Here is a 230,686-nt window from a genome sequence, read left to right as displayed (position 1 = left end):
TAAGTCTTTTGTCTGGAGAGGATAATTTCTTTGGACAATTTATAATACAAGCTAAGAGGAAAATTGATTTTAAAATAACATGGCCGATTTCTACTGTTCCGACTTCAGAAGGATATTTAATGTATTATAATCCTTTTCTGATACTTCCTTTAACATCAAAGGAGGTTGGGGCATTAATAAAGCATGAGATATATCATATAATATTTAATCATTATGAAAGAGAGAGAAGTTTAAAAAACAAGGTATCTTCTTTGGCTATTAACATTGCTATGGACATATCAATTAATCAGTATATAAAAAATCTTCCGCTTTTCGCAAAAAAACTTGATGCAGTTAACTTAGAATATAATCTACAGTTAAATGAAGATATGACAATAGAGCAATATGCTACAGAAATACAAAAGGTAATAAATATAAGAAAAAACAATGTTGTTAAAAACAATAATAATGTATTTGATAAAGAGGTTGACTTAGAGAAAGCTCATGATTCATGGGAGCAAAGTACACTAAGCTTAGATAATTTAAAAGATATAAATAAAAGAACTTCCATTAGTGCATATAAGGGGAAGGCTCCTAAAGATATAGAAAAAATGATTCTAGCGTATAGTGAAAAAGAAGAAATAGTATGGCAGAAGTTATTAAGAAATGTAATAAACAGTAGTAGAGTCGGATATAAAAAGACTATAACCAGAAAAGATAGAAGACAACCTGATAGACTGGATATAAGAGGCAAACTTCCTAATTCTATTCCAAAGATAATAGTAGCAATAGATATCTCTGCATCAATGAGTGATAGCGAAGTTAAAAGCATCATGAAAGAGATATTATCATTATGTAAGAATAAACTAGGGATTATACAAGTAATTGAATGTGATAAAGAAATCCGAAGGATATATCAGTTAAATACTGTAAAAGATATAAAGCCTAGATTGGATAAGCATGGTGCTACTTGTTTTTCACCAGTATTTGAGTACATTAAAGAGAACAATTTAAGAAATGAAGTTGTAATCTATTTTACTGATGGAGTAGGTGAAAAAAAACTTAGAGTAAAACCTATTAATTATAGAACTATTTGGGTATTAACTTCGGATGAACAGTTATCGTTAGAAACCTCCTATGGAGCTGTAACTAGGTTAGAAAGAGTTCAAAAGGAGAAATATGATAATACTTATGGGTTACAAGCCTTAAGAGAAGCTATTCATGATTGGGCAAGATAGTAAGATAAATTCTATAAATAAAAAGTAGAGGGTTCCCCTCTACTTTTTATTTATAGTAACTCAATTTTTGAGTTAAAACTCTGTATTTTAGTGAGTTTAATGACATCCAGAACAAGTTCCACAACCAGAAGCTTCTGGTTCTATAACAGGTCTTAGACTTAAGCCTCTACCATCATTTTCATCTGTTGATAGAATGATAAATCCACCGAATTCATCAACTAGTGCATTATCAGCAAAAAATGTAATATCGTTAACTTTTTCAACAGTATCTGATTCCTTTGGTTCTTCTATTGAAATATTGAATGCAGGACCACTGCAACCATATCCTGCAAGATTAATTCTTACATTAAAGTCAGCAATATCATTTTCACCTAAAAAGCCTTTAAATTCAGTATAGGCTTCTTCACTTAATATAAATTTACTCATACAATTCACCTACTTCTCATTAATGATAATAATTATTGTTTACATTATAGTGTATTTTACTAAAAACTTCAAGAGGGGAAATATAATAATTATTTCTAGTATATGTAAGTTGTGTTATTATAATATTAAGTGTATTTATATTTAGTATTTGATTTATACTATTAATTGAAATAAAATAGAACAAAGGTAAAGCTATAGTTAGGATGTGATTAGATGCCCTTTGATAGAGCATATTATATAGATAAAATTGAAGAGTATAATGCGGTTATTAATGAAAATCAATTAGGAGACTTTAAAATAATAAAAAAAGAAGGAATAGATAAGCCGGTTGAACACTATCTTTTTGAGGTTGATGAAGAGTTTAATAACACTATTTTAGAACTAAGTTCAAGTGATGGAATAATTATGAGTTTATCCCCACTAGAGATAGAAGGGTGCTTTGAAAGTATAAAGAGAGCAAAAGGAAAAGTTGGAGTAGTAGGCTTAGGACTAGGTTATTATGTGCAAGAAATAATTAAAAAACCTCAAGTAAAAGAAGTAATAGTATATGAGAAATCAAAAGAGATTATCGAACTCTATTATAAAAGTTTTAATGAAAATCCAAAGATTAGAATTATAAATGAGGATGCTTTTAGTGCAAAAGAAGAAGAATTTGATTTTTTCTTTGTTGATATATATAGCTATGAATTGAGCTTAGATATTGTAAGTGATTATATTAAGTTTAATAAGTTACATAATATTAATGAGTATTCATTTTGGGGATTAGAAAGGTTCTTGTTAAGCTGCCAAATGGAAGACTTAGCTTGGGTATACATCCCAGAAGAATGGTTAAGTATGGTTAGAGATTTATATAATAAATTTGAAGAAACTAAGTATTTCAAAGATTTTAAACCTATGAATGAGTATATAGTTAAAGAAGTTTTGCACGCATTTAGTGAGGTATTATAAATGAAAATGAGCTGTTTCAGTTACGAAACAGCTCATTTTTTTACTCTTTAGGAATTTATAACATTTAAAGATTGTGGATAAAATTATAAGTTTGAATTATAATCTGAGGATTCACTAGACTCCCTAAAGAGTAAAAAATAGAATTAGTCGCCTGCCAAATTTTCCTCACATGCGTTTGGAAAGGCAGATGCGAGGAAAAAATCGACGGCTCATAATCGCCTTGACGATTTTTTATTTCACAACAATATTTACAAGTCTACCTTTTATAACTATAACCTTAACTACAGTTTTTCCATCGATAGCTGCTGTAACTAAGTCATTACCTAAAGAAGCTTCTTTTATTCCATCTTCACTTAAATCAGAAGGAACATTTATTTTTGCTTTAATTTTTCCATTTACTTGTATAGCTATTTCAACTTCATCTTTAACAAGTGCTTTCGGGTCAAATTTTGGCCAAGCTTCGTTAAATATAGAGTATGAATTTCCAAGTAAGTTCCATTGTTCCTCAGAGAAATGAGGTGCAAATGGTGCAAGAAGTCTTAAATAATCATCAAGAACTGATTTTAAGAAATCTAAATTTAGTGTAGATTCTTGAACATATTTGGAAAGAGCATTTATAAATTCCATCATTCTAGCTATAGCTGTGTTAAATTGAAGCTTATCTGTATCATCAGTAACAGCTTTTATTGTATTATGTCTCCAGAAATTAAGCTCTTTTTCAGCTTTGTCTATGGCAATTTTAGAATTATCTCCTTTAGAAATTAACTCTCTTGAAGTTTCTAGGATTCTTTCAATTCTTTCAACAAACCTATTAACAGATTTAATTCCGTCATCACTCCAAGCTCCACCTTCAGTATAAGCAAATCCAAACATTAGATACATTCTAAATACGTCTGCACCATATTGTTTAATATAGTCGTCAGGGGATATTGTATTCCCTTTAGATTTACTCATCTTTAATCCATCAGGCCCAAGTATTAGACCTTGGTGAGTTAAGCTTAAGAATGGTTCATCAAAGTTTAGATATCCCATATCTCTTAATGCTTTTGTAATAAATCTAGCATATAGTAAGTGCATACATGCATGTTCTGGACCACCAACATATTTATCAACTGGTAGCATCTTATTTATTGTTTCAGGGTCAAAAGCTTTATCATTGTTATGAGCATCAGCGTATCTTAAATAATAGAAAGAAGAACATACAAAGGTATCTAATGTATCTGCTTCTCTTTTTGCAGGACCTCCGCAACAAGGACAAGTTGTATTTATAAAGTCTTCATTTTTTGCTAGAGGTGACTTCCCATCAGGTGTAAACTCTACATCATAAGGTAATTGAACTGGAAGGTCCTTTTCAGGAACAGGAACAGTTCCACATTTTTCACAATGAATTATTGGAATTGGTGAACCCCAATATCTTTGTCTTGAAACCAACCAGTCTCTTAATCTGTAATTAACCTTTTGTTCACCTAAGTTATTTTTAGCTAGTTTTTCAACAAGTTTAACCTTACCTTCTTCTGTTGTTAATCCATCAAATTCTTCAGAATTTGTTAATACGCCATATTCACAATATGGAAGTTCAGGAGAAGAACCGTCTTTTGCATTAATAACTCTTTCAATTGGTAAGTTAAACTTTTGAGCAAAAGAAAAATCTCTTTCATCATGGGCAGGAACAGCCATTACAGCACCAGTACCATAAGTAGCTAAAACATAGTCTCCAACCCATACAGGAACCTCTCTTCCGTTTATAGGGTTAATAGCATAGGAACCAGTAAATACTCCAGTTTTTTCTCTAGAGATTGATTGTCTTTCTATATCAGATTGTTTTTTAGCCTCATCTTTATAAGCATCAACTACTGCTTTTTGTTCAGGAGTTGTGATCTCATCCACTAATGGATTCTCAGGAGCTAAAACTACATATGTTACACCATATAGAGTATCAACTCTTGTAGTAAATACATCAAAACTTAAATCGGAATCTTTTAAATTAAAGGTAACTTGAGCACCAGTTGATCTTCCTATCCAATGCTTTTGCATTGCTACAGTCTTTTCAGGCCAATCTAGTGTATCAAGCTTTTCTAATAATTCATCAGCGTAATCAGTTATTTTTAAGAACCATTGAGTTAGGTCTTTTTTTGTAACCTCAGTAGAACATCTTTCACATGCACCATCTATAACCTGCTCATTTGCAAGAACGGTATTACATGATGGACACCAATTTACTGGAGCTTTCTTTCTATATGCTAATCCTTTTTCATATAGTTTTAAAAATACCCATTGAGTCCATTTGTAGTAGTCAGGAAGGCAAGTAACGACTTCACTTTCCCAGTTAAACATAGCGCCCATAGCTTTAAGCTGCTTTTCCATAGTATCTATGTTCTTTAATGTTGAATCATGTGGATGAATTCCTGTTTTAATTGCATAGTTTTCAGCTGGAAGTCCAAATGCATCGAAGCCCATAGGCTGGAATACATTGTAGCCATTCATTCTTTTAAATCTTGCCCATGAGTCTACTGGACCATAGTTAAACCAGTGTCCTGCATGAAGCTGACTTCCTGATGGATAAGAAAACATTTCTAATACATATAGTTTCTTATCTAAATTTTCTTTATCAAACTCATAAAGTTTTGTTTCTTCCCATTTATCTTGCCACTTTTTATCAATGGAAGTTCCGTAGTTTCCCATAATTTTTCCTCCTTAAAATATAAAAATAAAAACCTCTCATCTCATAATTAAGAGACGAAAGGTTACATTCCGCGGTACCACTCTTGTTAGAATAAATATATTATTCTCACTTAAAACCTTAACGTGGTTAACGTCTTTGCTTTAACAAAGAAGCTCATAGACAAGTTCATATTGTTTCAATGCTATTTTACACCAACCAATAGCTCTCTATAAATGAAGTTCAATACTACTACTTCTAATCAATGCATTGAATTATTACATTATATGTTATTATATGATATTTCTATGGGTAAATCAAGAATGAAATTAGGAGTATATATTATAGAATAAAAACAAAATCTTAAGATTTTATAATTTTTAATTATAAGGTACTCAAAAATAAAAATAATTATATATAATATATCAAAAGGAGAGTGTTGAAATGAGCTTTTTTGGTAATATTATATGGATTATTTTTGGAGGGTTAATACACAGTATAGCATGGTTATTTTTTGGAGCACTTTGGTGTTTGACTATTGTGGGTATACCAATAGGAGTACAATGCTTTAAAATGGCATCACTGCAGTTTGCACCTTTTGGAAAAGAGGTAGTTACAGTTGATAATGGAGGAGTAGCTTTCTTGGCTAATATACTTTGGATCATTTTTGGAGGAATCGAGCTTGCATTAGGTAACTTAATATCAGGTGTGATTTTATGTTTAACTATTGTAGGAATTCCCTTTGGCTTGCAGTTTTTTAAATTAGCACAGCTTAGTTTAATGCCGTTTGGAAAAGAAATTAGATAAGTTAATAGGTTTTGTAAGGGAATTGTAAGAATTACAGAGGTTACTTTGTAATTCTTTTATTTTACCATTTATCTTAAGGTGGTTCTTTAGGAGGTGGTATAATATATGGGAGAAGAGATGAGGGGGAGAATATATGACTAAAGAGAACATATTGGTAGTAGATGATGAAATAGAAATAACAGATGCGATAGAAATATATTTAAAAAACGAAGGGTATAACGTTTTTAAAGCTTATGATGGACTAGAAGCCTTAGATATTTTAAGTTCAGAAGAGATACATCTTATTATTATGGATATTATGATGCCTAAAATGGATGGAATGAGAGTTACATTAAAGATACGAGAGAGCAAAAATATACCTATAATAATGCTATCAGCAAAATCACAAGATACTGACAAGGTATTGGGACTTAACTTAGGAGCAGATGACTATATTACAAAGCCTTTTAATCCAATAGAATTAATCGCTAGGGTAAAATCACATTTAAGAAGATATATTAAGTTTGGCAATTATGTTGGAGAACCTGAAGGAGCTCTAGTAGTTGGAGGATTATATTTAAATAAATTAACTAAGGAATTTAAAGTAGATGGACAAGATGTAAAGGTTACTCCGTTAGAATTAAAAATTCTTACCTTACTTATGGAGAATAAGGGAAGAGTATTTTCAATTGAAGAAATATATGAAAGAGTCTGGAATGAACCATCTTTTAATGCAGATACGGTAACAGTTCACATAAGAAGAATAAGAGAAAAAATAGAAATAAATCCAAAAGAACCGAGATATTTAAAGGTGGTGTGGGGAATTGGCTATAAAATTGAAAAACAATAAATTTATATATTTTTTAAGTCTTATAATATTGATTTCTTCATTATTCGCTCAAACAATAATTGTACCAGAACTTATAAGAGGATATGGATATAGAAACTTAAATTTTATGGATTCAGATAATTTTAAGTCTAATCTTTTTGATTTTTACAATACATTAATGGGCTCATACTCTAAGTATGGAGCTGGAGAAGATAGTGATAGATTTAAGGAAATTTCTAAGACTGATATACAAAATAGGTTAAAGGTACATGAAGATGAGTATAATTCTATAAAGGTTCAGTTAGATCAGATAAAGGAAAATGAAAAAAATGACTCAAGTAACACTGTGAATAATGGTGTAACAAATGAAGTAATAACTGGAGGAGTAACTACCTATGGCGTACCAGAGTTGGGAAATTTTAATACTTATGCTGAGGGGCTTGCATTATTTAATAATCTCCATAAAGCAACAGAGGAAGATGTAAAAAAGGAAATATTATCAGAGAAAAAATCAGAATATCAGAGTATAGAAAAGACACTGGATATCTTTAAAAATTTTCAATACGTAATTTATAATGGTGAAAATAATGAAATATTAAAAACAAATTTGGAAAATGAGTTTAGTAATAGTGAGGCAATTAAAAACTTAGAAAAAGAGGCTAGATTTTATGCATTATTTGATGGGGGAAAGGCAGGAAATATTTTAGAGAATGTAACAGGAACTATAAATGGTAATTACTTTAATAACTATGATTCTAGATCCTTTGATGCTGTAAAAAATGAAAAAGTAAAGCTACTAATAATGCTACCTCAAAAGCTATATTATCAAGATAATATAAAACAAGCTGAGAATCAATTTCTATATGGACAAAATAACTTTATGAAATTTGCTATTTCAGAAGGCGTAGCAGTTGTGTTACTTTTATTATCTTTAATATATGTAATAAAGCATAGAAGAAATTTAATTGATAATTTCGTGGTTAGAGCATATGAAAAGTTATGGCTAGAGATGAAACTAGTATTAAACATTTTTATTGCTTATGTGGTAAATTTTTTTACTAGCATATTATTTAATTTTTATGGTACGGAAGAGATTATAGTTTTATCTAGTTATTTCATAATATGCACCTATATCCTACTGAGAAAAAGAGTTAAGCTAGTTGGAATAAAAGGAGTCATAAAAGAAAGCAGTGTTTTATATAGATTATTTAACCAAGTAAAGAAAGTATTTTTAGTGAAATCAATAGGAATAAAAGTGAGTATATTTGTTCTATTAACATTATTATTCATCTTTGCACTATTCTTAATTCCAATATCAAGAAGCTTAACACTTAGTATTATTATAATTTTAGTTTATATAATTCCTTATTTAGCTTTGGTGGGCTATTACGGAATGAAGTTTACAGTGGGCTTCAGTAAGATTGTAAAAGGTTCAGAGATGATTTGCAGTGGAGATTTAAATTATCAAATAGATGAAAAGCAAATTGGAACTTTGGGTACATTAGCTAAAAATATAAATAGCATAAAAAGTGGTTTAGAAAAATCAATTAAGAATGAAACAAAGAGTGAAAGAATGAAAACGGAGTTAATCACAAATGTTTCCCATGACTTGAAAACACCACTAACTTCTATAATTAATTATGTTGATTTGATAAAAAAGGGGAACTTATCTAGCGAAGACATCCAAGATTATATAAAGATTATAGATAGAAAATCCCAAAGATTAAAAACACTAATTGAGGATTTATTTGAAGCTTCTAGAGCGGCTAGTGGAGAAATAGATTTAAATATGGAAAGACTTGATATTGTCGCCTTACTAAAGCAATCCTTGGCAGAATTTGAGGAAAAAATAAAAGAAGGTTCTCTAGATTTTAGGGTAAATACACCAAGTGAAAAAATATATGTTATGGTAGATGGTAAAAGAACTTGGAGGGTATTTGAGAATCAAATTATTAACATTTTAAAGTATTCTTTGGATAATACAAGAGTATATATTAATGTTGAAAGACATGAAAATGAAGTTGTAATTATAATGAAAAATATTTCAGCCTACGAAATAGATTTTAATAATGATGAAATAACAGAACGATTTAAGAGAGGAGACAAATCAAGAAATACAGAAGGGTCAGGATTGGGGTTAGCCATTTCAAAAGGACTTACAGAGCTTCAAAGGGGAGAATTTAATGTAGAAGTTGATGGAGATTTATTCAAAACAATAATGAAATTTCCCATTGTAGGATAAAAAGCAAAAAAAATATAAATAAATTTTGGAAAAACTCTTTACAACTAATAATTATTATTATATAATAAAACATGTCGAGAGAATTTAAAATAATAAAATAAATATAATAAAATTAATTTCTTAGGAGGAGTTTAATATGAAAAAATTTGTTTGTACAGTATGTGGATATGTTTACGAAGGAGAAGTTGCTCCAGAAAAATGCCCAATTTGTGGAGCTGGTGCAGAAAAGTTTGTTGAACAATCAGGAGAATTAAATTTTGCTGATGAACATAGAATCGGAGTAGCAAATGGAGTAGATGAAAGAATAATCCAAGGTTTAAGAGAAAACTTTACTGGAGAATGTACAGAAGTAGGAATGTACTTAGCAATGTCTAGACAAGCAGATAGAGAAGGATATCCAGAAGTTGCAGAAGCTTATAAGAGAATAGCTTTTGAAGAAGCAGAACATGCTTCAAAGTTTGCAGAATTACTTGGAGAAGTTGTTGTAGCTGATACTAAGAAGAACCTTCAAGCGAGAGTAGATGCAGAGCATGGTGCTTGCCAAGGTAAAAAAGATTTAGCAACTTTAGCAAAACAATTAAACTTAGATGCAATTCATGATACAGTACATGAAATGTGTAAAGATGAAGCTAGACATGGAAAAGCATTTAAAGGATTATTAGATAGATATTTCAATAACTAATAATTAATATAAAGAAGAAGATACTTAGGGTATCTTCTTCTTATTTTATGTTGGTTTCTCTTCTAAGTAGTGAATATATAGCTACATCATAAAATTTATCTTTACTTTGGTGATGCTCTCTTAAAATTCCTTCTTTTATAAAATTCATGCTTTCCAATACTTTAATTGAGGCAGTGTTTTCAGGCTTTACATAAGCCTCAATTCTATTTAGTCTATAATCGTTAAAACCGTAGTAAATTAATGCAGTTAAGGCTTCCTTCATATAACCTTTTCCCCAGTAATTTCTGCCCAGTTCATAACCAATTTCTCCAATATGACCTTGATTTAATATCCCCTTAATAAAACCACAAGTTCCAATTAAAATATTGCCTTCCTTAGAAAAAATACCCCATCGGAACCCTCTATTTTTTAGGTGTAATTCATTAAAATAGCCTATGATTTCTTTTGCTTCATCATTAGTTTTCAGTGAATCAATATTAAGATATTTAGTTACCTCATCATCAGACCAATAATTAAATAAAACTGAGGCATCCTTTTCTTGCAGATTAGTGAGTAACAATCGAGGAGTTTCTAAAACTACTATGTCATTTCTCATTTGTTCTATCACCTCATGTGAAAGAGTAGTAATATTAATACTAATATATGATACACATAAATGATTGACATTATAATAAATTTTCAGTAAAGGATTTCTTAATATTGACAGAGAATAATCTTTAGTATACAATGGAAAAAAGAATTTTACAGAATTTCTCACAGGAGGTTATCATGCTTACTAGAATTAACAAAATAGCAGGACAATTTTTTGGATACTTTTACTTTAGCTGGGGCTTTTATTTTAGCGCTGGTCAATTGTTCTGTAATAAAATAGTTGTTAATTCCTAATGAGTAAGGATAATCTTAACTAAACTTTTAATTATAAAAAATTACCTTGGATAAATAAGGCTCATTAGATGGGCCTTATTTTTTTTACTCTTTAGGACTGTATAATATTTTAAAGTTGTGATTTGCTTTATAAGTTTCAATTACAATTTAAGAATTAGTTAGGTTTCTCTAAAGAGTAAAAAATAAAATTAGTCGCCTGCCAGATTTTCCTCACATACGTTTGGAAAGGCAGATGCGAGAAAAAAATCGACGGCTTTTAATAGCCTTGACGATTTTTTATATAAAAAATCTATAATTTAAGGGGGCATTTATTAATGATTGTAATTTTAAAACCAAAAACACCAAAGGCTGAGGTGGATAATTTAACCAAAGCAATAAAAAATCTTGGGGTAGAAGTACATCCTGTAATAGGGAAAGAATTAATGATATTGGGGTTAATTGGGGACACTAGTAAGATTGATCCTAATAAAATTGAAGCAAATAGGAATGTTGAAAGGGTTATGCACGTTCAAGAGCCATTCAAGAAAGCCAATAGAATGTTTCACCCAGAGAATTCTAAGGTAGACGTAAATGGCATTACTATTGGGGGAAAAAAGATTGCACTTATAGCAGGTCCTTGCTCAGTAGAAAGCGAAGAACAAATAATATCAATTGCTAAAAGTGTAAAAGCATCTGGGGCGCAGTTATTAAGAGGAGGAGCTTTTAAGCCAAGAACTTCACCATATAGTTTCCAAGGACTAGAAACTGAGGGGTTAGACCTTCTTAAGGTGGCAAGAAAAGAAACAGGAATGCCAATTGTAACAGAAATTATGTCTACACAATATTTAGATAGATTTGTTGAAGATGTTGATATTATTCAAGTTGGAGCGAGAAATATGCAAAACTTTGACTTGCTTAAGGAATTAGGAAAAACAAATAAAACCATTCTTCTAAAAAGAGGGTTATCAGCAACAATAGAAGAGTTATTGATGTCTGCTGAATATATTATGGCTGGTGGAAATAATAACGTAATTCTTTGCGAAAGAGGTATAAGAACATTCGAAACTTACACAAGAAACACATTAGACTTAAGTGCAATACCTGCAATTAAAAAATTAAGCCATTTACCAGTAGTAGTAGATCCTAGTCACGCGGCAGGGAAGAATTGGATGGTAGATCCTCTTTCAAAAGCAGCAATAGCAGTTGGAGCAGACGGACTTATAATTGAAGTACACAATGACCCAGTTAATGCACTTTGTGACGGACCGCAATCTATAAGACCAGAAGAATATGACAAGTTAGTAAAGGAATTATCACTAATTGCAGCTGCTGTAGGAAGAGAAATATAATTTTTAGGGGGGATTGCATTGAATTTAAAAGTAAATCTAGGAGAAAATTCATATCCCATATATATTGAAAAAGGAGCATTAAATAGGCTATCAAGTTTAATAAAAACTGATTTAAAAGCTGAGAAAATAGCGATTATTTCAGATGAAAATGTATATGGGATATATGGAGAAAATATAAAAACTTCACTAGAAGAAGCTGGATACAAAGTAGAATCAATAGTACTTCCACCGGGGGAAAAGACAAAATCTTTTAGTACTCTACCACGTATTTATAATGATCTTCTAGAATTTAAATTAACAAGAAGCGATTTAATCATAGCATTAGGTGGCGGAGTTATTGGAGATCTAGCAGGATTTGTTGCTTCAACTTTTTTAAGAGGGGTTCCTTTTATACAAGTTCCAACATCACTTCTAGCACAAGTGGATTCTAGCGTAGGAGGTAAAGTAGGAGTTGACTTAGAGAAAGGCAAAAATCTTGTAGGGAGTTTCTATCATCCTAGAATGGTAGTAATAGACCCAGATGTTTTAAATACTCTTTCAGATAGATTTCTTAGAGATGGATTAGCAGAAGTAATAAAGTATGGTTGTATAAAAGATAAGGAGCTTTTTGAGAAATTAAAGAATCTTAAAGATGAAGAAGATCTCATGAAAAATATTGAATCTATTATATTTACTTGTTGTGATATTAAGAGAAGAGTAGTTGAAGAGGATGAAAAAGATACAGGAGAAAGAATGCTTTTAAATTTTGGGCATACACTAGGGCATGCTATAGAGCAATATTATAATTATGAAAAATATTCTCATGGTGAAGGTGTAGCCATTGGAATGTATGAAATAATGAAAGTGGCAGCTAAAAAATCTTTAGTTAACTTCAACGTTTCAGAAGAAATTAAAGAAATGTTAATAAAGTACAGATTACCGTATTCATTAGAAAGTGAAAATAAGAACCAATTAATTGAAGCAATAAAGCTTGATAAAAAATTTTTGAATAATGCCCTAAACTTAATATTACTAAAGGGTATAGGAGAAAGTTATATTTACAAAACAAAAGATGACTTCTTCGCAAGTCTATAATTTTAGGAGGATATTATGGATAAGTTAACTATTACTCCAGGAAAGTTAAAAGGGGAAGTTAAAATACCTCCTTCAAAAAGTATGGCTCATAGAGCAGTTATCTGTGCCTCCTTAAGTAAGGGGAAGAGTAAAATAACTAATATAGAATTCTCAGAAGATATTATAGCTACTATTGAGGCAATGAAGTCATTAGGAACAGAAATAAAAGTTTTCGAAGATTACTTAGAAATTGATGGAAAAAATACATTTACCAAAAGTGTAAGATTAATTGATTGTAACGAATCAGGTTCAACCCTTAGATTTATGGTTCCTATAGCTTTAGCAAAAAATGCAAAGACCAACTTTATTGGCAAAGGCAATTTAGGAAAAAGACCATTAAATACCTACTATGAAATATTTGATAGACAGGGAATTAAATATGATTATGAAAATGGTGTTCTTGACTTGAATGTTGAAGGAAAGTTAAAGGGTGAAGAATTTAAAGTAAGAGGAGATATTAGTTCTCAATTTATTAGTGGATTATTATTTGCACTTCCTTTATTAGAAGAAGATTCAAAAATAACAATTACAACTAAGCTTGAATCAAAAGGATACATTGATTTAACTCTAAGCATGCTTGAGCTTTATGGAATAGAAATTATAAATAATGATTATAAAGAATTCATTATAAAAGGTAACCAAAGCTATAATGCTAAGGATTATAGAGTAGAAGGGGATTTTTCTCAAGCTGCATTTTTCCTTGTAGCAGATGCAATTGGCAGTGATGTTTTAATTAAAGATTTAAATGTAAATTCTCTACAAGGAGACAAAGAAATATTAGATATTATCGAAAGAATGGGCGGAGAAATAGAAGATAATTCTGCAGGCATAAAAGTAGTAACAAAAGATAAGAAAAATACAGTAATTGATGCGTCTCAATGCCCGGATATAATACCAGTGTTAACAGTTTTAGCCGCAGTTACTGAAGGAACAACAAATATAATTAATGCCGAAAGATTAAGAATCAAAGAATGTGATAGATTAAAGGCTATATCTACCGAATTGAATAAACTAGGTGCAAATGTGAAAGAACTAGAAGATTCCCTATTTGTAGAGGGCGTAGCTAGCTTAAATGGTGGAGTAGTACATTCATGGGATGATCATAGAATTGCTATGAGTTTAGCGATTGCAGCTACCTATTGTACAGAAAAAGTAATAATTGAAAATCCAAGTTGTGTAAAGAAATCCTACCCAAGTTTTTGGAGAGATTATAAGTGTTTAGGAGGAAAGATCAATGAGTGGAGTTTGGGGCAATAAAATTCAAATATCAATATTTGGAGAATCTCATGGAAATGCCATAGGTATTAATATAAGTGGACTTCCATCTGGTGTGCTTTTAGATATGGAAGCAATAAATGAAAAGATGGAAAGAAGAGCACCTGGAAGAAGCAAAATTTCTACAGCAAGAAGTGAGGCTGATAAGGTAGAAATTTTAAGTGGCGTTTTTGAAGGAAGAACTACTGGGGCACCGCTTTGTGGGATAATAAGAAATAGTGATACTAGAAGTCAAGATTATTCAAAGCTTAAGGATTTAATGAGGCCAGGACATTCAGACTATCCAGCTAAGATAAGATATCAAGGGTTTAATGATTATAGGGGTGGAGGTCACTTTTCAGGAAGAATAACAGCTCCATTAGTTTTTGCAGGAGCTATAGCAGAGCAAATATTGAAGGAAAAAGGGGTTTATATTGGAGCTCATGTGAAGTCTATAAATAATATTGAAGATGATAGTTTTAATCCGCTAAAAATTACAAAAGAGCAATTAGCTTCATTAAAGGGTTCAGACTTATCAGTATTAAATAATGAGCAAGGTGAAAAAATGAGAGAATTGATTCTTCAAGCAAAGAAAGAAGGGGATTCCTTAGGCGGAGTTGTAGAATGTGCAATAGCAGGCATTCCTGCTGGTGTTGGAGATCCATTTTTCGATTCAATAGAGAGTACATTAGCACACCTAGTATTTTCTGTACCTGCAGTAAAAGGTATCGAATTTGGGGCTGGATTTGATATTACAAAGATGAAGGGATCAAAAGCAAATGACAGTTATTATTATGATGGTGAAGAAATAAAAACCAAAACAAATAACAACGGTGGAATATTAGGAGGAATTTCAAATGGAATGCCTATAATATTTAGAGCTGCAGTAAAACCTACATCTTCAATTATAAAAATTCAAGATACTATAGATGTAAATAAAAAACAAGAAGATAAATTACAAGTAGTAGGAAGACATGATACTTGCATTGTTTCAAGAGCAGTAGTTGTAATTGAAGCTGTGAGTGCTCTTGGAATTTTAGACTTAATGTTGAGGTGAAAAAATGGATGGGTTAGAAGGTTGGAGAAGAAAGATAGATGAAATTGATAGGGAGTTAATGGATTTATTTGAAAGAAGAATGGCTTTAGTTGCAAATGTAGCAAAATATAAAGAAGAAAATAATCTTCCTATTTTTCAAGAAGATAGAGAAAAACTTGTAATAGAGAAAAATTTAAACCACATAAAGCAAGAAGAGCTTAAAAAGTACGTAGAAGAATTCCTTCAATCATTAATGGATGTAAGTAAGGAATACCAACGTGAAAAAGTCCTTTCTCAAAATAACAATAAAATTGAGATCACGGAAGTAAGTAAGTCATCAGAAAAACTTAATAAATTAAAGATTGGTTATGGTGGAACTGAAGGATCCTTTTCTGAGGAGGCATTATTAAAATATTTTGGTGAAAATCATAATAGAAAAAGTTATGAAGAATTTGAAGGGGTATTTATTGGGTTAAAAAATGGTGAAATAGACTATGGTGTATTACCTATAGAGAATTCCTCAACTGGTGCTGTTAATGATGTTTATGATCTACTTAGAAAATATGGGTTTTATATTGTAGGTGAAGAATCAATCTCTATTACTCAACATTTATTAGGCTGCAGGGGAGCTAGAATAGATTTAATAAAAGAGGTTTACTCTCACCCTCAAGGACTTCAGCAGAGTAGTAATTTTTTAAAGCAATACTCTGAGTGGAAGAAGATTCCTAACAATAACACAGCGATTGCAGCAAAGCTAATAAGTGAAACAAATGATTGTACCAAAGCAGCTATTGCATCTAAAAGGGCAGCATCAATATATGGATTAGATATACTAAAAGAAAATATAAATAATGAAGAAAGTAATCACACTAGATTTATAATAATCGGGAAAAATATAGAAAACTCAAAAGAAAAAGACAGAATTTCAGTAGTATTTACCCTTGAAAACAAGGTGGGAACACTATTTAATATGTTAAGTTATATTAATAGAAATGGGCTTAATATGGTTAAAATAGAATCAAGACCTGTTGGGAAAGAACCTTGGAAATACTATTTCTATATAGATTTCCAAGGAAATATAGAAGAGAATTCTGTAAATAATACCTTAGCCTTGATACAAAAAAATAGTTCATATTATAGATTGCTAGGTACATTTAAGGGGGTAAGCTTATGAAATTATATGGATTATTAGGCGAAAAGCTTGGTCATTCTTTATCCCCTGAAATACATGAACAAATATTTAATAATTTAAATATAAATGGAAGTTATGCATTATTTCAAATAAAAAAAGAAGATTTGTCTAAAGTTATAGAAGCAATAAATGTATTAGGAATATCAGGAGTAAATGTTACAATACCATATAAGCAAGAAATAATGAAATATTTAGATTTTATATCAGAAGAGGCTAGAAATATTGATGCAGTAAATACAATAGTATTTAAAGATGGAAAATCTTACGGATATAATACTGATTACTTTGGCTTTCAAAATATGCTAAAGAGAGAAGGCGTAATATTAAAAGATAAGATTGCTGTGGTTTTAGGCACAGGAGGGGCTTCTAAGTCAGTAATTCAATGCCTTAAGGATAATAAAGTTAAGAAGATTTACATGGTTTCTAGAAACAAGGAAAGCATTAAGGATTATGATAATACAGATACTATTGTGGTTTCATATGAAGAGCTTAGTAATATAAGTGGAGATATGTTAATAAATACTACACCTGTAGGTATGTATCCTAATGTAAATGAAACCCCTGTAAATAAAGAAATAATAAGTAAATTTGAAGTTATTGTAGATATTATATATAATCCTCAGGAAACAAAGTTATTAAAATTAGGTAAAGAACTTGAACTTAAGACTATAAATGGTATGTATATGCTAATAGATCAAGCCGTTAAGGCTGAGGAGATATGGCAAGAAAGAGTTATTGATGAAAATATAAGTAATGAGATATACAATAAGCTTTCAAAAGTGTTTTAAATTAGAGGAGTATTTATGGGGAAGAATATAGTTTTAATAGGAATGCCGGGATGTGGTAAGACAACCATAGGAAAGCTAGTATCAGAAAAACTTCAATATGGATTTGTTGATATGGACCAGTACATTGAAGAAATCCAAGGACAAACAATAAGAGATATGTTTCAAGAAGGTGAGACTTTCTTTAGAGATAAGGAAACTACTGCGTGTAAGGAATTATCTAAATGCTCTAGTAAAGTAATCTCAACTGGCGGAGGAGTAATAAAGCGTAGTGAAAATATAGGGTACCTTAAAGAAAATAGTATCATAATATTTATTGATAGAAACATAGAGGATATAATTGGTGATGTTAATATTTATTCAAGACCTCTATTAAAAGAGGGAACAGGAAAATTATATGAGCTTTATGAAGAGCGATATGATTTATATAAAAAATATTCCGAATTAACTATTATAAATAAAGGCTCATTAGAAGAAGTAGCAGAAAAGATAGTTTCTAAAATAGCAATAAGTGATATAATTTGAGTAACCAATAATATGAAATATGCAGGGTTTTAAGTTCAGCTAATAATTTATTTAAACAAGAATAAATTAAGTGTCCTATAAAAAACCTATATTAGGAGGGAACTATGAAAGTAATGGTTCTAAATGGTCCCAATATCAACTTTGTTGGGATAAGAGAAAAAGATGTATATGGAATAAAATCATATGAAGATATATGTTCATATGTGGTAGAAGAAGGTAAAAAAATAGGATTTGAAGTTGATATTTTTCAAGATAATGTTGAGGGAGAATTAATTAACCTCATTCAGAAAGCATATTTAGAAAAGTATCACGGAATTGTTATAAATCCGGGGGCTTACACACATACATCTATAGCTTTATTTGATGCATTAAAAAGTGTATCAATACCAGCAGTAGAGGTGCATTTGTCAAATATCCATAAAAGAGAAGAATTTAGGCATAAATCTTTCACTGCTCCAGCATGTGTTGGACAGATTTCAGGATTTGGTGAGTATGGATATGTATTAGCTTTAAGTGCTTTAAAAGAGCATTTAAATAAATAATTTTGTAGTATGGTAGGAAGTTTAAAAATTGTAAACTATGGAAGTTTAATTTTTAAGCTAAAGTAAAGCAGGACATAGGGTTTTAAGTTCAACTAATAACTTATACATGTCTGATATCAAACAAGGATAAGTTAAGTTTCCTATAAAAAACCCTATAGTAGAAAAAATTAAAAATTTAGGAGGATGGTAGAAATGATAGTTATCATGAATAACAAGGCAAAAGATGATGAGATTAAAAAGGTAATGGGAATAGTAGAGGGACTAGGGTTAGAAGCCAATCTTTCAAGAGGTGGATCATTCTGCGTAATAGGATTAGTAGGAGATACCTCTATAATAGATGGAGATAAGCTTATGGCGATAGACGGAGTAGAAAAAGTGTTAAAAGTACAAGAGCCTTACAAAAAGGCCAATAGATTATTTAAACCTGAAAATAGTATCATAGATGTAAATGGTAATAAGATAGGGGGCAAGAATTTTGCTGTAATGGCTGGTCCTTGTTCAGTTGAATCTGAAGAGCAAATAATTGAAGTTGCTAAAAAAGTTAAGGAATCAGGAGCTAACTTTCTTAGAGGGGGAGCTTTTAAACCAAGAACTTCTCCATATAGTTTCCAAGGCTTAGAGCTTGAAGGTCTTAATTTATTATTAAAAGCTAAGGAAGCTACTGGATTATCAATAGTTACTGAAATAATGTCTACAGACTATATAGATGTTTTTGAGGAAAAAGTTGATGTAATCCAAGTTGGTGCAAGAAATATGCAAAACTTTGATTTATTAAAACAATTAGGAAAAACTAAAAAAACAATTCTTTTAAAACGTGGTCTCTCAGCTACTTTTGAAGAATGGATTATGTCGGCTGAGTACATTATGGCAGGTGGTAATGAAAATGTTATTTTATGTGAAAGAGGAATTAGAACCTTTGAAACATATACAAGAAATACATTAGACTTAAGCGCGATTCCAGTAATTAAAAAGTTGACTCACTTACCAATAATAATTGACCCTTCTCACGCAGGAGGAAAATGGTGGTTAGTAGAACCTATGGCTAAAGCAGCAGTAGTAGCAAGTGCAGATGGACTTATGATAGAAGTTCATAATGATCCAGTAAATGCATTAAGTGATGGTGCTCAATCATTAAAGCCTGAAGCATTTGATGATCTAATGAAAAAAGTTAAAGTTCTTATTGAATTAGAAGAAAGGGAGCTTTAAAAAATTGCTATAGGTAAAAAATATGATAATAACTATAGTTGGATTAGGAGTTATAGGTGGCTCCTTTGCCATGGCTTTAAATGAACTTCAGGAACATGAGATTTATGGAGTTGATGTAAATAAAGAAACCATAGATAAGGCGAAGAAGTTAGGGATAATAAAAGATGGATGTACATCTGGCAGTGACTTCATAAGAAGAAGTGATCTTGTAATTATAGGATTATATCCATCCGCTATATTAAATTTTCTTAAAGAAAACCAAGGTAACTTTAAAAGAGGAACAATTATTACCGATGTTACAGGTATTAAGGAAACCTTTATTAATGAAGCTTTAGGGATAATACCAAAAGAAGTAGACTTTATTTTTGGACATCCTATGGCTGGAAGAGAAAAAAAGGGAATAGACTTTGCTTCAAAAGAGGTATTTAAAGGGGCTAATTATCTTTTAACTCCGCATAATAAAAATAAGGAAGAAAACCTTAGTAAAATTGAGAGCTTAGTTTTGAAGATTGGATTTAGTAGAGTTAGAAGAATAACTCCAAGAGAACATGATAAAATTATATCATTTACTTCACAACTTCCTCATGCTATAGCAGTAGCATTAATTAATAGTGATAAAGAAGAGTTTGATACAGGAGCTTTCATAGGAGATTCTTATAGAGATTTAACTAGAATAGCCAACATTAATGAAGGGTTATGGAGTGAACTTTTTTTAGGAAATAAGGATAATTTACTTCAAAGTATACAAAGTTTTCAGGATCAACTGAATAGTATTAAGGATGCTATAATAAATGAGGATAGAGAATCCTTAACTAAGCTATTTAAAGAATCAGGGATAAGAAGAGAAAAACTATAGTAAAAATATAATTAATATAACTTAAGGTATCCATACATTTATTCTTGTAGGATACCTTATTTTTAATAAGAAAATAATTTTATAACCCTTTTTCAGTTTGTATATTTCTTTCACTTAAAATTTCATATATTGTTTTAGAGGTGGTGTCATCTAAGGAGTAGCCTAAAAGCTCAAGAACCTCATCTAATTCTTGTTCGGAACTAGTTTCAAACTCAACATAAGGAAATGGACAGAAACTTTTATCATTAATATCTATCTCTATTAAAGTATTTTTGTATTTGTAACTTTCTCTATATTTTTTTATACTTTGAACTAATTCTAAACCCAGAGAATAAAAAATCTTTTTACCAACTTCTCCATCCTCAATAATACATTCATTTTCTTCCATAACTTTAAATCTTTCTTGAGATAGCATTTTTTTTGTTGTCATATAACTAACAATTTTATTGTTTATTAAATCATTTACTATTCTTATTCTTGCATATCCTTTTTCATTTAAAAGTCTTCTGTCTGGATAATCAAAAATATTATTTACTTGATTTTCTTCTTTAACTTTTTCTGCATTAATTTTAATAAGGTTATTTCTTAAGATATCTAAATCAATATCAAGTATCCTAGTTTCAAGTTCTTTCATAAAATCAGTCCTTCCATAAAACTACTAAAAGTTTATATTTATTATAAATCATCAAAATACAAAGGTAAATATGATATAATATGTGAAGTAAAAGGTGGTATGTAATTTAAATTATAAATCATTCTAAGTAGGAGGTCTTTTATGGAGTATATTAATGATATAAATATTTTAGATGCAGTAATTCATATTTTAGATAATAATTCAGATGAGCCGATTCTGAATCAATATAAATTAGATTTAGGGGATGAAGTATATAAATTTATATATAGACATGTGGAGAGAGCTTTAAATGATGAAGAGTTAAAGTATGCAGTATTCAATCCAGAGAGAAACATAGTTAAAGAACTTTCACAGGAATACTTGAAGGGTGCAAACAATGATTTAGTTGGGATATCTCAAGAAATAGCAAGGCAACTATTCTCGATAATGAAGGGTAATGGTAATATACCATCTTGTGACTTGATGGTAGTGACACTTTCCACTGATCAAGGGCCAATATTAGGAATTTTGAAACTGGATTATGTGAAAAACTTTACACATAAGATCGATTTTGTGGATGATAAAATAGGAATAGGAATAGTACAGCAATTTGGAGGATTGCCAGCTTCATCTCAAAGAATACAAAAGTGTGCATTTATAAAGCCTATAATGGAAGATCAAGAATTTAATTTAATGGTAATTGATAAGCAAAAGAAAAATAAAGATGAAGAAGAGTATGGGACAAACTACTTTATAAATAGTTTATTAGGATGTACAGTTATAACTAATGAAAGAGATATGACTAAAGCATTTATCAAGGCAACTGAAGCTTGGACTAGAAATAATGTAGTGCAAGATGCAGATAAGGCAGAAAAAATTAGAACAAGTATAAAGGCTAAGCTTAAAGAGGAAGAGAGTATTAATGTACAAGAGCTATCAAGTGAACTTTTTAGAGAAGAACCAGAAGCAAAAAGAGCATTTGACGATTATATAGCATCCCAAGGTTTAAATGAAGAAGTTCAAGTTGATAAGCAATATGTTGAGAAAAAACTTAAGAGAGTAAGACTTAAGATAGATAAAGAAATAGATTTATATATAGATGAAGAAGCATATCATGATACATCCAAATTTGAAATTATAAGAAATGGTGATGGAAGCATTAATTTAGTAATAAAACATGTTATGAATTATATAGAAAAGTAATACAATAAAAAAGAGAGTAAATCATATTTAAGGTATAATTCTTAATGATCTTGCTCTCTTTTAATTTGTTAGAATATTATGTGTATAAAATTCTTTCAATGTATAGTAGCTGTGGATAATATAAGTGTAGTCTTAATAATATTCCGTTTATAAAACAAAGAATAGAAAGGAGTGGCTCAAAAGTTATTTATAATTAACATACTTTTGAGCCAATGGAGAAATACTAGGATAATTTAATAACAGTAATATAAGCTGTTACTCCTTGTCTAGCTAATGCAAACCTTCTTACACAAGGAATAATTCGTAATCTTAGAACAGAATTTGCTGGAACAGTAACTATTGCATTGCCTACTAATTGACCTTCGTTATCTGGCCAGTATAATCTAGTTCCAGGAACTGATACTCCATTAAGTGTTAGTTCAATAGCAGAATCATTAGCATTTACGGCATTTGCAGAATAAACTATTTCATAATCTCCAGGATCAGCTATAGTTATTCTTGTAGAATCTAAAGTTAGGTTATCAGTAGAAGGGCCTTGATTTTCAAATACCTTATAAATTCTGCTATTTGTTGTTGAGGCTTGATTGGTTGTAGAGGCTTGATTTGCTGTAGAGGCTTGATTGGTTGAAGTAGCTTGATTTGTTGTAGCAGCTTGATTTGTTGTACTGTAAAAGTAGCCATATGCACCAATATCTCCAGTAGCTCCAGTGGCCCCAGTAGCACCAGTAGGACCTGTAGCTCCAGTAGGACCAATATCACCTGTAGGGCCAGTAGCTCCAGTAGGACCAATATCTCCAGTAGGACCAGTAGCACCAGTAGCGCCAGTAGGACCAGTTGGCCCAGTAGGGCAATTAACTATAATAGGACATTGTGGACCATAGCAACCTGCAACTGGATTTATATTTGCATTAATTGATTGATTATATATATCTTTATTGGCCTCACCATAGTTAAAGGTGTCATTTGTTGGATTAACCCCATTAGCATGATAATCAAATTGAGTATTATAATTATCTACGTTATCATTATTCAATTATAAACACCTCTTGTTTAAAAAATAATATACTACTAATTATAGTAGTATAGAAGTTTCAAATATGTACCTTAAGATATAATAATTGTAAATAAAAAATCGTTAAGGCGATTATGAGCCGTCGATTTTTTTCTCGCATCTGCCTTTCCAAACGCATGTGAGGAAAATTTGGCAGGCGACTAATTCTATTTTTTATTCTTTAGGGGAGTCTAGTAAATATTTAGATTATAATTCAAACTTACGATATTATCCACAAACTTAAATATTGTAAGTCCCTAAAGAATAAAATAATAAAAGAGATGGGTAGTGTCCATCTCTTTTATAAATGTTAATCAAATTTATTAGTATTCTTAAGTAGCTTTACAAGTACGGCCTTTTGAGCATGAAGCCTATTTTCTGCCTCTTCAAATATCTCAGAAGAGTGGGATTCTAGAATTTCAGAAGTTATTTCTTCATCCCTATGAGCTGGAAGACAATGAAGAACAATAGCATCATCTTTTGCATAAGACATTAAATCTTTGTTTATTTGATACCCTTTAAAAGCTTTGATTCTTTTTTCAGTTTCAGCTTCCTGCCCCATACTTGCCCAAACATCAGTAATAATTACGTCTGCGTCCTTAGCTGCCTCTTTTGGGTCATTAGTTAAGACAAATTCTGCATTATTTAATTCAGATAGTTCATTTCCTTTAGTTACATAAGCTTCATTAATAGTATATTCATTAGGAGAGGCTATTGAGACCTTAATTCCGAGCTTTAATGCACCAACTAGTAAAGAATTGGCCATATTATTTCCATCACCTATGAAGCAAAGTTTTAAGCCATCAAAAGATGTTTTAAATTCTCTTATAGTCATAAGATCTGCTAATACTTGACACGGATGTTCATCATCTGTAAGACCGTTTATAATAGGAATGGATGAATGTTTTGCAAGTACCTCAACTTCAGCTTGGTCATAGGTTCTAATCATTATTCCATCTAAATATCTAGATAACACTCTTGCAGTGTCTTCTACAGGCTCACCACGACCTATTTGTAAATCCCTTGAACTTAAAAATAATGCATTTCCTCCAAGTTGATACATTCCAACTTCAAAGCTAACTCTAGTTCTAGTAGAGGATTTTTGAAATATCATTCCAAGAGTCTTGCCCTTTAAATGAGGATGTTCTATATTATGCTTATGCTCATATTTTAATTGATCTGCTAAGTTAAGAATGTCTAAAATTTCTTCTTTTGTAAGATCATCCATCTTTAATAAATCTTTATTCATAATAAACCCCCAAAGTCATATTATTATACATTTTCTATTGCTTGTAATAAGATACTTAAACCTTTTTCTAGTTCTTCATTTGAGATTATAAGTGGAGGTAACATTCTTAGTACGTTAGGTCCAGCGGTTAAAACTAATAAACCATTATCTAAGGCTGCTTTTTGAATCTTTGAAGCTTCTTCAGTAACTTCTATACCTATCATTAGGCCCATACCTCTTACTTCTTTAACTTTTGAGGAAGAAGCATTCTTAAAGAATGTTTTAATTAATTTACATTTTTTAGAAACCTCATTTAAAAAACTATCATTAGAAACTATATTTAGAACTTCTAAAGCACCAGAAATGACTACAGGATTTCCTCCAAAGGTTGAACCATGATCTCCTGGTTTAAAAGTTTCTTGGAGTTTTTCATTACATAAAACAGCTCCTATAGGAAGGCCCGCCCCTAAGCCTTTTGCTAAAGTTATTATATCTGGCTCAACATTAAAATTATTAAAACCGTATAATTTCCCTGTTCTTCCTATACCACATTGAACTTCATCAAATATAACTAATAAGTCCTTTTTAGTAGCTATTTTAAAGATTTCATCAACAAAATCTTTTTTTAGTGGATTAACTCCGCCTTCCCCTTGTATAGCTTCTATCATAATTGCACAGGTAGAATCATCTACACATGATATTAATGAATCTATATCATTAGCATCTGCATATTTAAAGCCTTCAGTAAAAGGGTAGAAGTATTTATGAAACTTTTCTTGTCCAGTAGCCTTTAAAGTTGTTATAGTTCTACCATGGAAGCTTTTATTTAAGGTGATAATTGTATTTCTACCTTCTCCATATTTATCATAACTATATTTTCTTGCAAGCTTTATGGCACCTTCGTTTGCTTCAGCTCCGGAATTAGCAAAAAAAACTTTCTTCATATTAGATATTTCAGTTATCTTCTTTGCAAGGTTTAAGACTGGTTCATTTAAAAAAATGTTAGAGGTATGAGCAAGTTTTTTAACTTGTTCAGTAACCGCATTTACCCAACCTTCGTGACCATATCCAAGAGAAGATACACCTATTCCAGATGTAAAATCTATATATTCTTTTCCGTTTATATCATATAACTTACTTTCTTTGCCATGATCTAATACAATAGAAAGATTAGCATAAGTATTCATTAAGTATTCATTTGCCCCAAGTAAATTATCCATTACAATTTCCCCCTTAATAAATCATAGTTCCAATACCCTCATCTGAGAATAATTCTAGAATTAAAGAATGTTCAACTCTACCATCTATAATGTGAGCCTTTTTAACACCCATTCTTACTGATTCCATACAACAACCTATTTTAGGAATCATTCCTCCTTGTATAACATTTTCTAGATGAAGTTTTGGAATTTCATGTAATCTCAATTCAGATATAAGAGTTGAAGGATCTTTAGGATCTCTCATGACTCCAGGAACATCTGTAAGAAGCATAAGACTTTCAGCTTTTAGGGCTGAAGCAATCTTAGCTGCGCAGGTATCGGCATTTATGTTATATACTTTTCCATCCTCACCTAATGCAATACTACCTATAATAGGGATGTATCCATCTGCAAGAGTTCTTTCAATTATTTCAGTATTAACCTTAGTAATTTCCCCTACGTTCCCTAGATCAATTTCACTTGATAGTTTTTTTGCTTTTATCATAGAACCATCAATGCCACATAGACCTATAGCTTTTCCTCCATAACCTTCAATTAACTTTACTAAGTCTTTATTAACCTTGCCACCAAGAACCATTTGTACAATATCTATTGTTTCTTCATCGGTGTATCTTAATCCATTAATAAATGTACTTTCTTTATTAATCTTCTTCAAAAAGGAGGAGATGTCAGGACCACCACCATGAACTACAACAACATTTATGCCAACACATTTCATCAATATAAGATCATTAATAACTCCTTGTTTCAAGTCTTCATTAATCATAGCATTTCCGCCATATTTAACTACTATTGTTTTACCAGAGTATTGTTGGATGTATGGTAGTGCCTGAACTAATATATTTGCCCTTTCAATATGGTTCAATTTCATTTTCCTCCTTTAAGATCTATAATCTCCGTTTATTTTTACATAATCGTAAGTTAAGTCGCAGCCCCAACATGTTACAGTATTACTCCCTGCTTTCATATCTACTAGTATTTGAATTTCTTTTTCTAAAAGTATATTCTTAGCTATTTCTTCGGAGAAATTCAAGGGACTTCCATTTTCACAAACTTTAATAGTACCAACAGAACTTCCAAAAGTTAAATCAACTTTTAATGGATCAAAATCAATGCCTGAATATCCTAAAGCGCATAGAATTCTACCCCAATTAGCATCGCTTCCAAATATTGCAGCCTTTACTAAGCTTGAAGAAATAACTGACTTACTAAGTAGCTCACCTTCCTCTTCAGACTTGGCATTAAGCACAGTACATTCAATTAGTTTGGTGGCACCTTCACCATCTTTAGCTATCATTTTTGCTAGAGAAATTGTTATTGTCTTTAAAGCCTCTAAAAATAAAAGATAATCCTCATTTTCTTCATCTATTAGGTTATTTTCTGCAAGACCATTTGCTAAGATGGTTACCATATCGTTGGTTGAAGTATCTCCATCTACTGAGATACGATTATAACTGATGTTAACGCTAGCTTTAAGAGCCTTATCTAGTAGAGTAGGAGATATGTTTATATCTGTAGTTATAAAAGAAAGCATTGTTGCCATATTAGGGTGTATCATACCAGAGCCTTTTGCCATAGCACCAATAGTAACTTTTTTGCCAGATAGTTCAAATTCTAATGCAAGAGTTTTTTCGAAGGTGTCTGTTGTCATGATGGCTTCGGTAGAAGCTAGATATCCATTTTCACTTAAAGAACCAACTAAAGTTGGAATAGAATCCTTTATTTTATCTATATCTAATTGAACCCCTATAACACCAGTTGAAGCAACGATAACATCCTCAGTATTATAATTTAATGCATTAGCTACAAATTCACACATTTTTCTTGCATTAGCTAGCCCAGTATCTCCTGTGCAAGTATTTGCATTACCGCTATTTATAATAATTGCTTTAGCTGTATTATTTTTTAAGTGATCTTTTGTTACAAGTAAAGGAGCACCTTTTACTTGGTTTTTAGTATATACAGCGGCAGCATTACATTCTTTTTCAGATATTATTAGAGCTAAATCTTTTTTATCTTTATTTTTTTTAATTCCACAATGGATTCCAGACGAAGTAAATCCTTTTGGTGAGGTTACTCCGCCTTGAATATATTTTATAGTCATAAAAAAGCCCCCTTATTTATTTAGAGTTAAATATAATTTATTACATGAATAGATTAAAATGCAGGTGGAACAAAATCCAAGCCTTCTGTTTCATCAAAACCTAAAACTATATTCATATTTTGTATACCCTGACCAGCAGCTCCTTTAACCATGTTATCTAAACAGGAAATTAATATTAATTTATTATTTTCTTCATCATAATGAAGTGAAATATGACAATAGTTTGAAAGCTTAATATTATTTATTTTTGATGCCTCTCCTAAAGGTAGAATTTTTACAAAGGGCTTATTATCATAATAAGTGGAGTATTCTTTATGAAGCTCTTCTAAATCTATTTTGTCTTTTGGAGTAACATATATTGTTGATAAAATTCCTCTGTTTATAGGAAGAAGATGTGGTGTGAAAATTAATTTTACCTTTTCAGAGGAGATTGATGATAGCACTTCTTCAATTTCAGGTGTATGTCTATGGCTGGCTATTTTATATGCACTTAAACTCTCATTACAATCAGTAAAGTGGCTGCTTTGAGATAAGTTTCTTCCGGCTCCAGTAGTACCAGATTTTGAATCAGCAATTATTCCAGTTGGTTCTATGAGATTCATAGAAAGCAATGGAAGTAATGCTAGTTCGATAGAAGTTGCATAACAGCCAGGATTAGCAATTAATTTACTTTCTTTAATTTTTTCTTTATTGAGCTCTGGTAACCCATAAACTTCTTTTCCATGTAACTCAGGTATATCAAAGCTTTTCCCGTACCACTTTTTATATATAGATTCATCAGAAAGTCTAAAATCAGCCCCCATATCAATGCAGATTTTGCCTTTTGATAGTATTTTTTTTGCTATATGCTCACTTAATCCATGAGGAAGTGCTGCGAAAATAACATCACTTTTATCTATTACATCATCCTCTTCTGAACATATTAAGTTAGTAAGTTTATAGAAACTTGGATATATTTCTGATAGATTTTGCCCCTTAAAACTAACAGATGAAATAGCAGCAATTTCAACTTTTTTATGACTCATTAGAAGTCTTATAAGTTCAGCTCCAACGTATCCTGTTCCACCAATTATTCCGACCTTTATCAAATTAGTAGCCCCCTTTTTCTTTTAAAGTAAATACTTATAAATTCCTGTGATCCTGAATAAAGGATTTTAGAATATCTAACTGCATTTTAACTGATTGAGAACTTGGCCCCCCAATAACCTTTCGTTCTTCAACACAAGTCTCCAGTGATATAGCGTTATAAATATCTTCTTCAAATTCTGGTGAAAATTCTTTTAATTCTTTTAAAGATAATTCTTCAATATTCTTATTTTCATTTATACATTGTAAAACGATAGCCCCAACAACTTCATGTGCGTTTCTAAAAGCAACACCTTTTTTTACTAAATAGTCAGCAACATCTGTAGCATTAGTAAAGCCGCCAAGTGCCCCTTTTCGCATATTATCTTTTTTTACTTTTAGGGTTTTTAACATACCATTAAAAGTTCTAATTGAAAGGAAAGTAGTGTCTAATGCATCAAATAAAGCTTCTTTGTCCTCTTGCATATCCTTGTTATAAGCTAAAGGAATTCCTTTCATAAAGGTTAGAAGAGTGATTAAGCCCCCATAAACTCTTCCTGTTTTCCCTCTAACTAATTCTGCAACATCAGGATTTTTCTTTTGAGGCATTATTGAACTACCTGTAGAATAAGCATCATCAAGTTCTATAAAGTTAAATTCTCCAGTACACCATAAGATTATCTCTTCTGAAAATCTTGAAAGGTGCATCATTATCATGGAAAGTGTAGAAAGAGTTTCGATGACATAATCTCTATCTGATACAGCATCCAAGCTATTTAAGCAAATACCAGAAAAACCAAGCTCTTTAGCAACCATTTCTCTGTCAATTGGGTAGGTAGAGGTTGCTAATGCACCACTACCTAATGGCATTTGATCCACTCTTTTATAACCATCTAATATTCTTCCTATATCTCGCTTGAACATTTCACCATAAGCTAATAAGTGATGAGCAAAAGTAATAGGTTGAGCTTTTTGAAGATGCGTATAACCTGGCATAATAGTTTGGATGTTTTCTTGTGATTTTAATAATATTGTCTCTTGTAAGTCTAAAAGAGTATTAACAAGAGAAGACAAACTCTTCTTTAAATACAACCTTGTATCCAAAGTAACTTGATCATTTCTACTTCTACCAGTATGAAGTTTTTTTCCTTCATCCCCAATATAATAGGTAAGAGTAGCTTCAATAAAGGAATGTATATCTTCAGAAGATTGATCTATCTCAATAACCCCATTTTCAATTCGTTTATTTATTTCCAATAAGCCATAAATAATTTTTTCACCGTCTTCTTTTGGGATAATATTTTGATGAATAAGCATTTTGACATGAGCTAGGCTTCCTTCAATATCTTCTTTAAACATCCTTCCGTCTGTTCTTATAGAAGAATTGAAATCATTAACTAGTGTGTCTACGGCTTTTTCAAATCTTCCGCCCCATAACTTCATAATTATTTCACTCCATCCATTTTTGCGTCCATTTTTGCTTTTACTGTAATTGGCAACCCAAATAGGTTAATGAATCCTTCAGAATCTTTTTGGTCATATACTGCATCCTCACCAAAAGTTGCATATTCTTCTGAATATAATGAGTAAGGTGAAGAAGTTCCAGCAGTTACTATATTACCTTTATAAAGTTTAAGTTTTACTTCTCCAGTTACTGTTTCTTGAGTTTTATCAACAAAAGATGAAAGAGCTTCTCTTAAAGGAGTAAACCATTGTCCATAATAAACTAATTCAGCAAATTTTAAGGCTACCTGGTCCTTGTAGTGTAGTGTGTCTCTATCTAAACATAAATATTCTAATTCCTTGTGAGCATAGTAAAGTATTGATCCACCTGGTGTTTCATAAACACCTCTTGATTTCATACCAACCAAACGGTTTTCTACTATATCAATAATTCCAACGCCATTTTCTCCACCAACTTTATTCAATGCTTTGATTAATGAAACCCCATCAAGCTTTTCACCATTTAAAGCAACTGGAATTCCTTTTTCAAATGAAAGAGTTATATAAGTTGGAGAATCAGGTGCTTTTTCTGGGGAAACCCCCATTTCTAATATCTCATCATATTTTGGCTCATTATTTGGATCTTCTAAATCTAATCCCTCGTGACTTAAGTGCCATAGATTTTTATCCTTTGAATAATTTGTTTCATAAGTTATTTTAATTGGAACATTCTTTTTAATTGCATATTCAATTTCTTCTTCTCTTGATTTCAGTTCCCATATTCTCCAAGGAGCAACTATTGGCATATCAGGTGCAAAGGCTTTTATAGTTAACTCAAAACGAACTTGGTCATTGCCTTTTCCTGTGCAACCATGAGCAATTGCATCAACTCCTTCAGCCTTTGCAATTTCAACCATTCTCTTTGCAATAACTGGTCTAGCAAAGGAAGTTCCAAGTAAGTACTTTCCTTCATAAACTGCTCCAGCTTTTAAAGTTGGGAATATATAATCATAAACAAATTCTTTTTGTAGATTTTCAATATATATCTTAGATGCTCCCGTTTTAATAGCTTTCTCTTCTAAACCTTCTAGTTCATCATCACCTTGACCAACGTCACCTACTACGGCTATAACTTCTTCAGAGCCATAGGTTTCCTTAAGCCATGGAATTATTATTGATGTATCTAAACCACCAGAATATGCTAATAAGATTTTGTTAAATTTTTTCATTAATAGTACCCCCTTAGAATTACCAATTTGTGATATTATTCATTATAAGTCCTAATGAATAATTATGCAATAAATACTTATAAAATTCTTTTTTATTTATAAAATCATTAAAAGTAAAGGTTTAACACGAAATGATATGCAAATATGTGCATAAAAAATACATATTTATTTATCATGCGGCTGAATAAAGTTTAGCATTTATGGTAATAATTTGATGGAATTAAGATAATCTTAAGATATAGATTATGATAAATTAAGGTTATTTATTTATAATAATCTTTAAAAATGAGTATAAAGGAAGGCAAGTTATGATTGAGATATCAAATGTTACCAAAAAGTATAGAATGGGAAAAGAAACGGTTGAAGCTTTAAGAGGAATTAACCTAAAGATTGAAAATGGTGAATTCATAGCTATACTAGGTCCTTCAGGATCAGGTAAGTCAACTCTTATGCATATAATTGGAGGACTTGATAAACCAACTAGTGGGACAATATCTGTGGAAGGAAAGGATATTTCTAAATTAAAAGATAAGGAGATGTCAAAGTATAGAAATTCTACAATAGGATTCGTTTTTCAAGCTTTTAATTTGGAAAATACACAAACTGCATTAGAAAATGTAATGATGCCATTAATTTTTTCAGGTGCATCTAAAAAGGAAAGAAAGATTAAAGCCTTAAAAGCATTAGAATTAGTAGGATTAACTGATTTGTCAAAACATAAGCCTACAGAAATGTCAGGTGGACAAAGACAAAGGGTTTCTATTGCGAGAGCACTTGTAAATGATCCAGCTATAATATTTGCTGATGAACCTACAGGAAATTTAGATTCTAAAACTGGAAGTAAGATAATGAATGTATTTAAAGAATTAAATGAAAAAGGATATACGATAATTATGGTAACACATAATGAAAAAGAGGCTCTCAGAGCTAATAGAATTGTAAGAATTCAAGATGGTGAAATAGTTGCAGATAGCAGCAGTGACTCTCAAGTAAGGGAGGGATAATAGATGAAGTTTAAAGATTCCATTGGTATGGCGTTTAGGGATTTAAAAAGAAGAAAAGGAAGAACCTTTTTAACTACTTTAGGAATTACTATTGGAACTATGTTATTAATATCAATGGTTGGCCTTGGTATTAACTTCAAAAGAGTTTTACTAGAAAATTTAAATAGTGATGCAAGTAGTAAGCTAATAAGTGTTAGTAATATTAAGAGTAATGTGGACACAGATGAGACAATGGATCTAAATTCTGAAAATGATTATAATGCATGGATGGAAGAAAACTCTTTGAAGATAGATAAAACTACATTAGGTGAAATTAGAAAAATTGAAGGTGTAGATAGTATAAGAGCATATATTAGTGATTCGACAAACTATAGATATAATATTGCAGACAAGGATTATGAAGGAACTATTAGTTTAATAGGTGCTAATTTAGATGATCAACTAATAACTAATAGTGCAATAAGTGATAAAAGAGAAAGTAAAAAGGATAAGTCTATAAATTTTATTAAATATGGTTCTACACTAACTAAAGGGGAAAAAGGACAGGTATTACTTGGAGAAAATGTAATACTTGATAATAAGATAGATAATCCAGAAGCATTAATAGGAAAAACTTTTAAGGTTACAGTTGATACAATTGGTCTAGTAAAAGTAAACCCCTTTGTTAAGGAATTTAAAATAGCAGGAATTATAGATAAAAATTTTACTGAGGCTTCATCAATAGTAGTTAGTGATGAAGATTTGAGTGAAGTATTATCATTTAAGGAATCGTCAAAGAATTACTTACAAGAGAAAGGATATTCTAATATATCTGTTGCAGCAAAGGATATAAAGAATGTAGATGGCATAGTAACTAAAATTGAAGATTTAGGTTATATGACAACATCAGCACAAGAAATGGCTAAATCAATTAATAAAATGTTAAATGGTATAAGCTTGATATTATCGTCCTTAGGTGTAATAGTTTTAGTGGTTGCTGCTATTGGAATTATTAATACTATGATTATGGCAATATATGAAAAGTTCAGAAGTATTGGTGTAATGAAAGCAGTCGGTGCAAGTTCAAGGGATATAAAAAATATATTTCTAGTACAATCTTCTTCCATTGGATTAATTGGAGGTGTTACAGGAGTTATATTAGGCTTTTCCTTAATTAAATTAGGACAAATTTTTATAAATATATATTTGAAGAGTAAAGGGTATTCAATGACATTAGAGTTCGGATTGCCAATATGGCTTGTAGTTGCTTCAGTTGGTTTTTCAATATTATTAGCTTTAATTGCAGGGATTTATCCAGCAAGCAGAGCATCAAAATTGAATCCAGTAGATGCATTACAAAGTTAGGAGGTGTAACTAAATGAAGTTTACTGATGGAATTAAAATGGCATTTTCAGACATAAGAAGAAGAAAGCTAAGGAGTTTTCTAACTATTGTAGCGATATCAGTAGGAAGCCTTTTGCTCATGGCTATGCTTGGACTAGGAGATACCTTAGCAAAACAGGTTGAGAATATGTTTTCTACATTCTCAGATACACAAGAAATAACAGTTTTTAATATTAAACCTTCTGCAGCAGGTTCAGTTAGTATTAATGTAGGCGTGCAAGATAAAAATGCAGCTGGTCAAAAAAGAGAAACTAAAAATATTACTACAGAAGATTTAGATAAGATAAGTAAAATTTCTGGAGTAGAATATGTCAAGGCAATATTAGAAACAAAGCTAACTGGTGTTACTATAGAAGGAAGCAGTGTACAAAATAAAGGTGTTACATTAAGAGGATATAATTTCAACTACTACAAATCATTCAAAAGTGATTTAGCCTATGGAAATGATTTTTCCAATGATAAAAATGAGATTATTGTTGGTGAGAAGTACTTAAAAGCTATTGGGATAGATAATGGAGAAGATGTTTTAGGTAAGGAAATTACTTTAAAAGTTGATGCACCAGTTATAAATGGAGTAGCAGTAAGACAATCATTCTCTACTAAAGGAAAGATAGTGGGGGTATTAAAAGAAAGCAGTGATGAAAAGAGAAATATAATTTGTTCCCAGCAAGTAGCAGAGGAAGTTTTAAATTATTACTCAGAGAAAACAGATTATTTCAAAGAAACTGGTTATCCAAGCCTTGTTGTAAGAGCAAAAACTCTCGATGATGTTAAAACTATTAATGATGAAGTAAGGAATAAAGTAGGTTTTGAGACATTTACAATGGCAGAATTATCTCAAAAGATGGCAGCAGCTACAAAAAGCTTTAAATTAATCTTTTCTGTTGCTGGAGTAATAGTTATTCTGGTTGCTAGTATTGGATTAATTAATACTATGAATATGAGTATACAAGAAAAGAAAAAAACTATAGGAATTATGAAGGCAGTAGGAGCATCAAGAAGAGCAATAAAAAACATATTTTTAGTTCAAGCAGCTTTACTTGGAATTTTAGGTGCAATTTTAGGCTGTGCTGTAGCAGCTATAATCACAGTTGTACTTAATACTTATGTTTTAAAAGAAACTCAAGTAGTATTGAGTCTGGTAAACCTAGGAATATGTTTTGGAATAACTTTTGTCATATCAACCATTTCAGGCTTGATGCCAGCATCTAAGGCATCTAAGATGAATGTTGTTGAAATAATTAGTTATGAATAATTAGATATGGTTTTCTAGTAAAACTCAGCTACTGCTGGGTTTTGCTTTGCTTTTTTGTAAGTAGAATATTATATAATATTTTTAAGTAATGTAATATAATGGTTTTATCAAGGGGGAGATAAAATGCGAAATATCTTAATTGTAGACGATGAAGTAGAGATAATTGAGTTGATAGAATTATACTTAGAAAAGGATGGCTATAGGGTTTATAAAGCAGAAGATGGAATTGAAGCATGGAGAATCATAACTAGTGAGAAAATAGATCTAGTTTTATTAGATATAATGATTCCAGGGATAGATGGATATCAATTAGTAAAGAAAATTAGAGAGAGATATAATATACCGGTTATTTTTATATCGGCTAAGAGTGATGCAAATGATCTAATACTTGGATTAGGTTTGGGAGCAGATGATTACATAATTAAGCCATTTAATCCTCTTGAATTAAGTGCAAGAGTTGGAGCACATATAAGAAGATTTACTGAGCTTAAAGGAGAAGAAGCAGAAATTGTTAATGATATAAAGAGTGGAAAGATAATATTAGGGACCCTTGTTCTTGATGAAAATCAATGTATGCTTTTAAAAGATAATAGAGAAATTATAATGACAGTAACTGAATATAAAATCATGAGATTTTTGATGAAAAATCCTAATAAGGTATTTACAAAAAAACAGATATTTGAACAAGTATGGGAAGATGAGTATTACGGAGATGACAATACAATTATGGTTCATATAAGTAATATTAGGGACAAGATAGAAGAATGTCCAAGGTCACCTAAATACCTTAAAACTGTTAGAGGGTTAGGCTATAAATTTCAATGGGACTAAGTGGTGAAAAGATGTTCAAAAAACTTAAGTTAAATAAAATTAAACCATCAGGTATTTTTTTTAAGATTACACTAGGAAATATAGTTATAATTTCTATGACTGTTTTTTTGTTTTTAGTGTTATCTATTGTTTTTGCATTATTTATGGTCAAAGTTTCATCTGATACAATGAAGGATAATAATATAAAAAATTATATAGATTCATTAGTTAAAGAAGACTATGAAAATATAGATATTTCAGTTTTATCAAAATATGATGGATGGCTTGAAGTAATTAAAGATAACAAAATAGTATATATCAAAGGAAATAAGCTAGATAAAGTAACTGAATATTCTACAGGAGAACTAGTAGATATTTTGCAAGAAACATATAATTCACCTTCAGCTGATGTTAATCTAAAAGAATATGTATTTGGTAAAAGCTTTAAAGATAAGGCTGGAAATGAAATGATTTTATTAGTCAAGTTTCCTGCAGATGAAAATAAGGATACAAAATTAAGGTCAATGATGAATAGTACTACACCGAGCTTTTATTATGATGAAAAAAATTTAGATGAAAAAATAAAAAAGATAATGTTATTGATTTACGGCGGTTTCTTTATAACTAGTTTAATATTCTTATTATTAATAAGTAAGTTGATTTCAAAGAATATAGCTAATCCTATAAAGCATATTATTAAGGGTATTGAGGAAATAAGTAGTGGGAATTACTCAAATAGAATTAATTGCAGAGCAGATAGTGAATTAGCAACTATTAGAGACGCTTTAAATTCAATGTCTGAAAAGATTCAAAAGACAGAAGAAGAAAAAAATAAGATAGAAGAAAATAAAAAGATAATGATTGCAGATATTTCTCATGATTTAAAGACTCCTATTACCTCAATTGAAGGATATGCAATAGCACTTAGAGACGATATGGTTGCAGATCCCATTAAAAGAAAAAAATATTTAGATTATATTTTAAAGAAAAGTGAAAGAATGAATTATTTAATTGACGAATTATTTTCATTTTCCAAAATGGATGCATCTACGTTTAAATTAAATTTAGAGAAGATTGATATATGTGAATTTTATAGAAGAACTATAATTGAACATCTACCTGAGCTAGAGAAAAGTAAGTTTAGTTACGAAATAAATATATATGATAAACCGATATTTATAAATATTGATAAACAGGAGATGTATAGAGCAATATCAAATTTGATATCAAATTCACTTAAATATAATCCAGTAAGGACAAAAATTATATTTAATTTGACAAAAGTGAAGGAAGAAGTTTTTATTGAAGTAGTTGATAATGGGATAGGAATGGATAAAGATTTTCAAGAAGTAGTATTCAATGAATTTACAAGAGGTGATAAAACGAGAGTAAGTTCAGGAGGAGCAGGACTCGGACTAGCTATTTCAAAAAAAATTATTGAATTGCATGGAGGAAAAATTGAATTATATAGTACATTAGGGATTGGAACATCATTTAAGATAAGTTTAATGCTTAATCATAATTTATAAAATTAATAGTATTTTTAAATAGATAAGAAAGAAATTGTAGCATAGAGAACAGAGAAATTCCTCAGTTTTCTATGCTATGGTTTAGAAAATATTTTTTATACTAACTTCCTGCAAGTCTAGTATATAATTAGTTGAAAATTTTATAGCATGTAATGAAGCTAAAGCTTCTTCAGGATTATGATATTTGATGTATTGACTTAGCTTTGAAGCTTCTATATTTAAGTTATCAAAGTCAGTATGATTTACATATAAAGCTACTGCAGAGGAATTATCTTTTATGTAATCTATTAATTCTACAGTTTTATCATAACTTTTTTCCCAATTCTCTTCAGTTATTAGTGTTTCAGTTTCTTCAGAGTTTTTCAATATATGTTCACAAATACCAGTGAGTTTCCCATTTGCATAAAAGAGAAACCCTAAAAGAGTAGCAAATAAAGCTATAGAAATTATTGAATTTCTCATTTCTTTTCACTCTCCATTTTTTCAAAGTCACCTTTTAGCTGATGTATTAGCTTTCCAGTACTATCTAGCAATACAATAAAGGTATCTTCAATATTTACGCCCTTGTTTTGTAGTTTTTGTTCTAGCCATTTAGTATCTTTGTTCATTTGTGATAAGGTTTCTTTATTATATTGACCATCAACATATAAAATTGCTGGTAAGTTCATCGTGGTATTATCCATAGGAATTATAGAAAGCTGACCATTGTTTTCTAGCAAAGCATATTTAATTTTAGATATATCTAGGTTTCCACTAATTCTTAATTCTTCCATGAGATCATCAAGATTTATTCTTTGACTCTTAAGTTCTTTTTCGTTTAGCTTTCCATTCTTAATTATTATTGAAGGATTACCATCAATAATTTTTCGCATAAAGTTACTTTTTAGCTGAAGTTCTGTTAAAATAAGTTCTAGAATCAAAAGTGACATTATAGGAATAATACCCAAAATTAATGGAAGTCTGACGTCTTGCATAGGAACAGTAGCAAGATCTGAAATAATTATAGTAATAACTAATTCATATGGTTGAAGTTCACCAATTTGACGTTTTCCCATAAGTCTAATTACTAAAACCACGAGAAGATATAAAATACATGTACGAAATATAACAATAAACATAAAAACACCTCAAAAATAATATTAACTATTAATGAGAAATATATGTATGGTTATGAATTTTCAAAGCTATGTTATATAATATAATAAGGTATAATTTGTCAATATGTTTAATTCTTTTAGGAGGTATTGGGAAATGAAAAGCTTAAGTTTAACATTATGTAATGGTAAAAGTATTGAAGTGAAACAGGGAACTATATTAAAAGATATAATAGAGAAATATTATGAAAAAGATGAAATGTCAATAATGCTCGCAAAGGTGAATGGAAGATTTCGTGAACTAAATAGCTCATTAGAAGAAAGTGGAACCTTTGAAGCAATAAAAAATAATACAGTAGAAGGCATGCAGGTTTATGGAAGAACAATGACTTTCATATTTATAAAGGCTACTTTAGATTTATTTCCTGATTCTAAAATAACTATGGAACATTCAATTAGTAAAGGAATCTATGGAGAAATTCATAAAGAAAAGGTATTAACTGAAGAAGATGTCAAGAATATAAAATCAAAAATGAAAGAATTGATTGATAAGAATCTGCCCATAAATAAGTTCAAAATATCTAAGCAGAAGGCCATAAATATCTTTGAAGGATATGGTATGGTTGATAAGGTAAAACTTTTATCGCATATGGAATTTGATAAGGTAAATGTTTATGAATTAGATGGAAGATATGATTATTTTTATGGTTATATGGCACCTAATACTGGAAGTGTTAGATTGTTTGATGTTATTTTTTATGATCAAGGATTTATATTAAGATACCCAGATGATAAAGCTCCTACGAAAATAATTGAGTTTAAGGAACATAAAAAATTATCCAGTATATTTAGAGAAACTGAGCAATGGCTCAATATTCTAGGAGTCGGAGAAGTGGGATCTTTGAATGATAAAATGATTTCTACAGATGCTCAAGATTTGATAAGAGTGTCAGAAGCACTTCATGAAAAGAAAATTGCATATATAGCAGATAAAATAAGTGACGAAAAAGAAGTTAGAGTAGTATTAATTGCTGGTCCTAGTTCATCAGGCAAGACTACATTCTCAAAGCGTCTATCTATTCAATTAAGAGTAAATGGTCTTCTTCCTATCCCCATTTCATTAGATGATTATTTTATAGATAGAGATAGGAGTCCCCTTGATGAAGAAGGGAAACCAGACTATGAAAATATTAATGCACTTGATTTAGATCTATTTAATAAGCACTTAGAATTACTTCTAAAAGGGGAAGAAGTTGAAATACCCATTTATAACTTTATTACAGGTACAAGAGAACCTGAAGGTAGACGATTTAGACTGCCTCAAAATGGAGTTTTAGTTATTGAAGGTATTCATGGGCTAAACAATCAATTAACTGAGTCAATTGCAGATAAAAATAAATTTAAAATTTATATTAGTGCATTAACACAACTAAATTTAGATAATCATAATAGGATAGCAACAACTGATATAAGAAAAATAAGAAGAATTGTTAGAGACTATCTTACTCGTGGATATGGAGGAGAACAAACTTTAGAAATGTGGCCATCAATTAAGAGAGGAGAGGAACGTAATATTTTTGTTTATCAGGAAGAAGCAGATGTTATGTTCAATTCAACTTTAGTATATGAGCTATGTGTCCTCAAAAGTTTTGCATTAAAAGAATTAAATAAGATAAATGAGGATAGTTCCGTATTTTATGAAGCTGAAAGACTGAAATCTTTTTTAAGTTTCTTTAAGGAAGTACCAGTAGATTTAGTACCCGAAAACTCCATATTAAGAGAATTTATTGGTGGAAGCTGTTTTTATAAATATTAATAAAGGGTTTTAAGTTCAACTAATAATTTATTCATGCCTGAAAATGTCCAGAAACCTATAGTATCAAACAAGAATAAGTTAAGTTTCCTATAAAAAGCCCTATAAATAATCAAAAGAAAAAGTGAGGAGCATTATGAAAAAGTATGATGTATTTGATATTATTGGTCCTATAATGATAGGACCCTCATCTTCACACACAGCAGGAGCAACAAGAATAGCTAGAATGGCTAGAATTGTTGCAGGAGAAGATATTAAAGAAGTTAGTTTCCTGCTACATGGTTCATTCTCAAAAACGTATAAAGGACATGGTACAGATAGAGCATTAGCTGCAGGCATTTTGGGAATGAATCCAAGTGATATTAGACTTAGAAATTCCCTTGATATAGCTAAAGAGGTTGGAATAAAAGTAGAATTCATTGAAGCAAATTTAGGAGAAGTACACCCCAATACTGTTAAGTGTATAATTACTGGAAAAACAGGAGTAGTATATTCATTAGTGGGATCCTCTATTGGAGGAGGAAATATTCAAGTAATTGAGATAAATAATCAAAAAGTTGATTTTACAGGAAATTATCCTACTTTAATAATTTCTCATAAGGATGTTCCAGGAAGTGTATCAAAAGTTACGGCTTTATTATATAAGGAAAATATTAATATAGCGTTTATGAAGGTATTTAGAAGTGAAAAGGGTAAAGATGCAACCATGTTATTTGAAGTAGATAATCCAATTCCAGATTTTATTATGGATGAGATTAAATCTATTAATGATATTTCAAAAGTTATAAGAATAAATCCAATAAAAGAAGGAGAATAACAATCATGTTTGCAAAAGATGGGTTAGAATTATTAGAGATATGTGAAAGTAAAGGTATATCTTTAAGTGAATATGCTATATTATACGAAATGGATTCTAAGGAAGCAACAAGAGAAGAAGTAATAGAATTAATGAGAAAGCATTATGAAGTAATGAAAAAGTCTTGCAGTGAAGGAATGGAGAAAGAAGTATATTCTGTAAGTGGGTTAATTGGTGGAGATGGATATAAAATAAAAAAATATTTAAATAGTGGAAAATCAATTACTGGAAATGTTATGATAAAAGCAATGGGAAGAGCAATATCCTGTGCTGAAGTAAATGCATCAATGGGGCAAATAGTAGCATGTCCAACTGCTGGGTCTTGCGGGATATTACCAGCAGTTATATTGACAGCTGGAGAAAAGTTAGAGTTATCTGAAGATGAACAAATAAGAGGATTATTTTCAGCCGCAGCATTAGGATTAATTATTGCACAAAACGCTACATTAGCAGGAGCAGAAGGTGGATGTCAGGCTGAGTGTGGCTCGGCAGCAGCCATGAGTGCAGCAGCAGTTGTAGAAATGATGGGTGGAAGTCCTAAAATGAGCTTGGATGCAGCGGCTATTGTATTTAAAAATATAATTGGATTAGTTTGTGATCCAATAGCTGGGTTAGTTGAAGTGCCTTGCGCTAAAAGAAACTTTGCAGGAGCAATTAGTGCACTTACAACAGCAGATTTAGTTATGGCAGGAGTCGAAAGCAAAATTCCTTTTGATGATGCTCTTTCTGCCGTATATACAGTAGGAAAAAACATGCCAAGTGAGCTAAGAGAAACCGCCTTAGGAGGGTTAGCAATAACTAAAACTGGGATGGAGTTAAAAGAAAAAGTATTTAATAATCTTGAAAAGTAACTTGTATAGGGGGAAAATTTATGAATTTTGTAGAAGAGGTTGAAAAATTTCAGCTTATTAAAGGCAGTGACGCATATGAAATGGCTAAGTTAGAAGTGCTTTTGAGACTTGAGAAAGTATACATAGCAACTAGAGGAGGGAATATAGCAGTTTTTCCATCAAATATGAATAGAACTAAATCCGTATATGTTTATACTAATAGAGAATTTATAAATGATGATGATAATAATTATGATGAGATTTCCTTAGAAAAGTTTAATATTATTTTAAAAAACAAAGGTAATAATTTTAATAATTGCTTTATTAATAATAATACTGAGTTTAGTATTATTTTAGCAGGAAATATACCTTATTTTATAAGAAGATATGATGATATATATTCTAAATCAATTAATTTTGATGTTAACTTCTCAAATACTGTGAGCGTTCAACCAAATGCAAATCCACAGACTAGTGTAGGTACTCAGACTTACAACATGGATAATAATATGCAAAATAGTAAAAATATTTTACCAGATAGAATATATTTAGTAGCTAGAGATGCTGCAGACCTAAATAATATTGATTACTATATAAGAACATCATCAAATGACAATTATGCATATTTGTATTACAGTTCAGCTCAAGGGAATAATAATGTTTTTAAAGAACAGTTATATTGGGCCAAATTAGTTGGAATAAGTAAAAATCATTTTATAGAAACAATAATGCCAGATTTAAAGCAAAAAGGTATAAATAAGATAATATTAAACTTTGGAACAAAAGATGGCACAATAGTAGAGATAAATGATATTATATAAGCTATTTATAGAAAACTCGGTTTATGCCGGGTTTTTATAGAATATGATTATTAAAATGCTTTTATGGATTAAAGGTGAGTAAATGTATTTAAGAAAAGAAGCAGAAAAAATATTACAAGATATATATGGATACACAGAATTTAAAGAAGGTCAATGGGAGATAATAAATAGCATACTTCATGGAAAAGACACATTTGGAATTTTATCTACTGGGGCAGGTAAATCAGTATGTTATCAGATTCCTGCATTGCTACTTCCGGGGATTACTTTGGTTATTTCTCCACTTATATCTCTTATGAAAGACCAAGTAGATAGTTTAAATCAATTGGGGATAGATGCAGTTTATATTAATTCTTCTATTACTTTAGAGAAGGTTAAGCTAATAGAAAAAGAGATACTTAGTGGTAAGTATAAAATTGTATATATGGCGCCAGAACGCTTAAATTCTAAGTTTACGTTAAAGTTATGCAATAGTATATTAATCTCACAAATTGCAATTGATGAAGCCCACTGCGTTTCACAATGGGGACATGATTTTAGAACTAGTTATAGAGAAATATCTCCATTTATATCGAAATTAAATTCTTCGCCTGTAATTTCAGCATTTACTGCCACTGCTACTGAAGAGGTAAGAAAAGATACTATAAAACTTTTAAACCTAAGAGATCCATATATATATATAGGAAGTTTTAATAGAGAAAATCTAATTATTTATATAAATAAGGAAGAAGATAAGCTGGAGTTTGTAAAAGATTATCTTCGAGATAATACAAGTAGCGGAATTGTGTATTGCCTTACTAAAAAAGAAGTAGATGGTTTATATGATTATTTAAATGATATAGGATTTTCTGTTGCAAAATATCATGGTGGAATGAAGGAAGAAGAGAGAAATTTTAATCAAGAAGAATTTCTTTTAGATAATAGAAATACAATGATAGCAACAAATGCATTTGGAATGGGAATAGATAAATCAAACATAAGATATATTATACATTTTTCTATACCTAAAAATCTTGAAAGTTATTACCAAGAGATAGGAAGAGGCGGAAGAGATGGTGAAAGCTGCAAGTGTCATTTGTTATATTCAAGAGAAGATATAGCATCAGTAGAATATTTAATTAATACTACAAGCTTGATTAATAGACGAGAAATAGAACTACGTAAACTTAATGAATTCCTAGCTTTTTGTGAAAGTGAAACGTGTTATAAAGAATATATATTAAATTACTTTGGAGAAAAAACCACTAATGGTTACTGTAATAACTGTTCTAATTGCTTTGAAAATGAGGATATACTAGATTTCACCATTGAAGCTCAAAAGATTTTATCTTGTGTATATAGAACTCAACAAAGTTATGGTATATCAGTTCTTATTGATATTCTAAGAGGGGTAAAGGGACCTAAAATAATTCAAAATACATTAAATAATCTTTCTACCTTTGGGATAATGAGGGAATATTCTTCTAGTTATATAAGAACTATAATTAAAGGGCTTATAGATAATGGATATGTGCAATTAAAAGAAGGCACTTATTCTATGCTTAAATTAAATGATAAGTCTATAAGAATCTTAAAAGGAGATTCAAAGGTATTTTTGAAGTTGGATAAGAGTGCAACAATGGTTTGTGAAGATGAAGAATTATTTAAAAAACTTAGAATTTATAGGAAAGACAAATCAGTTGAGGAAAAAGTTAAACCATATATATTGTTTAGTGATAGAACACTAATTGAATTAGCAAATAAAAAGCCAAAAAATGAAGAGGAGTTAATTTCAATTCAAGGGATAGGTGAGAGAAAACTTAAGAATTATGGTAGTGATTTATTAAAGATTATAAATAAATAGAGATATAGTAGAATTAAGATATTCTTAAGGGGATATTAATGTAGGCTAAAAGATGGCATGGTATAATATAGTAAAAAATGAAATGAGGGTTTAAAATGGATAAAAAGTTAGTTACTACAGCTTTTGATTTACATGGATATACAATTGTCGAGAATTTAGGCCTTGTTAGAGGGATAATAGTACGTTCAAGAAGCATAGTTGGTAATATTGGAGCAGGGTTACAAAGTATAGTAGGTGGGAATATAAGTATATATACAGATTTATGTGAAACTGCAAGAGAGGACTCTTTTGGACTTATGCTTGAACATGCAGATGAACTTGGAGCTAATGCAATAATAGGTGTTAGGTATGATGCAAATGAGGTATCTCAGGGAATAACAGAGGTACTATGTTATGGCACTGCTGTAAGAGTTGAGAAAAATTAAGTTATTAAGTTATTAAGTAAATAATAAGGTGAAAAAAGTAGAGGAAGGTTCTCTACTTTTTTTTGTTTATAAAATAAAACTGATAAAGTATTAATTTTTAATAGTAACTATTTAGTAGATATTATTACTTTGATAAATTTTTTTTGTAATAAGATGTTTATCTATATGAATATATTTAAACAAAGGAGGGATGTGCTTATGAACTTCAAGGAATTTATTCAAAGTGATAGAGAGAAGCATAACAAGTATAAATTTCAAGGTACATTTTTAGACTATTTAGAAATAGTTAAGGAAAATCCTGATGTAGCGAAGCTAGCTCACGAGAGAATATATGATATAATCCTAAGCCAAGGATTTAGTAATTTAAGGTCTGAGGATAATCCTAAAATTAAAAAGCTTTATGGTAGTGAAGGTGTTAAAAGGTATAATTTTTTCACAGAAGATTTTTTTGGAATTGATAAAGTTATTATGAAGCTTGTAAACTATTTTAAAGCTGCATCAATGAAAGGTGAAGAAGCAAGACAAGTTTTGTATCTTGTAGGACCGGTAGGAGCAGGCAAGTCTTCGTTAGTAGAATCACTTAAACAAGCATTAGAAACTGCTGACCCAATTTACTCATTAAAAGGATGTCCAATGCATGAAGAACCATTACACTTAATACCAAAGCATTTAAGAAAGAATTTTGAAGAATCTCTAGGTGTACAAATAGAAGGAGATTTGTGTCCAGTATGTAAATATAGACTTATCAATGAGTTTAATGGTAAATATGAAGATTTTCCTGTAGAAACAAAGAACTTTTCTATAAGAAGTAGAAAAGGGATAGGGGTAGTACCTCCTGTAGACCCAAATAATCAAGACACATCTATTTTAACAGGCTCAGTAGATATATCCAAAATGGATATGTACCCAGAAGATGATCCAAGAATTTTTTCTTTAAATGGAGCATTTAATGTTGGAAATAGGGGACTAGTTGAATTTATAGAAGTATTTAAAAATGATGTTGAATATCTACACACAATTATCACTGCGACTCAAGAAAAATCAATACCCTCACCAGGTAAAGGTTCCATGATATATTTTGATGGATTGATAATAGCACATTCTAATGAGGCTGAATGGAATAAATTTAAATCAGATCATACAAATGAAGCTATATTAGATAGAATAGTGAAGATAGAAGTACCATATTGTTTAGAATTAAACGAAGAAATAAAAATATATGAAAAGATTATAAATAAGAGTAATTTTAAGGCACATATAGCGCCACATACTCTAGAGATTGCAGCTATGTTTGCAATTTTATCAAGATTAGTACCATCAGCCAAAGTAGATCCTATTACAAAGCTCAAAATTTACAATGGCGAGGATATTGTAGAAAAAGGAACTACAAAGAGAATTGATATTGGTGAACTTAGAGAAGAAGCTGGACCGATGGAGGGAATGAAAGGGATATCAACTAGATTTATTATAAAGGCTATAGATAATGCTCTATCTAATTCGGAATTTAATTGTATTAATCCACTTTCAATAATGGAGACCATGATTAAGTCAGTTAAGGAGATGGACATATCTCAAGAGGAAAAGAAAAAGTATTTAGGCCTAATACAAGATAATATTAGAAAAGAATATAATAAGGTTCTCGAAAAAGAAATAACTAAGGCATTTATACATTCATTTAGAGAACAAGCTGAAAGTTTATTTAATAACTATATTGATAATGCAGAGGCGTATGTTAATAAAAGTAAGTTGAAAGATGTTGCTACAGGAGAAGAGTTAAATCCAGATGAAGTATTTATGAGGAGCATAGAAGAACATATAGGTATATCAGAAGCCTCTTCAAAGGGCTTTAGATCAGATGTAACTTCATATATGTTCTACGTAGTTAGAAATGGAGGAAAATTAGATTATACCTCTTATGAGCCACTTAAAGACGCAATAGAAAAGAAATTAATTGCATCAGTAAGAGATCTATCAAGAATTGTAACCAAATCTAGAGTTAGAGATAAAGAACAAGATGAAAAATATAATGCTATGGTAGAAGAAATGAAATTGAGTGGATACTGTTCACATTGTTGTGATGTAATTCTTAAGTATGCAGCCAATAATCTATGGAAGGATTGATAAAATGGCTGCAATATTTAGAGATAACTCAGAAACGCCAGTGGAGCATGATAGATCAATAGAGGATAGACGTAGGCATAGACAGTTAGTAGAGAAATCTATTAAAGAGAATCTAGGAGATATATTATCTGAAGAAAGTATAATTGGGGAAAGTAAGAATAAGAAATTTAAGATTCCCATTAGAGGAATAAAAGAATATCAATTTATATTCGGTAAAAATGCTAATGGAGTAGCAACTGGAACAGGAGAAGAAAAAAGAGGAGATAAGATAGGATCTTCAGAAGGAAATGGAAAAGGTAGTAATAAAGCAGGAAATAGTGAAGGTGAAGATATATACGAAACTGAAATCACTTTAGAAGAGTTGATGGACTATATTATTGAGGATCTAGATTTACCTAATCTAGATAGAAAAAAATATTCTGAAATAGTTACTGAAAGTAGCGGTAGAAAAAGAGGGTTTCAAAAGTATGGAATTAATCCAAGATTAGCAAAAAAGAAAACAGTTATGGCCAAAATAGCAAGAAAGCAAGGAAAGAAAAGAGCACTACTTGAGGCTAATAAAGAAGAGACATTGGAGAGATTTCCATTTAGGGAAGAAGATTTAAGATATCATAGAGTAAAGATGAAACCTAAAAAAGAGAGTAATGCTGTGCTTATGTTTATAATGGATGTATCTGGTTCAATGGACGTAAGTAAGAAGTATATGGCTAGAAGTTTCTTCTTTGTTCTATCAAAATTTATTAGGAGAAAATATAATAATATAGCTTTTGAATTTATATCACATACTACCTCAGCTAAACTAGTTAATGAATATGAATTTTTTCATAAGGCTGAATCAGGGGGAACGTACATTTCTTCAGGATTAAATTTAGCCTTAGACCTAATAAAGAAAAAATATCCGCCGGATTATTGGAATATTTATCCTTTCTATGCATCTGACGGAGATAATTGGAGTGAGGATAACGAAAGAGCATTAGAAGCAGTTAATAAGCTATGTGATGTTTGTAATATGATGGGATATGCAGAATTATTACCTTCAACATACTCTACAACAATGTATTATAGATTTCAAAAAGAGATAAATAGGAAGAATTTTTTATCTGTAGTGGTTAAGGAAAAGAAAGATTTGTGGCAAGGAATAAAATTCATGCTAAGTAAAGAGTTGAAGGAGGATTCCTATGGATTATAGCTTAAATGATCTTAAAAAGTGGAATGAAGTAATTGAGGACAAGGCAAGAGAATTAGGATTGAATTTCTATCCTCAAGAATTTGAAATAATAGGCTATAACGATATGATTTCTTATGAAGCATATGTAGGAATGCCATCTAGGTATCCACATTGGAGTTTCGGAAAGTCCTATGAAAAAACAAAAACATTGTATTCATTGGATTTGACTGGATTGGCATATGAAATGGTTATTAACTCTGACCCCTGCTTAGCATACTTAATGAGAGAAAATACTCAATTACTGCAAATATTAACTATGGCACATGTTTATGGGCATAATGATTTCTTTAAAAACAACAGGCTGTTTAAGGAAGGCACAAGAGCTAAAAATACTTTAGAGATGTTTAAGCTTGATGGAGATACAATTAGAAGATTTATTAATCATCCATCAATAGGATATGAAAAAGTGGAAAGAGTTCTGGATGCTGCACACGCTATTAAGTTTCAGATTCCAAGAGTGATAGGAGAAAAGAGAATAACCAATGAAGAAAGAAGAGAAAGAATGATGAGTGATTATAACAAGAGCATACAAGATAAAAATATACTGGATGAAGATAATTTAATAGAAGTTCCAGATATAAATAAAATTCCATTAGAGCCTGAAGAGGATGTGGTAGGATTTTTAATAGAGTATGGAGATCTAGAAGAGTGGGAGAAGACCATATTAAAAATAGTTAAGAGAGAAACTGAATATTTTTTACCACAGGTTGAAACCAAAATTATGAATGAAGGATGGGCTAGTTTTTGGCATTACAACATTTTAAATTCTTTAGATTTACCACAATCACTACAATTAGAGTTCTTAAAAAGGCATAATGATGTAATTGCTCCGATGGTTGGGGGCTTGAATCCATATTATATCGGATTTAGACTATTTCAATATATCGATGAGACCTATGGAAGAAAGAAAATATTTGAAGTAAGAGATATTGATAGAGATGCATCATTTTTAAGAAGATATCTCACAAAAGATTTATGTGAGGAATTGAATTTATTCCAGTATGGGAAAAAAGGCTTTGATTTTTTAGTTGAAGAAGTTTCAGATGAACAAGGATGGGAAAGTATAAGAGATTTGATTTCTTTCAATGCAGGATTAGGTTCAATACCAAGTATAAGGGTAATAGATTATAATGCAAAGGAAAATTCAATTGTACTTGAACACGTATTTGATGGAAGAGAATTAGAGCTTAATTATGCTAAAGAAACACTAAAATACGTGCAGGAGCTTTGGGGAAGAAAAGTGGTTTTAATAACTAAAGGTAAAAATGGAGATGGATTTAAAATAATATGCGATGAGAATAAAAAAATAATAACTCAATGATTTAGTTATAAAGTAATTAGGACAGAGACGTTTATGTCTCTGTCTTTTAGTTAATAAGATTAGAGAGGTGTTAAAGCTTGACAAGGTTTTTCGTAGATGATAGTATAATTAGGTAAATGCAAATCATTTGCATAAAGAAGAATCTTAGAGGTGTGTAATGAGGAAAAAAAGTTTAATATTTGTAATGCTGATTTTTAGCATAGTAGCCCTTTTTAGTGGTTGTAGTAATAAAAAAGAAGTTAGTGATGGAAAAATAAATGTTATGGTGAGTTTTAATCCACTAAAAGATTTTACTGAAGCCATCGGAGGAGAAAAAGTAAACGTAGAAAGTTTAGTTCCAGGAACTTCAGAACCTCATGATTTTGAACCAAAAACCAAAGATTTTGCAAAACTTACCGAGGCAGATATTTTTATATATAGTGGATTAGGATTAGAAGATTGGATTGAGGATGTTAAGAATAACATTGGTGATAGTAAAGTTAAATTGGTTGAAGCTACAGAAGGAATTAATGTGTTAAAAACTGATGGAGCTACAGATCCACATGCTTGGCTTTCTCTTGTAGATGCTCAAAAGATATGTGAGAATATAAAGAATAGTCTACAAGATAAAGATCCTAAAAATAAAGAGTATTATGAAACTAGATATAAAGAGTATAAGAATTCACTTCAAAAACTTTATGATGATAACACAAAAAGATTTAAGGATCTTAAGAATAGAGATTTTATAACGTCTCATGAAGCTTTTGGATACTTGTGTAGAGATTTTAATCTTCAGCAGAGATCTTTAGAAAATTTGTTTGGTGAGGGAGAAAATACTCCTCAAAAGCTTGCTGAAATAGTTACTTATGCAAAAGCAAATAAGATTAATACAATATTCATGGAGAATTCAGGTAGTGAAAAAGATGCTGAAACAATATCGAGAGAATCAGGTTCAAAAATACAAAAAATTTATACATTAGAAACTAGAGAAGATAATTTGAACTATTTAGATGCAATGAAAGAAAATTTGGATAGAATATATAATAGTTTAAGTTCAATAAATTAGGAAAAAGAAGGGATATATGTCTCTTCTTTTACTTATTTTTGGGGTATAATGTATTAATAGAGATAAACTTAAGTAAGATTAGAAACGGTGGGATTTTATGAGTAGTCAAAAGATTTATGAGGGAAATATTGAAAAAATAAGTGAAAAAATAGATGAGGTAAATTCAAGTATAAATAGAATTGCACTAATAAGAGGGATAATATTTATTTTATTTGGAATTTCTGTTTATTATATAATAAAACAAAAAGGATTTGCCTTTATTGTAGCCTCAATATTATTGATATTGGTATTTGTATTTATTGCGTATATTCACACAAAAGAAAAAGAAAAGCTTAAAGAATTTAATTTATTAATTGAGATAAACAATGAACATATAAAAAGAGCAAAAGGCGAATGGAAAGAGTTTAAAGATAAGGGAGAAGAATATTTAAGTTCAGAACACCCTTTTATAAATGATTTGGACATATTTGGAGATAATTCGCTTTTTCAGTGGATAAATACTACTAAAACCTTTTATGGGAGAGAAAAGCTTGCAAAAATACTTTCAAGCACAGAAACTAGAACCGCTGAAGAAATTACTAAAAAACAAAAAGCTCTAAAAGAGTTAGCAGAAAAGATTGATTTTAGACAGACACTTGAATTTATACCGTTACTTAGAAAAAGTCCTATTGAAAAGACAAAAAGTTTTATTAGCTGGGTCAAAGAAGAAAATTCGTGGTTTTTGTCTCCACAAGCTAGTCTAATTAGATTTATAATGCCTGTAATTTCAATTGCAATATTAATATCTGTTATTGTTTTTAAAAAGCCTTTTTCATTATTTTTACTAGCGCTAATTGTAAATGGAGGAATACTAGCATTAAAGAAAAAGGAAATTGCAAGAGCATTAGAAGAGATTTATTCCTTTAAGACCAATTTATCTTCGTATTATAGGACAATAGAAGTCATCGAAAAGGAAGACTTTAAAGAAGAAGTTAATTTAAATGCAGTAGGAATCTTAAAAGATAATACAAGAGCTTCTAATGAGATGAAAGAAATAACAGCTATTGGAGATATGTTATTTGATAGAGGGAATATGATTTATTGGATTTTTAATTCCTTACTAATGTGGGATTTAGTTCTTATGACTAAATTAGAAAAGTGGAAGCTTAAGAATAAAAATAACGTTGAACTTTGGCTTGATGCATTAGGTGAAATAGAAGCCTTATCAGCATTAAGTAACATTTACTTTGATAATGAAAACTGGAAGATTCCTGAGATAATTGAAGAAGATGAAATAGTTGCAGAAGATTTAGCACATCCATTAATTGTGCCTCAGGGAATAAAGAATTCCTTTAATTTAACTAAACCAATTCAAACAGCGCTTATTACTGGATCAAATATGTCAGGAAAGAGTACATTCTTAAGGACAATAGGTATTAATATGGTGTTTTCTTACTTAGGATTGCCTGTAAATGGCAGAGCTCTAAAGCTTGGTGTTATGATTCCTTATACTTGTATGAGAACCAAGGATAATCTAGAAGAAGGAATCTCATCCTTTTATGCTGAGATATTAAGAGTAAAAAATATAATAAGAGCAACAGAAAATGAAAATAAAGTTTTCTTCTTACTTGATGAAATTTTTAAAGGAACAAATTCAGTAGATAGACATACTGGCGCCGAAATGCTTATAAAGCAGCTTATGGGTAAGGGAGCTAAAGGATTAGTTTCAACTCATGATTTAGAATTGTGCGAGCTTGAACAAGAAGATAGAAGAATTAAAAATTTACATTTTAGAGAGTATTATGTAGATAATGAAATTAGATTTGACTATAAACTTAGAGAAGGAAAAAGTACAACTAGAAATGCAGAATATTTAATGAAGATGGCTGGAATTAGACTAGATATTTGAAGTTGAGTAACGAAAAATTAGTATAAATTTCATATCTTTTTAAGCTTTGTTCTCAGAACTTTAGGTCATATAGTGTGTTATAATGGTATAAGAAGTTACTGTACTAAAGATTAGGAGGACAAAATGAATTTAAATAAGAGTCAGAGTAGATTTGTGAATTCTAAAAGTTTAGGATATCAATTTCTAAAAGGCAAAAAATTAACAGGAAAAACAACAGCTGCAATATATAGAGTAGTTAATATAGAGAATAATTATAGACTTTTTCCAGATGAAAAGATAATATATATTATTTCAGAGAAAAATTTAAAAGATAAGGTTCAGGAACTATACCAAGATGTAAAATCAGAGATTGAAAATAAATATTTCTCATTATTTTCTTATTTTAACAAAGGAGTAGAGGTAGCAGCATTAGAGGATATAATTACTTCGTTTGCTCAAGGTTTTTTAAGAGATAAAATGCTTTCACTTAAGTATGCCTCCTTTGAAGAAGAGGAAAACTTAATAAAATCTATATATGAAGATAAAAAAAGTGAATATAAAAAATCTAAATTTATTCAAAATGTAGATTATAAATTTTTAAAAGATGAATTTACATGGATTAAGTCAAATGGATTTTCTAAGGTCGAATATCTAGAGGCTAGACGAAAAGGTAGAGAAGGGCGTATAGGCAAAGGTTCTAAAACAAGAGAAGCCATATATGATTTACTTTCTTCTTATAACGAAAATTTAGCACAGAGTGGCTTGATGGATAGATATGATGAAGTGAATTATGCTCATGAGTATTCAAAAAAAACCAAAGGGATATACACTCATATAGTTTTAGATAACTGTAAGGGTCTAAGTTTAAAAGAGATTAACTTTATAGATTCATTACTAACACCACAGGAATATAGTTCTATAGTTTATATTTTGGGTGAAGAAAAAATGGTTATAAATCCATTTAAGAATATAAAATCAAAAACTTTTAGATTCAATGAACAGTTCAAAAACTTTTATAATGAGTGGAATCCGATTGAACATTATGAATTTATTGATATAAACAAAGGTGTGAAAAGGAAGTTTTTTAAAGATACATCAATAAATACACATGAAATTGTTGAAAAAAATGAAAAGAGTGAATATACTTACAAGGAAAATGATATAAAGGAGTTTCCGTTATTTTCAAACATAGCAGCTGGAGAACCTATTCTTATGAATGAAGAGGTAGAAGAAATGATTTATCTACCTAAGGAATGGATAAAGAATAGTAATGAAGTATTTTTCCTTAGAGTAAAAGGGGACTCAATGGAAAATGCAAACATATTTCATGGTGATATAGTTGCTATTAATAAAAGATCTATGGCGGATCATAATGAAATAGTAGCAATAGATATAGAGGGTAGTGCAACGCTAAAGAGATTAAAACTTAATGGTGAAGTACCTGTATTAATGCCAGAGAATGATAAGTATGATCCAATATACCTAGCGGGGAAAGAAACTAATATCTTAGGCGTGGCAATTGGAATAATTAAAAAGAATGGATAGATCCTTTAAAGTAGAGTAGTATAAAAAGGAGATAAAATGGGGTTTGTTATAATAGATTTAGAATTCAATAACTTAGGAGAGATAAGCAAATATTTTCCGAATTTTTATGAAGAAAATAAAGATATAAGAAGTCTAGAAATAGATAATGAGATAATAGAGATTGGAGCAGTTAAGCTTGATAAGTTTATGCAGAAAACTGAAGAATTAAAGCTCTATATTAAGCCAACAGCTTTTAAAATATTAAATCCAAAAATTACTGAAATTACAGGCATACAAGAAGAGGATATTAGTGATGGATTAGGGTATTTCGAAGCAATGGATAGGCTGAGAGCTTTTATAGGAAAGGACGATATAATATGCTCTTGGGCAAAAAATGATATAGCAGAAATTATAATAAATTCAAGTTTTCATGGCTATAAAGAAATAAGTTGGCTTAAAGAATATATAGACATTCAGGAATATTGTACAAAGGTTCTAGCTCATAAAAAATCTATAAGTTTAAAAAATGCACTTTTAGAATTAAAGATACAGGTAAGTGACGATAATAAGTTACATGATGCATTAAATGATGCGGATTATACATCAAAAGTATTTAAAAGAATTTATAATCCTAGAATTATAAAAAATTATATAGTATATGACATTTTTAATATGCCCGCATTAGTTATTAAAAATTTAGAGGCTTTTAAAATTGATTATAGTAGAGTGAACATGACTTGCCCAAGATGTAAAAATCCAATGGAACTAGAACAACCTTTCAAGTTATTTTATTGGAGGTTTATGGGTATAGATTCTTGTAAAAAGTGTAGGTGTAAAATTCTACATGAGGTTATTATTAAAAAAACTCTTACAGGAAAAGAAGTTTATAATGAAATTAAAACTCCTTTAAATCAAATGGAATATATGGATGTTTCTTATAAGTTTCAAAAGGTAAATTGATAAATTCGAAAAAACAAATTACATTTTATTTACATTATAGATATATTATCAAAAGTATAACATTTACATTTAAGATGTGTTAAAATATAAGAGCAGATTATTTTAAATTTTGAGGGGAAAGAGTATGAATATAGCATTTTTTCTAACACCTAAGAATGAAGTTATTTACGAGAATGTTGACGCTACTATGAGGCAGGTAATGGAGAGAATGGAGCATCATGGTTATACAGCAATTCCACTTATAGATAAAAGTGGAAGATATGTAGGGACCCTTACTGAAGGAGATTTGTTATGGGAGCTTAAAAATAGCCCAGACTTAAATTTTAAAAATACTCATACAGTAAAAGTTAAAGATATACCTAGAAGAATAAAGCATAAAAGTGTCTCAATTAATTCTTCGATTGAAAGTATAATATCTCTTGCGGTAAGTCAAAACTTTGTACCAGTAGTAGATGATAACGGAACATTTATTGGGATAATAAAGAGAAGTGATATAATTAATTATTGCTATAATAGTATGAAGCAATCTCAGCTTTAGTTTATCATTGAATATAACTAAGGTTCAGGAGGAAAAAAAGAATGAACGAAGAAAAGAAACAAGCTTTGCAAAGTCTTAAAACTGGAAAAGGGCAAATAGAAGGAATAATAAAAATGATAGAAGATGATAGATACTGTGTTGATGTTTCAAATCAAATTATTGCAGTTCAAGCACTTCTAAGAAAAGCTAATAAATTAATATTAAAACAACATATGACACACTGCGTTAAGGCAGCTATAAAAAGGGAATATGATGCTGAAGAAAAAATAGATGAGATATTATCTATTTTAGATAAGGTTATGAAGTAGAGTATAATAAATTTGAATATATAGTTTTAAAGAGGGGAAATATCCCTTCTTTATTTTTATATAGGGTTTTTTATAGGAAACTAGTTGAAATTAAAACCCTATAGAAAATAATTAGCTTTGTGTATTATAATATCAGTAATAAAATATCCTAAGAAAATAAAGGAGCATATAATGAATTTAATAAATCTTGAAAATATAAACAAAAGTTATAGTGAAAAAATTCTATTAGATAATATTTCATTAGGTATAAATGAAGGAGATAAAATAGGATTAATAGGTATAAATGGTGCTGGAAAGTCAACACTTTTAAAAATAATTGGAGGAAAAGAAGAGTTCTTTGATGGAGATATTTCTAAAATTAAAAACATTAGAATTGAATACTTATCACAAAGTCAAAACTTTACTCCAGAGGCCACTGTGTTAGAGCAGATTTTTAAGGGAGATTCTAAAGAAATGAAATTACTGAGAGAATATGAGGATATTCTTAATTCTTTAGAAGCAGGAGAAGAATATAATCAGGAAAAGTTTATAAGACTTCAAGGGGAAATTGAAGATTTAAATCTTTGGGGGCTAGAAAGTGACGCAAAGATAATACTAAACAAGTTAGGAATAAGAAATTACCATCAAAAGGTAGGCACTTTATCTGGAGGGCAAAAGAAAAGAGTTGCACTTGCTTCAGCATTAATAACTCCTTGCGACCTGCTTCTTTTAGATGAGCCTACAAACCATTTGGATAGTGATAGTATAGAATGGTTGGAGGAATATCTTAATCTTAGAAAAGGCGCACTTATAATGATTACTCATGATAGATATTTTCTTGATAGAGTTGTAAATAGAATTATAGAATTAGATAGGGGAAAGATATATAGTTACCAAGGTAATTACTCAGATTTTCTTATAAAAAAGAGTGAGAGACTTGATATAGAGAAGAGCCAAGAAGAGAAAAGGGCCAGCCTTATTCAGAAGGAATTAAAGTGGGTTAAAAGAGGTGCTAAGGCAAGAACAACAAAACAAAAAGCAAGGCTTCAAAGGTTTGATGAATTGGTAAACTATGAATATATTGAACCTAGGGGAGATGTAGAGTTAAGCTTAATAGGAACTAGACTAGGCAATAAATCTATAGAAATAAATAATATTAGTAAATCCTTTGGGGATAAACTACTAATAAACAATTTCTCATATATATTTAAAAAAGGTGATAGGGTTGGAATAGTTGGAAGTAATGGAATGGGAAAAACCACTTTGATAAACCTTATTGCAAATAAGATTGAACTTGATAGTGGAAATATCGAAATTGGAGAAACAGTAAAGTTAGGTTGCTTCTCCCAAGATAGCTCTGAGATGGACGAAAGTATTAGAGTGATCGACTATGTAAGAGAAGGAGGAGAAGTAATTCCAGTTTCTAATGGGGTTAATATAACAGCTTCACAAATGTGTGAAAGATTTATGTTTGATGGAACCATGCAATATACTCCAATAGGTAAATTGTCAGGAGGAGAAAAAAGAAGATTACAGCTATTAAGAGTTCTTATGGAAGCACCTAATGTGCTGATATTAGATGAGCCTACAAATGATTTAGATATAGAAACCTTGCAGATACTTGAGGACTTTCTTGATGACTTTGGAGGTATACTTATAATTGTATCCCATGACAGGTATTTCCTTGATAGATTATGTCATAAGATTTTTGCATATGAAGGAGAAGGAATAATTAGTGAATATACAGGTAATTTTAGCGATTATCTTATAAAAAGAGAGTTAAAATCTGTTGAAATTCCTAAAGAACAAAAGGTTCAAAAGGAAAGAAAGAAAAATAAAGATGAAAGACCAAAGTTTTCATATAATGAGCAGAAAGAATATGAAGAAATTGATGGAGTAATTGAAAAAATAGAAAAGAAGCTAGAAGAAATAGAGCTGGAAATATCAAAGACTGTAACAGATTACGGAAAGCTACAAGTGCTATTAAAGGAAAAAGAAGAGATTGAGGAAGAATTAGCTTTAAAGTACGAGAGATGGGAATACCTAAATGAGATTGCAGAGAAGATATCAGAATATAATAAATAAAAAAAAGAGGCTAATGCCTCTTTTTTTCTATAGAAATTTCATTAAGCTTCTATACTCTCAAAACTTTCTGCGATTAAATCAAACTCTTCTTCGTCAGTAATTTCTCCGTAGGTGTCTTCTTTGATACCAGGATATAAATATAGAATATATCTATCGTTGCTATCCATTATGTTTTGGATTATTATATATTCTTGTTCCTTCTCACAATTTTCTAAGGTTGCGAGAACTTTAAACCTATTTTCTTTACCAGTATCGTTATTTGTAAGGTCCAAAGTAAACCCACTATGAAGTCTGACATTAATTTTAGAATGATCACAAGTCCTTATATAAGAATTCCTTCTACATCCAGAACAAGTCTTGAATGAACATTCTACAACACAATTTAGGCAAGCACATTTTGAACAGTTCTCTAATTGTGTTAATGTATCTTTATTTTGTGCTTTGAAATTATTAATTGAGCTAAGGTTTGGAGAAGAAAATTTATTGAAAAAACCTTTCTTATTTCCCTTTTGCTCCTCTTCTTCTAAAAGATTAATAAAATCTTTTAGAACTTTACCCTTAACATAAAACTTTTTCTTTTTTAAAAAGTCTTCAGGAAGGAAGGGAGAAATATTATCTATTGCATAAAATATGTCTGTATATATTTTCCCCCATGTTTCTTTTTCTCTAGTAATTATTTCGAAATCGCTATTCATTAATACTCACCAAACCTAAAGTAAAATTATTAGACAGTACCATTTTTATATTTTTCTAGCTCTAAATCTAAATCTGACTCTTCAAGTTTTTCAAATTGTGAATCAAAATCATCAATTTCTCTTAGTTCTGCTAGGCCATTAGCCTTAGCTTCTGTTCTTTGAATTTTTCTTTCTATAGAATCTATTTGGATAGAATTACTTTTTGTTTGAACATTAGCTAAGATTTCATTTACTTTTTCAGAAGCTTGAGCTGTAGAGTATCTTGCAGCAGCTTCATCTCTATATTGTCTTGTTTTTTGTATTTCATCTTCTAAAGCAACTAAGTTTTTCTTGATTGCTTCAGCTTGAACTTTAGCAGTTTCATAGCTGGTTTTTAAGCCTTCATATTTCTTATCTGCATCTAATTTCTTTTGTAAAGCTCTTTTAGCAAGATCTTCATTTCCTTTTGAAAGGGCAAGTTTTACTTTTTCATCAAAATCAGCAGCTTCTCTTTGAGCTGTATCCATATTCTTTTTAATTGCTTGAACATTGCCTATTATTTGTGCTGAATTTAGTTTTGCTTTAGATAGTTGTTCTTCCATATCCTTTAATTTTTGATCAAGTAATTCTATTGGATTCTCCATCTCATCCAATGTACTATTAACCTTTGCTTTAAACATATTTGACATCCTATTAAATATTCCCATTTGTAAGTTACCTCCTAAAATTTAATCATTTTAATTACGTAGATTACCAATACTACTACAACTATAGCAATTATTGTTTTGAAGATCATAGATATTGGACTTGAGTGATATCCTAAAAAACTTGTAGAGTAATTTGAATGATATCCACTTCCTATGAATGGTATCCAAGCCCAAAAGCTACTTCTGCCTCCAGAACCGCTATAATTCTTGTTATTATTTGAACTACTACTCTCAGTACTTTGAGTACTATTATCTTTTGGTTTGCTATTAGTAAATCCTCCTGTCTTATATCCACCTGAAGATGAACTAGAACTACTAGAAGAACTTGATTTGTATTTTGATGGAGAACTTCCACCACTTGAAAATGAACCTGATTTATATCCACTTGAAGAGGATTTTGATGAACTGGATTTAAATGAACCGCTTTTTCCTTTAGCATAGACAACAGAACCTTTAATTCCACTGTTTAAAATATTTCCAACATCAAGTGATATTGAAGTAAAAATAAAAATGAAAGTCAAAATAGTTGTTATAATCAGATTACGTTTTTTATTCTTAATAAGCTCACCCCCGAAATAGCATTTACTGAAAGAATTAGTCTATGTAAGTATTATATAGTATATAATACCACTTAACAAGTTAATAAATAAATCATTTTAGGTTATCTAACAATGAATAAAATCAAAATTTTAAAATAACTTTTATATACTCTATCGATCTAAGTATTTCTTGAAATTTCTAACTAATTCAAAAAGTTATAAATATTTATTTTATATATAATGCATTAAAGAATTTACATGTCACTTCACCTAAGGGTTACTCCATGAGATGTAGCATAATTTTTGCATTATATTTATATCTAAAATTATAGCATAAGAAATTAGTATAATCCAAGGGAACAAAAGTATTATATTATTAAATAATAGGGTGATAAATATTATTAATTGTAATAAAATAAAAGGTGATTTAAAATATTAGTGTGACTTTATTTATTATTGAAAAGTTTGGAGTGGTATTATGAATAATGAAGAAAATAACTCAATGTCAATGGGTGAATTACTTAAGGATTATGATGTAAAGCGCCTTAATAAAGGAGATATAATATCAGGTGAAGTTATATCTGTAAGCCAAGATGAGGTAATGGTTAATATAAACTATTATAAGGATGGAATTATAAAAAAAGAAGAGGTATCTTATGAGGACTTTTCTATAAGCGAATTGTTAAAAGCTCAAGATAAAATAAAAGTAATGATTTTAAGTTTAGATGATGGAGAAGGAAATGTAGTGTTATCTAAGAAAAGAGCCGATGAAATATTGGTTTGGGATGAGATTAGTGATTCCTTTGAAACTAAAAAATCATTAAATGTAACAGTAAAAGAAGAAGTTAAGGGTGGACTTGTAGCAAGCTACAAAGGAATAAGAATATTCTTGCCGGCTTCACAAGTTTCAAGAAAGAGAGAAAACAATATTGCAACTTTAATAGGTAAGCAATTAGAAGTTAGAATAATAGAGTTTAATAAAAGAGAAAAAAATATAGTTGCGTCTAGAAGAGTTATAGAAGAAGAAGCTTATAATGAAAATAAAAAAGCTATTTGGAATTCACTCAAGAAGGGTGAGAAAAGAGAAGGAAAAGTCACAAGAATTGTTAAATTTGGAGCATTTGTTGATATCGGAGGAATTGAAGGCTTAATTCATTTGTCTGATCTGTCATGGGGAAGAGTCAATAGAGCTGAAGAAGTAGTTTCAGAAGGAGAAAAAGTTGAGGTTTTTGTTGGTGATTTTGATGTAGAGAAAGAAAGACTTTCACTAATATTAAAAGATGTCAAAAAAGATCCTTGGCAAGATACAGCTACAACATTAAAGATAAATGATGTAGTTAGTGGAAAAGTTGTTAAGTTTACTAGCTTCGGTGCATTTGTAGAATTATTCCCAGGAGTTGAAGGATTAGTTCATATATCAGAAATATCTGAGGAGAACATTGCAAAAGCTTCTGATGTGTTAACAATTGGTCAAGAAATTAAGGTTAAGATTCTTGATGTAAACTTAAATGATAAAAAGATAAGTTTAAGCATAAAAGATGCAGCTGAAAAATCAAGAGAATATGAAAAATTCAATGATACTTTTGAAGGGGAAAGTTTAGCAAATCTTTTCAAAGATTTTAAGTTTTAAATAAAATAAAAAAGAGGCTTAGCCTCTTTTTTATTTTTAAAATTATTATAGCTTTTCAATCTTAAGCATATTAGTTCCACCAACGTGGGTTGTAGGCATTCCTGCTGCTACTAATATGTTATCACCTTTTTCAGCTAAATTAAGTCTAAGAGCACTCTCTCTAGCTTCATTGATTATGTCATCAGTTGTATTAAACATTTCACATAACTCAGGTATTATTCCAAAGTTAAGTGATAAACTCCTTCTAACATTTTCATATGGAGTTATTGCAACAATTGGACATCTAGGTTTATATTTAGAAATTAATCGTGCAGTAGCCCCGCTTTTGGTTGCAGCAACTATAGCCTTAGTAGGTAATATATTTGCTGTTCTTGAAGCTGTATAACTTATAGCATCCTCAAATGCTGATAAAGATGGTTCCCTTAGGTCTGAAGTAAAGCCCACATAGTCAAAATTTGCTTCAGCTTCTAATGCTATTCTACTCATTGTTCTAGCAGCTTCAAGAGGATAAGCACCAGCTGCACTTTCTCCAGAAAGCATAATAGCATCTGTACCATCAAAAATAGCATTACAGATATCACAGGCTTCAGCTCTTGTAGGTCTAGAGTTTTTAATCATTGAGTCTAACATTTGAGTAGCTGTAATTACAACCTTGCCAGCTGCATTACATTTTTTTATTATTTGCTTTTGTAATATAGGAACTCTTTCTATAGGAATCTCAACACCCATATCACCTCTTGCAACCATAACGCCATCAGTCACTTGAATAATATCATCAATATTATCCACACCTTCTTGGCTTTCTATTTTAGCAATTAGTTTGATTTTTTCACCATTGTTTTCATTAAGTAATTTTCTAGCTTCTACTATATCTTCAGCCTTTCTTACAAAAGATATTGCAAAGAAGTCAACCTCTTCTTTACATCCAAAGACAATATCAGCCTTATCTTTATCTGTAAGAGCTGGAAGTTTAATTTTTACATAAGGAACATTAACTCCTTTATGGCTCTTTATTTCCCCACCAATAATTACTTCAGTTATTATTTCTTTGTCACGAACTTCTAAAACCTTAAACTCAAGAAGCCCATCATCTACAAGAATTGTACCTCCAACTTGTATATCCTTATATAATTCTTCATAAGAGATAGAACATTTTGTATTATCTCCTAAAATTTCATCTGAGCAAAAAAATGAAAATTTATCTCCTTTTTTTAATTTTGCTACATCATTAACAAAATTATGAGTTCTTATTTTAGGGCCTTTAATATCAAGAAGAATACCTGTAGGAGTAGATAATTCATCTCTTAAATTTTTTAGGATATTGATATTCTTTCTGTGATCATCTTGTGTTCCGTGAGAACAGTTGAGTCTTGCTACGCTCATTCCAATTTTAATAAATTCCCTTAATATTTCTTCGTTATTAGATGCCGGTCCAATTGTAAAAATCATTTTTGTTTTTTGCATAAAAACACCTCTCAGATTAATTATAATATTCACAGGATTATTTATCTAAGACTACTAAAAGTTATAAAAATGAACATAATATGTATTTAAGCAGCCTTTTTATCTGACGTAAATTATGGTATGCTTTTTACAAAGAATATATTTATATTCTAGCATATTTTCATTGAAAGGAAGTATAAAAATGAGAGTTTTAGACGCAATTGAACCAAAAAATGTTTTTTATTATTTTGAGGAGATTTCAAAAATACCTAGAGGGTCAGGAAATGAGAAGGCAATAAGTGACTACTTATTGAATTTTGGTAAATCCTTAGGACTTGAAAGTATTCAAGATTCTGCTTTAAATGTAATTATAAAAAAGCCAGCTACTAAGGGGTATGAAAATGCACCTACAGTAATAATTCAAGGACATATGGATATGGTATGCGAAAAAAATAAGGATACAATACATGACTTTGAAAAAGATCCAATTAAGCTAAGAATTGAAGGAGACTATGTTTATGCAACAGGAACTACTCTTGGAGCAGATGATGGAATAGCAGTTGCATATGCTTTAGCTATATTAGCATCAAAAGACATTGCTCATCCAGCATTAGAGGTATTAATTACAACTGATGAGGAAAGAGGTATGGGTGGTGCTATGGCTGTAGATAGCAAGAATCTTAGTGGTAAAATACTTCTTAATATTGACTCAGAAGAAGAAGGAAAATTATTAGTATCTTGTGCAGGCGGAGCTAAAGCAAACGTTACCTCAAAAATTGAATGGACTGAAGCTAAAAAAGATGGAAGTCTTTTAGAAATATCAGTTAGAGGGTTAAAGGGCGGACACTCTGGTCAAGAAATAGACAAAGGAAGAGGAAATGCAAATAAATTGGCTGGAAGAATACTTATAGATCTTCTAGGTAAGGTTGATTTTAATATTGTTTCCTTAAATGGAGGAGCAAAGGATAACGCAATCCCAAGAGAAATAGATGCAGAAATATATGTTTCTAATGCTGATATTTCTTTAGTTAAGGAAAGAGTTGTAGAATTTAATAAGATATTTAAAAATGAATTAAGTGCTCAAGATCCTGATGTAAATGTTTCTGTTGTTGAGTCTAATAAAGAGATAAAAAATGTGTTTGATGCAGAATCTACAAATAGAGCAGTAAAACTTCTATATTTAATGCCTAATGGTATTCAAACTATGAGCATGAATATAAAAGATTTAGTAGAAAGCTCGCTAAACTTAGGAGTTGTAGTTACTGATGATAAAGCAGTAAGTTATAGCTTAGCACTTAGAAGTTCAGTAGCATCTCTTAAGGATGAAATAATAAATCAGGTAAAAGTTTTAGCTGATAGTTTAGGAGCAGAAACAGAAATATCTGGTTATTACCCTGAATGGCAATACAGAGAAGAATCAAAAATTAGAAATCTTAGTGAAAAGATTTATGTTGAAATGACAGGAGAAAAACCAGAAATAATTGCTATACACGCAGGTTTAGAATGTGGATTATTTATGGAGAAACTTGGAGATGATATGGATATGATTAGTTTTGGACCAAATTTATATGACATTCATACTCCAGATGAACATATGAGTATTTCATCTGTAAAAAGATTCTGGGAATATTTAATCAGAGTATTAGGAGAAATAAAATAATAATATTTATTAATAGATAAATATTATTGACTGACTAGAAAACTAAGTTATAATATAAATTAAGTAAACTTAGGAGGGATAAATATGGATATTAATGAAAAAGTATTAGAGACTTTAAGAAATTCAGGTGAAGCTTTAAAAGGTGGAGAAATTGCTGAAAAATCAGGATTAGACAAAAAAGATGTCGACAAAGCACTTAAGACATTAAAAGCAGAAGGAAAAATAAATTCACCAAAAAGATGTTATTATGGAATAGCAGAATAAGAAGAATTATAGAAAATAAGTTTGGATTTTCCAAACTTATTTTTTATTTGGAATTCATAAATATTATGGATTTATTAGAATTTTCTAAGACTAAAAAGAAGAATAAGTCGATTGTCAATATTTCTATCAAATGTCCCTAAAATAATTAATTTAGGAATTTTGTAGAGTTTTTAGGGAAAAGATATAATAATTGTGTAGTTAATACTTAGAAATTTTTAGAGTTTTTAAGCTTGACCTAAGTTACATAATTTCATATAATAATAAAGTGAGTTGTTTTCATGAAAACTTTGGAAGATTTGTTTATGAAAATGTTTACTTAGGGAGATTATAAATTATAGGGTATTTACCAATTAAGAGAGGGGAAAGTGTATGAATCAGAAGCGTAAAACTATTACTAAAGCATTGCTTTTAACAGTAGCTTTGCTTACGGCAACAAGTTTTAAGGCCATGAAACCAAAAGCTGACACCACAGGAAATTCAACTCAAGGGGTAGTTTTAAAAACTAGTCAGTTAAAAGTTAAAAAAACTATCGTTTCACCAAAGAAGGAAGAGGGAACAAGTTCAACAAGTTCTAGTTATGTAGCATCAAGAGGGGATAGTGGAAGCGGTGCAGGAAGCGGTGTTGTTTCTTATGCGTACAATTTTATCGGAAGACCATATGTTTTTGGAGCAGCAGGTCCAAGAAGTTTTGACTGCTCAGGATTAACAATGTATGTGTTTGCGAAATTTGGGTACTCATTACCACACTACACTGGATCACAATTTTCAATGGGAGTTCCAGTATCTAGGTCAAGTTTAAGACCAGGGGATTTAGTATTCTTTAACACTTATGGTTCAATAAGTCATGTGGGTATTTACGTTGGAGGAGGAGATTTTCTTCATGCGCCTTCATCGGGAAAAACTGTTACTGTAAGTTCGTTGAATGAAGCTTATTACTCAAGTAGATATGCTGGAGCAAGAAGAATAATAAGATAATTATAACTAAAGTCATTTTCTAGTTATATAAATTAATGTGATTAAAAAAGGGTTTCCTTTTAAATAGTTAAGCTTGAATATTTGAAAAATATTCAAGCTTATTTTTTTTACTATATATATATCATATTTTACTAATTAACATAATAATATTTAAGGAAGATTGATTTTGGAGGTGGTGTTATGAGATATACACGGTACAATTATAAAAAGAAGAGTAATAAAGGAGCAAGATCATTTGGCTATGTTATTACAATAGTTATAATTGCCTTAGTTATAGGGACTGCAATTGCTAATGCTATTTTTGGTGGAGGGTTCTCTTTTCCTAAAGGTTTTAACCTGATTAAAAAAAGTAGTTCAGCAAATGCAAGTAATGGGGATGCTAAAAGCTATAAGAATTTCGAAATAGTACAGTGTGGTTATTATAGCAAAGAAGAAAATGCGATAGATATCCAAAATAAAATAAAAGATCAAGTTCCAGTATATGTTGTTAAGGATGATAGTAAATTCAGAGTAATTGCAGGTATTTACCAAGTAGGAAAAGGTGATGAAGTAAAAAACAAATTAGATGGTTTAGGAGTAAATGCAATTAAGTTAAAAATAAATATAAATGGATCAGATTATTATGATTCGCTAATTGGTGGTATAGTTGATGGATATCTAAAGATGATAAATAGTATAAATGATTCATCAGTTAAAAGTGTTAATACTGATGAATTTAAGAAATGGGCATCTGCTTTTGAAGAAAAGGGAGATAAAGCAAAAGAAATCAAGGATATAAAGACACATATAGCAAGTCTTCCTAATGATTTTACTAAGGATAAAATCCAAGGTGAAATGGGATTTTTAGATAAGTTAATAGAACCATACAAAAGCAACTAATATAATATTTTTAGAATAGATGAGGCACCTCTAGAATAAGATTAATTTCTAGAGGTGTCTTTATTGATAAAATATACTTAAAAAATCAACTTTATAGCCCTAAATGGTATAAAAAGGAATATCATTCATAGGCAAGATGTAAAAAGGTTTCAATACGGTTAAAAATTCCTTAAAATAGAGAAACTCACTTGTATAAAATATTTATAAATGTTAAACTATATTAGGTAAATTACTGTAAAAATGCTTATACATAAAGGGATTTTGACCTTGAATTGTTATAAAAGTTATATTTTTGTCAATAATATTTACCATAGGTATAGTATAGACTTCTTTAAATTATATATTTGGTTGGATAATTTAAAAAAGTGTAGACCGTATTAAAACCAATATCTGTTTAGGAGGTGATGAAGATGAAGGTTATTCTTGCATCTGCCTCAGAGAGAAGAAAAGAGCTTCTTTTTAGACTTTTTGAAGAGTTTGAAGTTGTTGTAAGTAACTTTGATGAGGATAGTGTAGTTTTTTCAGGAAATTTAGAGGAATATGTAAAAACACTATCTTATGGGAAAGCTAAGGAAATCTCGAAAAGTTCAATAAAGGATTCCTTAATTATTGCAGCAGATACTATCGTTAGCATAGATGGAAAAATTTTAGGAAAACCTAAAGATAAACAAGAAGCAGTAAATATGTTAAAAATGTTAAGTGGAAGAGAGCATAAAGTTTATTCTGGTATCACAGTTATAAACTCGAGCAGTTCTAAAATCATTCAAGATGCTGTATGCACAACAGTTTATTTCTCAGCATTAAGTGATGAAGAAATACTATCGTATGTTGAAACCAATGAACCTATGGATAAAGCAGGAGCTTATGGTATTCAAGGTCATGGCGGGATTTTTGTTGAGAAAATAGATGGGTGTTTTTACAATGTTGTAGGTTTGCCACTTAATAGATTAAGTAAGATTATTAAGGAAATAATGTAGGGGGATAGGGAATCTGTTAGTGAAGGAGCACTTAGATGAAAAACAATCTAAGAATTACAGATTTGCCTGTAAATGAAAGACCAGAAGAAAAATTATTTTTATATGGTGCAGAGACCTTATCAAATGTTGAACTATTAGCATTAATATTGAGATGTGGTACAAAAAATGAAAGTGTCATGGATTTAAGCTCCAATGTGCTTAAAAGAGTAGATGGCTTAAATGGAATTATTTCAGCTGGAGTAGATGATTTTCTGAAAATTAATGGCATAAAAAAAGCAAAGGCTTCAAGACTTATGGCACTATGTGAATTATCTAAAAGAATTAATTCTCATAAAGGAATTAAGGATGAAATAAGGATCAAAGAACCTAAAATTGTAGCAGATTTATTTATGAATGAGATGAGTAAACTTTCACAAGAAGTTTTAAAGCTAGTAATGTTAAATACTAAGAATAATATAATTTCTATTAAAGAGGTATTTAAAGGAACTTTAAATTCATCAATAGTTCATCCAAGAGAAGTGTTTTCTGAAGCGTTAAAGAATAATGCAGCTTCAATTATTATATGTCATAATCATCCTTCAGGGGATCCAACTCCAAGTAAGGAAGATATAAACATTACTTTAAGGTTAAAAGAATGTAGTAAGATAATGGGAATTGATCTACTAGATCACATTATCATAGGGAATAATACTTATGTAAGCTTAAAAGAAAAATCCATTATATAAATTGAAAGGGGAATAACAATGGGATTATTTGGAATGACGAAAGACATGGGAATAGATTTAGGAACAGCAAACACTTTAGTATTTGTTAAAGGAAAAGGAGTGGTTTTAAGAGAACCATCCGTTGTAGCTATAAATAATAACACTAAGAAACCATTAGCAGTTGGAGCAGAAGCGAAACAAATGATTGGTAGAACTCCAGGAAATATTGTAGCTATAAGACCATTAAAAGATGGAGTTATTGCTGATTTTGATATTACTCAAACAATGATCAAAAAATTTATTGAAAAAATCACTAGCAAAAGTGCTTTTGCAAGTCCAAGAATAATAATTTGTTATCCATCAGGAGTAACAGAAGTTGAAAAGAGAGCTATAGAAGAAGCTACTAAAGCTGCAGGAGCAAGAGATGTAATTTTGATGGAAGAACCTATGGCTGCTGCAATTGGTGCAGGCCTTCCTGTTTCAGAACCAACTGGTAGTATGATTGTTGATATCGGAGGAGGAACTACTGAAGTTGCAGTTATATCTTTAGGAGGTATAGTTACTGCAAAATCTCTTAGAGTTGCTGGAGATGAATTAGATCAAGCAATTATTAGTTATATTAAAAGAGAATATAATTTAATGATTGGTGAGAGAACAGCTGAAACAATAAAAATGGAATTAGGTTCAGCATTTAAAACAGAAGAAGTTGAAAAGTCTATGGAAATCAAAGGAAGAGACTTAATTACAGGTCTTCCTAAAATTATAGAAGTAAGTGAAGTTCAAGTAAGAGAAGCGATAAAAGAACCAGTAGCTGCAATAATTGAATCAATTAAAACAACTTTAGAAAAAACACCACCAGAATTAGCATCAGATATAATGGAAAAAGGTATCATGCTAGCTGGAGGGGGAGCATTATTAAAGGGATTAGACGCCTTAATTAACCATGAAACTCATATGCCTGTACATATTGCAGAATCACCACTTGATTGCGTAGCTCTTGGAGCTGGAAAAGCTCTAGAAGATTTTGATTATTTAGCTAAGCAACAAAGAGGTTAATTAATCAATGAAATTTTTAAAAAACAAACTGGCAGTAACTATTATAGTGCTGTCAGTTGGCTTTTTAGCAATAATTGTATATACCTTCAAAAGTCAAAATAAGAGTATATTTGAAAGTGGTGCAGGGTCGGCGTTAAATCCAATACAAAAGATAGCATATACGGTAACAGAAAAATTTAAGGGATTTGCAGATTTCTTTTATAATTTTTCTGAAGTAAAGGAAGAAAATAAAAAGTTAGCAAAAGAAAATGCGGAACTTAATAATAAACTTGTAGAGTATAATAGTTTAAAAAGTGAAAATGAAAGATTAAGAGATGTAGTTAATTTTGCAAATCAAATTGAAGGATATAGTGTAGTAGGAACTAATATAATCGGATACAGTGGAGATAGTTTTCTATCAGGATATGTAATTGATAAAGGAAGTAAAGATGGATTGGAAAAAGGAATGCCAGTAATGGCTTCGAAAGGAATAGTTGGCCAAGTTACATCAATAGGAAGTAATTGGGCTATTGTACAATCATTAGTTAATGAAAATATTGCAATAGCTGCTAAAATAGAAAGTACCGAGGATACTATAGGAATAGTAAAAGGATATAAGGATTCACAAAACAAATTATTAGCAAAGGTTTATAATATACCAGTAGATTCTCAGATTAAAAAGGGTGATGTTATCTTGACCTCTGGTCTTGGAAGCATTTATCCTAAAAATATTAGAATCGGTACGGTATTAAGTGTTGAAGAAGATAAGGTTAAAGTAAGTAAAAGTGCTACAATTGAACCATTTGTAGATTTTAATAAGCTTGAGGAATTATTTATAATGATTCCAAAAGAAAAAAGAAAAATAGAGAGTGATGGACAATAAAATATGAAGAGAGTAGTACTTATTTTAATAGGACTTTTGCTTTTTATCTTTGACAATACTATTCTTCCCTCCTTCGCTATTAAAGGAGCTTATGGAAGTTTGCTATTTACATTTGCAATTTGTTATTCTCTTATTACAGGCCCTTGGGAAGCTGTTTTTATGGGAGTATATTCTGGAATATTGCAAGATGTTTTCTTTGGAAATGTTTTTGGGGTAAATTCGCTTATAAATCTAATAGTATGTTTACTAGCAGCATTAGTAGGAAAAAATATATTTAAAAATAGAAAAACTATACCAATACTGACAGTGCTAGGAGCAACTGTAATTAAGTTTCTAGTAGTATATATTGTTCTTTTCTTTATGAAAATGAACATTTACTTTCAAAATATGATAGTGATGACAGCTATGAATACTGTGCTTGCTTTTATCTTTTATAGAAAAATATATAATTTTACAGAGAAGAGTTTTATGAAAAATCCTTGGAAATTTAATTAAAAGGTGATTATATGAATAAGAAAAAAAATAAGTTTTTTAATAGATATACAGCGCTGATTTCTATAATGTTCATTATTTTTGGAGTAATATTGGGAAAATTGATATATCTTCAAGTATATAAATATGCTGACTATAAAGATATGTCTAACAATAGGTCAAGAAGATTTGTAGCTGAAAATGCACCAAGAGGAATCATATATGATGAAAATGGAAATATACTTGCAACTAATGTACAAAGTTATACAATTACATTTACATCTACAGATGAATCAAATGCAAGCTTCTATGATACAATGAACAAAACTTTTAAAATTCTAAATGATAATGGTGAAAAAATCGAAGATGATATGCAACTAAAAATAGATGCAAATAAAAATTATTACTTTGATTTTAATGTTAGTGATGCTGAATCTATAAAAGCTTTAAATATAAGATTTAAAAAAGATAGAGGATTAGATGATAAGTTAAAGAAGAAACTTTTTCCTAAGAAGACTTCGGATCTAACTTCATCAGAGCAGAACCAATTGGATGAAGCTATATATAAGTATTCTCCAGAGGATACTTTTTATTATATGATAGAAAGCTATAATATGTATGAAATGCTTAAGCCAGCTTCAAAGGATGAAACTAAAAAGTATCAAGCAATGAGTGGAAAAGAAATTTTAGCGTTGCTTCTTAAAAGTTACTCTTTAGAAGATGTCAGAAAATATATGGTAGTAAAAGATGCAATAAAGATGCAGAGTTTTAAAGGTTATAAGCCAGTAACTTTAGCAACCATTAAAAAAGAGACATCATTTATTTTCTACCAAAGGCTAAATGATTTACCTGGTATTGATGTATCTACTGAACCTGTTAGATCTTATCCATATGGGAGCGTTGCTTCCGCCGTATTAGGATATATAGGTTCTATAGATGGTGGAACGCAGGCAAGATATGAAGAAAAAGGATATGATGTAAGTACTGATAAGATTGGAAAAGCAGGAATTGAATCTGCTTTTGAGAGTATCTTAAAAGGAACAAAAGGTGGAACAACAGTTAAGGTAAATTCAAAGGGAAGAAAAACTGAAGAATTATTTAAGCTTGAACCATCTCCAGGTATGAATGTACACTTAACAATAGATAAGAATATTCAATATTCTGCAGAAAAAAGTTTGCAAAGCACACTGCAAAATTTACGAGATGCGAAAGTAACTAATGATGTAAACGGGTCTGTAGATCTTACGAATGCAACAAGAGGGGCAGTAGTAGTTCAAGAAGTTAAAACAGGAAGAATATTGGCCTTAGCTAGTTATCCTAGTTTTGATCCTAATATATTTTCTACCCCTGGTGCATTAACTCAAGAAATATCAAAACAATATTTCCCTAGAAATGAGCAATATGAGGCTTTTGCTAGTGATTTTATATTAAGGCAAGGGTTAAATAAAACTGTTGATGACTTATTTCCTAAAAATAAAGATGGGATTAGGGAAGATAGATATGATCTTTATCCTAAGCCATTATATGATTATGCAACTTTTGGATTAACTCCGCCTGGATCAACCTTTAAACCATTAACCTCTGTAGCAGCATTACAAGAGGGAGTAATTACCCCAGGTTATACAATACAGACTAAAAAATACTATGATCTCAATACAGATATATTTGGAGATACTAAGCCAGAGGATGAGGCTACTCCAGCAATGACTGATTTAAAGAGAGCTCTTGCAGTATCAAGTAACTACTATTACTATAATGCTGCAATAAGGATGTATAAGAAATATGCTCCAAGTGAGAAGGATTCAACCATTGCTCAAAAGGTACAAGGATTAGATATGTTAGCAAAGTATGCATGGCAAACAGGCTTAGGTTCTGATCCTAATGGAACACAAAAGTCTGGAACTGGAATTGAAATACCAGAAAACTTTGGGCAAGTATATAACTTCCAATCTTTTAAAAATAATACTATAAATTTAATAAACTTTAACCTTGTTGATTATGCTAAAAGTGGAGCGTTTCCAGGTAGGCAATCTATTGTGAAAATGGATTTGGGATTAAATACAGATGATAGTGATAAGCTTGCTGATGCAAAGAAGAAAGTTAAGCAAATGGTGAAAGATGAGCTTAATCAAGTAGGAACTAAAGATATCAGAGGAGATTTTGATAATTTCTATAAAGCTTTGATACCAGCAGTTCAAGAAATATATGATAATTCACCAACATATCAACAAAGTGTTAGTAATTCTAATGTTTCAGCGAAAAGTGCCGTTAATTCAGCAGCTCGTGAAATAGCTAACTATGTAATATATTCTGTTTCCACAGAGCTTATGAGTGCGACTCAGATAGCATATGGTGCTATAGGTCAAGGTATGGACACTTTTACCCCATTACAATTAGTAGGATATATCTCTACAGTAGTTAATGGTGGAACTAGATATAAAGCACATTTAGTAGATAAAATTACAGATAAAGATGGTAAGGTAGTTGAAGAATTTAAACCAGAAGTATTAAATAAAATAGATATTTCTCCAGAAAATCTAGCTGCCATAAAACTGGGAATGAATATGGCTAATACAGCTGATGCCGGTACAGCGAGTTCGGTGATGAATAAATTCCCAATATCATCAGGTGGTAAGACAGGTACAGCTACCTTTAGGCAAGATCAAAGCGAGTATGGACGTGAAGCTTTTGGTGTTTATGTGACTTTTGCACCTCTTGATGATCCTCAAATAGCTGTTTGTACAGTTTTATATGATGGTGGACATGGATATTTTGGTGCTAATATAGCTAAGGCAGTATATGAGACTTATTTTAGAGATCAGTTAAAAGCTATGAATTATACTCCGGAATATGATTATACTTTGAATCCACCATTAGCAGATGTTAAAGTATCACCAACTACAAAATAAATAAATTTATATAAAATAAAAAACGACAATATTGTCGTTTTTTATTTTACGATCAAAAGCTTAGATTTTATAATGCAAGCAAAAGCTGGGAATTATAAAACTTCATTGTCAATTAACAGTATTTTGTATTATAATTAAAAGTAGCAGTGAAATTTAAAGTTATATTAAAATTGCGATATAAAATTATGATTTATTTAGATAATTATGGTGCAAAGTTTTCTGAGTTTTTTCGATAATATAATATAGGGTTTTAAGTTCAACTATTAACTTATTTATGCCTGATATCAAACAAGTATAAGTTAAGTTTCCTATAAAAACCCTTTAGACAAAGAAAATTTAAGTTTAAATACAATTTAATGTAAAGCTGCTGGAGAGGTATTTATGATTGATGATAGGATAATTATAAAAGGGAATAAAGAAGGGTTACTGGCTGTAATAAATTATAATAAATTTAAAGATTTTAGCGAAGTTACAGAGGTTTTGTTAGAAAGATTAAATAAAGGTAAAAAGTTTTATATGGGAGCCACATTAACCATAAAAACTGAATTAAAGTACATAGAAGAACGAGATATTAGAATTTTAAAAGATATTCTTTTTGAAGAGATTGGAATAAAAGAGTGTATTCTAAAAGATAGTGAGGAAAAAGAGGTAAAGGTTTTTACTGGAATATATGAAGGAAGAACCAAGTTCATACGAAAAACCATAAGAGGGGGACAACGCATAGAATATGCTGGAAATATTGTAATAATAGGAGACATAAACTCAGGGTCAGAAGTTTATGCTGCTGGTAATATAATTGTTTTAGGTAAAATAAGAGGTCAGGTACATGCTGGAACTACTGGAAATAATAAGGCTATAATAGCTGCATTTACATTGGAGCCAGAACTTCTTCAAATAGGAGATGTGGTAACAATATCACCAGAAGAAGGAGAAAAACCTAAGTATCCAGAAGTTGCAAAATTGAAGGATGGAATGATTATTGTAGAACCGTATTTACCTAATAAATTCATTTAAAAATAATTGGAGGGATTTTAGAATGGGAGAGTCAATTGTTATAACATCAGGTAAGGGTGGAGTTGGAAAAACTACAACAACAGCAAATATAGGAACTGCACTTGCTGCATTAGGCAAAAAAGTTGTAGTGGTAGATGGAGATACTGGTCTTAGAAATCTTGATGTGTTAATGGGTCTAGAAAATAGAATAGTTTATACTATAATTGATATATTTGAAAAAAGATGTAGAACTAAGCAAGCATTGATAAAAGATAAGAGATTTCCAAATCTTTGCTTACTTCCAACAGCTCAAACAAAAGATAAGAATGATATTAAGCCAAATCAAATGTTAACTATAATTAATGAACTTAAAGAGGAATTTGATTATGTACTTATCGATTGTCCAGCAGGTATTGAGCAAGGATTTGAAAATGCTATAGTTGCAGCTGATAGAGCTGTTGTAGTTGTTAATCCAGAAATAACTTCTGTTAGAGATGCTGATAGAGTTATTGGTAAATTAGATGCGAAAGGCTTAGATGATCATCAAGTTATAGTAAATAGATTAAACTACGAAATGACACAAAATGGAGATATGCTTGATATTGGAGATATATTAGAAATATTATCTATTAAGTTATTAGGTGTAGTACCTGATGATAAATCAATCACAGTTTCTACTAACAGAGGAGAACCAATTGTTCTTGATGAAAAAGCAATTTCTGGACAAGCATTTAGAAATATTGCTAGAAGAATTACAGGAGAAGAAGTTCCTCTTCTAAACTTAAACGTTGAATCTGCGGGGTTGTTTGGTTCCTTAAAGAAATTGTTTAAGCGTAAATAGGTATAACGGGGGGGAGAAATATGGAGTTTTTTAATAAGTTTTTTGGAAATAAGCCTTCTCCTAAGGAGGTAGCAAAGGATAGGTTGAGATTAATTTTGATTCATGATAGAGGTGAAATTGCACCAGAATTATTAAATAAAATTAGAGAAGAAATTCTAGAAGTTATTTCTAAGTATGTAGAAATAGATGCTGGAGATATGGAAATTACAGTAACTAAGACAGAGGCAAGTGAAGGAAATTCTCCTGCGTTAGTTGCAAATATTCCAATTAAAAGTGTAAGAGGAAGATAAATATCGATAAATTAGGAGGTGAATGTATTCATCTCCATTTTTTACCGATAAAAATAGTTACAAAAATCCTTCATTTTTCAATAATTAGTGAATTAACTATAGATTTATGGAGAAATATTATAATATGAGTTATAATAATGTAGAAGTTTTAATATGGAGGAATGTAGATGTTAGGAAAATTCAAGTTAGATTTGAAAATTCTAAAAGAACTGGACTTTACACTTTTAGTTGCTATGATTACAACGGTTCTTTTTGGATGTTTTAATATATATTTAGCAACTAAAGGTGACGTAGGATTTGCTCAAGTAAAAAGACAATTAATATGGCTTGTAATATCACTAGTGGCAATATATGTGGTTTTACTTATAGACTATGTAGTATTACAAAACTATGCATTTCTATTTTATCTCTTGGGAATACTTTTGCTTATAGTTACAATATTTGCAGGATCTATAGTTAATGGAGCACAAGGTTGGATAAGAATAGGTAGTTTTTCTATGCAACCATCAGAACTAGCCAAAATAGGTATTATAGTAATGATGGCAAAAAAAATTCAAGATATGGATGGAAAAGTAAATGATTTAAAGAATTTTTTCATCTTAGCAGCATATATTATAGTCCCAGTTATTTTAATAGTTAAAGAGCCAGATATGGGTATGACAATGGTATGTTTTTTCATTGTTCTAGGAATATTTTTTATTGCTGGATTAGACTTAAGAGTAATTGGTGGAGGACTGCTAGCTATATTCTTAGCGATAGTTTTGGTATGGAATTCTGGCTTGATACAAGACTATCAAAAGAAAAGAATAACATCCTTTATGGATCCTGAAGCAGACGAGCTTAATTCAGGTCTTCAGTTGACACAATCTATGATAGGAATCGGTTCAGGTGGATTTTTGGGGACCGGTGTTAATTTAGCATCAGATGCACCAGGTGGATATGTTTCGCAAAATGTACCTGAAAAAGAAACAGATTTTATATTTGCAATTATAGGAGAAAGCTGGGGGACTGTAGGAGCAATTTTCCTATTAACCTTATATGGAGTTATAGTTTACCGAACTCTGGTGATATCGAGAACCAGTAAAGATATTTTTGGAAAGATAATATGTGTTGGACTAGCTGCATATTTCCTATTTGCAATATTTCAAAACATAGGTATGACAATTGGTTTAATGCCTATAACGGGAATAACTTTACCTTTAGTAAGTTATGGAGGAAGTTCACTACTTACAACAATGATGTCGTTGGGCTTAATATTAAATATTGGTATGAGAAGGAAGAAAATTAATTTTTAATTTTATGGGGGATTGTTATGAAGGTTGCATTAATTGCTCATGATAACAAAAAAGAAATTATTATAGATTTCTGTAAGAGATATAGAAGTGTATTAGAAAAACATACTCTTTTTGCTACAGGGACTACAGGAAAAAAGATTACTGAAGCCACCGGGCTTGAAGTAACTAGATTTTTGTCTGGACCATTAGGTGGAGATCAACAAATTGGTGGAAGAATTGCAGAAGGTGATATTAAATTAGTAATATTTCTAAGAGATCCTTTAACAGCTCAACCTCATGAACCTGATGTTACAGCTTTAATCAGAATTTGTGATGTACATAGCGTTCCTATAGCTACTAATATAGGGACTGCTGAAATTTTAATAAAAAGTTTATAGAAAAAAGTCAGTCTTATAAAAGACTGACTTTTTTATTTTTATAAGAATTATAAAAGTTCTATGTTAATTATCACTTAAATATATATTAATATATAATGCAAAAATCATAGTGCATTTTATGGGCAGGTAGGTAAATTCTTTAGTGCATTATATATGGATAACACAAAAATCCTTACTAGGAATATATTAATAAAGTGATTAAAATCTATGAGGTGAAAAAGGTGGGAAATTATAATTCAGAGTATAAGAGTTACTATGGAAAAATTATGGAAAGGAGAAAAAGTAACCATATAGGAAGTATAGGTGGAGAGTACCAAATAAACAGAAGCATAGGGGAACATAGTTCAAAAAGTTTTAAAGATATTATAGTTAGAAGAATTATACAAGAATTGGTTGGGACATTTATATTATGCCTGCTTATTTTAGTTTGCAAGAGCGTTAAAACTGAGCAAACTTTGGCAGTTTACAATTATGGCAAATATGCAGTAAATAAAGGGTATACGATAAATGAAGTTATAGAATATGTTAAAACTTTTGATGTGTCATCAATTAAGCATAAGGGAGAGGAATTAGCTGATTTTCTTAAGGAAAAAGTTTCAAATGGACAGACAATTAAAAGTCAAATGAAGGAAAACCTTGTTAAGCCGGTATTAGGAAGTTATGTTCTTAAAGATGATAGTTCAAAGCTCTATAGTATAGAAATTAAAGACGGTACAGAGATTATAAGCATAGGTGATGGAAATGTAACTAAAGTATCAGAGGATAAGACTTTAGGTAAATATATAGTTATTGATAATGGAAGTGGAGTAGAAAGTGTTTATGGGAATTTAGGTGAAATAGATGTGAAAGAGGGAGATAAAATATCTAAAGGGCAGATGATAGCAAAAGGTGGTAATAGCAATAATGAAACAAAGCCATCATTGTTATTTCAATTAAAATATATGGGAGAAGCTAGAGACATAAAAGACTATATAAATCTCTAAAGGCTTGAAGTAATTATTGGGGAGTGAATAATGAAGAGAAAAAGAATAATGCTTTTAGTAGAATTACTAATTCTTATTTGCTTATGCCTTCAATATAATTTTTTTATAGCATTTATATTTGTATTATTACATGAAATATCTCATGGGGTTATGGCAGTAATATTTGGAATGAATATTGAAAAACTGCTCATACACCCATTGGGATTTTTTATTGAGATAGAAGACATGGATGAGCTAACTGAAGAAAAACAGATAATAGTCTATTTAGCTGGTCCGCTTACGAACTTGCTTATAGCTATTATAATATATATTTGTAGTGGGTACTATTTTTCAAATATGTCTGTTATAAATTTAGTGTTATGTTTTTTTAATTTGCTGCCAGCGTATCCCCTTGATGGAGGGAAAATATTCGGTATCATACTATCCAAAAGATTAACATATAGGTTAGCAAGTAAGGTAATAATTTATTTAGGGATAATCATTAGTATTGGATTCTTTGGATTGTTTATTTATGATATTGTAAAATTACATAAACTCAATATAACCCTAGTACTAGTAAGTGTTTTAATGGTATACTCGGCCTTAAAGGAAAAAAAGAGGATTATGTATATATTAATGGGGGACTTAGTTAGAAAAAAAAGTAGGTTTGTTAGAAATAGTTATATTGAAAATTCAAGTATATCGGTATATTACAAGTTAGGATTAGTAAATATATTAACTCTAGTGGATAAAAATAAATTCAATTGCTTTTATGTATTAGATGAGGATATGAAAATGGTAGGAATTATTAATGAAGATGAGTTAATGGAGGCACTAAAGAGATATGGAAATATTACTTTAGAAGAATATTTTTTAGATATAAGAGAATAGTTATATAAAGAAGAGGCTTGGTAAATTACCAAGCCTTTTGTGTAGTATAACATATATAGGTGCTGGAGGTATAATTAATGGTATTATTCCATTTAATATATTTTTGGTTGCCAGTAAAAATATATTATTTAGAATAAAATTCAACTATAAGTTGTTCGTTGATGATAATTGGGAGTTCAGTTCTATTAGGAAATCTTAAGTAACTTCCTTTGAAGTTGTTCTCATCTTTAGCTATATAGGGAAGAGCGTTTAGTATATTATTGCTAAAAGTTTCTACAAACATATCAGTCTTTCTAGATTTTTCCCTTAGTGTAATTTCATCTCCGGGTTTTAATCTATAAGAAGGTATATTAACTTTTTCATTATTAACAAGAAAGTGACCATGATTTACCATTTGTCTTGCTTGTCTTACAGAAGTAGCAAATCCCATTCTATATACCATATTATCTAATCTAGATTCTAGAATTAATAATAAAGTTTCTCCAGGAACTGATTTACTAGAGAATGCTTCTTTGACATATCTAGAAAATTGCTTTTCCATAACGCCGTAATATGCGCGTAATCTTTGTTTTTCTAATAACTGAATACCATAATCTGAGAGCTTTTTATCTGCTCTACTAGTACCTTTTGTTGCTCGTTTCATTGCCTTAGGGTGGCCGACAACATTTAGGCCAAGCCTTCTACAAGCTTTGAAACGAGGTCCCATCATTTTTGCCATAGTTACCTCCAATAACTTATATTTATTATGTTCGTATAATAACATAAAACAAAATATAATGATAATCATTATCAACACTATAAGAGGAGGTTATTCTAATATTTCTTCATTATGCTAAGTCATTCTAATTATTTTAAAGAATAGCATGATTTTTAAAATGTAAGTTTAACCAACTATTGCATTAAGGAAGAATCTAAGTAATAATACTAAGGTGGTTTATAATATAAAGTTATGATAGAATAAAGTCGATTGACAAATTTGCTTTAGATATTGTTAGTTATATGGAGGAGGAAATATTAATGAATAGAATCACAGATGATATTTTATATAAAGTTGAGAAACCTGCCAGATATATAGGTGGTGAACTTAATCAGATAATTAAAGATAAAAATGAAGTTGACATAAGATTTGCGTTTTGTTTTCCTGATGTTTATGAAGTTGGAATGGCGCACTTAGGCTCAAGGATTCTTTATCATACTATAAATAATAGAAAAGATACATATTGTGAGAGAGCATATGCTCCATGGCCAGATATGGAAAAAGAAATGAGAAAAAATAATATTCCTTTATATACGCTTGAAACTAAGGATCCTCTTAAGGATTTCGATATATTAGGTTTTACGCTTCAATATGAGATGAGCTTCACAAATATCTTAAATATGCTAAACCTAGGAGGGGTTACCGTTAGGGCTTCAGAAAGAGGAGAAGAGGAACCTATAGTAATGGCTGGTGGTCCTTGCGCATATAATCCAGAGCCTCTTTCAGGTATTGTTGATTTCTTTGAACTTGGAGAGGGAGAAGAAATGATGAATGATGTATTAGAGATTTATAAGAAATATAAAGGTAAAGGAAAGAAAAAAGAATTCTTAAGAGAAATATCTAAAATAAGAGGTATTTATGTTCCTTCACTATATGATGTTACTTATAACGAAGATGGAACAATAAAAGAATTTAAACCTAAATATGATGATGTTCCAGCTCAAGTTCAAAAGAGAATAATCTCTAATTATACAGATGTAGAGTTCCCAACTGATATCATAGTTCCTTATACTGAAATTGTTCATGATAGAATTGTTTTAGAAGTTTTTAGAGGATGTACTAATGGTTGCAGATTCTGTCAAGCAGGAATGATATATAGACCTGTAAGAGAAAAGGGAAGAGAAACACTTTTAAAGCAAGCAAGAGAATTAGTTAAAAATACAGGCTATCAAGAAATATCACTAGCATCCCTAAGTACTTGTGATTATTCTGATATTAATGCTTTAGTTCAGGATTTAATGGCTGAACATGCTGAAAAGAATGTAGCAGTAGCACTTCCATCAATTAGAGTGGATGCTTTTTCAGTAGATTTACTAAAGGAAATTCAAAAGGTAAAGAAAACTGGTCTTACATTTGCACCAGAAGCTGGATCTCAGAGAATGAGAGATGTAATTAATAAAGGATTAACTGAAGAAAGAATACTGGAAGCTGCAAGATCAGCATTTGAAGCTGGTTGGAGCACATTAAAACTTTACTTCATGTTAGGACTTCCTTATGAAACATTAGAAGATGCAAGGGGAATTGGAGAATTGGCAGAAAAAATAGTAGCTCAATATTTTGAGGTTCCAAAGGGAACTAGGAATAAAGGATTAAGAGTTACTGTAAGTACATCAATATTTGTTCCAAAGCCTTTTACACCATTCCAATGGTCTCCTATGGAGAGAATGCCAGAGGTTAATGATAAGATAAATGCTGTAAAATCTTCAATTAAGTCAAGGGCAATTTCATATAGCTATCATGAACAAAAAACATCATATATGGAAGCTGTTTTTGCAAGGGGAGATAGAAGATTATCAGATGTATTAATTAAAGCTTTTGAAAAAGGAGCTAAATTTGATGGATGGTCAGAGTATTTTGATTTTAATATTTGGCAAGAAGCTTTAAAAGAGTGTAATGTAGATGGTGATTTTTATGTTTATAGAAGTAGAAGTTACGACGAAATACTTCCATGGGATTTTATTGATATAGGAGTAAATAGAGATTACATTATAAAAGAAAATGAAAAGGCGAAAGGTGCAGACTTAACTCAAAATTGTAGAGTTGGATGTACTGGCTGCGGAATAAATGTAAACTTCAAAGAAGGGAAGTGTTTTGAAGGTGCGATACTTAATTAAGTTTACCAAAGAAGGAAATATTAAATTTGTATCTCATTTAGATTTGATGAGAACAATTCAGAAAATAATTGTAAGAAGTGAATTGAACATTGAATATTCTCAAGGGTTTAATCCACACATGGCTTTATCAATAGCACAACCATTGTCCGTTGGAGTAAGTTCTAATGGAGAATATATGGATATTGTTCTAAGAGAGCCACAAGATGAAAAAGAAATCTTAGAAAAATTAAATAAGAAATCTCTTGATGGGATAAAGTTTTTAGAAATAAAATCTATTGAAAATATTCCAAATGAAAAAAAGGTTCCACAAGCCATGGCTATGGTTGAAGAGGCTAGCTATACAATTAAGATAAAATATGAAGATACTTCAAAAGTTAATGATGAGCTTACGAAACTTTTGGAGATTAATGAATGGAATATATTAAAGAAAAATAAAAAAGGTGAGGAAAAATCTCTTAATATAAGACCGCTGATTAAAGAAATTAAATACTGGGTAAAAGATGAGTATTTGATTATAAATACAAGAATAAGTTGTGGTAGTAAAGAACATTTGAACCCAGAATTTTTAGTTAATTATATTAAAGAAAACACAACTGGGGTAGATAATGAGGCTTTTGTTAATATTAACAGAGAAGAAATGTATGCACATAAAGAAAGTAAGCTGTTGCCACTATATAAAGTTGTGTAAAGAGGTAGTTTATGAGAGAAATATTTATTGAGAGAAGAGAAAAGATATTAAGAATAGCCATTAAAGAAAAAGGTAAACTTGTAGATTGTTTAATAGAAGAGGAAACAAGTGAGGCATTACCTGGAGAAATTTATTTAGGTACTGTTAAAAATATAGTGCCAGGAATAAAAAGTGCTTTTATAGATATTGGACTCTCAGTTAATGCATTTATGAGCTTAGACAGCAATTCAAACATTAAACAAGGGCAAGAAGTAGTAGTAGAAGTGATGAAAGAGGCTATAGGAGATAAAGGTCCTAAAGTAACTTGTGATTTTTCAATTCCCGGGAAATATGCTGTGATTTCATCAAAGGGTAAGGGAGTCTCTGTATCCAGGAGAATTCTAGATGAAGCTAAGAGAACTAGTTTAATGAATGAAATATCTCCTAAACCAGAGGGTTTAATAACCTTAAGAACTAATGCGGCTTTTGGAAAAATTGATGATATAAAGAATGAAATAGAGGTATTGCATGAAAGATATTTATCTATTTTGCAAAAGGGTAAATTTTTGAATAAACCTCAAAGAATTTATGGAGAAAATCTTTTATTAAATAAAATTCTTAGGGATAATATAAATAATGAAACAAAAAATATTTATGTAAATACCAAGGAAGATTATGAAGTTGCTTCTGACTATATTAATATTGGTGAAGAGGTTAATGTTCATCTTTATGATGAAGAAAGAAGTCTTTTTGATTACTATCATATAGAAAAAGAAATACTTTCACTAAGACATAAGAAAGTGCAATTGAACTCAGGTGGATGGATTGTCATTGATAAAACAGAAGCAATGTACGTTATTGATGTTAATTCAGGTAAACATACTAAAGGTAAGCAAACTGAAAAGGTGGCTGAAGAAACAAATAAAGAGGCTGCATTAGAAATTGCTAGACAAATAAGATTAAGAAATTTAGGCGGAATAATCTTAATTGATTTTATTGATATGAAAAGTGAAGAGGATAAGCTTCAAGTGCTTAATATCCTTTCAAAAGGACTGGAAAAAGACAAGAAAAGAACGACCATATATCCTTTTACAGAGTTAAACTTAGTTCAGATATCAAGAACAAGAAGTGGGAAAAGTATCTTTGAATATATTGAAGAAGATTGTGAGCTTTGCAAAGGAAAAGGAAATAGGCTTTCATTAGATTACATTTTAATGTTAATTAGAGATGAAATTTTAAAATATCAATCTGAAAATTCAATTAAGGATTTTTATGTTGAAATAAATGCACAATATGAGACTTATATTAGAGAAGATATTTTTGCATTTTTAAGTAGTATAGAGGCTTTAGAGAAAAAGATTTACTTACACTTTGTTCAAGAGGTAGAGTACTTTAAATTGGAGCCACTACTATTTAAAAAACAAATTGAAAGTGTAGAAAATTATTTAGTGAATTAGATAATGCATTTGCAAGAAAAAGTTATTTACAACATAGGCTAATTGTGTTAAAATGTCTAAGTAACCGCACAGAATAGGTTTTAATAAAACAAAGTTAAATCTTTGTACCTTAAGTGGCGAGACCGTTATGAGGAGGTGTTTTTAATGTACGCAGTATTAACTACAGGAGGAAAGCAGTACAGAGTTAAGGAAGGAGACGTTCTTTTCGTTGAAAAACTTAACGCTGAGGTTGAATCAACAGTTGAATTCAGTGAAGTTCTAGTTGTATCTAAGGATGGAGAATTAAAAGTTGGTACACCAGTAGTTGAAGGAGCTAAGGTTGTAGCTAAAGTATTAGCTCAAGGAAAGGCTAAGAAGATTATAGTTTTCAAGTATAAGCCAAAGAAAGACTATAGAAGAAAATCTGGTCACAGACAACCTTACACTAAGATTCAAATCGAAAAGATCGAAGCTTAATTATGATTAAGATCAAGGTCAAGAGTAGAGGAGAAAAGGTAATTGCAATAGACATAAAAGGTCATGCAGTAGAAGAGGCTGAAGCAATTATAGTTGGAGAGGCCTACGATATGATATGTAATTCTGTGTCAGTACTTTCTCAAAGTCTTTTAATAGGTTTAGAAAGTGTACTTAATATAAATTGCAGTTATGAGATATATGAAGGATACATAAGCTTAGATTTAACTGATTTGGAAGAGGATGAGCTTACTGAAGCCCAAACACTTTTAAAGACATTTGAACTAAGCATTGATAGTATTATGTTATCCTTAGAACAAAGTTTTGGAAAAAAGAAACGTGATAAATATATATGTCTTTTAAAAGAGGAGGTGTAACACCATGTTGATAATGAACCTTCAATTATTCGCTCATAAAAAAGGAGTAGGTAGCTCTAAGAACGGTAGAGACTCTGAATCAAAAAGATTAGGAGTTAAATCTGCTGATGGCGAATTTGTATTAGCAGGTAATATCATTGTTAGACAAAGAGGAACAAAAATCCACCCAGGTACTAATGTAGGAAAGGGAAAGGATGATACTCTTTTCGCTAAAATAGATGGAGTTGTTAAATTCGAAAGAATGGGTAAAGATAAGAAGAAAGCTTCTGTTTATCCAGTTGATGTTGAAGAAATAGCTGAATAATCTTAAAACAAAGCACCCTTAACTAGGGTGCTTTATTAGTTAAGAATTAAGAATTAGCAATTAGGGATAGAATATAATTAGGAATGATTTTTAATTCTTAATTCTTCATTACTATTTAAGCTTAATTATTGAAAAAATTACATCCCTATTGTAATATATATAATGCATTAAATAATTTACATGTCGTCCATGAGATGTAATATGGTTTTTGTATTATATAGATTTAATAGATTAATTAAGTTTATTAGGACAATAATAAGAAGAAAAATAAGAAGAAAAATAAGAATAACAATAGATTGATGTAAGGTAAGGTGATGTATATGTTTATAGATACAGCCAAGGTTTTTGTAAAATCAGGAGATGGCGGAGATGGATCAGTATCCTTTAGAAGAGAAAAATATGTACCTCTAGGTGGACCAGATGGTGGAGACGGAGGAAAAGGTGGAAATGTTACATTTGTTGTTGATACAAATATGACTACCCTATTAGATTTTAAGTATAAGAGAAAATTCATAGCTGAAAAAGGAGTAAATGGATCTGGTTCTAAGTGTTATGGTAAAGATGGAGAAGATTATGTGATTCATGTGCCAATGGGAACTATTATTAAAGATGTAGAATCAGATAAAATAATGGCAGACCTTTCTCATGCAGGAGATTCATATATGGTTTGTAAAGGTGGAAAAGGCGGAAAAGGAAATGCAAAGTTCTGTACGCCTACAAGGCAAGCACCTAACTTTGCTGAGCCAGGAATGCCAGGAGAAGAAAGATGGATTACATTAGAACTTAAACTACTTGCAGACGTAGGATTATTAGGTTTCCCTAATGTAGGAAAATCAACACTTCTTTCAGTTGTTTCAAAGGCTAGACCAAAGATAGCAAACTATCATTTCACTACATTAAAACCTAATTTAGGTGTAGTTAGTGTTCCAGGAATAGAACCTTTTGTTATGGCAGATATTCCGGGAATAATTGAAGGTGCAGCAGAAGGTGTTGGCTTAGGCATAGAATTCTTAAGACACATTGAAAGAACAAGACTATTAATACATGTAGTTGATATCTCTGGTGTAGAAGGAAGAGATCCAATTGAAGATTTCATAAAGATAAATGATGAATTGAAAAAATATTCAATAAAGCTTTGGGATAGACCTCAAATAGTTGTAGGTAATAAAGCTGACATGTTATTTGATGAAGAAGTTTTTGATAATTTCAAGAAAAAACTTAATGAAATGGGTTATGAAAAAGTATTTAAGATGTCTGCAGCTACAAATGATGGAGTTGAAGCATTAATTAAAGAAGCTGCAAGAATGCTTAAAGAAATTCCAATTGTTGATTTAGAGATATCAAGCGAAGATATGTTTATACCAGAAGAAAAGAAATTTACATATGACATTAGAGTTGAAGAAGAGGAAGAAGGAAAAGTTTATATAATAGAAGGTTCCTTCGTAGATAGACTCTTATCAGCTGTTAATGTAAATGATTATGATTCATTAAGATACTTCCATAAAGTATTAAATAATAAAGGAATAATGGCAGAATTAAGAGAAATGGGTATTCAAGATGGCGATTTTGTACGCCTAAATGATTTTGAATTTGAGTATCTTATGTAAGAAAGGAATGATAGCATGATTACAAGTAAACAAAGAGCTTATTTAAGATCTCTTTCAAATAACTTAGAAGTAATTTTTCAGGTTGGAAAAAATGGAATAGAGGATACATTTATAAAACAAGTTGAAGATGCTTTAGAAGCAAGAGAACTTATTAAAATAAAGGTATTAGAAAATTCAGGTTTAGATGCTAGAGAAGCTTCAGATATTATTTGTGAAAGAATAGGTTGTGAAGGTGTTCAGGCAATAGGAAGTAAGATCGTGCTTTTTAAACAGAGTACTAAAAAGCCTAAAATAGAGTTACCAGTTAAGAGTAAATAATGAAGAAGATTGGATTAATGGGGGGGACTTTTGATCCCCCGCATAAAGGCCATATTTATATTGCTCAGGAGGCATACAAGAAGTTACACTTGGATAGTGTAATTTTTATGCCTGCTGGGAATCCACCTCACAAAACCTATAAGAAGATTACTAATGAAAAAGATAGATATGAAATGGTAAAGTTAGCTATAGCTGATTATGAACATTTTGAGGTTTCTGACTATGAAATTAGTAAACAGACATTGAGCTACACGTTTCTGACATTAAAGCATTTAAAGGAAGAAAGAGAAAAGTGTGAGCTTTTTTTTATAGCTGGAGCAGATAGTTTAGTAACATTTGAATCATGGCGTAATATAGAAGAAATACTAAATTTAGCAACATTGGTCATATTTACAAGGCCAGGATATCCAAAAGATGAAGTTATTAAGTCAAAAAATGAAATAGAAGAAAAATACCATCATTCTGTTATTTTGATGGATTTAATAGAGCAGGATATATCTTCCTCATATATTAGGGAAGCGTTAGAAGAAGGAAAAAAAGTAACTGAATATTTAAACTCAGATGTATATGAATATATAAGAGCAAATGGATTATATAATGCCACTAGAAATATATTCTTATAATGCAAGGGGGACAATTTATGTGGAGTAAAGAACAAATCCTTCAATATTTAAAAGAAAACTTGAAAGAGAGTAGATATAATCACACTTTAGGTGTTGTAGATATGGCAAAAAGGCTGGCTGACATTAATGGAGTTGACCAGGAAAGGGCAGAGTTAGCTGCATTAATCCATGATTGTGCGAAAAATTTACACATTGATGAGTTGTTTAAAATATTGCAGGATAATTCTATAGAAGTAGATGAAATTGAACGTATTTCTCCACAACTTTTACATGGTAAGGTTGGTGCTGTACTAGGAGAAAAGCTTATGAATATAAGTGATAAAGAAATTCTAAGTGCAGTTAAATATCATACTACAGGTAAATCTAATATGAGCACCTTGGAAAAAATAATATATATTGCTGACTATATAGAGCCTAATAGAAACTTTGATGGGGTAGATAAGCTTAGAGAAATCACCCTTGAAAACCTTGATAGGGGAGTTTTAGGAGGTATTGATAATACACTAGTATATATAATTAAAAATGGAGGGTTAATTCATCCCAATACAGTAGAGGCAAGAAATTACCTAATTAATACACTTAAGGAAGTGAATAAATAGTATGGATGGGGAAAATATAAATGCACCAAGTAACAATAGGAAAAAGAAAAAAAGAAACAAAAGAAAAAGAACTATTGTGATTTTAAGTATTCTATCCATTCTAATTACATTTATAGTTATAGTTGCAGTTTATTTATTTGCAACATTAGGAAAGTTTAATAGTGCTGGTGGTGTAGATGTTGCAGCAGAAGATGTTGGATCAAAAGATCCAGTAAATATTTTAGTTTTAGGTTTGGATATAGGAGATCCATCTCAACCTAATAATGAAGCAATAAAGAGAACTGATACGATTATGCTTTTTCACTATGAGCCGGATAAAAAACAAGGAACCTTAGTATCTGTTCCTAGAGATATGCTTATAAAGGTTAACAACAAAAATCAAAAAATAAATGCAGCTTATGCCTTAGGTGGAGATAAGTTAATTAAAAAAGAAGTTGAAAACTTCTTAGGCATTAATGTAAATTATATAGTTAAAATAGATTACGAGGGATTTAGATCAGTAATTGATGCCATTGGTGGTATTGACATGGAAATAGAAAGAAATATGAATTATGATGACCCTGCACAAAATCTTCATATTCACTTCAAAAAAGGTGAAACGGTACATCTAGATGGTCAAAAAGCAGAAGAATTTTTTAGGTGGAGAAAAAATAATGATGGAACTGGTTTTGCAAATGGAGATTTGGACAGAATAGAAAGCCAACATAAGTTTATTAATAAGATTGTAGAAAAGTGTACTTCACCTAGTATTATTATGAACTTTAAACCTTTATTAGATACATTGCCTAAGTATATAAAGACAAATATGTCAGGAAGTAAGATGATTTCTTATGGATTAAGTTTAAAGGGATTAGATAAAAGCAAACTAACAATGGTGACATTAAACGGAACCCCTAAAACAATTAATGGGCAAGATTATCTAGTATATAATAAGAATAATAATAAGGATGTAATTTCAGCCTTAAGTGGTTCGCAAACAGCTAAGGATTCAGTAACTAAAAAGGATTTAAAAATTAAGGTTCTAAATGGAACAAAGAAAACTGGCCTTGCAGGGAGTTTAGCAACTGAACTTGAATCTAAAGGGTATACTAAAATTGATAAAGGAAATTATACAGAGATAAGTAAATCTGTAATTAAAACTAATGATAATAATATAGGAGATCTAATATCCCAGGATACAGGAATTGATAATATAAAAGAATTAACTGATGATAATCAAGGATACGATGCAGTTATTATTTTGGGAGGAGATTTCAAAAAATAGATTATCAAGAGATAAGTGAGGAAAAATGAGTAAAATAGAGAAGATTGTTCCGGAAGAATACCATAAATATAAGATAAGAGAATTCCTAAAGGAAGAATTAGGATTATCAACTAGATTGATTAGAGGAGCGGCTATAGATAAAAGAATACTAGTAAATGATAAGGCAGTTAAAATGAACTATGTTATATCTAGAGGTGAAAAAATAGTTATAGATTTAAATAAAAATGAAACTCAAAATATAGAGCCTGAAGATATAGATATAGACATTGTTTATGAAGATGAGGATATACTTGTTCTAAATAAAAAACCATTTATGGTAGTGCATCCAACTAGAAGTCATTTTAGTGGAACATTATCTAATGGGGTAATGTATTATTTCAAGAAAACAAATCAAAATTGCATTGTTAGATTAGTAAGTAGATTAGATATGAATACATCAGGATTAATAATTATAGCCAAAAATCAATATGCACATATGCAGTTATCTAATGAAATGAGAGAAGAGCATTTTCAAAAGAGGTATTTAACTTTAGTTCATGGTAATTTAAAAGAAAAACAAGGGACTATAAATGTACCAATATATAGAGAGAATGAGGATACTATTAAGAGAGTTGTTGACGATAGAGGACAAGAAAGTATAACACACTACAAGGTTGTTGAAAGCTACAAAAATGCAGAATTAGTTGAATGTCTTCTTGAAACCGGAAGAACTCATCAAATAAGAGTTCATTTAAGTTATTTAGGGCATCCTATATTCGGGGATGTTTTGTATGGAACTGAAGATGAAGAATTTATAAATAGGCAAGCACTACATGCTTATGGATTAGACTTTCATAGTCCAAGAACAAGGACGGAATTGAGTCTTAGGGCTGAACTACCTGATGATATGAAATTATTAATAGAAAAGCTCAAAAAATAATGAAAACAGATGGAGTACCATCTGTTTTTTTTAATCAAGTTTGTTTATTATATCTGAATATCTAGATTTAATCTTTCTTTTTTTTACACGAGCTCTATATCTTATTAAGGAAAAACCTAAAAATATTGCAACTACACCACCAGCGGCAAGCTCAGGTTTCATTTCTTTAAGCTTATCACTAAAACTCTTTTGCACAGGTTTTATTTCTCTTGATTCTCCAGCACTTAAACGGATATTTTGATATTTCTGACCATTTACTGAAACAGATGCTGATAATACTTCTTGCCCACTAGTGAAGGAAAGGTTTGATAAATCCTTATTTTCGATATCTAGTGATTTTGTAATTGAGCTTTCATCACCTTTCTTACACACATATGATATATCATCTGAAGCGAGTAACGGCATTGTAGTAGAATCATTAAAAGTATAATCAGATAACTTTTCACCTTTTGAATATAGTTTTACGAGACTGAAGTTATTGAATCCATATTCAAATAAGTTCTTTGCCTCTCTAAAATAATTATCTTTGCTTGATGAGTAAAGAAATGTTGCAACTAATCTTTGACCATCTTTTTCAGCAACAGCAGTATATGTATGTTTTGATGGAGTTGTATATCCGCATTTACCAGTGAGTGCATATTGATAAAAATATCTATTGTTTTTCATAATTAATTCATTTTTATTATCTGCCCAGTGGTTTTCCCCGTTTATATTAGATGCAGGAAATTCATATGCAGGTGTTCTAGAAATATCAATAAAAGTTTGATTCTTTGACACTTCTCTCATAATAAGTGACAAATCATAAGCTGTTGTCTTGTGACCATCTTCATAAAGTCCAGATGGATTTACAAAAGTAGTATTATTTGCACCTAATTCTTTAGCTGTTTTATTCATAAGCTCAACAAAAGCCTCACTTGAGCCAGAGACATGCTCAGCTAGTGCTTCAGCGCAATCATTAGCTGAAAGTAAGAGCATTCCGTATAATAAATCCTTAACGGTAAATACTTCACCCTCAATTAGACCGATTCGTGTTCCATCAACTGCAGTAGCACTTTTGGTTATGGTAACTTTTTCATCTAGCTTTGAATTTCTTAAAACTAATAAAGCAGTCATTACTTTTGTCGTAGAAGCTGGTGCAAGTGATTTCTCACTATTCTTACTGTATAGAATTTTTCCTGTAGTTGCATCCATTAGTACAACACCATCAGCTTCTAAATCAGGAACAGAAGGAGCTGCGCTTACATTTTTATTAAATATTAATGTAAAAGAAATCATCAATAGTAAAAAATAAGAAATTTTTCTCATAATATCCCCCATTATGTCATATTTCATAAAAATAAGTATAACAAAAATGTGGTCAAATTACTATATAAATGAGGAGTTTTTGTCAATAATTAATTATATATTAAAATTTAAGGAGGAAAACATGAGAATTACAAGGAAAGAAAAACTAATAGGAATCGTAATACTATTAATAGTTCTAACCTTAATTGCTGGAATATATACATATATAAATATTCCAAAGCCTTTATCAGATAAAGAAGTAGAAAATATGTTTGTAGAAGAAGATTCAAAAGACAATAAAACTACAACTACGGCTAAAAATAATGGTGGGAATATAGTTGTTGAAATAAAAGGAGAAATTAAAAGACCAGAAGTATATATAATGGAGAAAGGATCGATTATTAAAGATTTAATCTCAGAAGCTGGTGGGTTAACAGAGAAAGCCGATACAAAGAATATAAATTTAGCCAAAGAGCTTCAAAATCATGAGTGTATAGTCATAGGAAATATAGATAATAAGGCTCAGGGGAGTGAAGGTTCATTATCGTCTTCGTCGTTATCTGGAAAATCTCAAGATGGAATAATTAATATCAATACTGCAACAGAAGCTGAATTAGATACATTGCCAGGTGTTGGTAAAGTAATGGCAGGAAAAATAATAGAATACAGAGAAAAAAATGGAGGGTTTAAATCTATTGAGGAACTCAAAAAAATTGATAGAGTTGGTGAAGGAACGTTTGATAAATTGAAGGATAAAATTTCAATATAGAGATATATAATAAAAAAGCCTAGAAATTGGAAAGGATTTATATTAGAATTAAATTATATTATTCTAAGGGGGAGTATTTATGGACGTATTAGTAAATGTTGGTTTGAGTGTCTTATTTGGACTTGTTGGTATAGTTATTATGATGGTTGGATATATTATTTTTGACAAAATAATACCAGCAGATTTTAATAAAGAGCTAGAAAAGGGAAATTTAGCGGTAGCTATTGTGGTTGCTGGACTATTAATATCTATAGCTATAATTGTCTCAAAAGTAATAGCATAAACATAATAAACATAAAAATGAAAGTTTTAAAAATTTAAAGGTATTCATTTATAAAATTTAAAAATTTCGCTAAAAAATTAAAAATATCTAAAAAATTAAACATTTCTTATTGCATTTAATTAATATTTATATTATAGTAATAGCAGACAAATTAATATTAACGAATTCTTATCGTGAGCGGTGGAGGGACTGGCCCTGTGAAGCCCGGCAACCAACATAGGTTTCATTTAACTTGTGTATGGTGCTAATTCCTGCAGTTATTTTTTAACTGAGAGATAAGGGAGTAAATTGCAGTGGCTATTTTTCAGCGCTTGGGTTTATTCCCAAGCGCTTTTTATTTATCCGGATAACAAAGGACGCGTGGAGGTAGCTAAATGATTCAAATTAAAGGCTTAAGCAAAAGTTTTAATGAAACAGAAGTTCTTAAAGATATTAAATTAAATATTGAAGAAGGACAAATTTATGGTCTTATAGGCCACTCTGGAGCAGGAAAATCTACTCTATTAAGATGCATCAATGGATTAGAAACTTATGACTCTGGAAGTTTAACTGTTATGGGACAAGAAGTCTCAGAACTTTCAACTAAGGAAATTAGGGAATTTAGAAAAAACTTGGGGATGATATTTCAAAACTTCAATTTGTTACAAACAAAAAATGTATTTGACAATGTAGCACTTCCTTTAGAAGTTTGGGGATACAATAAAGCAGATATTAAAGAAAAAGTATATAGACTATTAGATTTAGTAGGGCTTAGTGATAAGGAAAAGAGTAAGCCATCTCAATTAAGTGGGGGTCAAAAACAAAGAGTTGCGATTGCAAGAGCGTTGGTGTTAGATCCTAAGATACTATTATGTGATGAGGCAACATCAGCACTAGATCCTAAGATGACAAAGGATATTCTATCATTATTGTTGAAAATCAATAAGGAACTAGGAATTACAATAGTAGTTGTTACTCACCAAATGGAAGTAGTTAAAGAAATATGTGAAAAAGTTGCGCTACTAGAAGGTGGAGTAATTAGAGCAGAAGGAAATGCAGAAGAATTATTCTTAAGACCTGGACTAAGCTTAAAGAAATTCTTAGGAGAAGAAGAAGAAGAAACCCTTCCTGATGTTGGGGTAAATATCAGACTATTCTTCCCAAGAGATTTAAGTGAAAATTCATTAATTACAAAGATGGCAAGAGAACTTAATATAGACTTTTCTATAGTATGGGGTAAACTTGAAAAATTTAGAGATGATGTATTAGGCAGCTTAGTTATAAATGTAAATAATGAATATAAAGAAAAAGTAGTTGAATACTTAAAGAATGAAAATATCAGCTGGGAGGTGCTATAAATGTGGGAAAGTATATTATTACCTGCAATTGAAGAAACACTTATAATGACGTTTTTTTCTACATTATTTGCAATAATAATTGGATTTATTCCAGCAATTATAATGATAATTACTGCACCTGATGGACTTAAACCCAATAAGGTTATATACAGTATATTAGACGGAATAATTAACATATTAAGAAGTTTACCATTTATTATTTTAATGGTAGTACTAGTGCCATTTACTAGAACTATAGTTGGGACAACTATAGGAATTAAGGGGGCTATTGTTCCATTAACTATATCAGCAGCACCTTTTGTTTCAAGAGTTATTGAGTCAGCACTTAGAGAGGTTGATAAGGGAGTAATTGAAGCAGCAAGATCTTTTGGTGCTAGCAATACACAAATAATTTTCAAGGTAATGCTTAAAGAAGCTATGCCAAGTATAATTTTAGGTATCACTTTAACAATTATAAGCATTGTAGGATACTCTGCTATGGCAGGTGCAATAGGAGGCGGAGGCCTTGGAAGTGCAGCTATTAATTATGGATATAATAGATTTGATAATCAGATAATGTTCTATACAGTAGTGGTATTAATTGTATTTGTTCAAGTATTACAAAGCTTAGGTAATTATATTTATAAGAAACAGGTAAAATAGATATATGATTTATAAAAACAAGGAGGACTTATTATGAAAAAAAGAGGATTATTATCATTAGTATTAGTAGGCGCTTTAGCATTAAGTCTAGCAGCTTGTGGAAAAAAGGCTGATGATAAAACTATAACAATTGGAGTTACACCAAAACCACATGAAGAAATAGTGAATGCTATTAAGCCATTAGTTGAAAAACAAGGATATACTTTGAAGATTGTTGAATTCAATGATTATAATACACCAAATACAGCACTTAATGACAAGGAATTAGATGCAAACTTCTTCCAACATCAACCATACTTAGATGAAGTAATGAAGAATAAAGGATATAAGTTAGCAACAGTAACTAAAGTTCATAGTGAATTAATGGCACTATATTCTAAAAAGGCTAAATCAATAAATGATTTAAAAGATGGAGCTACTATAGCTATCCCTAATGATGCAACAAATGGAGCAAGAGCATTAAAATTACTTGCAGCTAATAACCTAATCAAAGTTAAAGATGGAGAATTAATTTCAGCAAAAGATGTTACTGAAAATCCAAAGAACTTTAAGTTCAAAGAATTAGATGCAGCTCAATTACCAAGAACATTAGATGATGTAGATGCAGCTGTTATAAATGCAAATTATGCTTTAGATGCTGGACTAAATCCAACAGATAATGGATTAATAGCTGAAAAATCAGATTCAGAATTTGCTCAAAAGTATGCAAATATTTTAGTTGTAAGACAAGGTGATGAAAATAGTGACAAAATAAAAGTATTAAAAGATGCACTTAACTCACCAGATGCTAAGAAATTTATTGAAGATAAATATAAGGGTGCAGTAATACCTATGTTTTAATTAGAACATAATAGTAGCAGAGACAAATTGTCTCTGCTATTTATTTGCAAATATTTTACTGAGAATATAAATAAGGAATTTTATAATTTACATTTATTTAAACTTTTTGTAATTTGCTAATTAAAGGGTTTTGTAGTATATTTAAAGAATGTAAAATAGTAGGGAGGTAGCTACATTGAGTATTAATGAAGAAAAAGTAGAAGAAGTAATAGAGGACATAACTAAGGAATCGAAGGAAGAATCTGAAGTAAAATCAGAAAATAATATAGAGAAAGCAACAACAAATAAGGAATTTTTGGATATAATGAATTCTGATAAACAAGCTGAGAAAAAAATAGGTGTTTTGGGAAGATTGATTATATCAATAGCTGACCAGACTATTGTTGCCTTTGCAGCATTCATCTTGTTTTATTTAGTTAAATTTATATTAATACCATTAGGATATGAGATAATGGATACTCTAGGTATATATTTCTTTGCATATATCGCAAGTAGTGTATTGTATTTTACAATCGTAAAAAGTATTTATGGAAAAACAATTGGTGAAAAAGCCTTAAATCAATAGGCTTTTTACATAACTATTATTAATTATATATTTAAGAATAAACAGAGGAGGAAGCATCTAACTCATGAAAAAAGGAAATGAGATAACTTTAAAAATTCAAAAAACTGAATTTCCTTCAAAGGGTATTGCTCACATGGATGGGCTTATAGTATATTCTAAAAATTCATATCCTGGACAGCTTATTAAAGGAAAAGTAACAAAGAAGAAAAAAGATTATGCAGAAATAAAGCCTTTGGAGATTATAGAAAGAGCTGAATATGAGGTAGATGCAAGATGCCCTATATTTGGAAGATGTGGTGGGTGTTCATCTCAAACACTTCCGTATAATAAACAATTAGAACTAAAACGTGATGAGGTTAAAGAACTTTTTGAAAATGCCAATGTAGAAACAGGAGAGTTTTTAGGCATTGAAGGAAGTCCAAACCAATGGGAATATAGAAACAAAATGGAATTTACCTTTGGAGATGAGGAAAAGGGTGGAGAATTAACCCTAGGTATGCATATGAAAGGGAGTCCTTTTAGTATAATAACGGTTGATCAATGTAAGATAGTTCATGAAGATTTCAGAAAAATAATAAAATACACATTAGATTATTTCAGAGGTCAAGATCTTCCTTATTATAGAGTAATGAAAAGAGAAGGTTACTTAAGACATCTAGTGGTAAGAAGAGCTGCAAAAACCGGAGAAGTTATGGTTAATTTAGTAACTACCACACAAATAGACTTTTCATTGGATGAATATCTTCAAGGATTAAAAGCTCTTTCATATGAAGGAAAATTAACATCAGTTATTCATACTGAGAATAATTCTTTTTCAGATGTAGTATTTCCTGAAAAGGTAAATCTACTTTATGGAAGAGATTATATAATGGAAGAACTTTTGGGATTAAAGTTTAAGATATCACCATTCTCTTTTTTCCAAACTAACACAGAAGGAGCAGAAAAGCTTTATTCAATAGTAAGAGATTTCATGGGAAATGGAGAAAATAAGGTTGTATTTGATTTATATTGTGGTACAGGAACAATAGGACAAATAACAGCTCCAAAAGCCAAAAAGGTAGTAGGAATCGAACTTATTGAAGAAGCAGTTGAAGCTGCAAATGAAAATGCTAAATTAAATGGATTAAATAATTGTGAATTTATAGCTGGAGATATTGCTAAAGTAATAACTGAAGTGAAAGATAAGCCAGATATTATAATATTAGATCCACCAAGAAGTGGAGTGCATCCTACGGCAATGAAGTATGTTATAGCCTTTAATGTAAAAGACATAATATATGTAAGCTGCAATCCAAAGTCTTTAGTTGAGGATTTAAAGGCATTAACTGCAGCAGGATATAAAATCGAAAAAACACTTTGCAAAGATATGTTTCCTAACACACCTCATTGTGAAACAGTAGTGAAATTAATCAAGCAATAGAATAATTCTTGAAATGTAGATTAATCTAGAATTGGCGAATTGCCAACATTTTGCCGACGCTGAAATTAAAGCGTTGGCAATTTTTATATTAACTGATTTAGATAAAATTATTACTTTTTATAGTACTTTTTCAATTCAGTAGTAGGATATTGTTAATAGTTGTTCATAAAAACCACCTTTCTTTTGTAAGTTTTGAGTGCAAACTAATTTTACAAAAGAAAAGTGGTTTTTTATATTTTTTAATACAAATCTTTGTTAAAGTACTTATTTCTAATTAATTGGTTACTAACTGTCCGTAGGGCAGGCCTTTCGCCATTAGTTCACATACCAAACCTGCGACGGACTTTCACCGTCAAGTTGTTGCCTATGCTTGTACACAAAAACAAAGTGGATTATTCATTAATAATCCGCTTTAAAGGATAATATTGATTATGATTCAATATTATCTTGTTGTCATAGGGTTTAATGCTTTACTTCCCATATAGTGCGTCTAACTTTAGATAAAGCCTCTTTTGATTTTTCTTTATTCATAAACATCAAAATTACATAGAGTGAATCTAGAATGCTCAATTGAGATATACGTGAAGATAAGGCTTCTGAATGAAATTCGATTTCTTCAGATATAGAAATAAAAACGATATCACCTATCTTAGCTAGAGGAGAAGATGCATGACTAGTGATAACAATTACTTTTGCACCAGATTTTTTAACTGTTTCAGCAATTTTAATAGTTTCTTTTGATTTTCCTGTATGTGAGATACAAATTGCACAATCCTGTGGTGTTAATAAAGATGCTTCCATAAGTTGCATATGATAATCAGTAGTATGACGGACACGAGCTGGAGAACGTAAAAATTTATGATATGCATCTTCTGCAAGTATTGCTGATCCACCTAGACCAAAAAAACATAGTAGATTTGAATTTGATATAATTTCAGCAGCTTTTCTCAAATCGTCTAAGCGTAATATCTTCTTAGTATTGGTTAGGGTTTTAATGTTTGAATCAAAGACTTTTTGTGCCATAGCCAATTCATTATCATCAATTTCAATGTTTTCATGAATTGATGTAGTTGAAAAATTATTTTCTTCAATTAATATAGCCATCTTTAATTCTTTAAAGCCAGAATAACCTAACTTTTTTGCGAATTGAAATAAAGTAGAGCCTGCAACATCGAGTTCATCAGATAAATAGCTGATAGAATTGTGAGCCACAGAAATAGGATTTTCAAGTATATAATCTGCAATATTTTGTTCTTTAGCACTTAATCCATTGTATAAAGATTTAATTTTAAGTCTAACAGATACATCCATATTGGTCCTCCTTTTTATAAACGATGTATTGTAACTTTAAAAACAATAAAAAGTTTTTTTGTAATGTATATTTTAAATAGTAATATATAAATCAAATTTATAAAAGAAAATAATAGATAGCGTTTTTATAAGTATATCAAATAGTAATTTTTAGTCAATATCTTGGACAGAGCAAGTCAAAATTAGCTTCTTATTTTTATGAGAAGACTAACAATAATAAGCATTTTTTGAAGTTTTAACAATTAAATAATTAGTAAATTCTTAACGAAAGCGTAGCCAATTATTTATTTTTAACTAAATGTTAGTTGCTTAATGGGCCTGTCACTTTATATAAATATCACAGTATTTCTCAAATTGCAAGTGGAGAATAGAAATACGAAAAAAGTATAATCCCTAAAAAATTTTTTTCGGTAAATATATTTACAAAAAAAATTTTTTTTGATAGAATAAAATATGAAGAGGAGGGATTATATGAAAATAGCTATTATAGGTCTTGGTAAGATGGGTTTAAACATAGCATGTAATTTAAAGAGTCATAATTATGATGTTATGGGATTTGATTTATCTGATAAAGCAAAAGAAGATGCTGAAAAGGCAGGTATCAAAACATTTGATAATTTAGAGAAAATGATAACTTCATTTACTGAAAAGAGAGTTATCTGGTCTATGTTACCTGCTGGAGAAATTACGGAATCTGTATTGAATCAATTGTTAAAGTTACTTTCTCCAAATGACATTGTCATTGAAGGTGGAAATTCAAATTTTAAGGAATCAATACGACGTGCAAAAACTTTTAAGGAGAAAGAAGTATATTATTTTGATTGTGGAACATCAGGTGGAACTTCTGGAGCACTCGGTGGTGCATGTACGATGATTGGTGGAGATCCTGAAGTATTTAAGTATATAGAACCAATTTTCAAAGATATATCAGTTGAAAATGGATACTTATATACTGGCCAATCTGGAAGTGGTCATTTTTTGAAAATGATTCATAATGGAATCGAATACGGAATGATGCAAGCAATCGGTGAAGGTTTTCAAATTGTTAAAGAAAGTGAATTTGATTATGATCTAGCTGCTGTTGCAAGGGTTTGGAACAACGGATCTGTTATTCGAGGTTGGCTTATGGAAATTGCTGAATCACAATTTAAAGCGAGTCTAAATTTAGAAGACTATAGAGGAGTTGTTGCTGCATCTGGAGAAGCGAAATGGACTATTGAAACTGCTTTGGATATGGGAATTGCAGTACCAACAATTGCTTTGAGTTTATTTATGCGTAATTTGTCTCAGGAAGATGATAGTTTTTCTGCTAAGGTGGTTTCGGCTTTACGAAACGGATTTGGTGGACATGCTGTTGTAAAGAAGGAAAAGTAGATATGAAACAATATAAGATAGCCATTGTTAATTCAAGTAGTTTTGGAAAGGTATTCCCTGAACACATTAATCGTTTGAAGAAAATAGGATCTGTTGATTATTTTCAAGTTGATAATGAAATGCATGGAAAAGAACTTGCGAAATTATTAAATGGATACAATATTATCATTGCAAGTGTAACCCCCTTTTTTACTAAAAAGTTTTTTGATTATAAAGATGAGCTTTTGCTGATTACACGTCATGGAATTGGATATAACAATATTGATATCGATGCAGCAAAAGAACACGATACTGTTGTTGCTATAGTTCCGGCTTTAGTAGAACGAGACGCAGTCGCAGAAAACAACATTACTAATTTGTTAGCTGTATTAAGAAAAACAGTAGAATCCAGTAATAGAGTTAAAGCGGATCGTTGGGAAGATCGAGCTAAATTTGTTGGACATACACTTTTCAATAAAACAGTAGGTGTTATTGGGGTTGGGAATACAGGAAGTTGTGTAGTAGAGATAGTTAGAAATGGTTTTCGATGTAATGTTTTGGCCTATGACCCATACAAGTCAGATTTATATTTACAGACTTATGGAGCAAGAAAAGTTGAAATAGATGAATTGTTGACTTCCTCTGATATCATTTGTATTTGTGCAAATTTAACTGAAGAAAATTATCATATGATATGTAAAAACGAAATAGAAAAAATGAAAGACGGTGTTTATATATCGAATAGTGCGAGAGGAGCATTATTGGATGAAAATGCAGTTGCTCAAGGATTGAAATCTGGAAAAATTGCTGGTTTTGCGACAGATGTTTTAGAAGAAGAGCCAGGAAGAAAGAGTCACCCATATTTGGCATTTGATAACGTTGTAATGACTCCTCATACGTCAGCTTATACTATAGAATGTCTAGAACAAATGGGAAATAAATGTGTAACAGATGTAGAGCAAATAGTTCAAGGTGTTTTACCGGAAAGGGCAATTCAGCCAACAAGTAAATTTATCAAAGAATAGGGGTGAGCAAAATGTTGACAGATTTAAAGGTTAAAGTTGGTCCTGAGTTCTATAGATATCATGAAGGTGCAATTGAATTTATTCCGGAATTATTAAGAGAACATAAATCAAAGAATATCTTGATTGTACATGGAACAATTTCTTGGGAAAAAGCTAAGCCTAAAATGAAGTTTTTAGAAACGATAGAGCAAAAAGTTTTCTATCATCAATATACAGGTGAATGTAGCTATTATGGTGCTGATTTAATAGCACAAATAGTTGAAGAAAATGATATCGATTTTATTATTGGAGTTGGTGGCGGAAAACTTGTAGATCTCGTTGGATATGCTGCTCATATTTGTAATGTTAAATATGGTGTCGTTCCAACATTGGTTAGTAATTGTGCACCGTGGACACCTTTATCTGTTATGTATAAAGAAAGTGGAGAATCAGAAGGAAAAACTGAGCATTATATGAGGCAGGCCGTTTTCTTAATAACAGATCCGTATTTAGTGATTGATTCCCCAGTACGTTACTTCATTGCAGGTTTGGCAGATACAATTGCAAAGTGGTATGAATCAGATTCAATTTTAGCGCAAGAACATTTACAGAACGAACCTTTTTTGAAATTAGCGAGTTATACTGCAAAGCTATGTAATGAATCAATTGTACAACAATCGGCTAAAGCAATGAAAGATATGGAGAATAAAGTAGTTTCGGAAGAATTTGTACATTTATCTGAAATTGTAATAGCAGTTGCAGGTTTATGTGGAGGATTGGGAGATAAATATGCCCGTAATGCCGCAGCACATGCAATGCATGATGCAATCGCTAAATATATTCCGGAAAGCCATTCATATCTTCATGGCGAAAAAGTAGCTTATGGGGTTTTGTATCAGTTGGCTCTAGAAGGCAGGTGGTCAACGATTGATTCTTTGATGCCTTTCTATTCAGATTTGAAACTGCCTGTTTCTCTACATTATATGGGATTGTATCCAGAAGATGAAAACGTTCTTGATGATATAGTTGGTTTTATTGATTCAAAAGAAAAAGTTCATTTGATTCCCATTTTAATTACGCCAGAGATTTTGAAAAAAACAATTTTTGATTTAGAAAAATATATAGAAGAGAGGTAGAAGAAGAGTAATGGAAACTTTAAGTGTATTACAGAGTTTTTTAATCGCTTTATGGGTTGGAGCGGTTATGTCAAGATGGCTAGGTGGAGGAGCTACATTAACGCTTCGATTTTCACCTTTAATGACTGGTTTGATTGTTGGTATTGTTATGGGAAATGTTACCCAAGCAATGATTGTTACAGCAGCTCTACAATTGATTTATATGGGTGTTTTCTCTCCAGGAGGATCCATGCCATCAGAACCATCTATTGCAGCAGCTATTGCAGTACCAGTTGCTTTATTAGGAAATTTAAAGCCTGAAGCAGCTATTGCTGTGGCAGTTCCAGTTGGTTTGTTAGGAAGTTATTTATATCAATTCCGTTTTTTTATCAATACATTCCTAGGTAAATATACAGATAAAGCTGTAGAAGATTTAAATGATGGCGCTATTAAACGTTCAATCATTGTTTTACCTACAATTGCATCATTTCTTCTATTTGTACCATTGGTATTTATAGCCTTATATTTTGGGGCACCAATGATTGCAGATGTAATCAATGCTTTGAAAGGAACCTATGTTATTCACATCCTTGATGTTGTTGGTGGTGGATTGGCTGCTATTGGTATTGCCACAACAGTTTATGTAATTGGACGTAAAGATTACTTAGTATTCTTTTTATTGGCATATTTCATGAGTGTTTCATTAAAGTCATTGAATATTACAATGGTAACTTATGCTGTGTTTGGTGTAGTGATAGCTTTAATTTTCAGCATGTCTCAAAAAGGAAAGAATATTCCTATTGCAGCTACTACTAAGGCTACAGAGATATTAGATGAAGATGATTATGATGATGGGTTTTAAGGGGAGGATAAAATGAGCGAAAATGTAAAAAGAGCTGTTGGAGCTCCAGAAGAGATTACAAAAAAAGATGTTACTAAAGCATATTTAAGATGGCATCTTGCAAATGAAATTCCACATTCATTTGAAAGATACCTTGCATCTTCTTTATTGTATGCAATGATGCCAATTTTAAGAAAACTATATAAAGATGATGAATCATTAAAAGCTGCTTATAAAAGACAACTATTATTTTTCAATACTCAGTTAACCTGGGGTGGTGGAGTTATTACAGGTTTAATGGCTTCTATGGAATCACAACGTGCAAAAGAAGAATATGAAAAATCAGAAATAACAATGAAAGATGATTTGATGTATAACACAAAAGCTGGTTTGATGGGTGCACTTGCCGGAATTGGTGATGCAATTGACTCAGGGACTGTGCAATATATATTTATTGCCATCGCTGTTCCATGGGCTCAGCAAGGTAGTGCATTAGGAGCGTTGTTCCCATTCGTTTGTTTTGCAATTTATCAGGTATTATTAGGTATATTCTTTTCTCGTCAAGCATTCAATATGGGACGTAACGCAACAGGATTGATGGCTAGCACAGGCGTTCAGACTGCAATCGATACTTTATCTGTTTTAGGTATATATATGATGGGAATCTTAGCAGGTAACTATGTAAAAGTTAGTTCAACTTTAAACTTTGTAATTTCAGGAAAGAAATTCGTTATCCAAAGTATTTTAGATTCTATTGTTCCAGGTATTTTACCATTGGCAGTAGTTATGGGAGTTTATTGGTTCTACAATAAAAAAGGTTTAAAAGTTACAAAAGCATTATTATTGTTAACATTAATTTTAATTATTTTAGCTGGTATTGGAATTCTATAATTAAAAAGGAGATTTGAAAAATGGGTGTTATAAATTTAGCAAGAGTAGATGAACGTTTAATTCACGGACAAGTTATGGTGACTCTTTCACAGAAGAGTGGGGTAAATTCAATCTTTGTAGTGGATGAAGTTGTAGCAAACGATAAATTCATGAGAGAGTTATATAAAAATGCAGGTAGCCGTACTGGGCAAAAGACAATAGTAATTACGCCAGAGAAAGCTAAATTTTATTGGGATGAATATCAGTTCAAAGATTATAATTGTATCTTGATAGCAAAAACTGTAAAAGTTATGTATGACTTAGTTAAGCATGGAGTACCAATGAAAGAGTTGAATATTGGAGGTATTGCACAAAAAGATGCAAATAAAGATTTACTAGTTACAAAATCTGTTTATATAAACAAAGAGGATGTGGATAGATTAGTAGAAATGAAACAGAAATATGGAGTAGAGAATATCTATTTCCAAGCCACTCCTTCTGCTCCTAAAACAGAATTGAAGGATGTTGTTAGTAAATTTAAATAATTGTTTTTAAATAAAAGATTGTTATTTTCCCTATTATAAAAATTGGAGGTTTATCATGGATGATATTTTTAACGATAGATTAGCTAGGTATTCCTTTATGTATCGTTCACGGAACAGCAATAATGAGAAAACTAGATTTTTGAAGGCACTTGTAACAGATATATTACAAGTGAGAAAAGATATTTCCGTAATCGAATATAGGAATCAAAAAAAAGACAGTGCACGAAATGTGTATGTTGGAGATATTGAAAAGGCAGATCAAATCGTTTGCACTTATTATGATACACCTCCAGCCCATTTAGGAGATTATGTATTATTTGATCGAAAAAAACAAGAAAAACAAACTACAAAAGCTGGTATTTACGCATCTCTAATTTGGGCTTTCTTAGGTATTCTAGGAACACTTTTATACATGAAATTGGTTTCTGCGCCATTTGTTTTATTTTCTGTGCAAACAGCATGTCTTGCACTAATATATGGCGGGTATTTTATAATTTTATCAAGGTTATCAAAAGGTACGTGGAATCGAAAGAATTTAATTAGAAATACATCTTCAATACTTTGCTTGCTACAGATGTTAACAGAGAATAAAAATCAAAGAAAAGTGGCTTATGCATTTATTGATGAAGGTTGCTATGGCGAACGAGGATTAGATGTCTTAATTAGTTCTGTAAAAAAGAATGCAACGGTTTATTATTTAGATTCTATTGGAGCAGATGCTACTTTAAATGTAATGGGTCCACAATTTAAAGAAGAGCTTGCTGAATCTAAAAAATTCCGATATGTATCACCTAAAGATAAAATCAATTACTTATTTTCTGCGGATATGAATCAAAATAGTGAGTTTTATTTAGATAAGTCAAAATTAAATAAGAAAAATTTAAATTATAACCATTTTACTCAAGCAATTGAATTGTTAAATCAAAATATAAAAGGAGATTAATTTATGTTAGGAATTGTAATCGCCACACATGGTACTTTAAGCAACGGTATCAAAGATGCAGCTGAAGTTATTATGGGAAATACAGAAAATATAATAACTGTAAATTTGAATGCAGGAGATGATGTTGAGAAACTTGGGAAGAAGATAAATAACGCTATTTTAGAAGTAAATCAAGGTGATGGTGTTGTGGTATTGGTTGATTTAGTGAGCGCAAGCCCATATAACCAATCAGTTCTTGTTACAAATCAGTTAGATCCAGAACTAAAAGATAAGGTTTATATTATTGGTGGAGTTAACTTACCTATGTTATTGGAAATAATCAATCATCAAATTTTAGGTACACAAATTGAAATAGTTGCAAAATCAGCTGCAGAACAAGCAAAAGAATGTATTAGCTCATGGCATGTTCCTGTTGATGTAGATGCTAATGAGGTTGACGAAGATGATGATTTTTGATGGAGGGATAAAATGAAGTGGGGATTCAGATGGTATGGAGCGAAAGACTCTATTCCTTTAAAACATTTTAGACAAGTTCCAGGAACAGATGGTGTTGTAGGGACCTTATTAAATAAGTTACCTGGAGATGTCTGGGAAATTGATGAAATTAAAGAATTTAAGGCTTCAATTGAAAAAGAAGGATTGGAGTTACTTGGCATTGAAAGTGTCGCGGTTCATGATGCAATTAAAGCAAGAACAAAAGATTGTGATCATTATATTGATAATTATATTCAAACAATTAGAAATTTAGCAGCATGTGATATTCATTTAGTATGTTATAGTTTTAAACCGATTTTTGGATGGGCTAAGACAAATTTGAAATATGAAAATCCTGATGGTAGTTATTCATTGTTGTTTGATCAGTCTGTTGTAGAACATATGGATGCAAGTGAGATGTTCCAACTTATAAATAGTCAATCTAATGGGTTTAAATTACCTGGATGGGAAGAAGAACGTCTGAAAAAGTTTAATGATTTGATGGAGATGTATGAAAATATTACAGAAGAAGATTTATTTGACAATCTTGCATACTTTCTAAAAAAAGTTATTCCTGTTTGTGAGGAAGTTGATGTGAAAATGGGGATTCATCCGGATGATCCACCATGGGAAATCTTTAATCTTCCAAGGGTAACAAAAAATTTAGAGGATTATAAAAGAATAATAAATATTATTGATTCTCCTTATAATGGTGTAACACTTTGCACAGGATCTTTAGGAGCAAATCCAGAAACGGATTTAGTCAAAGTCATACATGAATTAGGAAATAGAATTCAATTTGTACATTTAAGAAATGTTGAATTTTTAGGAAAACAAAAATTTAGAGAATCTGCTCATTTGAGTATTGATGGATCATTGGATATGTATGCACTTATGAAGGCACTTATAGATGTTAATTTTGATGGTGTCATCCGTCCAGATCATGGTCGTTCAATTTGGGATGAAATAGCAATGCCCGGGTATGGTTTATATGATCGTGCATTAGGTTTTACATATTTAAGAGGATTGTATGAAGCTATCACAAAGTCTCAAAAAGAAAATGGATTGGAGCAAAAATAATGAGTATAAATGTAGATGTATATAAAAAATTAGGAGAAATAAAGTTATTACCGCTTTATACTGCGACTGATTTAAAGTATTTAGATGATTTGGAAGAGGTTCTTTTGCAGAATGATGTACCTTTTATAGAAGTCACATTTAGAAGTAATCTGGCTTTAGAGGCAATTAATAAACTTTCACGATCTGGTAAGTTGATTGTTGGAGCAGGAACAGTTCGTACATTAGAAGAAGCTAAGAAGGCAATTGAAAATGGAGCAAGTTTTATAGTTTCTCCAGCAGTGATTCCAGAGATAATCGAATACTGTATTGAAAACAAAGTTCCAGTTTTTCCAGGAACAGCAACTCCAACGGATATTCAAAAGGTCGCTAGTTATGGACTTAATGTTGTAAAATATTTCCCAGCAGATATTTATGGTGGTTTAAAAGCAATTAAAGCATTAAGTGGACCATTCTATGATATAAAATTCTTGCCGACAGGAGGAATTAGTGCAGATAACTTTATGGATTATGTTAGTAATGATAATATTTTAGCAGTTGGTGGATCTTTTATTATTTCTGAAAAAATGATTAAAGATGAAGGTAAGGAAAAGACAAGCAACTTGTTAAAAACATTGGTTGATCAAATTAAAGCTTAGTGCAATATAGCACGGCTTTTTTTTAGGAGAATTATGTGATTATGAGAAAATTTGAATTGGTTATATTTGATATGGATGGGTTAATGTTTGACACTGGACAACTAGCATATCGTGCATATTTAGAGAGTGCTAAATATTTTGATTTTACAGTGAATCATTCCGTATATTACTATTTGACTGGACGTAGAGATCCTGAGATTCGCGAGGGAATGAAAGAATTATACGGAAAGGATGCTCCTGTATCTGAATGGCGAGATAAAATCATTTTAAACAGAGAAAGAATTTTAAATGATGAGAAACGCGTATACAAGAAAAAAGGTTTATTAGAACTATTAGAATTTTTAAAGAAGAATCATTATAAAATAGCTTTGGCTTCTTCTACAAGCCGAGAGAAAATAGAATACTATTTTAAAATTGAAGATATGCCAGATGTATTTGATATCATCGTAGCAGGAGATGAAGTCCATATTGGAAAACCAAATCCTGAAATATTTTTAAAGGCGTGTGAAAAAGCAAATGTTGTACCGGAACGTGCTTTAGTATTAGAGGATTCTATTGTAGGTATTAAAGCTGCTTTGCAAGGAGATATTACGCCCTTTCTAATTCCTGATGACATATCTAACTTACCAGCACACAAAGGAAAATATCCATTATTGAGAAATCCCGAAGAGTTTCTTATTACGAAACCAAAGAATGTAGAAACTTTTAATGATTTATTAGAAGTTATAGATTATTTGAAATAATATTTTATGAGATACAAGAGTTTCATTAATCAAAGTTACAGATGTTATTTTAAGAATAAAAATAATCATCATCATTCAATTTGAAAATAGGTGACATGGAATGTCACCACTAGTAACAGAAATGTGATAGTGGTACCGACGAATATAAAAATTCAGTCTAGATATGCAGAAAGGCACACAAACTTATTCATTGTATAAAAGAGATATGTAGTAAATACACAAAATTTAATATTAGGAGGTACAAATTAGTGAAGACATCAGAATTAAAAAATGTAGTTAATAACATAAGAGTAAACATTATTAAAGCTGTATCAGCAGCAAAATCAGGGCATCCTGGTGGATCTTTATCAATAGCAGATATTTTAGCAGTTTTATATTTTGAAAAGATGAACATAGATCCAAAGGATCCAAAAAAGTCAGACAGAGATAGATTGGTATTATCAAAAGGTCATTCAGCACCAGCATTATATGCAACATTAGCTGAAAGAGGATTCTTCCCAGAAGAAGAATTAGTAACACTAAGAAAATATGGTTCAAGATTACAAGGACATCCAGATATGAAAAAGGTACCTGGAGTAGATATGTCAACAGGATCACTTGGTCAAGGATTATCAGCAGCAAATGGTATGGCACTAGCTGGAAAGTTAGATAACAGTTCATATAGAGTTTATGTAGTACTTGGAGATGGAGAAGTTCAAGAAGGACAAATATGGGAAGCTGCAATGAGCGCATCTCACTACAAACTTGATAACTTAACAGCATTCCTTGATTTAAATGGCTTACAAATAGATGGATCAAATGAAGAAGTAATGAGCATCAGCCCAATTGATGAAAAGTTTAAAGCATTTGGATGGAATGTATTAACTGCAGATGGACACTGCTTTGAAGAAATAGCAAACTCAATAGATGAAGCAATAGCTACTAAAGGTAAACCAACAATTGTAATTTGTAATACTGCAAAAGGTAAAGGCGTTTCATTTATGGAAAACAATTGTGCATGGCATGGAACAGCGCCAAATGAAGAAGAAACTAAGAAAGCATTAGCTGAATTAGAAGGAGGCGAAAACTAATGGGAGTAGCAACCAGAGAAGCATATGGACAAATATTAAAAGAATTGGCAGAAGACAAAAATGTTGTTGTATTAGAATCAGATTTAGGTAAAGCAACAAAGAGTATTGAATTTAAGAAATATGCGCCTGAAAGATATATAGAATTAGGTATAGCAGAATGTAACATGATGGGAACAGCTGCAGGTCTTGCTACATGTGGAAAAATTCCATTTGCAAGTACATTTGCAATGTTTGCAGCAGGAAGGGCATTTGAACAAATCAGAAATTCAATAGCTTATCCTAACTTAAACGTAAAAGTGGTGGCAACTCATGCAGGAATAACAGTTGGAGAAGATGGCGGAAGTCATCAATGTAATGAAGATATATCTTTAATGAGAACTATACCCCATATGGTTGTAATAAATCCATCAGATGCTGAAGAAGCAAGACAAGCAATATTAGCAGCAAAAGAATATTATGGACCAGTATATATAAGACTGGGAAGATCAGCGACTCCAGATATTCATGATGAAAGTTATCAATTTGAAATTGGAAAAGGTGAAGTTTTAAATGAGGGTAATGATGTAACAATAATTGCAACAGGGTTAATGGTAGCAAAAGCAATTCAAGCTGCTGAAACATTAGAAGAGCAAGGAATCAATGCAACTGTTATAAATATTTCAACTATAAAACCAATAGATAAAGACTTAATAGTTGAGGTTGCAAAGAAAACAGGTAAGGTAGTGACTGTTGAAGAACACAGCATAATAGGTGGATTAGGTTCAGCAGTTGCTGAAGTTTTAATTGAAGAATGTCCGGTAAAAATGAAGAGAATTGGAATAAATGATGAATTCGGAAGCTCAGGAAGTGCTGAAGTTTTATTAGAAAAATATAATTTAACTTCAGAACATATAGTTGAAGTAGTAAAGTCATTTTAAGAATAATCATGAATATCAACAATACTCTATAAATTATTATATTTAATTAAAACAATAGGAGAATACTTGTAATATTCTCCTATTTTCAAAGTTTTTTTCAATAAACCATATTGGAATAAATGAAGTATCATTCTTAAGTTTATATAAAATTTAATTTAGAGGGGAGTTTTTATTATGCTACACGAACTTAAAAAATTACAAAGTGGGACGGATATAAGAGGAATAGCAATTGAACATGAGGGAAGAAAAAATCTTACACCTGAATTAGTAAATGTTTTGGGATCCGGTTTTGCAGAGTGGTTAAAAAAAGTTAAAGGTATAAATAAGAACAATATAAAGGTAGCAGTTGGCATGGATTCGAGGTTGTCAGGCCAAGAATTAAAAAAAGCTTTAATAGAAGCACTAATAGATTCTGGCTGTAATGTTTATGATTGTGGAATGTGTACAACTCCTGCTATGTTCATGACTACTATCTTAAAAGATTATTCTTGCGATGGATCTGTAATGATAACAGCAAGTCATCTTCCTTATTATTATAATGGATTAAAGTTTTTCACTAAAGAAGGTGGATGTGAAAAGCAAGATATAGTAGATATAATAGAATGTTCTAATTCAATAGAAAAAAATTCTACAACTAAAGGATCAATTAAGGAAGTAGATTTTATAGATGTTTATTCGAGGATATTAGTAGATAAAATAAGAAAAAGTGTAAATTCATCTGAGAATTATGAAAGACCATTAGAAGGAAAAAAAATAATTGTAGATGCAGGAAATGGAGCTGGTGGATTTTTTGCATATAAGGTTTTAGAAAAATTAGGTGCTGACACTGAAGGAAGCCAATTTACCGAACCAGATGGGAATTTTCCAAATCATATACCTAATCCAGAAAATGAAGAGGCAATGGAATCTATTAAAGAAGCTGTACTTAAAAACAAAGCAGACCTTGGAATAATTTTTGATACGGATGTAGATAGAGCGGCTATAGTGAGCAACGATGGTAAAGAAATAAATAAAAATGCCCTTATAGCATTAATATCTTCAATAGTGCTTGATGAAAATCCAAATTCAATTATTGTTACTGATTCAATAACATCTACAGGTCTTGCAGAATTTATAACTAATTTAGGCGGTGTTCACCATAGATTTAAAAGAGGATATAGAAATGTTATAAATGAATCTAAAAGATTAAACGAAGAAGGAAAAGAAAGCTGTCTAGCAATTGAAACATCAGGTCATGCTGCTTTGAAAGAAAATTATTTCTTAGATGACGGGGCATATTTAATAGCTAAGATATTAATAAAAATGGCTAAATTAAAAGAAGAAGGAAAAGAAATATCCAACCTCATAGATAATCTAAAATACCCTAAAGAAAGCAAAGACATGAGAATAAACATTGAAAGAGAAGATTTTAGGGAATACGGAGAAATGATACTAGAAGACCTAATAAAGTATACAGAACATATAGATGGATGGCGAATTGAACCTGAAAATTATGAAGGAATAAAGATAAAATGCGATAAAGAAAGTGGTGATGGCTGGTTATTACTAAGATTATCATTACATGAGCCAGTTTTAGCCTTAAATATAGAATCAGATATTCAAGATGGAATAAAGAAGATTATAGCTAAATTAACTCCATTTTTTAATAAGTATAATGAATTGGATTTTAAGTAATATTATAAATAATAAAAGTGCTTAGTTTGTTTTCTCTTTTAAAGTTTAAGATATCACCATTCTCTTTCTTCCAAACTAACACAGAAGGAGCAGAAAAGCTTTATTCGATAGTAAGAGATTTTATGGGAGATGGAGAAAATAAGGTTATATTTGATCTATATTGTGGTACGGGTACAATAGGGCAAATAACAGCTCCAAAAGCTAAAAAGGTAGTAGGAATTGAACTTATCGAAGAGGTTGTTGAGGCTGCAAATGAAAATACTAAATTAAATGGATTAAATAATTGTGAATTTATAGCTGGAGATATTCTAAGGTAATAACTGAAGTGAAAGATAATCCAGATATAATAATATTGGATACACCAAGAAGTGGAGTGCATCCTACAGCAATGAAGTATGTTATAGCCTTTAATGTAAAGGACATAATATATGTAAGCTGTAATCCGAAGTCTTTAGTTGATGATTTAAAAGTATTAACTGCAGCAGGATATAAAATAGAAAAGACACTTTGTAAGATAAAGCATTTATAAATGTGCCACTCAATATTATTAAATTCATTTATATAAAGCGTGCTTATTTTTAAAGAATTAATAATCAGGCGAAGATCTCATTTAGTAAATAATTTATACAAGCTAAAGAATGAGCTATCGCTAATGGATTTTAATCCACTAATGCGATAGCACTTAGAATCTCTATTTTAATTTTTGAATAGGATTTACTTACTAAACCATGCTTTACTAAGTAAATTAATACCTTCAGCAATCTCACTGTCAGTCATACCACCGAAACCAAGAAAAACCATATTATTAGTATACTTATCTTTACGTAACCAATATGTAGATACAGGAGAAACTAAAACACCATATTCTTTAGCTTTTTCTATTATCTCTTCTTCAGATAATCCATTATTTACTTCTAGTAAGATGTGCAGACCTGCATTTTTACCGTGAATAATAACATTGTCTCCCATAAATTTATGAATAGCGTTGATTAACGTATCATGTCTTCTTTTGTTCAGAAGAGATATTTTACGCAGATGACTATCCCAATGCCCTAAATGCATAAATTGTTGAATTATTTTTTGCTCAACTATTGGAACAGAGGATTGGTAACTACTAAAAAAGTTATCATATATTTCTAGAAATGATTGGGGTAAAACCATATAATTCAATCGCAAGCTTGGGGACAAAGATTTTGAAAAAGTACCAATATATATAACACAGCCATTTGAATCAATACCTTGTATTGAAGGTATTGGCCTTGAATTGTAACGAAGTTCACTATCATAATCATCTTCTATTATAATTCCATTTTCTCTTCTAGCCCAATCTAATAATTGTAATCTTTTTTGAATTGTCATCACTGATCCTGTGGGGAATTGATGTGAGGGGGTTACATACACTATCTTTGTGGAACTATTTTCTAAATCAGTAATACTTATTCCATCCTTGTCTAAGCTAATTGGAACAACATCATATCCGTTATTGTTAAAAATCTTTCTTGCACCAATGTAGCCAGGATCTTCTAAAGCAACTTTAGAAAAATTGTTTCTGAGCATCTGGCATAGTAAACTTAAACACTGCTCGAAGCCTGAAGTAATAATGATCTGTTCTGAGGTACATGAGACACCCCTTGACTTATTTAAATAAGCCATTATCTCTATTCGTAATTCTTTTTCGCCTTTACTACTAGTATAGGATGTCATAACCTCAGCATCTATAGAGGACAAGCATTTATTTGATATCCTCCTCCATAAGCGCAAAGGAAAATCAGAAGCATTTAATTTTCCATATTTGAAATTATACTTATAATTATCAGTATTCATGTTAGGTAATGTAGTTTTTTTATACTTCTCAATATTGACAGAGTTATCTCTCTTTAACTTAGTGATTAACACACTATCTAGTTTTTCAACTACGAATCCGCTACCTGCTTTACTTGTGACATATCCTTCAGAAGAAAGTTGTAGGTAAGCACTTTCTACTGTATTTCTACTGACATTTAATGTTGTTGCAAGCGTTCGTGTCGAATATAGCTTAGTGCCTTCTGAAAGCTTTCCTGAAATTATCTCTTCTTTTAACTGCTCATAAATTTGCAAATATAGTGGAACTCTTGAATCGTTATTTAGAACAATCATTAAAAAACACTCTCCCTTTAAACTGTATCCTATAAAATAAAAAGAATTGGCACTTTTGATGAGTACACATTGATTGTATAATTGTCTTATAGAAAAGTCAACGTGCACAGATTACGACTTTTTAAAATATTAAAATAACTAAATTTGTAGAATTATAGAGGAGGAATTTAAATGTTAAATGAAAAATTGCTTGAGGTTATATCACATGAAGGAGTAGTAGCTATAGTATCTTGTAGTAACAATGAGGCACATGTAGTTAATACCTGGCATTCATTTCTTAATGTTACTGAAGATGGTAGGATATTATTACCTGCAGGAGGCATGAGAAGAACTCAAAAAAATATAGAAGCAAATAATAAAGTTAAGGTTACTGTAGGTAGCAAAGAGGTTATGGGACATCAATATCCAGGAGCAGGATTTTTAATAGAAGGAACTGCAAAATTCCTTGAAGAGGGTCCAGACTTTGATATGGTGAAGAAAAAGTTCCCTTTTTTAAGTAGAGTATTAGAGATAACAGTTGAATCTGCTAAGCAAACAATATAGTTATAATATAACTCAATTTTTGAAAAGAGTACTTTATATTAGTGAAATAGCTAAAGAAGTACTCTTTTATGTTATTCATTTTTAATATTTTCAACTTTACTAGGATAGTAGGGGAATCTGCGTCGTGCAATTAAAAGTAAATATTGTAGGAAACCTAAAATAAAAATATAGCATATTCTAATTTAATTAATTAAAGAATTTGAAAATGTACACATATAAACCTTTTACGACTAGTACTATAAGAAATGTAAAAATCGATATTTTTAATAATATCAGTTTAAAATTATAAATTAAACATTAAAATTAAATAAGTGGAGGAATAAAATGATCGAGGAATTAATAACAATTAAAGAATTAACAGAAGAAGAGCAGTTGAGAGATGCTTTTTTAGTAATGAAACAATTACTAACTGATTTAGATGAGGAAAAATATTTACAACTTATAAAAGAGATGCACAAGGAAGGATATAAAATGTTTGCATTACTTGAAAAAGGAAAAATTGTTGCAGTTACAGGTGTAATCCAGCTTACAAACTTATATTATGGAAAACATATTTGGGTTTATGACTTAATCACCGATGAAAGTAAAAGGTCAAAAGGATATGGGGAAAAACTTTTATTACATGTACAAACATGGGGTAAGGAAAATGGATGTGGGATAGTAGCACTTTCTTCTGGCTTTTCAAGAGTTGATGCACATAGATTTTATGAAGATAAGATGGGATATACTAAATCAAGTTATGTTTTTAGAAGACAAGTATAATAATTACCTGTCTTAGTATATAATAACGCTACTGTATAGTAGAATTTTGCTTCGCGATATTCTTAAAGGATGTAATAAAAATATAGCGTAATGATTATAGAATTTTATTAAGTTTAATTAAGGTATATAACATGAAATTAAAATATATGTTATTATAACAATCTTTTTTATGAAATGCTAACAATAATGTAATTTGAATTGCGCTATTTATAATTGGAATGTAGTTAAATACTATTAATGGAATTAATAATTTGTTGAATGAGCGGAGAGTAAAATAATTAAATTAGTTCTTATATTAGGGATAAATAAAAGTAAATAATAAAGTACACTAAGTGAAAACTTGGTAGAAATATTCAACACACACATCATTGTGAGACAGTTATGAAGTTAAGTAAATAAAGATCCATAAGCTAATTTATAGAATTTTAGCTTAATGTAAACATTTATCTTATTAATAAGATGAATGTTTTTTTATATATTTAATTGGATTATAGCGTTAAATAATTGTTATTTATGGATAAGTATTTCTATACATTGGTGAAATAAGGTATAATATTATTTATAAAAAATATACGGACAAACTCTAAGATTTTACTTTTTATAAATAAAATTGTTTCTTTTGAGGTGAAGACGTGACAAAGAAAAAAGTACCTAAAACTATTCCAGGCATAATAAAAGTAATAAATGAATCAAATGATATTGATACCATAGAGAGAATGGAGAATTATATAGGTTGCTACTATGGGATACCTGTTTTAATTATAGGCGCAATAACTAATTATATACTTCATCATGAACTAAAAAGTGCTGTAGTAGATAGTATAGTAATGTTAGTATTGTGCTTTTGCTTCATTATTACACAATATTTAAGGATAAAAACTAGAATTATTACTCATTGGATATCATTTTTATTCTCGCTAGTGTTAATTTTTATAGCAATAAGAATTTATAAATATATTGGACCAGCCATATGGACCATAGCATTTATAAATATAATTATATCCTCACTTAGAATTACAAGAGTTATGCTAAACTATTCTATTATTTCAACATTTTTAGTATGTATGTATTATTCATTAGTACTTTCAAACACACCTTTTGAATTTGGAATGATATATATAATAGTTCAAATAATATTATTTGCATTAATTCTAGTTATAGCTCCTGTTGTACATCTAATCAATCAGGCACATTATGATAGAGTAAATAAAATGTATATGACGGAAGTAAAGCAAAGGGAAGAACTTGAGAAAATGTATGATAATATTGCAGTTACTCATGCAGAACTAAGTTCTAGATACAACGAATTAAATGATAAAAACAATAAACTAAAGCTTAATGAAGAAAAGCTATATCGAATGGCTCATTTTGATATGGTAACTGAATTGCCAAATAGAAAGACAATTATGGACAAGATTAATGAACTTATAGAAACTTTTCAGAAAACTTCAGCTTATTTTTATGTAATATTCATTGATATTGATTCATTTAAAAAAATAAATGATACAATGGGACATCATGTAGGAGATATGTTTATAAGAGCGGCAGCTAATCGTCTTAAAAAATCAATTAATGAAAAAGATTTGATTGGGAGAATAGGTGGAGATGAGTTTGCTTTAATAATTCAAAGGAACTTAAATGAAAAAGAGGCATACATGTACATTGAAAATATACGAGAGGAATTTTCTAAACCATTTATAATTGGTAATAATGAAATAAAGTCTAGTGCAAGCTTTGGTGTAGCAGCTTTCCCAAGTGATGGAACTGAGCAGGTAGAACTAATGAGAAATGCTGATACCGCAATGTATAAGGCAAAAGAGCTTGGAAAGAATAATATACAGTTTTTTGAAAGTGCAATGAAGAAAGAGTTATTGGACAAAATAAATTTTGAAGCGAAATTAAAATCAGCATTACATAAAGATGAGTTTTTTTTGGTTTTTCAACCGATATATAGTTTAAGTGAACATAAAATACGAGGATTTGAAGCTTTGGTGCGTTGGCAATCACCTGAACTCGGAATGGTAAGTCCGGGTGAATTTATTCCAGTGGCAGAGGATTTGGGAATTATAGTCCCTTTAGGGGAATGGATTATAAGAACAGCCTGCAAAAGTTTTAAAAATATTCAAGATACATATAATAAAGACATAGTACTTTCACTAAACTTTTCAGTAAAACAGCTTGAAACATATAACATAATAGAAGTTGTTGAATCGGCGTTAAAAGATGCAGATTTAGATCCTAAGTTTCTTGAAATAGAAGTAACAGAATCAATATTAATTAGTTCAATTGAAAATACTATTACTGTATTAGAGAAACTTAGAGAAATGAATATACAGATATCCTTAGATGATTTCGGAACAGGATACTCATCCTTAAGCTATTTAAGAAGATTACCTATAGATGTTTTAAAAATAGATAAATCATTTATAGATAATTTATTAAATGAGGATAAAAACCTAGAGATTATTGGCGGGATTATAGGACTAGCGCATAACTTAGGAATTCTAGTTGTAGCAGAAGGAATAGAGGAAGAAATTCAAATAAGTCTTTTAGAGAGTCTTAAATGCGACTATATACAAGGATATTTTATCAGTAAGCCTATTAAAGAAGAGGAAATTGAAAAATTAAGTTCATTAAAAGAAATTAAAACTAAATTAATTTAAAATATTTAAAGTCATAGAAATAGAGGGTTCTATGGCTTTTTTTGTTATACATTATTTTTATTATATAAATTGAATTATTAATAACAAAATTCCATTCTTAAAACAATTGATAAGAAAGTCAAGTTTGGTAAGATTAAGAAGTTGCCTAGACCTCTAGAATTTTATATAATAGTTTGGCAGTAATAGAAAATAAGAAAAATGATAAGGGAAGGTGTACATATGAACAGCAAATCATCGTACTTACATAGCATAGGTAAGTCACTTATGCTACCAGTTGCAGTTATGCCATTAGCGGGAATACTACTTCGTCTAGGTGTATACTTTAACAACAAAATCATCACCACCTCTGGAGATGTTATTTTTAGCTATTTACCATTAATATTTGCAGTTGCAATTGCGGTTGGATTATCTAAAGATAATAATGGTTCGGCAGGAGTAGCTTCTGTAATGGGATACTTAGTTATGACTAACGTAGCTAAGGCAATTAATGAAACTTTCGATATGAAAGTATTGGCAGGTATAATCATAGGAATTATTTCAGCAGAGGTTTATAATAGGTTCTCAGAACGAGAATTACCTCTATGGCTTAACTTTTTTGGTGGGAAAAGGCTAGTAGTAATTATTACCTTCGGTAGTTCTTTTATATTCGGCATCATTCTTGGATATGCATGGCCTTTATTCCAAAGCAATTTAATTAGTTTAGCTAATTGGATTTATGGTGCAGGAGCATTAGGCGATTTTGTGTATGGATTTTTGAATCGTCTACTAATTCCATTTGGTTTGCATCACGTTATAAATACACAAATTTGGACAATGTTAGGTGAATATAATGGTATTAAGGGTGACTTAAACAGATTTTTTGCTGGTGATCCTAATGCAGGTGCATTCATGACAGGATTTTTCCCAGTAATGTTATTTGGTCTTCCGTCAGCTTGTTTAGCTATGCTTGCAGCTGCGAAAAAAGAAAATAGAAAATATGTTGGGGGAGCCTTTATTGCAGTTGCATTAACTTCTTTTTTAACAGGAATTACAGAACCAGTTGAATTCTTATTTATGTTTTTAGCACCAATTCTATTTGTTGTACATGCTTTATTAACAGGAATATCATTAGTTATAGTTAATTTATTAGGAATAAGAAATGGATTCACTTTTTCTGCAGGGCTAGTTGATTATTTAGTTAATCTTGGTATAGCAGAGAAACCTATACTACTTATTATAGTTGGTATTATATTTGGAATTATATATTTTGTTATTTTCTATTTCCTAATAATAAAACTAGATTTAAAAACCCCTGGTCGTGAAGATGACTTAGGCTTTGTAACAATTTTATCTAAATCTATATCAGATGTATCAAAAATAGCAACTAGAATTTCTAAAGGGGATTTAACAGTTGAAATAGACGAGAAAATGCTTGAGCAATCAGGAGAAGTAGGTAACTTAGCAAATTCTTTCAATGATATGATTGCAAATCTTCATAAGTTTGCTAATCATCTGAAGGAAGTTTCCTCAGAGATTGAAACTTCATCAGTAAATCTAAGTGATATAACCGGAAAAGTAGCAAGTACTTCAGAGGCTATTTCAGGGGCGGTTGAAAATATTTCTAATGGTGCAGTAGAACAAGCTACAGACACTCAAAAAGGAGCAACCGAAGTATCAACATTAGGAGATATAATAGAAAAAGATCAAGAGTATCTTAAAAGTTTAAATATTGAATCTAAGAATGTTGTAAGTGTAGTAGTAAAAGGAAATGAATTGATTGAAGCATTAAATGAAAAGGCTATTGAAACTGAGAAAGCAGTTGAAACTATTTCAAAAGATATTGAAAAAACATTTAATGGAGTTAATAAAATAAAAGAAGTAAGTAACTTTATAGCATCAATATCAGAACAAACAAACCTATTAGCACTTAATGCATCTATTGAAGCTGCACGTGCTGGAGAAGCAGGGAGAGGTTTTGCAGTTGTTGCAGATGAAATTAGAAAGTTATCAGAAGCTTCTAAGCAGTCTACAGATGAAATTGATAAGGCAGTAAATCAATTGATGAAGGATGCTGAAAGTTCCGTAAAAGTTTCTGAAGATCTAGTGAAAATAATGGATGTACAAAACATTAGTGTTTCAGCAACTTCAAGCCAATTTGAAGAAATTAGTAAGTCTATAAATGAAATTTCATCAATAATTGATGAGATGAACAAATCTGGACAGGTTATGGAGAAAGCAAAATCTAGAATAATGGATGTTATGAGTAATTTATCAGCTATTGCAGAGGAAAATGCAGCATCTACAGAAGAGACAAGAGCTTCAGTGGAAGAGGAAACTCAAGCAATAAATGAGGTTTCAAGAATGAGTGACCAGTTATCAGATTTAGCATCAAAGATAAAAGAAATATCTGAGTTCTTTAAAGTTAAATAGAAAGTAATTTAAGGAGTTAACCATCAGGATTAAAAATTCTGATGGTTTTTATTTTATACATATATTGACATTAGTTTTTAAAAGTGGTATATAAAAGTTATGGGTTAGCACTCCTATATAGGGAGTGCTGATAATAAAAATTGTTTTAATTTTGAAGGGAGAGATTTACTTGGAAACAAAACAATTTAAAGCAGAATCTAAAAGATTATTAGATTTAATGATCAACTCAATCTATACCCATAGGGAGATTTTTTTAAGGGAACTTATTTCAAATGCAAGCGATGCCATTGATAAGATTTATTACAAAGCATTAACGGATGATTCCTTAAGTTTTGAAAAAGATAATTACTATATCAAGATAACGCTAGATAAGGAAAACAGAATACTTAAAATTATAGACACTGGTATAGGTATGACTAAAGAGGAACTTGATGATAACCTTGGTGTCATTGCTAAAAGTGGGTCATTAAAATTTAAAAAGGAAACAGAACTAAAAGATGGATATGATATTATAGGACAATTTGGAGTAGGCTTTTATTCTGCATTTTTAGTATCAGATGATGTTACAGTTATAAGTAGAGCAGTTGGAAGTGATGAGGCATATAAGTGGCAATCTAAGGGTGTAGAAGGATATACCATAGAAAAATGTGAAAAAGAATCATTTGGTACTGATATAATACTTAAAATAAAAGAAAATACAGAGGATGAAAGCTTCGATGAATATTTAGATGAATATAGAATAAAGAACATTATAAAGAAATATTCTGATTTTATTAGATATCCTATTAAGATGGATATAAGTAGTAGCAGACTTAAAGAAGGCAGTGAAAATGAATATGAAACTATCATAGAGGAACAAACAATTAATAGCATGGTTCCTATATGGAGAAAAAATAAGAATGAATTAACTAAAGAAGATTATGATAACTTTTATTCTGAAAAACACTATGGATTCGATAAGCCTATAAAGCATATTCATATTAGTGTTGATGGAGCAGTAAGCTATAATGCTATTTTATTTATTCCAGAAAGAACACCATTTGATTTCTATACTAAGGAATATGAAAAGGGCTTAGAATTATATTCAAATGGGGTAATGATTATGAATAAATGCCCTGATTTATTACCAGATTACTTTGGCTTTGTAAAAGGTATAGTTGATTCAGAAGATTTATCACTTAATATTTCTAGAGAAATTCTACAGCATGATAGACAACTTAAACTAATAGCAAAGAATATTAAAACAAAAATAAAAAATGAGTTGGAAAGTATATTAAAAAATGAAAGAGATAAGTATGAGGAATTCTATAAATCCTTTGGAAGACAATTAAAATATGGTATTTACAGTGATTTTGGAGCTAATAAGGAAGTACTACAAGATTTATTAATGTTCTATTCTTCAAAAGAGAAGAAAATGGTAACCTTAGGTGAGTATGTTTCAAGAATGACTGAAGAGCAAAAATTTATTTATTATGCTGCTGGAGAATCTATTGAAAGGATAGAAAAGCTACCTCAGACAGAACTTCTTCTTGATAAAGGATACGAGATATTATACTTTACTGATGACATAGATGAATTTGCCATAAAGACAATAATGAATTATAAGGATAAACAATTTAAATCTGTATCTAGTGGTGATTTAGGAATAGAATCCGATGAAAATGATGAAACTTCAGACACTAATAAAAATGAAAATAAAGATTTATTTGAAAATATGAAAAATAACTTGTTGAATAAAGTTAAAGACGTAAGAGCATCAAAAAGATTGAAAAATCATCCTGTATGCTTAGCGAATGATGGTGAAGTTTCAATAGAAATGGAAAAGATACTTAATTCTATGCCTGATAATCAAAATATTAAGGCAGATAAAATATTAGAAATAAATATTAATCATCCAGTATTTGAATCACTTAAAGAAGCATTCGAAGCAGATAAAGATAAGTTCAATCTTTATACAGATATATTGTATAATCAAGCACTGCTTATAGAAGGACTATCTATAAGTGATCCAGTAGAATTTACAAATAATATATGTAAAATAATGAAGTAAAAATAAGCAGCCACTAAGAGCATAGTCTTTTAGAGGCTGTTTTTAAATTACTTCGACCATGCGAATATATGTTCTTTTAATGGGTATAAATTATCCAGTTGTAACTAATAAATCAACTGGTACTAAAATTTTTTTATTATGATGAGTCTTGGTTCAAAATATATAAGATAATCGCTAATCTCGAACATAAGACCATATTTTTCACGGTAATGGTTAATAGTTTCATTTAAGAATGTTTCTGTAACATTCAAGTATTCAGCCATTTCATAAAGATTTCTTGTACCTTCATTAAAGGCTTTGATAATATCAAGTAAACTGATAAGTCTTTCATATCCCCAGTTACGGGCAATTTTTTCTTGCTTAACATTTTCAATCTTTGTTTTATCTAATATATTACCGACAGTTTTGTGATAGTGCCCGAGTTCTTCAGCTAGAATACAAGTTTTTTCACTTGAAGTTTCAATTCTAGGATCAATAGCTATAGTTTTATTTCCATAGAGGGCTTTAAGATTTCCCTTGAATTTCATTTGTATAATCTCTATACCCTCATCATATATCTCATTCTCTAAGCTCTCGTAAGTCATTCTCTACCCCCTTTAAGTGAAAGTTATCATTTTTTCTTTGACTTAATATATTTTATAAAGTTTTCTATATCATCTAAGTCGTCTTTAGTAAAATCATCACCATCAAAGTGTGCAGCTAGAGTTTCTAATTTATTTGGTTTTCTTTGCTCTTCCCAACCCATTAGATATGCAGGTGAAACTTTTAATATTTCGGCTAGCTTCTCAATTGAATCCAGTTTAAGGTTTTTTATTTCGCCACTTTCATATCTTTGAACAGTAGCTTTTGATACACCCAAATATTCACCAACTTCTTGTAGTGTAAGTCCTAATTCTTCACGTCTTTGTTTAATTCTTTCATTCATTTCCATTCTTACTACCTCACAAACTTAAGCTATTTTAATTATAGCATAAATTACTTTATACGCAACAAATCGTGTAAAAAATCTGGGAAAAGTTACGTGAAATGCATTGACAATGAAAATTTACTATGATAATATTTGGTTACGGAAAACGTAACTATATCATGTGAAAATTAATGTGAATATACAAATATGCAAAAGTAAGTTTGTAATAATAATTGATTTATGGCTTGAATAAGTATTTTTTTTGAAATCTAGTTACGTAAAAAGAAACAAAAGGATCGGTTGGTTTAAAATTTTTAATTAAGATAGGAGGAATGAAATAAATAAGGAGAAAGCATATAGTTTTATTTGACAAAAGATATTTACTTGATTTTTATTACATGAAAGGAGGAGTAAGATGGATAGGATAATCAATTTTAAAAATGGTATTCTCATAACAATTGTAGCGTTTGGAGAAGAATTAGGTTTAATCTTAGGTGGATATAATAGCATCCTAATTGCATTAATATGCTGTATGATTATTGAATATATATGTAGTTTAATAGTAACCTATATGATTAAGAATTCATCAAAGACAGAAACTGGAGCAGATCAAGGTAAGGTAGATTTAATAGGATTAGTAAGGAAAATTCTTATTCTATTAATTATTGTTATGGTAAATCAAATAGATATAGTTCTGGCTTCAAATGGATTCTTAAGAAATGCAGTTATGATAGGGTTTATGGCAAATGAGTGCCTATCTATTATAGAAAAAGTGGGGCTAACTGGAATTGAGTTGCCCCCTTCAGTAAAGAATGCAATAGATATTCTTAAGAAAAAAGGTGAAATAAATCAGAATGATAAGAAAGATTGATAAAATTTATCGTATTAGGAGGAGTTGATTATGAGTATAAAAATAATTGATTTAAAATTAAGTTGGAATGGAGATTTACCCCATGGGGAAAATAAACCAAGCAGAATAGTATTACATCATGCTGATGCCTCAGTATGTACTGTAGTTGATATTCATAGGTGGCATTTGCAAAGAGGCTACGCAGGTATAGGCTATCATTACTTTGTAAGAAAAGATGGAACTATATATCAAGGAAGGGAAGAAAGTCAAAGAGGAGCACACTGTCCAAGCGCTAATTACAATAGCTTAGGAATATGTTTTGAAGGTTCATATATGATAGAAGTGCCACCTCAAGCTCAGCTAAATGCTGGGTTAGATTTAATTGAAGATATTAAGAGTAGGTATGGGAATAACCTGCAAGTATATGGTCATAAGGATTTATATGCCACAAGTTGTCCAGGAGATAAGTTCCCACTAGATTTTATTAAAAATTCAAAAAGTGCTTCTCAAGTAGTACCAGTTCTAGTTCAAGAAGTTACAAAAGGAGATTTTACTTATCCAAATAATGCAAGAATACAAGGAGATTGGTTTTACGTAAGAGATAAGGATGGAGCTATAATTCCTGGACGAAGAGTAGATGATGGAGATAATATAACTGTACTAAATGTATTCTACTCAAAACAACTTGCTGAAGTTGAGTATCCTACACCAACTGGAGTTAGAAAAGGGTATATTACAAATAATAGATTAATTAAATATTATAATCCGTATAATTGGACTAATGGCACAAATAAAATAAATACACATGAAACACCTAATGGAGAAGTTATTGGATCTTTAGAAGCATATGAAGAAGCAACTTTATTATTTAAAGTTGGAGAATGGTCTCACGTTGTGTATACAACATACTTGGGAGAATTCACTAAGAGTGGGTATGTTAAATGATTAAAATTTCTCAAGAATCCATATAATAGTTAAATAAACTATTTCATAAGGAGGAATTTTTTTTATGGAAAAAGAGTTCCATTCAGCGGTGAAAGAAAGAAGAACCATAATAGAAGTAGGTAACGAAATATCTGTTCCAATAAAAAGAATTAGAGAAATTATAGAAGAATCTTTGAAGTATACTCCAACTGCTTTTAATTCACAAAGTGCCAGAATAGCATTGCTACTTGGGGAGGAACATGAAAAGTTTTGGGAAGTTACCAAGGAACATATAATAAAGAATATTCAAAGAGATAGATTGAAAGCAAATATAGAGAAGATAAATGCTTTTAAGAAAGGATATGGAACTATATTATTTTTTGAAGATCTAAATATAATAGAATACTTGGAGCAAGATTACTCTACGTATAGAGAGTATTTTCCAGTGTGGGCACATCAATCAAATGGCATGTTACAGTTTATTATCTGGACATCTTTAGAAATAGAAGGACTAGGGGCATCCCTGCAGCACTATAATACTTTTATAGATAGAGCTATAAAAGAGAAATGGAAACTTCCTGATAATTGGAAGCTTATAGCTGAGATGCCTTTTGGTAATCCTATTTCAATACCTGAAGAAAAACATTTCCAAAAAATCAACGAAAGATATAAGGAATTTAAATAAAATATAAAAACAGGAGCAATTTTTAGTTCCTGTTTTTATATATCTTTTTATTATTAAATACAAAATGTGAGATGTAAATAATCATTATAATTAATACAATATCAAAGGTGAAATTAAATAAAAAAAGCTGTTTAGTGGTATCAGCCTGCCCATTGCCGATAAATGGCATTGGGAATTGAAGTATTCCAATAAATAAAATCGACCAGAATAATTGAATTTTATGTTTTACATCCTCCAAATGCTTTCTTTTTATATATATAAATAATGAAGAGACAATGGCACATATATATATAAAAGAAATAAAGACTAAGTTCTTAGGAAGTATATTATTTCTTAAAAAAGACCATAAAGTAAACCTATTAAAAGAGTTAATTGGTGTAGTACTATAAATTTTGGGATATTTACCTAGTTTTGTTCCTGTAAAAAATGCATTGTTTGCAGTATATTCCATTCCTTTAATTAGTCTTAGTGGATGAGTTATATAGAACTTTATTAATTTCCCACTAGATATTTTATTGTAAAAGTCTTCTTCAGTAATTAAAGTATGAGGAATATATTTTGTATAGGCACTGGTAATTAAATATGAGTGCTTTCCTGCCTCAGAAGCCATATCTGGGTTTAGACCTAAATCTACTAAATCCTGTCTTGGATTTTCAGAATCTTTAAGAATCCCATAGAATACAGAATTATATTCAGTATCCTTGCTCATTTCTTTATGTGTTAATTGAATTTGGAGAGGATAAATTATTAAAATACAAAATAAGAAATAACATAATACTTTCATAAAAGGCTTTAATATATTTCTATTTTCATATAAAAGTTTTATTATAATTACGAGAATAACTGGTAATGCTGATATGACTTGCATTTTCGAACCTAAAAATAAAAATGAAGCAATAAAAATTAACATGATTTTTGAAAAAATCTTTTCTTCTGATTTTAATACGTACCTATGATATATATAGTATATCCATGAGGCTATATATAAAGCTAAAGTGGTAATCATCATAGGTTCACCATAAAGACTATTGAACCACACTAAATAATTTCCATCAAATAAAATAAATAAGCTTAATGTTACCAATAGGAATAGAGTGAGTTTATTTTTGATATTTAAATATTTAATTATTAGATAGATTGATAAGGTATATATTATTCCATAAGTAATAGCTAAATATTGTGTTTTAAAAATATCACTCCCAAAAGCTTTACAGATAAAACTTATCATACTTATAAAATAAGACATGCTTGTTGAAATAAATATAATTAATATCCTAGTAAGAGTGAATGGAGCTATTTTATAATCAGTTACTGGGTATTTATAAAATCTTTCAAAACTAGGATCCATAAAGTCTTTTGAAGGTAATTGCAATCCAGATACACTCATTACTCTGTCGAAGTCACCTTGATCAGCTACTCCAGCTTCAGGATATTTAAAGAGTACAAATGTTATAATACCCAAAGCTAAAACAATAAAAGTAATTAATAAAAGCTTAGTAACATTCATTTTTAGTTTCATTGAAATAATCCCTCTTTCTATATAATTAAATAATTCATATGAAAGGTTAGCATAGTAGTGTTAAGTTTATAGTGTTTAATTTGCATATAATGTAAAGTATTCTCATAAGAGTGTAAATTTATTAGTTTTAGAATATAGATAAAAAATATGAGAAATAAAAGTTATTAAGGTTTACGGCAATAGGCATAGAGTATTTACATATAAATACAAAATTAACAATTTATTACCATAAATTTACAGTGCTTTAAATGGATTTAATAGTAAGGTGCTATAGTTATTATGTAAAAAAATCCAGGAGGTAAGAAATGAAAAAGAAAATATTATCATTAACAATCTCTTTATCTATAGCAATGGCACTGTTTTCACCTACAGTTTTAAAAGTTAATGCTGAAACTTTGACTTACAATGAAACTACTATTAATGAGAACTTGAATGCTACAGTTGTTCCAGATCACATTGTATTAAACTGGACAGAAGATCCTAGTACAACTCAAACTATTACATGGAGAACTTCTAAAGATGTTAATTTAGGGGAAGTAAGATATAGAGTTAAAGGAACAACTGATTTTACTACTCTAAACGTTGATCCAAGTAACATAAAAGTATTTTCTACAGTACCCTCTGATACAGTTGGAAATATGAAAGTTTTCTCATTAACAATTAAAGGATTGCAGCCAGGAAAGGCGTATGAATATAAAGTAGGGGATGGAACTAATTTTAGTAATATTAGTACATTTAAAACTGAAGCAAGTAACAATAGTAAAACTAAGTTCTTAATATTTGGGGATTCTCAAAGTGGGGATTCAAGTAAACCTATATATGCTCCATGGCATGATACAGTTCAAAAAGCTTATAGTGATAATCCTGATGCTAATTTCATGGTTAATATTGGAGATTTGGTTGAACAAGGACAGAATTATCAACATTGGAACAATTGGTTTAATGCTGCGAATGGAGTTATTAATAATATTCCTGAGATGGTGGTTCAAGGAAACCATGAAACGTATGTTCCAAGTGGTGGTTCATCAAAGCCAGAATATTTCACAAATCAATTTTCAGTTCCTAATAATGGACCTTTTGGGTATGAGGGACAAGTTTACTCATATAATTATGGTAATGTACATTTCGTAGTACTAGACAGCCAAGAAGATGAAGAAGCACCTTCAAATGATAACTTTCTTAAAACTCAAGCAGACTGGCTAGAACAGGATCTTTCAGCGAATAGGCAAAAATGGACAATTGTAATGTTCCACAAGACTCCTTATTATAATAAGAAGACTAGGAATAATCCAGCAGTAAAGGATATTTTCACTCCAGTAATTGAGAGACACCATGTTGATGTTGTTCTGAATGGACATGACCATGGACTTTCAAGAACATATGCTATAAATGGGGATAACTACTATACAGACTATTCTAAGGGGACAGTATATTATGTAACTGGTAGAAGTGGAAATAAGTTTTATACTGATCTTTCAAATAAGACTTGGGATGCCTTTTTCCAAGACACACAAGATAGTCCATCCTATGAAGTAGCAGATATAGTAGATGGAAAACTAACTATAAAAGCATATAAATATAGCTCAACAAATCCAGCATATTCCAATAATACATTAGTTGATACTCTTGTAATAGATAAAGATAATCCAAACAATAGTACAAGTCTTACATTAAACAAAAATGATAAAACAAAGCTATCAGTGGCTGGTTCTGTAATTTCAGATTATGATGTAGATGTAGTAAATAATAAGGCATATGTAGATCCATCAAAGATAGCTGAAATTTATAAAGGAACTTATGATAAAACTTCACTTACTTTAACTATAAACTCTAAAAAATATGTATTTGCATCTTCAGATCTTTTAAATAACGATGCCTCAAAAGTGAATCTTGATGCATTATATAAGTCAGGGATTAATTGTAAATATAATTCAGATTTAAATGTTGTGTTGATTGATTTTACAGGAAGAGTAGATACTACAGGCTTTACAGGTTTTGTGATTGGCTCAATACCAAATTCAGGTACGAATCCTCCTTCAAGTGGAAATAATCCATCAGGGGGAAATAGTAATACATCAACACCTTCAAATAATACTTCTGGAAATGTAGATAATACAAATATCAATAACTTAACTAATTTATCTTCAAGCTCATTACCTAAGACTGGCTCAGTAATTGGAATGGATTTGATTATAGTATTAGGAATTGCTATAATTTTGAGTGGCATTTGCGTATTGAACAGAAAAAGAATCTCAGAAAAAATTCATAAGATTATAGGTAAATAAGAGTAAGTTATATTAAATAATGTATTTAAAAAGAGTTTTCTTACAGAACTGTAAGAGAGCTCTTTTTTATGTAAGCTAATAGACATAGAGTGGGGTATTAATGCAAGCTATAATAAAAATATAAAGTGATGAATATAAGGAGAGATAAAAATGGAAGTTGTAAAAATTGAAAATTTAAATAAGACTTACGGTAAAGGGGAAAACAAAGTAGAAGCTTTAAGAAATGTTAATCTATCCATTAACAAAGGGGAATTTGTAGCAATAGTTGGAGCATCAGGTTCTGGAAAAAGTACACTTCTCCACCTATTAGGAGGGCTTGATAAACCTTCTAGTGGAAAAGTTGTTATTGATGGAGAGAGTATATATGATTACAAAGAAGAGAACCTTGCAATATTTAGAAGAAGAAAAATAGGATTTATATTTCAATTCTTTAATCTAATACCTGTGCTTGATGTGGAAGAGAATATATCACTTCCAGCTCTTTTAGATAATGATAAGGTTGATAAGAAATATTTAGATGAGATAGTTGAGTTACTAGGATTAAAAGAAAGAATAAGACATCTGCCTTCTGAACTTTCAGGTGGACAGCAACAAAGAGTATCTATAGGAAGAGCATTACTTAATAAACCTTCCATTGTACTTGCAGATGAACCAACAGGAAATTTAGATAGTAAGAACTCAAAAGAAGTTATTGAGCTTTTAAAGTTTACTGCAAGAAAATACAATCAAACATTAATACTCATTACTCATGATGTAAATATTGCATCTATGGCTGATAGGGTTATAACAATACAAGATGGTGAAATAATTTCTGATGAGCATTTAAAGAGTAATTAGGGGACAGAGGTGAAAAAATAATGATAACTAGTTATAAACAGATTACCGGAAGGTATCTTAAGTCAAATAAAAAAAGAACAGTTTTAACTATAATAGGAATAGTATTATCAGTAGCTTTAATATCATCAATTGGACTATTTGTTAAAGGGCTACAATCTGCTCAATTAGAACAGACAAAAAATGATTATGGTTCATTTCACCTTATGTTTAAAAATACTGATGAAGAATTATTTTCTAAGGTAATTAATAACCCTAAGATTTCTAAGTATGGTTACTATAAGTTGGATAAGGATATAAAGGTAAATGACCATTTAACAGCAAATGAAATAACAGCCACAGACGATGCATTAGAACTTACACCATATAGGATTAAAGAAGGAAATATGCCAGTAAAGGATAATGAAATTGCACTAGAGCAATGGTCTCTTAAATATTTTTCAGAAACAACTAAAATTGGAGACAAAATAAATATTAATAATAAAGAATTCACTCTTACTGGAGTATTAGAAAATAGTATAAAAAGTCAAATGGATAATAAACCAGTGATATTAACAAAAGACAATAATATTTCTAAAAAAGGTTCGGTATTATTAGTTGAGTTTTCTTCTAAAACCAAAATAAGAAAAGCATTGGATGAACTAGAAAAATTGACAACAAAAGAAAACTATGTTGAAAATGCTCCTGTATTAATGATAGAAGGGGCAGGTGGTCAAGATTCTGGGTCAAAAGGGCTATTTGCAACACTTTCAGTAATAATTGGTATTGTAGTAGTTTCAACAATAGCTGTTATATATAATTCATTTCAAATAAGTGTTGTAGAGAGAATAAAAGAATTTGGATTATTAAGAGCTGTTGGAACTACACCAAGGCAAGTAAGAAATATTGTTTTCAGGGAAGCTACTATGCTGGCAATTATAGGTGTACCTCTTGGATTATTATGTGGATGTATAGCAATGGCAGTTATAAAGTGGGTGTTTAATATAATTGGAGGGGACTCTGTAATGCCACTTAACTTAGTTATTGATCCATTTGTAATGGGATTGAGCACAGTGGTGGGAATAATATCTATATATTTATCAGCATTAATTCCAGCAGTTTTTGCAGGAAGGATATCACCACTAGAAGCTATAAGTAGTAGAACATCAATAACAAAAGGAAAAATTAAAAGAAGTAATAATAGAATTATAAAAATGCTTTTTGGCTTTGAAGGATCTATGGCAGCTAAGAATATAAAAAGAAATAGAAAGAGATATAGAATAACTGTTTTCTCTGTGCTAATAAGTGTTGTACTTTTTGTATCCTTTAAGTCATTAGTTGATATGCTTATAAATGTTACTAATTCTCCAAATGAATCAAGAGATATTCATTTTACAGTATATAGTGATGGCGGCGATGCAAAGAAAAATACTTCAGAGTTTGATGAATTAGCAAAAAGTATAAAAACATCAAATTTAGTGGATAAAGTGTATAAATCCTATAGTACTTATTCATTTGAGACTGCCATCAATAATGATAAAAAGGTAAAAGAAGTAGAAAACATAGATGGAGTATATAGGAGTGCAAGTGTAAATGGAACAGAAAAAACAATTTTAGAAGCAAATATAGCTGTTTATGATGAAGATTCTTTTGGAGCCACAAAAAAATATTTAGATTCAGGAAGTATTGATAGTGATAAACTTAATAAAGAAAATGGTGTAGTATTAATTAATAAAAATGCAATAGACAATCTAAAAACTAAGAAGAAATATGAAGGACCAGTAGCTAATCTTAAAGTTGGAGATGAAATAGAACTTCAACTTCAAGACTCAGATAAACCAGTTGAATTTGGAAAAGGGCAAGTTAAAAAAGTTAAAGTATTAGCCATATTAAATAATGAACCTTTTGACTATTATGGAAGTCAAACTGGGGTTAAACTTATCACAACTAAAGAAGTTGCTAAGGCCTTAACAGGAAGTGATGCTACAATTAATTCTCTAAATATAGCTCTCAAGAATGTAAAAGATGAAAATGCCGAACTTGCAGATTTACAAGCAAAAACTAAGATTAATAATAATTTAAATATAACAAACAATATAGATGAAAATAGAAGAGACAAATCAACAATGCTAATGCTTCAAATATTAGTTTATGGATTCATTATAGTAGTTTCACTCATAAGTAGTGTAAATATAGTTAATACGCTTACTACAAATATTATTTTGAGAAAAAGAGAGTTTGCAACCTTGAAATCTATTGGATTAACTCAAAGGTCCTTAAGAAAAATGATAATATTAGAAGGATTGCTTTATGCATTCTGGGGAACATTATATGGAGCAGTTATTGGTTCAGGATTATCATATTTAATGTTTAAAGGGCTAGGCGGAGTAAGAGAATTCCCTTGGTCTATTCCTTGGGAAGCGATAGTTATAGCTGGCGTTGGAGCAGTTGTAATAGGATACCTTTCAGTATTATCGCCACTAGCAAGAATTAAGAAGGATAACTTAATTGAAGTAATTAGAGAAGAATAAAGGAGATGAAATGCTTCCGTACCATTGTGTAAGGAAGCTTTATTTCCATTATATAGAGAAAAATTATATAATAAATCTATGGGCTAAATAATTTAAGAGGTGATGGTATTGAGTAAATTATTGTTAGTGGAGGATGATGAATCTTTAGCTATCGGAATAGAATTTACACTTAAAGATGAAGGATATGAGGTTTTAAGGGCAAGCACATTAAAACAAGCGAATGAGTCTTTTGAAGCAGAGGAAATAGATTTAATTATTTTGGATGTCAATTTGCCAGATGGAAATGGATATGATCTATGTAGAGAAATTAGAAAGAAAAGTGATGTTCCTATAATGTTTTTAACTGCATTAGATGAAGAAGTGAATATAGTTTTAGGGCTTGAAATTGGTGGAGATGATTATATTACTAAGCCATTTAGAGTTAGAGAACTTTTATCAAGAGTAAAAGCTTTATTAAGAAGAAATTCAAAAAATATATCAACGGGAAATAAACTGAAAAGTGGGGATTTAGAAATAGATACTTCTACAGCTTCAGTAAAAAAATTAGGAGAAGATATTACATTAACTGCACAAGAATATAAGCTTTTATTAACATTTTTATATAAGCCAGGGGTAATATTAAAGAGGGATGAAATATTAAAGGAACTTATTGAAGGAAATGATGTTTTTTTTGATGAAAACACATTATCGGTATATATTAAGAGAATAAGAGAAAAGATTGAGGATGATTCTAAAGTTCCAGAATATATAATTACTCAAAGAGGATTAGGATATATGTGGAATAAGGAAGTTACTCAGTAATAATCATTTAAAATAAGGAGTTAAAGTATGAGAAAAGAGTTTGTTAATCCAGAAATAAAAATAAGCTCCGCAGTTCTTTTTCTAATAATATCAATTTTTTTATTTGTTACAGTTATAACACAGAGGCTTTATTATAATGGATTGAAAAGTAGCTACATAAAAGCCATAGGTGCTGTTACAGAAAAAGCGATAGATAAGAATCCTGAACTTGAAAAAGAGCTAGTACCTTTAGTGACTAAAGGAATTACAAAAGAAGATGAATATCGAGGAGAGAAATTTTTAAATCAATATGGATTAAATACAGATCTAGAAAATAACTTATTTCCTTATTTAAATGAAAACAGTATTTTAGAGAACAGTTTTATAATAATAGAATTTTTAGTTATGAGTATAGTCCTTTTAATTTTTAACTTTTTTCAATATAAGGTATTTTACAAGAAAATAGGATCATTAATAACTGGAGCTAAAAAAGTAATTGAAGGAGATTATTATCTACCAATAAGTGAACATAAGGAAGGGTCATTATCAAAACTTGCAGTATCATTTAACTCTATGAGAGAGATTATAAGAAATAATATAAATGAATTAAGTAAAGAAAAACAATTTTTAGTGGATTTACTTTCAGATATATCACATCAATTAAAAACACCGCTATCATCAATGATTGTATATAATGATATCATGCTAAATAAAGAATTAAGCATAGAACAAAGAAGAACTTTTTTATTAAATAATCAAAATCAACTTAATAGGATGAATTGGTTAATTCAAAGTATACTTAAGTTAGCTAAGCTTGATGCTAAGGCAATCGAGCTTGAAAAAGAAGAACAAAGTTTGAATGAGACAATTGAAGAAGCTATTGAGGTTTTGCAAAGTAAGGCACTTGAAAGAGAAGTTAGGATTCACTTTAATTCTGATAAAGAGGTAAAGTTAGAACATGATAGATTATGGCTCCAAGAAGCATTTATAAATATAATCAAAAATGGAATTGAACACACAGATAATGGTGGAGAAATAAGTATAGATATCTTTGAGAATCCAATATATAAGAAAGTAATTATTGAGGATAATGGAGAAGGAATAGATAAAGAAGATTTACCTAATATATTCAAAAGATTTTATAAAGGGAAAACTTCAAGAAATAGTGATTCAGTTGGAATAGGATTAGCATTAGGTAAATCCATAGTAGAATCACATAATGGATATATTGAAGTAATGAGTCAAAAAGGAAAGGGAACAAAGTTTACCATAATTTTCTTGAAATATTGATAATTTTAAGCTTTTAGGAATAATAATGAAGTAGAGTAATATATCATAATTTGAAAATGTAACGATTTTATGTTATGATAAAATGGTAAATTTTTATAAAATGGAGGAAAGATAATGGAATCAGATCCTGACCCTGCGAACGTAATTTCGCAATTGATACTAATAGCAATACTTACTCTTTTGAATGCTTTTTTTTCATCTGCAGAGATGGCTATTGTATCACTAAATAAGAACAAAATAAAACTTCTTTCAGAAGAAGGAAATAAAAAGGCACAGCTACTTGAAAGGCTTATGCAGGAGCCTACAAAATTTTTGTCTACAGTACAAGTAGGAATTACACTTGCAGGATTTTTCTCAAGTGCATCAGCAGCTACAGGAATTTCAGAAGATTTAGGAAATGTTTTAACAGCAATTAATATACCATATAGTAGACAGATTGCATTAGTACTAGTAACAATAGTACTTTCTTACATTACACTTGTTTTTGGAGAACTGTACCCTAAGAGAGTGGCTTTGAAAAAGTCAGAAACTATTGCAATGTTCTCTGTAAGACCAATACTATTTGTTTCTAAGTTAACAGTACCATTTGTAAAGTTATTATCAGTATCTACAAATGTGTTACTTAGAATTACAGGCTTGAATAGTAATGACTTAGAGGAGAAGGTCTCTAAGGAAGAAATAAAATCCTTAGTAGAAGTTGGACAAGAACATGGAGTAATTAATGAAACTGAAAAAGAAATGATAGATAGTATATTTGAGTTTGATGATATATTAGCTGAAGAGGTTATGACTCCAAGAACTGAAGTATACTTAATTAATATAGATAGACCATTAATTGAATATCTTGACGAACTTTTAGATGAGAAGTATTCAAGAATTCCAGTATTTGAAGGGGACAGTGACAATATAATCGGTATACTATACATGAAAGATTTTATAATTGAAGCACGTAAAGTAGGCTTTGAGAATGTAGATATAAGAAGGATACTACATCCAGCATATTTTGTACTTGAAAGAAAAAATATCGATGAATTATTCAAAGAACTTCAAAGTACAAAAACTCATATGGCAATACTGGTAGATGAATATGGTGGTTTTTCAGGAATAGTTACTATAGAAGATTTGATTGAAGAAGTCATGGGAAATATAGATGATGAATATGATGAAGATGAACCAGATATAAGAAAAATAGATAATAATACCTATATTGTTAATGGACTAGTTCCTGTAGATGAACTTAATGAAAGTCTTAATTTAGAATTGGATTCTGATTCAGATGATTATGATACATTAAGTGGACTTTTAATTAATATAATTGGACATATACCTAATGAGGGTGACCAAGATATTATTGAGCATAAAGATATAATCTTTAAGATAGAGGAAGTAAAAGAAAAAAGAATTAAAAAAGTAAGGATTTCTTTGGGGAATCCTGTGTAGATTAAATGAGGAAGATTAAGAAAGAGATTTCTTAATCTTTTTTATTTAGTTTAAAGGAAATGATAAAATGATATATAATTGAATTAGGAATAAAAAGGAGGATATTGTTTAAGGTGGAAGGTAAGAATGTGAAGAAAAATGTAATAATTGGCGTTGCTATTATTGTAACCATATCAATATGTCTAACACTTATTTATTTTTTTAAGTATAAGAATAAAAATGTAGAGACTGTAAGTAAATTCTACTTATATAAAGAAAATAATAATAATAATAATGAGATATATACATTAGATAAAGAAAATAAAGAAACTAAACTAGATGAAGGAAGTGCTCAAATAGTTTATGATGAAAAACTTAATAAATATATAGGCATTAATTATAATGGAGAATTATATTTAATTGATGAAAAAGGTGAAAAAGAAAATATAGATTCAAATGCAGATATTAATGACTTAGAAAGTAGAGATGGAACTATTTATTATCTTTCAAAAGATGGAAGATTAATGATGAAAGAAGTAGATAAAAAGCCTGCATTAGTTGCAGAAGATAAGATTTCATCTTTTTATTTGCAAGGAAAGGATTTACTTTATTATTATGATGATAAGAGAATACTTCATGTATTAAAAGATAATAAGGAAATTTTTAAAACAGAGAAAGCAGCAGGGTTCTGTAAGTTTAATAATGAAAGCAGTTTTTTTATTTATAGTATGAATAGTACCAGTTACTATGTGGACTTAAATGAAAAAGACATAAAGCCAAATGTACTTAAGGATGTACCAACTATTATACTTTTAGATGAATTTATAAAGGACAAGGATTTTATATATAATACGATTGATGCAAAAAGTAGTAGATTAAATCTATATGTGAAAAAGTACGATGAAAAACCAGAATTATTAGCAGATAGAGTGACATTTGACTGTATATCAGATGATAAAAAAGGAGTTTATTATATTAACGATATTAAGGCATTATATTATAAAGGCTTTGATGATAAAGAATCCAATAAGATAATGGATAATATAGTATACTTAAAGGTAATTGACAAAAATACAATACTTACTAAGTCAGTAGATGGAAAGTTGAGTATAGTAAAGAATAATAAAGAAATAACTGAATTAGGGGATGTTATAGATGAATATGGAAGTTATGATGTTTACCTAGATTCAGTTGCAATGATAAAATCTAAAAATAGAGAGTTATATATTGGAAATAAAAGTATAGCTGATAATGTTAAATCCTTCAAGGTAAATGGAAGTGACTTATGCTATATAACTGAGGATAACGAAATATATCTAATAAAGAACGGAAAAAAGCCAGAATTAGTTATAAAAGACGCAAAAAAATATAATAAGATATTATTAAATGATAAGATAATATTTACTAATGTATTTGATATGTCAGATTTAGAAGGGTATTGGATCGGAGATAATAATTCTAGTTTTGCAGCTCATTTTACGCTAGAAAGTTATGAATATTTAACAGGCTATAGAGGAAAAACATTCTTTAATATAAAGAAGTTAATCAGAGAAAATAATAAAAGCATAAGATTGCAAATAAGTGAAGACGATCCTTTGGACTCAATTGGTGTTAAGAAATTAGATGACGAAAAGATTGATGTTGGGGGAAGCATATTAAAAAAATCTGACAAAGAGACATATGAAAGATTTATGGAACTTACAGATAAACAATTGGAGAAATTTCTTCCTATGGCAAATGCATATTTCAATTCACAAGCTAATTTTAACCAAGCTATTACAGAAAAGGGTATGGTTTATTTTGAATATACTGATAAAAATAATCCAAGTAAATTAATTTATATTGATGAGTCAGGGAAAATATTTAAGGACTCACCTTCAGGAAAAGAAGTGAGTGTGAATGAGAAAAACAATAGTGGAAATTCACAGAACTTGGACAATAGTGGACAATCTAAGTACAGTGATATAAGTAGTGATGAATTAAAAAAACTAAATGATAAAGCAAATGAAGAACTGATGGGAACAGCTTATTTAGAGGAGGAAATTAATTATAAGGGCAAAAAGTATTATAAGTTTGTAAGCACTAGTAATAAAAACTCTAATATATATATATTGATAAAGACGGAAAATGTTATAATGATGGTGGAAGCATTGAAAAATATGGGTTGCTCCCAATTAAAAATTAAATAATTACGCATATAGATAAAAAAGTCCTACAAATATCAAATTTTTCATATTTGTGGGGCTTTTCGTTTGTGCTAAGATTATATTGTGCATGAAAACGTATAGATTTGTCTTATTAAGACATAGGCATTTAAGTTTTTTCATTAGCTTAATTAAGGAGGCAGATATTATGAATTGGTTTAAGAACCTAAGAATATCTCAAAAGCTTATACCAACATATATACTTATAGCTCTTTTCATTGGACTTGTAGGGTTTATAGGACTACAGGATATGTCTAAGATTAATTCAAATGCAGTAGAGATGCATGATTATAATTTAGAGTCAATAAAAGCAATGACTACAATAAAGCAAGATGTTGCTGATATAGATTCAGATTTACTAAAGTTAACTTATCAAAATTTGAGCGCAGATGAAAAAGCAAAATTAACAAAAGAAATTTATCAGTTAAGAGCATCTGATGATGATTTAATTAAAAATTATGAAGAAAAATTATTATCTAAGGAACAAGCAGATATATTCAGTCAAATGAAAGATAATCTAAAGAAATTTAGAGATTCTGGAAGCAGAGTAATGCAATATTCAGTTATAAATAATAGTGATGAAGTAAATAAATCTTATTCTGAGGTTACAGAAGCAAAAGTAAGCTTATATGATAATTTTAATAAGATTATAGAAATGAATACTGTACAAGCTGATAATTCATATAAACAAAATAATGAAGTATTTTCAATTTCTAAAATAGTTATGATCGCTATAACAATAGTAGGCCTTATATTTGCAATTTTAATTGGAATCATTATATCTATGTTTATATCTAAAAATATGCAGGAACTTTTAAAATTTGCAAAATTGATAGGTGAGGGAAATCTAACCGGAAAAATAAAAAATGACACAAATGATGAAATAGGGGGAGTTGCAAAAGCATTGAATAATGCGTCCCTAAATATTAGGAATCTAGTTTCAGAAATTATAAATAGTTCAAGTGAAATTAATTCAAATAGTGAAAAATTATCAATTGTTACTGAAGAGGTATCAGCAAAAATGGATATTGTTAATATATCCACGGAAGAAATAACAAAAGGGGTTCAAGATTTGAGCGCTACAGCTGAAGAGGTTGGGGCTTCAACTGAAGAAATAAGCTTAACAACCAATTTACTAGCAAATAGAGCGAAAGAAGCAGAAATATCGGTGAATAGTATTAAAGAAAGAGCATTTAATATAAAACAAAAGGCATCTAAAAGTATTGAAGATGGAAATAGAATTTATAGTATTAATCATAGTAATATTACTAAAGCCATTGAAGAAGTTAAGGTAGTTGAGGATGTAAAAGAAATGGCTAATTCAATTGGGGAAATAGCAGAGCAAACCAATTTACTAGCTCTCAATGCAGCAATAGAAGCAGCAAGAGCAGGGGAGCAAGGAAAAGGATTCGCAGTTGTAGCTGATGAAGTCAGAAGATTAGCTGAGCAATCAGCAAATACAGTTTCAGAAATCCAAAATACAATTAAGAAAATAGGAATCGCTGTGAGAAATTTATCTGAAAGTGGAGAAGATGTTCTTAATTATATGGATAATAATGTGAAACCAATTTATGAATTATTGATGAGCACAGGAATACAATACGAGAAAGATGCTGAATTTGTTAATGATATGGTAGTAGAAATATCACAATCCACAAAACAAATGAATGAAGTAGTAGAGCAAGTAAGTAAAGCTATAGAGATTGTATCTCAAACTGCTGAGGAATCATCAGCTGGAACACAAGAAATATCTAATAGTGTAGCAGAAATAACTCATTCAATAAATAGCATAGCAAAGTCTACACAGTCTCAAGCAGAGCAATCACAAATATTAAAGAATATGGTTCAAAAGTTCAAAATATAGATTAATAGATGGATATCTAAGAGTAGTACTTGAGGATATTCATTTTTTTAATCACAATTAGATGTTATATGCTATAATTGTTAATAGATATTTTACTGGGGGTTCTACTGATGCTAGAGAGAAAAAACAAATTCACTATTAAAAGAATGAATAAAACACTTTACATGAATAGTGAGCAAAGAAACTTTTTTAATAATAAGGTTTCATTAATAGTTGATTCATTAGTTGATTCACATAAGTTAAATAAAAGAGAATTTTTACAAAAGATTTTTAACGCAGCCTTTAAGCTTATACCAGAAGCTGAAAAGGGATCTTTTTATGAACTGAATGAAGACAAATATATCCCTATTTTTTTACAAGGCTATGATTATAGTATAATAAAAAGTTTGGAGTTAAGTGTTGATGAAGCTTTTAATGATTATGAATGTTCAAGTTTTTCAGATATAGATGCATATGAAGTGCATATTTCTGAGCGAAATGATAGTAGATATAGTGAGGAGACTATTGAAATATTTAAAAAACTAGGAACGTACACAGATTTTACTTGCTTGTATGCACCAATACATGTAAATGGAATGAATTTAGGCGTAATATGTCTAGATAATTTTAATAAAACTGGATTTTCTAAGATGTCAAAAAAGATTCTTAAATTTTATGCTCAGTTAATTTCGAACTTTTATGCAGAGAAAATTAATAGAGAGAATGAAACTAAAAAGAATCAAGAAATAGTTACTGCATTAATATCCGCAATTGAAATTAAAGATATATATACAGAAGGCCATGCAAAGCGTGTTAAAGACTATAGTATTGCACTGGCTAGAGAATTGAATTTATCTGAAGAATTAATAAAAGATATTGGAACAGCAGCTATTTTACATGATGTAGGCAAGATTGGTATACCTAATGAAATTCTAATAAAAAAGGGAAAGCTTACTGAAGAAGAATATGAAGTCATAAAGGAACATCCTTTATATACAAAAAAAGTTTTAGAGAAAATTAGTGGATTTGGTAAAATTGTAAACTATGCATATCATCATCATGAAAGATATGATGGACATGGATATCCGGAAGGGTTAAAGGGTGATGAGATTCCATTTCCTGCCCAGATTATTCAGTTAGCTGATTCTTATGATGCTATAACATCAAAAAGATCTTATCGTGATGCTAAAACATCAGAAGAGGCACTAGAAATAATTAAACTTGAGTCAGGAAAGCAATTTAATCCTGAAATAGTAGGTGTAGCCTTAAGAGTTTTTGGAACACATAAATTAAATAAAGAAGCTTGATAAGCTAAAAAGATGCGTTTATTAATAAGCGCATCTTTTTAGTATTTACTAATCAGTTGACTTTTCTTAATCCTCCAATTAAACAAAAAGAATGTAATAAAAGGGATTAATACAAAGTTAATCAAACATATATACTCATAATAGTTTAGTAGCTTAAATAGAATAAGAGAATTTTTAGTTGTAAAGTAAGCCCCGGTTATAATAAAGATAGTTAGAATATAGCTCGCATATTTAGTATGTTTTTCTTTGAGATTATATAGCTTTAATGTAGATAATAGTGCATAAAAAGTAATTATATATTTTAGTAACCAACCATCTATGATTTGAAAAATAACATAAAGCTCACCAAACTCTAAAAATTGAAAGTAGCTTATTAGCTGAGTTTGTAGTAATTTGGTGTAGTTGATTGACATGACTCTAGTAGGACCAAAGGTCATTATGATACCAGAAACAGAGATTATTTGCATTTGTATTAATATTAGGAGGGCTATAATAACATACTTTATAATTTTATTTTTCGAATCAGTAATTTTTGATATGTAAGGTAAAGCGATAGAAACAGTTCCATAAAGACCTAAGGTTTTTAGAATGCAAATAATAAAACCTCCATTAATTCCATGTTCTAAGACAGGAAATAAGTATGATATATGTTTATATTTAGAAGTTAGCATTCCAAGGTTAATACCTGCCAAGGATATAAGTATAATACCTATTATTGTGACTGTTACAATGGCTACAATATTTTTATTTATAGTATAGAGTAATGGAATGGTAAAAAATAAAATAAGAAACCAGTTTGGGGTTTCTAAAAGCATATTTTCATGCATAGAGTCAGATTCCACAGAAGCACATTCAATCAAAGTAAGAAAAAGAGTTAGTAAGAATAGTATGAAAAAAACATTGCCTAAATGTTTACCTAATGAAGTTTGGTATATTTCTTTTATAGTATAAGAATTATTTTTTCTCCAAACTCCTATTACGTATAAAAAGTAGAAGAAAATGATTATAGAGGATATTATTATTGCTATCCAACTATCTCTTGCTCCATTTTTCACATAGGTTGATGGATAGGTTTTTAATGAAACTATGGATACGCCTAGAATCAAAAAAAGAAAATGTCTAGGAGAGAATTTATCCATGTTATGCCTCCTTAAGTATGTAGTTTATGAAATATTTACAAAAGTATTATCTGCAAGATAATGAATATTATTACACCACTAGTAAGAAAATAAATTTGGTGATGAAATATGGATAATATAAAAGTTAATGACATAAAAAATAGGTTGGCAAACATTTATGATATTAAGTATCGAGAAATAAGAAATGACAAAGGTAATATTACATTAATTTATGTGGATAGTCTTTGTGATGCAAAATTTATAAGTGAATATGTAATTGCTCCAATGATGAGACATACTCTAGCATGTAATGATATTGAGAAAATTAAAAAAGAAGTGATAGTTGCGACTACGGTAAATGATATCAATTCTTTGGATCATGCGATAGATCTTATTTTATCAGCTCATGTGGTGATAGTATTTTCATATTTAAATAAGGCGATTTATTGTGAGGCAAAGGGTTTCGTAAAAAGGGCAATTGATATACCTATTACTGAAACTGTAATTAAAGGACCAAGAGAAGGCTTCACAGAGAATATACAAGATAATATATCAGCAATAAGAAGAAGAATAAAGACTCAAGATTTAAAGATAGAAAATATGAAGATTGGAAAATATTCAAAAACTGAAATAGCTATGATTTATATACAGGGTTCAGCTCCAGATAAGCTTATAAATTATGTTCGAGGAAAAATAAATAACATAATAGAAGCTTATGGAGAAAATTCAGTGTTATCTGAAAATAATATTGAAGAAGAATTAAGGTGCAAAGGGACTGCATTTGATACTATAGGATATACTGAAAAGCCTGATATTGTATCATCAAAAATTATGGAAGGTAGAGTAGCTATATTAACTGATGGAACTAGTTTTGCAATTACAGCACCATACTTTTTTATAGAAAACTTTCAAACAACTGACGATTATACACTTAATAAGTTCTCAGCTAATTTGGGAAGGATATTAAGATGGTTTAGTTTTTTGTTGGCAACGTTAATTCCAGGCTTATATCTTTCACTAATTACTTATCATTTTAAGCTTGTACCTACCATTTTTCTATATAGAATTGCAATATTTAGAGCTGGAGTTCCAGTTCCTACAGTAGTGGAACTTGTATATATGATAGTATTCTTTCAAATAATTAGGGAAGCAGGGGTCAGATTGCCACAGCCCATAGGTCCTACTTTGAGTATAGTTGGAGCACTTATCTTAGGAGATGCTGCAGTAAACTCTGGGCTTGCTTCTCAAGTTACTGTTGTAGTTGTAGCCATTACAGCAATAGCATCATATTTAATTCCTAGTATGCAAGCAGGGGTGTTTATGTGGAATTTGGTAATTATTATTTTCTCTTCACTATTAGGGTTGCCTGGGTTTTACATGGGAGTAACTATATTTATTTCTCATCTTGCTAGCTTAACAAGTTGTGGATATCCATATCTTTATCCATTAGGAACATTAAAAAGGCTTAAGTATAAAGATGTAATCTTCAGAGGAGATTTAAAGAATATATCATCAGATATTCTTCCTAGGGAGGAGAAATCATGAGAAAAATAATTTTAATAATGTTAATGGTTATATCCTTGAATTTAAATGGATGTTACAACTACAGGGATATGAATAAGCTTCTTTTTTCAAGTTTGCAGATATATGATATAGATGAGAAAGAGGAGGAATATAAAGTTTATAATGAGTGCTTTAAGGCGTTAAGAGGAGAAGGAGAAAAGGCTGGTTTTGAAAGAAAAGTTATTTTAAAAGGTAGAGGAAGAAGTATAAATGATGCATTAAATGACCTCTATATGTCTGCAGGTTATCAAATAGCTTATGATGTAAACAAAATTTTAATTTATACAGAGGGTGCTGCTAGATATGGCTTAGATAATTTTACAGATTTTCCAGATAGAGATCCAAAACCAACCTTAAGACAATTTATGTTTATATATGAGGGTGATCCTGAAAAGTTTATTAACATTTCTTTAGATGATGAGAAGTATTTGGGGGAATTTCTTGAAAATATGATGTTATATCAAAATAAAGCTTCAAATATAATTGATTTAAGACTTAATAATTATTTAAATAATAAGCTTATGGGAAGTAGGACAAATGTTATACCTATTATTGAAAGGACTGAAAAATCTATAAAAACTAGAATTGGAGTTAATGGTGCAGCAGTTTTAGTAGATGGAAAAATGTTAGATAAAATTAATAATGAGCAAGTCGAGGCATATAATCTTTTAAACAACAAGCTTAAATCAGGAGGTTTATTTGTTGGAAATCCAGAGCATAAAGAAAAGATTGTTTCTCTAAATATTTTATCAAGTAAGCCTAAAAGAAAAGTATATTTAGAGGATGGTAGAATTAAAGCAAATATAGTTATAGACACAAGACTATCTGTTAATGAAGCGCAAATTAGCTTAAGATTAAGTGATGATAATATTAGAAAAGAGATAAAAGATAGTGCTGAAGATAAGATAACAAAAAAGTGTAACGAATTATTTAATAAATTTAAAATGAATGGTATAGATATTTTGAATATTGAAAGAGAATTGAACATGAAATATCCCAATCATAATATAGAAAATCCAATATCAAAGACAGATTTAGAGGTTCAAGTAAATGTTAGAATTGACGGAAGTGGAGATATTAAGGATACACAAGGAAAATAATATTATATACATAAAAGAAAAGAAGAGTATAAGTAACTTATACTCTTCTTTATTTATTACTTGAGCTTAAAGTGATTAATTTCTACTTCCAGTTTTTGAGCTAATTCCTTAAGAGTGTTTGAAGCAGAAGTAAATTCACTCATAACAGCTGTAATTTCTTCTGTTGAAGCAGATACTTCTTCTGTACTTGCAGAGTTTTCCTCAGCAACTGCAGATATACTTTGAATTCTATTAACTATATCATCCTTGTGAGCATTAGTATCATTAATTGAAGCCTGAGTTTCTTTGATTCCGCTCATTAAATCATTTATAGAATCAAGGATTTTACTGAAAATATCCTTAGTTTGACCTACTGCTGCAGTTTGTTCTCTAACAACAGATTTTGTAGTTTGCATTGAAGTAACTGCTAGTTGAGTATTTCCTTTAATTTTCTCTATTAGCTGTTGAATTTGATTAGTAGCACTAGTAGATTCTTCAGCTAGTTTTCTGATTTCTTCAGCTACTACTGAGAATCCTCTTCCAGCTTCGCCAGCTCTAGCAGCTTCTATAGCAGCATTAAGGGCTAATAGATTAGTCTGCTCAGCTATACTATTAATTGCATCAGTGATTAAGCCAATTTGAGCAGTTGATTCATTCATCTCATCTATAACATTTGAAACTGATATAGTTGAAGAATTTGCTTCCTCGGTTTTGGAAGTAAGTACATTAACTACTTTTAATCCATCTTGGCTAAGTGAATTAGTTTCATTGGAAATTGTATTCATCTTATTTGCTAGCTGCTCAATATTTTCAATTCTTAATGCTAAATTATCAATAGCTTCAGCACCCTCTTGGATATCTCTAGCCTGAGAAGTTGTACCTTGAGCTACTTGGTCAATTGTTAAGCTAACTTCGTTTATAGCCTTTGCAGTTTCATTTGCACTATCGTCAATAGATACTGCAGTCTCTGTTAATGAATTTGCTGAGTTTTTAACATTCTCCATCATGTTAGTAATTTGATCTAACATTTCATTAAAGTTATCACCTAACTCTAAGAATTCATCCTTTGAATCTATCTTAATTCTTGAGGAAAGATCTCCAGCAGAGGCTTTCTCAAAAATCCCTTTTAAGTTTAATACATGTTTAGTAATAGATCTACTAGTTAAGATTGAAACTATGATTGAAATAACCGCTATAGCGAAAATAATATATAATGTTGTATTACGAATTCCATTGGTATCATTAGTTAGCTCAGTTTCATTCATTGCTGAAATAACTTTCCATCCAGTTATTGAATTAGTGGCATAACTAGAGAATTTCTTTTCACCTTTATATGTATAAGTTCCAAAACCTTTAGCTTTTGACTGAACATCTTTCCATATATCTAATTTAGTAACATTATTGGCACCTAATTCACCTGCATTTGGATGAGCAATAGCATTTCCAGCTGCATCAGTTATATATACATATCCACTATTTCCTAGTTTTATGTCTGATAGTTGTTTAGAAAGGGTATCTAAACTTAAATCAATAGATACAACACCTACGATTTGTCCATTGTTTTCAACTGCTTTAGAAACAGATACTACAAAGTTTCCACTGGAAGCATCTTTATATGGATCAGAAAAAACAACTTTACCTTTGTTTTCAACTGCTTTTTGATACCATGGTCTTATTGTAGGATCATAATCTGCAGGTAATTGTTGGGCAGGATATATGTCCATTTTCTTTGTAGCATGTCCAAAATATACATTTAAAAAGTCTTTATGACTATTTTTTATATCTCCCAATAATCCCATTACATTAGAAAGATACTCTGGATGAGCTTCAATATCTCTCAAGTTAGCATTTACGGACATCATATCAGTAGTATTTTCAATACCTGTGAAGTAGTTATCTATGCTTTTATTTACTTGTGTAAGATTCTGATCTGCAGAAACTTGAAGCTTATTGCTTAATAGGGTATAAGACTGCTTGTACGATAATATTCCAAGTATTAAAACGGGCACAATACATAAAAGTAATAGAATACTTAATAGTCTCACTCTTATGCTGCTTAAATTTAATGAATTCTTACTTTTCTTCGACATATTAAACACTTCCTCTACAATATATTACATACTTTGATAATATCATATTTCTACTCATGAATAAACAATAATCTGCAAAGAAAAATTTGAGTTTCTTAGTAAATTAATACGTAAATGTTATCAAAATTAGAAAAGTGAAAAATAATTGGCAATTTATTGTGAAATAATTACCAATTCGGCTAATTTTTTAAATTATTATTTTTATATAAGTACACTTTAGTGCAAGAATTATCAGGAATGGTTTTTAATGATATAATAGTGATATATTACTACTAGTGAAAAAATAAATTATTCTGGAGGAAAATATGGCTAATAGCACTGCATTAACACCAATAGAAGTAGCAGAACTTCTTAAAATATCTAAAAACACAGTCTATGAACTAATTAAGCGTGGAGAACTTAATTCATACCGGGTTGGTAAGAAGGTTAGAGTTGATTTAGATGATGTTGAAGAATATAAAAATAGAACAAAAAGTAATAAAATTAAAAATGAAGATTCTATAGAAAATTCACAAATTAGCAATCCTCTTTATTATAACGAACAACCGACCAACCAAGGGTTTGTAATATGTGGTCAAGATATAATATTGGATATTTTATCTAGATACCTTCAGAATCATCCTAATGGAACATTGGCACTAAGATCCTATATAGGAAGTTACGATGGACTATATTCTCTTTATCATGGAAAGGTACATATTGCTACAGCACATCTTTGGGATGGTGAAACAGGACAATATAACATACCTTATGTTAAGAGATTACTTCCTGGAACTCCAGCAGTGATTATAAATTTAGCAACTAGATTACAAGGGTTTTATGTTAAAAATGGAAATCCAAAGAATATTAAGAGTTTTGAAGATCTTAAAAGAGACGATATAACATTTGTTAATAGGGAAAAAGGTAGCGGAACAAGGATATTATTAGACGAATATCTAAAAAAATTAAAAATAGATTCTAGTAATTTAAAAGGATATAATAGAGAATGTTTTTCTCATTTGCTAGTAGCTAGTGCCGTAGTTAGAGGGAGTGCAGATGTTGGATTAGGAAATGAAAAGAATGGATTACAGGTTAGTGGAATTGATTTTATTCCACTGCACAAAGAAAGATATGAGATGGTAATAAAGAAAGAAGATTTAAATAAACCTCACTATAGAGCAGTAATAGAAATAATTAATTCGGAAGAGTTTAAAAGAGAACTCGAGGGAATTGGTGGATATGATTTATCAGAATTAGGTAAAGTTGTTGCAGAAACTTAAAATGATAAGTTTTACAGAATATAAAAAATATTAAATCCCAGATGTTTAATGCATTCTGGGATTTTAATCTTCTCTTATAAATATTAAAAAATCTTCGTTTAAGGATATTCTCCATGGCAAAGGTGTATCCTTAATTAAATTCCATTCTTCTGTAGATATGTCCCACTGAAGATTATAATCATCAGGAGAAGTGGGTTCTTTGTGTAGCTTAAGATAAACCATTCTTCTGAAAGGTGTTTCACAAGTATATGAAGGCCAAACATTAAAGCTATTAATGGAATTTTCTTTGGCTAAAGTTATATAATGAGCTCGTATACCTATATGTGTAATAGCTGGTAGTATTTCTTTATTTAATTTAATAGTACATTTCCAGTCGGTTAGTTCTATAGTATTTGTGGAAATAACTTTAGCTTTAGATAAATTCTTACAACCAGTTATTTTTGCAGCTGCAATAGAAGAAGGATTTTTAAATATTTCATTTTTATCTCCATTTGAAACATTACGTCCTTTTGAAATTATAACTAAGTTTTCACATAAAGCAAAGGCTTCTTCTAGGTTGTGAGTCACAAACAAAGTTGATCCACTATAATTTGATAGAGTTTCAGTCATGTGTTTTATCATTATGCTTCTTAAATGATTATCTAAAGCAGAAAAAGGCTCATCTAAAAGCAAAGCTTCAGGTTCAACAGCAAGAGCTCTTGCTAATGCAACCCTTTGTTGTTGTCCACCAGATAATTGATGAGGATAATTAGTTCTCAAGTTGCTAATTCTCATCAAATTTAAGTTCTCATTTGTAATTTCTCTTTTTTGAGTTTTTGAATAACCTTTCATAGCATAAGCAATATTTTCTTCTACAGTCATATGAGGGAAAAGAGCATAATTTTGAAAAAGAAAACCTATTTTCCTCTTTTGAATCGGAACATTAATTCCTTTTTCAGAATCAAATAGTATCTTGTTATTTAAAATTATCTTACCACTATCAGGCTTTATTAAACCTGCAATACATTTTAAGGTAATACTTTTACCACAACCGGACTCACCTAGTATACCTAGCGTATGCTTGGTAGAATCAAAATTTACATTAAGATCAAACCCAGGTAAGGATTTTTTTATATCTACGAAAAGACTCATCTATTTATCCCTCCTTTAATTGAAAGATTATTTCCATTTCTAGTAAAGTAATTACTTAAAAGTATTACTATAAGTGAGAGGGTAAATATTAGTAATACCCAAAGCAGTGCTTTGTCCATTTCTCCACCTTCCATAGCGAAAAAAATTGCTATAGGAATGGTTTGAGTTTTACCAGGAATATTACCAGCAATCATAAGAGTTGCACCAAATTCACCTAATGATCTTGTGAACGCAAGAATTGTACCAGCAGCAATTCCGGGCCAAGCTAAAGGGATTGTTATAGTCCAAAATATCCTAAGCTCTGATACACCAAGAGTTCTTGCGGCATTTAGTAAGTTTTCATCTATTTGAGCAAAGGCACCTTTAGATGTTCTATACATTAACGGAAAGGCAACAACGGAAGCAGCGATAACAGTTGCTGGCCAAGAGAAAATTACATTTATCCCTATTGAATAAAGAAGCTTACCTATAGGGCTATTTCTACCGAATATAACAAGTAGAAAGAAGCCTAATACGGTAGGAGGCAGTACCATTGGTAAAATGAAAATAGTATCTATAATACTATGAAATCTACCTTTTTTTATAGTTAAAAACCAAGCCGCTATTATTCCGAGGAAGAAGGTAATAGTTGTAGCAAAAAAGGCAGTTTTCATTGATATCCATAAAGGTGTTAAATCCATTTCCATAGGTAGTACCTCCTTGATTATTTTTATTTTGGCATAAAAGTAAATCCGTATTTTTCAAAAACAACTTTCGATTTGTCGCTGGATAGATATTTTAAAAATTCATTAGCAGCATCAGCATTTTTACTATCTTTTAAAACAGCAGCAGGGTATAAAACCGGGCTATAGGAATCTGATGGTGCTTCGCAGATTATTTTTACTTTTGAAGATGTTTTTGCATCAGTTTCGTAAACAACACCTGCATCCGCATTTGCGCTTTCAGTCCAAGTTAATACTTCTTTAACATCTTTTCCATAAACAGCTTTGTTTTTAACGTTATCTAATATGCTAAGTTTAGTGAAAACTTGTTCAGCATACTGACCTGCAGGTACACTTTTTGCTTCTCCTAGAGCAATTTTTTTCACAGAATCATTTGCAATATCATTAAAAGAAGTAAGACTTAATGAACTTTCATTAGGTACGATTAAAACAACCTTATTACCAAGTAGATTTATACGAGAATCATCTTGAATTAAACTTTTATCTTTTAATGAATCCATTTGCTTCGGAGCAGCAGATATAAATATATCGGCTTCAGCCCCTTGCTCTATTTGTTGTTCAAGAGTACCAGATGCTCCAAAATTATAAGTTAATTTAACATTTGGTTTATCTTTAGTATATAAAGTCTTAATTTCCTCCATTGAATCCTTTAAGCTTGCAGCTGCTGATATGGTAAGTGTTATTTGTTTATTATCAGCAGAAACATCTTTAGCTTTTTGAGAACAACCAGTAGCTGAAATAATAAATATAGTAGTTAAAATAGATATTATTATTTTTTTTGTGAACCTCATAAATAGACCCCCCTTTTTGTAAATATAATGACATGAAGTGACAAAACGTGATTAAAACATACGAAAATGAAATGTTTTATAATGTTTTATAACGTTTTGTACTGTTTTGTTATATTATAAAAGCATTAGATGCAAAAATCAATATTTTAAAAATAAAAGAAAATTTATACAAAAAGTAAAAATAAAATGTTTTTTAATTGATATATAATTAATTTAAAAGTGAGTTTGATGATAAATTGTTAAATATTATGTAAAGTTTCTTAAGTTTATATGATTATGGGGGATTTCAAGTTTATTGTGTTGATAGCATGTGGAGGAGTATGATACAATGATTGAAATATTTAACAAAAAAGATGGATTGGAGGGAATTGATATGTCGTTAATTAAACCAACTGCTTTAAAGCCAGGAGATAAGATTGCAACCATAAGTCTTTCTTGGGGAGGAGCAGGAGATAGCGATATTATTTGGAGATACAACATTGGTAAGAAGAGACTAGAAGAAGAGTTTGGTTTACAAGTTGTAGAAATGCCAAACACCTTAAAGGGAACTGAATTTATTTATAACAATCCTGAAAAGCGAGCTGAGGATTTAATGATGGCATTTAAGGATGAGTCTATTAAAGGGATTTTCTCATGTATAGGTGGGAATGAAAGTATCAGAATCCTACCATATATAGATTTTGATGTAATCAGGAATAATCCTAAAGTATTTATTGGGTATTCAGACACGACAATAACACATATGATATGCTATAAAGCTGGATTATCTTCGTTCTATGGACCTTCTATCTTATGTGAGTTTGCAGAGAATGTTGCAATGCATGATTATACAAAACTTTGGATTAATAAAGTTTTGTTTAATAATGGAGTAATAGGGAGTATTTCAGCTTCTGAAGTTTGGACAAGCGAATTAGTGCCTTGGGAAGAGAAAAATAAGAATATTTCTAGAAAATTAGAAAAGAATCAGGGTTATGAATTATTACAAGGTAAGGGGAAGGTTCAAGGAAGATTAATTGGTGGCTGTATTGAAGTTCTAGAAATGATGAAAGGTACTGAATTATGGCCAAGTATAGATGAATTTGAAAATGGAATCTTATTTTTTGAGACTTCTGAAGATAAACCAGATCCAGCACTTGTTGAATGTTGGATAAGAAGTTATGGTACACTTGGAATTCTAAATAAAATCAATGGAATAATTTTCGCGAAGCCTTATGATAATTGCTATTATGATGAATATAAAGAAGCTATATTAACTGTTGTAAGAAATGAACTAAAGTTTAAAGAACTACCTATTTTGTATAATGTGAATTTTGGGCATACTTCACCTATGTGTATTTTACCTTATGGTGCATTAGCAGAAATAAATTGTGAGGATGTTTCTTTTAGTATATTAGAATCTGGAGTCATATAAATTTATAAAAGGGGGAGTTATTGTGAATTCAAGTAAAGAGGATTTAGAAAAATCTATAAAAGAAATAGAAGAATATAACAGAAACGTTAATAGCCCTTCATATTGGACCTCAGGGAAACAAACACTGCTAGTTAAAAATTTTAGTAAATCAAAAGTGGGATTAATTGTTGTTGGAAGTCTGGGAATTTTGTTTTCAATATTTATATTAATCTCAATAGGTTTAAGTGGAAGCATAGATGCTTCAAATGTATTTAGTCTAATACCTATCCTTACTTTTTCAGTTTTATTTTTAGTAAAAGGAGTAAAAATATCTAAGAAGTAGAGTATTTAATTCTAGTATTTTTCTGATATAATTTGTTTTAAGAGATAAAAACACGATTCGGTTGGTAGTCCGGATGCATAGATAATAACTTTGTAAGTAACCTGCCCTCCTGGGGTTGTCCGTTCTCTGTAGTTATATACAATTCAGGAGGAAACAAAAATGAATACGGAAATTAAACTTACGGTCTATTTTCAGGAACCTTTTTGGGTTGGAGTCTTTGAAAAATCTGAAGGAGATAAGCTGTCTGTAGCTAGAGTTGTGTTTGGCTCAGAACCAAAGGATTATGAAGTATATGAATATATACTTAGAAATTATAAGGCTTTGAAATTTAGTATTTCTCTTCAGATTGAAAAAGAAATAGTTAGAGCAATAAATCCTAAAAGACTTCAAAGAAAGCTAAAGAAAGAAATACAAGTTGAGGGTATAGGGACCAAAGCTCAAGAAGTTATGAAGCTTCAGTATGAAACTCAAAAGGAAGAAAGACGACATAGAAGAAAAGAATATCGTAAGGAAATTGAAGAGAAAAAATTCATAAAAAAACAAGAAAAGAAAAAACAAAAGAAAAAAGGACACTAGTACAATTAAATATTTATGAATTATTAAAGAGTATCTCAAATTATTTTTGGGATACTCTTTTTTATATTGTGAGAATTTATCATAAATCTTCTTATTTGGTTATTTACAATGGCAAAAAGTAGGAGTAAAATAAAATTAAACAGTGTTCAATAAAAATACACTGTTCAAAAATGGAGGGTAATATGAGTATATCTGAGAGAAGAGAAAATGAAAAAGAAACTATAAAAAATAAAATAATAGATGCGGCAAAAGAAATATTAGTTGAAGAAGGATTTGAAAAATTATCAATAAGAAAGATAGCAAATAAAATAGAATATTCTCCAGGAATTATTTATCATTACTTTAAAGATAAAGGAGAAATTATCTCTGTAATGGTTGGAGAAGGGTATAAGAGAATATTAGAGACCATAAGTAAAGTGCCTTTAGATAGAGAAAATCCAGAAAAGACATTAGAGGAAGGCTTAAGGCTTTATATAGATTTGATGCTTAAATCACCAGAAGAATTCAAGATTATTTTAATGAGCAATATTGAAGAAGTTAAAGATAAGGTAAATATTTTAGAGAGAGGAATCTCAAAAGAAAGAAAAAGCCTTCAAGGATTATGCAATCTAGTAAACTTAGGAATGGAAACAGGAAATTTTAAACCTATGGATGTTGAACTTACTGCCCAAATATTATGGACAGCAACTCATGGATTAATTTCAAGACTTATTTTAGAAGAAAATATTTCAAAAGAACAAAAAGAAAGGCTTATTAATCATCACTTTGAAATACTTATTAATGGAATAAAGATTTAAAAGGAGTGTAAATTATGAAAACATTAATTGCCTATGCTACCAAACATGGATTTACAGAAAAATGTGTCGGGATACTAGAACAATCCCTAGAAGGAGAGGTTCAGAAGTTAGACCTAACTAAAGAAGCTGAAACTGATTTATCAAAATACGATAAGATAATTATTGGCGGATCAGTTTATATGGGACAAATACTAAAGGAAGTAAAAACCTTCTGCACTAAAAATCTTGATATCCTTAAAGATAAGAGAGTTGCACTTTTTATTTGTGGTATGAGAGATGGAGCAGAAGCAGAGCAAGAAATAAATATGGCTTACCCAAAGGAACTTTTAGACACTTCAATAACTAAGGGATTCTTTGGTGGAGAATTTATTTTTAGTAAGTTAAATCTTCTAGAGAGATTTATTGTAAAGAAGGTTACAAAAAGTGATAAAGATAGCTCAACTTTATCAAAAGAAAATATAGATAAATTTGCGAAAAATATAAATAAAGCTTAATAAATAAAAGGGAGTATTATTATGAAAAAGGTTTTAAAAGTATTGCTGACTGTATTAGTTATCCTAATATTAGTTATAGCTGGTGGAATATTTTATATGACTAGAGGATTAAGCTCAGGGAAAGAAGTGAGTGTGAATAAAATAGATGTATCAAAATTAAGTGACGGAGTTTATCACGGACAGTATAAAGAAGGAAGATGGACTAATGAATTAGATGTAACTGTTAAAAATCATAAGATTACTGATATAAGTGTAACTAAGGATGTTAAGTTTAATCTTTCTGATGTAACAAAGAATATTACTAAGGAAGTTATAGATAAACAAAATACAGATGTTGATATTGTGACTGGTGCGACTGTAACAAGTAAAGCATATCTTAAATCTATAGAAAATGCGCTAAGTAAATAAGTTTAATAACAGGTACATGCCTAATTTTTATAAGCATGTAGCTGTTTTTTCTTTATTTTATGTAATTTATTTAGAAAAATAGTATAATTGAAATTAAAACAAAGAGATAACAAAGGAGAATTTTATGTTTGAAATATCATTTATAATAAATCATTCTAATATTGAGGATATTCTTGAAAAGTTAGAAGAGATAGGATTAAGTTCAACTTATTACGAAACTCCGTTCCAGGTTACAATTGATAACAATGGTTATGGATATTATGAAAAGGAAGATGAGGATGTTCTTTTAAAGGTATATCCTGACTGTGAAAGTGAAGATGAATGTTTAAAAGTTATAGATAAAATTAAGAATAGATTAAAGTTAGATGAAGATATTAATTTATCTGAAATAAATGAGGGAAATTGGCAAGAACCCTTCGAACCTGTAGATTTAAAAAATGGATGGGTTATAGGTGAGCCGTCCCTTACATTAGAAAACTATAAGAAAATAAATTTTGAGCCTCAGGGTTCCTTTGGCACAGGATTACATGAAACTACTCAAGATATGCTTAGATATATATTGGATTTAGATTTTAGTGATAAAAAAGTATTAGATCTAGGTGCTGGTTCAGGAATTCTTGGGATTGGAGCTGCACTAAAAAATGCGGCTAAAGTAGTTGCATTAGATATTAGAGATGTGACCATGGAGGTTATGCATAATGCAGCATTAAATAACCTAACTAACGTAGAAGTATTAATAAAAGATGTTACAAAGGAAAAATTAGAGGTAAAAGAGAAATATGATGTTGTTTTTATAAACATAGGAGGGGAAGAAACCCTAGCTTCAATGGAACTAATCAATTCTGTAATAGAGTCTAATGGTATATTATTAGTATCTGGATTAGTAGAATGGAGTTATGAGGATGTATTTAAACAAATAGAATTTCAAGGGTATTCTTTAGTTAAAAAGACAAAAAGTAATGAATGGGTAACTTTATTTCTTCAAAGATCAATATAATTAAGGGGAGTTTTTATAATGAGTAGCAAGATATTTTATTTTTCGTCAACAGGTAATTCTTTATATGTTTCAAAAGAGATAGGAAATAGTTTGGAGAATTGCGAGCTTATCTCAATTCCGAGAGCTTTAAAAGAAGGGAAACTTGAATATGAAGCTGATATGATAGGATTTGTATTTCCACTTCATAGTTTCTCACTACCAATTTTAGTTAGAGAATTTATATCTAAAATAGTTATTAAGAATAATCCATATATATTTGCAGTGCAGGTAACTGGAGGAGGGCATTCAGACAACTCCTTTGCAGAAATAAATGAATTTTTAAAAGCTGGAAATAGAATAAATAATCATGCCGAAGTAAAATACATTTCAAATTATACAAGAATGGGACTAAATCCAACAGAAGAAAGAACAATTAAAGCTATTGAAGCTAATAAAGAGCTATTAAGTAATTTTATAGTATCCTTAAAGAACAGAGAGATAAAGAATAAGGATTTTAAGAAGGGCTTTAGCAATTTAATGAATAAGGCCTGGAGAGAGTTATATAAAAATAAGGACAAAAGCTTTAATGTAAATGATAGTTGTATTAATTGTAGTATATGTGAAAGAATTTGCCCAACAGATAATATCAAAATGGTTAATGAAAGACCAACATGGAATGGTAAGTGTGTGGATTGCATGGCCTGTATAAATGCGTGTCCAAAGAAAGCAATTAATCTAGGGAAGTCAACAATAAATAAAAATAGATATAGAAATCCATATATAAAAATAGAAGAGTTAATTTAAATTAACATTTAGAGGGAGTTGGGGTTTATGAAGGAACTAAATAACGAGGAAGTATTAAAAATTATTGAAAAACATAAAAAATACTTTAGAACTGGTGAAACAAGAAATATAGATTTTAGATTAAGTAAATTAAATGAACTTAAAAAAGTTATTAAGGAAAATGAAAGTTTAATTCTAGAAGCATTAAAAAAGGATTTAAATAAATCAGAATTTGATGGTTATGCTTCAGAAATAGGATACTTATATGATAGTATTAAATATTTTACTAAGAACCTAAGGAAGTTAGCTAAAGTGAAGAAGGTTAAAACTCCATTAGTTCATTTTGGTTCAAAAAGCTATATATATTCAGAGCCTTATGGAGTAGTCTTAATTGTTGGCCCGTTTAATTATCCTTTTCAACTAATATTTGAACCTTTAATTGGGGCTATAGTTGCGGGAAATTGTGCAGTAATTAAGCCTTCAGAATTTACTCCAAATGTAGCCAAGGTAGTAGAGAAAGTTATAAAAGAAACCTTTGAAGAGGAGTATGTCAGCGTTGTGCAAGGAGCAAGAGAGACTACATCAGCCTTAATTAATGCACCTTTTGACTATATTTTCTTTACAGGAAGTGTTCCAGTTGGAAAAATAGTTATGGAGGCAGCTGCTAAGAACCTTGTGCCAGTAACTTTGGAATTAGGAGGAAAAAGTCCTTGTATAGTAGATAAAGAAGTAGATCTACATATAGCAGCTCAGAGAATTGTTTGGGGAAAGTTTATGAATGCAGGGCAGACTTGTGTAGCTCCGGATTATTTATTAGTCCATAAACAAATAAAAGCTAAGCTTATTGAAAAAATATTAGAGCAGATAGAATTATTTTATGGAATAGAGATAAAAACAAGTAATGACTTTGGTAGGATAGTTAATGAACGACAGTTTGATAGGCTTGTAGAGCTTATTGATGAAAAGAAAGTTGTGTTTGGAGGAAGAACACATAAAGATACTCTTTATATAGAACCAACTATTATGGATAATGTCACACTAGAGGATAAGGTAATGGAAGATGAAATCTTTGGACCTATACTACCTATATTAGAATATAACGATCTTGAAGAAGTAATAGATATGGTAAATTCTAAACCTAAGCCTCTAGCATTATACTTGTTTACTGAAAATAAAGAAGTAGAGAGTAAGGTTATTGAGAATGTTTCTTATGGTGGTGGGTGCATTAATGATACGATGACACATTTAGTTACGCCTTACCTGCCTTTTGGTGGTGTTGGTAATTCAGGTATGGGATCATACCATGGTGTCAAGAGTTTTGAGACTTTTTCACATAAAAAAAGTGTTCTAAAGAAAAGTACAAAGATAAATATGAAATTTATTTTTCCTCCATATACAAAGGAAAAAGTACGTTTATTAAGAAAAGTAATGAAGTAAATAAGGTAGGGAGTATTCGAAATGAATGCTCCCTACCTTTTTACATAATTGATATTTACTTTATAAAAACTATATAATAGTATAAAAATATAAAGCAAGTGATAATCAAAATCAACTAAGGAGGCGCGATAGATGAGTGAAATAGCGAAAAGATTGAATCAATGCAGAAAACCTACTGGTGACTTGGGGAAATTTGTAGTTGATGATATGAATCAAAATCATTATGAATTAACTGGCTGGGGATTAGATAGACTTTCGATAAAAGAAGAGGGTATTATTTTAGATATTGGCTGTGGAGGGGGAAGAACAGTTAATAGATTAGCTAGTTTATCTAAGAATGGAAAGGTGTTTGGAATTGATTATTCTATAGATTGTGTTAACTGGGCAAGAGAATTTAATAAAGAACTTATTGATGAAGGAAGAGTATATATATCTAACGCCAGTGTTGAAAAATTACCTTATGATGATGAAATGTTTGATATTATTACAGCAGTTGAGACCATATATTTCTGGCTAGACTTTTTAGCAAATATAAAGGAAGTTCTTAGAGTTTTAAAACCAACTGGTAAATTCCTGATTATAAATGAAGTGTATTCAAGTGAAAGGTTCAAGGAGCGGAATGATGAATCTTTAGCAACTGGAAAGATGAAAATATACTCTCCAGAAGAATTAAAAGATTTATTGATCAAGGCAGGATATAACAATATATCTATAGATGTAATAGAAGAAAGAAATTGGCTAAGGGCAGTGGCAGAAAAATAGTGAATTAAGGAGATGTAGTAAATAAATAGTATTACTACATCTTTTAAATTTATTTATAAGCACAAGAAATAAAACAAGAAAAACAAACTAATCTTCAGAAAGGTACCTATATTTTGTTGGTGTGGGATATATTTGAATTACATGTGAATAGTGTTAAAAAAGTCTTCCTTAAAAAATCTATATTGTTGATAATATACAAAATAATGTAAAAAAGCTAAGGTGATTTATTAATTATACTAAGTAAAACAATAATTTATATAGCAAAGAATTTAGTTATAAGTCACATCTAAAAAAACAAGTTTTTTAAAGTTAACACTTATAATGAAGAGGTGAAATATTTATACAAAGAGGTGAAATATATGTTCCATGAAAAGCTAGAAAAATTTCCTAAAGATTTTCTTTGGGGTTCAGCATCAGCAGCATATCAAGTAGAAGGTGCATGGGAAGAGGATGGAAAAGGTCTTTCAATATGGGATGAATATGTAAGGATTCCAGGAACAACATTTGAAGGTACTGATGGTAGTGTGGCAGTAGATCATTATCACAGATTTAAAGAAGATGTAAAATTAATGTCTGAGATGGGATTAAAGGCATACCGTTTCTCAATTGCTTGGGCACGTATTTATCCAGAAGGAAGAGGACAAGTAAATGAATTAGGTTTGAAATTTTATGATGACTTAATTAATGAATTGATAAAATACAACATAGAACCAGTAATTACAGCATATCATTGGGATTTACCTAAAGCACTTCAAGATTTATATGGAGGCTGGGAATCAAGAGAGGTAATAGATGACTTTAATAATTATTGTGTAACATTATTTAAAAGATACGGAGACAGAGTTAAGTATTGGGTTACACTAAATGAACAAAATGTGTTTATTGGATTAGGCTATAGTACAGCATTACACCCACCAGGTGTAAAGGATACAAAGAGAATGCTTCATGCCAATCATATAGCAAGTTTAGCTAATGCTAAAGCAATACAATCTTTTAGAGAAATCGTTAAGGATGGTAAAATAGGACCAAGCTTTGCTTATGGACCAGTATATCCATTAGATTGTTCTCCAGAGAATATATTAGCTTTTGAAAATGCATTAGAGCATAACAATCATTGGTGGATGGACGTTTATGCATGGGGAAAATATCCAAAGATTATGTTCAATGAATTAAAGAGAAGAGGGGTAGCTCCTGAAATTCAGCCTGGAGATTTAGAATTATTAAAGGCTGGAAAACCTGACTTTATGGGAGTAAATTATTATCAATCTGGAGTAGTTGCATCAAACCCACTAGATGGAGTTGGTGAAGGTAAGATGAATACTACAGGTAAAAAAGGTAGTTCAAGCGAAAGCGGAATACCAGGATTATTTAAGAATGTACAGAATCCATATCTTAAGACTACTGATTGGGATTGGACCATTGATCCAACAGGCTTAAGGGTTGCACTTAGAAGAATAACTAATAGATACGATCTGCCAGTTCTAATAACAGAGAATGGTTTGGGTGCATATGATACTTTAGAAGAAAATGATGTTGTAAAAGATGAATATAGAATAGATTATTTAAGAGCTCATGTTGAAGCTTGTAAAGAAGCTGTAACTGATGGAGTAGATCTAGTTGGTTACTGTACTTGGTCATTTACAGACTTACTAAGCTGGTTAAATGGATATCAAAAGAGATATGGGTTCGTATATGTAAACAGAGATGAGCATAGCGAAAAAGATTTAAGAAGAATAAAGAAAGATAGTTTCTATTGGTATAAGAAAGTTATAGAAACAAACGGAGAAGAATTCTAAAAATTAGCTAGGGACGGTTAACAACAATAGACATAATGTGCAAGCATTATTGTGAAAAGTTGTTAACCGTCCCTATTTTGATGATAAAAACACAATAAAATTCTTAACAATTACTTATTTTTTTATTTTAGTATAGTAATAGGAAGGTTAATTTGATAAATTAGTAATATAGAATAAAAATTTATCGAAAATGTGCAGGGAGAGGGTAATTTGAATTTTATTGAAAAGAATTTAACCAGTAACACATTTAAAAGAGTTATGGCGCTTTTGTTTTTAGGTTTAATATTATTTTTATTTAGAGACTTTATGTCTTTGATATTTTTAACGTTAATTGAAACTATAGTTGTTTTAGATATATCAAAGCTTATTCATAAAAAGTTAGGGTTCAAAAAGGTATTAAGTAAAAAGATTACGAATATTATTTCATTCTTTTTGGTGCTTTTGGGTATAGTTGGTTTCCTATTGTTTTTTATTCCAGACATAGTAAATCAAGTTAATATGATAATAACCCAGTTTAAGGATTTCGATTTTTCTACCCTTACATCTCTTTTGGAAAAATATAACATCAACATAGATCAAGAAACAATTATGAAAGGTGTTTCAAGTATCAATGGTCTCACATTTAAAACATTTAACTATGTTAAATCTACAGGTGTTAATATAGGACTATCCTTTTTATTAACATTTATGTACATACTTGAAGAAGATAAGCTTAGAAGATTCTTTACTAGATTTGAAAAAGGAAGAAGTAAATTTTTATATACCTACTATAAAAATCTAGCAAAGAAATTTATGAAGTCTTTTGTAGTTGTTATTGAGATGCAGTTAGTTATATCCTTTATAAACTCTGCATTATCATGTATAGTACTTAGTTTATTAGGATTCAACAATGTGTTTATTTTAGGCTTAATGATGTTTATGCTAGGATTAATACCAGTACTTGGAGTAATAATTTCATTTATTCCCCTTGGAATATGCGCATTCCAAGTTGGTGGAATTTCAAAAGTTATTTCAGTTTTGGTAATGATAATTGCGCTACACATGTTAGAAAGTTATATTTTGAATCCGAAGATTATGTCTACAGCTGTAAACTTACCTATATTTATTACATTTGCTGTTTTGATTTTATCAGAGCATTTTATAGGACCATGGGGAATGATAATAGGTATTCCTATATTTGTATTCTTAATTGAATTAGTAAGCGGAGAAGATAGTGAAATAAGTATTTAGAAAATGAGTTGGTATTTTCAGTGTTTTATAACTGAATACCAACTTTTTTATTTTATAAATTTGAGTATGTGAGCATTCTTTTATATTTCAATATATTTCAAATTATGGTATAATATATTCCATTATTAAGTGGAAGGGGAATAAAAATGAAGTGTTATATTTATTTAACAGCGGGCTCATATAACAATGAAAAACCTGAGGTTTCATTAGATGTATATTCTGTTAGAAGAGATGGAGATTATCTTATGATAGAGGATACAAATGGATACAATCATATAGTAAATATGATTGAAGTTTTTGCGGTTACTTATAAATAATTCCAAGTTTCTTAGAAAGGTAAAACACTATGGAAAAAGTTGATATGTATGCAGTTTATGAGAATTGGAAACGTGGATTAGATAGATTTAGATGGCAGTTAATTTCAACACCTTTTGCATCTTCAAAGGAGTTTGTAGAGGAGCTTGATTTATCTGAATCTATAATGAAAAAAAGTATGTCAAAGATTATTCCAGTATCAATTTTAGAATTAATAAAAGAACAAAAAGAAAATCAAGTTCTATTGATAGATTTAAAGGGTGAGGATAACTTAGATCTAGCATTAGAGTTAAATGTAAATTTTGGAATTATACCAGTTTTAGTATTTGCACATATATTCCATAAGAAGGCTATAGTTGGTTCTAAAGAATTGCTTATTAAGCTTATAAAATATTCTTATGAGATAAAAAATATAGAAAATAAATATGCATTATTACTTGATTACAATAGATTTAGTGATAAGGAATTTTCTAAAAGGGAGTATTTTAACAATCAATATAGATTAACGGAAGAAGAAATGCCGTATTCAGAAGATCTTAATCAGTGGGGAATTAATGAGGTGATTATTGTCTCAGAGAGTCCAATGAAGATTGACTTAAAAGAATATGTTGAGTATTTAGAAAATAATAATATTAAAGTAAAAGTAAATTTAATTAATTAAATAGAGGGGATAATATGGACAAGACATGGAAAAAGAAAGCTTTATCACTAGCTTTAATGACTACCGTTACAGTAGGGGCTCCTACCGTACTATTAGGGTGTGAGAGTACTCCAAAAGTTAATGAAGTAGCAACAGAGGATAATCAAGATGATGCTTATCATGGAACTGGACAAGAACCATTTATGTTCCCAGAAACAGACAAAAGTAAATCAGCTTTAAGAGAAGATGAGATAGTATCTCATTACACCTATGTAAACTATAGAAGTATCGGATGGACTGCTTGGCAAGGGGCAAAGGATAACACTAATATTACTTCTTCAGAGGAAGGTAAAAGTAAAGGCTATTCCTCATTTATAAGATCAAGTGCAGGTGCTTAGGATAAGGGAAGGATAGTTATATGTATAAGAATTATTGGGATAAACTCCTTTTTGAATATAAACTTATACATTCAAAAAGAATAAAGAACATATATTCAGATGTTCCATATTTTATGGAGAAAGAAATTTATGGCGAATTTATTAATACTGCCAAAATTATTAATAATATAGCAGTTAAAATACAAAATGGAATAAATTCAGAGTTTCAAGATTTTAAAAATTATATACCTCCCTTTAAATATATTAATGAAATATTATCATTAAGACGAGAAGGCATTCCAATATTCTGGAGCAGATTTGATGGCTTTATTAGGGAAGATAATAAGGAGAAGAAAGTATTTTATAGCGAACTAAATTATGATAAGCCTTGTGCTCAAAGAGAATGCATGGTAGCAGAGGAAACATTAAAGGGTTATGGAAATATAAATGAAGGGTTTTTAGAGAAATTTATAAATAATTTTTACAAGATAAAAGATAAATATTATAAAAACTCGAGGATTAAAGTGGCATTACTTGTGGACCCGACTCATTATGAGGAAACACATTTAGCCTTGCTTTTTATTGAGAAATTAAGAAATCAAGATATTGAACTAATATTAAGCTCAGCAGAAAACATATATGTAGATAATGCTGAAGTGTTTTGTTTTCAAGAAAAAATCGACATTATTTTAAGATTATATCCGACTGAATATTTATATGAAATCCCAGACTTCTTAGATATTTTAAAATTATTTGATCAAGGAAAGATATTGATTTTAAATGATCCTAGAGTAATTATTGCTCAATGCAAAAATCTTTATACATATCTTTGGGTTTTAGTTGAAAACAAGGATACAAGGCTTAATGATAGAGAAAGAAAGGCTGTAATAGACTCTTTGCCATATACAGAAATATTAACTGATAAAAATTTAACTGAAGCCTCAAAAAACAAAAATAAGTACGTAATTAAGCCTGTTTATGGAAGATATAGTGATGATGTGTTTATAGGAAAGCTATATAGCGATGAAGAATGGAAAGAGACTATTAATTATATTAAAACTTCTAAAATTGAAAAACCATATATTATACAAGAATTTATAAAGCAGAAGCAGGAAACAACATATTATTATGATGGAGAATTCAGAATTCCAAAGGATGGATACGGAAACTTTGGGATATATTTTTCTTTAGATGAAGTGATTGGTACATGCGTAAGATGGAATCCAGACTATCTTACAAATGATGAGTATACCTGGTTTACACCAATTGGAATTGAAGAAAAGAAGTTTAGTATAACTCCAGAATATTTTAAGTTTAAAGAAATAGATTCAAGAATAATAGTAGATGGAGAATTTTCAGGCTTAAATATATGGAATAAGGAATATATTAATACTTCCATTGGAGTGCTAGATGAAAGTAAATTAAACGAACTCAAATATGCTACAGAGGAACTTTCTAAAATATTTGTTAAAACAAGAGATTATATTAAGCAGAATATTGATGTTTTAAAAGATATATTAAGTATTGATGGGTTAGAAGAAGTAATTAAGAAAGATGAATGTGAAGAACTTACATTTCTAGGAAGAATGGACTGGGCTCTGGATATTTATAACAACTGGAAACTTCTAGAATTTAATGCAGAGACTCCAGCAGGGGTTGCAGAAGCAATTTTTGTTGAAGAGATATTGTTTGATGAAATAGAAAAAAGAACTTCAAATCTAGAAGGTGTAAGAAGAATAAATGAAAAATTGAAAGATATGATATTTCAAGAGGGAAAGAAAATAATTGACAGTTATAACTTAAATAATCCTACCATAGGGTTTATTTCTTTAACCTATTATGAAGATTGGGTAAATACAAATGCTATATATAAAATATTTAAAGAAAAATATAATTGTATTTATGGAAATATTGAAGACATAGAAGTAAGAACTGATGGTCTTTATATATATAATGAAAAGGTTGATGTTGTATTTAGATATTATCCACTTGACTGGATGAAGGATGAAGAAGATATTGAATATAGTAAGTTGTTAGAGATAACATCTGAAAAAGTATTTTTCTTAAATCCTGCAAATACAATAATAACTCAATCAAAAGCATTATTCCCAATTATATTTGAACTTATAAAAAATAAATTTTATACAAGTAGGGAAGAGGAGATTATTAGGAATTATATTCCCCATACAACCTTTGATATTGAAGAATTAGTGAGCAATGATTTTTTCATAAAGCCTTTGCTCGGAAGAGAAGGAACTAAAGTTGTTCCTAGCTATAAGCTTAGGGAAATTCCTGATGAAGATATTGTGTTTCAACAAAGTGTATTAATGAAGACTTGTGTAGACAAAAAATATGTTATATTTGGAACATATGTTACTGGATGTAGTTTTGCTGGCATTTATACTAGACTAGGTGAGGAAGTAACTACAAAAGAATGTTCTTACATTCCACTAACGACAAAGGTATTATAAGATATAAATTAAAACCCTATAATAAGGAGTAAAGAAGGGGTAGTATGAGAAAAAAAGTAAAAAGAATTGCAAAGCAAAGAAAACAAAACAGAAATAGTTCACACTCAACTTTTAATAGCTATAACAGAAATAGATTAGCAAATAGTAATAGCATTTATAGATCAAGGAGGCCTTCATCAAAAGAAATATTTGCTACCCTTGCCATGGTTTTAGGTGTGGCAGTGGTTATAGTGGGAATAATAGTATTTGTTTCACTTAAGCTTACTAAAAGTAAGCCTGATACAATTAGTATATTTAGTGGTAAGGCTTATTTATCATCTTTAAATATAAACTCTAGTTCAAAATACGAAGATGTGTTATATGAAACTGATAATCTTCACAGCTTTGATGGGGTAGTATTAGGTGAAAGTGAGTACAACGGAGAAAAAAGATTTAGATTTTGCGTAGATAAGAATGGTATTACTTCATATGATACTGAAATTACTGAAGCCCAAGGTCAATTACTTGAATCTCCAACATATAAAGGGGTAGGCAAAGTTGAGGTTTATAAAAGAACTTATACAAATTCAAATGGAGAAGCAAAAGATACCTTCTACTATAAAATATATTGTGATCAATCAGAAGTTAAACAAATTAGTTTAGATAGTTAAAATAGTTTAACAACAAAGACAAGCATGCTGTTTTTGTTGTTAATTTTTTTTGCTTAAAAGATATGAGGATTTTGTAGGAATATATAGAAATAAAGTAATATTTGTAAGGTATTGAATTTTGGTGTAAAGTGTTCGATAATTAGAGTATAGAAATAAGTGTGCATTATTTTTAAAGTAATGGAGGGGGAAAAATGAAGAAAATAAGTAGTAGAATAACAGCATTGACAGTAATCATAGTTCTTTGTACAGGATTATCTATTGGTGGATTTTCTGTATACGTTGTCAATTCTGTAAAAGATGGAATTTTAAAGCAACAGAAAGAGCAGATGCTAAGTAGTTATGATTTAACAATAAAAAATCAGGTTGAATCAGCAATTTCTGTTTTGGATGGTTTAAATAGTAAATATAAAAAGGGAGAAATTACATTAAGTGAAGCTCAAAAGCAAGGTGCAGATTTGCTTAGAAATATGAAATATGGAAAAGAAGGATATTTTTGGGCAGATACTTTAGATGGAACTAATGTAGTTCTTTTAGGTAAGGATACTGAAGGAAAGAACAGATTAGATTCCAAAGATACTAAAGGAAATTCTTACATGAAAGACATAATTGCTAATGGTCAAAAACCAGAAGGTGGTTATACAGAATATTATTTTCCTAAAGCAGGAGAAACTGAAAGTTTGCCAAAAAGAGCTTATAGTAAATATTATGAGCCTTTTGGATGGGTCATAGGGACAGGAAATTACATAGATACCATAGATAAAACTATAGCTGATCAAGAGAATGCTGCAAATAGTGAGGTATATAGTAAAATAACGATATTAGTTGGTATTGCACTAGGAGCAATTGTTTTAGCAATATTATTAGGATCATACATAGGAAAGAAAATATCTAAACCAATTTTAAGGATTACTGAATTGATAAACAAGACATCAGCATTGGATTTAAAATATGATTCTAGCTTTGAAGAGATTAAAAAATATAAAGATGAAATGGGAACTATAGCTAATGCAGTAGTAAATCTTAGAGCTGAGCTTAGAAATATTATTACAGAATTAGCTACATCATCAGAAAGTATTCTTGTAAATTCAGACATATCTTCAGATGGAGCTCAAGGACTAGCACAAAATACAGAGGCTATATCTGTAACTATGGATGAAATTGCAAAAGGTTCAGTTGAACAAGCTGAAAATTATCAAGAGATAGTAGCAGCTTTCCAAAGCTTTACTGAAAAAATAACTAACGTTACTAAGGGTTCAGAAGAACTTAAGAGAATATCTAGCAATACAATAGAAGCAAATAGTAAAGGAAAAGGAAGTTTAGAAGTTCTAATTAATAAGTTCCAGGAAAATAAAGCAGCGTTAAATGAAATTGGAGATAGTATAACTACTTTAAGAGAAAAATCAAATTCAATAGGAAACATTGTAGGTAAAATTGGAGAAATTGCAGAACAGACTAATCTGCTTGCACTAAATGCAGCAATTGAAGCAGCTAGAGCAGGAGAACAAGGAAAAGGCTTTGCAGTAGTTGCTGAAGAAGTTAGAAAACTTTCGGAAGAAGTAAATAACGAGACTAAGGAAATTACAACAGTTATTAAAGAAATTCAAGATAAGATTAATATATCTCAAACCACTATGAATAGAGGAAGAGAAATAATTGAGGATGTTAGTGAGGCAGTTAATGATACTACAGAGGTATTTAATTTAATTGATGATGCTACAAATAATTCTTTAGACAAGATAAATTTACTATATAGTAATGTAGTAGATGTAGATAGAGATAAAACAAATGTTATGGATTCAATCCAATCAATTTCAGCTATATCCGAAGAGTCTGCTGCTGGACTAGAAGAAGTTTCAGCGTCAATGGCCGAGCAAAATACAGTGGCAGAAAATACATTGATTTTAGCTGAACAGTTACAAGATATTTCTAAACAATTAGATGCTATTGTGAAAAAATTTAAGATTTAATATTAATTTGGTGGTGAAAGATTTATTTTAAAATTTATTTTAATAAAATCTTCATCACCACTTTACTTTTAAGCCCAAATATGATATTTTTACTTTAGACCCCCTGGGTAGGGGGGTAAGGAGGTAAATATGAAAGAAGAGATTTTCAAGATAGAAGGAATGACCTGTGCAGCATGTGTTAGAGCTGTAGAAAGAGCTACAAAAAAGCTTCAAGGTGTTGAAGAATCTTTTGTTAATCTTGCTACAGAAAAATTAAATATAAAATTTAATGAAGAAGAGGTTACCACAGAGGATATAATTGCAGTAGTGGATAAAGCTGGGTATAAGGCAATACATGAGGAGAAAGAGGAACAGCTTATAACTTCTAAAATTTTCAAAATAGAAGGAATGACTTGTGCAGCTTGCGTTAGAGCTGTAGAGAGAGCAGTAAATAAAGTTCAAGGCGTAAATAGTGGGTCAGTTAATTTAGCAACTGAGAAGTTAACTATAGAATATGATTCTAGCAAAGTAAGAAGCATGGATATAGTGGCAGCAGTTGAAAAGGCCGGCTATAAGGCTAAAGAGGAAGAGGAAACTCAAGAAGAAACAGAAGATGTTAAGTTAAAAGAATCAAAGGCTTTATGGAAAAGATTTATTGTTTCAGCAATATTTACAGTACCTTTACTAATAATTGCTATGGGACATATGTTAGGATTTATGCTTCCAGGAATTATTGATGCAGAAATGAATCCTATGACTTTTGCATTAGTTCAATTAATATTGGTAATACCGGTAGTAGTTGCAGGAAAGAAATTTTATAAGGTTGGATTTAAATCATTATTTTCAGGAAATCCTAATATGGATTCATTAATTGCAATAGGAAGTGGAGCAGCTATTTTATATGGATTATTTGCAATATATCAGATCTCAATTGGAAACCATGAGTATACAATGGACTTATATTTTGAGTCTGCAGCAACAATCCTTACACTTATAACATTAGGAAAATTCTTAGAGAGCAAAACAAAAGGAAGAACCTCAGAAGCTATAAAAAAGTTAATGGGATTAGCTCCAAAAACTGCAACAATAATAAAAGATGGGAAAGAACTAGTTATTCCTATAAAAGAAGTAATAGTTGGGGATATAATATTAGTTAAGCCAGGAGAAAAGCTTCCTGTGGATGGAGAAGTTATAGAAGGTAATACTTCAATAGATGAATCTATGCTTACAGGAGAAAGTATACCAGTTGAAAAAGTAGTAGGTTCTAAAGTAATAGGTGCTTCAATAAATAAAAATGGATCAATTAAATATAAGGCTACAAGAGTTGGAAAAGATACAGCACTAGCTCAAATAGTCAAGTTAGTTGAGGAAGCACAAGGGTCTAAAGCTCCAATAGCGAAACTTGCTGACATAATATCTGGATATTTTGTACCTGTAGTTATGACATTAGCAGTTTTATCAGCAGGAACATGGTTCCTTTTTGGAAAGGGAACAATATTCTCCTTAAGCATATTTATTTCAGTACTAGTAATAGCGTGTCCATGTGCATTAGGATTAGCAACACCTACAGCTATAATGGTTGGAACAGGAAAAGGGGCAGAAAATGGTGTGTTAATTAAAGGTGGAGAGGCATTAGAAACAACTCATAAGATTCAAACTATCGTATTTGATAAAACAGGAACTATTACAGAGGGTAAGCCTAAGGTAACAGATATAATTACAAAGAATTATGATGAAAGACAGTTGCTTTTATATGCTGCTAGTGCTGAAAAAGCCTCAGAGCATCCTTTAGGAGAGGCTATAGTAGAAAAAGCTAAGGAAGAAAACCTTGAGTTTGTTAAAGTAGATAACTTCAAAGCTATTTCTGGTAAAGGTATAGAAGCAGTTATAGAAGGTAAGAAGTATTATTTAGGTAATCTTAAATTAATGGTAGAACAAGAAATTAGTCTAGAGGACTTAAAAGAGGCTTCAGACAATTTATCAAAAGAAGGTAAAACACCTATGTATATAGCTGAAAATGGACTACTAGTTGGAATTATCGCAGTGGCGGATACAATTAAAGCTAGTTCTAAGAAAGCTATAGAAACACTTCATAGCATGGGAATTCAGGTTGCTATGCTAACTGGAGATAATAAGAATACAGCAGAAGCAATAGCCAGAGAAGTTGGCATAGATAAAGTAATTGCTGAAGTTTTACCAGAAAATAAAGCTGAAGAAGTAAGCAAACTTCAAAACGAAGGAAAGAAAGTTGCTATGGTTGGTGATGGAATAAATGATGCTCCAGCACTTGCAAAAGCAGATATTGGAATAGCTATTGGCTCAGGTACAGATGTTGCAATAGAATCTGCCGATATTGTATTAATGAGAAGTGACCTTATGGATGTACCAACTGCAATACAGTTAAGTAAGAAAACTATAAAGAATATAAAACAAAATCTATTTTGGGCTTTTGGGTATAATGTTTTAGGAATACCTGTTGCAATGGGAGTATGGTATGCATTAGGTGGTAAATTATTAAATCCAATGATTGCTGCATTAGCAATGAGTTTTAGTTCTGTATCAGTGCTTTTAAACGCTTTAAGACTTAAGGGATTTAAGCCAGTTAAATAAAGTTAATATGTTTTAAAATTTATTATATAATAAAATTAAATAAAAATATTGGAGGGATAGATATGAAGAAAATAATAATAGAAGGTATGTCTTGCGAACATTGCAAAGCTAGAGTTGAAAAAAGCTTAATAGAACTAGATGGAATTACTGCTGCTATTGTTGATTTAGACACTAAAACAGCAACAATAGAAGGAGATGCATCAGAGGATGCTATTAGAGATGCCATTGATGATGCAGGATATGATGTAGTATCCATAAGTTAATATAATTATAAAGAAACCAGCCTTTGGCTGGTTTTTTTTGTATAAATCAGAAAATAAAATAATAGTATTAAAAGTGGAGCAAAAAAATTAATTGGAGGAGAATTATGAATTTTTTATTTCTTACTGGGTTAGTTGGGATCATAGCTCTGATGTTTTCCTTTTTAACTGGACGGTGGATAATAAAAAAACAAGTAGGAAACCAAAAACTCAATGAAATATCTTCATATATAGAACAGGGGGCTATGGCTTTCCTGAAAAAAGAATATAGGTATTTGACAGTATTCATTGTAGTTGTATTTGTGACTATTTCTCTATTCTTAAGCATCAAAACAGCTATATGCTTTTTGGTAGGTGCGATTTTCTCAATACTATCAGGATTTTTTGGGATGAAGGTAGCTGTTAAGGCGAATGTAAGAACAGCAGAGGGAGCGAAAGAAGGAATAAATAAGGCCTTATCTTTTGCATTTTCAGGAGGCTCTGTTATGGGGTTATCTGTTGTTGGATTAGGCATACTCGGTATAAGTATTCTTTCGATAATTTTTAATCTAAATAGTGAATATATAACAGGCTTTGGCTTAGGGGCTTCCTCAATTGCTTTATTTGCAAGGGTTGGAGGAGGAATTTATACTAAAGCAGCAGATGTTGGAGCGGATTTAGTTGGTAAGGTAGAAGCTGGTATTCCAGAAGATGATCCAAGAAATCCTGCAGTAATTGCTGACAATGTAGGGGATAATGTAGGAGATGTTGCTGGAATGGGGGCAGATTTATTTGAATCCTATGTTGGTTCAATAATTTCTGCTATAACATTAGGGTTAACTTTAAAAATAACTAGTGGTAATGAAGAGGCTCTTTTCCCTATTATGCTCTGTGGCATAGGTGTACTTGCCTCTATAATTGGATCATTAACTATTAGATATAGTAAAGGCGATAATCCACAAAAGGTTTTAAATAGAGGAACATATATTGCATCAACAATTATAATAATTTTTGCAGTAGTATTAAGTAAGTATTTTCTTGGTGATTACAAAGGATTTATTGCAGTTTTATCAGGAATTGTTGTTGGGATTGCTATAGGTAAAGTTACAGAAATCTATACTTCCCCAGATTATAAATCAGTAAAGGAAATTGCAAATGAATCTAAAACTGGAGCTGCTACAAACATCATTGCAGGTTTATCAGTAGGAATGAAATCTACAGTTATTCCTATAATATTAATATCTATAGGAATATTAGTAGCTTATTTTTCAATGGGTGGAAATACATCTCCAATGAATGGGCTCTATGGCATAGCTTTATCTGCAGTTGGAATGCTATCAAATACAGGAATTGTAGTAGCGGTAGACGCTTATGGTCCTATAGCTGATAATGCAGGAGGAATAGCTGAAATGGGAGCTATGGATAAAAGCGTAAGAAAAGTAACTGATAAATTAGACTCTGTTGGAAATACAACAGCAGCTATAGGTAAAGGGTTTGCAATAGGTTCAGCAGCCTTAACTGCCTTAGCATTATTTGCATCTTATGCAGAAACTGTTGATATTAAAGTAATAGATTTATTAAATCCATTAACCTTAGTTGGGTTACTTATTGGCGGAATGATTCCATTTCTATTTGCAGCCTTAACTATGGAAGCAGTAGGAAAGGCTGCAGTTAAAATGGTTGAGGAAGTAAGAAGACAATTTAGAGAAAAGCCAGGTATAATTGCGGGGACAGAGGAACCAGATTACTCAACTTGCGTTGAAATATCTACTGAAGCAGCTTTAAAGAAAATGATATTACCTGGTATATTAGCAATAATTATACCTTTAGGCATAGGCATGTTATTAGGCAAAGATGCTCTGGCTGGATTATTATGCGGAGCAGTTTCTACAGGGGTTTTGGTTGCAGTATTAATGGCAAATGCAGGTGGAGCCTGGGATAATGCTAAAAAGTATATTGAAGGTGGAGAATTAGGAGGAAAAGGAAGTGAAGCTCATAAGGCTGCAGTAACAGGAGATACTGTAGGGGATCCATTTAAAGATACCTCTGGACCATCAATGAATATACTAATTAAATTAATGACTATTGTTTCATTGGTATTTGCACCACTAATAGCTGAATATGGCGGATTGCTTCTTAATTTATTTAAATAATTTTTGGGGACGGTTAACAACTAATTCTACTATTTAATGCCTTAAATATGACTTGTTATACAGGCATTAAAGCAAAAAGTTGTTAACCGTCCCCTTTATGATATATAATCAAATTAGAAAAATTTTCTTATAAAGCTATTTAAGTTCGATTGAATTAAATATAAAGGTTAGGAAAAAATATAAAATAGATAAATTTTAAGGAGGACAGTTATGGGAATAAAAGAAACAGTTTTAGGATTCATGAAAGAGCAAGCATATAGACCAATGGATCTCCAAGAATTGAGTGAAGTGTTTGATATAAAAAGAGATGAATATAAAGCTTTCAAAAAATGTATAAAGACCATGGAAAAAGAAGGACTTGTAATTAGAAATAAGAAGGATAAGTTTGGAGTGCCTGATAGAATGGGCTTAGTTACAGGAAAGCTTCAAGTTCACTCAAAGGGGTTTGGCTTCTTAATTCCTGATGAAGAAGGAAGAGCAGACGTATTTATACCAGCTAACAATATGAATGGTGCTTTAAATGGCGATAGAGTTATTGCAAAAATTCTAAAAGAAGATGTGGCTGGTAAAAAATGCGAAGGGGAAATTAGAGAAGTAATAGAAAGAGCTAATAAGAGTTTTGTTGGAGTATATGAAGACTCTAAAAACTTTGGCTTTGTTGTTCCAGAAGATAAAAGAATACAAAATGATGTATTCATAAGTAGAAAAGATACAAATGGAGCAACAACTGGAGACCTAGTAATAGTAGAAATTACAAAATGGGCAGATCAAAGAAGAAATCCAGAAGGTAAAATAGTTGAAATACTAGGTAAAAAGGGAGAAAAAGGTTTAGATATATTAACCATAATTAAAAAATTTGGTTTGCCAGAAGAATTCCCTGACAAAGTTATAAAATTTGCAGAAGGAATTGATGTAGAGATAAAAGAAAAAGATATAGCAGGTAGAAGAGATTTAAGAAACATAAAGATGGTTACTATAGATGGTGAAGATGCAAAAGATTTGGATGATGCTGTATCTATAGAAAAGCTTCCGGATGGAAACTATAAGCTAGGGGTACATATTGCGGATGTAACACATTATGTTAAAGAACAAAATCCATTAGATAAGGAAGCTTTAAAGAGAGCAACATCAGTATATCTTATTGATAGAGTAATACCAATGTTACCTAAGAAACTATCAAATGGGATATGTTCTTTAAATCCACAGGTAGATAGATTAGCTTTAAGTTGTAATATGGTTATTAACTCAGAAGGTAAAGTTATAGATCATGAAATATACGAATCTGTAATAAAAACTACTGAAAGAATGACATATACAGACGTAACTAAGATACTTAGAGATAATGATAAAGACTTAATAGAAAGATATAGTAACCTACATGAAGATTTTAAGAACATGGAGGAACTATGTAATATACTTCATAATAAGAGAATTAAAAGAGGTGCCATAGACTTTGACTTTGAAGAATCAAAAATCATATTAGATGAAAAAGGTAAGCCAATTGATATTAAGCCTTACGAAAGAGAAATAGCTAATAGAATTATTGAAGAATTCATGCTAGTTTGTAATGAAACCGTAGCTGAGTATATGTTCTGGACTAAACTACCATTTGTATATAGAATTCACGAAGATCCAGACTCAGAAAAATTAGAGAAGTTTAAAGAGTTTTTATACAATTTAGGATATCCAGTTAGATGGCCGCTTGAGATACACCCTAGAAATCTTCAAAATGTTTTAGAAGAATTTAAAGATAAGAAAGAAGAAACTGTAGTAAGTACACTTTTACTACGTTCTATGATGCAAGCTAGATATTCACCAGAATGTACAGGACACTTTGGCTTAGCAGCTAAGTATTATTGTCACTTTACATCACCAATTAGAAGATATCCTGACCTTCAAATTCACAGAATAATAAAAGAACACCTTCATGGAGGAATTGATGAAGGAAGAGCAACTAAGCTAGTTACTATAGTTGATTATGCAGCTAAGCAATCTTCAGAAATGGAGAGAGTAGCTCAAGAAGCAGAAAGAGAAGTAGATGACTTAAAGAAGGCTGAATACATGATGGATAGAATAGGTGAAGAATTTGATGGTATTATATCTTCTGTAACAAGCTTTGGTATATTTGTTGAATTACCTAATACTATTGAAGGCTTAGTTCATATTAGTGATTTAGATGATGATTATTATATATATGATGAAGATCATCTTTGCCTAATAGGTGAGAGAAAGAAAAATATGTATAAATTAGGTGATGAGGTTAAAGTAAGATGCGAGAAAGTAAATATACCAAATAGAGAAATATACTTTAAGCTCGTAAGTGATGAAGAACAAGAAGAGGAAACACCTAAACCAGAATCTATAGATAAGAACGGTTTAGAGGAGTTTGCAGACACTAATGTTGAATGTAAAAGTGAAGAAGAAGTTTTTTAATTAAAGGTTTATAAATACAGAGAATTAGTTTAGGAGATTTTATTAATTAAACTAATTCTCTGTTTTTGGTAGAATTAAAAAAATATAGTCATTATCATGAAAAAATTGTAATTTTATGAGATTTAATATATACTATTTAATAGGTATTTGAATATAATTTAAAGAATAATAAAAAGTGGTGGGGAGAATATGAGGCAAGAAATGAAAGACAAGTCTAAGAAAAAAACAAAAAATAAGTTTAATAAATTAAACGTCAATGGTAAAGTTAATATCAATTTTAAAAGTATAAAAGGAAAGATATTAGCTATTTTTTTGGTCATTTCATTAACTTCATCTATAGTAATAGCGGTAACAAACTATTATTTTGCTAAACAAGCAGTAACTAAAACAGGACAACCTTTAGTTGAGAATTTAGGCGAGCAGATTTCAGGAAGAATGGCAGAAAAGATAGATTCAATTAAAGGAGATATTAAAAATTTATCCGTAGATAATAGACTAGTAAATGGAACAGATGAAGAAAAGAAAGATTTATTAACTAAGTATGCTAAGGACAATGAATTCTACAGCATGGGTATAATAGATTTAGATGGTAACATTACATATTTAACTGGAGAAAAGGAAAATTTAAAAGATAAGGATTTCTTTAAAGCAGCTCTTAAGGGTGAAGCAGTAGTTGGAGAACCTTACTTTTCAAAGCTTGAAGGAGACATATTTGTAGCACCTTTTGCAGCACCAATTAAATCAGGAGATCAAACAATTGGAGTCTTATTAGGTGTTAAGGAAAATTTAGTTTTAAGCAATTTTGTTAAGAGTATAAAAATTGGTGATGCTGGAATAGCTTATGCATTAGATGGTAAAGGTAATGTTATAGTTCATCCAGATTCAGTATTGGTTTATAGACAAGAAAATGTAATAGAAAAAGCAAAAAGTGATTCAAGTTTAACAGCTCTAGCTGATATTGAGAAGAAAATGATAAAAGGTGAAAAAGGCACAGGAAGTTACACCTATGAAGGAGAAACTAAGTTTATAGGGTATGCTCCAATTGAAGGGACAAACTGGTCCATTGCAGTTGCAATTCCAGAAAAACAATTATTTTCTGAGTTATCAAGCATGAATAAAACTTCAATAATAACAATTATAATTGCGATTATAGTAATAATTGTCTCAGGTTTAGGTTTAGTTAACTTTATAATAGGAAACATAAGAAGAGTTCAAGATGACATATTAGAATTATCACAAGGTAACTTTATGTTTGAAGGTGACAAAAAACTTCTAAAGAGAAAAGATGAGTTCGGTAATATAGCTCAAGCACTTTCATCATTAAAAGAAGTTCAAAGAGACATTCTTAACGAAGTAGTAGATAGTTCAAGTGAAGTTAAGGCACAAGGTAATTCCTTAACTAATATATCTAAGGAATTCTCTGAGACTACATCCAATATAGCTAAATCAATTGAAGAGGTTGCTTCAGGAACTAACGAGCAAGCAACATCTTTAAATAGAATGGTTTCAATCTCAAATGACTTTGGAAGAGAATTAGATAATATAACAGATAATTTTAAAGAAGTTCAAACTATGATTTTAGATGTTTACAAAAAATCAGATGAAGAAAATGATAATGTAATTGCTGTAGCTAATGAGTTTAATAAGATGATTACTACCTTTGAAGACTTTAGAAGTAAAATTGACGATATGAATGGAAACATTAAAAAGGTTAATGAGATAACATATTTAATAAAGGAAATATCAGAACAAACAAATCTTCTTGCATTAAATGCAGCAATTGAAGCAGCTGGAGCAGGAGTAGCAGGAAGAGGTTTTGCTGTTGTTGCAGAAGAAGTTAGACAACTAGCTGAAAGAAGTAAGGAAGCATCAGAAAATATTGAAAGTATAGGTAAAATAATTCTTAAAGATAATAAAATGATCTTCTCTGAAACAATGGAATTAAATGATATATTATCAGAGCAAAAGAAAGCTATAAATAAGACATCAGATAGTTTCACTGAAATAGCAGGACTATTAGAAAAAGTAGCTCCAAAGATGGATGAAGTAAGTACTTCAAGTGTAGCTTTAGAAAAGAAGAAGGATGAACTTATAAATGACATTTCATCAGTATCTGCAATAGCTCAGGAAGTATCAGCCTTTACTGAAGAAATAACAGCTTCATCTGAAGAAATGAGTGCTGCAAGTGAAGAAATATATGGAGCTGCAAGTACCTTAAGCGAATCAGCTGATATGGTAATTGCTAAATTAAGTGTATTTACAATAAAATAATTGAAACCTATAGCTTGTTTTGTTGTTATGAAGAAGGTTATATATTATAATAGAGAAATGATAATAAAACCAAGTAGGTGGATAATATGGTAAGAAAGAATAATGATAATAAAACATTAGCTGAAAATAGAAAAGCTCGCCACGACTATTTTATAGAAGAAGCAATGGAAGCAGGAATAGAATTAGTTGGAACTGAAGTTAAATCCATAAGGGCAGGAAGAATTAATCTTAAAGATGCCTATGCGGATATTAATAATGGCGAAGTATTTATTAAAAATATGCATATAAGCCCTTATGAGCAGGGGAATATATTTAACGTAGATCCTTTAAGAGAAAGAAAACTACTTTTGCATAAGGAAGAGATAAGAAGACTTATAGGGCTTATTCAGCAAGAGGGGCTTACTCTAATACCACTTTCCTTATACCTAAAGAAGGGAAGAGTAAAAGTAAACCTAGCAGTAGGTAGAGGTAAGAAGAATTACGATAAGAGAGACACTATGTTAGAAAAAGCTCATAAGAGAGATGTGGAAAGAGCATTAAAGGAAAGAAGTAAATTTTAGGTGGTGAAAAATGATGCCCTTTATTAATTCAAAGGTAAGTGTAAAGTTATCAAAGGAAAAAGAAGAGGTTATTAAAGATAGACTTGGTAAGGCTATAGAAATAATCCCTGGTAAAAGTGAAAACTGGCTTATGTTAGGCTTTGAAGATAATTATAAGTTATATTTCAAAGGTGAGAATCTTGAAAAGGGAGCATTTATTGAAGTAAAGATATTTGGTAAAGCTTCAAAAGAGGCATATAACAAATTAACCACAGCTATCTGTGACATATTTTATGAAGAATTAGCTATTCCTGTGGATAAGATTTACGTAAAATATGAAGAAGTAGATAACTGGGGCTGGAACGGATCTAATTTCTAAAAGAATACTTAAGACTTAGTAGAAAACCTGAATTATCAGGTTTTCTTTTTCATTATGGGGACGGTTAACAACTAATAGCTTTAATGGTAGTATTGCTAATAGATATCTGTTGAAGTAAGTGCGTAGATAGTATAATATAATTCATGCAGGGAACAATTCATGAGTCCTTGCAATAATTCAAGAAATGGTCTATAATTAATATCTGGATCAAATAAAACTTAATATGGTTTTTAATTTTAAAAATCAAATGCGTTTAAAAACTTAAGTATATAATCTTTAAATAAATTATTATAAGAAGATTATAACTTACCCATAATACGGGGGCGTTATGGCTTCGACGGGGGTAAGATGGGTTTGATAAGCGAGCCGGGGGAAGCATGGTCCCACGAGATCAACTATGCAATAAAGATAAACGCAGAAGATAATTTTGCATTAGCTGCCTAGTTAGCAGCTCGTCAGCCTAAGCTTCCCGCAGCTTAGAATCTGGCGCCGATAGCGGGGAACCGAGCCTGCCAAAGCTTTGAGGTAGGAACGGAATTTATGAAGCTACTGAAGCAAGAAGCCTGTCTATAGGCGTCTTGTAGAGGGAATGTTAAACTATAGACTGCGCTCGGAGAAAGTCAGGCTGGTCTGCTTTCGGACAGGGGTTCGATACCCCTCGCCTCCACCATAAAATCCACGACTACTTGTAATGTAGCTTAAATAGCTGATTACAGGTAGTCGTGGATTTTTATTGTTGTGGGTAGCGGTACCATTAAAACTCTCATGCTAATTTAAAAAAATGTTATTTTAATAACTTAGATAACATATAAACGAATGATCAATATAGAAGTTTGCTACAAATAGAGAAATTTAATAATAAATTAAAAGAGCAAGAATGAGATAAAGATTTTTGATTGGTGTTTATCAATATTATAGAGTGAACTACTTATGAATCACGATGAAGTAATACTTATTATGATTTTTTCTATTCTTATATAATAGGAAAATTCGTATTAATTATAATAAATTACTATTATAAATTGCTATAAGAAACAATTATGGTAAAATAAACTTGGTAAGAGATGGAATATAAAATTAGAGTTCTAGATATTCATAGTGACTGTGTAAACTAATATGTTTCAAATAATATAAATATTTATAGATAAAATATAGTGTAGTTACTTAAAAAAATTTCCATTTAGAATGATGCATACATTGAGTTTGTGTATGTAATAATTAAGAGAGAATTACTTAACACAATATAATTAAGGTGTATAAAAATTATATTGAGGGAATTAGGAAGAAAAATCTGAAATATGGGGGAGGAAATATGAATAAGTTAGTTTATTTATTCGAATTAGATTCTGTAAGAAAAACTGATAAACAGATATATAAAGGTCAATTAGCAATGTTTGATGAACTTTTAGGGAATGGAAACATTATTGTAATGTCTATGAATCAAATTACTGATTCAAAAGCATTTTTATGTATGCTTGAAAGTGATGAACACTATAATATTGTAAAAAAATTAATAAAGCAGGGATACATTCGAATATCAAGATATGGGGGAACGCGAACTGTTTCTCAATATATACAAAATGCTATAAATAAAAATTTAGATAAAAGTGATGATATATTTATTTTTTCTGCTATTCCAGTAAAAAGTAATCAAAAACTTTTACTGAAATTAATGCAGAAGGTTTTAACGAATACTGACTTATCAATAATTCAGGAATATATAGATTTAGGAGATGAAGATAATCAAAAGATAGTAGAACTTTTTAATGAATATAGTATTGATGGAACAATTAAAGAAAATACTATAAATATTAATAACGCAAAAGAGTATTTAGAATTTCTTTATCGTTTTCTAGAATTAACAATTATTGCGAGTATGTATGGTGATTCAATAACTCCCCTTATAAAATATAGTGAAATATATATAGAAAAAAGTTTCTTTACTATTATGGAGAAAATAGTAGATTTTAATTGCAATAAAAGTGAATATCCTTTATGGGATGAAACAATTATTACATTAAGAGAAATAAAGAATCAGTTGATTGTTAATGCAGGAAGTGAAAAAAATAATCGTTCAGTATGGATAAAAAAGATAAAGGAGTTAGATGGAAAGAAAAATAAAGAAAATTTATATTATGCTGAATTAATTGTTAATTTATGCTATAACTATACGGTGGAACTTAGTATTTATGGTGTTTCAAAGCATTATGAAAGAGATGATGATATTAATATTGATTCATTTGAAAGAGAATTTTTTTCGCGTTTAAAATATGAATGGAATGGTGGAGAAGAGGCAGTATCTAGATTTTTACAGGAAGAAACAAACGAATATGTGCAATATAAAGGGAAATATCCAGATTGGAAACGTGGTATGAGGATAATTTCGAGACGGAAACATATTAAAATAAACTTTAATGATTATAAAAAAATACCATTATATGAATATAGTTATGAAAGTCAGCGTAAAAATGAAAAGAGAAAAGATGCTGGTAATATTTCCAAAGTGCTAATCACTATATTTATTAATGCATTAGTTCTTTATTTTTTGGACAATAAAATATCATATTTACAAGAATATATAAGTACATTTTTAAAATCAGTGATAACTTTCTTTGCAATAGCTGTTTTAAATGATATTATATCTAAATTATTTAATCTTCCTAATATATTAGAATGTATTCAGGTTGTGGAAAAATCAATGATTGATTTATTCGCAATTATTTTTAGAAAAACAGATACATATATAAATTATGATAATTTTAATAATGATCATGTAGAAGAAATACCAAACATTTTAAGGCAGGCAGATACAAAATCAAAGGCATTACAAGAATATATAGAGTTGTGGAAAAATAGACCGGATATGTTTAAAGAGTATAATAATATGATTATTATTGAACCAAATAAAAATGGAATTAAAGAAATTATCAAATATGAGACAATTTTTAATAAAAATATTGGGGTTGTTTATAAGAGTGATTATAATATGATGGTAGTTGATTTAATTCGAAATATAGAAGGCAAATATAGTACATATGAACGCTTAATGCCTACAGTTCGAGAAGGAGCTGTAGTAGTTGTACCGGTGTATAAAGGTAATTTTATTCTTTTAAATCAATTTCGTCATGCGATAAGACAAAAACAGTTAGCATTTCCACGTGGATATGGAGATATGGACAAAAACGGAAATGAAATAGATACTGAAAATAATGCCATTAAAGAAATAAAAGAAGAATTGGAAGCTGAAATAATTGATAAACCACAAAAATTAGGAAGTATCATTGCAGATAGTGGAATTAGTGCTAATAAAGTAATAGTTTATACAGTTAATATTGCTAAATATAAAGAAAAATTTGGATATGAAGGTATTGAAAATATACAACTAAAAACTGAAGAAGAACTTATTTGCTGTATAAAAAATGGAGAAATTAATGATGGGTATACATTAGCAGCATATATGTTATATATTAATAAACTTAAATAAAAATTATTTTTAAGTTTGTATAATAGCTTTGATAAATTTTTCAGGATAGTCTATAGTTTCTTCATTTTATATTTTAAAAGAGAAGCTAAGAGGCTATTAATAGATGCATAATATGTGGTGGATTTCAAGGGTAATGCTTCGCCTCCACCATATAAAAACCTAGACAGAGATGTCTAGGTTTTTTAAATATTTATCAACAGATGAATCGTACAATAAGTGAATACGGTTTATCTAGAAAGATGTGTAATGAAAACTAATATAGATGATGATTAGATTAATATAAAATTTATTTTTAAAATTTTAGTAGGATTTCAAATTAATATGTCGAAGTTTACTAGTGATAAAATAACAATAACTTGCTTAAACAAGGAGGTATAATATGGACATGACAACAATTAATATTATCGCAAAGATGGGTATGGATTTGACAGAACTTGCAGTAAAGAGTACTGCTACTGCCATTCACGGAAAAATTGAATCTGTAAAAAAAGAAAAGAACATTGAAACTGTTAGAAACACATATGATGAGATAGTAAATCAATTATTATCTGAAAGAGAAGAATCAATTCGCATTGCCCAAGCTTATAAAGAAGAACTTGAAAAAGTTGTTATTAGTGATCAGGATATAGAGCATTTACATAATACAGTTACTAAGATGTTAGAAATTTTAAAATTGATGAGTCCTCAAAATGAAGCAATAAATAGTTTTGAGATGTTAAAAGAATTAATTAGTATTGATACATTAAAAACAATGCAATTGTTGGGATTTAATTATAAAGCAGCTATTGGTGAACCGCTAACAGAATTGTGTGCCAATGCTATTGGGAACTTAGGGAAAAAAGAACGAAATAACCAGAATAAACGAAAATAGATATATATAAATTTATTTGAATAATTATATTAGGATGAAAGTGAAGTAATAAGAATCTATGATAGGATGTCATCTATTATTTCCAAGGAAAATTTAAAAAAGGCACTGGTGGATATAATCAATTCCGTATAACCTAGATTTAGTGAATGTAAGTAAGTTTATTAATGTACCTTAAACGTAATTAAATTAAATATAAATATATATTATACATTAGAAAGGAATAGTTGTTAAAAGATAAATAAGCATATACAAGAACAATCGGAAAGTAATAAATCATCAATAGAACTAGTAGTAAAATAGCTAGAGGGTATTGATATGAAGAGAAGTAATATAATAAGTGCAATTACTCAAGTATTTGATTATGACAAATTTAAAACAAAGAAGGAGTAGTTGAAGGATAGGAAAAAAAGTTAGAAGTAATTCTAAGGAAATAAGAGGCTAGAGGTCAAGCACCAAAAATAACAGAAGAGCAGGTTAAGAATTTGTTTTCAATGTTTGGAGGTTTTGTAAAAGAAAGAAATATATCAGAATGTAAAAAAATTATACAGGACTTCGTAAAAGAAGTAGTAATTTATAAAGAACACATTGAAGTAATCTTCAATGTGTCTTTTTCTTTACTAAAAAGTAGTGAGGGGGTAGAGGTTATAAGTAAAATTAAGCGGTATGACTTATATGAAAGATATAGTCAGAGTTTTTATATAAAGGTTTGTTAGAATTTTAAGTTGAAAAACTAATATCTATGGAGATGTATAATATTATATGGAGATATATGATATCATTTGAATAAAAGTATAAAAAAGTATATTATTATATCAATGAAAATACTATTTTTAAAAATAATGTGACAGGAAATACGTAAAGGGATAAGGGAGGTTTTATTATGGAAGATTTTAATGTTTTTAGTGAGGCTTTTAATAGGATTGAAAAGGAATTAAGTGATATGGATAATGTAAATATACTTATTGTTGGTAAGACTGGTGCTGGAAAAAGTACTTTAATTAATAGTGTTTTTAGATCAGAAATGGCAGAGACAGGAACAGGTAAACCTGTTACACAACATTTAAAGAAAATTAGCAAGGAAGGTATACCAGTTAATTTATATGATACAAAAGGGTTGGAACTAAATGAAAGTGTACAAGAAGAAATAAGAAAAGAAATTTTAGATGAAATAGACAAATGTAATGACTTATGTATAAAGAATGATGATAAAAGTGAACTAATACATGCTTGTTGGTATTGTATTGATGGTTCAGTAAGAAGATGTGAGGAAACAGATATTGAATGGATTAGTGAAATATCTCAAAAGGTTCCAGTTATTGTAGTGATAACCAAGGGGTTTCCTAAGAAAGATACAAGAGAATTCAAGACAAAAATTGACAATATTAATTTAAATTGTAGAGCTATAGTACCAGTATTAGCGCAACCATATGAAGATAGAGATGAAGAGGATGAAGAGGATGAAGTAGTAATAATACCTTCATATGGTTTAGATAAATTAGTTGATATAACATATGAAGTTTTACCAGAAGGTGTTAGAAAATCTTTTAATAATGCACAAAAAGTAAATTTAGATAGAAAAATTAATGCAGCAAGAAAATGGGTAACTGGATATGCAGCAACAACAGGAGCAATAGGGGCTTCACCTATACCTTTTTCTGATGCTCCATTATTAGCGGGGGCACAATTATCAATGCTTGCCCATATTACTGCTATTTTTGGTTTACCTATAGAAAAGGCAGTATTAACTGCTATCATAAGTTCAGTTGCAGGAGTATCTGGAACAACACTGGGAGGTAAAACATTAGTATCTAACTTATTAAAGTTTATTCCAGGAGCAGGGACTGTAGCAGGTGGGGCAATAAGTGCATCAGTTGCATCTATTATGACAATGGCGTTAGGATTAGCTTATATTAGTGTATTAAAGTATATATTAGAAGAAGAGAGTAAAGGTAATGAGGTAACTACAGAAGTAATAAAAGAGAAGATGAAAGAGGCATATAAAAAAGAACTTATATTTACTAGAAGATAGTTAATTGTTAATAATATTTCATAAAAGACACATTGAAGTGATATTTGATGTGTCTTTTTCTTTAATTAAAAATCGTAAAGAAGTAGAGGTTATAAGTAAAGTGAATAGGTATGATTTATATGAAACATATAGTCAAAGTTTTATATAAAGGTTAGTTAATTATACAAAATTTAAATATTAATAGATAATAATATGATGGAACTATGTATATTTAAAGAGCGTTTTGAAGTAATAATCAGCAAGGCATTTTTAGTACTTAAAAATAGGTAAGCTATAGATTTCCTTCTAAGCAGAGAAAAGAAAAGGCTAATATAAATTGTTTTATAATAATATTTATCTTTTTGTATTGCTAAGAAATAATGTCGTTAAAGGTGTGTTTAGTGAAGTATAAATAGATAATGTATTAATTAGTGCATTTAATATAAAAAAGGTATAATTCAAGAGTTAACTGAAGAAGTTTATAGAAACTTAGTAGGATGAGTATAGGAAAAAATCGAATTTAGAGACTTTGATTACAAACGGGTAGTAGGTATATAATAAAATCATGACAAATAAAAGGAGGGAATATATATGAATGAAAGACATAAGTGGTCTATAGTTGATGATATTATAGCATTTTATTTATACAAATATAGTACTAAAGAAGTTAATTACACGTATGATGAAATATCTAATAAGCTTGGAATGAGCACAGATAGCTTAAAGATGAGAAGAGCAAATTATGAGTCATTAGATAAGAATACAGGCTTATCAGATGTATCAAAGCAAACAGTTAAAGTATTTGAATGCTTTAAAGACATAGATTCTAATGAATTTAGAGCAATAGTTGAGAAGTTACTAGATTAGCATTAGTCTATAAAGATAGTATTATTTGCTAATGATATAAGAGAAAATATTTTATATTAATACCTCAAACCATATTACTATAAAATTAGTAATGTAGCTTGAGGTATTTTAGCTTTATTAAACTGTATCATAATTACATAATAAAGAGAAAAAGTATTAGATATAATTTAATGCGTTTCCTTTATTCGAGCTAAATTCAACTGCTTACTTAAGGTTATAATTGGTCTTCATAAATACATAGGAAGTTTTCAATATGGTATGGTGCAAGTGTGATTAAAGGTGAAGGAAAATCACTCTGTTGGAAGTAAGGAAATTCCTTTTTATTATCCCAAGTATGATATTTAGGGTTATAAGCTAAACTTAAGCTTTGAAACAAGTTCTTTGCACCGTTTTCAGAGCCATTATGAATATAGACATAATCTGGAGTAATCATCGGTTTAGAGCTTCCATTACTTGGATTTAAGGTTACTGAGGAATTAACTCCGAAACGTAAACAACTGTCATAGATACAAATAGAGCCGAATCCAACAATCAAACCAATTTGTCTTTGGCAGTACATGACCTTTAATAATTCTTCGAACTTTTTAGAGTGTAATAAATCAATCTTAAAATTGGTTATTTTGCAATAATGTTCCATATCGGAGAGTGAAGTATTTGAGATACAGTATTGGTGTGATTTTTGTGAACTAAGTTTAAGTCTATATGCACTATATATTGACCTTTTTAGTAGTTCATTAAGAGTATTTACAGCATTATAGGAATTTAGCTCATTATTATATGAAATGATAGAGCTGTTTGTATAATCTGAAACTAGTTGAGATAAAGGTTTTGTTAATATAAATAAATTATCCCCCTATTTTAATTAATTACAGGAAAAATATAAACAGATAGAAAATTTTACCCCTTATATTTGTTAGAAAGTTCTTTAATTTGGTTTGAAGTCAAATCAGGTTGTGAGTTCAGTTTATTAATAATACCTTCGGCAACTTGACTGTCTATTGGAATGTAAGTATCACCAGGGCGAGGTCTAAAATCGACATTAGCTTCCTTTAAAGATATTCCTTCTTTAGGCGGAATAATAAATTTCACATCAAACTGTAATGGCCATCGGCCAGAAACTTCTATCATAGGTGAAATTATTTCGACCAAAGATATTATTCTTTTCTCAGGGGAAGTTAGATAAATAAAACATTTTTGACCAACCTGAATCTTGCTTGCAAGTGATTTACGATTCTGGAGAAAGCCAATTCTAGGAGTATTAGTAAATTGATAGAATCCAGGAAATAATATCTTGATAAAATATTCTGGAATGAATCCTTTACTCAGTGCAGAATTACGTAAATGAGTAACATTTGAAGTTGAGCAGTTAAGTTTTTCAGCTACTTGTGTTAGTGAATAGCCTTTATCATAAATTAAATCTGTAGCAAGCTTTTCATTTTCAGTGAATTCTTCGTTAATTACAGGTACATATCCATTGATTGCAAGCCAGGTATAATATCTGCGAGCAGTAGGTAGTGAAACACCTAGTATCCTTGAAATTGAGGATAAACTTTACCCCTGGCTGTAAAGGTCAAGGGTAGTTTTGTAGTTTGGATTCTCTGGGAGGTGAGGTAGTAGCTCTACTGTCTCAGCTGGGCTCATCTTCAGCTAATATGTCAGCCACGATTTGAGCATCTAGTAGAGGTTCAATTCTTGACCAAATTTTCGATTGAACCGCCTTTAATTCCTCATCAATTATCGATTGTATCTGTTCTTTAAATTGTACATTCATTATTAATCTCATATACTGTGTGAAGTATACTCTATTGAGTACACACTCGATATACTATACTGTATAGAGTATGTCAATAAATTTCATAGAAGAACTTTTCTGCATAAATATATATAAATCATCAACAATAGTATGTTTAACGACAATAAGGGTACAGCAAATTACTTGATGATACGCATAAATTATGCTTTGTATGGGAAAATAATATTACAATGATGTAGAGGTGAGTTATGAAAGATAAAGTTATATCATATAAAACAAGAGCAAAGAAGAAGGCAACAGCCAATAGACTGAAAAATAAACGGCACAAAAACTTAGACAAACAATCGATAGAGAATAATGTAATTAACCTACAGTATATAATTGCACCAGATTTTTATGAAGATGATTTGTTAAGGCAAGAAGTTATTGGCAATTTACGCAGTAGAAGGGGGAAGACTAATGGCAACTAATAAGATAAACAAACTAGATAAGATGGAAAGAATGAAAGATAGAATTTTACGTTCTTCTGAACTAACAGCTGCAGATACATTAGAGTTATGTGCAGATGATATTGCTCCATTATCTGGAGAATACTTAGGAAATGGGGATGGAAGATTAATGGTTAAATATAGAAGTTGGAGGAAGGACGCTAGAGAAATAAGAGAAAAATATGGTGTTAAGTAGTGGATCTTACCAACCGCGCTTCGCCTCCACCATAGAAAAACCTAGACAGAGATGTCTAGGTTTTTTCATTTGAAAGGTATAAGAATAATTGGAGCACATTTATGTATAGATTATATACATATGTTACTTGAAATTCCACATAAAATGAGTGTATCTGGCTTCGTGGATTTTTAAAAAGAAAAAGTAGTTTGATAATTTTTGAAAGATATTCAAATTTAAGATATAAGTACGAAATAGGCATTTTCGGTGCAGTGGTTTTTATGTTGATACTTTAGAAAAAATAAAAAGGTAATAGAAAAATATATAGGAAATCAGTAAAGGGAAGATATATTAAGAACAAATTAGTATCAAAGAGTACATGGACCCTTTTAAGGTAGCAATTAGAGAAGTATGCGGATGTGAATTTTTTTATATATGACTTAAGGTATAACGGAAGTAATATGCCCTTAGATTAAAAGTAGAAATGGGCAGAGAGGAAGTAAAACGAATAGATATAATTTACCTTTTATATAGAAATGTTGAGTAGATAATCATGTAGTTTGAGGATGGTTACAATTACTATATTAAAAGACAAAAAATGATTCGGATTTCAATAAATAGAAGGATTTTCAAAAAAAGTGTAGAATATTATCTTTACATAACATAGTATTTGTAAAGGAGTTTAGAGTATGAGTATTGATGATAAACCAAGTGTTTTTGTAGGTTCTTCAACTGAGTCAATAAGTATTGCAGAAGCTGTTCAGGAAAATCTTCAGCATACATGTAATATTGAGTTATGGTCTCAAGGTACATTTCAACCATCAAGTACAAGTTTAGATGACTTATTAAAAACGATAAATAGGTTTGATTTTGCAATCTTTATATTTAAGCCAGATGATGTAACAAAGCTTAGGGATAAAGAATATAGTACAGTGAGAGATAATCTTATTTTCGAAATGGGGATGTTTATAGGAAAAATAGGAAAGGAAAGAACTTTCTATATTACTCCTAGAGATACAGAAATACATTTACCTACAGATTTAATAGGATTTAGCCCCGCTACGTATAATAAAGACCAATCTAATATTATTGCTGCTGTAGGTGCAGCTTGTTCCGCAATAAAGAGAAAAATTACTGAATTAGGCAAGATAGTATGATATTAAATAAACGGGAAGTACTAATAATTTTCTCTTCGTATGGCAAAGAGTATGCAGACTTATTACAAGAAGAACTTGATAGGGGAGCATATATATTATTACAAGATCAGATTATTGGATTTCCAATGCAGAATAGGTTTGAAAATATAATTTGTGAATTAAATAATTCAGATTTCGGCATTGTTATTATTACAGAGAAAGATATCAAACTGCATAACAAAGATTTAATATTTTTAGTTGGACTTTTAGTAGGCCAATTAGGATTACAAAGGTTTGCAATTATGTTGCCAAATGGCTATAATATAAATACTATTAGTAATCATTTAAGTGGACGTGAACCTAATTATTATGATATGAATGACACAAATAAGAGTAGAGCTATATCAAAATCTATTATAAATGTGAAAAATGCTTTGAGAACGATTAGTAAAAGGAAAACAGAAAATGATTATGTTATACTTGAAAATAAAAAAGAATTGTTAAGAATAGCACTGGATACCTATTCAGAAAAGAAAGAGAGATATAATCCTTTTTTAGTGTATCTTGTTAAATGTTTTAATGTAGATGCAGGATTTAGTTCCCCTAAAGTTCTTGGAGCTACTCTATTTTCATTAGGCAATAATTGCCTTAAGCAAGTTGGTACTGCAGGTATTAAATCTAATCATAAATTTTCTCTTGAAGAAGTAGATAAATTTGTTGTTCAATGCTTTTCTCAGGAAGATGACTTATTATTAGGTGAAAAATTTGATAGGTTAACAGGTGATGATGAATCTTATGAATATATTTTTTGTCAATCTATTCATAGAAAGTATGTTTTGACAGTACACATTAATTGTAGAGAAAAAATAGATAATAAAGATTATTCAAGGCATCTTAAGTGTTTAGCTGATTGCAATGCAGGATATATTGCAATATTAGAATTGTTTCTAAAAGGAGGTAGTATTGTTGGTAAGAAAAATTATATGTAGAGAAATACAACCCGGAATAAATTCATGCAAAAGAACAAATAAGAGATATTTTAGTCATTCAAAAACTTATTTAAGAAGACGCTCTAATAAAATTGAGTTAACTTATGATGGACCAACAATTTACAATGTAAGTGGAAATGTAAAAATCGTAGCATCTGCGAAATCTGATAAAGAATTATATGTAATATAAAAGAAATTGAGTATGCTCTTGAGATGTATAAGAGACGTACTCATTGCATAGATAGTACACTATAGGTGGTAGAATTTAAAAGCTCAAGTATCATCCACTATAAAAAAACTAGATATTTCTATCTAGTTTTTTTTATTGTCTCAATTAAAATCACTTGCTATGCAAGTGTGTTCGGAAAAGCTTTAGCAGTGAGACAGTAAAAAACCTCATTTAGTTAAAATAGAATTAAGATTCGCTGCTAAATTTTAAAACAAAAGGAGGCATCCAAATGGAGGATAACAGTTTAGCATGCACCAAATGGAAGTGTAAATATTATAAGTCATCGCGCCAAAGTATAAAAGAAAAGAGATTTATGGGGAGATGAAGACCGAAATAGGGAAAATATTAACACTGTTGTGTGATTGGAAAGGTGTAAGAATAATCGAAGCGCATGCATGTATAGATAATATACATATGTTAGTAGAAACTCCACATAAAATGAGTGTATCTGGTTTTGTGGGATTTTTAAAAGAAAAAAGTAGTTTGATGATTTTTGAAAGTTGTTTAAATTTAAGATATAAGTATGGAAATAGCATTTCTGGTGCAGAGGTTTTTATGTTGATACAGTTGGAAAGAATAGAAAGGCAGTAGAAGAATATATACGAAATCATGAAAGAGAGGATATGTTAGTAAATCAAATTAGTATTAAAGAGTATATGGACCCTTTTAAGGGTAGAAAGTAGGCAGTATGCGGCTACGAATTTTTTTATAGGTGCCTTAAGGCACGACGCAAGTAATAGAACCATATATGGCTAAAGTAAAACCACCAGTTAAGCTGAAGTTGTCAGCCTAAAGTAGACAGCAATAAAAGCAATCATTTGGAATTGTCAAGGTTTGGTAGACACAAAGTTAAGCAATTTTATGAATTCACTTCTTCAAATTGAGATGGAGAGAGATATCCCAATGAAGAATGCATTCTCTTAGTATTGTAATACATTTCAATATATTTAAAGATTTTTTTGAGATTGTTCAGGAGACTCATAATTTGCATCCTGAATAAGCTCTCTTTTTATTGTTCTATGGAATGATTCCAGTACTGCATTGTCATATGGGTTACCTTTTCTACTTTGGCTACGAATCGCGTTATATTTTTTAACAATGCTTGAAATCTTCATCTTGTAAACTAAGAACCTTGATCTGTATGTACAATCAGTTCTTTTTCAGGGTGCTCTTTTCCGTACGCCTGCATAAATGCTCCGATAACAAGAGTATCTTTCACTTTATTACTCATAGATCAGCCAACTACTTTCCTTGAATATATATCAATAAATACTGCAAGATATAGAGTGCCCATTTTCGTTGGTATGTAAGTTATGTCCCCAACCCATATTTTATTCCTACCATCAGATTCAAAGACTTGATTCAATAAATTGGGTCTTTCAACTGTATTTACTTTTTGATTGTGCTGTTTATAGAGATAGCGGAAACCTTTTGACAAAAGTTTCATATTCCTCATTAGACTAGATACTCTTTTCCTACTAACATGGATTCCTTTATGGTCTAGAACCTTAGCAATTCTTTGAACCATATATGCTTTTATTTTCCTCAAAGATCTGTTTTATTTCTTTGCTTAATACTTCATTTTCTATATCTCTGTTTGATGGCTTATGATTCAAGTGTTTATAAAATCTAGATATTGAAGTATTTAGCATTTTACAAGCTTTCTTGATGTTGTACTTATCCAGGTTTTCTTTGAAATATTGAAACCTTATTTGTTTTTTCGCTTCAAGAAGGTCTGGTATTTTTAAAATAAATCTAATTCCTTCCATAGCTCATTATTTTCTTGTTTCAGCTACTGACAAGAATAGAGCGCAGTCCCATGTCCAGGAAACGCGTTCTCTCCATATTCTTCATACTCACTTATCCAACGGTATAAGGAATTGTAATGGATAGATAATTCCTTTGCTACATCAGCAACAGAAGTATTATCTTCCAAAACTAACTTGACCGCTGTAACTTTAAATTGTTTATCATAATTTCTTCTCATAAAGCAGACCACCTTTTCACATTTTTCTCTTATCTTGGTGTCTACTTTATTGTACCACTTCCACCCTCTGTTTTTAAATGTAAGGGCGCCTTTCTTTTAAAATAATAAAAATATTAACTAATATATAAAACCATAAAAAAATTAGCATAATTATTGTCTAATACATTCATTTCTATGAAAATTAATACTTATAGAGTATAAATTACATGAACTTAAGAAATACTTAAAAAATAGTTAATTTTAGTGTTGACAATTGAATAGCCAAGGTATATTATGGAGTAAATTACATATACTGAAAATTCTAAGCAGCATGAGTCATAGATTTTGATTCATGTAAGATATGTCAAGAAGTTTCTGATTCGTATTAAAGTATATTGATAGGTAGATTTTTGTTTACATACGTTTAATATACAGTCAATATTAGTAGAATTCAGCCCTTCTGACAGTTCAGGAGGTTTTTTGTTGTGTAATTTAATAATTAAATTAAGGAGGTAACAAGATATGTTACAACTAAATCAAATTATTAATAGTATTAAACGCAATGAAGGTAAAGGTTCTGCTAATACCATAGTAGGTCCTACTGAAGCTGGGAAAAGTACATTCTTAGCTGGTGCGGCTAAGTCGGAGCCTGTTTTTGAATTATTAAGTGAAAGAACTTCCAATGGAAAAGGGAGTTTAGTTAATGCGGAAATTAACATTACTGATGATCCAGAGATAGATGAAAATAAGTTATATATACATGGGTATATATGCAAAATGACTGTGGCCGATATTGGAGACGATAATAAACTTCTTGGTAGTATATTATTTTTGTCGGCAAAGGAATGCTCACAGAATAAAAGAATAGATACTAACGTGTTTGTGGATAAAATTGAGAAGACTTTCAATATTGCTCTAAAAACTCCATCTAATGACACCTTGGCATATAAGATAGCATCTTTTAATGATGATGAAAAGAAAAAAATTGTTTCAATTATTTCAGAATTTCCTATTAATGATGTTGTTAATCTATATGAAGAAGTAATGGCAATACAAAAGGTTAATAATAAAAAGGGACAGTATGCAAGTAATATCTTCTCAGAAAAAATAGGTACATTAAAAAGTTTAGAAGAGTATGTTAATGGATTTTGGAATTGCGTTATAGAATGTTTAAACTCTGGAGTGGAACGTTTTAAACAAACATTAGATGAAATGAAAGATATCACGTATGTTGATGCGGAGATTGAGGGTAAAAATGAATTTTATGTGGTTTTAAGTGGAAATGATAATGAACAAAAAATTAGAGATATTTTACTTAAAAGTGAAAATGGCTCTAAAGAATATTTGTTATCAAAGCTGTCCTTTGTTTTTAGAGGTGCAGATTGGATTTTTGAAAATGCTGAAATAGATAAGGATACATTTATTGTTGCAGAGTATAATAACAAAAAAATACATGTGATAAGATTCATTGATACAATGGGGCTATTCCATGAGTTAGGGAAAGAAACAGAAGATGAATATGAACGTATATTAGATATACTTTCCCAATATCATTCGGAAAAAGTTATTTTTGTTATAAGTTCTGATGTTAATGCTACTACAAAAAATGGATATCAAGCTATACGTGAATTTTTAACTAAATCTAAAGGGAATATTAGTGTTTATTTAATGTTTACAAAATGGGATATATTCATGCAGTCCAAAGTATCTGAAAATGTAGGGAAAAATAGATTTGCACGAAGAAAGAAGATAGAAGTTGATTGGTCTGAAATTTTTAAAACTTCCCAAAATGAACAAGATTCATTGATAAATTCATTTGAAGTGGCTGTTTCAGATAATAGTAGTAAGAATAAGCCAATTATTAAAGGAGCATTTAAGTATGGACTAATTTCAGGAAATGATGATTTAGATAATTGCTTAGAAAAGGAAGAAGTAATATATGAAAGTGCTATTTCAAAGTTGATTTGTTCGTTAAATTATGCTGAAAAATTAAATGGAGATAAGATACGTATTAAAATTACTGAGGATAAACCATACTCAGTATTGATAGACTCGCATAGAAAGATAATCATTTCAGCTTTGTTTAATAATTTAGTAGCTGAGTGTAAAGGTAAGAAGCTATATGCATCAACAGTAGCCGCTTGTATTCGTAAATGGAAAATATGTGTACCTCATTTATCAAAAGTTGTAGCAAATCAATATGGATATGAAAATATTGAGACGAGATTTGTACTTGAAATAGGAAACTATGCAAAGGAATTATCGAAAAATACTATAGCTTTAAATCCAAAAATATTGCTAGGTGGAGATGATGAAGTTACACTACTCCAAGGAATCATTAACAGAAAAGTTTCAAATAATATAGGTAAGACGTTTGCAGCTAGAGTGTTAGATGATTCTTATAGAAATGGATTCTCAAGAAATAGTGATATTTATATGACACAGTATAACCGTTTTTCAAACCTATTACAGTACACACAAGATAATTATTTTAATTCATCCCAAATTAATGCTAATCAACATATCATTGAGTGTCTTGAGAAAGCTATAGAAGAATGCATTAATGATGTTATAAATGAAAATTGTATTGTGGTTTATTAATTATTAAATAAATAAGATAACAATGACTGTAAGAATTAGTGGAAAATTAATTCTTACAGTCATTCATTGATTAACAAAGAATACTAAGAACATTTCTAAATAGATTTGTAGCATATTAATGGAGGTGATTTAATGGGAGATAGATGCATTTATTGTGGCTTATCAGGAGAATTATCAAAATCTGATATAATTCCTGATGCACTAACCAATGCAAAAATTATTAATCCAAAAGTTTGTAGGATAGAACACAACAATAAGTTTAGTGATTTATTTGAAGATGAAGTTATTGGGAAGCTAGCAATAATAACAAATGAACTTGATATCAAATCAAGTAAAAGTAAAAAATATGCACCATATGAGGCAAAAGTAATGGTTGCCGGAACAGAGTATAGTACAAAAATTACATCTGAGGCAGAGTTGTTCCGCAACAAAAAGATGCGTAGTGTTGATGGAAAATCATTACTAGGACCAATTGATGAAATAAGAAAAATTAAAACAGCAAGTGATACAAACATAAAGGAAATTGATATAAACCAAATAGAGATTGAGAAAAGAGTTAATATTGATTTTTCGGTATTTTTTAGTCAGGCTATGTATAGAATGGTAGCTAAAATTGCTTTTGAATGGTTTTGCTTGAATAATGATGTGAATGATAAAATAAATTCTTTTGATCCAATAATTAAGTTTATAATAAATGGAACCGGCGATGGATTGGTTTCTATTGTAAGCAATAGCGAACTATATGACTTAATTAATAGAACAATGGATTTTGGAAGTCATACACTTTTGTCATATATTGGAGATGATGGCTCGGTAAATATATTGGTGAGTCTATTTGGTATGGCAGTATATAACATTCGAGTAAGTGATTCAGTTATAGATGAATGTAAAAATAATGTGCTATTTCAAACACTTTCACTTGATGCAAAGAGAGTTCAATTTAAGTATGATACTTTTGGTAATTTTTCAAATAATCTTAAGTATAGTTTTGTAGAGTTTAAACTGGATAATGGTTTCACTGCAATGTTACCCAAAAATATGATGGATACTACACTAGAATATAAGGTGTTTTATGGATTAAATTATCCTTTATTTCAAAATCATTTACAGTATATAAATGAACCCAATGAGCAAAGTATAAATCTTATTAAAAAATATATGGAAGACATATTGCAATCATCTGCTATTACAATTAGAGGATTAAAACGGTTTGTAAATGAATACTTTAAGAGTTTTAATGAAAAAGTTAGATTGAATCCAAAAGGTACCAATAAAAAGTCAGTGTTTTTGTTTTACATACTATTTCTTGTAGGACAAACTGACTTGGGGATAAAGAATCTTCATGATTTAAATAAGGTACTAAAAGAGAAGTTTAATAATGAAGCGATTATAATTAATGATGAGTTAACTTACAAATTAAACGATGTAATTCTATCTGCTGCAGAATACTCAGACATAATTAAGAATGGTGCTAAGGCCATTGATAGTTGGGAATATTAGTTTAAGTAGGTATTATTGATATATTCTCATATACGCTGTTATATAAAAACTAGCAATCGACTTATTTGAATGAACGGAGAAATGAAAAATATATAAAAAGTATTGCTTTCATCTACTCAACTAGAGCTGTGATATTAATCTAAGCATTAATAACCATATGGTAAAAGTAAACATATCAAGTTCAAATATTTATATTTTAGTATGCTTCTTAATTATTTTTGTGGGCATATCGGGGATGTACAAATGGTCTTTCATCTATGGACAGACCCAATGAGTTTTCTTTGGTGAATGCATTTTGAGAAAAGTTATAGATAGATTGGAATTAGTTAAAAGGAAATATTTGAACGTAGAGTGGGAGCAATTGAACTCCAACTAACTTAATTATGCCTATAATCCTCAATAGATTTCGTACATTTCATACGATACGGTTCGCCTCCACCATAGAAAAACCTAGACAGAGATGTCTATGTTTTTTCATTTTACTTCCATATACGAAAAGGAGTTTTTATATTTATTTTTATCGCCCCATTATTTATCAGGATTTTGCATAGTATAATTGCACTGATATCTTTATCTAACTTGATTCCATATCAAATCTTAATTCCTTTACTAATAAGCATAAGTGTGTATGTTATTATCTATAGTGTATATTATTTTATAACAATTTGATCTTATTATATAATTATTAGCAGGACGTAGATTATAGTTTAGTTTCTAATCGAATAGCATACAGAATAATTGCTAATAACTATATGTTAAGGGATTTTATCTTTTGTGATAGGGTTAGAATTTCAAATATATATTAACCTATCTCAATATATGATAAAATGTATTGATTAGTATTTAGGAAAAGGAGGATTCAAATGCAAAATTATAAGATGATGATAGCCTATGATGGTAGAAAATATATGGGGTATAATAAATCCAAAGATAACGCAGAAAAGAGTATTCAAGGTAAGCTAGAACTGATATTATCAAAGCTCTATGACCAAGAGATAGAGGTTGTTGGTGCGGTTAATACAGATGCTGGAGTGCATGCTAAGGGGCAAATTGTTAATTTTATAGCGCCAGATAATAGATTAAGTGAGAAAGAAATTTTTGATTATTTCGAAAAATATTTAACTGATGATATTATTGTTTTATCAGTAGAAACTGTTGATGAAAGATTTCATAGTAGATATTTAATGAAGAGTGCCACTTACGAATATAGATTATGGAAGAAAGATGCGCCTAATCGTCCATTGTTTGAAAGACACTATGTTAACTTAATGAATCAAACAATAAATGTAAATAAAAGCAGAGAAGCTGCAAAGCACCTTCTAGGTGAACATGATTTCTTAGCTTTTACTACTAATAAGAAAACAAAAAAATCAATTAAAAAGCTAATTTCTCTTGATGTAAGGGAAACTACAAACGAAATTATTATTACTATGACAGCAAATGGATATTTATTAAATATGGAAAGAGTAATAGTAGGTACATTAATTCAAGTGGGACTTGGGCAATTACCTTTGAACATAATTCAAAAAGCTTTCGAGTCTAAGGATATGAATGATGTAGGTCATAAAGCTAGTGCAGATGCGCTTTGTTTATTAAGTGTTCAATACTAGTATATATCCACTGATATGTACAAAAAAGATGATAAGGTAGATATGAACCTTATCATCTTTTTCTTTGGAATATTACATGGTTAATGGATATATTTTTCCTTTAAGATTATCTGTATAGGCTAGTTTTCCATCCACAGTTATTACAACAGCACCCATCCCATTAATTCTATTAACACTATGAATAATTGAAGCAGCATCTAATCCAAACAATTTTGTAGTATATATATCGCAGTCCAGGGATTTATCAGCAATAATAGTTAAAGAAGCTATATTACTTTCTATTGGGTAGCCTGTTTTGCTGTCAAATATATGGTGGTATTTACGTCCATCCTTTTCAAACACTCTCTCATATATTCCTGAGGTTACAACGGATTGATCTTTTATTTTAATAAGTGCTACCGCATTACCTCTTGGTAGAAATGGATTTTGTATTCCGACTTTCCAGTCACCACCTTCGGATGGTGATTCACCAAAAACAAGAACATTACCTCCCATATCTACCATAGCTGAAATAGCCCCATTTTTCTTAAATAAATCCATAACTTTATCAGCAAAATAACCCTTAGCTATGGCTCCAAGGTCTATCTCAATACCTTTTTTCAAGAAATACACGGTCTTTTTTTCATCATCTAGTTGTATATTTTCTGGCTTTAAAAGTTCCAGTACCTTTACTATAGCTTCTTTCTCTGGTACATGTGCCTCCTCAAAACCTATTCTCCATAATTTTATTAATGGTCCTATTGCAATATTTAAATATGTATTCTCACATAGACTATGTTTTTTACCTATTTTAATTAGCTCATACAGTTCCTCATCTACTTCTTGAGGGGCCAATGAAGCTGTTTTTTTAAGCATCGCAAGCTGAGAGTTATCACTGTTAGCACTAAAGACTTCTTCATAATGAATCAGCATATCGCAAGCCTTTTCTGCAAGCTTTTCAGCATCCTCTCCCTTTAGATATAGAGAGATTTTTGTTCCCATAAGATATATTATCTTCGTATACTCATTCATTTTGCTCTCCTATATTGAAATTATTTTGACCATGAGCTAGAAATGCATCTATAAGGTCTTTATCAATGGCAGTTAGTTTTTTTTCACTGTTATATGCTATGAAATAATCTAAACTCAGCTCATCAATTGGAACTTCATATATATTGTATTCAGATGGACACTCCTTTACATAGATGCTTTCTGGTATAAAGGTCAGCCCCAAGTTACTCGTTGCAAGGTTAAGTATAGTATAGATTTCTGTACTTTCCATTATGATTTTGGGTTCCACCTTATAAATGCTGAATAACTGATCTAGCTGCTTTCTTATAGCAGAACCTTTGGAAGTTAGTATTAGCTTTTGACACAATAGCTTGTTTATGTCGATAGTTCCTTCTGGAATAATGGATACATCTTTCTGATAGAGATCACAGCAGCGAGGAATAATAGCACGGTATCTGTGTCTGCCCCAAGTAATCGAGTTTAAGTTCGGAGAAATATTTCTTGAATTTTGTCCAAGCCAAAAATCCAATTCACCATTTTGAGTTAGTTTCTCATTTTTTTCTGGTAAAGCCTCCGAAAGCTCTATTCTACAGTTTGGATGCATATCCAGAAATTTTGGTAAAAAAAGAGGTAAAAGGTAGGTTCCAAGGCTAGGAAGTACTCCTATCTTTATAACCTTGCTATCTATATCTGACACAGCTGATATTTCCCTAAGCAGCTTAGCATAATTATTTTCTATTGAAGTTAAATACTGATAATATATCTTCCCCTGTTCGGTTAATCGATATGGCAGATTGCTACGACTTATAAGCTCACAGTTTAACTGACTTTCTACCCTTTTAATAACCTGTGTCAAGTAAGGTTGAGATATATAAAGTGATTTGGCAGCCTTGCCATAATTACTGTACTTTAAAATTGCATCAATATAATACAAAATATCCTGAGAGTAGTATTTTGACATTTAATTCACCCTTTTGCGAAATAATTAACTTATTTATTATTGTGTTTGATTATAACAAATATGTTATCAAGCTTCAATAAAATAACTATTAGATATAATATATTGAGCATGTTAAAATTATATCAAACAATTACTAGAATTATGAAATTTTGAAATACAGAAAGGGGATTACTATGAAGTATTTAGCAATTGTAGGCACTAACTCAGACGTGTCAACTAATCGTATGCTGCTTCAATTTATGCAAAAGCATTTTTCGAGTGAGGCAGATATAGAACTATATGAAATTAAGGATTTACCTGCTTTTAATGAGCCAGAGGATTCTGATATTCCTGAGAAGGTAGCAGAATTATCTGATAAAATTCTTAAAGCAGATGGAGTAATAATAGCAACTCCTGAGTATGATCATGCCATACCTGCAGTTTTAAAGAGTGCTCTTGAATGGATTAGTTACACTAGTCAGGCGCTTACTGACAAGCCTGTTTTAATAGTAGGGGCTTCTCTTGGTATACTTGGTTCTTCTCGTGCGCAGGCACATCTTAGACAAATACTTGATTCACCTGAGCTTGCTGCCAGAATCATGCCAAGCAGTGAATTCCTTTTAGGAAAATCACAGGGAGCATTTGATAGCGCAGGAAATCTTATCTATTCAGATAAGCTATCAGAGCTTGATGAAATTTTTAGAGAATTTCTTCTATTTACAGATATTACATCAAAACTTTTAGCAGAAAAAGTTTTACATAAAAAAGTTAAAAAATTCACTTGGCAAGAGTAGGAGGATTAATATCAATGAAATTTATAGCAATTGTTGGAACTAGTGCAAAAAGATCATATAATCGTAAACTACTTCAGTTTATGAAAAAATACTTTGAATCAAAGGCAGAAATAGAAATACTTGAGATTACAGATGTTCCTATGTTTAATCAATCTGATAATCAGTCCTCAAGTGAAGTGATACAGATGTTTAATAATAAGATTACAGCAAGTGATGGTGTTATTATAGCAACTCCTGAGTATAATCACTCAATCCCATCAAGTCTTAAAAGCTTAATTGAATGGCTAAGCTTTGATCTTCATCCACTTGCAGGCAAACCAGTAATGATCCTTGGTGCATCTCTTGATAGTCAAGGTTCTTCACGTGCGCAGCTACATCTTCGTCAAATTCTAGATGCACCAGGTGTAGATGCAAATGTAATGCCAGGATATGAGTTTTTACTTGGAAGCGCAAATAAAGCATTTGATGAGGAAGGTAATCTAAACAATGAAAGAACCATAGACTTCCTAGAAATATGTTTCCTACGCTTTATGCGTTTTGCAAAGATTTCAAATCAGCTTAACGAAGAAGAAGAGTTTACCTTTAAACCAGGAGTATATGAGGTAGATGCAATAGGTCACAGCGGAAGTCTTCCAATGAAAGTATCCTTTAGTGAGAACAGAATAGAAAGTATAGATATAAATACAGATGGAGAGACGGAAGGACTTGCAGATGTAGTTTTTGTAAGAATACCAGATAAAATAATTGAAGGACAGACATTAAATGTTGATGCTCTTTCTGGTGCTTCCGAAACTAGTAATGCTGTACTAGACGGTGTAGCCAAAGCAGTTAAGCTTGCAGGAGTTAACCCTGACATACTTAAGAGACGACCAAAGCCTGCTAGCAGCCTAATCAAAGAAGATGAAGAATATACTTGTGATGTAGTAGTTGTAGGTGGAGGCGGCGCTGGACTAAGTGCAGCTGCAACAGCGCTACAAAATGGTAAAAGTGCCATTGTTCTTGAGAAATATCCAGCAGTAGGTGGAAATACAATACGTTCAGGTGGTCCTGTCAATGCTGCAGATCCAGAGTGGCAAGTAAAATTTGATGAAAATCCAGGAGAAAGACATACTATTGAAGCACTACTGGATACAGATGAGAGCTTAATTCATCCAGAATATATAGATGATTTCCGTGCACTTAGAGAAGAGTTTTCTGCTTACCAGAAAAAGTTTGGCACACAAAAGGGACATCTATTTGACTCTCCACTACTTCACAGAATGCAAACATATTTTGGTGGTAAAAGAACTGACCTTAATGGCAATACTATATACGGACAATATGACCTTGTAAAAATCCTTACAGACAGAGCTTTAGAGAGTGTTAAATGGCTAGAGGAGATAGGGGTTGAGTATGATAAGAGCATAGTATTTGCTCCTGTTGGTGCACTTTGGCGTCGTGGTCATAAGCCTACCAAAAGCCATGGCTCATCATTTATACTTGCACTAACCAAATATGTACAAGATAACTCAGGAAAAATCATTACTGATAGCCCTGTAAAAGAATTCATCATAGAAGATGGTGAAATAAAAGGAGTTATAGCAACTGGTGTAAATGGCCAAAAGATAACTGTTCATGCAAAAGCAGTAGTGCTTGCAAGTGGTGGTTTTGGTGCAAACACAAAGATGCTAAAAGAGTACAACACTTATTGGAGTGAAATTGATGATGATATAAAAACTACTAATTCCTACGCTATGACTGGTGATGGAATATTGCTTGGTAAAACTGTAGGAGCAGCACTTACAGGAATGGGATTTACTCAAATGATGCCTGTATCTGATCCTGAAACTGGTGAATTATTTAGTGGACTTCAAGTACCTCCTGAAAACTTTGTAATAGTAAATAAAGAAGGAAAAAGATTTGTTAATGAATTCTCTGGAAGAGATGTTTTAACAAAAGCTGCTATTGACCAGGGTGGTTTATTCTACCTTATAGCTGATGATGAAATAAAGAAAACTGCAGCTAATACAAGTCAAGAAAAGATAGACCGTCAAGTAGAAGCTGGTACTCTATTTAGAGCAGATACCCTAGAAGAGTTAGCGGTAAAAGTTGGTATGGATCCTGCAATTCTTGTAGACACTATTAATAAATATAATTCATATGTTGATGCAGGTTTTGATCCTGAATTCCATAAGGATACATTTAGCTTAAAAGTTTTAAAAGCACCGTTTTATGCTACTCCAAGAAAGCCAGCAATTCATCATACAATGGGTGGACTTAAGATAGACACTAAAGCCCACGTATTAGACGAAAATGATAAACCAATAAAAAATCTGTATGCTGCTGGAGAAGTTGCTGGAGGCATCCATGCAGGTAACCGTCTTGGCGGTAATGCATTAACTGATATATTTACATTCGGAAGAATTGCTGGTAAAACTGCAGTTGATGAAATGAAATAAAGATGAACAACTAGTTCATCTATAGTTAATGTTTAGATAATTAAAATAAGAAATTTGACTCCACTATAAAGCCCACGGAAATCTAAAATTTAGATTTTCGTGGGTTATTTTATTTTAAAATTTTAAAATTGTATTCTTAATTTATTGTATCTATAATTTTGTTCATTATTTTTATTAAAGCTTTCATATCTTCAATTTCTTGACTAGAAATTTCTTTTAAATAATCACGTTGTCTTTTCAAGGAATTTTCTAAAATTCTAATTTCATAATCTACATTTGGACTTGGTTCATCATATTTAGATTTTAGTGAATGCGCTAAATCATATAAATCCTCATTTGGCTTTTTTATCATACTACTTCCAAAGGAATCGCCATTGCCATAAGGTATTCTATAAGAAAAGAAGTCATATGTCTTCTTGCTAAATTCAAAAACATACCTGTTGTTGTCGATAGGCTTAATATATTTTTCTACTATATCACTTAAAGATTCACGCCTGTTTTTTAAGCTTGAAATAGCCTTGGTCAATAAATCTATATTTTTCATAGATACAGAGTGAGGGAATGTAAGTGTATGAATACTTTGTTCCCAATAAAATGCTAAAAAACAATCCTGGATTTTTTTTAATAATTCAAATAACATATGATTAATATGATAGGAGTCTCCAATATGATCAATATAACTGGAATTAGCAAATTGAATTGTCTGGGAGAGTCTTTTGGAAGTGCGGCACAGCTCATAAATGACATCTTTTAAATCATTACTTATAATAGAAGGTAATAGTTCCTTTTTCATAATTTCAAACCTTGTATTAAAATTCAAAGGTTTTATTGGTAAAGAATCTAGGCTAAGAATCATCCTACCATATAGTTTATGAATCATTTCATAGGTTTGTAGGTCAAATCCTACTTTTTCACTATCCATTGAACTGTGATAATAGTTTTCGTAATATATGGAGTTTTCAAAATCTTCTCCTGGCATAAGGGTTGGAATTCCGTTTTTATAATAAGAAAAATCATCAGCAAAAATAAGACTTGGACAAATTACCTCATAATTATAACTACTCTTAGACGTAAAATATTTTATGAATTTTTCAACATACGTATATAATTCATAGGAACTGTAAACTCTAAAATTCCGTTCGTTAGCTATTGGAAAGTTTCCGTCAAAATTAATTAATGCAAAAGCTTTTTCTTTAAATTCAGGATGAAGTTTTTCTATCTCATAATAAGAACCACATGACCAGTCGTAATCCGTATAACCTTGTCCCCATTCTTCAGCCCCTTGAGCTATAACTCTTATGGTTTTCATAGGAGTATATCCGCTGTCTATTATTGCTTTACTAATACCAAGAATCTCTGAAACCCCACCAGCATCGTCAAAAAATGAATGGTAATAACCATCATAGTGTGCGATTAAATATATTACCTCTGAACTTTTTCCTTTGATTTCGCCTACAACATTATAAGAATCTGCATAAGGTACAACTGTAGAATTTGCATTAAAAATAGCTTTAATCTCATTATTAGGGCTAGCTGAAATTAAGTCTTTTAATTTTTTCACATCTTTTATACTTATAGCTAAAGTAGAGCAGTAGGCGGGAGCCTGGAGATCAAAAGAAATTAATATATCATCATGTTCTACTTTCCAAGTTAAGGCAATCAATATACCTTTTGCATTATGAAGGTAAGCTTCATATGCAGGAAGGTTAATCCAGTAGTCAGTGGTGGGATTAATTGTTGAGACCAAAACCAGTTTATTTTTTATATCTCCTAAAGCGTTTAACTCATCTATAGTACCTCTACCACCATCAACAATACTTACTTCTTCATTTACAGCTTTAATATTCGAAGCATATCCTCCTAAAATGATTTTCTGTAAGAAACCTTTATCATCTTTATAAATTATATTAGCACCTTTGTATGTCCAACCATTAACCTGAAATTTATCCATTGATACATTTGTAAGTCCAGCTTCCTTAAATTTACTAAACAAATATTTTGCAGCATCGTAGGAGGCCTTTGAGCCTGCGGATCTGTTTCCAGTGTCTTTATCATCTCCAAATTGACCTAATTTCTCCATGATTTTTTTAGAGAAGTTTAGGTCTAAAGCTTGGCAATAATCTCTATAAACTTCAAAATCATTCATCATTAAAATTCACCTCAATATAGATTATGAAATAAAACAATAGTTGTGATTATGTAATTTTTACAGTTGTAACTTATGTAATTTATCATTGTTCTTTAAAAACCACGAAAATATAAAACGCTACAATTTAGTGAGATGACCCCATCTTTTTTAGTAGTAACACAATAATTTAACGTACACTAAAAAATAATTTATAAAAATGTTGACGTTTACTTTGGTCCATGTTATACTTCATTCATAAGATAAAAGTATATAAATATCAGGCATGTGACTGGTAATGCAGGCAGGACTTGAATAAGCTAATATTATATTAGTTTATTTGGGTCCTTTTTTATCTTGGCCGAATAAAAAGTCTGCAACCATTATTTAATGAGAGGAGACAAATAATATGAATTATAAAGAGGTAGCATCAAAAATATTAAAGGCTGTAGGTGGAGAGGAAAATGTTAAACATCTTGAACATTGTTCAACAAGATTAAGATTTTCTCTTATTGATAATAGCAAAGTAAAATTGAAGGATCTTGAAAATATTCCTGAGGTATTAGGTATTAAGCAAAATGTACAATGCCAAGTGATAATAGGAAATGATGTCATTGAAGTATATGATGAGATTAAAAAACTAATTTCTGATAAAGGAGTAAATAAAGAAAATAATAAAGAGAAAAGAAAAATAGGTACAATAGCTTTAGACTTTGTTATAAGTGTATTTCAACCATTGATTCCGGCTATAGCTGGAGGTGGTATTTTAAAGTCACTTTTAATGCTTTTAAACATGATTGGTATTTTATCAAATACTACGCAGACCTACAAAGTATTGAATTTTGTTGGTGATGCACCATTATATTTCTTGCCGATTTTAGTAGCTATTACAACTGCTAATAAAATGAAAGTTAATCCATTAGTTGCAGTATCTGCTGTTGCAGCACTTTTAACTCCTAATTTATCTAAGATGCTGGGAGATGGAACTTTATTTTTTAATATACCAGTACAAAATATAAACTACGCATATCAAGTTTTCCCAGCAATATTGTGCGTATTATTGTATTCACAGTTAGAAAAATTCTTTAATAAAATTAGTCCAAAAGTTATTCGTAGCTTTTTTGTTCCAATGATGTCGTTACTTATAACTGTACCAGTAACTTTACTCCTTCTTGGTCCTTTAGGTTATAATTTTGGACAAGGATTTGCAAGTGTAATCTTATTTATTTTTGCTAAATTTGGATGGATAGCAGTAGCAATCTTAGCAGCATTCTTGCCATTTATGGTTACTACAGGTATGCATAAGGCAATGATTCCTTACGTTGTTACTTCTTTAGGTCAATCAGGGAAAGAATTAATATACAATGCTGCATCGTTAGCACATAATATTTCAGAAGCTGGTGGATGTTTTGCAGTAGCTATTCGTACAAAAGATAAAACATTAAGATCTACATCTATCTCAGCGGGTATATCAGCGTTATTTGGAATTACTGAACCAGCATTATATGGTGTTACAATTCTACATAAACGTGTTCTTTATGGTGTAATGATTGGGGCTTTTACAGGAGGAGCATTTTTAGGAATAAAGGCTGTAGAAGCATATGTAGCAGTAGGACCTGGACTAGCAAGCTTATCAATGTTTATTTCTCAAACATTACCAAATAATTTAATGAATGCAATAATAGGATTAGTTGTTTCATTTGTAGTTTCTTTTATTGCAGTAGCAGTTTTATGGAAAGAAGAAGTAACTAATAATAAAGATGGAAAAGTTCAAAATAAAAAAGAAAAATTTAAAGCACCATTAGAAGGAAAACTAATTCCTTTAAGTGAAGTAAAAGACGAAGTTTTTTCTAATAAATTAATGGGAGAAGGTATTGCAATTATTCCTTCTAAGGGAGAATTATACGCTCCAGTGAATGGTGTAATAGAAATGATTTTTGAAACAAAACATTCTTTAGCTATGAAGTCAGAAGATGGGACTGAAATTTTATTTCATATAGGATTAGATACAGTGAATTTGAAGGGAAAATATTTTAATCCAGAAGTACCTGTGGGAAGAAATGTAAAACAAGGAGATTTATTATTAAGCTTTGACTTAGATAAAATTGTTGCAGAAGGTTTTGATCCAGTAACTGCAATAATTATTACAAATAGACCAGATGCTAAGATAGAAACAATAGAAAGCAAAGAAGTTAACAAGAGAGATAATGTGTTTGCAATAAATTAGATTGGAGTTGATGTATAAAATGTCGTTTAGAGAAGATTTTTTATGGGGTGGAGCAATCTCAGCTAATCAAGTTGAAGGAGCCTTTGATGCTTACGGAAAAGGAATGTCAGTAGCTGATGTAGCTAGCTATAAGCCGAATTTAAGTGTCGAGGATTATGCAGGCCATAATAAGGTTACTTCAAGAATGATTCAGGAAGCCATAGAAGATAAAACAACAAAATTTTATCCAAAGAGAAGAGGAATTGATTTTTATCATAATTACAAAGAAGATATTAAGTTGTTTGCTGAAATGGGATTTAAAGCCCTAAGAATTTCTATTGCTTGGACAAGGATTTTTCCAACTGGTGAAGAAAGTGAACCTAATCAAGAAGGAATTAAATTCTATGAAAATGTATTTAAAGAGCTTAAGAAATATAATATTGAACCAATTGTTACACTATCACACTATGAAATGCCTTTAAACCTAAGTTTGAAATATAATGGATGGGTTGAGCGAAAATTAATTGATTATTTTGTTAAGTTTTCGAAAGTTTGTTTTGAGTCATTTGGAGAATATGCCAAGTATTGGTTGACATTTAATGAAATAGATAGTGTTGGCAGACATCCATTTACAACTGCTGGAATTATTCCGGATAAGTGTCCAGAAGGAAAGCTTGATGAAGCTGTTTATCAAGCTTTACATCACCAATATGTTGCAGCGGCTTTAGCGACAAAAGAATGTAGAAAGATTATTAAAGATAGTAGAATGGGATGTATGTTAACAAAGCTTACAACATATCCTAATACTTGCAATCCGGAAGACGTATTACTTTCATTAAGTAGTAATTTAGGAAATCATGTACATGCTGATATTCAGATATTTGGAGAGTATCCTAGATTATATAAAGCCAATTTAAGAAATAATGGAATTCAAATTAAAATGGAAGAAAATGATGAAGAAATATTAAAGAAGAATACGGCTGACTATCTTTCTTTTAGTTATTATATGTCAAGAACAGAGTCGGCTGATACAACTAAAGAAAAAGCATCAGGAAACACTATAATGGGTGTAAAAAATCCGTATCTGCCTTCTACGGAGTGGGGTTGGCAGATAGATCCAGTAGGACTTAGAATATCATTAATTGAATTATATGACAGATACAGAATTCCATTAATGATAGTAGAAAATGGAATGGGTGCCAAAGATGTTATTGAAGAAGATGGAACTATTCATGATTCATATAGAATTGAATATTTTAGGGAACATATAAGAGAAATGAAGAAAGCTGTGGAAATGGGAGTAGATTTACTAGGATATACTAGCTGGTCACCTATTGACTGTATAAGTGTTTCTACCTCTCAGATGAGCAAGAGATACGGATTTATATATGTTGATCAAGATGATGAAGGAAATGGAACATTGAAAAGATTAAAGAAGGATTCTTTTTTCTGGTATAAAAATGTTATAAAAACAAATGGAGATATTTTAGAATAAAGAAAATAGGGGGAATGATTATGAAAATAAAAAAAGTGCTTAATTCTAGTGTCATTTTAGCTATTGACGAGAATAATAAAGAATTCGTTTGTTTTGGAAAAGGTATAGGTTATAATAAAAAAAATGGAGACATTGTTGAAAAGAAGGTTGTAGATCAAATTTTTATGCCTGTGGAAAGCATCCAAATAAATGAATATTTAAAATTATTAGATTCAATTCCCCCAATATATCTTGAAATAACTCAAAAAATTGTTTCAAAAGCTGAAAAGGATTTAGATTCTAAGCTTAATATGAGCATATATTTTACATTAAGTGATCATTTGAATTTTGCAGTTGAGAGAGCAAAGAAGAATATTAATATAACAAACCGTGTTTATTGGGAAATAAAAAATTATTATTCTGAGGAATTTAAAATTGGAATATATGCAGTAAACCTTATAAATGACTTAATAGGTATTAAACTTCCAGAGGAAGAGGCTGCTAATATTACATTCCATTTAATTAATGCGCAATCACAAAGTAATGATTTAAGAGATAGCATGAAATATGCGAAAATGATAGGTGGAATTGTTAACTTAGTAAGGTATTCAATTGGTAACAGTCTAAAAACTGAAGGGATTCACTATCAGCGTTTTATTACACATGTTAAATTTTTTACAGAAAGATTTTTTAATAATGAAATGTTGAAAGATGAGAATGATGCCATGTTTGAGCAAATAGCAACATCATATCCAGAAGCAATGGAAATTTCTTTTAAAATAAAGGATTATATAAAAAAGGTTTATGATGGAGTTATTCCTAAAGATGAATTAACTTATTTAGCAGTTCATATAAATAGATTACAAGATTATAATGAAATAAATAAGTAACCATATAATATCATAATATAATGAAAAATCTTCCGACTGTAGTTTTATATAGTCGGAAGATTTGTTTTTATATCTAGTCGTATAATTTATTATCCGAAAGTGATTTTACATATTTTTTTGGAGAGAATCCGAACTCATCTTTAAAAGCTTTTAAAAAATTTTGATAGTTATTAAATCCACTCTCAATATATGCAGAGTCAATAGAAGCCCCATCATGCAAATGAATTTTGGCAATAATAAGTCTTTTTTTACTAATATATTGATGTATAGTAAAGCCAACATATTGCTTGAACTGACGACTTAGATGATACTTGCTTATATAAAATTTCTGAGATAATGCGTCAAGGGATAAATCTTCACATAAATTTTCATTTATATAATGTACTACATTGCTTATTTTCGAATTCTGCTCAATATCGAGTTCAATTTCTTTAGATGTATCAAAATATGCTCTATTGAGATAGATTAATAATTCTGTTATGTAGATTTGCCTAAGAAGAGTATCACCATAATCATTGCCGTTGTAGGACTTTTCAAACTTTTCATATATTTTCTTAATAATATGAAGAAGATCTATATTTGGACGAAGAAGGTTGTAATGATGTTTTGATGAATCTTCAAAACAAAGTGTAAGAGGGGTTTCATTATTTTCAATCTTTTTTACAAAGCTTGGATCAACCCAAATAACAATTCTTTCATAATTAATTCCATTCTCAATTACAGGTTTATGTAGCTCTCTATTGTTAGTTAGAAGAATATCGTTAGGTCTAAGATTGTAGGTTTTTCCTTCAATAATATATTTAACTCTTCCGGAGATAAAAAAGAATATCTCATAAAAGTCATGATTATGATATTCAACATTTAATGAATGTTTATCTGAATAGTGAAAAAACTCAAAATCAGGTGAATTCATCACTTGTCTTGATGTAAATTCTAGTATGTTATTATCCATGACTCCTCCTAAAAAATTTATAAGTATACAATATAGCAATTTTTGTTATTTTTCAAGCAAGAAAAACAATAAATATTATAAATAGAAAGGTATAATTTAGATATAGAAATAACGAAAAGATAATTTAAATAAGAGGTGGTTATTATGAAATTATCATTTAGATGGTATGGAGAAAATGATCCTGTAAAATTAAAGTATATTAGACAAATTCCTAATATGAGAAGCATTGTTACAGCTGTTTATGATGTGTCAGTTGGAGAAGTATGGAGCCGAGAAAGTATAGCAAAATTAAAAAAAGATGTTGAAGAGGCAGGTCTTGTCTTTGATATAGTTGAAAGTGTGCCGGTCCATGAAGATATAAAGCTAGGAAAGCCTACTCGTGACAAATATATAGAAAACTATAATGAAAATATTAGAAGATTAGCTGAAGCTGGTGTTAAAGTTATCTGTTATAACTTTATGCCTGTATTCGATTGGACAAGAACTCAGCTTGATAAAGAATTAGAAGATGGATCAACAGCACTTGTTTATTACAAAGATCAACTTGAAAAAATGGATCCGTTGAATGGTGAGTTAGCTCTTCCAGGATGGGATTCTAGTTATAAGAAAGAAGATTTAAAAGCTTTATTTGAAGAGTACTCAAAGATTAATAAAGAAACACTTTGGGGGAATTTGCAATATTTCTTAGAAAAAGTTATTCCAGTTGCAAAAGAAAATGATATAAATATGGCAATACATCCAGATGATCCTCCATTTGATATATTTGGTCTTCCAAGAATAATAACAGGTGAAGCCAATATAGATAGATTTTTAAAACTAGTTGATAGTCCTAATAACGGATTAACATTATGTACAGGCTCATTAGGATGTACAAAATCAAATGATATTTATCAAATGATTGATAAATATAGCGCACAAGGAAGAATTCACTTTATGCATGTAAGAAATGTAAAAATATTAGATGATGGAAGTTTTGAGGAATCAGCTCATTTCTCAGCTTGTGGTTCACTTGACATTGTTAAAATCATGCAGATTTTACATAAAAATAAATTTCAAGGTTATTTAAGACCAGATCACGGAAGAATGATATGGGGCGAAACTGGTAGACCAGGATATGGATTATATGATCGTGCATTAGGTGCAAGTTATATTACAGGTATATGGGAGACACTTGGAAAATTGAAATAATTATAAATTTTAAGAGGAGATAATAATTATGAAAATACCGTTTCAAATAGATTTAAAGGACAAGGTAGTAGTTATTACTGGAGCTGGCGGAGTACTTTGTAGTATGTTTGCTATTGCAATTGCTGAGTGTGGAGCTAAGGTAGCTCTTTTAGATAAAAACATTGAGAATGCACAAAATTATGCAAATGAAATCACAAAGTCTGGTAATATAGCAAAAGCTTATGAAGTTGATGTACTTAATAAAGAAAGTTTAGAAGCAGCACGAGCACAAGTTACTGCTGACTTTGGAACTTGCGATATTTTAATCAATGGTGCAGGTGGAAATAATCCTAGAGCAACAACAACTAATGAATATTATTTTAATGGAGATATAGATAAGAGCGATATTACTACATTCTTCAACTTGGATCCTAAGGGTGTTGAATTTGTATTTAACTTAAACTTCCTTGGAACATTAATACCTACACAAGTATTTGCTCAGGATATGTTAGGGAAGGAAGATACAAGCATTGTAAATATCTCATCAATGAATGCATTTACTCCACTTACAAAAATTCCTGCTTACTCAGGAGCTAAGGCGGCAATAAGTAACTTTACACAATGGCTTGCAGTTCATTTCGCTAAGTCAGGTATCCGTGTAAATGCTATTGCACCAGGATTCTTTGTAACTAAACAAAATCGAGATTTATTATTTAATGAAGATGGTAAACCTTCTGATAGAACCACTAAAATTTTAAATAGTACTCCAATGGGACGATTTGGGGAAAGTGAAGAACTTTTAGGAACATTATTATTCTTACTTTCAAAACCAGCAGCCAGCTTTGTTACAGGCGTTGTAATTCCTGTAGATGGTGGATTTAACGCATATTCAGGGGTATAAAGCATAACTTTTCAGATGAACATATACCAAATCAAGGGGCATCCCGTCCAAGAGCGAGCAGAGGTTATCTTTCAATTGAAGAAGATGGACTATTACAGATGCTAGCTATTGGTCAAAAAAAATGTTTGAAAGTAGGATGATTAATTTGAAAAAATTTATGGATGAAAACTTTTTATTATCTAATACAACAGCAATAGATTTATATCATAACTACGCAAAGAAAATGCCTATTATCGATTACCATTGCCATGTAAATCCAAAAGAAATATATGAAAATAAAAAATTTAATAATATTACTGAAGCATGGTTATTCGGGGATCATTATAAATGGAGAGCAATGAGAAGTAATGGGATAGATGAAAAATATATCACAGGGGATGGAAGTGATTATGAGAAATTCCTAGCTTGGTCAAAAACAATACCTATGGCTATAGGCAATCCTCTTTATCATTGGACTCACTTAGAACTTCAAAGATTCTTTGGAATAAATGATGTTCTAGATGAAGATACTGCTCCATTAATTTGGGAAAAAGCTAATGCATTACTTAGTGGAGAAGGTTTTAGAGTAAGAGACTTAATTACAAGGTCAAATGTTGAATTCTTATGTACAACAGACGATCCTATTGATACATTGGAATATCATATGAAAATTAAGGAAGATGAAAGCTTTAATGTAAAGGTATTGCCAACATTTAGACCAGATAAGGGAATGGATATAAATTCTGATGGCTTTATTTCATGGGTAAAAGATCTTGAGAAGATATCTGAAGTTACTATTAACTGCTATGATGATTTTTTACAAGCGCTTGAATCAAGAATAAAGTTTTTTCATTCAGTTGGGTGTAGAATATCAGATCATGGCTTCAACAATACAGTAGTATATTCAGAAGCTTCAAAAGAAGAGGCGACAGATATATTTAAAAAAGCGCTAGACGGTAGGGTTATAAGTATAGAAGAAGAAAAGAAATATAAGACATATACATTTAGATTTGTAGCTAAACATTATTATAAGCTTGGATGGGTAATGCAACTTCATATTGCGGCGCTTAGAAATAATAATGCAAAAATGGCTGAAAGTTTAGGTGTAGATACTGGCTTTGATTCTATAGATGATAAAAGCATAGCTTACCCCCTTTCTAGACTATTAGATTCACTAGAAAGAGAAAATTCTCTTCCAAAAACAATTTTATATACATTAAATCCAAAGGATAATTATGTTTTAGGCAGTATGATTGGAAACTTCCAAGGGGATGGAATTCCGGGGAAAATACAATTTGGTGCAGCTTGGTGGTTTAATGATAATAAAGATGGAATGATTGAGCAAATGAAAGCATTAGCTAACTTGGGATTATTAGGCCGTTTTGTTGGAATGTTAACTGACTCAAGGAGCTTCCTATCATATACAAGACATGAATACTTTAGGAGAATAGCTTGTAATCTAATTGGAGAATGGGTTGAAAATGGTGAAGTACCAGATAATATAAAATTATTAAAAAATATTGTTCAAGGTATATGTTACAACAATGCTAAGGAATATTTCGGCATATGAAAGAGGTGTACGCTCAATGGATGTAATTACAATAGGAGATGGAATGATTGCAATGTGTCCTATACAAAAAGGACCAATAATGTTTTCAAATACTTTTGAAAGAAAAGTAGGAGGAGCAGAATTGAACGTTGCAATAGGTTGTGCAAGATTAGGATTGAAATCTGGATGGATAAGTAGACTAGGAAATGATGATTTTGGAAAGTATATTTTAAAGACTATAAGAGGAGAAGATGTTGATATATCAGAAGTTAAGCTTGTAGATGGATATCAAACATCAGTATATTTTAGAGAAGTTTTATCTGATGGGTCTAGTAGGTCATTTTATTATAGAGAGAAATCTCCAACAAGTACAATGAACCCAGAAGATTTGAATGAAGAATATTTTAAGAATGCAAAAATACTTCATATTACAGGAGTTTTTCCTTCAATTAATAAAAATAACCAAAGTGTGATTATAGAAGCAGTAAAATTAGCAAAGAAATTAAATTTAAAGGTATCTTTTGATCCTAATATTAGATTGAAAATGTGGACAAAAAAAGAAGCAAAATATTTTATACAAAGGATTTTACCTAGTGTTGATATTCTCTTAATAGGAGATGAAGAAGTAGAACTATTATTAGAAGATACTAATATAGAAAATGCAATAGAAACTTTTCACGGTTATGGAATAGAGAAAGTTATTGTTAAAAGAGGAGCAAAAGGAGCAATAGGTTCAGATGGTAAAAATGTTTATGAAGTTCCGGCTATTAAACCAAAAGCGTTAGTAGATACAGTAGGGGCAGGAGATGGATTTGCGGCAGGATTTTTAACTGCACTACTTAAAGGTGAAACACTAGAAAGTTGTGTTAGATTTGCAAATGCAGTTGGATCCCTAGTAGTTGGCGTCGAAGGTGATAATGATGGACTACCCTATTATGATGATGTTTTAGTACATTTAGGACAAGCTAAAAAAATAGAGCGATAGAATAACCTTAAATAAAAGGTGAGGTGTAAATAATGTTTGAAGAAATTTATAATACTTTAAAAGAAGAAAAAGCAGTAGCTGTTATTAGAACTAACACATATGAAGAGGCAAAGGAAATTGGTATTGCAGCTATTGAAGGTGGAATGAAGATTATAGAAATAACTATGAGTGTACCTAATGCACCTAAGCTCATAAAAGAATTAAAAGAAGCATATAAAGGTACGTATGTTGGAGCAGGAACTGTTTTAACTAAAGATGCTGTAGATGAGTGCATCAATAATAATGCTGATTTTATTGTTTCACCTTGCATTGATGAAGAAATAATAAGTTATGCGAGTCAAAGAAAGGCATTAATAATTCCAGGTCTAATGACAATGTCAGAAGTAAATAAAGCTTATAAATTAGGATTAAGATTTATAAAATTATTTCCAGGAAGTGTTGTTGGAAAAGGATTTATAGGAGCAGCAAAATCAATATTTCCAGATATTAATATAATGCCTACTGGTGGAGTAAATAAGGATAATATAAGTGAATGGATACAAGCTGGAGCAGATTGTAGTGGAATTGGTAGTGATTTAAATAAAGTATATAAAAGTAGTGGTGTTATAGGTGTAAAAGAATATTGCGTTAAAGTTATGGCAAAAGTAAAATGAATGCACAAGTAGTGAAGTGATTTAAATAATTTTGGAAAGTTATTTTGAATTTCAAAAGTCATGTTTCGTCTCCACCATATAAATCCACAACAGAATTGTCGTGGATTTTTCATTTCACTTTAATAAATTTTTTTATAAAAATCATGTTCTTTTCTAATAACCCTTCTTAAGTTTCCACTTTATTCATATAATGAAATACTATGTTGTAATGGTTAGGCAGTTAAATTAACCTTATAGAAAAATGAAAAATACAGATTGTCAATATATTGTGGAGATATATCAATCCGAAATAAAAGTAATTTTTATGCAAAAGGGGGAAAAAGATGATACAACTAGGAAATGCACTTATTCTTTTAGCACTTGTAGTTGCTCTAGTTCTGGCTATCATTGCAATAGTACGAGGCTATAAAGGCATGAAGATGAGCAAACTTTTCGATACCGATGATAAAAAAGTAAAAGTTGGTTATTGGTTACTTTCAGCCATACACATGTGGGTGGGTATTTTAATTACTTTGTGCTATTTGATTGCAGGAGTATTTATTTTGAATAGATTTTAATGGAGGTGGACTGATGTTCTTTTTTATTTTACCGTATTTAGCGGCTATAATTGGAATTGTTATTGCATTTAGTTGTTTTATAGGAATATCTCTCATAATTATTGGTGGTACAGGGGTAGCAATGGATAAAATATACTTAAAGCAGATGGATACAAAAAATGGTGTATCAAAACCTTTATTTAATACAAGTTCAATAATTTTAGGATTTATATTCATTTTATTTCCTATAGGATATGTTCTATATAAGATTATTCTTTCATTATCATAAAGATAAGTATAATAGTAATGAAGCCCTGGACTAATTAATTAGTCCAGGGCTTTATTGGTTACAAGCATTCAGTAATTATGAAATTATATAGACCGTCCTGATGTTAGATGGGGAGGTCGTGAGCCTGTTACTAAAGACTAAATTTAGAGTAATTTAATCAGTGCTTCTAACTCTTCTAATAAGGCTTTTGCAAGTGTAAAATCAGTATTTTTTAAAGCAGATTCTATTTTTATTTCAACTAATTTTTTCTTTTGTTCAATTTCTAAATAGTCTAAGTTAAAATGCTTAGTATAAATCATCTTTCTAAATTTTCGCATATTCATTTTTCTAATTGTCTTATCTTCAATGATTAAAACATAATCCATACAATTAACGATAGAATAGAAATCGTGCGAAATCATAAGTATTGCGCCTTGATAGTTTGATATGGCTTTCTCTAGTGCTATTTGTGAATAAGTGTCTAAATGACTTGTAGGTTCATCTAGTAGTAACATGTTTGTTTTACTATCAGAAATTTTAGCCAACTGAAGTATATTCTTTTCTCCACCAGATAAGGACCCTATCTTTTGATTAATGCTTTCTTCTTCAAAACCATAGTTTAAAATATGTGCTTTAATATCATCATAAGTTTTAAAGCCAGCATCAAAAAATTCTTCAAGTATCGTATTAGATTCATTTAGTGTTTTGCCTTGAAGCTGAGATAAATAAGCTATTTTAACATTTTCATTTATTTCAATAGAATCATGATTATTTTTATATATTTCTTGGAGTAAGGTTGTTTTACCTGTACCATTTGAACCGATAATGGCTATTTTATCTGTAGATTTAATCTCAAAGTTAACATTTTCTAGAAGCAAATCGTCAAAGGAGATGCTATAATCATTAACTTTTAAAGCAACAATTTCTTCGGGCACATTATATGTAGATAAACGTATATTCGGTTGTTTAATATCTACAAATGGTGCTTTAATCATACGTTTTTCTAATCTTTCTTGATATTTAACTCTAGCTCTTAGGGTTCTCCCTCTAAAAGCTTCAGCATTATCAGTTGCTATATCTCTTAGTTTTTTTATTAACTTTTCGTTTCTCTCAAATTCTTCATTATCAGAAGCAGCTAGCTCTTGTAATTCAATCTTTGTTTCGAGTAATGAGAAGTTATAATCAATAAAGTTTCCGTCATACTCTTGAATCTCCATGTTTTCTAGGTGAATAATTTTGTCAAAACAATGATTCAATAGATATCTGCTGTGTGTAATAATTAACATTGTTCCTTTATGTGAATTAATTAGATCTTTAAGAGCTTTAAGATTATCAAAGTCTAAAAACACATCGGGTTCATCCATAATCATTAGGTCTGGAGAGTTGAGCATTTCCTTAATTACTTGAATAAGCTTGAATTGCCCACCGCTAAGATCAGATATCATTAAATCTTTATACTTTATTAAGTTTGCAAGATTTAGGCTTTTATTAATGTTGTTTTCGTAGTCAGCACCATTAATTGCATCAAATGCATCTAAAGTTTGTTGATACTTTTCTAGTAAAGCATCAATATCAGAAGATGTCTCCATTTCAGTACAAATAGATGTTATTTCATTTTGTAATTTAATAAATTCTTCTGCAATATAATCGAAAACTGTAATTTCTTTTATCTTGTCCAAATGTGAGAATTGACTTACATAACCAATTCTACAATTAGGGGATAGTTCTAAACTACCATCGAACATATATTTTTCTGGATACATAATTATATCTATCAGTGTACTTTTTCCACTGCCGTTTGTTCCTATAAAAGCACAATGATTACCATCTTCTAATGTAAATGAAATGCTATTAAATAAATCTTTTTGGGGGAACGAATAGGACAAATTATCAACTTTTATCACGTTATTACCTCTCTTTATTACTAAAAAAGAGCCTATAAAAATAAGCTCTTCAATATATTTTTTAAATTGCAATGTTACACTTGTTATTTAAATAGTAAAGACATTATATTAAGTTTAACTTTGATAGCATAACACTTTTTCAGGCTAAGTTCAATCGATTTATATTGGCAACAAAAACTGTTCTAATTTTAATAAGATATATAATGCACATATGTGATTGAAATCACATAAAGTTTCTCTATTTATCTATAATATATATACTATAAATCATCTATATCGGAGGTAGAACTATGTCAAGATTTAAAGCACAAGTAGATGCACGTATATATCCACCAAGGGAAAAGCATACTAGAATATTTGATACTTTTAATAACCTAATGAGTGGAGAAGAAATGGAGTTATTAAATGACCATGATCCAAGACCACTACATTACCAATTTTTAGCGGAATATACTGAACAATTTGAATGGGAATATCTTGAACAAGGACCAGAGGTATGGCGTGTAGCCATTAAAAAGAAATAGAATTAGTATATAACTTTTAACTAAATTTTATAGGTATTAGAAACCCTAATTGTGAATTATTTCAGAACTCCCCCCAACCGTTTGTAAGTAACTTAAATAGCTATTTGCAAGCGGTCATATTTTTTTAAGCCTAATAGAATAGGCTTAAAATGAAAGTTAAAGATAGAAAATTATCTATATTTGGAATATTATGAAAATTTCAAGGCGATTGGTGCAAAAATATTAACAAATATTGAACAATATAAAATAATATAAAATAATATGATTTAATACCTTGAATTATATAAAAAAAAGTGCTATTATGAAAACGTAGTCAAGTTAGGAGTAGTTAAATAGCGGTTCCTAAGTAGATTGCAGAGTAATAATAAATAATAATATCTAGCATGTTACTAATTCAACTAGGCGTTATCATAGTAAATAAAACAATTTAATATTGATTTGTATTCACTATTTTTTGTACAGTTTTATAAGGGTATTATGATGTTTTTTAATTAATTTAATTCAGTGTGCAAACAGTATGATGAAATCTAAACAATATGTATTTTGTTTTATATTATAATGCTCATGCCTTTTGTTTTTGTAGCAAATAAAAATTAGGAGGTATAAGTAAAAATGGTAGGAATTATTCTTGCTAGTCACGGTGAATTTGCTAAAGGCATCTTGCAATCCGGTACGATGATTTTCGGAGAACAAGAAAACGTTAAAGCTGTTACGTTGATGCCAAGTGAAGGACCTGATGATCTAAAAGCAAAAATGAAAGAAGCAATCGCATCTTTTGACAAGCAAGATGAGGTTTTATTCTTAGTTGATCTTTGGGGCGGTACTCCATTCAACCAAGCAAACTCTCTATTTGAAGAACACAAAGATAAATGGGCTATTGTAGCTGGTTTAAATCTTCCAATGTTGATTGAAGCTTATGGTTTACGTCTTTCAAATGAATCTGCACATGAAATTGCAGCATCAATTTTAACATCAGCTAAAGAAGGAATTAAGGTTAAACCAGAAACATTAGAACCAGTTACTGGTGTAGCTCCACAAGCCTCAGCTCAACAATCTAATGCAGGTGCACCTGGATCATTCGAGTATGTTTTAGCTAGAATCGACTCTCGTTTGCTTCATGGACAAGTAGCAACTGCTTGGACAAAAGCTATGCAACCTACACGTATTATTGTAGTGTCAGATGATGTTGCAAGAGACAAACTTCGTAAGAACTTAATCACACAAGCTGCTCCTCCAGGGGTTAAAGCTCATGTTGTACCAGTAGATCATATGATCAAACTTGCAAAAGATGATCAACATTTTGGTGGACAACGTGCTATGCTTCTTTTTGAAAATCCAGAGGATGTACTAAGAGCAGTAGAAGGTGGAGTACCTTTGAAGACAATCAATGTTGGTTCAATGGCTCACTCATTAGGTAAAGTTCAACCAAACAAAGTACTTGCTTTTAATCAAGTAGATATTGATACATTCAATAAGCTTAAAAAAGCTGGACTAAACTTTGACGTTCGTAAAGTACCAAATGATTCAAAAGGAAATATGGACGAAATACTAAAAAAAGCACAAGAAGAATTAGCAAAACTTAAATAATTTAACTATTTAAGAAATCTAATTATTTAGACAAAAGGAGGTTTAATAATCGTGACTTTAAATATAATTCAAATAATATTAGTCATTATTGTAGCATTTCTAGCTGGTGTAGAAGGTATATTGGATGAATTCCAATTCCATCAACCAATAATAGCTTGTACATTAATCGGTTTAGCTACAGGAAATTTATTACCATGCCTTATCCTAGGTGGTACTCTTCAAATGATCGCTTTAGGCTGGGCAAATATCGGTGCTGCAGTAGCACCTGATGCAGCATTAGCATCTGTTGCATCCGCAATTATTTTAGTTCTTGGTGGTCAAGGTAAAGAGGGAGTTGCTTCAGCAATCGCTATAGCTGTTCCTCTAGCAGTTGCAGGTTTATTATTAACAATTATTTGCCGTACTATTGCTACTGCATTTGTACACTTCATGGATTCAGCTGCAAAAGAAGGAAATATCAGAGCTGTTGAAATGTGGCAAATAGCTGCTATATGTTTACAAGGTGTACGTATAGCAATACCTGCAGCTTTAATATTAGCAATTGGTGCTGATCCAATACGTTCATTACTTAATTCAATGCCAGGTTGGTTAACAGGTGGTTTAGCAATCGGTGGTGGAATGGTTGTAGCTGTTGGTTATGCAATGGTAATCAACATGATGGCTACAAAAGAAGTATGGCCATTCTTTGCAATAGGTTTTGTATTAGCAACAGTTTCACAAATTACACTTATCGGATTAGGTGCTTTAGGTGTTGCTTTAGCTCTTCTTTACTTAGCACTAAGTAAACAAGGCGGCAACGGCGGAAGTTCAAATACTGGAGATCCATTAGGGGATCTTATAGATAGATACTAAGAAGGGAGAGGACGAAAATGGCAAAAGATTTAAAATTAACTAAAAAAGATCGTATTTCTGTTTGGTGGCGTTCAGCTTTCCTTCAAGGTTCTTGGAACTATGAAAGAATGCAAAACGGTGGTTGGGCATTCGCAATGATTCCAGCAATCAAAAGATTATATAAGACTAAAGAAGAAAGAACTGCAGCGTTGGAACGTCACTTAGAGTTCTTCAACACTCATCCATATGTAGCTTCACCAGTTATTGGTGTAACTCTAGCGTTAGAAGAAGAACGTGCAAATGGTGCACCAATCGATAACGCAACTATTCAAGGTGTTAAAGTTGGTATGATGGGACCTTTAGCTGGTATCGGAGATCCAGTATTCTGGTTTACTGTAAGACCAATATTAGGAGCATTAGCTGCTTCACTTGCTATTAGCGGTAACATTGTTGGACCATTCATATTCTTCTTTGCTTGGAACATAATTCGTATGGCATTTATGTGGTATACACAAGAGTTCGGTTACAAAGCAGGATCTCGTATCAGTGAAGATTTAACTGGTGGTTTATTACAAGATATTACAAAAGGAGCATCTATCCTTGGTATGTTCATATTAGGATCATTAGTTAACAGATGGGTATCTGTTAGATTTGCACCAGTAGTATCATCAGTTAAATTAAGTGATGGAGCATTCATTGATTGGAGCAAGCTTCCTGATGGAGCTGCAGGAATCCAACAAGCTCTATTACAACAAGGATCAGGTATGGCATTAACTGATACTAAGGTAACAACTTTACAAGGTAACTTAGATTCATTAATTCCTGGACTTGCAGGATTATTAATCACACTTATCTGTATGTGGTTACTTAAGAAGAAAGTATCTCCAATCGTAATGATTCTTGGATTATTCGCAATTGGTATTGTTTTCCACTTAATCGGATTAATGTAATATTTTAAATTTAGCCTAGGCTTTTAGCCTGGGCTTTTATTAACATATCGAGTAGTTAAAGTAGAGTAAAAAATAATTGTTACAATACTAATAATATAAATTGGTAAGATATGTGTTAAGTCTATCGACTTTCAAACACTTGATAGTAACATATAAAGAATATATAATAGTAGTAATAAATTTTTGTATAAGTAGAAAAGAGGTAGATCGGATGGTTGAATCACTCAATACAAAAGTAGATCTAGTAATTGAAGCAACAGCGTTTACGGGTTTTTCAGATTATGGTAAACTCATGATTGGCGACAAGGGTTTTGAATTCTATAATTCTCGTGATACACGCAAATTTATTCAAATTCCTTGGGAAGAGGTTGACTATATCATTGCATCTGTAATGTTCAAAGGAAAATGGATTCCAAGATATGCAATCAGAACAAAGAAAAATGGTACATATACTTTTGCTTCAAAAGATGCAAAAAAGGTACTTCGTACTGTTCGAAATTATGTTGATCCAGAGCGTATGGTTTCTTCGTTAAGCTTTTTTGATGTGGTAAAACGAGCAGTAAAATCACTATTTAAGAAGAATAAATAAAGTAAATAAGTTATTATGTAAACTTAAAATAAAAAACAAGGGACTTGCTCTTTTCTGTAGTAAGTTCCTTTTTATTTTCAAAAATTGAGAAAAGAGTTATCATTAAATTATAAAAATGTAAAGTGGTGATTTTTATGAACATAATTATATGTGAAGATAGAAAAGAATATATAGTAAAAATTTCTCAAATAGCAAAACTTGTTTTTGAAGAGAGAGGATTGGAATGTAATATCAAAGCATTTAATATGTATGAAGAAGCAATAAAATATATTAAATCTTTAAAATCCTATGAAGATTGCCTTTATATTTTGGACATTGATTTGAAACAGGAGAAAAATGGGTTAATGCTAGGAAGAGAGATAAGAAATATTGATGAATATAAAGGAGAAATGATATATGTTACTTCTTATGTTCATCAAATGCAAAGCGTATTTAAATATAAGCTGAAAATATTAGACTTTATAGACAAAGGCTTTGACATGGAAAATTCGATAAGAGAAGCACTTAATACATATATTAAAATTTATAAAGATAAGATTGAGAATGAATCTTTAATATTTAAGGTTGGTGGAAATGTATTTATTATAAAGCCCTCAGATATTATTTGTATTGAAACTGATAAGAGCAAAAAGAAGATTATTATATATACAATAAATAATGAAATAAGCGTGAATTTAACTCTAAAGGAAATTCAAGAAGAACTTTCAAATCAATTTATACAAATTCATAGAAGTATAATTGTTAATAAAGAACATATTAAAATGATTGAAAATGTTAATGAGGATTTATATGTAGTTCTTACCGGTGGTATAAGGGAGATTGTTTCTAAGAGAAGAGAGAAGGAGATACGATCATGCTTTACACAGTAGCAACCACAATAGCTCAAACCTATCTCATTTATACTTTTTCTGATAAAAAGATAAATATTAAACTTAAGGGTGTTATTGCAATAATAATAGTGATGCTTATTAAACCAAGTGTAATGCAGTTTTTAGCCGATAACCTTTTATCATTTATATTTGTATGGTTTTGCAATTATATAATAACTTATTTCTGCATTGGCAAGAATTTCAGAAGGAATTTGGAACTTTCCTTTTTTGTAGAGTTAATTACTCTCATTTCCTATTATATGAGTTCAGGTATAGTGCTTATTTTAGGATATAGAATAAATATTGCAGATATATTTAATTTTAATATTTTGTTACATCCTATTAATTACAGTTTTATATTAATTTATTTAGCAATATTATTAGCATTTGGATTGTTTAGGACATATATCCCTTTAAGCTTTCCAGATGATAATGTTGAAGAAAGAAATTTTAATGGTATATATATAATCATTCTAATTAATATATTGATAAAAATAATAAATGATTTAAATATTAACTATGGAATTAAACTAATCATATTTGTTTCGATAAATTTCTTTATTTTAATGTTTTACATCATAAATAATAAACTCGACATTAAGAATATAAAAGATGAATTAGAATTAAACGAAAAAGAAAAGAAGATTAAGGAATTAACCCTATACATAGATACCATAGAGAAGTTAGTGGAGAAATATAGAGAGTTTAAACATGATTATAAAAACATAGTTTTAGGCATTGGAATGGATAACTTAAAAGAAAATGATCTATTAGATAAATTAAGTAGAGAAGTGGTAGGGGATAAAAGTTATGATGCCTTCCTAAATTTAAAAGATATAAATTATATCCCATTAAAATCTATTCTTTCATATTACATAATGTTAAGCATAAAGAAAGATATAGAAGTAAGCTTAATAACTATAGGGAAAATAAAAGAATGTAATATATCAGAAATGGAATTTTCTAGAGTTATGGGAATAATATTAGAAAATGCATTAGAGGAAATATTAAAAAATGAACATAAAAAATTAGAAATTTATGTGGAGGTAATTGATAATAACTTAAATATTACAGTTGCAAATACATTTAAGAAACAAGAATTGAATATGGATAAAATTTTTAATAAAGGATATTCTACAAAAGGTGAAGATAGAGGACTAGGTCTATATATACTAAAATCTATAGTAGATAAGAATCCAAATATGAACCTAAATACATTTGTAAATGAAGGAATGTTTACACAAGATTTATATATTTTTTCTGCAGAGGAGAAGTTAAAAGGAAAATAGTACTTTTAACTTCTTTTTACGTTTAGTAAGAAAAAAAGCCTCCTAACGTAATAAAAAATTGAATTAAAGGTGTGGGTAGAAACGTTGGAAGAAAAGCTATTTTAACTTCTAATGAATAGGTATAATATGAAATTGCTCACAAATTATAATTTTAAATTAAGTATATATATAGTGAGCGTATTCAGTATTTAAGCACTTTTCAAGCAATTGTTATTAAAATCTAGTAAATAAAAAATAAAAAAAGGTTTAGGAGGAAAACATATGGCAAATTATAAAGGTAACGATCGTTTGTTATTTGGAATGATTCTAGGTGTTGCAACTTATTGGTTATTTGCAAGTGCTATAACAGCAGGTGTACCACCACTTACTAGTGACTTAGGAATTTCAAGTTCCATTGTTAGTACAGCAGTCAGTATTACTGCATTAATTTGTGGTGTTAGCATTGTAACTGCAGGAAGTATCGCTGACAGAGTTGGGAGAGTTAAGATAACTCAAATCGGATTTATTTTAAGTATTATTGGTTCCATACTTTGTGCTATAGCTCAGGGAGCTACACTTCTTATTGTGGGTCGCGTCATTCAAGGATTATCAGGCGCATTTATTATGCCAGCAACCTTAGCTCTTATAAATGCCTATTATCCTGGTGAAGCTCGTCCACGTGCTCTTAGCTTTTGGTCTTTAGCTTCTTGGGGTGGCAGTGGTGTTGCTAACTTCTTTGGAGGTGCAGTTGTATCAGCATTAAGCTGGCGATGGTTATTTTGGATTACAGTCCCAGCAGCATTAATTGGTATGTTTTTAGTAAATGGTACTCCAGAAAGTAAAATTACTAGTGGAGAAAAACGAAACATTGACTATTTTGGAATTATTACTTTAGTATTAGCATTACTTTCATTAAATTTAGTTGTTACTCGTGGACGACAACTCGGATGGACAAATCCAATTATTCTTTCATTAATAGCTGCTTTTGTAATTCTATTTGGTATTTTCCTATTTATAGAAAGCAGAAATTCAGCACCATTAGTTGATTTATCACTATTTAGCAGCAAAGGTTATAATGCAGCAGTAATTTCAAATTTCTTACTTAATATGTGTGCAGGTTGTCTATTTATATTAATGCCTTACGTTCAAACAACACGTGGCTTAAGTTCATTCCAAAGTGGACTGTTAACAATTAGTTATTTAGTTGCTATAGTTTCAACAATTCGCGTAGGAGAAAAAGTTATGCTTAAGACAGGAGCACGTTTGCCAATGTCTATAGGTACATTAATGGCTGCTGCAGGAATTTTCTTAATGACACTAACATTCCTACCTAATGTTGCTTATTATACAGCTGTTGTAGTCGGTCTTGCTATCATGGGCACTGGATTTGGATTTTATGCTACGCCATCTACTAATACTGCAGTTGGAAATGCACCAGCAGAAAAAGCAGGTTCTGCATCAGGTATTTATAAAATGGCAAGCTCTTTAGGAGGTAGTTTTGGTGTAGCCATTTCTGGAGCAGTATCAACAGCTATTATTATGAGTGACAAAACAGCTCAGAATTTATCAGCTGGTTGGGGATTGGGAGTTAGTGTAATTGCGGGAACCATATCACTAATTGCAGTATTAGCACTTGTACCTAAAAATAAGAGAAATGAAAGTAGTAAGAGAAAGGTAGCTTAATTATAGTCAAAAATTACATATGAATGTTTATGAAAATATAATAGAAAGGAAGTTTTTATTATGTCAAACATATTAGATAAAGCTAAATTAAATGAAGATTACATTATTAATTTTAGAAGAGATTTACATGAAAATCCTGAACTTAGTGGTCAGGAATTTAAAACTCAAGAAAAGATTATGAAGGAATTAGATAAACTTGGAATACCATATAAGAAAGCTGGAAATACATCTTTGATTGCAACATTAAAAGGTGGGAAAAGTGGTAAAACAGTAGCTTTAAGAGGTGACATAGATGCTCTTCCAGTAAAAGAGGAAACAAATGTTGAATTTAAATCTAAAACCCCAGGGTTAATGCATGCATGTGGTCATGATGCTCATACTTCAATGCTACTTGGTGCTGCAAAAATCTTATCTGAAATGAAGGATGAGATTTGTGGTGAAGTTAGATTTTTCTTCCAAGAGGCAGAGGAAACATTCTCAGGTGCGAAAAAAATAATTGAAGCTGGAGGAATGGATGGGGTAGATGCATGTCTTGGCATGCATGGAATGCCAGAATTAGAGACTGGATATGTAAATATTGAACCTGGATATAGAATGGCAGGATGTGATACTATTTATGTTAAGTTTGAAGGAGTATCAGGACATGGGTCAGTTCCACATATGGCTAAGGATACTATTCATCCTGCATGTATTTTTGTTACAGACCTTCAAGGGATAGTAACTAAAAATATTAATGCTCAAGATCCAATAGTGCTTTCTGTAGGAAAGTTTATTGGTGGAACAAAGGCAAATATAGTTGCTAAATATACAGATATTGATATTTCTATGAGATACTTTAACCCCAAAGTTAGAGAAATAGCTCACGAAGCAATAAAAAGACATGCAAAAGCGATTGCAGAGGCTTATGAGCTTAAAGTTAATGTAAGAATAGAAGAAAGTGCCTTAAGTCTATATAATGATGAAGACTTAGCAGCAATAGCAGATAAGTCAGCAACAAAAGTATTTGGAGAAGGCAAAAATAAAATCCTACCTAAATTCATGGGGTCAGAGGATATGCCATACTATTTTGAGCATGCTAAAGGAGTTTATGCATTTGTAGGTTATAGAAATGAGGAAAAAGAAGCTATATATTTCCCACATCATGAAAAATTTAAGATTGATGAAGACTACATGAAATATGGTACTGCATTACATGTACAATTTGCGCTTGATTTTTTGAGTAAATAGTATGGATACATAAGTATTAATTTGTTAGAAAAATTCAAGGATAAGTTATACTATATAATTATAGTATTAAACATAAAACCCACTACTGAATAAAATGTACCCTATAGAATAGACAATTTAAAAAAGCCTATTCTATGGGGTACTTTTATGTATAATAGAATAA

204 protein-coding genes, 1 other RNA gene, 4 pseudogenes, 1 riboswitch and 1 other annotated feature (1 of these 211 cut by a window edge) are annotated in these 230,686 nt (G+C 30.3%); of the genes and pseudogenes, 171 read left to right on the top strand and 38 right to left on the bottom strand.

From position 1 onward, the window contains the following. Positions 1-1,217: the 3' portion of a VWA-like domain-containing protein gene (locus L1S47_RS03775; protein ID WP_238882171.1), read on the top strand. It extends 118 nt beyond the left edge of the window; only the last 1,217 of its 1,335 coding nucleotides appear in the window; the start codon falls outside the window, past its left edge; its stop codon occupies positions 1,215-1,217. A gap of 96 nt (positions 1,218-1,313) precedes the next feature. Here L1S47_RS03775 and L1S47_RS03770 read toward each other — a convergent pair whose 3' ends face one another. Next, on the bottom strand, positions 1,314-1,643 hold the full coding sequence (locus L1S47_RS03770; RefSeq protein WP_238882170.1) for a HesB-like protein: 330 nt from the start codon (positions 1,641-1,643) through the stop codon (positions 1,314-1,316). A gap of 213 nt (positions 1,644-1,856) precedes the next feature. On the opposite strand from L1S47_RS03770, the gene L1S47_RS03765 reads away from it, so the two are divergent. Further along, entirely contained in the window at positions 1,857-2,591 is a 735-nt protein-coding gene (locus L1S47_RS03765) for a hypothetical protein (RefSeq protein ID WP_238882169.1), read from the top strand. A gap of 231 nt (positions 2,592-2,822) precedes the next feature. Here the strand turns inward: L1S47_RS03765 and leuS are convergent, their stop codons facing one another. Next, complete coding sequence (gene leuS, locus L1S47_RS03760; RefSeq protein ID WP_238882168.1) at positions 2,823-5,273, bottom strand: leucine--tRNA ligase; 2,451 nt, start codon at positions 5,271-5,273, stop codon at positions 2,823-2,825. A 47-nt stretch (positions 5,274-5,320) separates the two neighbouring features. Next, positions 5,321-5,525, bottom strand: a binding site (T-box leader). A 169-nt stretch (positions 5,526-5,694) separates the two neighbouring features. On the opposite strand from leuS, the gene L1S47_RS03755 reads away from it, so the two are divergent. The 4 genes from L1S47_RS03755 to L1S47_RS03740 all read left to right on the top strand — a co-directional run bounded on the left by L1S47_RS03755 (position 5,695) and on the right by L1S47_RS03740 (position 9,789). Further along, positions 5,695-6,057, top strand: a complete 363-nt coding sequence (locus tag L1S47_RS03755; RefSeq protein ID WP_202769417.1) for a YccF domain-containing protein — start codon at positions 5,695-5,697, stop codon at positions 6,055-6,057. A gap of 133 nt (positions 6,058-6,190) precedes the next feature. Beyond that, positions 6,191-6,886, top strand: a complete 696-nt coding sequence (locus L1S47_RS03750; protein WP_238882167.1) for a response regulator transcription factor — start codon at positions 6,191-6,193, stop codon at positions 6,884-6,886. Beyond that, on the top strand, positions 6,861-9,107 hold the full coding sequence (locus tag L1S47_RS03745) for a sensor histidine kinase KdpD (RefSeq protein ID WP_238882166.1): 2,247 nt from the start codon (positions 6,861-6,863) through the stop codon (positions 9,105-9,107). Before L1S47_RS03750 ends, L1S47_RS03745 begins: the two co-directional genes overlap by 26 nt. Before the next feature lie 136 nt (positions 9,108-9,243). Beyond that, entirely contained in the window at positions 9,244-9,789 is a 546-nt protein-coding gene (locus L1S47_RS03740; RefSeq protein ID WP_202769420.1) for an NADH peroxidase, read from the top strand. A gap of 40 nt (positions 9,790-9,829) precedes the next feature. Here the strand turns inward: L1S47_RS03740 and L1S47_RS03735 are convergent, their stop codons facing one another. Next, positions 9,830-10,384, bottom strand: coding sequence for a GNAT family N-acetyltransferase (locus L1S47_RS03735; RefSeq protein WP_238882165.1), 555 nt, complete (start codon positions 10,382-10,384; stop codon positions 9,830-9,832). 604 nt (positions 10,385-10,988) lie between these two features. On the opposite strand from L1S47_RS03735, the gene aroF (L1S47_RS03730) reads away from it, so the two are divergent. The 10 genes from aroF (L1S47_RS03730) to L1S47_RS03685 all read left to right on the top strand — a co-directional run bounded on the left by aroF (L1S47_RS03730) (position 10,989) and on the right by L1S47_RS03685 (position 20,511). Further along, positions 10,989-12,002: a 3-deoxy-7-phosphoheptulonate synthase gene (aroF, locus tag L1S47_RS03730; RefSeq protein WP_238882164.1), complete on the top strand. Its 1,014-nt coding sequence runs from the start codon at positions 10,989-10,991 to the stop codon at positions 12,000-12,002. 18 nt (positions 12,003-12,020) lie between these two features. Next, a complete protein-coding gene (aroB, locus tag L1S47_RS03725) occupies positions 12,021-13,076 on the top strand; it encodes a 3-dehydroquinate synthase (protein ID WP_238882163.1) in 1,056 nt (351 codons plus the stop codon). A gap of 15 nt (positions 13,077-13,091) precedes the next feature. After that, positions 13,092-14,372 (top strand): 3-phosphoshikimate 1-carboxyvinyltransferase, encoded by a 1,281-nt coding sequence (gene aroA / locus L1S47_RS03720; protein ID WP_238882162.1) that lies wholly within the window; start codon positions 13,092-13,094, stop codon positions 14,370-14,372. Continuing rightward, complete coding sequence (gene aroC, locus L1S47_RS03715; protein WP_238882161.1) at positions 14,350-15,426, top strand: chorismate synthase; 1,077 nt, start codon at positions 14,350-14,352, stop codon at positions 15,424-15,426. The genes aroA and aroC overlap by 23 nt, the downstream gene beginning before the upstream one ends. 4 nt (positions 15,427-15,430) lie before the next feature. Continuing rightward, entirely contained in the window at positions 15,431-16,579 is a 1,149-nt protein-coding gene (gene pheA / locus L1S47_RS03710; protein WP_238882160.1) for a prephenate dehydratase, read from the top strand. Next, positions 16,576-17,385 (top strand): shikimate dehydrogenase, encoded by an 810-nt coding sequence (gene aroE / locus L1S47_RS03705; protein WP_238882159.1) that lies wholly within the window; start codon positions 16,576-16,578, stop codon positions 17,383-17,385. Before pheA ends, aroE begins: the two co-directional genes overlap by 4 nt. Positions 17,386-17,400: 15 nt before the next feature. Then, complete coding sequence (locus tag L1S47_RS03700) at positions 17,401-17,907, top strand: shikimate kinase (RefSeq protein WP_238882158.1); 507 nt, start codon at positions 17,401-17,403, stop codon at positions 17,905-17,907. 104 nt (positions 17,908-18,011) lie between these two features. Next, a complete protein-coding gene (gene aroQ, locus L1S47_RS03695) occupies positions 18,012-18,449 on the top strand; it encodes a type II 3-dehydroquinate dehydratase (RefSeq protein ID WP_238882157.1) in 438 nt (145 codons plus the stop codon). A 192-nt stretch (positions 18,450-18,641) separates the two neighbouring features. Continuing rightward, the gene (gene aroF, locus L1S47_RS03690) at positions 18,642-19,655 is read left to right on the top strand and encodes a 3-deoxy-7-phosphoheptulonate synthase (RefSeq protein ID WP_238882156.1); all 1,014 of its coding nucleotides are present in this window, start codon (positions 18,642-18,644) and stop codon (positions 19,653-19,655) included. A gap of 22 nt (positions 19,656-19,677) precedes the next feature. Next, positions 19,678-20,511 carry a prephenate dehydrogenase gene (locus L1S47_RS03685; RefSeq protein ID WP_238882155.1) on the top strand — a complete coding sequence of 278 codons (834 nt, stop codon included), beginning with the start codon at positions 19,678-19,680 and terminating at the stop codon, positions 20,509-20,511. 79 nt (positions 20,512-20,590) lie between these two features. Here the strand turns inward: L1S47_RS03685 and L1S47_RS03680 are convergent, their stop codons facing one another. Beyond that, positions 20,591-21,145: a class IV adenylate cyclase gene (locus L1S47_RS03680; RefSeq protein WP_238882154.1), complete on the bottom strand. Its 555-nt coding sequence runs from the start codon at positions 21,143-21,145 to the stop codon at positions 20,591-20,593. A 141-nt stretch (positions 21,146-21,286) separates the two neighbouring features. Between L1S47_RS03680 and L1S47_RS03675 the strand changes: the two genes are divergently transcribed. Next, a complete protein-coding gene (locus L1S47_RS03675; RefSeq protein ID WP_238882153.1) occupies positions 21,287-22,327 on the top strand; it encodes a nucleoid-associated protein in 1,041 nt (346 codons plus the stop codon). 223 nt (positions 22,328-22,550) lie between these two features. Here the strand turns inward: L1S47_RS03675 and L1S47_RS03670 are convergent, their stop codons facing one another. From L1S47_RS03670 to L1S47_RS03635, 8 genes are all read right to left on the bottom strand, one after another. Then, positions 22,551-23,360: a collagen-like protein gene (locus L1S47_RS03670; protein WP_238882152.1), complete on the bottom strand. Its 810-nt coding sequence runs from the start codon at positions 23,358-23,360 to the stop codon at positions 22,551-22,553. Between the two features lie 328 nt (positions 23,361-23,688). Beyond that, positions 23,689-24,627 carry an ornithine carbamoyltransferase gene (argF, locus tag L1S47_RS03665; protein ID WP_238882151.1) on the bottom strand — a complete coding sequence of 313 codons (939 nt, stop codon included), beginning with the start codon at positions 24,625-24,627 and terminating at the stop codon, positions 23,689-23,691. A gap of 23 nt (positions 24,628-24,650) precedes the next feature. After that, the gene (locus L1S47_RS03660) at positions 24,651-25,826 is read right to left on the bottom strand and encodes an aspartate aminotransferase family protein (RefSeq protein ID WP_238882150.1); all 1,176 of its coding nucleotides are present in this window, start codon (positions 25,824-25,826) and stop codon (positions 24,651-24,653) included. A 13-nt stretch (positions 25,827-25,839) separates the two neighbouring features. Beyond that, positions 25,840-26,691, bottom strand: a complete 852-nt coding sequence (gene argB / locus L1S47_RS03655) for an acetylglutamate kinase (RefSeq protein ID WP_238882149.1) — start codon at positions 26,689-26,691, stop codon at positions 25,840-25,842. Between the two features lie 15 nt (positions 26,692-26,706). Continuing rightward, a complete protein-coding gene (gene argJ, locus L1S47_RS03650; protein ID WP_238882148.1) occupies positions 26,707-27,930 on the bottom strand; it encodes a bifunctional ornithine acetyltransferase/N-acetylglutamate synthase in 1,224 nt (407 codons plus the stop codon). 53 nt (positions 27,931-27,983) lie between these two features. Continuing rightward, complete coding sequence (gene argC, locus L1S47_RS03645; RefSeq protein ID WP_238882147.1) at positions 27,984-29,018, bottom strand: N-acetyl-gamma-glutamyl-phosphate reductase; 1,035 nt, start codon at positions 29,016-29,018, stop codon at positions 27,984-27,986. A gap of 34 nt (positions 29,019-29,052) precedes the next feature. Then, positions 29,053-30,438, bottom strand: a complete 1,386-nt coding sequence (gene argH, locus L1S47_RS03640; RefSeq protein ID WP_238882146.1) for an argininosuccinate lyase — start codon at positions 30,436-30,438, stop codon at positions 29,053-29,055. 2 nt (positions 30,439-30,440) lie between these two features. Further along, positions 30,441-31,667 carry an argininosuccinate synthase gene (locus L1S47_RS03635; protein ID WP_238882145.1) on the bottom strand — a complete coding sequence of 409 codons (1,227 nt, stop codon included), beginning with the start codon at positions 31,665-31,667 and terminating at the stop codon, positions 30,441-30,443. A gap of 308 nt (positions 31,668-31,975) precedes the next feature. Between L1S47_RS03635 and L1S47_RS03630 the strand changes: the two genes are divergently transcribed. From L1S47_RS03630 to L1S47_RS03610, 5 genes are all read left to right on the top strand, one after another. Further along, positions 31,976-32,671, top strand: coding sequence for an ABC transporter ATP-binding protein (locus L1S47_RS03630; protein ID WP_238882144.1), 696 nt, complete (start codon positions 31,976-31,978; stop codon positions 32,669-32,671). 3 nt (positions 32,672-32,674) lie between these two features. Further along, positions 32,675-34,015: an ABC transporter permease gene (locus tag L1S47_RS03625; protein WP_238882143.1), complete on the top strand. Its 1,341-nt coding sequence runs from the start codon at positions 32,675-32,677 to the stop codon at positions 34,013-34,015. A gap of 13 nt (positions 34,016-34,028) precedes the next feature. Further along, positions 34,029-35,309 carry an FtsX-like permease family protein gene (locus L1S47_RS03620; RefSeq protein WP_238882142.1) on the top strand — a complete coding sequence of 427 codons (1,281 nt, stop codon included), beginning with the start codon at positions 34,029-34,031 and terminating at the stop codon, positions 35,307-35,309. 123 nt (positions 35,310-35,432) lie between these two features. After that, the gene (locus L1S47_RS03615) at positions 35,433-36,140 is read left to right on the top strand and encodes a response regulator transcription factor (RefSeq protein ID WP_202769445.1); all 708 of its coding nucleotides are present in this window, start codon (positions 35,433-35,435) and stop codon (positions 36,138-36,140) included. A gap of 11 nt (positions 36,141-36,151) precedes the next feature. Continuing rightward, positions 36,152-37,648 carry a HAMP domain-containing sensor histidine kinase gene (locus L1S47_RS03610; protein WP_238882141.1) on the top strand — a complete coding sequence of 499 codons (1,497 nt, stop codon included), beginning with the start codon at positions 36,152-36,154 and terminating at the stop codon, positions 37,646-37,648. A gap of 81 nt (positions 37,649-37,729) precedes the next feature. On the opposite strand, the gene L1S47_RS03605 is transcribed toward L1S47_RS03610, so the two are convergent. Together L1S47_RS03605 and L1S47_RS03600 are read right to left on the bottom strand one after the other, a co-directional pair. After that, on the bottom strand, positions 37,730-38,110 hold the full coding sequence (locus tag L1S47_RS03605; protein WP_238882140.1) for a DUF4363 family protein: 381 nt from the start codon (positions 38,108-38,110) through the stop codon (positions 37,730-37,732). Beyond that, positions 38,107-38,766 (bottom strand): DUF421 domain-containing protein, encoded by a 660-nt coding sequence (locus L1S47_RS03600; protein WP_202769448.1) that lies wholly within the window; start codon positions 38,764-38,766, stop codon positions 38,107-38,109. Before L1S47_RS03600 ends, L1S47_RS03605 begins: the two co-directional genes overlap by 4 nt. A gap of 133 nt (positions 38,767-38,899) precedes the next feature. Here L1S47_RS03600 and L1S47_RS03595 point away from each other — a divergent pair, with 133 nt between their 5' ends. From L1S47_RS03595 to L1S47_RS03520, 16 genes are all read left to right on the top strand, one after another. Further along, on the top strand, positions 38,900-40,558 hold the full coding sequence (locus tag L1S47_RS03595) for a nucleoside kinase (RefSeq protein ID WP_238882139.1): 1,659 nt from the start codon (positions 38,900-38,902) through the stop codon (positions 40,556-40,558). Positions 40,559-40,691: 133 nt separating this feature from the next. Continuing rightward, positions 40,692-41,372, top strand: a complete 681-nt coding sequence (gene sdaAB / locus L1S47_RS03590; protein WP_238882138.1) for an L-serine ammonia-lyase, iron-sulfur-dependent subunit beta — start codon at positions 40,692-40,694, stop codon at positions 41,370-41,372. A gap of 5 nt (positions 41,373-41,377) precedes the next feature. Then, on the top strand, positions 41,378-42,262 hold the full coding sequence (gene sdaAA, locus L1S47_RS03585; protein WP_238882137.1) for an L-serine ammonia-lyase, iron-sulfur-dependent, subunit alpha: 885 nt from the start codon (positions 41,378-41,380) through the stop codon (positions 42,260-42,262). Between the two features lie 20 nt (positions 42,263-42,282). Further along, entirely contained in the window at positions 42,283-43,062 is a 780-nt protein-coding gene (locus L1S47_RS03580) for a hypothetical protein (RefSeq protein WP_238882136.1), read from the top strand. Positions 43,063-43,144: 82 nt separating this feature from the next. Then, positions 43,145-44,905, top strand: a complete 1,761-nt coding sequence (gene recQ, locus L1S47_RS03575) for a DNA helicase RecQ (RefSeq protein ID WP_238882135.1) — start codon at positions 43,145-43,147, stop codon at positions 44,903-44,905. 95 nt (positions 44,906-45,000) lie between these two features. Then, a complete protein-coding gene (locus tag L1S47_RS03570; protein ID WP_238882134.1) occupies positions 45,001-45,330 on the top strand; it encodes a YbjQ family protein in 330 nt (109 codons plus the stop codon). Between the two features lie 198 nt (positions 45,331-45,528). Further along, on the top strand, positions 45,529-47,451 hold the full coding sequence (locus L1S47_RS03565; protein ID WP_202769455.1) for a PrkA family serine protein kinase: 1,923 nt from the start codon (positions 45,529-45,531) through the stop codon (positions 47,449-47,451). A 4-nt stretch (positions 47,452-47,455) separates the two neighbouring features. Beyond that, positions 47,456-48,640 (top strand): sporulation protein YhbH, encoded by a 1,185-nt coding sequence (gene yhbH, locus L1S47_RS03560; protein ID WP_202769456.1) that lies wholly within the window; start codon positions 47,456-47,458, stop codon positions 48,638-48,640. Beyond that, the gene (locus tag L1S47_RS03555) at positions 48,630-50,000 is read left to right on the top strand and encodes a SpoVR family protein (RefSeq protein ID WP_238882133.1); all 1,371 of its coding nucleotides are present in this window, start codon (positions 48,630-48,632) and stop codon (positions 49,998-50,000) included. Before yhbH ends, L1S47_RS03555 begins: the two co-directional genes overlap by 11 nt. 157 nt (positions 50,001-50,157) lie before the next feature. Continuing rightward, the gene (locus L1S47_RS03550; RefSeq protein ID WP_238882132.1) at positions 50,158-51,045 is read left to right on the top strand and encodes a metal ABC transporter solute-binding protein, Zn/Mn family; all 888 of its coding nucleotides are present in this window, start codon (positions 50,158-50,160) and stop codon (positions 51,043-51,045) included. A 97-nt stretch (positions 51,046-51,142) separates the two neighbouring features. Then, entirely contained in the window at positions 51,143-52,933 is a 1,791-nt protein-coding gene (locus tag L1S47_RS03545) for a DNA mismatch repair protein MutS (RefSeq protein ID WP_238882131.1), read from the top strand. A gap of 123 nt (positions 52,934-53,056) precedes the next feature. After that, entirely contained in the window at positions 53,057-54,457 is a 1,401-nt protein-coding gene (locus L1S47_RS03540) for a LexA family transcriptional regulator (RefSeq protein WP_238882130.1), read from the top strand. A gap of 36 nt (positions 54,458-54,493) precedes the next feature. Beyond that, a complete protein-coding gene (locus L1S47_RS03535) occupies positions 54,494-55,396 on the top strand; it encodes a 3'-5' exonuclease (protein ID WP_238882129.1) in 903 nt (300 codons plus the stop codon). Positions 55,397-55,520: 124 nt separating this feature from the next. Continuing rightward, positions 55,521-55,934: a CBS domain-containing protein gene (locus L1S47_RS03530; protein WP_202769462.1), complete on the top strand. Its 414-nt coding sequence runs from the start codon at positions 55,521-55,523 to the stop codon at positions 55,932-55,934. 41 nt (positions 55,935-55,975) lie between these two features. After that, positions 55,976-56,242 carry a metal-sensing transcriptional repressor gene (locus L1S47_RS03525; RefSeq protein ID WP_202769463.1) on the top strand — a complete coding sequence of 89 codons (267 nt, stop codon included), beginning with the start codon at positions 55,976-55,978 and terminating at the stop codon, positions 56,240-56,242. A gap of 171 nt (positions 56,243-56,413) precedes the next feature. Then, on the top strand, positions 56,414-58,306 hold the full coding sequence (locus L1S47_RS03520) for an ABC-F family ATP-binding cassette domain-containing protein (protein WP_238882128.1): 1,893 nt from the start codon (positions 56,414-56,416) through the stop codon (positions 58,304-58,306). 41 nt (positions 58,307-58,347) lie between these two features. Here L1S47_RS03520 and L1S47_RS03515 read toward each other — a convergent pair whose 3' ends face one another. The 3 genes from L1S47_RS03515 to L1S47_RS03505 are packed head-to-tail and all read right to left on the bottom strand — an operon-like array spanning position 58,348 to position 60,208. Continuing rightward, complete coding sequence (locus tag L1S47_RS03515) at positions 58,348-59,001, bottom strand: DUF1292 domain-containing protein (protein WP_238882127.1); 654 nt, start codon at positions 58,999-59,001, stop codon at positions 58,348-58,350. 29 nt (positions 59,002-59,030) lie between these two features. Then, positions 59,031-59,687, bottom strand: a complete 657-nt coding sequence (locus tag L1S47_RS03510; RefSeq protein ID WP_238882126.1) for a PspA/IM30 family protein — start codon at positions 59,685-59,687, stop codon at positions 59,031-59,033. Between the two features lie 14 nt (positions 59,688-59,701). Beyond that, a complete protein-coding gene (locus L1S47_RS03505; RefSeq protein WP_238882125.1) occupies positions 59,702-60,208 on the bottom strand; it encodes a hypothetical protein in 507 nt (168 codons plus the stop codon). Positions 60,209-60,704: 496 nt separating this feature from the next. On the opposite strand from L1S47_RS03505, the gene rpsA reads away from it, so the two are divergent. Then, positions 60,705-61,856, top strand: a complete 1,152-nt coding sequence (gene rpsA / locus L1S47_RS03500; RefSeq protein ID WP_238882124.1) for a 30S ribosomal protein S1 — start codon at positions 60,705-60,707, stop codon at positions 61,854-61,856. A 45-nt stretch (positions 61,857-61,901) separates the two neighbouring features. On the opposite strand, the gene pyk is transcribed toward rpsA, so the two are convergent. Beyond that, positions 61,902-63,320 (bottom strand): pyruvate kinase, encoded by a 1,419-nt coding sequence (gene pyk / locus L1S47_RS03495; RefSeq protein WP_238882123.1) that lies wholly within the window; start codon positions 63,318-63,320, stop codon positions 61,902-61,904. A 181-nt stretch (positions 63,321-63,501) separates the two neighbouring features. On the opposite strand from pyk, the gene L1S47_RS03490 reads away from it, so the two are divergent. The 17 genes from L1S47_RS03490 to L1S47_RS03410 all read left to right on the top strand — a co-directional run bounded on the left by L1S47_RS03490 (position 63,502) and on the right by L1S47_RS03410 (position 79,705). After that, positions 63,502-64,959: an aminoacyl-histidine dipeptidase gene (locus L1S47_RS03490; protein ID WP_238882122.1), complete on the top strand. Its 1,458-nt coding sequence runs from the start codon at positions 63,502-63,504 to the stop codon at positions 64,957-64,959. An 84-nt stretch (positions 64,960-65,043) separates the two neighbouring features. After that, positions 65,044-65,223: an HTH domain-containing protein gene (locus L1S47_RS03485; RefSeq protein ID WP_202769471.1), complete on the top strand. Its 180-nt coding sequence runs from the start codon at positions 65,044-65,046 to the stop codon at positions 65,221-65,223. Between the two features lie 369 nt (positions 65,224-65,592). After that, positions 65,593-66,198: a C40 family peptidase gene (locus L1S47_RS03480; protein ID WP_238882121.1), complete on the top strand. Its 606-nt coding sequence runs from the start codon at positions 65,593-65,595 to the stop codon at positions 66,196-66,198. 180 nt (positions 66,199-66,378) lie between these two features. Then, positions 66,379-67,077 (top strand): SPOR domain-containing protein, encoded by a 699-nt coding sequence (locus tag L1S47_RS03475; protein WP_238882120.1) that lies wholly within the window; start codon positions 66,379-66,381, stop codon positions 67,075-67,077. Between the two features lie 410 nt (positions 67,078-67,487). After that, positions 67,488-68,054 carry a Maf-like protein gene (locus tag L1S47_RS03470; RefSeq protein ID WP_238882119.1) on the top strand — a complete coding sequence of 189 codons (567 nt, stop codon included), beginning with the start codon at positions 67,488-67,490 and terminating at the stop codon, positions 68,052-68,054. 35 nt (positions 68,055-68,089) lie between these two features. Then, on the top strand, positions 68,090-68,779 hold the full coding sequence (gene radC, locus L1S47_RS03465; RefSeq protein ID WP_238882118.1) for a DNA repair protein RadC: 690 nt from the start codon (positions 68,090-68,092) through the stop codon (positions 68,777-68,779). Between the two features lie 18 nt (positions 68,780-68,797). Then, the gene (locus tag L1S47_RS03460) at positions 68,798-69,814 is read left to right on the top strand and encodes a rod shape-determining protein (RefSeq protein WP_202769476.1); all 1,017 of its coding nucleotides are present in this window, start codon (positions 68,798-68,800) and stop codon (positions 69,812-69,814) included. A gap of 7 nt (positions 69,815-69,821) precedes the next feature. Beyond that, entirely contained in the window at positions 69,822-70,676 is an 855-nt protein-coding gene (mreC, locus tag L1S47_RS03455) for a rod shape-determining protein MreC (RefSeq protein ID WP_238882117.1), read from the top strand. A 3-nt stretch (positions 70,677-70,679) separates the two neighbouring features. Next, positions 70,680-71,171 (top strand): rod shape-determining protein MreD, encoded by a 492-nt coding sequence (mreD, locus tag L1S47_RS03450; protein WP_238882116.1) that lies wholly within the window; start codon positions 70,680-70,682, stop codon positions 71,169-71,171. A gap of 11 nt (positions 71,172-71,182) precedes the next feature. Further along, positions 71,183-74,056, top strand: a complete 2,874-nt coding sequence (locus L1S47_RS03445; RefSeq protein WP_238882115.1) for a penicillin-binding transpeptidase domain-containing protein — start codon at positions 71,183-71,185, stop codon at positions 74,054-74,056. A gap of 381 nt (positions 74,057-74,437) precedes the next feature. Next, positions 74,438-75,070 (top strand): septum site-determining protein MinC, encoded by a 633-nt coding sequence (gene minC, locus L1S47_RS03440; RefSeq protein ID WP_202769480.1) that lies wholly within the window; start codon positions 74,438-74,440, stop codon positions 75,068-75,070. A gap of 22 nt (positions 75,071-75,092) precedes the next feature. Next, complete coding sequence (minD, locus tag L1S47_RS03435) at positions 75,093-75,890, top strand: septum site-determining protein MinD (RefSeq protein WP_238882114.1); 798 nt, start codon at positions 75,093-75,095, stop codon at positions 75,888-75,890. A gap of 20 nt (positions 75,891-75,910) precedes the next feature. Beyond that, positions 75,911-76,180: a cell division topological specificity factor MinE gene (minE, locus tag L1S47_RS03430; RefSeq protein WP_202769482.1), complete on the top strand. Its 270-nt coding sequence runs from the start codon at positions 75,911-75,913 to the stop codon at positions 76,178-76,180. Positions 76,181-76,347: 167 nt separating this feature from the next. Continuing rightward, the gene (rodA, locus tag L1S47_RS03425; RefSeq protein ID WP_238882113.1) at positions 76,348-77,475 is read left to right on the top strand and encodes a rod shape-determining protein RodA; all 1,128 of its coding nucleotides are present in this window, start codon (positions 76,348-76,350) and stop codon (positions 77,473-77,475) included. 17 nt (positions 77,476-77,492) lie between these two features. Continuing rightward, a complete protein-coding gene (gene mgsA, locus L1S47_RS03420; protein WP_238882112.1) occupies positions 77,493-77,852 on the top strand; it encodes a methylglyoxal synthase in 360 nt (119 codons plus the stop codon). A gap of 221 nt (positions 77,853-78,073) precedes the next feature. Beyond that, the gene (locus L1S47_RS20695) at positions 78,074-78,835 is read left to right on the top strand and encodes a M23 family metallopeptidase (RefSeq protein WP_238882111.1); all 762 of its coding nucleotides are present in this window, start codon (positions 78,074-78,076) and stop codon (positions 78,833-78,835) included. A gap of 30 nt (positions 78,836-78,865) precedes the next feature. Continuing rightward, entirely contained in the window at positions 78,866-79,705 is an 840-nt protein-coding gene (locus L1S47_RS03410) for a site-2 protease family protein (protein WP_238882110.1), read from the top strand. Positions 79,706-79,829: 124 nt separating this feature from the next. Here L1S47_RS03410 and rpsD read toward each other — a convergent pair whose 3' ends face one another. Beyond that, complete coding sequence (gene rpsD, locus L1S47_RS03405) at positions 79,830-80,423, bottom strand: 30S ribosomal protein S4 (RefSeq protein WP_238882109.1); 594 nt, start codon at positions 80,421-80,423, stop codon at positions 79,830-79,832. Positions 80,424-80,722: 299 nt separating this feature from the next. On the opposite strand from rpsD, the gene L1S47_RS03400 reads away from it, so the two are divergent. The 12 genes from L1S47_RS03400 (at position 80,723) to L1S47_RS03345 (ending at position 91,164) form a co-directional block, all read left to right on the top strand. Further along, positions 80,723-82,576 carry a TIGR03960 family B12-binding radical SAM protein gene (locus L1S47_RS03400; RefSeq protein WP_238882108.1) on the top strand — a complete coding sequence of 618 codons (1,854 nt, stop codon included), beginning with the start codon at positions 80,723-80,725 and terminating at the stop codon, positions 82,574-82,576. Next, on the top strand, positions 82,560-83,264 hold the full coding sequence (locus L1S47_RS03395; protein WP_238882247.1) for a TIGR03936 family radical SAM-associated protein: 705 nt from the start codon (positions 82,560-82,562) through the stop codon (positions 83,262-83,264). The genes L1S47_RS03400 and L1S47_RS03395 overlap by 17 nt, the downstream gene beginning before the upstream one ends. 11 nt (positions 83,265-83,275) lie before the next feature. After that, positions 83,276-84,700 (top strand): ribonuclease E/G, encoded by a 1,425-nt coding sequence (locus tag L1S47_RS03390; RefSeq protein WP_238882107.1) that lies wholly within the window; start codon positions 83,276-83,278, stop codon positions 84,698-84,700. Positions 84,701-84,844: 144 nt separating this feature from the next. Then, entirely contained in the window at positions 84,845-85,156 is a 312-nt protein-coding gene (gene rplU / locus L1S47_RS03385; protein ID WP_202769490.1) for a 50S ribosomal protein L21, read from the top strand. 2 nt (positions 85,157-85,158) lie between these two features. After that, positions 85,159-85,530 (top strand): ribosomal-processing cysteine protease Prp, encoded by a 372-nt coding sequence (locus tag L1S47_RS03380; RefSeq protein WP_238882106.1) that lies wholly within the window; start codon positions 85,159-85,161, stop codon positions 85,528-85,530. Positions 85,531-85,534: 4 nt separating this feature from the next. Further along, complete coding sequence (rpmA, locus tag L1S47_RS03375; protein WP_202769492.1) at positions 85,535-85,834, top strand: 50S ribosomal protein L27; 300 nt, start codon at positions 85,535-85,537, stop codon at positions 85,832-85,834. Positions 85,835-86,154: 320 nt separating this feature from the next. Further along, positions 86,155-87,441, top strand: coding sequence for a GTPase ObgE (obgE, locus tag L1S47_RS03370; protein WP_238882105.1), 1,287 nt, complete (start codon positions 86,155-86,157; stop codon positions 87,439-87,441). Between the two features lie 15 nt (positions 87,442-87,456). After that, positions 87,457-87,759 carry a ribosome assembly RNA-binding protein YhbY gene (gene yhbY / locus L1S47_RS03365; RefSeq protein ID WP_202769494.1) on the top strand — a complete coding sequence of 101 codons (303 nt, stop codon included), beginning with the start codon at positions 87,457-87,459 and terminating at the stop codon, positions 87,757-87,759. Then, complete coding sequence (gene nadD / locus L1S47_RS03360; protein ID WP_238882104.1) at positions 87,759-88,382, top strand: nicotinate-nucleotide adenylyltransferase; 624 nt, start codon at positions 87,759-87,761, stop codon at positions 88,380-88,382. The genes yhbY and nadD overlap by 1 nt, the downstream gene beginning before the upstream one ends. Before the next feature lie 17 nt (positions 88,383-88,399). Then, the gene (gene yqeK, locus L1S47_RS03355) at positions 88,400-88,981 is read left to right on the top strand and encodes a bis(5'-nucleosyl)-tetraphosphatase (symmetrical) YqeK (protein ID WP_238882103.1); all 582 of its coding nucleotides are present in this window, start codon (positions 88,400-88,402) and stop codon (positions 88,979-88,981) included. A 1-nt stretch (position 88,982) separates the two neighbouring features. Then, positions 88,983-90,245 carry an LCP family protein gene (locus L1S47_RS03350; protein WP_238882102.1) on the top strand — a complete coding sequence of 421 codons (1,263 nt, stop codon included), beginning with the start codon at positions 88,983-88,985 and terminating at the stop codon, positions 90,243-90,245. A gap of 25 nt (positions 90,246-90,270) precedes the next feature. Then, positions 90,271-91,164: an RluA family pseudouridine synthase gene (locus L1S47_RS03345; protein WP_238882101.1), complete on the top strand. Its 894-nt coding sequence runs from the start codon at positions 90,271-90,273 to the stop codon at positions 91,162-91,164. Positions 91,165-91,194: 30 nt separating this feature from the next. Here the strand turns inward: L1S47_RS03345 and L1S47_RS03340 are convergent, their stop codons facing one another. Further along, positions 91,195-92,469 carry a D-alanyl-D-alanine carboxypeptidase family protein gene (locus tag L1S47_RS03340; protein WP_238882100.1) on the bottom strand — a complete coding sequence of 425 codons (1,275 nt, stop codon included), beginning with the start codon at positions 92,467-92,469 and terminating at the stop codon, positions 91,195-91,197. Between the two features lie 121 nt (positions 92,470-92,590). Between L1S47_RS03340 and L1S47_RS03335 the strand changes: the two genes are divergently transcribed. The 7 genes from L1S47_RS03335 (at position 92,591) to rlmD (ending at position 98,304) form a co-directional block, all read left to right on the top strand. Beyond that, positions 92,591-93,217, top strand: coding sequence for a ComEA family DNA-binding protein (locus L1S47_RS03335; RefSeq protein WP_238882099.1), 627 nt, complete (start codon positions 92,591-92,593; stop codon positions 93,215-93,217). A gap of 79 nt (positions 93,218-93,296) precedes the next feature. Beyond that, positions 93,297-93,500 carry a DUF350 domain-containing protein gene (locus tag L1S47_RS03330; protein WP_202769501.1) on the top strand — a complete coding sequence of 68 codons (204 nt, stop codon included), beginning with the start codon at positions 93,297-93,299 and terminating at the stop codon, positions 93,498-93,500. A gap of 165 nt (positions 93,501-93,665) precedes the next feature. Next, positions 93,666-93,782: riboswitch (SAM riboswitch) on the top strand. Positions 93,783-93,874: 92 nt separating this feature from the next. Further along, on the top strand, positions 93,875-94,837 hold the full coding sequence (locus tag L1S47_RS03325; RefSeq protein WP_238882098.1) for a methionine ABC transporter ATP-binding protein: 963 nt from the start codon (positions 93,875-93,877) through the stop codon (positions 94,835-94,837). Next, positions 94,838-95,479, top strand: coding sequence for a methionine ABC transporter permease (locus L1S47_RS03320; RefSeq protein WP_238882097.1), 642 nt, complete (start codon positions 94,838-94,840; stop codon positions 95,477-95,479). Between the two features lie 33 nt (positions 95,480-95,512). Further along, the gene (locus L1S47_RS03315; protein WP_238882096.1) at positions 95,513-96,319 is read left to right on the top strand and encodes a MetQ/NlpA family ABC transporter substrate-binding protein; all 807 of its coding nucleotides are present in this window, start codon (positions 95,513-95,515) and stop codon (positions 96,317-96,319) included. A 175-nt stretch (positions 96,320-96,494) separates the two neighbouring features. Further along, positions 96,495-96,884, top strand: coding sequence for a hypothetical protein (locus L1S47_RS03310; protein WP_238882095.1), 390 nt, complete (start codon positions 96,495-96,497; stop codon positions 96,882-96,884). Positions 96,885-96,948: 64 nt separating this feature from the next. After that, a complete protein-coding gene (gene rlmD / locus L1S47_RS03305) occupies positions 96,949-98,304 on the top strand; it encodes a 23S rRNA (uracil(1939)-C(5))-methyltransferase RlmD (RefSeq protein WP_238882094.1) in 1,356 nt (451 codons plus the stop codon). Between the two features lie 462 nt (positions 98,305-98,766). On the opposite strand, the gene L1S47_RS03300 is transcribed toward rlmD, so the two are convergent. Beyond that, positions 98,767-99,615: a MurR/RpiR family transcriptional regulator gene (locus L1S47_RS03300; RefSeq protein ID WP_238882093.1), complete on the bottom strand. Its 849-nt coding sequence runs from the start codon at positions 99,613-99,615 to the stop codon at positions 98,767-98,769. A gap of 471 nt (positions 99,616-100,086) precedes the next feature. On the opposite strand from L1S47_RS03300, the gene gnd reads away from it, so the two are divergent. The 15 genes and pseudogenes from gnd to L1S47_RS03225 all read left to right on the top strand — a co-directional run. Beyond that, complete coding sequence (gene gnd, locus L1S47_RS03295; protein ID WP_202769508.1) at positions 100,087-100,989, top strand: phosphogluconate dehydrogenase (NAD(+)-dependent, decarboxylating); 903 nt, start codon at positions 100,087-100,089, stop codon at positions 100,987-100,989. Between the two features lie 2 nt (positions 100,990-100,991). After that, positions 100,992-101,993 (top strand): D-isomer specific 2-hydroxyacid dehydrogenase family protein, encoded by a 1,002-nt coding sequence (locus L1S47_RS03290; protein ID WP_238882092.1) that lies wholly within the window; start codon positions 100,992-100,994, stop codon positions 101,991-101,993. An 11-nt stretch (positions 101,994-102,004) separates the two neighbouring features. Then, positions 102,005-103,108: an iron-containing alcohol dehydrogenase family protein gene (locus L1S47_RS03285; RefSeq protein ID WP_238882091.1), complete on the top strand. Its 1,104-nt coding sequence runs from the start codon at positions 102,005-102,007 to the stop codon at positions 103,106-103,108. Between the two features lie 10 nt (positions 103,109-103,118). Continuing rightward, a complete protein-coding gene (locus L1S47_RS03280) occupies positions 103,119-103,949 on the top strand; it encodes a PTS sugar transporter subunit IIC (protein WP_202769511.1) in 831 nt (276 codons plus the stop codon). 12 nt (positions 103,950-103,961) lie between these two features. Then, positions 103,962-104,819, top strand: coding sequence for a PTS system mannose/fructose/sorbose family transporter subunit IID (locus L1S47_RS03275; RefSeq protein WP_238882090.1), 858 nt, complete (start codon positions 103,962-103,964; stop codon positions 104,817-104,819). Positions 104,820-104,839: 20 nt separating this feature from the next. Beyond that, complete coding sequence (locus L1S47_RS03270) at positions 104,840-105,343, top strand: PTS sugar transporter subunit IIB (protein ID WP_202769513.1); 504 nt, start codon at positions 104,840-104,842, stop codon at positions 105,341-105,343. Between the two features lie 55 nt (positions 105,344-105,398). Next, a complete protein-coding gene (locus L1S47_RS03265; RefSeq protein WP_238882089.1) occupies positions 105,399-106,286 on the top strand; it encodes a hypothetical protein in 888 nt (295 codons plus the stop codon). Positions 106,287-106,289: 3 nt separating this feature from the next. Continuing rightward, positions 106,290-106,742 (top strand): PTS sugar transporter subunit IIA, encoded by a 453-nt coding sequence (locus tag L1S47_RS03260; RefSeq protein WP_238882088.1) that lies wholly within the window; start codon positions 106,290-106,292, stop codon positions 106,740-106,742. 12 nt (positions 106,743-106,754) lie between these two features. Continuing rightward, the gene (gene uxuA, locus L1S47_RS03255) at positions 106,755-107,840 is read left to right on the top strand and encodes a mannonate dehydratase (RefSeq protein WP_238882087.1); all 1,086 of its coding nucleotides are present in this window, start codon (positions 106,755-106,757) and stop codon (positions 107,838-107,840) included. Further along, positions 107,840-108,475, top strand: coding sequence for a bifunctional 4-hydroxy-2-oxoglutarate aldolase/2-dehydro-3-deoxy-phosphogluconate aldolase (locus tag L1S47_RS03250; protein WP_238882086.1), 636 nt, complete (start codon positions 107,840-107,842; stop codon positions 108,473-108,475). The genes uxuA (L1S47_RS03255) and L1S47_RS03250 overlap by 1 nt, the downstream gene beginning before the upstream one ends. Before the next feature lie 41 nt (positions 108,476-108,516). Next, the gene (locus tag L1S47_RS03245) at positions 108,517-109,218 is read left to right on the top strand and encodes an HAD family phosphatase (protein ID WP_238882085.1); all 702 of its coding nucleotides are present in this window, start codon (positions 108,517-108,519) and stop codon (positions 109,216-109,218) included. Positions 109,219-109,466: 248 nt separating this feature from the next. Continuing rightward, on the top strand, positions 109,467-110,288 hold the full coding sequence (locus L1S47_RS03240) for a transketolase (RefSeq protein ID WP_238882084.1): 822 nt from the start codon (positions 109,467-109,469) through the stop codon (positions 110,286-110,288). Beyond that, the gene (locus tag L1S47_RS03235; protein WP_238882083.1) at positions 110,288-111,205 is read left to right on the top strand and encodes a transketolase family protein; all 918 of its coding nucleotides are present in this window, start codon (positions 110,288-110,290) and stop codon (positions 111,203-111,205) included. Before L1S47_RS03240 ends, L1S47_RS03235 begins: the two co-directional genes overlap by 1 nt. Positions 111,206-111,379: 174 nt before the next feature. Beyond that, a complete protein-coding gene (locus L1S47_RS03230; RefSeq protein ID WP_238882082.1) occupies positions 111,380-112,879 on the top strand; it encodes a phosphomannomutase/phosphoglucomutase in 1,500 nt (499 codons plus the stop codon). 38 nt (positions 112,880-112,917) lie between these two features. After that, positions 112,918-113,408 (top strand): annotated as a pseudogene (locus tag L1S47_RS03225) (class I SAM-dependent RNA methyltransferase); the annotation flags it as partial. A gap of 185 nt (positions 113,409-113,593) precedes the next feature. Here L1S47_RS03225 and L1S47_RS03220 read toward each other — a convergent pair. Then, positions 113,594-115,015, bottom strand: coding sequence for a PLP-dependent aminotransferase family protein (locus L1S47_RS03220; protein ID WP_238882081.1), 1,422 nt, complete (start codon positions 115,013-115,015; stop codon positions 113,594-113,596). Between the two features lie 171 nt (positions 115,016-115,186). On the opposite strand from L1S47_RS03220, the gene L1S47_RS03215 reads away from it, so the two are divergent. The 5 genes from L1S47_RS03215 to htpG all read left to right on the top strand — a co-directional run bounded on the left by L1S47_RS03215 (position 115,187) and on the right by htpG (position 123,442). After that, on the top strand, positions 115,187-115,558 hold the full coding sequence (locus L1S47_RS03215; protein WP_238882080.1) for a pyridoxamine 5'-phosphate oxidase family protein: 372 nt from the start codon (positions 115,187-115,189) through the stop codon (positions 115,556-115,558). Positions 115,559-115,882: 324 nt separating this feature from the next. Beyond that, positions 115,883-116,320: a GNAT family N-acetyltransferase gene (locus tag L1S47_RS03210; RefSeq protein ID WP_238882079.1), complete on the top strand. Its 438-nt coding sequence runs from the start codon at positions 115,883-115,885 to the stop codon at positions 116,318-116,320. A gap of 632 nt (positions 116,321-116,952) precedes the next feature. Then, entirely contained in the window at positions 116,953-118,983 is a 2,031-nt protein-coding gene (locus L1S47_RS20535) for a bifunctional diguanylate cyclase/phosphodiesterase (RefSeq protein ID WP_238882078.1), read from the top strand. A 219-nt stretch (positions 118,984-119,202) separates the two neighbouring features. Further along, positions 119,203-121,392: a PTS transporter subunit EIIC gene (locus L1S47_RS03200; RefSeq protein WP_238882077.1), complete on the top strand. Its 2,190-nt coding sequence runs from the start codon at positions 119,203-119,205 to the stop codon at positions 121,390-121,392. Positions 121,393-121,561: 169 nt separating this feature from the next. Further along, positions 121,562-123,442: a molecular chaperone HtpG gene (htpG, locus tag L1S47_RS03195; protein WP_238882076.1), complete on the top strand. Its 1,881-nt coding sequence runs from the start codon at positions 121,562-121,564 to the stop codon at positions 123,440-123,442. Between the two features lie 122 nt (positions 123,443-123,564). Here htpG and L1S47_RS03190 read toward each other — a convergent pair whose 3' ends face one another. Further along, the gene (locus tag L1S47_RS03190) at positions 123,565-124,026 is read right to left on the bottom strand and encodes an ImmA/IrrE family metallo-endopeptidase (RefSeq protein ID WP_238882075.1); all 462 of its coding nucleotides are present in this window, start codon (positions 124,024-124,026) and stop codon (positions 123,565-123,567) included. 26 nt (positions 124,027-124,052) lie between these two features. After that, the gene (locus L1S47_RS03185) at positions 124,053-124,373 is read right to left on the bottom strand and encodes a helix-turn-helix domain-containing protein (RefSeq protein ID WP_238882074.1); all 321 of its coding nucleotides are present in this window, start codon (positions 124,371-124,373) and stop codon (positions 124,053-124,055) included. Positions 124,374-124,764: 391 nt separating this feature from the next. Between L1S47_RS03185 and L1S47_RS03180 the strand changes: the two genes are divergently transcribed. The 3 genes from L1S47_RS03180 to L1S47_RS03170 all read left to right on the top strand — a co-directional run bounded on the left by L1S47_RS03180 (position 124,765) and on the right by L1S47_RS03170 (position 126,808). Beyond that, the gene (locus L1S47_RS03180) at positions 124,765-125,220 is read left to right on the top strand and encodes a holin family protein (protein ID WP_238882073.1); all 456 of its coding nucleotides are present in this window, start codon (positions 124,765-124,767) and stop codon (positions 125,218-125,220) included. A 30-nt stretch (positions 125,221-125,250) separates the two neighbouring features. Next, positions 125,251-126,144: a peptidoglycan recognition family protein gene (locus L1S47_RS03175; protein WP_238882072.1), complete on the top strand. Its 894-nt coding sequence runs from the start codon at positions 125,251-125,253 to the stop codon at positions 126,142-126,144. A 64-nt stretch (positions 126,145-126,208) separates the two neighbouring features. After that, positions 126,209-126,808 carry a nitroreductase family protein gene (locus L1S47_RS03170; protein ID WP_238882071.1) on the top strand — a complete coding sequence of 200 codons (600 nt, stop codon included), beginning with the start codon at positions 126,209-126,211 and terminating at the stop codon, positions 126,806-126,808. Between the two features lie 22 nt (positions 126,809-126,830). Here the strand turns inward: L1S47_RS03170 and L1S47_RS03165 are convergent, their stop codons facing one another. Next, positions 126,831-128,327 (bottom strand): hypothetical protein, encoded by a 1,497-nt coding sequence (locus tag L1S47_RS03165; protein ID WP_238882070.1) that lies wholly within the window; start codon positions 128,325-128,327, stop codon positions 126,831-126,833. Positions 128,328-128,632: 305 nt separating this feature from the next. Here L1S47_RS03165 and L1S47_RS03160 point away from each other — a divergent pair, with 305 nt between their 5' ends. The 9 genes from L1S47_RS03160 (at position 128,633) to L1S47_RS03120 (ending at position 142,799) form a co-directional block, all read left to right on the top strand. Beyond that, positions 128,633-130,612 (top strand): metallophosphoesterase family protein, encoded by a 1,980-nt coding sequence (locus L1S47_RS03160; RefSeq protein ID WP_238882069.1) that lies wholly within the window; start codon positions 128,633-128,635, stop codon positions 130,610-130,612. A gap of 150 nt (positions 130,613-130,762) precedes the next feature. Continuing rightward, on the top strand, positions 130,763-131,449 hold the full coding sequence (locus L1S47_RS03155; RefSeq protein ID WP_238882068.1) for an ABC transporter ATP-binding protein: 687 nt from the start codon (positions 130,763-130,765) through the stop codon (positions 131,447-131,449). Positions 131,450-131,469: 20 nt separating this feature from the next. Beyond that, positions 131,470-133,956 carry an ABC transporter permease gene (locus L1S47_RS03150; RefSeq protein ID WP_238882067.1) on the top strand — a complete coding sequence of 829 codons (2,487 nt, stop codon included), beginning with the start codon at positions 131,470-131,472 and terminating at the stop codon, positions 133,954-133,956. Between the two features lie 108 nt (positions 133,957-134,064). After that, entirely contained in the window at positions 134,065-134,757 is a 693-nt protein-coding gene (locus L1S47_RS03145) for a response regulator transcription factor (RefSeq protein WP_238882066.1), read from the top strand. Between the two features lie 27 nt (positions 134,758-134,784). Beyond that, positions 134,785-136,026 (top strand): sensor histidine kinase KdpD, encoded by a 1,242-nt coding sequence (locus L1S47_RS03140; RefSeq protein ID WP_238882065.1) that lies wholly within the window; start codon positions 134,785-134,787, stop codon positions 136,024-136,026. Between the two features lie 114 nt (positions 136,027-136,140). After that, complete coding sequence (locus tag L1S47_RS03135) at positions 136,141-137,466, top strand: hemolysin family protein (protein ID WP_238882064.1); 1,326 nt, start codon at positions 136,141-136,143, stop codon at positions 137,464-137,466. A 113-nt stretch (positions 137,467-137,579) separates the two neighbouring features. Then, positions 137,580-139,634, top strand: a complete 2,055-nt coding sequence (locus tag L1S47_RS03130) for a hypothetical protein (protein WP_238882063.1) — start codon at positions 137,580-137,582, stop codon at positions 139,632-139,634. Between the two features lie 163 nt (positions 139,635-139,797). Continuing rightward, entirely contained in the window at positions 139,798-141,513 is a 1,716-nt protein-coding gene (locus tag L1S47_RS03125) for a methyl-accepting chemotaxis protein (RefSeq protein ID WP_238882062.1), read from the top strand. Between the two features lie 110 nt (positions 141,514-141,623). Further along, positions 141,624-142,799, top strand: a complete 1,176-nt coding sequence (locus tag L1S47_RS03120) for an HD-GYP domain-containing protein (RefSeq protein WP_238882061.1) — start codon at positions 141,624-141,626, stop codon at positions 142,797-142,799. Positions 142,800-142,837: 38 nt separating this feature from the next. On the opposite strand, the gene L1S47_RS03115 is transcribed toward L1S47_RS03120, so the two are convergent. Then, entirely contained in the window at positions 142,838-143,938 is a 1,101-nt protein-coding gene (locus L1S47_RS03115) for an endospore germination permease (protein WP_238882060.1), read from the bottom strand. 108 nt (positions 143,939-144,046) lie between these two features. On the opposite strand from L1S47_RS03115, the gene L1S47_RS03110 reads away from it, so the two are divergent. After that, the gene (locus L1S47_RS03110; protein ID WP_238882059.1) at positions 144,047-145,462 is read left to right on the top strand and encodes a spore germination protein; all 1,416 of its coding nucleotides are present in this window, start codon (positions 144,047-144,049) and stop codon (positions 145,460-145,462) included. Then, complete coding sequence (locus tag L1S47_RS03105; RefSeq protein WP_238882058.1) at positions 145,459-146,580, top strand: Ger(x)C family spore germination protein; 1,122 nt, start codon at positions 145,459-145,461, stop codon at positions 146,578-146,580. The genes L1S47_RS03110 and L1S47_RS03105 overlap by 4 nt, the downstream gene beginning before the upstream one ends. A 56-nt stretch (positions 146,581-146,636) precedes the next feature. On the opposite strand, the gene L1S47_RS03100 is transcribed toward L1S47_RS03105, so the two are convergent. Further along, on the bottom strand, positions 146,637-148,649 hold the full coding sequence (locus L1S47_RS03100; protein WP_238882057.1) for a methyl-accepting chemotaxis protein: 2,013 nt from the start codon (positions 148,647-148,649) through the stop codon (positions 146,637-146,639). 305 nt (positions 148,650-148,954) lie between these two features. Between L1S47_RS03100 and L1S47_RS03095 the strand changes: the two genes are divergently transcribed. Next, on the top strand, positions 148,955-149,908 hold the full coding sequence (locus L1S47_RS03095) for a helix-turn-helix transcriptional regulator (RefSeq protein ID WP_238882056.1): 954 nt from the start codon (positions 148,955-148,957) through the stop codon (positions 149,906-149,908). Between the two features lie 63 nt (positions 149,909-149,971). Here the strand turns inward: L1S47_RS03095 and L1S47_RS03090 are convergent, their stop codons facing one another. Genes L1S47_RS03090 through modA form a run of 3 tightly spaced genes read right to left on the bottom strand, consistent with a single transcriptional unit; the run spans position 149,972 to position 152,552 of the window. Beyond that, the gene (locus L1S47_RS03090; RefSeq protein ID WP_238882055.1) at positions 149,972-151,039 is read right to left on the bottom strand and encodes a sulfate/molybdate ABC transporter ATP-binding protein; all 1,068 of its coding nucleotides are present in this window, start codon (positions 151,037-151,039) and stop codon (positions 149,972-149,974) included. Continuing rightward, the gene (gene modB, locus L1S47_RS03085) at positions 151,036-151,725 is read right to left on the bottom strand and encodes a molybdate ABC transporter permease subunit (RefSeq protein ID WP_238882054.1); all 690 of its coding nucleotides are present in this window, start codon (positions 151,723-151,725) and stop codon (positions 151,036-151,038) included. The genes L1S47_RS03090 and modB overlap by 4 nt, the downstream gene beginning before the upstream one ends. A gap of 23 nt (positions 151,726-151,748) precedes the next feature. Then, a complete protein-coding gene (gene modA, locus L1S47_RS03080; protein ID WP_238882053.1) occupies positions 151,749-152,552 on the bottom strand; it encodes a molybdate ABC transporter substrate-binding protein in 804 nt (267 codons plus the stop codon). Between the two features lie 373 nt (positions 152,553-152,925). On the opposite strand from modA, the gene L1S47_RS03075 reads away from it, so the two are divergent. The 30 genes from L1S47_RS03075 (at position 152,926) to L1S47_RS02930 (ending at position 187,797) form a co-directional block, all read left to right on the top strand. Continuing rightward, positions 152,926-153,963 carry a S66 peptidase family protein gene (locus L1S47_RS03075; RefSeq protein ID WP_238882246.1) on the top strand — a complete coding sequence of 346 codons (1,038 nt, stop codon included), beginning with the start codon at positions 152,926-152,928 and terminating at the stop codon, positions 153,961-153,963. Between the two features lie 22 nt (positions 153,964-153,985). Continuing rightward, positions 153,986-154,285, top strand: coding sequence for a hypothetical protein (locus tag L1S47_RS03070; protein ID WP_238882052.1), 300 nt, complete (start codon positions 153,986-153,988; stop codon positions 154,283-154,285). A 159-nt stretch (positions 154,286-154,444) separates the two neighbouring features. After that, the gene (locus L1S47_RS03065) at positions 154,445-154,861 is read left to right on the top strand and encodes a YjdF family protein (RefSeq protein WP_238882051.1); all 417 of its coding nucleotides are present in this window, start codon (positions 154,445-154,447) and stop codon (positions 154,859-154,861) included. Between the two features lie 182 nt (positions 154,862-155,043). Then, a complete protein-coding gene (locus L1S47_RS03060) occupies positions 155,044-155,658 on the top strand; it encodes a TetR/AcrR family transcriptional regulator (RefSeq protein WP_238882050.1) in 615 nt (204 codons plus the stop codon). 14 nt (positions 155,659-155,672) lie between these two features. Continuing rightward, positions 155,673-156,152, top strand: a complete 480-nt coding sequence (locus L1S47_RS03055) for a flavodoxin domain-containing protein (RefSeq protein ID WP_238882049.1) — start codon at positions 155,673-155,675, stop codon at positions 156,150-156,152. Between the two features lie 21 nt (positions 156,153-156,173). Next, positions 156,174-156,560 carry an FMN-binding protein gene (locus L1S47_RS03050; protein ID WP_238882048.1) on the top strand — a complete coding sequence of 129 codons (387 nt, stop codon included), beginning with the start codon at positions 156,174-156,176 and terminating at the stop codon, positions 156,558-156,560. 124 nt (positions 156,561-156,684) lie between these two features. Next, positions 156,685-157,557: a 50S ribosomal protein L11 methyltransferase gene (locus tag L1S47_RS03045; protein ID WP_238882047.1), complete on the top strand. Its 873-nt coding sequence runs from the start codon at positions 156,685-156,687 to the stop codon at positions 157,555-157,557. Between the two features lie 18 nt (positions 157,558-157,575). After that, the gene (locus L1S47_RS03040; RefSeq protein WP_238882046.1) at positions 157,576-158,340 is read left to right on the top strand and encodes an EFR1 family ferrodoxin; all 765 of its coding nucleotides are present in this window, start codon (positions 157,576-157,578) and stop codon (positions 158,338-158,340) included. 27 nt (positions 158,341-158,367) lie between these two features. Then, entirely contained in the window at positions 158,368-159,756 is a 1,389-nt protein-coding gene (locus tag L1S47_RS03035; RefSeq protein WP_238882045.1) for an aldehyde dehydrogenase, read from the top strand. Positions 159,757-159,888: 132 nt separating this feature from the next. Further along, positions 159,889-160,518, top strand: a complete 630-nt coding sequence (locus L1S47_RS03030; RefSeq protein WP_238882044.1) for a class I SAM-dependent methyltransferase — start codon at positions 159,889-159,891, stop codon at positions 160,516-160,518. 359 nt (positions 160,519-160,877) lie between these two features. Next, positions 160,878-162,314: a glycoside hydrolase family 1 protein gene (locus L1S47_RS03025; protein ID WP_238882043.1), complete on the top strand. Its 1,437-nt coding sequence runs from the start codon at positions 160,878-160,880 to the stop codon at positions 162,312-162,314. Between the two features lie 210 nt (positions 162,315-162,524). Next, positions 162,525-163,544 (top strand): AI-2E family transporter, encoded by a 1,020-nt coding sequence (locus L1S47_RS03020; RefSeq protein ID WP_238882042.1) that lies wholly within the window; start codon positions 162,525-162,527, stop codon positions 163,542-163,544. Between the two features lie 146 nt (positions 163,545-163,690). Next, positions 163,691-163,861 carry a hypothetical protein gene (locus L1S47_RS03015; protein WP_238882041.1) on the top strand — a complete coding sequence of 57 codons (171 nt, stop codon included), beginning with the start codon at positions 163,691-163,693 and terminating at the stop codon, positions 163,859-163,861. 29 nt (positions 163,862-163,890) lie between these two features. Further along, positions 163,891-164,520, top strand: a complete 630-nt coding sequence (locus L1S47_RS03010) for a hypothetical protein (RefSeq protein ID WP_238882040.1) — start codon at positions 163,891-163,893, stop codon at positions 164,518-164,520. Positions 164,521-164,534: 14 nt separating this feature from the next. Further along, entirely contained in the window at positions 164,535-164,897 is a 363-nt protein-coding gene (locus tag L1S47_RS03005) for a hypothetical protein (protein WP_202769563.1), read from the top strand. 20 nt (positions 164,898-164,917) lie between these two features. Then, positions 164,918-167,347, top strand: a complete 2,430-nt coding sequence (locus L1S47_RS03000) for a glutathionylspermidine synthase family protein (RefSeq protein WP_238882039.1) — start codon at positions 164,918-164,920, stop codon at positions 167,345-167,347. 44 nt (positions 167,348-167,391) lie between these two features. Beyond that, positions 167,392-167,997 (top strand): hypothetical protein, encoded by a 606-nt coding sequence (locus L1S47_RS02995; RefSeq protein WP_238882038.1) that lies wholly within the window; start codon positions 167,392-167,394, stop codon positions 167,995-167,997. A 191-nt stretch (positions 167,998-168,188) separates the two neighbouring features. After that, positions 168,189-169,964, top strand: a complete 1,776-nt coding sequence (locus L1S47_RS02990; RefSeq protein ID WP_238882037.1) for a methyl-accepting chemotaxis protein — start codon at positions 168,189-168,191, stop codon at positions 169,962-169,964. 129 nt (positions 169,965-170,093) lie between these two features. Further along, positions 170,094-172,553, top strand: a complete 2,460-nt coding sequence (locus tag L1S47_RS02985) for a heavy metal translocating P-type ATPase (protein WP_238882036.1) — start codon at positions 170,094-170,096, stop codon at positions 172,551-172,553. 62 nt (positions 172,554-172,615) lie between these two features. Then, positions 172,616-172,816: a heavy-metal-associated domain-containing protein gene (locus tag L1S47_RS02980; RefSeq protein ID WP_202769568.1), complete on the top strand. Its 201-nt coding sequence runs from the start codon at positions 172,616-172,618 to the stop codon at positions 172,814-172,816. Positions 172,817-172,920: 104 nt separating this feature from the next. After that, a complete protein-coding gene (locus L1S47_RS02975; protein WP_238882035.1) occupies positions 172,921-174,945 on the top strand; it encodes a sodium-translocating pyrophosphatase in 2,025 nt (674 codons plus the stop codon). A 210-nt stretch (positions 174,946-175,155) separates the two neighbouring features. Beyond that, a complete protein-coding gene (gene rnr / locus L1S47_RS02970) occupies positions 175,156-177,378 on the top strand; it encodes a ribonuclease R (protein ID WP_202769570.1) in 2,223 nt (740 codons plus the stop codon). A gap of 189 nt (positions 177,379-177,567) precedes the next feature. Continuing rightward, positions 177,568-179,649 carry a methyl-accepting chemotaxis protein gene (locus tag L1S47_RS02965; RefSeq protein WP_238882034.1) on the top strand — a complete coding sequence of 694 codons (2,082 nt, stop codon included), beginning with the start codon at positions 177,568-177,570 and terminating at the stop codon, positions 179,647-179,649. 86 nt (positions 179,650-179,735) lie between these two features. Further along, positions 179,736-180,209, top strand: a complete 474-nt coding sequence (smpB, locus tag L1S47_RS02960) for an SsrA-binding protein SmpB (protein ID WP_202769572.1) — start codon at positions 179,736-179,738, stop codon at positions 180,207-180,209. Positions 180,210-180,222: 13 nt separating this feature from the next. Then, positions 180,223-180,567, top strand: coding sequence for a phenylpyruvate tautomerase MIF-related protein (locus L1S47_RS02955; RefSeq protein WP_202769573.1), 345 nt, complete (start codon positions 180,223-180,225; stop codon positions 180,565-180,567). A gap of 319 nt (positions 180,568-180,886) precedes the next feature. Further along, positions 180,887-181,237: a transfer-messenger RNA gene (ssrA, locus tag L1S47_RS02950) on the top strand. A 642-nt stretch (positions 181,238-181,879) separates the two neighbouring features. Further along, the gene (locus L1S47_RS02945) at positions 181,880-184,051 is read left to right on the top strand and encodes an NUDIX hydrolase (RefSeq protein ID WP_238882033.1); all 2,172 of its coding nucleotides are present in this window, start codon (positions 181,880-181,882) and stop codon (positions 184,049-184,051) included. A gap of 379 nt (positions 184,052-184,430) precedes the next feature. Beyond that, positions 184,431-184,922: a hypothetical protein gene (locus L1S47_RS02940; protein ID WP_238882032.1), complete on the top strand. Its 492-nt coding sequence runs from the start codon at positions 184,431-184,433 to the stop codon at positions 184,920-184,922. 880 nt (positions 184,923-185,802) lie between these two features. Beyond that, entirely contained in the window at positions 185,803-186,951 is a 1,149-nt protein-coding gene (locus tag L1S47_RS02935) for a GTPase (protein ID WP_238882031.1), read from the top strand. A 570-nt stretch (positions 186,952-187,521) separates the two neighbouring features. Further along, positions 187,522-187,797, top strand: coding sequence for a hypothetical protein (locus L1S47_RS02930; protein ID WP_238882030.1), 276 nt, complete (start codon positions 187,522-187,524; stop codon positions 187,795-187,797). Between the two features lie 214 nt (positions 187,798-188,011). Here the strand turns inward: L1S47_RS02930 and L1S47_RS02925 are convergent, their stop codons facing one another. Then, on the bottom strand, positions 188,012-188,434 hold the full coding sequence (locus L1S47_RS02925) for a hypothetical protein (RefSeq protein ID WP_238882029.1): 423 nt from the start codon (positions 188,432-188,434) through the stop codon (positions 188,012-188,014). 260 nt (positions 188,435-188,694) lie between these two features. Continuing rightward, positions 188,695-188,925, bottom strand: coding sequence for a hypothetical protein (locus L1S47_RS02920; protein ID WP_238882028.1), 231 nt, complete (start codon positions 188,923-188,925; stop codon positions 188,695-188,697). Between the two features lie 873 nt (positions 188,926-189,798). Here L1S47_RS02920 and L1S47_RS02915 point away from each other — a divergent pair. The 7 genes and pseudogenes from L1S47_RS02915 to tnpA all read left to right on the top strand — a co-directional run bounded on the left by L1S47_RS02915 (position 189,799) and on the right by tnpA (position 193,250). Further along, positions 189,799-190,020 carry a hypothetical protein gene (locus L1S47_RS02915; protein WP_238882026.1) on the top strand — a complete coding sequence of 74 codons (222 nt, stop codon included), beginning with the start codon at positions 189,799-189,801 and terminating at the stop codon, positions 190,018-190,020. Continuing rightward, on the top strand, positions 190,010-190,234 hold the full coding sequence (locus L1S47_RS02910) for a hypothetical protein (protein WP_238882025.1): 225 nt from the start codon (positions 190,010-190,012) through the stop codon (positions 190,232-190,234). Before L1S47_RS02915 ends, L1S47_RS02910 begins: the two co-directional genes overlap by 11 nt. Before the next feature lie 72 nt (positions 190,235-190,306). After that, positions 190,307-190,549, top strand: a pseudogene (locus L1S47_RS02905) (transposase); the annotation flags it as partial. 353 nt (positions 190,550-190,902) lie between these two features. Continuing rightward, entirely contained in the window at positions 190,903-191,370 is a 468-nt protein-coding gene (locus L1S47_RS02900; RefSeq protein WP_238882024.1) for a nucleotide-binding protein, read from the top strand. Next, the gene (locus L1S47_RS02895) at positions 191,367-192,338 is read left to right on the top strand and encodes a nucleotide-binding protein (protein WP_238882022.1); all 972 of its coding nucleotides are present in this window, start codon (positions 191,367-191,369) and stop codon (positions 192,336-192,338) included. The genes L1S47_RS02900 and L1S47_RS02895 overlap by 4 nt, the downstream gene beginning before the upstream one ends. Next, positions 192,316-192,528 (top strand): hypothetical protein, encoded by a 213-nt coding sequence (locus L1S47_RS02890; protein ID WP_238882021.1) that lies wholly within the window; start codon positions 192,316-192,318, stop codon positions 192,526-192,528. Before L1S47_RS02895 ends, L1S47_RS02890 begins: the two co-directional genes overlap by 23 nt. A gap of 268 nt (positions 192,529-192,796) precedes the next feature. Continuing rightward, positions 192,797-193,250, top strand: a pseudogene (gene tnpA, locus L1S47_RS02885) (IS200/IS605 family transposase). A gap of 176 nt (positions 193,251-193,426) precedes the next feature. Here the strand turns inward: tnpA and L1S47_RS02880 are convergent. Then, positions 193,427-194,554 (bottom strand): annotated as a pseudogene (locus L1S47_RS02880) (IS3 family transposase). A gap of 501 nt (positions 194,555-195,055) precedes the next feature. On the opposite strand from L1S47_RS02880, the gene L1S47_RS02875 reads away from it, so the two are divergent. From L1S47_RS02875 to truA, 3 genes are all read left to right on the top strand, one after another. Then, positions 195,056-197,134 carry a hypothetical protein gene (locus L1S47_RS02875; RefSeq protein ID WP_238882019.1) on the top strand — a complete coding sequence of 693 codons (2,079 nt, stop codon included), beginning with the start codon at positions 195,056-195,058 and terminating at the stop codon, positions 197,132-197,134. Between the two features lie 132 nt (positions 197,135-197,266). Then, on the top strand, positions 197,267-198,634 hold the full coding sequence (locus tag L1S47_RS02870; protein ID WP_238882018.1) for a hypothetical protein: 1,368 nt from the start codon (positions 197,267-197,269) through the stop codon (positions 198,632-198,634). Positions 198,635-199,497: 863 nt separating this feature from the next. Further along, on the top strand, positions 199,498-200,244 hold the full coding sequence (gene truA / locus L1S47_RS02865; protein ID WP_238882016.1) for a tRNA pseudouridine(38-40) synthase TruA: 747 nt from the start codon (positions 199,498-199,500) through the stop codon (positions 200,242-200,244). 72 nt (positions 200,245-200,316) lie between these two features. Here the strand turns inward: truA and L1S47_RS02860 are convergent, their stop codons facing one another. Together L1S47_RS02860 and L1S47_RS02855 are read right to left on the bottom strand one after the other, a co-directional pair. Then, positions 200,317-201,255 (bottom strand): FAD:protein FMN transferase, encoded by a 939-nt coding sequence (locus L1S47_RS02860; RefSeq protein WP_238882013.1) that lies wholly within the window; start codon positions 201,253-201,255, stop codon positions 200,317-200,319. Beyond that, positions 201,248-202,195 carry a LysR family transcriptional regulator gene (locus L1S47_RS02855; protein ID WP_238882011.1) on the bottom strand — a complete coding sequence of 316 codons (948 nt, stop codon included), beginning with the start codon at positions 202,193-202,195 and terminating at the stop codon, positions 201,248-201,250. The genes L1S47_RS02860 and L1S47_RS02855 overlap by 8 nt, the downstream gene beginning before the upstream one ends. A gap of 173 nt (positions 202,196-202,368) precedes the next feature. Here L1S47_RS02855 and L1S47_RS02850 point away from each other — a divergent pair, with 173 nt between their 5' ends. Together L1S47_RS02850 and L1S47_RS02845 are read left to right on the top strand one after the other, a co-directional pair. Beyond that, positions 202,369-202,968, top strand: a complete 600-nt coding sequence (locus L1S47_RS02850) for an NADPH-dependent FMN reductase (protein ID WP_238882009.1) — start codon at positions 202,369-202,371, stop codon at positions 202,966-202,968. Positions 202,969-202,982: 14 nt separating this feature from the next. Continuing rightward, complete coding sequence (locus L1S47_RS02845) at positions 202,983-205,406, top strand: flavocytochrome c (protein ID WP_238882007.1); 2,424 nt, start codon at positions 202,983-202,985, stop codon at positions 205,404-205,406. Positions 205,407-205,542: 136 nt separating this feature from the next. On the opposite strand, the gene L1S47_RS02840 is transcribed toward L1S47_RS02845, so the two are convergent. After that, entirely contained in the window at positions 205,543-207,555 is a 2,013-nt protein-coding gene (locus L1S47_RS02840) for a M28 family peptidase (protein WP_238882006.1), read from the bottom strand. Between the two features lie 385 nt (positions 207,556-207,940). Between L1S47_RS02840 and L1S47_RS02835 the strand changes: the two genes are divergently transcribed. Genes L1S47_RS02835 through L1S47_RS02825 form a run of 3 tightly spaced genes read left to right on the top strand, consistent with a single transcriptional unit; the run spans position 207,941 to position 212,101 of the window. Next, positions 207,941-209,758, top strand: a complete 1,818-nt coding sequence (locus tag L1S47_RS02835) for a beta-glucoside-specific PTS transporter subunit IIABC (RefSeq protein ID WP_238882004.1) — start codon at positions 207,941-207,943, stop codon at positions 209,756-209,758. Between the two features lie 19 nt (positions 209,759-209,777). Then, positions 209,778-211,232 carry a glycoside hydrolase family 1 protein gene (locus tag L1S47_RS02830; protein WP_275297773.1) on the top strand — a complete coding sequence of 485 codons (1,455 nt, stop codon included), beginning with the start codon at positions 209,778-209,780 and terminating at the stop codon, positions 211,230-211,232. A gap of 20 nt (positions 211,233-211,252) precedes the next feature. Further along, positions 211,253-212,101, top strand: a complete 849-nt coding sequence (locus tag L1S47_RS02825) for a PRD domain-containing protein (protein ID WP_238882000.1) — start codon at positions 211,253-211,255, stop codon at positions 212,099-212,101. Between the two features lie 73 nt (positions 212,102-212,174). Here the strand turns inward: L1S47_RS02825 and L1S47_RS02820 are convergent, their stop codons facing one another. Then, positions 212,175-213,053 (bottom strand): AraC family transcriptional regulator, encoded by an 879-nt coding sequence (locus L1S47_RS02820; RefSeq protein ID WP_238881998.1) that lies wholly within the window; start codon positions 213,051-213,053, stop codon positions 212,175-212,177. Between the two features lie 144 nt (positions 213,054-213,197). Here L1S47_RS02820 and uxuA (L1S47_RS02815) point away from each other — a divergent pair, with 144 nt between their 5' ends. The 7 genes from uxuA (L1S47_RS02815) (at position 213,198) to L1S47_RS02785 (ending at position 219,112) form a co-directional block, all read left to right on the top strand. Continuing rightward, complete coding sequence (gene uxuA / locus L1S47_RS02815) at positions 213,198-214,241, top strand: mannonate dehydratase (protein ID WP_238881996.1); 1,044 nt, start codon at positions 213,198-213,200, stop codon at positions 214,239-214,241. 28 nt (positions 214,242-214,269) lie between these two features. Beyond that, positions 214,270-215,121: an SDR family oxidoreductase gene (locus L1S47_RS02810; protein WP_238881994.1), complete on the top strand. Its 852-nt coding sequence runs from the start codon at positions 214,270-214,272 to the stop codon at positions 215,119-215,121. A 145-nt stretch (positions 215,122-215,266) separates the two neighbouring features. Further along, on the top strand, positions 215,267-216,670 hold the full coding sequence (uxaC, locus tag L1S47_RS02805; protein WP_238881992.1) for a glucuronate isomerase: 1,404 nt from the start codon (positions 215,267-215,269) through the stop codon (positions 216,668-216,670). A 16-nt stretch (positions 216,671-216,686) separates the two neighbouring features. Continuing rightward, on the top strand, positions 216,687-217,634 hold the full coding sequence (locus L1S47_RS02800) for a sugar kinase (RefSeq protein ID WP_238881990.1): 948 nt from the start codon (positions 216,687-216,689) through the stop codon (positions 217,632-217,634). Positions 217,635-217,666: 32 nt separating this feature from the next. Then, positions 217,667-218,287, top strand: a complete 621-nt coding sequence (locus L1S47_RS02795) for a bifunctional 4-hydroxy-2-oxoglutarate aldolase/2-dehydro-3-deoxy-phosphogluconate aldolase (RefSeq protein ID WP_238881989.1) — start codon at positions 217,667-217,669, stop codon at positions 218,285-218,287. 323 nt (positions 218,288-218,610) lie between these two features. Continuing rightward, positions 218,611-218,844 (top strand): hypothetical protein, encoded by a 234-nt coding sequence (locus L1S47_RS02790; RefSeq protein ID WP_238881987.1) that lies wholly within the window; start codon positions 218,611-218,613, stop codon positions 218,842-218,844. 13 nt (positions 218,845-218,857) lie between these two features. Beyond that, on the top strand, positions 218,858-219,112 hold the full coding sequence (locus tag L1S47_RS02785) for a hypothetical protein (RefSeq protein WP_238881986.1): 255 nt from the start codon (positions 218,858-218,860) through the stop codon (positions 219,110-219,112). 143 nt (positions 219,113-219,255) lie between these two features. On the opposite strand, the gene L1S47_RS02780 is transcribed toward L1S47_RS02785, so the two are convergent. Further along, positions 219,256-220,995, bottom strand: a complete 1,740-nt coding sequence (locus L1S47_RS02780; RefSeq protein ID WP_238881985.1) for an ABC-F family ATP-binding cassette domain-containing protein — start codon at positions 220,993-220,995, stop codon at positions 219,256-219,258. 290 nt (positions 220,996-221,285) lie between these two features. On the opposite strand from L1S47_RS02780, the gene L1S47_RS02775 reads away from it, so the two are divergent. From L1S47_RS02775 to L1S47_RS02735, 9 genes are all read left to right on the top strand, one after another. Next, positions 221,286-221,519 (top strand): DUF2249 domain-containing protein, encoded by a 234-nt coding sequence (locus L1S47_RS02775; RefSeq protein ID WP_238881983.1) that lies wholly within the window; start codon positions 221,286-221,288, stop codon positions 221,517-221,519. A 612-nt stretch (positions 221,520-222,131) separates the two neighbouring features. Continuing rightward, positions 222,132-223,106, top strand: coding sequence for a mannose/fructose/sorbose PTS transporter subunit IIA (locus tag L1S47_RS02770; RefSeq protein WP_238881981.1), 975 nt, complete (start codon positions 222,132-222,134; stop codon positions 223,104-223,106). A 51-nt stretch (positions 223,107-223,157) separates the two neighbouring features. After that, complete coding sequence (locus tag L1S47_RS02765; protein ID WP_238881980.1) at positions 223,158-223,958, top strand: PTS mannose/fructose/sorbose transporter subunit IIC; 801 nt, start codon at positions 223,158-223,160, stop codon at positions 223,956-223,958. 17 nt (positions 223,959-223,975) lie between these two features. Further along, complete coding sequence (locus L1S47_RS02760) at positions 223,976-224,887, top strand: PTS system mannose/fructose/sorbose family transporter subunit IID (RefSeq protein ID WP_238881979.1); 912 nt, start codon at positions 223,976-223,978, stop codon at positions 224,885-224,887. Positions 224,888-225,098: 211 nt separating this feature from the next. Continuing rightward, positions 225,099-225,476, top strand: coding sequence for a DUF956 family protein (locus tag L1S47_RS02755; protein WP_202768168.1), 378 nt, complete (start codon positions 225,099-225,101; stop codon positions 225,474-225,476). 134 nt (positions 225,477-225,610) lie between these two features. Further along, positions 225,611-226,345, top strand: a complete 735-nt coding sequence (locus L1S47_RS02750) for a LytTR family DNA-binding domain-containing protein (RefSeq protein WP_238881978.1) — start codon at positions 225,611-225,613, stop codon at positions 226,343-226,345. Beyond that, positions 226,330-227,634 (top strand): sensor histidine kinase, encoded by a 1,305-nt coding sequence (locus L1S47_RS02745; RefSeq protein WP_238881977.1) that lies wholly within the window; start codon positions 226,330-226,332, stop codon positions 227,632-227,634. The genes L1S47_RS02750 and L1S47_RS02745 overlap by 16 nt, the downstream gene beginning before the upstream one ends. A gap of 261 nt (positions 227,635-227,895) precedes the next feature. Beyond that, positions 227,896-229,296, top strand: coding sequence for an MFS transporter (locus L1S47_RS02740; protein WP_238881976.1), 1,401 nt, complete (start codon positions 227,896-227,898; stop codon positions 229,294-229,296). 60 nt (positions 229,297-229,356) lie between these two features. Then, positions 229,357-230,523, top strand: a complete 1,167-nt coding sequence (locus L1S47_RS02735; protein WP_238881975.1) for an amidohydrolase — start codon at positions 229,357-229,359, stop codon at positions 230,521-230,523. Positions 230,524-230,686: the final 163 nt, after the last annotated feature.

The sequence above is a fragment of the Clostridium sp. YIM B02551 genome (assembly GCF_022324735.1).
In the GTDB taxonomy this organism is placed as follows: Bacteria; Bacillota; Clostridia; order Clostridiales; family Clostridiaceae; genus Clostridium_T; species Clostridium_T paridis.
Note: the sequence above shows the minus strand (reverse complement) of the source record. Positions and strands in the feature narration are given on the sequence as shown.

Excerpts from the sequence above, each read along its gene's own strand:
- L1S47_RS03770 (WP_238882170.1), bottom strand. The coding sequence starts at position 1,643 with ATGAGTAAATTTATATTAAGTGAAGAAGCCTATACTGAATTTAAAGGC.
- L1S47_RS03765 (WP_238882169.1), top strand. The coding sequence starts at position 1,857 with ATGCCCTTTGATAGAGCATATTATATAGATAAAATTGAAGAGTATAAT.
- leuS (WP_238882168.1), bottom strand. The coding sequence starts at position 5,273 with ATGGGAAACTACGGAACTTCCATTGATAAAAAGTGGCAAGATAAATGG.
- L1S47_RS03755 (WP_202769417.1), top strand. The coding sequence starts at position 5,695 with ATGAGCTTTTTTGGTAATATTATATGGATTATTTTTGGAGGGTTAATA.
- L1S47_RS03750 (WP_238882167.1), top strand. The coding sequence starts at position 6,191 with ATGACTAAAGAGAACATATTGGTAGTAGATGATGAAATAGAAATAACA.
- L1S47_RS03740 (WP_202769420.1), top strand. The coding sequence starts at position 9,244 with ATGAAAAAATTTGTTTGTACAGTATGTGGATATGTTTACGAAGGAGAA.
- L1S47_RS03735 (WP_238882165.1), bottom strand. The coding sequence starts at position 10,384 with ATGAGAAATGACATAGTAGTTTTAGAAACTCCTCGATTGTTACTCACT.
- aroF (WP_238882164.1), top strand. The coding sequence starts at position 10,989 with ATGATTGTAATTTTAAAACCAAAAACACCAAAGGCTGAGGTGGATAAT.
- aroA (WP_238882162.1), top strand. The coding sequence starts at position 13,092 with ATGGATAAGTTAACTATTACTCCAGGAAAGTTAAAAGGGGAAGTTAAA.
- aroC (WP_238882161.1), top strand. The coding sequence starts at position 14,350 with ATGAGTGGAGTTTGGGGCAATAAAATTCAAATATCAATATTTGGAGAA.
- pheA (WP_238882160.1), top strand. The coding sequence starts at position 15,431 with ATGGATGGGTTAGAAGGTTGGAGAAGAAAGATAGATGAAATTGATAGG.
- aroE (WP_238882159.1), top strand. The coding sequence starts at position 16,576 with ATGAAATTATATGGATTATTAGGCGAAAAGCTTGGTCATTCTTTATCC.
- L1S47_RS03700 (WP_238882158.1), top strand. The coding sequence starts at position 17,401 with ATGGGGAAGAATATAGTTTTAATAGGAATGCCGGGATGTGGTAAGACA.
- aroQ (WP_238882157.1), top strand. The coding sequence starts at position 18,012 with ATGAAAGTAATGGTTCTAAATGGTCCCAATATCAACTTTGTTGGGATA.
- aroF (WP_238882156.1), top strand. The coding sequence starts at position 18,642 with ATGATAGTTATCATGAATAACAAGGCAAAAGATGATGAGATTAAAAAG.
- L1S47_RS03685 (WP_238882155.1), top strand. The coding sequence starts at position 19,678 with ATGATAATAACTATAGTTGGATTAGGAGTTATAGGTGGCTCCTTTGCC.
- L1S47_RS03680 (WP_238882154.1), bottom strand. The coding sequence starts at position 21,145 with ATGAAAGAACTTGAAACTAGGATACTTGATATTGATTTAGATATCTTA.
- L1S47_RS03675 (WP_238882153.1), top strand. The coding sequence starts at position 21,287 with ATGGAGTATATTAATGATATAAATATTTTAGATGCAGTAATTCATATT.
- argF (WP_238882151.1), bottom strand. The coding sequence starts at position 24,627 with ATGAATAAAGATTTATTAAAGATGGATGATCTTACAAAAGAAGAAATT.
- L1S47_RS03660 (WP_238882150.1), bottom strand. The coding sequence starts at position 25,826 with ATGGATAATTTACTTGGGGCAAATGAATACTTAATGAATACTTATGCT.
- argJ (WP_238882148.1), bottom strand. The coding sequence starts at position 27,930 with ATGACTATAAAATATATTCAAGGCGGAGTAACCTCACCAAAAGGATTT.
- argH (WP_238882146.1), bottom strand. The coding sequence starts at position 30,438 with ATGAAGTTATGGGGCGGAAGATTTGAAAAAGCCGTAGACACACTAGTT.
- L1S47_RS03635 (WP_238882145.1), bottom strand. The coding sequence starts at position 31,667 with ATGAAAAAATTTAACAAAATCTTATTAGCATATTCTGGTGGTTTAGAT.
- L1S47_RS03630 (WP_238882144.1), top strand. The coding sequence starts at position 31,976 with ATGATTGAGATATCAAATGTTACCAAAAAGTATAGAATGGGAAAAGAA.
- L1S47_RS03625 (WP_238882143.1), top strand. The coding sequence starts at position 32,675 with ATGAAGTTTAAAGATTCCATTGGTATGGCGTTTAGGGATTTAAAAAGA.
- L1S47_RS03620 (WP_238882142.1), top strand. The coding sequence starts at position 34,029 with ATGAAGTTTACTGATGGAATTAAAATGGCATTTTCAGACATAAGAAGA.
- L1S47_RS03615 (WP_202769445.1), top strand. The coding sequence starts at position 35,433 with ATGCGAAATATCTTAATTGTAGACGATGAAGTAGAGATAATTGAGTTG.
- L1S47_RS03610 (WP_238882141.1), top strand. The coding sequence starts at position 36,152 with ATGTTCAAAAAACTTAAGTTAAATAAAATTAAACCATCAGGTATTTTT.
- L1S47_RS03605 (WP_238882140.1), bottom strand. The coding sequence starts at position 38,110 with ATGAGAAATTCAATAATTTCTATAGCTTTATTTGCTACTCTTTTAGGG.
- L1S47_RS03600 (WP_202769448.1), bottom strand. The coding sequence starts at position 38,766 with ATGTTTATTGTTATATTTCGTACATGTATTTTATATCTTCTCGTGGTT.
- L1S47_RS03595 (WP_238882139.1), top strand. The coding sequence starts at position 38,900 with ATGAAAAGCTTAAGTTTAACATTATGTAATGGTAAAAGTATTGAAGTG.
- sdaAB (WP_238882138.1), top strand. The coding sequence starts at position 40,692 with ATGAAAAAGTATGATGTATTTGATATTATTGGTCCTATAATGATAGGA.
- sdaAA (WP_238882137.1), top strand. The coding sequence starts at position 41,378 with ATGTTTGCAAAAGATGGGTTAGAATTATTAGAGATATGTGAAAGTAAA.
- L1S47_RS03580 (WP_238882136.1), top strand. The coding sequence starts at position 42,283 with ATGAATTTTGTAGAAGAGGTTGAAAAATTTCAGCTTATTAAAGGCAGT.
- recQ (WP_238882135.1), top strand. The coding sequence starts at position 43,145 with ATGTATTTAAGAAAAGAAGCAGAAAAAATATTACAAGATATATATGGA.
- L1S47_RS03570 (WP_238882134.1), top strand. The coding sequence starts at position 45,001 with ATGGATAAAAAGTTAGTTACTACAGCTTTTGATTTACATGGATATACA.
- L1S47_RS03565 (WP_202769455.1), top strand. The coding sequence starts at position 45,529 with ATGAACTTCAAGGAATTTATTCAAAGTGATAGAGAGAAGCATAACAAG.
- yhbH (WP_202769456.1), top strand. The coding sequence starts at position 47,456 with ATGGCTGCAATATTTAGAGATAACTCAGAAACGCCAGTGGAGCATGAT.
- L1S47_RS03555 (WP_238882133.1), top strand. The coding sequence starts at position 48,630 with ATGGATTATAGCTTAAATGATCTTAAAAAGTGGAATGAAGTAATTGAG.
- L1S47_RS03550 (WP_238882132.1), top strand. The coding sequence starts at position 50,158 with ATGAGGAAAAAAAGTTTAATATTTGTAATGCTGATTTTTAGCATAGTA.
- L1S47_RS03545 (WP_238882131.1), top strand. The coding sequence starts at position 51,143 with ATGAGTAGTCAAAAGATTTATGAGGGAAATATTGAAAAAATAAGTGAA.
- L1S47_RS03540 (WP_238882130.1), top strand. The coding sequence starts at position 53,057 with ATGAATTTAAATAAGAGTCAGAGTAGATTTGTGAATTCTAAAAGTTTA.
- L1S47_RS03535 (WP_238882129.1), top strand. The coding sequence starts at position 54,494 with ATGGGGTTTGTTATAATAGATTTAGAATTCAATAACTTAGGAGAGATA.
- L1S47_RS03530 (WP_202769462.1), top strand. The coding sequence starts at position 55,521 with ATGAATATAGCATTTTTTCTAACACCTAAGAATGAAGTTATTTACGAG.
- L1S47_RS03525 (WP_202769463.1), top strand. The coding sequence starts at position 55,976 with ATGAACGAAGAAAAGAAACAAGCTTTGCAAAGTCTTAAAACTGGAAAA.
- L1S47_RS03520 (WP_238882128.1), top strand. The coding sequence starts at position 56,414 with ATGAATTTAATAAATCTTGAAAATATAAACAAAAGTTATAGTGAAAAA.
- L1S47_RS03515 (WP_238882127.1), bottom strand. The coding sequence starts at position 59,001 with ATGAATAGCGATTTCGAAATAATTACTAGAGAAAAAGAAACATGGGGG.
- L1S47_RS03510 (WP_238882126.1), bottom strand. The coding sequence starts at position 59,687 with ATGGGAATATTTAATAGGATGTCAAATATGTTTAAAGCAAAGGTTAAT.
- rpsA (WP_238882124.1), top strand. The coding sequence starts at position 60,705 with ATGAATAATGAAGAAAATAACTCAATGTCAATGGGTGAATTACTTAAG.
- pyk (WP_238882123.1), bottom strand. The coding sequence starts at position 63,320 with ATGCAAAAAACAAAAATGATTTTTACAATTGGACCGGCATCTAATAAC.
- L1S47_RS03490 (WP_238882122.1), top strand. The coding sequence starts at position 63,502 with ATGAGAGTTTTAGACGCAATTGAACCAAAAAATGTTTTTTATTATTTT.
- L1S47_RS03485 (WP_202769471.1), top strand. The coding sequence starts at position 65,044 with ATGGATATTAATGAAAAAGTATTAGAGACTTTAAGAAATTCAGGTGAA.
- L1S47_RS03480 (WP_238882121.1), top strand. The coding sequence starts at position 65,593 with ATGAATCAGAAGCGTAAAACTATTACTAAAGCATTGCTTTTAACAGTA.
- L1S47_RS03475 (WP_238882120.1), top strand. The coding sequence starts at position 66,379 with ATGAGATATACACGGTACAATTATAAAAAGAAGAGTAATAAAGGAGCA.
- L1S47_RS03470 (WP_238882119.1), top strand. The coding sequence starts at position 67,488 with ATGAAGGTTATTCTTGCATCTGCCTCAGAGAGAAGAAAAGAGCTTCTT.
- radC (WP_238882118.1), top strand. The coding sequence starts at position 68,090 with ATGAAAAACAATCTAAGAATTACAGATTTGCCTGTAAATGAAAGACCA.
- L1S47_RS03460 (WP_202769476.1), top strand. The coding sequence starts at position 68,798 with ATGGGATTATTTGGAATGACGAAAGACATGGGAATAGATTTAGGAACA.
- mreC (WP_238882117.1), top strand. The coding sequence starts at position 69,822 with ATGAAATTTTTAAAAAACAAACTGGCAGTAACTATTATAGTGCTGTCA.
- mreD (WP_238882116.1), top strand. The coding sequence starts at position 70,680 with ATGAAGAGAGTAGTACTTATTTTAATAGGACTTTTGCTTTTTATCTTT.
- L1S47_RS03445 (WP_238882115.1), top strand. The coding sequence starts at position 71,183 with ATGAATAAGAAAAAAAATAAGTTTTTTAATAGATATACAGCGCTGATT.
- minC (WP_202769480.1), top strand. The coding sequence starts at position 74,438 with ATGATTGATGATAGGATAATTATAAAAGGGAATAAAGAAGGGTTACTG.
- minD (WP_238882114.1), top strand. The coding sequence starts at position 75,093 with ATGGGAGAGTCAATTGTTATAACATCAGGTAAGGGTGGAGTTGGAAAA.
- minE (WP_202769482.1), top strand. The coding sequence starts at position 75,911 with ATGGAGTTTTTTAATAAGTTTTTTGGAAATAAGCCTTCTCCTAAGGAG.
- rodA (WP_238882113.1), top strand. The coding sequence starts at position 76,348 with ATGTTAGGAAAATTCAAGTTAGATTTGAAAATTCTAAAAGAACTGGAC.
- mgsA (WP_238882112.1), top strand. The coding sequence starts at position 77,493 with ATGAAGGTTGCATTAATTGCTCATGATAACAAAAAAGAAATTATTATA.
- L1S47_RS03410 (WP_238882110.1), top strand. The coding sequence starts at position 78,866 with ATGAAGAGAAAAAGAATAATGCTTTTAGTAGAATTACTAATTCTTATT.
- rpsD (WP_238882109.1), bottom strand. The coding sequence starts at position 80,423 with ATGGCAAAAATGATGGGACCTCGTTTCAAAGCTTGTAGAAGGCTTGGC.
- L1S47_RS03400 (WP_238882108.1), top strand. The coding sequence starts at position 80,723 with ATGAATAGAATCACAGATGATATTTTATATAAAGTTGAGAAACCTGCC.
- L1S47_RS03390 (WP_238882107.1), top strand. The coding sequence starts at position 83,276 with ATGAGAGAAATATTTATTGAGAGAAGAGAAAAGATATTAAGAATAGCC.
- rplU (WP_202769490.1), top strand. The coding sequence starts at position 84,845 with ATGTACGCAGTATTAACTACAGGAGGAAAGCAGTACAGAGTTAAGGAA.
- L1S47_RS03380 (WP_238882106.1), top strand. The coding sequence starts at position 85,159 with ATGATTAAGATCAAGGTCAAGAGTAGAGGAGAAAAGGTAATTGCAATA.
- rpmA (WP_202769492.1), top strand. The coding sequence starts at position 85,535 with ATGTTGATAATGAACCTTCAATTATTCGCTCATAAAAAAGGAGTAGGT.
- obgE (WP_238882105.1), top strand. The coding sequence starts at position 86,155 with ATGTTTATAGATACAGCCAAGGTTTTTGTAAAATCAGGAGATGGCGGA.
- yhbY (WP_202769494.1), top strand. The coding sequence starts at position 87,457 with ATGATTACAAGTAAACAAAGAGCTTATTTAAGATCTCTTTCAAATAAC.
- nadD (WP_238882104.1), top strand. The coding sequence starts at position 87,759 with ATGAAGAAGATTGGATTAATGGGGGGGACTTTTGATCCCCCGCATAAA.
- yqeK (WP_238882103.1), top strand. The coding sequence starts at position 88,400 with ATGTGGAGTAAAGAACAAATCCTTCAATATTTAAAAGAAAACTTGAAA.
- L1S47_RS03350 (WP_238882102.1), top strand. The coding sequence starts at position 88,983 with ATGGATGGGGAAAATATAAATGCACCAAGTAACAATAGGAAAAAGAAA.
- L1S47_RS03345 (WP_238882101.1), top strand. The coding sequence starts at position 90,271 with ATGAGTAAAATAGAGAAGATTGTTCCGGAAGAATACCATAAATATAAG.
- L1S47_RS03340 (WP_238882100.1), bottom strand. The coding sequence starts at position 92,469 with ATGAGAAAAATTTCTTATTTTTTACTATTGATGATTTCTTTTACATTA.
- L1S47_RS03335 (WP_238882099.1), top strand. The coding sequence starts at position 92,591 with ATGAGAATTACAAGGAAAGAAAAACTAATAGGAATCGTAATACTATTA.
- L1S47_RS03330 (WP_202769501.1), top strand. The coding sequence starts at position 93,297 with ATGGACGTATTAGTAAATGTTGGTTTGAGTGTCTTATTTGGACTTGTT.
- L1S47_RS03325 (WP_238882098.1), top strand. The coding sequence starts at position 93,875 with ATGATTCAAATTAAAGGCTTAAGCAAAAGTTTTAATGAAACAGAAGTT.
- L1S47_RS03320 (WP_238882097.1), top strand. The coding sequence starts at position 94,838 with ATGTGGGAAAGTATATTATTACCTGCAATTGAAGAAACACTTATAATG.
- L1S47_RS03315 (WP_238882096.1), top strand. The coding sequence starts at position 95,513 with ATGAAAAAAAGAGGATTATTATCATTAGTATTAGTAGGCGCTTTAGCA.
- rlmD (WP_238882094.1), top strand. The coding sequence starts at position 96,949 with ATGAAAAAAGGAAATGAGATAACTTTAAAAATTCAAAAAACTGAATTT.
- L1S47_RS03300 (WP_238882093.1), bottom strand. The coding sequence starts at position 99,615 with ATGGATGTATCTGTTAGACTTAAAATTAAATCTTTATACAATGGATTA.
- gnd (WP_202769508.1), top strand. The coding sequence starts at position 100,087 with ATGAAAATAGCTATTATAGGTCTTGGTAAGATGGGTTTAAACATAGCA.
- L1S47_RS03290 (WP_238882092.1), top strand. The coding sequence starts at position 100,992 with ATGAAACAATATAAGATAGCCATTGTTAATTCAAGTAGTTTTGGAAAG.
- L1S47_RS03285 (WP_238882091.1), top strand. The coding sequence starts at position 102,005 with ATGTTGACAGATTTAAAGGTTAAAGTTGGTCCTGAGTTCTATAGATAT.
- L1S47_RS03280 (WP_202769511.1), top strand. The coding sequence starts at position 103,119 with ATGGAAACTTTAAGTGTATTACAGAGTTTTTTAATCGCTTTATGGGTT.
- L1S47_RS03275 (WP_238882090.1), top strand. The coding sequence starts at position 103,962 with ATGAGCGAAAATGTAAAAAGAGCTGTTGGAGCTCCAGAAGAGATTACA.
- L1S47_RS03270 (WP_202769513.1), top strand. The coding sequence starts at position 104,840 with ATGGGTGTTATAAATTTAGCAAGAGTAGATGAACGTTTAATTCACGGA.
- L1S47_RS03265 (WP_238882089.1), top strand. The coding sequence starts at position 105,399 with ATGGATGATATTTTTAACGATAGATTAGCTAGGTATTCCTTTATGTAT.
- L1S47_RS03260 (WP_238882088.1), top strand. The coding sequence starts at position 106,290 with ATGTTAGGAATTGTAATCGCCACACATGGTACTTTAAGCAACGGTATC.
- uxuA (WP_238882087.1), top strand. The coding sequence starts at position 106,755 with ATGAAGTGGGGATTCAGATGGTATGGAGCGAAAGACTCTATTCCTTTA.
- L1S47_RS03250 (WP_238882086.1), top strand. The coding sequence starts at position 107,840 with ATGAGTATAAATGTAGATGTATATAAAAAATTAGGAGAAATAAAGTTA.
- L1S47_RS03245 (WP_238882085.1), top strand. The coding sequence starts at position 108,517 with ATGAGAAAATTTGAATTGGTTATATTTGATATGGATGGGTTAATGTTT.
- L1S47_RS03235 (WP_238882083.1), top strand. The coding sequence starts at position 110,288 with ATGGGAGTAGCAACCAGAGAAGCATATGGACAAATATTAAAAGAATTG.
- L1S47_RS03230 (WP_238882082.1), top strand. The coding sequence starts at position 111,380 with ATGCTACACGAACTTAAAAAATTACAAAGTGGGACGGATATAAGAGGA.
- L1S47_RS03220 (WP_238882081.1), bottom strand. The coding sequence starts at position 115,015 with ATGATTGTTCTAAATAACGATTCAAGAGTTCCACTATATTTGCAAATT.
- L1S47_RS03215 (WP_238882080.1), top strand. The coding sequence starts at position 115,187 with ATGTTAAATGAAAAATTGCTTGAGGTTATATCACATGAAGGAGTAGTA.
- L1S47_RS03210 (WP_238882079.1), top strand. The coding sequence starts at position 115,883 with ATGATCGAGGAATTAATAACAATTAAAGAATTAACAGAAGAAGAGCAG.
- L1S47_RS03200 (WP_238882077.1), top strand. The coding sequence starts at position 119,203 with ATGAACAGCAAATCATCGTACTTACATAGCATAGGTAAGTCACTTATG.
- L1S47_RS03190 (WP_238882075.1), bottom strand. The coding sequence starts at position 124,026 with ATGACTTACGAGAGCTTAGAGAATGAGATATATGATGAGGGTATAGAG.
- L1S47_RS03185 (WP_238882074.1), bottom strand. The coding sequence starts at position 124,373 with ATGGAAATGAATGAAAGAATTAAACAAAGACGTGAAGAATTAGGACTT.
- L1S47_RS03180 (WP_238882073.1), top strand. The coding sequence starts at position 124,765 with ATGGATAGGATAATCAATTTTAAAAATGGTATTCTCATAACAATTGTA.
- L1S47_RS03175 (WP_238882072.1), top strand. The coding sequence starts at position 125,251 with ATGAGTATAAAAATAATTGATTTAAAATTAAGTTGGAATGGAGATTTA.
- L1S47_RS03170 (WP_238882071.1), top strand. The coding sequence starts at position 126,209 with ATGGAAAAAGAGTTCCATTCAGCGGTGAAAGAAAGAAGAACCATAATA.
- L1S47_RS03165 (WP_238882070.1), bottom strand. The coding sequence starts at position 128,327 with ATGAAACTAAAAATGAATGTTACTAAGCTTTTATTAATTACTTTTATT.
- L1S47_RS03160 (WP_238882069.1), top strand. The coding sequence starts at position 128,633 with ATGAAAAAGAAAATATTATCATTAACAATCTCTTTATCTATAGCAATG.
- L1S47_RS03155 (WP_238882068.1), top strand. The coding sequence starts at position 130,763 with ATGGAAGTTGTAAAAATTGAAAATTTAAATAAGACTTACGGTAAAGGG.
- L1S47_RS03150 (WP_238882067.1), top strand. The coding sequence starts at position 131,470 with ATGATAACTAGTTATAAACAGATTACCGGAAGGTATCTTAAGTCAAAT.
- L1S47_RS03140 (WP_238882065.1), top strand. The coding sequence starts at position 134,785 with ATGAGAAAAGAGTTTGTTAATCCAGAAATAAAAATAAGCTCCGCAGTT.
- L1S47_RS03135 (WP_238882064.1), top strand. The coding sequence starts at position 136,141 with ATGGAATCAGATCCTGACCCTGCGAACGTAATTTCGCAATTGATACTA.
- L1S47_RS03125 (WP_238882062.1), top strand. The coding sequence starts at position 139,798 with ATGAATTGGTTTAAGAACCTAAGAATATCTCAAAAGCTTATACCAACA.
- L1S47_RS03120 (WP_238882061.1), top strand. The coding sequence starts at position 141,624 with ATGCTAGAGAGAAAAAACAAATTCACTATTAAAAGAATGAATAAAACA.
- L1S47_RS03115 (WP_238882060.1), bottom strand. The coding sequence starts at position 143,938 with ATGGATAAATTCTCTCCTAGACATTTTCTTTTTTTGATTCTAGGCGTA.
- L1S47_RS03110 (WP_238882059.1), top strand. The coding sequence starts at position 144,047 with ATGGATAATATAAAAGTTAATGACATAAAAAATAGGTTGGCAAACATT.
- L1S47_RS03105 (WP_238882058.1), top strand. The coding sequence starts at position 145,459 with ATGAGAAAAATAATTTTAATAATGTTAATGGTTATATCCTTGAATTTA.
- L1S47_RS03100 (WP_238882057.1), bottom strand. The coding sequence starts at position 148,649 with ATGTCGAAGAAAAGTAAGAATTCATTAAATTTAAGCAGCATAAGAGTG.
- L1S47_RS03095 (WP_238882056.1), top strand. The coding sequence starts at position 148,955 with ATGGCTAATAGCACTGCATTAACACCAATAGAAGTAGCAGAACTTCTT.
- L1S47_RS03090 (WP_238882055.1), bottom strand. The coding sequence starts at position 151,039 with ATGAGTCTTTTCGTAGATATAAAAAAATCCTTACCTGGGTTTGATCTT.
- modB (WP_238882054.1), bottom strand. The coding sequence starts at position 151,725 with ATGGAAATGGATTTAACACCTTTATGGATATCAATGAAAACTGCCTTT.
- modA (WP_238882053.1), bottom strand. The coding sequence starts at position 152,552 with ATGAGGTTCACAAAAAAAATAATAATATCTATTTTAACTACTATATTT.
- L1S47_RS03075 (WP_238882246.1), top strand. The coding sequence starts at position 152,926 with ATGTCGTTAATTAAACCAACTGCTTTAAAGCCAGGAGATAAGATTGCA.
- L1S47_RS03065 (WP_238882051.1), top strand. The coding sequence starts at position 154,445 with ATGAATACGGAAATTAAACTTACGGTCTATTTTCAGGAACCTTTTTGG.
- L1S47_RS03060 (WP_238882050.1), top strand. The coding sequence starts at position 155,044 with ATGAGTATATCTGAGAGAAGAGAAAATGAAAAAGAAACTATAAAAAAT.
- L1S47_RS03055 (WP_238882049.1), top strand. The coding sequence starts at position 155,673 with ATGAAAACATTAATTGCCTATGCTACCAAACATGGATTTACAGAAAAA.
- L1S47_RS03050 (WP_238882048.1), top strand. The coding sequence starts at position 156,174 with ATGAAAAAGGTTTTAAAAGTATTGCTGACTGTATTAGTTATCCTAATA.
- L1S47_RS03045 (WP_238882047.1), top strand. The coding sequence starts at position 156,685 with ATGTTTGAAATATCATTTATAATAAATCATTCTAATATTGAGGATATT.
- L1S47_RS03040 (WP_238882046.1), top strand. The coding sequence starts at position 157,576 with ATGAGTAGCAAGATATTTTATTTTTCGTCAACAGGTAATTCTTTATAT.
- L1S47_RS03035 (WP_238882045.1), top strand. The coding sequence starts at position 158,368 with ATGAAGGAACTAAATAACGAGGAAGTATTAAAAATTATTGAAAAACAT.
- L1S47_RS03030 (WP_238882044.1), top strand. The coding sequence starts at position 159,889 with ATGAGTGAAATAGCGAAAAGATTGAATCAATGCAGAAAACCTACTGGT.
- L1S47_RS03025 (WP_238882043.1), top strand. The coding sequence starts at position 160,878 with ATGTTCCATGAAAAGCTAGAAAAATTTCCTAAAGATTTTCTTTGGGGT.
- L1S47_RS03015 (WP_238882041.1), top strand. The coding sequence starts at position 163,691 with ATGAAGTGTTATATTTATTTAACAGCGGGCTCATATAACAATGAAAAA.
- L1S47_RS03010 (WP_238882040.1), top strand. The coding sequence starts at position 163,891 with ATGGAAAAAGTTGATATGTATGCAGTTTATGAGAATTGGAAACGTGGA.
- L1S47_RS03005 (WP_202769563.1), top strand. The coding sequence starts at position 164,535 with ATGGACAAGACATGGAAAAAGAAAGCTTTATCACTAGCTTTAATGACT.
- L1S47_RS03000 (WP_238882039.1), top strand. The coding sequence starts at position 164,918 with ATGTATAAGAATTATTGGGATAAACTCCTTTTTGAATATAAACTTATA.
- L1S47_RS02995 (WP_238882038.1), top strand. The coding sequence starts at position 167,392 with ATGAGAAAAAAAGTAAAAAGAATTGCAAAGCAAAGAAAACAAAACAGA.
- L1S47_RS02990 (WP_238882037.1), top strand. The coding sequence starts at position 168,189 with ATGAAGAAAATAAGTAGTAGAATAACAGCATTGACAGTAATCATAGTT.
- L1S47_RS02985 (WP_238882036.1), top strand. The coding sequence starts at position 170,094 with ATGAAAGAAGAGATTTTCAAGATAGAAGGAATGACCTGTGCAGCATGT.
- L1S47_RS02980 (WP_202769568.1), top strand. The coding sequence starts at position 172,616 with ATGAAGAAAATAATAATAGAAGGTATGTCTTGCGAACATTGCAAAGCT.
- L1S47_RS02975 (WP_238882035.1), top strand. The coding sequence starts at position 172,921 with ATGAATTTTTTATTTCTTACTGGGTTAGTTGGGATCATAGCTCTGATG.
- rnr (WP_202769570.1), top strand. The coding sequence starts at position 175,156 with ATGGGAATAAAAGAAACAGTTTTAGGATTCATGAAAGAGCAAGCATAT.
- L1S47_RS02965 (WP_238882034.1), top strand. The coding sequence starts at position 177,568 with ATGAGGCAAGAAATGAAAGACAAGTCTAAGAAAAAAACAAAAAATAAG.
- smpB (WP_202769572.1), top strand. The coding sequence starts at position 179,736 with ATGGTAAGAAAGAATAATGATAATAAAACATTAGCTGAAAATAGAAAA.
- L1S47_RS02955 (WP_202769573.1), top strand. The coding sequence starts at position 180,223 with ATGCCCTTTATTAATTCAAAGGTAAGTGTAAAGTTATCAAAGGAAAAA.
- L1S47_RS02945 (WP_238882033.1), top strand. The coding sequence starts at position 181,880 with ATGAATAAGTTAGTTTATTTATTCGAATTAGATTCTGTAAGAAAAACT.
- L1S47_RS02940 (WP_238882032.1), top strand. The coding sequence starts at position 184,431 with ATGGACATGACAACAATTAATATTATCGCAAAGATGGGTATGGATTTG.
- L1S47_RS02935 (WP_238882031.1), top strand. The coding sequence starts at position 185,803 with ATGGAAGATTTTAATGTTTTTAGTGAGGCTTTTAATAGGATTGAAAAG.
- L1S47_RS02930 (WP_238882030.1), top strand. The coding sequence starts at position 187,522 with ATGAATGAAAGACATAAGTGGTCTATAGTTGATGATATTATAGCATTT.
- L1S47_RS02925 (WP_238882029.1), bottom strand. The coding sequence starts at position 188,434 with ATGGAACATTATTGCAAAATAACCAATTTTAAGATTGATTTATTACAC.
- L1S47_RS02920 (WP_238882028.1), bottom strand. The coding sequence starts at position 188,925 with ATGATAGAAGTTTCTGGCCGATGGCCATTACAGTTTGATGTGAAATTT.
- L1S47_RS02915 (WP_238882026.1), top strand. The coding sequence starts at position 189,799 with ATGAAAGATAAAGTTATATCATATAAAACAAGAGCAAAGAAGAAGGCA.
- L1S47_RS02910 (WP_238882025.1), top strand. The coding sequence starts at position 190,010 with ATGGCAACTAATAAGATAAACAAACTAGATAAGATGGAAAGAATGAAA.
- L1S47_RS02900 (WP_238882024.1), top strand. The coding sequence starts at position 190,903 with ATGAGTATTGATGATAAACCAAGTGTTTTTGTAGGTTCTTCAACTGAG.
- L1S47_RS02895 (WP_238882022.1), top strand. The coding sequence starts at position 191,367 with ATGATATTAAATAAACGGGAAGTACTAATAATTTTCTCTTCGTATGGC.
- L1S47_RS02875 (WP_238882019.1), top strand. The coding sequence starts at position 195,056 with ATGTTACAACTAAATCAAATTATTAATAGTATTAAACGCAATGAAGGT.
- L1S47_RS02870 (WP_238882018.1), top strand. The coding sequence starts at position 197,267 with ATGGGAGATAGATGCATTTATTGTGGCTTATCAGGAGAATTATCAAAA.
- truA (WP_238882016.1), top strand. The coding sequence starts at position 199,498 with ATGCAAAATTATAAGATGATGATAGCCTATGATGGTAGAAAATATATG.
- L1S47_RS02860 (WP_238882013.1), bottom strand. The coding sequence starts at position 201,255 with ATGAATGAGTATACGAAGATAATATATCTTATGGGAACAAAAATCTCT.
- L1S47_RS02855 (WP_238882011.1), bottom strand. The coding sequence starts at position 202,195 with ATGTCAAAATACTACTCTCAGGATATTTTGTATTATATTGATGCAATT.
- L1S47_RS02850 (WP_238882009.1), top strand. The coding sequence starts at position 202,369 with ATGAAGTATTTAGCAATTGTAGGCACTAACTCAGACGTGTCAACTAAT.
- L1S47_RS02845 (WP_238882007.1), top strand. The coding sequence starts at position 202,983 with ATGAAATTTATAGCAATTGTTGGAACTAGTGCAAAAAGATCATATAAT.
- L1S47_RS02840 (WP_238882006.1), bottom strand. The coding sequence starts at position 207,555 with ATGATGAATGATTTTGAAGTTTATAGAGATTATTGCCAAGCTTTAGAC.
- L1S47_RS02835 (WP_238882004.1), top strand. The coding sequence starts at position 207,941 with ATGAATTATAAAGAGGTAGCATCAAAAATATTAAAGGCTGTAGGTGGA.
- L1S47_RS02830 (WP_275297773.1), top strand. The coding sequence starts at position 209,778 with ATGTCGTTTAGAGAAGATTTTTTATGGGGTGGAGCAATCTCAGCTAAT.
- L1S47_RS02825 (WP_238882000.1), top strand. The coding sequence starts at position 211,253 with ATGAAAATAAAAAAAGTGCTTAATTCTAGTGTCATTTTAGCTATTGAC.
- L1S47_RS02820 (WP_238881998.1), bottom strand. The coding sequence starts at position 213,053 with ATGGATAATAACATACTAGAATTTACATCAAGACAAGTGATGAATTCA.
- uxuA (WP_238881996.1), top strand. The coding sequence starts at position 213,198 with ATGAAATTATCATTTAGATGGTATGGAGAAAATGATCCTGTAAAATTA.
- L1S47_RS02810 (WP_238881994.1), top strand. The coding sequence starts at position 214,270 with ATGAAAATACCGTTTCAAATAGATTTAAAGGACAAGGTAGTAGTTATT.
- L1S47_RS02800 (WP_238881990.1), top strand. The coding sequence starts at position 216,687 with ATGGATGTAATTACAATAGGAGATGGAATGATTGCAATGTGTCCTATA.
- L1S47_RS02795 (WP_238881989.1), top strand. The coding sequence starts at position 217,667 with ATGTTTGAAGAAATTTATAATACTTTAAAAGAAGAAAAAGCAGTAGCT.
- L1S47_RS02790 (WP_238881987.1), top strand. The coding sequence starts at position 218,611 with ATGATACAACTAGGAAATGCACTTATTCTTTTAGCACTTGTAGTTGCT.
- L1S47_RS02785 (WP_238881986.1), top strand. The coding sequence starts at position 218,858 with ATGTTCTTTTTTATTTTACCGTATTTAGCGGCTATAATTGGAATTGTT.
- L1S47_RS02775 (WP_238881983.1), top strand. The coding sequence starts at position 221,286 with ATGTCAAGATTTAAAGCACAAGTAGATGCACGTATATATCCACCAAGG.
- L1S47_RS02770 (WP_238881981.1), top strand. The coding sequence starts at position 222,132 with ATGGTAGGAATTATTCTTGCTAGTCACGGTGAATTTGCTAAAGGCATC.
- L1S47_RS02760 (WP_238881979.1), top strand. The coding sequence starts at position 223,976 with ATGGCAAAAGATTTAAAATTAACTAAAAAAGATCGTATTTCTGTTTGG.
- L1S47_RS02755 (WP_202768168.1), top strand. The coding sequence starts at position 225,099 with ATGGTTGAATCACTCAATACAAAAGTAGATCTAGTAATTGAAGCAACA.
- L1S47_RS02750 (WP_238881978.1), top strand. The coding sequence starts at position 225,611 with ATGAACATAATTATATGTGAAGATAGAAAAGAATATATAGTAAAAATT.
- L1S47_RS02745 (WP_238881977.1), top strand. The coding sequence starts at position 226,330 with ATGCTTTACACAGTAGCAACCACAATAGCTCAAACCTATCTCATTTAT.
- L1S47_RS02740 (WP_238881976.1), top strand. The coding sequence starts at position 227,896 with ATGGCAAATTATAAAGGTAACGATCGTTTGTTATTTGGAATGATTCTA.
- L1S47_RS02735 (WP_238881975.1), top strand. The coding sequence starts at position 229,357 with ATGTCAAACATATTAGATAAAGCTAAATTAAATGAAGATTACATTATT.